Raw genomic sequence first — 230,686 nt, forward strand, 5'->3', positions numbered from 1 at the left:
TGCCGTGGACGAACATGCTCAGCGGACGCTTCGCCGTTTCGGCCGGATCCTTTTGCCGCAGGGAGCCCGCGGCCGCGTTGCGTGGGTTGGCGAGGGGAGCCTTGCCCGCGGCCACAAGGCTCTGGTTGAACTCCGTGAACCCCTTGGAGGGGATGAACACTTCGCCCCGGATTTCCACTTCCGTCGGGTAACCGGAGCCGCTGAGTTCCCGGGGGATCTCCTTGATGGTGAGGACATTGTGAGTGATGTCTTCCCCGGTGGTGCCATCGCCGCGAGTGGCCGCGCGCACCAGCTTGCCGTCCCGATACAGGAGGTTCACGGCGAGGCCATCGATTTTCAACTCCGTCAGCCAGTGGATAGGCGGCACCCTGTCACCGAGCTTCGCGACGGATGCTTCGGCCTTGCGGACCCACGCTTCGAGTTCATCCAGCGAAAAGACGTCGTCAAGGCTGTACATCCGCTGCAGGTGCTCCACTGCGGCGAACGCCGATGAGACTTCCCCACCGACCTCCTGCGTGGGGGAATCGTTGGAGACGAGCTCCGGATGAAGAGCTTCCAGCTCCTCAAGGCGACGGTAGAGTTCATCGAACTCTGCGTCCGAGACCGTGGGTGAGTCTTCCTGGTAATAGGCATACCGGTACTTGCGGACGAGGTCGGCTAATTGCTCATATTCGTCCCGCAACGACCCTGAAGGCGGGGTCCCTTCCGCTTCGACGACGGCGGCCGCCGCACCTTCACCTGTGGTTTCTACCGGATTCGCGATTTCTGGTGTGCTCACAGGTCTATCTTGCCGCAAGCGACCGACATTAAAGCGCTGCTAGTGGGAGGAGAGCCGGTTCTTGCTCCAGAGCGCGAATCCCAATCCGCCCAGGCCCACCAGCAGCACGCCACCCAAGATGCCGAACAAGCCCATCAGGTTGGGCCCGGTGAAGGAGTTCGATGCCAACACTGCGGCCTGCGTCGCATGGCCCTTGTCCACGGGCGTGTTCCAGTTGGAGGACTTAGAGGGACTCGGGCTTGCGGTGCTGGGGCTCGCTGAGGGAGTTGCCGACGGCGTTGCTGACGCCGCCGTGGTTTCAAGGGCCTGAGTTGGTTCCGGCGTGCTTTGTACCGGGTTGGCCACCTGGGGTGCCACGGTGACGAACTGCGTCACCGGCGGCTGCTGGGGAACCTGCACGGGAGGGGCGGGCGCAACCGGTGGCGGCGCGGGCTGGGTCTCGCGTACACGGGTCGGCTCCGGCTTGGGTGCGGGCTTCTGATCCAGTTCGGGAGCCAGCCCCGGTTGGGTCGGCGTCGGGCCCTCCACTCCCCCGGTGGGAGCGCAGGTCAGCTTCCCTCCACAGGGGACGGCCTGGGCAGCGCCGGCCGGTGCCAGCAGCAAGCCAGCGGCCAGGAAAACGGCAGGGACAACGGAGTGTCTCATGAAAGTAACCTCAGCTGGGGCGTTGGGGCGCCCCGAAATTGGGGGTGTTTCGAGAAATCCTCCTACATCCTCCTACGCGTCGGCAAATCCTAGCCCCGGTTCTCGGGTGGCATGGCGATCTGGAGCTTGCGTACTTTTCCGCGGCCCACGATGTACCCGCGGCCCGGAATGAAGTCCGGGCTGACACGGCCAAGCGAGGTGTTAAGCAACGAATCGCCCTCCACATCTCCTGGGTTCAGCAGCAACCCGCGACGCCCGGACTTGAACGGCTGGGCGAGGGACCAGGCCTGCGACCAGGTGGACGTTTCGGACTCACCTACCACCCACTGGTCGGCCTTGATCGCTGCCGTGACCAGCCGGCCGACGCCGGACTCGGCCAACGTGTCGGTGAACTCTGTCAGTCCCTCGATGAATATGGCCATGGTGCCCGGATTATCCGACGCCTTGTCGATGAGGTCGTCGACCACATCAGAGACCTCGTCCGGTCCCACCAGGGACCGGCTCCAAATGTTCAGGTCCGCAACCGCCGAGCGCCGCGACCCGATGTAGATGAGGTCCGTTCGGGGATTGGAGCGGCGCAGCGCATATGCCAGGGTGACCAGTGCCACCGTTCGCCCGGCACCCGGGGGTCCCGCAAGCAGGAGCGAACCCTTGGCCGCAATGGCGGCGGGGCCGAGGGTCTCGTCGTCGACGCCGATGACCGGGTTATCCGGAGCGCCGCCGGGCAGGATGTCCAGGTCTACCAGTTCGGGCAGGCGCTGGATCTGGGGCGCCTGCTCGAGGCCCTGGCGGATCATTGCCTGGCTGAGCTTGGCCACTTCCCTCGCCTGCAGGGCAAGGTTCGAGTTGCCGCCCAGGACGGCGAGCTGGACTTCCAGTCCGTCCAGCAAGCCACGCCCGGGAGGCGAAGCGGCGTTGAGGACGTCCTTGGGAACGTCAAGGGTCATGTAGTCGTCTTCGGAACTGAGGCGAAGGACCAACCGCTTCTGGATGGAAGCAAGGAGCGACGCCGGAACGGAGTTGGTGCGGTCACCGCTCACGACCAGGTGGATGCCCAGGGGACGGCCGTCCGTGGCGAGGGTCAGGAAGATGTCCCAGAGCGTGGACAGCTTGCTGTATTCGTACCCTTCACGGAAGGAAGACATACCGTCCACCAGAATGAAGATGCGCTTCTCATCCGGCTTGTTGGCCAGCTCGCGGTATTCGACGATTGTAGAGGCGCGGACCTCCGCAAACCGTGCTGCCCGATCGTCAGCCACTTCCTTGAGCCATCGGAGCAGTCGGCCAACTCTTTCCACGTCGTCGCCGTTGATGATCTCGCCCACGTGTGGAAGACCGTCGAGCATCTTCAGGCCGTTTGAACCACAGTCGATTCCGTAAACGTGCACGGGTCCGCCACGGGGTGTGACGGCCGCGGCGATGGCGATGCTGCGCAAAGCTGCCGACTTACCGGATCCGCCCGTGCCGTAGACGGCCATGTTGCCGTCCTTGTCCGGCTCGTAGAAAACGGTGGGCTGGTCCTGGTGGGCGGGGTCATCGGCGACTCCCAGCAGGAGCCGCTCATCGCTTCGCGGGTTCGGGAGCTTGGAGAAGTCGTAGGTGATAGCGAGTTCGTTGAGCCACGGCTTCCTGGGAGGCTGGATCGACAACACGTCAGCTGCCCGGATGATGTTTCCTGTCATCCTGGCAATGTCGTTGGGGCCGGCAGGTTCTTCCTCTCCGTGCTGGTCCAACGGCGGTTCCCATGCGGGCCCGGACCCGAACGCCATCTCCACAATGTCGATGCGGGGACGCTGTGGCTTCTCCGTGGTCCAACCACCGGCGTAGCCGGTCTGGAAACCCTGGATGCGTCCCGGGCCGGTCTTCGCGGCACCACGGCCGGGAATCGAAGGATCAAAGTAGGCGGCGGTGGGCACGCCCAGGATGTCCACGGCGTCCACTTCGTCGGCCATGCGCAACGCAACGCGGAGATTGGTGTTGGCGCGCAGATTGTCCTTGATGACACCGGCGGGCCGCTGGGTGGCGAGGATCAGGTGCAGGCCCAGGGAGCGGCCACGCGCGGCGACGTCCACCACGCCGTCGACGAATTCTGGAACTTCGGTGGCGAGGGCCGCGAATTCGTCCACGATGATGATGAGGTACGGCGGCGCTTCGGGATCTGCTTCGCGTTGCAGCGCCAGCAAATCCTTGGCTTTCTTCCGGTTCAGGAGGCGTTCGCGGTAGTGCAGCTCGGCGCGCAGCGAGGTCAGCGCCCGGCGGACCAGGTGTGGTGAAAGGTCGGTGACCAGGCCTACGGTGTGTGGCAGGTGCAGGCAGTCCGCAAACGCCGCGCCGCCCTTGTAGTCAACGAACAGGAAGCTGACACGGTCCGGGCTGTAGGCGGCGGCCATACCCATGACCCAGGACTGCAGGAACTCGGACTTGCCCGCGCCGGTGGTTCCACCCACCAGGGCGTGTGGTCCCTCGTTCTTGAGGTCCAGGTAGAACGGCTCCACGCCCTTGGAACCCACCAGCGCGCGAAGGCTGCCGTTGTCCTTGCGGTTCGGCACGGCGGTGGCGTGGACGGAGTTGTTCTCCTGCCAGCGCTCGGCAACGGCCTGCGGGTTGTCCATCAACTCCTTGCCGATCAGCGTCGCATAGGAGACGGCACGCGGGAGGTCGGAGTCGTCGTCGAGCGGGTTTCCGACGTCCACCAGTGGTGACATCATGCGCGCAAGTTGCGTCGCGAGCTCCGCATCGACGCTTTCGCAACTGACCGGATACGTATGGCGTCCCAGGCGGACCTGGCCCGTGGTGGTGCCGTGGTCGCCGTCAACGGAAAGGAAATCGCGGCAGGCCGCTGGCAGGGACTGGACATTCGCGGCAACCCACATGATGTGGACGCCGTAGTCGGGGCCCCGTTCCACCAGGCGGGTGAGGCGTCCGCGGTCCACGGGAGCATCGTCCTCGACCACCACCAGGACCGCCGGAACAACGGGACCAGGGAGCTCTTCGTGTTCGTCCTTAAGGCCGGGACGCAGTTGCGGACCCGGTTCCTTGGCCATGGACTCGCGTTCTTCAAGGAGGTTCTCCAGACGGGACAACAGTGCGGCGCCTGCCCCGGGGCCGGCCGCCAGATGGTCCCCTGAGAGGGGGCTGTGGCCCGAGCCTACGTGCGGGAGCCATTGCAACCAGTCCCAGCGTTCCCGTGAACGGGCCGAGGTCAGCGCCGCCACAACCACTTCCGCCGGGGAGTGCAGGCCTACCAGTTGAAGCACCACGCCGCGTGCGACGTCATCCACCACACTGCGATCGCCCGCTACGCCGAAGGACCCGGAGGTGCGCAGCTGCGAAACGATCGGGACGCCCTCAATAACGCGGACCTGCTGCAGGCACTCCTGGATTTCCCGCATGTATTGGGGTTCGGTTTCGTTCGCGCCGGGTTCCTCAAATTGGATACGGGACGGCGCCGAGCCCAGCCCGAACCGTACGCCCAGGAAGTGCTGGTGTTCGGGCCGGTTGGTCCACAGGAGCGGGCCCAGCTTATAGATCGCGTCCACGGTGTCGCTGACGGACGGCGTTTCCTGCAGCCGGACGGCCCGCTCAATGTTTTGCTGCCGGTCGATGTCCTCACGGAAGGCCAGCATGGCCGCCTTGAACTGTTTGTGGCCTTCCTTGGCCTGGCGCTTGCTTTGCATCTTGTGGTCCACGTAGTGGCCGACGATGAAGAGCGGCATCATGGCCATGAACAGCACCGAGAGCAGGTTTTGGGTGACGGCGAAAAGCACGCCGCCCATCAGCAGCGGCGCCACCAGCATGATGTACGGGAACGGCTGGTGCTCGGGACGCTTCGGCCCGGCCGGCGGCACCCGCTTGGGTGACTCGAACCTGGGCAGCACCCGTGGCGAGCGGTTGAAGTCCACCAGCGGCGAGGACGGTCCACCACTGTGGTTCCGCGATAAGGCAACCACGCCCACGGTGGTGTCACCCAGCGTCACTGTATCGGAGGAACCAAGGGTGGCCCGGGTGACGGGCAGCCCGTCCATCAGCAGGCCGTTGGCTGAGTTCGTGTCAACGATCTCGACGGTTTCACCCACTGTGACCCGCGCATGGCGCTTTGAGGTGAGCGGATCGGAGAGGCGGATGTCCACGTCCCGGTCCCGGCCGATGTAGCTGGTACCGAAAGGCAGCGAAAATTCGCGGCCGGCGTCGGGCCCTGACATAACGCGCAACGTCGCCGCCGCCGGTCCCCTGTTGTGGCCGTCGGCGTGGCCGTTCGAGGCGAACTGCTCGCTCACCTGCGCAAGGGAGACCTTGGATCCGGGCCGTAGCCCCGACTCCAGCAGGTTGTCGGTTGGCCGGAGGACATGTCCGGAAAGTCCACCGCCAACGAACGCTTCATCGACGCTGATGGACAGGTTCGACGGCGGTTCGGTCCCCTTGCGCGCGGGGTCCGCAGCCCACAGCTCGGTGGCGATGTCCGCGACGGTGGCGCGGCCATCAACTGTGACGGCGAGGTCCTTGGCTTCCGCCGGGTCACGCCGCAGGGTCAGGCGGAACTTCATGCTTCGTCGGCTCCAGTCATGGTTTCAAGGAGGTGCAGGTCAGCTGCCGTCACCAGGTGCGAGGTCACGGCGTGCTCAACGAGCCGGGCCCTGCGGTTGGTGGCGAGTTTCCCGGCTCCCCCGCGCAGGCCAACCACGCCTACGCGGTCCAGTTTGTCGCACACGTTGTCCAGCTTGCGGTTGAAACGGGTCAGTGCCCACCCCAGCCGTTTAGCGGCCTCCGCGGATGAGGGAATGGCGCTGAAACCCGTGCCGTCACGCCGAAGCATGGGCTCGGCCAGCGCAACGATGAGTGCCTTCTGCGAATCGGTGAAAACCACGGGCCCGATGGTGGTGTCGCCCGCCTGATCCTCTTCGCGTGCCTCATGGCGGAAGGACGGGGTCTTCAAATGCACTGCAAACTCGTAAGTGGTGGGACCGGCCGTGAAAATCACGTTGGTGTGGCTGAACACCAACGGAATCCGAGCCCCTGGAGCCAGCCAGGCCTGCATGCCGCCGGAACCGTCCGCGATGGTGGCGGACAGCATGCTGCCCACGTTGCTGAGCCACCAGATTCCGTCGTAACGGGCAATCTGCAGGAAGCGCCGGTGCAGGTACGGGTTGTCATCGACCTCAAGGTCGCCTTCGCGGCCGATGTCGAACACGTCCTCGTCGGATGGTTCGTACCATTCGCCACAGAAATCTATTGCTAGATCCCCCATGATCTGTGCCTCCTCAGTGGGCAGTGATTTTGTTGCATAAGCCGTCTACTTGTCCAGGCAAGCGATGGAATCGGGTCCTCCGGGTGATGCTGATCCGTCAGCCCTGACAAGGATGACCTGAATACATACCGGCGGTGGGGTTGTACCCGACACCACCGCATTGCTGGCGAGCGTCGACTCGTAGGGGCCATCGGACTTGGCCGACTTGGTCCGCCATTTGAAGGTGTCCCCGGGCTTCATCTCGACGTAATCCCACCGGAAAATAATGAGTGGGGGTCCCATGCCGCCGGACTGCTGTTCTGCGCGCAACCCGGTCACTTCAGGAACGCCGCCGTCACCCAGCGCGTCCACGGGCGGCTTGCTGCTGGTCTCAGTGGGAGCTGCCTTGGGCTGGGCATTAGCCCCCAGGACCACGCCCACCACGATGGCCACCACCAGGACAGCGGCGCCGGTTGCCGCCAACCAGAGGTTGCGCTTGCCGTGATCGGCCGACTGGGGCTCAACCGGTGAGGCACCCGATGGCGCGCCGGAGCGGCTGACCGTGGCGTCGACGTCGTCGTGTTTGCCGGAGGGCTGCCAGCCGCGGAGGACCGTCGACTCGGCGGTGTCCGGCTCGGCCGGGGCACGGTTGGCCGTGTGGTCCGGCACCCGGAATTGCGGCGGTGCCTGGAACTGGGCAGGCGTCTGCACCGTCTGAGGCGGGTTCTTGGGCTGCACAGGTTGCGGGCTGGTACCCGGAACCGTGGACGGGAACGTACGTGCCGGGAACGTTGGGGCCGATCCCGTCGTGGCGGTTCCCGAAGCGTCGGGATCGATGGAGGCGATGCTCCGGACCCGGGTCTCCTCGAAGTCATCGTCCGGGTGCTCCTCGCCGTGGCCCGGTTCTTCGAGCACTTCGAAGGGCGTGACGGAGAGATTGAGTTCGGTCTGGATCCGTTGCAGCGCGAGGGCGAAGGCATGCGCCGAGGAGTAACGCGATTCAGGCGACTTCGCCATGGCCGTAGCCAACACCAACTCGAGCGATTCGGGGACGTCGGCACGGCCCAGGCGCGGAAGGGCCGAGTTGGTGATCCGCGAAATCAGTTCACGCTGCGAGTTGTCCTGCCCCGGCAGGACGAAAGGCGAACGGCCAGCCAGCAACGTGTAGAGGGTGGCGCCCAAAGCCCAGATGTCCACCGGGACACCTTCCACGGCGCCACCGCGGAACTGTTCCGGCGGCGACCACGGAATGGACATGCCGGCGTCGTCCTCGGTGTCGGCACCGATGGTGCCGGAGATGCCGAAGTCCGTCAGCGCCGGCCGGTTGTAATCGGTGACCAGGATGTTGGCGGGCTTGATGTCGCGGTGCACGATGCCGGCGCGGTGCGCGGTCTCGACGGCGGACGCCACCTGGATGCCGACGGCAAGGACCTCGTCCACGCTGAAGCGCTGACGGCGGTAGCGGACGTCCAGGCTTGGCCTGGAGCAGTACTCCATGGCGAGGTAGGAGTGCCCGTTTTCGGTGATCTCGGCCTCAAAGATCGTCACAATGTACGGATGTGACGACAACTGCGCCATCAGGTTCGCCTCCGACTCGAAGCGGCGGCGGGCCCCTTCGGTCTTCAGGTCCGACAACAGCACCTTCACAGCAACTTTTCGGCGCGGCCTGTCCTGCTCGTAAAGGTAAACATCCGAGAAGCCACCGGAGCCAAGCAGGCTGATGTACTTGAAACCCTGAATGGGTGGAGGCGGCGCGGGGGGCCTCTTGGAACTCAAAGAATCTCCTCGAAACGCAATGAAATATCGTCACCCAGTTCGGCGATGTCGCCGTCGAGCAGGATGGCCATCTCGTTTTGGGCGAGCCTGCGTGGTGCCTGCCCTTCCCTGATGAGCACGGTGCCGTTGGTGGCCTTCAGGTCACACAGCATGACGTGCCAGCCCTCCAGCCTCACCTCGACGTGGGAGCGGGAAATGTCCCCGCCGGGACTCTCCACCTGGATGAGGCGGGGCATGGTGCCACCCTGGACACGGGAAACCGAAGGCTGCCGGCCAATGATCAGCGACTGGTCAAGGTCGATCAGCTCACCGGTGGAGATCCGCACGCGACCAAGCCTGGGGCGCGGAACGTGGACGGCGTCCCCGGAGAGCGCCACACCACACACCGAGCATTGCGGGTACGTTGGCGGGTTGGCATGTCCGGCTGAGCAGACCCTCGCCAGGACACTCGGGCCGTTGACCGTTGCCGCACCTGCACCTGGCTCCTGGGCGGCTGCGTCGTCACCGACGGGAAGGCTGCTCTTCATGATGGTTTGGCCGTCGTGATCCGGGTCCTCGGCCGCGGGCGACGCCTGAGGCTGCGGCGGCAGGGCAGGCGACCAACCCGTTGGCATTTGGGGGGCCGGCTCGGCCGCTTGCCCGGCCGCTTGCCTGGTGGGCACAACGGGCTGGGAGCCGACCGCATTTGAAGCACCGGAACTGCTTCGGAGCCACGGAACCGAATCGATAAGGCCCGTGGCCGGAACAGCCTGGACCTGCCCGACGGCGGACTCAGCCGGAGCGGGCCCGCTCGCGACCGCTGTGGTTTCCGCTGCCGGTGGAGCTGACGGTGCGGGGGCCGGTGCAACTGAAGAGGCCGGCGCAACGGAAGGGGCCGGTGCCTCGTGCGCGTTCTCAGCGTCGTCGTCGATGCGGACGGCGGCGTCCTCGATGTTCCGCATCACCGTCTTGTCCCACAGGTGGTCGTAGTTGGTGGTGTTCTCCAGCGACGGGACCAGGGGGTCGGTGGTGCTGGTGTGGACAGGAAGCTCCGCGGCCTCCGGCTCTGCCTCGGGTATGAGCTCAGGTTCGGGCTCCGGCTCTACCTCGGGTTCCGGCTCCGGCTCTACCCCGGGTTCGGGCTCCGGCTCCGGCTCTACCTCGGGTTCGGCCTCTGGCTCCGGGAAGCCGATCATGGTTTCGTCGGACACCCGCTCGGGGGCCGGGGTATAGATCGTTTCGGCCTCCGCCTCGGCTTCAGCAACGGCATCAGCTTCGGCTACCGAAGCAACCATCTGGACATCAATGGATTCCAGCAGCACCACGCCTTCAGCCAAGGGCAAGGTGTTCAGGGCAGCACCCTTCAGCGAAGGATGGTCCAGCGGCGTAGTGCTGCCGCCGATGCGCACACTGTAAGCCACGGCATCCGCGATCCGACGTTCCGTCCAGGTGGTCACGTCCCGCCCGGTGATCCGTTCCTGGCCACCGTCCAGATGGACGAGCAATTCGAGCTCCCCGCGGAGGAAAACGCGCAGGGCATCCTTGGCGTCGATGATCCCGAAAGGAGGGATCCGGCTGAGCGAGACCCCGAAGGCCTCCGTCACTTCGTGCAGCACCTCGTGGGCTTCGGGCGCAGAGGCGAGCAGCTCCCAGACGGTATCGATGAGGGCGTGCGGGGTGTCCGGGCCAAGGAGCACAACTGTGCCTTCGCGGACCACGCCGAACCACTCACCCTGCTGGTACCGGGCGGGCGAGCGGTGGTTACTGCTTGCCATCGACGCCTTCCTCCTGGTCGGTTCCATTCACCCATGCCCTGGGAAGCGTGTCTTCCTCCACCTCGGACGCGACCTCGGGCCTGGGCGCAGTGGTGGCGATACCGGCGTCGTTCAACACGTTCTTGGCGTCAACCACAATCACGGTGACGTTGTCCCGGCCGCCGCTCCGCAAAGCTGCTTGGATCAGTGCGTCCACAGCGTCCTGCGGGTGGGCCACCGTGCTGAGGATGCGGAACATGTGCTCATCGCCGAGTTCACCGTTGAGGCCGTCGGAACAGATCATGATCCGGTCGCCTTCCTGGATGGGTAGCAACCAGAAGTCGGCTTCGGTTTCGTCTCCGGTTCCCAGGGCGCGGGTGACCACATGGCGGCGAGGGTGCACTGCAGCCTGTTCGGCAGTGATGTCCCCGGAGTCCACCAGTTCCTGTACCTCGGAGTGGTCCACACTGACCTGGGCGAATTGGCCCTGGCTCAGGCGGTAGGTCCTGGAGTCTCCAATGTTCATCACCAGCCAGTACGGCAGGCCCATCTGTTCCACCACCACGACGCCGGACAGGGTGGTTCCTGCGCGGGCTCCTGTGGCATTCCGGATGGCTGCGTCGGCGTTCAACAGACAGGCCTGCAGCTCCGCCGCCGAAGCGGTGCGGACACCCGAGGCGAGCTCGGGTGAGCTCCCCAGCGTCCGGACGCACATGCCGCTGGCTATTTCGCCGGCCTCGTGGCCACCCATGCCATCAGCCACGGCAAAGACGGGGTCGGAGGCGATGAACGAATCCTCGTTCAGTTCGCGCCGGAGACCACGGTCGGTTCCGTACCCGTAACTCAGGCGGTAGGTGGAGGGGGCTGAGGTCTGACCGGCGTCGGCGTTGGCGGGCGTGGACGGCTGTGGATTCATGCTTGTCCTAGGTGGAAGGAACGGTCGCCAAAGTGGACTGTCGAACCGGGACGCACCAGTACGGCGTCGCCGGGGTGGAGCCTGGTCTGGATGCCGTCAGGGGTGGTGACGGCGCTCCCGTTGGTGGAATTGCGGTCGGTGACCCACACGCCGTCGCCATCAACCCGGAGGTGCAGGTGCGTTTTGGAGATGGACCGTCCGGGGTCCGATACCGGCAACAGCTGCTCCACGTTTTCCCCGGGCTGGGGTGCAGGGTTCCGTCCAACGAGGACCGAGCCGCCAAGCTGAACATCCTGGCCATCGTCGACCGTGATCCTCAGTACCGCCTGGGCCCGGCGGGCGCCGGGGCGCATCTGGGTCCGTTCGACGTCGTCATCCGGGTGGGCGGCAAAACCGTGCTGGTTGGCAGGTTCCGGCCGCTGGACGGGTTGGGCAGTTTGGGGAACGACGGCGGCGGCTTCCGGGTTCAGGGACGGTTGCGGTGCCGCTACGGTTGCGGGGCGTGGCGCCGTGGGCGGGCGCCACTGATTGGGGTCATGCGATGGCTGAACCGAGGGCGTCGGGTTCGACGCGGGAGCTGCCTGTGCTGTGGCAGCGTGCGCATGTTGGGCCGCCCTGCCGCTCGGGACCGGCGACACTACAGGCTGCACGGGCGGAAGGTCCATCGGCGCAAAACTGTACGGACCTTGGATGCCGCCTGTGGTCACGGGATTGCGCCCTGCACCCACATCGAACACCAGCGTCTTCGCGGCCTTGTCATGCCAGCCGCGCAGCTTGCCGTTCTTATCCCATCCACTGGAAACGACAACCAGGATGGCCCACACCGCTCCCAGCACCACCAGCGGCAACCCAATCCACAGGACCGGACCAATCAGGCCGAGGGCGGAGAGGATCACCGAGGCGAGTGCGCCGAGGAGCAGGACACACCCGGTGACGATGCCCCGGACAAAGACCGCACCTGCACCGGGTGCATAGCCGTCGGAGTCCGTGCTCCGGATACTCATCAGCTTGTTCCCAATGGTGTTCCCGGTCCTGGCTTCCAATCCCAGGAGCACAAACGCGTAAACCACTGTCACTCCCAGGCCTATGCTGCCCAGGAGGACCAGCAGCCCGGTGTCATAGACAATGAAGCCGTTCTTGCGGGTCTGGGTGATGCCGGCAATGCCAATGGCGAAGGTGGTGGCAAGGACGGCGATGGGACCAAGCCAGTCCAGAACCGCCGCACCGAGTCGCTTCCCGGTAGATGCGGGCACCAATTCCAGCTTGGTGGTCATTGTTGCCCCTCCCCCTAGTCCCGGTCCTGTGCCCGGCGTCGTTGTTGTTCCCGTCTGCGCGTGGTGCACCGGCGATACCGGCGCGGACACTACCGAGATACTACCGGGATCGGTGGGGCCTCGCCGGGTGGCGGACTCCAGGGCGGCCTTTTGGGCGTGGTTGATGTTGCCTTCCTTGCGTGCTCCACGGTTGCTCAGCGGAGATCCGCACTGCGTGCAGAATGTCGCCCCCGGACGGACCGGGTGGCGGCAGGCAGGACAAAGTTCCGGCTCACTGTTCATCGGTGGTGTCCTTCGTGCGCTTCATACTGAACCGCCGCTTGCCTGCAGTGGTCGATAACTGTTCCCGACGGCGGAGGGCAGCCCTTCCATCGGACAACAACGACCGCGGGGAGAACCTCGCCTGTTGGCGTTTCCAGAACCCCACGCTTCCAGTGATATCTGTCAGGGACGAATCCACGATCTTCCAGTATTCCTCCACCTCGTCCTCACTGGGCTGTCCGGCCCCGAAAACGGCCGCATCTGCGCGGTGGGCGAGCATGGTGGTGGTTGTTCCTGTGGACGGGAATGCGTCCGCGATGACCGTGGCGGACTCGCGGCGGGTGGACTTGGTATCGATGGAGGCACCCAGGTCAGTGGCCAGGCTCAACACTTCGTTCCATCCTCCCCCGACCCGCTGGGCCGGGTGACCATCACGGAAACGGGCCTTACGGCGTCGTGATTTCAGCAGCAGGATCAGCAGCAACGGGATGGCCAGGATCCCCAGCGGAATCAGCGCAACACCGATGGCAGAGAGCAGCGGACCCCAGAAAAGCCAGGGGTTGTTCTTCTTCTCGTCCGCGTCCAACGCGTCCGGCGTGGAGTCCGGCGGCAGATCCGCAGGTTCCTGGGGCGGGGGCGGCGGCTGCAGCACCTGCGGCTTGGGCTTGGACTTGTTTTCAGGATCGGGCGGAATGGGCACGTTGTCCTTGGGCGGCGTGGGATCGAAGGACACCCAACCCACGCGGTCGAAGGCCACCTCCACCCAGGCATGCACGTCCTTGCCGGTGATCTTGACATCGCCGGCGCCGTTTTCGGGGCTCTTGGGATCCGGGTAGAACCCCATCACGACGCGGGATGGAATCCCCAGGTGGCGGAGCATGAGCGACATGGAAACGGCGTATTGCTCGTCATCACCCAGCATCTGTTTGGCCGAAAGCATGTTCCTGACACGTGCAGCACTGTGGCCAGGAAGGCTCGGAAGCTGGCCGTCGGCAACCAACCCGTTGCTGAAGGCCCCACTCTTTTGGAAATGAGCCTCGATCTGGCGGACACGATCAATGGCGGTCGGCGCGTCGGCGGAAATCTCATTGGCCTGCGACGCCACAATCGGGGGAACCTCCTGGGCATCAGGCAACGTCATCTTCGCAAAGTCGTACTGCGTCAGCTGTCCATGCTCCAAGGTGCCGGGGTCGGAGACTTGGACCGTGTAGTTGTCGCCCTTCACCATGCCCTTGGTGGTCACTGCGGTGTCTGTTCCGGAGTTGAAGTAGAGACCTGACGCTGCACCCGAACCATCAGCGAAACTCATGCCGGTGGTGTGCCGCCCACCAGGGACGAAATATCCCTGGTAGTCCTCAATGGTGATGTCCAACGTGTAATTGGTGGCCTTGGCCGGGCTAGCGGAGTCAGCCAGCGTGTTGAGGGACTTCGCATCTCCCACCTTGCTGAAGTTTCCGGAGCTGTTCGGGTCCATGGTGTAGTTCATGCCGTTGAAGGCGTCCAAGGCCGCGAGCCGGACGCGGGCGTCCTTTGGCAGGCCCTTGACCGTGAAGAGGGTGTGGTCCTTCTCGTCCTTGACGAAATTCCGGAAGCTGGCCAACGGCGTGACGTAGGCCCGGGGATCGAAGGGCGGAACGATCGTGTTGCGGAGGACCTTCCGGTCATCGCTGGCGGTCACCAGGGGCGATGCGAGGGCGGTGACGCCTACCGCAACGGCGATCACGGCTGCAGCAGTCCCCAGGCGGCGAAGCTGTCCGCGGCGGGCCGCACCGGCGTCAGAATTTGGCCTGTTGGCCGAAACGGTCCTGGTGCTCCGCTGGCGGAGTACGTCACGGCGGAACGTCGCCCAGGCGATTGACACGATGGTCAGCGAGACGCCGCGCTCCACGTTAAGGAACCCGGCGTTGGTGCTGAACGCAATACCGGTGACGAACAGCACCAGCACCGGTAGCAGCGGCCAGTACGGGCTTTTCAGCCGCCATGTCAGAAGCCCCGCGGCCAGCGCAGTGACCAGAGAGCTCAGGAACGGCACAATGAGCATGCCGTTCGCCGTTCCCACAGGAACTCCGACGGTCAACATGTCCTTCCACGCGAAGACAACGCCCAGGAGCAACGTCCGAAGGGAGTCGAGGCTCGGCAGGAAACCCAGCACTGCGGAGTCCGGAACTGCCAGCGCGGAGCCGAACAGCAGGTAAGTGCCAAGGGTCACGGCCGTTGTGATGAGCACCCCGAGGCGCAGGTGCGCGTTCAGCAAGGCAGTGCCCAGTCCCAGGAGCACACCACCCAGGCCCGCGACGAGATAGCTCGGGTCTCCCCCGAAGCTCAGGCTGAAGCCGAGAACGCCAAGCAGCATCAATACGGCCAACGCGCCGAAGTCGACGGCGAAATGCCACAGCGGGCGGCCGTCACCGAACGGCGATCCCCCGCCGGTGTTCCTGGTCCGTCCCGCGGACCTGGCCGCGCGGGGTCGGACGCGAACACTGGGTGCGGAGCTCATGCTGCCGCCTTTCGAAGAACAATAGCGAGATCGTCGAGGTCGCCAACAGTGAGGACCGTCAGGTCCGCAATGTTGGCCCTCGACGCCGCAGCCCCGGGCTGAACCCGCACGGCCAGGCTGCGGACCCCGGGCGGAACAGACGCCGCTGAGGTACGGAGCTGGGTCGCTGTGATGTGGCTGCCGACGACGAAGAACACCACCGAGGCATTCGGTACAGCGTCTGCCAGGTTCCGGGCGAGGTCGACGGCGGTCTTTCGCATGGGTGCCCCAACAATCCGGGTGGTGTCGTCCAACAGGCTACGGCCGGTTTCACAGCGGAGCGGCCCTTTCTGGGTCAGGACGTCCAGGTCCCGCTGTTCGCGGATGGCCTGGCGGCCGATGGACGCTGCAACAGAAATGGCCATCTCGAACTCAGCTTCAGAATCGTATTCGTCGGTGTTGATCGACAACGCAATGGCGAGGTGGGCGCGGCGGGTTTCTTCGAACTGGCGGACCATGAGCTTGTTGGTGCGGGCGGTGGTCTTCCAGTGAATGTGCCGACGATCGTCCCCGGGGACGTAATCCCGCAGGGCATGGAAGGAAACATCGGCGCTGGAGAGCTCCGTAGTGGGCATCCCCTCAAGGTCACGAATGAACCCTGCAGCAGAACTACCCAGCGAAACTGTCCGCGGGTGCACGAACAAGTCCACAGGCTCAGTCCAAAGCACCCTGCGGCGCAGGAGATGGAGGGGGTCGGCCCGAACCGAACGGACCGGCCCCACCACAATCACGGCGCGACGAGCGGTGGGAATGGTGAAGAGGTCCTCATGAACCTGCCCGGGCTTCATGCGCGGCAGGTGGAAAACTGCCGTATTGGCGCCCACGGGCAACTCCAGTGCTGCGGGCAGGAGGGGCCGTGCGGAAACGTTGGACACGGCGATGCTGCCCACGGCGTCGTCTCCAACAGCTACGCGGGTGCAGGCAAGGTCCAGGACCACGCCGTACGCGGACCGGCCAACAATGAACGCAATGGCGAGGACAAACAAGAGGAATGCGACCAGCGCCGCGGACTTGGCCTCCTGCCACCCCCATGCCTGTCCGGCCCACCACAGGCCGATGGCAGCGGCCAGGACAACCCAGCCCAGGAGGCTGACCACGGCAAGAATGGGCCAGGCATACGTCAGCCAGGCTTTCCGGACTGCGCGCCAGGCCGGCTGCAGGACCTCGCCGGCTGTCCCAGCCGCTTCAGCCCACAAAGAGGCGGGATGGAGCTTAGTGGCCTTGCCGGTTTTTCCTCCCCGGCCGGTAGTTTTATCGGCAGGTCCGCGGAAACCGCGGACCGTGCCACCAAGCGACGACGCAGCGCGCTTGAGGGAATCAGCAGCCCTGCCGAGGGGTGTGCTGGAGGACATGTGGGGACCTTTGTTCGTGCCGGAGTGGTTCGTGCCGGAGTACGGCTAGGCCGTGGCGCGCTGCTGTGGGGCAGCGACGTCGGCGAGAACGCGGTTGAGCACGACTTCCGGTGTGGCACCAGAGAACTCGGCTTCCGGATCCATCACCAAACGGTGCGTCCAGACCACCGGCGCCAATTCCTTGATGTCATCCGGCAATACAAAGTTCCGCCCCTGCCCGGCTGCCCACACTTTCGCAGCCCGGACCATGGCCAATGCGCCACGGACGGAAACGCCAAGGCGGGTCTCTGAGGCGTTGCGGGTCTCCTCGCATAGGCGGGAAATGTATTCGAGCACAGCGGTGTCCACGTGGGTGGTGGCCCCCAGGTCTGCCATGTCAGCTATGGCCTGCGTGGTGATGATGGGCGTCAGGTCCTTTGACCGGTCCTTCAGGTTGGCCCCGCCCAGCAACCGAACTGTAGAGGCGTGGTCCGGGTAGCCAATGGACGTCTTGATGAGGAAGCGGTCAAGCTGGGCTTCCGGCAGCCGGTACGTGCCCGCCTGCTCGATCGGGTTCTGGGTCGCCAGCACCATGAACGGGCGGCCGGCGTCGTAAGTGGTGCCGTCCACCGTCACGCGCGACTCTTCCATGACCTCAAGCAACGCGGACTGCGTCTTCGGGGAGGCGCGGTTGATTTCGTCGGCGAGGACGATGTTGCTGAACACCGGGCCTTTGTGGAACTCGAACTTCTGGGTCTTCTGGTCGTAGATGGTCACACCGGTCACGTCCGACGGCAGGAGGTCGGGCGTGAACTGGATGCGGTTGTGCGAACCCTGGACCGTCGCGGCAAGAGCTCGGGCCAGCGACGTTTTACCGGTCCCCGGGGCGTCCTCGAACAAGACGTGCCCTTCAGCCAGCATCGCCGTGAAGGTCAGCCGGATTACGTGTTCCTTGCCCAGTACGGCCTGGCCCACGTTGGCAACGAGCTTCTCGAACGTCTCTGCAAACCACGCGGCTTGCTCGTTTGTCATGGTCATCGGTTGATCCTGTTCGTTATGAAGGGGGTGTTGGGGTGTTCGTTTGGTGCTGCGGGCGGCACGTGGGTCAGCCGCAGCCGCCGGGCTTGGGCCCACGCAGGTCCACCGTGGTGGACTTTACGTACCAGCCCGGGTGGCTGCCCTGCGTAACGCGGTACCACGGCGTGCCATTGTTGTAGATATTTTTCGTGCAATCCACGTTGAGCCATCCCTCGGAACTGGAAACCCATCCCACTCCGCAAGATGGTCCGCTCGGATTGAAGGTGTCAGGCTGGCCCGGCTTACCGGGGCAAGTGTTGTTATGCGCCTTAATCTCGGAAGCAGGAGGTTGCGGTGGTGGCGGCGCTGACCCGCTGCGCGAGGTGTCGCTGCCGACGTTGCCCGCCTGCCCTGCGCTGATGGCCCGGACCCGCAGGGTATGCGTTTCGCTGAATCCGACGGTCTTGGAGAAACTCCGCTGATCGGTGTTTTGCCAAGCGCCGTTGTCGAGGCTGTACTGGTATCCAGTGACAGGACGGCCGTTGCCGTTCGGGGCGCTCCACGTCCAGGACACCGTCTTATCGCCTACGCCACTGCTCTTGCTTCCGTTGACAGCCGGCGCTGCGGCCAAACCATAAGGATTCACAGCGTTGGACTCCCTGCTTCTATCTCCGGGAGTGGAGTTACGTGTGGACACAGCCCACACCACAACCGCCGTATCCTGGCCGTTCGGCGCTGCTACGACGCCGCCTCCCGCAGGGATCGATCCGCTGCCTGCCCCGGATGTCAGGGCATACCGATAGCTGATCTCGTTGATATTGGAGCCATTGCGTTCTCCAGCGGCGAGTGGACTGAAGGCAACCCGGATTTTGCCGCCCGCTGCGTTGGTCTCAACCAAAGCCGCAGACGGTGGCCCCACCATTCCTGGTTTACCGGCGGCGCGTATGGCTGCGGATTGTTGGCTGACGCCGCTGACGCCCGCTTTATTCGTGGCAGAAACCGTGAACGAGTAATCGGTTTCGGAGTTTTCCACGGTTACATTCAACGACGTTCCGGCCACCGACTGGGTCGCGACGACGGCGCCGCCCCGGTAGGTGGTCAGCGTGTAGGCAGACACGGCGTCACCGTTGTTGTTGGGCGCAGCCCAAGTCACTTGCAACTGGCTTTGCTTGTCAACGGGTTTGGCACCGGTAACCGTCGGCGCCGCCGGCGTGGCCGGAACTCCAGCAGGAGTCTCAGCTGCGGAGTACGTACTCCACTCCGACGGTTCCTTGGCATCGTTGCGGGCCAACACCCGGACCTTGTAAGCCACACCATTGGTCAGCCCGGACCACACGTGGCTTGAGCCGGTGAGGTTCTGGATTTGGGAATTCTGGCCGGCGGGGGCCGGTGAGATTTCCAGGTCGTAGGACTTAACAGGTGAGCCCTTGCTGGCAGGGGGAACCCAGGCGATGGAGAGCTGCTTGTCCCCGAACTTCAAGGTGGGAGCCACAGGGGTGTCCGGTTTGACGTCGGGACGGACCTCTGCGGACACCGGCGAACGCTCGGATTCACCGATTGCGTTGGTGGCCGTGACGGCAAAGTGATACTTCGCGTTGTTCGTCAAACCCGTCAACGTGCAGGTATTGGCCGGGCAATCCTGCTTGAAGCCACCCTCCCCGTAGACGGTGTACTTGGTGATGGGCGAGCCACGGTCCGCGGAGGCGTTCCAGGTCAGCAGCGCTGTCTGGTCTCCAACGCTCTGTGGCAACGGAGTGGTGGGCGCCGCAGGCTTGTCCTTGACGGTCAGGCGTATGCGGGCTGTGGCATAACGGGACAGTTCGCCGGTTTTATCCGACACCGTGTAAGCCACCACCATGGTTCCAGTGAACCCGGATGCCGGAGTCACAGTGACGTTGGAGCCGCTGGCTTCCGCTGTCCCCTGCCCCGTCTCGGTCACCGCTGAGACTATTTTCAACGGGGTGTCCGGGAATGGGTTGGAGTCGTTTGCAAGGGCATTGACCGTGACGGGCTTCCCGGACTGCGCGTCCGGTTCCACGTCATCATTGGCCACTGCCTTGGGCCTGTTGGAAGCGGTCAGGGACAGTTTGTAGGTGGCCACTGCTTCGAGTCCCCGGGGGTCCTTGGCCTTGACCTGAACGGTGCCAGTCTGACCGATCTGTACCGAGTCTTCAGCGGATGCCTTCAGGGTCTTGCCGTCCAGGTTCACCTTGAACCCACCCGTCGCGCCTCCCACGAGCTCGTACTTCATGTTCTGCACGTCGTCCGAGTCCGGATCGGACGTCAACTTGCCCAAGTCCAGGCTGGACGAATCGCCCTTGGGTACATCGAGGTCGCTGCCCAGCAGTGCCGGCGGGTTGTTCTTGTTGGGGTCCGGCAGGACCTTAGTACGGATGCTCAAGGTGGACTTCAGCCCGTTGGGATCGTCCGGGCCGGTGCCATCGGTGACTTCGAAGCTGATGGAGCCGGGGCCCACATATTCGGCGCCGGCGGTGTACTTGATGGACGTGCCGTTGTTGCCCACGGGATCGCTGCCATCGGAGCCGATCAGCTTAATGCGGTCAACCTGGGTCAAGCGCGGAGTCTTTCCCTCGCGGACCTTCACCCACTCGGCCAAGTCAACGGTGGTGGATTGTCCGGAGACGAGCTCCACAACGTCGTCCTTGGCAAGTGTTGGAACCTGCTGACCGATGCCCGGAACCCAAATGATGGCTGTGGACTTTTGTCCGTCCACATCTTCCACCGTATAGGGAATCAACTGCGGCTGTTCGGTCAGATCCACCACAACGTTGCCCTCGGAACCTGGGCGCGCGGTATCCAAGCCGGTGCTGATCTTCAGGTTTTCACCCACGCCGTCCGGATCCTCGTCGTTCTTAAGGACCGGCACGTCAACGGCTGTTTTGCCGAGGGTCTGCGCAGACGTCACACGGTCATCCCGTGCGATCGGTGCCTGCAACGGGATGTCGTTCTTGACGATCACCCGGATGGTGGCGTTGCCCACGGCATCGCGGTCGTCAGCGACGGAGTAGCGGACGTTGATGGTTCCTTCGGCTGAGGGAGCCGTCACCAAAACACGGCCACTGGTCTTGCTGACCTGGGCGTCCACCCCTTCGTCGGTTTCGATGCTGTCCGTCAGGATACGGATGATGTCGCCGTCGGGGTCGGTGTCATTGGCGGTGGCATCCACCGCGATCTGGCGCCCGGGACGGACCTTGACCTCGTCGTCCACGGGTGCAGGTTTCTGGTTGTCCTCCCCGCGCGGCGCCACGCCAACGGTAACCGTTCCGGTGTTCACCGCGCCTTGGCGGTCAATGACTTTGTACCGGAACGAATCGGTCCCCGCGCCGTCTCCTGCGGCGACGAAGTCTATAAAGCTGCTGCCCGCCGTCGCCGTTCCCATGGTGGGCGTGCTGTCGATGCCGGTGAGTTGGACCGAGTCGCCGTCGGGGTCGATGCCGTCCAACGGGACCGGAATCCGGACGCTGCCTCCAGCCACCACACGGGCAGTGAGGTTTTGGGGCTGTGGCCGCGAATTCTGAGTCCCTTCCAAGGGAAGGATGTGGATTGTCACGGCCGCGGCGCTCTTTTGGCCTTGCGGATCAACTGCGTTGTAGATCGCACGGACTGTCTTGGGAGCCGGTCCGGCGATGAACCTCAGGGTCTTTTCCGAAATAAACGCCTTGCCGTCCGCTTCCGGAATGCCCTGGGCCAACACCGGGTCCACGGACAACTCTTCACCCTGCGGGTGCGTGTCGTTGTCCAGGACAGGAATGGTCACGACGTCGTTGACGCGTACGTTGACCTCGTCGGGTTTGGGCTGCGGGGCCTCGACGACGGCGGGGGCCGGCACCGGGACGACGCCCACCGTACCTGTGGCTGAGGCGCGGCCGTTGGACATGGTGTAACTGAATACGAAGGGTTCCTTGGCGCCGAGGACGTCGGTGACACGGAGGACGCTGTGGTCAATGACGCTCACCGACGCCGACGAACCATCGGGGACCGTGACGGACTGCAATACCAGCACGCCCCCGGAAGGATCGGAGTCATTAGCCAGCGGGTCCACCAGCACACTGCCGCCGACAGGCAACAGCGCGACGTCGTGAACGGCCACCGGTGCTCCCGCATTCTTGCCGGACTCCACGTCCACACGGATCAGGCCCTGGCTGCTCTGGGGGCCATTGCTGGCAATGTACGTCAAGTAGACCGGGCCCGGGGTGTTGCTCCGGAAAGTGAAGGTACCGCCATCGGTCACCGGGCCGAGCTCCGCTTGTCCAGCGGCCTCGACATGCGCCACCCGCAGGGCACCACCGTTCGGATCAACGTCGTTCTTCAAGGGAGCGATCACCAGGTCCTGACCCACCACCGCAGTGACGTGGTCTGCGTTGACCACGGGGGCGAGGGCGCCGGGCGGCTGCACGTTGACCACCACGCGGCCGGTGGTGGTGGCACGCCCGTCCCACACGGTGATGGATACGTTCTTCTTACCCGGAGCGGCCCCGGAATCCTGGTAGGTGAGGAGGCCGTCGCGGCGTACCTTAACCTGGTCCTGGTCGTTATCCGACTTTGCGTCCAAGAGGACAAGGTCGTCCCCGTCCGGGTCCATCCAGTCAGTCAGGATGTTCTGGCTCACCGATTTGCCTTGTTCCACCAGCATGGTGGTGGGCTCCCCGCGTTTGAAGAAGGGCGGCTTGTTCTCGTCCGGCCCCACCACATGAAGTGTCACTTGGCCGCCGGCTGACAGGCCTCGGCCATCGGAGGCGTTGTAGTCGAAGACTTCCGTTCCCGGTTGCGCTTCGGCCGGGACCTTGATTTGGAAGGCCGAGCCACCGTAAATGTTTTCCAGCGCACCCGCCTTCGGGCCGTTGGCCCCCACAGCAGCGGTGAGGACATCGCCGTCGGGGTCTGAATCGTTGTCCAGGACGCTCAGGATGGATGTCCTGCCCGGGCGGACACCGAACTCATCGGGCTTGGTCTCCGGTGGGCGGTTTGGCTTGGTGCGGTCCGGGAGGACGTTGATGGTGTTGTTGTCCGCTGACTCCTGGTCCTGGTCATCGGACTGGTTCTTGGGAGGGACAACGTCGTCCCAGTTGTTGACGAGCTGCATGTTCTGGTTGACCAGCCACACGCTGCCCGAATTCACGTCGTTGAGGACCACGAGATCGCGGTTGACGCGGAACACGTAGCTCGGCGAGGCACTTGCCTTGGGAACATTGTTCTTCTTGTCATCGGCGTCGTTATCGCAATCGCGTACGTATTTGTTGGCTCCCGCCCAAGCTGCGTGAACGCACTTACTGACCTGAACCGGCGCTGCCGGAACGCCCTCGCCGTCGGCGTTGACGGTAGCAGCAGTTCCGCCGTCCAACGGCTGCTTCAAAAGGGCCTTGCGCGTGGCGATGGCTACGTAGTTGCTTTCTTGGCTGCTCTGCTGCAGCTTCGCCTCGCGGGCGTCCTGCAATTGGAGCTTGCGGCCGCCGGGGAGGAAGAGGTTCCCGGAATTAGCGTCCAGGAGCACGGGCTTGTCCCCCACAACAGCGATCTGGAGGTCGCCCGCTCCCTTGAGCCCGTCCACGCTGGTGACCTCTGAGTTTGTGCGCTCCCCGTTGGCGTCAACCGTGGTCACGGTGATCTCGCCCTTGCCGGGATCGGCGGTGTAGATGCGGTTGTCGTAGCCGACGGCGGACACCAGGCCTTGGTTTCCCGTCAGCACCGGCTCAGTACTTTCTTCATCGAAGCCGTTTACGGTGGATGGCGACAACGCCCACACCTTGCCGCGGGCAGGGTCTGTCACCGAGAGAACCGTTGAGCCGTAACTGACCTGGGAGGACGATGGGAGTTGCTTGTCACCGCCGAGCTTAAGGTTGGCAGCGGACACCTGATTGATGGTGGAACCGGATTCCTCATCCACGAAGACGTTGCCGTCGTGCTGCAGGACATCGAAAGTCGTGGTGGCCGGGGTGACTGCGCCGTCGAGGACGCGGGAAGGATAGTTCAGCCGCCCCACAGCGTTCTTGGTCTTGCTCACCACCCAGACGCCGCCGTCGTTCAAGTCCACTTCAGTGGTTTTGAACCCCGGATACAACACAGCCCCGGCCACCAGGACTGCGCCCGCAGCAGTGCCCGCAATGCCCGAAATAAGCTTCCTGTTTTGACGCTTTTTCAGCCCCAGCTTGGCGAAGAAAGATGTCACAGCCCCAAAATTCCCTTTGTGTACAGCCGCCCACATGCAGCGACTTCCAGGCCAACCGGCATGTGCCGGCAGCCGTGCATTCCGCAGTACCCCCATACGGCGGCGGAATTTTCAGTCCCTAAGACTATCCCACGCACCCCACGGCCAACGGAGGAGACCCGAGACCCGGCTATCCATTGGCTTTGACAGCCTACGGCCTTGGCATGCCGTTGCGCGATGGGGACAACTGCCCGGTTTTCCGCCGTCGTCACGGTCAGCAGAATCAACGCACAGCCTACCGGGTTAATCCATCGAATAGCCAAGCTGTGACTTGAAACGCATCTCCCGAACCGCTAGTCACCCATCCCTCTCTCACATCCCACCCCCTTAAACCGGAACGCTCTCCCACTTTCTTCAAGGAAGTGAGAGAGCGTCCGGCGGAATAAGGCGGGATGTGAGAGAGCGTCCGGCGGAATAAGGCGGGAAGTGAGAGAGCGTCCGGCGGAATAAGGCGGGAAGTGAGAGAGCGTTCGGCGGAATAAGGCGGGATGTGAGAGAGCGTCCGGGCCTGCGGGTCGGAAGGCCGCGGGGGCTTACCGGAGAGCCCTAGTCCAGCACCAGGCCCTTGCCTCGGCCGCGGGCGAGCATCACGGGATGGATTTCCCCGAAGCCACGGACATTCTCGGACTTTTGGGGAACAAGGACAAAGCGGTCGTCCTGTCCCAGGGCCGCGGCCGTCATGGCGTCCACCAAAACCGTTCCGGGCTGGGCCAGGGTGGTGAGCCGGGCGGCAAGATTAACGGTGGGCCCGTAGATGTCGCCGAGCCGGGACAGAATGCGGCCCCAGACCATGGACACACGGCATTGCGGCAGGATCTCGTCCTCGGTGAAGGCCTGGGCGAGGGCCAGCGAAATTTCGGCTCCGGCTGCAGGCGTTTCGGCAATGTAGAGGACTTCGTCACCAACCGTCTTCACCAAACGGCCACCGCCGACGGAGATGATCTCTGCGCACTTGTTTTCGAAGCGCTGTACCAGCTGAGCCAAGGTCTTCTCGTTCATGCGGCGCGAAAGGCTGGTGTAGGAGACCAGGTCAGCGAACCCCACTGCCCGGGCCAAGGGCAACGGCGAATCGTCCTCGTCACCCTCCCGGCCTTCCTCGCTGGCCTGCAGGCCGGCTTCGGCCCGAACAGCGAGGCGTTGGACGCCTGCGTTGAGCTGGCGGCGGTAGGAGTAGACGAGGATTTCTTCCAAGGAATCCACCAGCGCGGGCAACTTCGCGACGAGTTGCTTGCGGGCAACGGCGTCCGGAATGCCCTGCTCCGAGACCATGTCCTCAACCAGCGCCTCGACCTGCCAGACCACCATGCGGTCCGTCATCTGCCCGATGGAGCGGGTCACCGAAATCGCGGCTTCTTCGGTCAAAAGTCCGGCTCGAACCAAGTCCAGGATGCGGGATAAAGCGGCTTGGTCCCGCTCAGTAAAGGCAACGTCCTCATCGCCGAAGTTAGGAAATCCCAGCGCGCGCCAAATCTTGCGTGCGGACAGGATGGACACGCCGGCACCGGCGGCAACTTCACGACGTCGGAGCTTGCGTTCGCCGCCCAGCAGCTTGGACTCGAGTGCCTTAATTGCGAGGCGCTCGGCGGACATCACGCCAGTGGGCGGACCGGTGGTCACCGGGGCGGGTCGCGCCTCCGTATCCTCGTCCACGGAAGGTTCGGGTACGGCGTCGAACTCCTGGTCCAGGTCCTCGCCGGACTGCTGATCCTCAACGCTCATCTCTTCCACCTTCTCTCAGCTCCCACGGCAACTCGTCAAAATCCCTCAGCACTTCACCCTCAAAAACCTCACCCTTCGGGAGCTCATCCATCGCGTCAAGAATGAAGCCCCTGAATTTCCCAACCAGCGGGACGTCGTTCAGCACGGCCACTCCTGAGTGCCCGGTATCCAAGGATATATTCCCGGAGTGCAGTGCCCGTTGGACCAATGTCTGGTGAACCCCCACGTTGCGTACGGCCATGAGGGAAACCTGCCAGTCATTGCGTCGAAACATGCCGTACTTGGCAAGTATCCTGCGGCTCGTCAGGATGTACCTGACAGAACGCCAGTGGAGCACACGTTTGAAGCTGTAGGCAAGCAGCAACCACGCGGCAAGAACCATCGCGGCACCCATGAGCCACGGCGTCCATTCCACTGTAATGAAGGGCGCCAGGCGCTGCGCATTGCCTTTAACCACCCAGGCGCAAGCGTAAGCGGCAACAGCGGGGACGACGATGAAAGCCAGCACAGGAAGGAACAGAGAGCGGCCCTGCTGCCGTGTCACGGCAATGACCTGCTCCCCCGGAAGTAACTCTTTACGCATAACCGCTTTCTGTGGCGCGCAAATGCACCACATCCCCGGCTGTAACAACGTGCTCCCTGCCGCCGTGGTCCACCACCAGCAACGAACCGTGCTCATCGAGGCGGGACGCATGCCCCACCAGTTCATTGTCACCAGGCAAGTGGGCCCGGACTTCGCGGCCCAATGTCACCATGGCGGATTCAACGCGCTTATGCAGTGACTGTCCCCCGGCCAGTCCGGCAGCGGGGTCACCTTCGGCGTTGCAGAAGCTGCGGTACAACCGCGCAAAACGCGACAGGTAGCTCTTCAGCAGCGCGGTGCGGTCCGTCGTCGTGGCCCCTTCCAGGGCGAGTGACGTGGCCGTGGGCACCGGAAGTTCGTCTTCGGCCAAGGACACATTGAGTCCAACACCCAGGATCACCGCGGGGACTGTCCCGTCCCCCAAGGGCGTCATCTGGGCCAGAATTCCCGCGATCTTGCGTCCATTTACCAGGACATCATTGGGCCATTTGATCTCCGCGGTCACACCGGCCGTTTCCTGCAGGGCCTCCCGCAACGCGACGGCAGCCAGAAGAGAAATCCACGAATAGCTTTGCGTAGGAACGGGCATGCCGTCGGCGGTGACGGGACGCAGCACCATGGACACCGACACCGCGGAGCGTTCGGGCGATTCCCAATGCCTGTCCAGTCGTCCGCGGGCAGCAGTCTGGTGTTCTGCGGTCAGGACGGCGAGGTCGGCCCACTTCTTTGGCTCAACAGTGACGGCCCGCACCAGGTCCTGGTTGGTGGAGCCGGTTGACTCGACAATGTTCAGCTGGGAGATGCCCGCCGCCGACAAGAAGTCCGGCTGAAGCAGCGCCTGGCGGTCCAGCCCGGGCCGGTCACCGGCGACGGAGGGGACGTGCGGCTCGCTGCTGTCTGGCTGTTCGGCATCCATAGCTGAATCCTATCCAGTTGCGGCGGTCCGGGATGGTGCCTGGCGCCAAAAGCGTCTGGGAATCCGCCTAGAGAAATATGTCCGGCACCAAGCGGTCTTCGGGCGCGCCGAGGCTGTACGGCGTAAAGTCCGACACGCCGGCGGCGCGCAGCACCTGTTCGTCGGTAAAGAAATTACCCGTGGCGCCCGAACCTGTGAGCACGGCGTGCGCGGCGTCGGCCATGATCTCCGGGCCCCGTGCCGCCTGCACGATTTGCTGGCCGCCGGGCATATTTCGGATCGCGGCTGTGTCAATGAGGGTGCAGGGCCAGAGCGAGTTGACCGAAACGCCGTCGTCCTTCAACTCTTCGGCGAGGCCGAGAGTGGTGAGGCTCATCCCGTACTTGGCCATCGTGTACGCGAGGTGCATCCCTGCCCATTTGGGGTCCAGGTTGAGGGGCGGCGACAGTGTAAGGATGTGGCCGTGCCCTGACTCCCGCAGAGCCGGTAACGCCAGCTTGGAGAGCAGGAAAGTGCCACGGACGTTGATGTCCTGCATGAGGTCATAGCGCTTCATGTCAACGGCGTCGGTCCGGGACAGATCGATCGCCGAGGCGTTGTTAACAACGACGTCGATCCCGCCGAAACGCTCGACGGCGGCGGCGACCGCTGCGGCGACGTCGTCATCGTTGCGGACGTCCCCGACCAGCGGCAGCGCCTGGCCGCCTGCGGCGACCAGTTGTTCCGCGGCGGTGAAAACGGTCCCTTCAAGTTTGGGGTGCGGGTCGCCCGTCTTTGCCATGAGCACAATGTTGGCGCCATCGCGGGCTGCACGGGTGGCAATGGCCAGTCCGATGCCGCGGCTTCCACCGGACATCAGGATGGTCTTGCCCTTGAGCGATCCGGTAGCCACGTAGGGAGTTTCTGCCTGCGGGAGTGCGCGGGAAGCGTCGTTGCTTGAAGTCATGGGGACACTCTAACCCAAGTATGTTACTGGCGGGTAACATAGCGTTGCCTTTGGCTTGGACGCGGAAAATTGTAGGGTTTCTACAGCGGTTCGCGGCAAAGGCGTCACTAGACTGGCCTGCGGGGCCTGTTCTTTGTACGGAAGCTACTTAAGCTTTGCGCCAACACCGAACTGCGCCAGCGAAAATCAGCTACAGAGCCGGAGACACTTGATGAGCCACGATCTGACAACGACAGCGGGAAAGATTGCCGACTTCCGCGACCGCCAGGCACGTGCCGAGCAACCCTCCGGCCCGGAAGCGATTGAGAAGCAGCACGCACGCGGTAAGAACACTGCCCGCGAACGGATCGACCTCCTGCTTGACCCTGAATCGTTCGTCGAGTTCGACGCCCTCGCAGTCCACCGCTCCACCGCGTTCGGCATGGAAAAGAAGAAGCCCCTGGGTGACGGTGTCGTCTCCGGCTACGGCACCGTGGACGGCCGCCTCGTCGCCATCTACAGCCAGGACTTCAGCGTCTACGGCGGCTCGCTGAGCCAGGTCAATGGCGAGAAGATCGTCAAGGTGCAGGAATTCGCCCTGCGCAACGGCTGCCCGGTTGTGGGCATCAACGACGGCGGCGGCGCACGCATCCAGGAAGGCGTCGCCTCGCTGGCCATGTTCGCGGACATCTTCCGCAACAACGTCCACGCTTCCGGTGTGGTCCCGCAGATCTCGCTCATCATGGGCCCGTGCGCAGGCGGTGCCGCGTACTCCCCCGCCCTGACCGACTACGTGGTCATGGTGGACAAGACGTCCCACATGTTCATCACAGGACCCGATGTCATCAAGACCGTCACCGGTGAAGACGTGGACATGGAAACGCTGGGCGGCGCACGCCAGCACAACGCCACCACCGGCACCTCCACGTACCTGGCCTCCGACGAAGCCGACGCCATTGAGTTCGTCCGCGAACTCCTGGACTTCCTGCCCTCCAACAACCTCTCCGAGGCCCCGATTGTTGAGCACGACCAGGAACTGGAACTCAACGATGACGATCTCGCCTTGGACGGGTTGATCCCCGATTCCGCCAACCAGCCTTACGACATGCGCAAGGTCATCGAGCAGATCGTGGACGACGCGCACTTCCTGGAGATGCAGTCCCTGTACGCCCCCAACGTGATGATTGGATACGGCCGCATTGAGGGACACACCGTAGGGATTGTGACCAACCAGCCCATGCAGTTCGCGGGGACCCTGGACATTTCCGCCTCGGAAAAGGCCGCCCGCTTTGTCCGCCACTGCGATGCCTTCAACATCCCGATCATCACCCTGGTGGATGTCCCCGGCTTCCTGCCCGGTAAGGACCAGGAGTTCCAGGGGATCATCCGCCGCGGAGCCAAGCTCCTCTACGCCTACGCCGAGGCAACCGTTCCCAAGCTCACCGTCATCACGCGCAAGGCTTACGGTGGTGCCTACATCGTGATGGGCTCCAAGAAGCTCGGGGCGGATCTCAACCTCGCCTGGCCCACGGCACAGATCGGCGTCATGGGTGCCCAGGGTGCAGTGAACATCCTCTACCGCCGCGACCTCGCAGCCGTTGCAGAAGCAGGCGGCGACGTCGAAGCCAAGCGCTCCGAGATCATCCAGGGCTACGAGGAAGAACTGCTCAACCCGTACCAGGCAGCCGAACTGGGTTATGTTGATGCCGTGATCGCTCCGTCCGACACGCGCCTCCAGATCATTCGCGGCCTCCGCGCCCTCCGGGACAAGCGCGCGAGCCTGCCCACCAAGAAGCACGGAAACATCCCGCTGTGAGCACGCCCAAGCACCGGGCTGATTCCGCCCCTGCCGAATCGCCCGCTGAACCGCTGTTCTCCGTGGTCAAGGGCGAACCGACGGCCGAAGAGCTCGCGGCGCTTGCCGCCGTCGTGGTTTCCCTGGGTGCACCTTCGGAAGCTGCCGCATCGAAGCCGAATGTCCGGCATTGGGTGCGTCGCCAGCAACTGCGTTTGGACCCGACTCCGGGTCCGGGTGCGTGGAGGCGCAGTCGCGGATAGTTCTGCCGCGCGTAGAAAAGTTCAACAACTCTTTCACGTAAGCGGCGTCGCGGATAGGCTCTGTGGGTGACTACTGCAAACACCCCCGTACGCCCGAAGTCCGCCATCGATGCCGTCGCTGACGCGTACACAGAAAAGCTGATCGAACTCAACCCCAGCTTCGCCACCACGCTTGGGCTGCCGGGACACGAAACCGATTACCAGGACTACTCGCCCGCCGGTGCCGAGGCTCATGCGGAGGCCACACGGTTGGCATTGGACGCCCTGGCCGGCCTTGAGCCTTCGGATGACGTGGACGCCGTCACCCTGGACGCCATGCGCGAGCGGCTCGGCCTGGAGCTGGAGATCCACGAGTCCGGTTGGGATGCGGCAGACCTCAACAACATCGCCTCACCCGCCCAGGACATTCGTGCGATTTTCGACCTCATGCCCACAGACACGGTGGAACAGTGGGAGCATATTGCCGGCCGTGCAGCTAATGTTCCCGGGGCGATTGAGGGGTACATCGTTTCCCTCCGGACCGCTGCCGCGTCGGGCAAAGTAGCTTCTGCCCGGCAGGTTCGGATTGTCATCGAGCAGACCGGCCGATACGCAGCCGAGGACGGATTCTTCGCCAAGATGGCTTCATCGGCCGCCCTTAGTGGCCAGCCGTTGCCCGCCGATGTTCAGGACAGGCTCGACGCCGGCACTTCGGCCGCGCGTTCGGCGTACAGCGGCCTGGGTGCTTACCTCCGGGACGAGCTCCTCCCCCTCGCTCCGGAAGAAGACGCGGTCGGGCGCGAACGCTACGCGCTGGCCTCCCGTTCATTTGTTGGCGCCGAAGTGGATCTCGAGGAAACCTACGCGTGGGGCGTCCAGGAGCTTGAACGGCTCATCGGGGAACAGGAAAAGGTTGCGGGGCAGATCAAGCCAGGCGCATCCATTGACGAAGCCAAGGCCATCCTCAACAACGACCCCGCCCGCCAGATCAAGGGCACCGACGCGCTCAAAGCCTGGATGCAGGAACTCTCCGACCGTGCCGTGTCTGAGCTGGCCGACGTCCACTTCGATATCCCCGACGTCATGAAAATCCTCGAGTGCATGATTGCCCCTACCGACGAGGGCGGCATCTACTACACCGGCCCCTCTGACGACTTCTCCCGGCCCGGGCGCATGTGGTGGTCAGTTCCAGCAGGTGAGGATACGTTCACCACGTGGTCCGAAACCACCACCGTGTTCCACGAAGGCGTCCCCGGCCACCACCTCCAAGTCGCCACGGCAACCTACCGCCGGGAACTCCTGAACAACTGGCGGCGCAACGTCTGCTGGGTCTCCGGCCACGGCGAAGGCTGGGCCCTCTACGCAGAGCAACTCATGCTGGAACTCGGATACCTCAAGGACCCGGGCGACCACATGGGCATGCTGGACGGACAACGCATGCGGGCAGCCCGTGTGGTCTTCGACATCGGCGTCCACCTGGAACTGCCCGTCCCTGAACGCTGGGGCACCGGTACCTGGACCCCTGAAAAGGGCTTCGACTTCCTCAAGGCCAACCTCGACATCAGCGAAGGGCAACTCCAGTTCGAGTTCACGCGCTACCTCGGCTGGCCAGGACAAGCACCCTCCTACAAGGTGGGCCAGCGTCTATGGGAGCAGATCCGGGCCGAGCTGGAAGGCCGGGAAGGCTTCGACCTGAAGTCCTTCCACAGCAAGGCGCTGAACATTGGCTCAGTTGGTTTGGACGTGCTGCGGCGGGCGTTGCTGGGCTGATCTGCTTGAGAACCCCCGGCCAGAGGCCGGGGGTTCTCGGCGTGCGGCGACGGTGGTTCAGTCAAACGCCATGAAATCCCGTATTGCCGCAATCAGCCATTCGTCCATCGAGTGGTATTCCGCTGCCTGGTGCCGTACGGCTGCCCCAGTTGCGTCCCGCATCACGTCGTAGTCATCGACGACCACGACGTTCTTTCCGGTCCAGCAGGCCACATCATCGTTATCGGACCTGCAGGCAAAAGGAATCAGGTTCCAGCCGGGGAAAACCTCATCTGTGTGTTTCATTCGCTGCGCCTGCTGTGCTCCGCGCAGAAGTTCCCAAGGTTCCAGATCCACCATGCCACGCTCGATCATGCGGTCATAGAGAACTGGCAATGCAAGATGCTGCGTCAATGGTTTTCCTCCAAGCGGCCGTCAAGCACCTCTAAATTCTCAAACAGACTCTACAGTTCATTTCATATGGTGAAGGAGTTCCCTCAACTGAGTTTCAGTAGCATCGACGCGCGAGACAAGCTCCTCGTTATCGATTATCCGCAACACTGCCGATATGGCCGTTCGTAAGACATTACTTTCTCCGCCGTCGACAGCTATCGGAAACCACCCTTCCTCATAGCAGTCGAAAAGATCGATAAGTTCTTGTCCCTGTAGTTCCATTGAACGCCACATCAATGGTTTTTCAGAACTGAATGATCCGTGTGGGTTCTCCATCCAAAACGGACCTGCCTGCTCCTGAACGCGTCGAAGCGCATCCCTTGCGACAGCAAACCTGGCCCGATCCAGGGCAGTAGCCGATGCTTCATTCAGGCAGTTTGCGAGGGCAACGATAGTCTGAGGAGATGTTCCGATGAGGATATGTCCCGGGGGGCCCTCCTGCAGCACCTCCTCGCGACGGTCTTCGACCTCATATCCTGGCTCTTCAAAAATCCAGCGCATTACCCACCTCAGAGCCCTTTAGCAGGAAAATCCCCGCCAGAAACCGTTTATATCACCACACCGCAAACAACCCAGCGGAATGACATCAATTAATCTTGTGGAATGAATAGACCATAGGAGTTATGCGAAAAACCTCGTACAACTTCCACGTTGCTTGGGTTGTGGCTCCGATCTGGAACGAATACCGTCCACCGCCGGACAATGTTGCTGCCACGACGTCCCTATTCGACTCCGTAATGTCCCTGGTAGGCGCCAAAGTCCCACAATCAGACGTACTGATCTGCACCCTCGACCACGAAGCACCACCGCGATTGCCTCCCGACGCCACACCACCCTCCGCTCCAGTGACGGTGCATTCGATCGCCACCCGGTGGGTCTCGTCATAAGCATCAAACAACGGTGGCACCACAAATATAACGATGGGTACCAGCAATGCGCAGGACACGATTGTCCAAAAGACCCATCGATCCCTCCGGAGTTGCCTCCGCGATTTCTGCGGTGGTTTCGCAGCGACGTTCCCGTTCCCTGAAGCACTCATAGATTCCTCCATCCGAGTCGGCTCATGGTCTCCAAACACAGGGCGCACGGTGAATCCCCGCCACTGGGCCCCGTGCTCCTAGGAGGACGCTTTGCGTTACGGCGGTCAATATTCCGGTGCGTGAAGTGTCGGCGCCGGGTCGGATCCACTGATTGACTGCACCTTGAACGGCCCCGGATCCATGGTTCACAATGTCGCTTACGGCAGCAGTCCAGCGCTGAACGTTGGGTGCCAGAAGGCGAGGATTCCATCCGGCCGGATAAACCGGTTGAACCGGCAAACGTGACATGGCCAGCACTAAATCCAGTGCCAGCGACGCCGAGTAGTGATCAATTACCGAACCCTGTTAAGGCAAGGCCACATCATCATTGTCGGTCCTCCGTGCGAGGGAACCGTGCTACGACCTGTCTCGTCCGTCGTTCTTGTCCAATAACGAACTTGTATTCTTCACCGCTAAAAGCGGTGGCAATGTTCTGCCTGTTTACAAACGATACGCCCTCAGACAAGTCGATCGTTCCGCAGGTCTTTGCAGTTACCGGCTTAGGCACCCGCCGTCAGAACCATCTGTCCCATAGGCCGCTGCCCTTAGACGAAACCCAAGTTTAAGGGGACCCGCCCGGAACGATTAGCGCGGTCGGATACTCAACCCAATCTCCGTGTCTGCCCTCTCGATACAGTCGGTCCGCAGTTCGCTGACACTCCTGCAAGTCGTTCCATGGCCCGCGTGGATCCACTCCAACAGCCCCTGCCAATTCCTTTGCTGACACAACGCTTGGGCGTCCGAGGTCTTTCATCACCTCATACATATGATCCCCCCGGACGAACAGCCCCTTGCGAACTGGGACAGCTACCAAACGCAGATATGTGTTTCCCTCGTTGTACATCATCGTCCCTACCGCAGATCCCACAGTGGTTGCGGATCCTGACTATAGCCAGGGTATCCAGCTACCTGTGCCTGCTCCATGTCGTAGTAATTGTGGGCGGGCAAAGCGCCCGGACCTCTCGGGTTCAGGGCAGGGCTCGGCGCCCCAAATCACAACTTGTGCACCACCGCGTATCCGGCCCCGCCGATGATAACCACCCTGCGGCCGGGAAGGTCGCGTTCGATGGCGCCGATCAGGGCACCGTCCACCGACGTGGACGCGTCCCGCCCGGCCGGGTCGCAGGTCCAGGTAGTCGTGTGCCCGCCAGTGTCCGTCTGGGAGAGCTGCCAGCCCGCCGGGTCATACGTGGCGGTGGTGACACGCTTATAACACCGCAGAGGTGTTCAAGCCGCGACAACCCCGTCAGAAACTGCAGATCGCTAATCAGTCTCGCATGTCCACATCAGCCCAGAGTCTTCGGTGCCTATTACTCAAAATCAATCAAATCTTCGATGGCTTTGCGAAACCAACCAGTGATATCACTATATTCTTCCTTCTGTTCCCATCCCGGATCCGCAAAATCATGCACGATGGAAATCGCACCAGAACCCGCGTCAATGTCCCAGCAAGCGATATCGTCAGAGTCTACCCGCCGCGCGAACAGAACGAGTACACGAGAGGGATACCGCTTTTTTAATCCCACCGCTCGTTGTGTCAGCAAGTGATCATGAAGTATTTGCCAGGGCTCAAGGTTAGTGAGGTTTAGCGCGACAAGCCGTTTATAGAAGCTGGGGTATTCAAATTTCGGCGGCAGATACTGATTTTAAAGAAAAGCGTTCACTAGTTTCCAGTCCATCCTGTCAATGGTGATCCATTTGGATACGTATTTCTAAACCGACTATTTTGTGAACTTATTCTGTTCTCGACAGCATCACCCCACGTCACGGGAATTTCATCATTTCGCGCCGGGAATCGAATCGCATGGCTATCCTGACCAATAGCAGCCTTGGCCTGCTCAGTAGACAACACACGCGACATAGAACTTTCCTCCCAATAAGAACAATCGCAACACCCAAGCCAAAAAACCCAGGCAACCGAACGCCCCTTAAACTACCAACACCACCCAATAAATCCAACAAACAGACAAAAGTCCGTGGATAAGTTGGCGTCATCATCCGCAGCTGAGGAATGCCAGCTGAGGCCAACGTCACAGGAGCGGTAGGAATAACTGTCACGCCCGTAACATTTCTCAACGTCCGTTCGCTATGTTATTAGCCAGACACCTAACGTGTTCCGGTGAGCACCTCAACCAACACTTCCCCAGCAGCTGGCAAGCCCGGCTTCCGGCTCCCCAAGTGGGCCGGTTCCTTCGGCGTCCAGATCATCGCAGCCCTCATTGTGGGCCTTGTCCTCGGCTTGATTGCCAAGTACACAGGCAGCACCAAGACGGCCCCCAACGGCCTTGGCGCAACCCTCCAGACGATCGGCTCCAGCTACGTCTCGTTGCTGCAGACCGCCGTCGTTCCTTTGATCTTCACCGCTGTGGTGAGCTCGATCGCCAACCTGCGGCAGGTTTCCAACGCTGCCCGCTTGGCTTGGAACACCCTGCTCTGGTTTGCCATCACGTCGCTCGTTTCGGTACTGATTGGCATCGGCCTGGGCGTGCTCCTGCAGCCCGGCGCAGCCACCGGCATCACCCAGAAGGCTGAATACGCTGGCAAGACCGGCGACTGGTGGGCATTCCTGATCGGACTTTTCCCGAAGAACTTCCTGGGACTCGGCGCCAGCTCAACCGTTACTGAAAGCGCGAATGCTGCCACGACCGTCAGCACCTCGGTCAGCTTCAACGTGCTCCAGATCCTTGTGGTCGCCATCGCCGTCGGCATCGCCGCCCTCAAGGTAGGCAAGCAGGCCGAAGCTTTCCTGACTTTCAACGCTTCCGCGCTGGCAGTCATCCAGAAGGTCCTCTGGTGGATCATCCGGATCGCCCCGCTGGGCACCGTGGGCCTGATCGGCAACGCTGTTGCAATCTACGGCTGGGACACCATCGGTTCGCTGGGCAAGTTCACGGCCGCTATCTACATCGGCCTGGCACTGGTGCTCTTTGTTCTGTATCCAATCCTGGTCCGCGTCCACGGGTTGTCAGTCAAGCAGTACTTCTCCGGTGTTTGGCCCGCCGTCCAGCTGGCGTTCGTCTCCCGCTCCTCGATCGGCACGCTGCCGCTCACGCAGCGCGTCACTGAACGGAACCTGGGCGTCCCCTCCGGCTACGCTTCCTTCGCCGTGCCGCTGGGCGCCACCACCAAGATGGACGGCTGCGCAGCAATCTACCCGGCTATCGCAGCGATCTTTGTAGCCCAGTTCTTCGGCATCAACCTGGACTTCAGCCAGTACCTGTTGATCGTGCTGGTCTCCGTCCTCGGTTCCGCTGCAACGGCCGGCACCACCGGCGCAGTGGTCATGCTCACCCTGACCCTGTCCACGCTGGGACTGCCGCTTGCCGGCGTCGGCCTCCTGCTGGCGATCGATCCCATCCTGGACATGGGCCGTACCGCGGTCAACGTTGCGGGCCAGGCGTTGATCCCCGCCATCGTGGCAAAGCGTCAAGGAATCCTGGACGAGTCGCTCTACAACGCACCCCGCAACGGTGCAGCGTTTGCTGATGAATACGCGGCCGACAAAGCCGGCGCTGAAGCGGATGAACGGGAACTCGCGGGCACGAAAGCCTAATTCCTGCCCGTTTTAGAACGGCGTAGATCCCCTGGGGAGTTCTCCCCGGGGGATCTCCCTGTTAAAGGGCCCAAAGCTGGATAGGCTCTGACCATGCTGATCGTCACATCAAATGAAATTCCGGGCCACCGGATCGACGCCGTGTTCGGCGAAGTCATGGGCCTCACTGTCCGTTCACGGGACATCGGTTCGCAGATGCTTGCCGGCTTCCGCTCCCTCGGAGGCGGCGAACTGCCCGAAATGACCAAGGCACTCTACGAGAGCCGCCAGGAAGTCATGGCCCGAATGGTCAACGAAGCGCAGCAGCGCGGCGCCAACGCCATCGTGGCCATGCGTTTCGACACGTCCGAAATGGGCACCAACTGGACCGAAGTCTGCGCCTACGGCACCGCCGTCTACGTGCTCCCACTCGGCGAAGGCGAGCCCGGGGCTACGGGACAATCGATCTATCTGACGAATACCGCGGCCCAGCAGCAGTCCGCTCCCCCGGCGCAGCCGCAGCAGCCCGCCCAGCCGCAGCAGCCCGCCCAGCCGCAGCAGCCCACGCCTCCGCAGCAGTTCTGATCCGGAGACGGTCCAACACCCTTACTGAGTCCCGCTCTCGTTCGTCACACCGGCCCCACATGGGCTGGCGCGGCGAACAAGAGCGGGACTCTTCGCATTCCGCCATCGAATAATCCAAATTGCGCAGAGTGCAAACTTGCACTTAGTGTAAGTATGTGACCCAAACCAGTAGCCCGGAGACCGCGCCGGAGCCGTTCGCTGAAGAGCCAAGCACCCCCTCCCGGCGCGAGCTCAACAAAGCAGCCACCCGCAGCTCCATCGCGTCCGCCGCCCTGGACCTTTTGCGCAGCAACGGATCCGGCAATTTCACCGTCGAGGACATCGCCGCCAGCGCAGGGGTTTCCCGACGGACCTTCTTCAACTATTTCCCCAGCCTTGAAGCCGCCCTGGCATCAGTAGCCGACGGCTTCATGGACCACGCCCTGGAACAGTTCCGCCTGCGCCCCGCAGAGGAATCCATCCTCGAATCCGCGCAGGCCGCCCTCATGGCCCTCGCAGATCCGATGTCCGTGGCACCCATGGCCGAGCTGTTCAGCCTCACCCAGGACAACCGCTCGTTGGCCCGCTCCGAGCTTGAAGCCTGGGACCACTGCACCGGGCAAATCATTGACGCTGCCCGCAGCCGGCTCGGTGAAGGCATCAGCGAGCTCTACTTGCATGCGTTGGCCGGGTCGGTGATCTCCTGCGGCAAGGCGGCCATGACTGTGTGGTTCGCCGAACGTGGGCCCGACCTCTCCGCGGAATCCCTCGCCATCCTTCGCCAGCACCTCATCGATGCGATGGGCCTCCTCGGCGCCGGCTTCGCGCCGCCGTCGGACGCTTCAGCCCCGCAATCGCCGGCATCAGCCACACCCTCTGTTCCAACCACCAAAGATCGGTTCTGACATGGCTTCGTTCCTCTACCGGCTCGGCAAATTCTCGTACCGGCGCCGCTGGCTGGTGATCTCCATCTGGCTGGCCGTCATGGTGGCAGTGGGCGGTTCAGCCGCAGCTTTCCACGGCACCATGTCCAACAACTTCACCATCCCCGGCACCGAAACCCAACGGATGGCCGACAAGCTCAAGGAAGCCCTGCCAGACTCATCCGGCGGCTCCGCGAGCGTCGTCTTCGACGCCGGCGACGCCGGTTTCGACCAAGCCAAGAAGGGTGCCGTCGCGGCCGCCCTCGACAAGCTGCAGGACATGCCCGACATCCAGGCAACGGTGAACCCGTTCACCACCCAAGAACAGCTGGATTCCGCGGCCAGCCAGATCGCTGCCGGTGAAGCAAAGGCGGCGGCAGGGCAGGCCCAACTGGACGCCTCCCGCGCACAACTGACGGCCGGCGAGGCGCAACTCGCCGCGACAGAGCAGCAGATGGCGGCCTCCGGCCTCACCCCTGCGCAGATTGACGCGCAGCTCGGTGCCAAGCGCGCTGAGCTTGCCGCGGGCAAGGAAAAGCTCGACGCCGGCGCCAAGGAAGCAGCCGACGGCGCCACCACCTTGGCCCTCTCGAAGCGGCAGGCTGCCGCCTCGGACGGGCTCCGGTTCGTCTCCAGCGACAACAAGGCAGCAATCGCGCAGGTCCAGTTCAAGACCTCCATCAATGCCGTGGATCCAGCCGTTCGCAAGCAAGTACAGGACATCGTCCACGGTGTCTCCTCCGCAGGGGTTACCGCCTATGCGAGCAAGGAAATCACTGAGGACGTCTCCCAGATCTTCGGCATTGCCGAAATCGTGGGTGTCGCCGTCGCCGCGCTGGTGCTGATCCTTATGCTCGGCACCCTGGTCGCAGCCGGCCTTCCGCTGGTGATGGCTTTGATCGGTGTCGCGGTTGGCGTGGGTGGCACGTTCGCGCTCACCAGCGTGATCGACATGAGCTCCATCTCCCCGATGCTCGCCCTGATGCTGGGCCTTGCGGTGGGTATCGACTACTCCCTGTTCATCGTCAACCGCCACCGCGGCCAACTGTTGGCAGGCATGGACGGCGAAGAATCCGCGGCACTCGCCACTGGTACCTCCGGCAACGCTGTGTTGTTCGCGGGCCTCACCGTCATCATCGCGCTGGCGGCCCTGGTGGTCCCCGGACTTCCCTTCCTCGCAGTCATGGGTGTCGCCGCCGCGGCGACAGTGGCGGTCGCCGTCGTCGTCGCTTTGACCCTGACGCCCGCCATCCTGGCGCTGATCGGCCGACGGCTCATCTCAAAGCGCGCCTGGGCCAAGGCCGCGAAGCATAATGCCGAACCGGGCCACGAAGCGGCCGACCGCGCCCTCGAAGAGAAGCGCAGCAGCGGTGGCTGGGGCGGCCTTGTTACCCGGCACCCGTGGGTTGCTTTGATCCTCAGCATCGTCCTGCTCGGAGCCGTCGCGCTGCCCGCTTCCCAGTTGCGGCTTGCACTGCCCGACGGCGGTTCCGAACCTGTCGATTCACAGGCGTTCAAGGCCTATGACCTCACGCGCAGCAGCTTCGGCGAAGGTATGACGGGCCCGATCATCGTGGTCGCCGAGTTCCCTGAAGGGCTGAGCGAAAACGACGCCAAGAACAAGCAATACGATGTCGCCGACAAGCTGCGGGGCGTGGACAACGTGATCGCCGCAGTGCCCGTGGCCCTGAGCGATGACCTCCGAACGGCCGTTTACCAGGTCATCCCGAAGGAAGGCCCCGCCAGCGCCAGCACCGTCCAGGTGGTTTCCGATGTCCGCGCCAAGGGCACGGACATCCGTGAACAGAACGATGTGACCATCGGACTGACGGGCCAGACTGCAGGCAACATCGATGTGTCCGCCAAGCTTGGTGCGGCACTGCCCCCGTACCTTGCCATTGTGGTGGGACTTTCGCTGATCCTGCTCCTGCTGGTGTTCCGCTCCATCGTTGTTCCACTGTTGGCGACCGGTGGCTTCCTGCTCTCGCTGGCTGCTGCCTTCGGTGCCGTAGTGGCCGTGTACCAGTGGGGCTGGTTGGGTGGGATCTTCGACGTCGCCAACCCCGGCGCCGTCCTGAGCTTCCTCCCCATCATTTTGATCGGTGTGCTGTTCGGTTTGGCCATGGACTACCAGGTGTTCATCACGTCCGGCATGCGCGAATCGTTCATGCACGGCGAGTCCGCCAAGCACGCGGTACGCTCCGGGTTCAGCCACGCTGCGGCAGTGGTCACCGCCGCTGCCATCATTATGGTCAGCGTGTTCTCCGGCTTCATCTTCAGCCACCTCACCATGGTCCGGCCGCTGGGCTTCGCAATGGCGTTCGGCGTGCTCATCGATGCATTCGTGGTCCGCATGACCATCGTTCCGGCAGTGATGTACCTGTTGGGCGAAAAAGCCTGGTGGCTGCCCCAATGGCTCCAGCGGATCCTCCCGGACGTCGACGTCGAAGGTGCCAAACTCACCCGCAGCGACCGCCCCAAGGCCGGATCCGAGGAACTGGTCCACTAACGCTCGCTCATGTAATCGCCGCTTCAGCCCGATGCTCCATCACTTGCTTCACGCCGGTGGTGGAGCATCGGGCGTTTAAGCGTGGGACGTGAGAGAGGATCGGCGGGAAGCAGGCGGGATGTGAGAGAGGATCGGCGGGAAGCAGGCGGGACGTGAGAGAGGATCGGCGGGAAGCAGGCGGGATGTGAGAGAGCGTCGTATTAGGCTGGGTGCGTGACCCGATTGATCCTCGCTTCCCAGTCCCCCGCCCGCACCAAGCTGCTCACCGAGGCGGGCATCCAGCATGACGTCCTGGTCTCGGATGTCGATGAGGATGCGGTCCAGGCGAAGTACGGAGTGACGGACGCCCACGACACTGCCCTCCTGCTCGCCCGGGCCAAGGCAGAAGCCGTTGCAGCCCTCCCCGAAGCTGAAGGTGCGCTGGTGATCGGGTGCGACTCGGTCTTCGAATTCGACGGCGAGTCCCACGGCAAGCCGTACACCGCGGAAGTCGCCCGGGAGCGGATGCTTCGCATGAGCGGCTCGCAGGGAGTGCTTCACACAGGGCACTGGCTGGTTGACTGCCGGGATACCGCAGCGGACGAGGATGCGGCCAGCGACGAGGCTCCGGACGGCACTGGCGCCACCGTGGGCGCGGTCTCCAGCGCGGAAGTGCACTTCGCAACCATGAAGAACGAGGAAATCGACGCCTACATCGCCACCGGCGAGCCCCTGCACTGCGCCGGCTCCTTCACCATTGACGGCTTGGGTGGGGCCTTCATCCGCAAGGTCGACGGCGACCCGCACGCCGTCGTCGGGCTTTCCATCTCCACCCTCCGCGACCTGCTGGTCCACGCGAACGTCGGCATCACGGAGCTTTGGAACGCGACCAACCAGTAGAAGCAGTTTGTAGCAACCCTACAAAGGAACATCGCCTCACACACGGAATCCCCCATCAATATGGGCGGAACCCTCACAATCACGCTAGGCTCCCTGAAGGACAGAAGGAGTCAACAACTTGTCAGCTAACCCGGCGCAGCCCATTGCCAGCCCTCTTACCAAGGTCTTGATTGCCAACCGCGGCGAAATCGCGGTCCGCATCATCCGAGCCGCCCGGGACGAAGGCATTGCCTCCGTGGCGGTCTACGCCGACCCTGACCGCGACGCCCTCCACGTCCGTCTTGCCGACGAAGCCTATGCGTTGGGCGGCAACACCGCCGCTGAGTCGTACTTGGTGATGGACAAGATCATTGAGGTTGCCAAGCAGGCTGGCGCCGATGGCATCCACCCGGGTTACGGCTTCCTGGCCGAGAACGCCGAGTTTGCTGCGAAGGTTATCGACGCCGGTATCACCTGGATCGGCCCCTCCCCCGAGGCCATCTCGGCTTTGGGCGACAAGGTCCAGGCACGCCACATCGCCGAAAAGGTGGGTGCTCCGTTGGTCCCCGGCACGGCTGATCCTGTGGAGTCCGCAGAGGAAATCCTGAAGTTTGCCGAGGAATTCGGGCTTCCCGTCGCCATCAAGGCTGCCTTCGGCGGTGGCGGACGCGGCATCAAGGTGGCCCGCACCCTGGACGAGATCCCTGAACTGTATGAGTCTGCCGTCCGCGAAGCCACCGCTGCTTTCGGCCGCGGCGAATGCTTCATCGAGCGTTTTCTCGATGCACCGCGCCACGTCGAGACGCAGTGCCTGGCCGACGCATTCGGCAACGTGGTTGTGGTCTCCACCCGCGACTGCTCCCTGCAGCGCCGCAACCAGAAGCTGGTGGAGGAAGCCCCGGCACCGTACCTGAGCGAAGAGCAGGTCAAGCGCCTCTACGAATCCTCCAAGGCCATCCTCAAGGAGGCCAACTACCTTGGCGCCGGCACCTGCGAGTTCCTGGTGGGCCAGGACGGCACCATCTCCTTCCTCGAGGTGAACACCCGGCTCCAGGTGGAGCACTGCGTCTCCGAAGAAGTCACGGGCATCGACCTGGTCCGCGAGCAGTTCCGCATCGCACGCGGTGAAGCGCTCGGCTACGAGGACCCCGAGGTCCGCGGCCACTCCTTCGAGTTCCGCATCACCGGCGAAGACCCGGGCCGCAACTTCATGCCCGCCCCAGGCACCATCACCACCCTGAAGAACCCGACGGGACCCGGCGTCCGGATCGATTCCGGCGTGGATCAGGGCGACGTCATCAGTGGCAACTTCGACTCCATGCTCTCCAAGCTGATCGTCACCGGCGCTACCCGCGAGCAAGCCCTGCAGCGTTCACGCCGCGCCTTGGAAGAGATGGTGGTGGAGGGTATCCCCACTGTTATTCCGTTCGACCTGGCAGTGGTCACCGACCCCGACTTCGCCCCGGCTGAGGGTCCGTTCAAGGTTCACACCCGCTGGATCGAGACAGAGTTCGTCAACAGCATCCCGGCCTGGTCGGCCAGCACTGCCGGCGCAGAAAACCCCGACGCCGGTGAGCGCCAGCGCGTCGTCGTCGAGGTTGGAGGCAAGCGCCTTGAAGTCGTCCTGCCATCCGGCCTGGGCGGCGGAGTGGCTGCCGTTTCCAGCGGCTCCGGCTCCAAGTCCGGGAAGTCCAAGAAGCGCTCCCGTTCCGCCGGTGCGACGGCTGCTGCGGCTGGCGGCGACGCCCTGACGTCGCCCATGCAGGGCACCATCGTCAAGGTGGCAGCCGCTGAAGGCGACGTGGTGGCCGAAGGCGACTTGATCGTCGTCCTTGAAGCCATGAAGATGGAGCAGCCCCTCACGGCACACAAAGCCGGCACCGTTCGCGGCTTGTCCGCTACGGCAGGCGAGACCGTCGCCGCCGGCGCAGTCATAGCCACCATCGAGGACTAACAAGAACCACTTAACGACGTCGGCCCCGCACCGGTTGGTGCGGGGCCGACGTCGTAATGGGACTGCTTAGGCTACGTTGTTCTCGTAGTCCGTGTTCTTGGTTTCACGGGTCAACCACAGGGCGATGAACGTCACCACGGCCGCGGCAGCCATGTAGGCACCCACCAGCCACGTGCTTCCGTTAGCTGCCGACCAGAGTGCGATGGCCACGAACGATGCCGGGGCCGCGCCGATCATGGACGACAGGTTGTAGGCGACCGCAGAACCCGTGTAGCGGACGTTCGCCGGGAACAGTTCGGGCAGGATGGCGGCCATGGGACCGAAGGTCAGGCCCATGAGCGTGAACCCGACAATGAGGCCAACCATGGCGGCAGCCTGGCCGGGGCCGAACATGGTGAACCAGAGCGCGCCGAAGACAAAGATGCCGGCAGTGACGCCCAGCAGGAACTTGCGGCGGCCCCACCTCTCAGCCAGAGGCCCGGAAACCACCGTGAAGATACCGAAGAAGACCACGCCGATGATCAGCATCCACAGGAAGTCGGACCGGGTAATGCCCAGGCCGGGAACGAACGCTGCGATTTGGTCGGCCGTCATGGGCTTGCCGGCCTTTTCGGCGGCGGCCTGTGCCCCAGCCAGGGTGGGCTTGGTGCCGTAGGACAGAGTGAACGTGGTCATGATGTAGAAGAGCACGTAGGTGGCGAACATGATGAACGTACCGGCAACGACCGGGCGCCAGTGGCTCTTCAGGGTTGCAGCGAGGGGCAGCTTCTGGACCTTCTCCTGCTGGATGACCTTGGTGAAGGACACGCTTTCCACCAGTTTCAGGCGGACGTAGAGACCCACGATGACCAGCACGGCACTGAGTATGAACGGAACCCGCCAGCCCCATGCGAGGAATTCTTCGGCGCTCAGGGCCACGTTCATCCAAATGAAGATGATGTTGGCAATGATGAAGCCGATCGGGGCACCAAGTTGCGGGAACGTTCCGTAGATGGCGCGCTTGCCTTCCGGGGCGTTTTCGGTGGCGAGCAGAGCCGCACCGGACCATTCTCCACCGAGGGCGAGGCCTTGGAAGAAGCGCAGCACCACCAGGAGGACGGGTGCCAGGACGGCCCAACCCTGCATGGACGCGGTGGGCAGGAGTCCGATCAGGAAGGTGGCGATACCCATGGTCAGCAGCGAAGCGACCAGGGTGCCCTTGCGGCCGATCTTGTCACCGAAGTGTCCGAAGACCACGGCGCCGATCGGACGGGCGAAGAAGGCAACGCCGAAGATGGCAAACGCACTGAGCAACGCGTTGATGTCAGTGGCGTCCGGGAAGAAGAGCTTCGGGAAGACGAGTACCGACGCGGTGGCATAGGCGTAGAAGTCGTAGAACTCGATCGTCGTGCCGATCAGGCTGGCGAAGATCACCTTGCCCCGCGAGTTCACCGGCTGAGTGGACTCGCCTTCCTTGGATGGTGCGGTGGAAGACATGTAGTTGCAGCTTTCGTTCACGCCGGCCGATGCCCCAGGAGACGACCCCGGCGATGGATTATTCGAGAGTTCAATAATAGTTCCCGCTGTCCATTGACTGGACAACTAAGTCCAGCATGCGGACAGCCGCAGAAATCCCACCATGTGGTCTGCGCCACATTACCTCACCATCGCCTCACTCGCCGGTGACCCCGCCGATAGGGAAATGTCACAGGGCGTTTACAAACAGCGACCGTCCGTGAAATGCGCCAAACCTACCTTGGAAGAACAACGTCCCCCACCAAGGAGGCACTCCCGTGACTGTTGATAGCACCGCAGATGCACTGGTTCCCGTCCAGTCCACTGCTGCCGCCACCCCCACCCTTGAACACCGCCCCGGCCGCTGGATCGCCAACTGGGATGCCGAGGACAAGGGCCAGTGGGAAGCCGAAGGCCGGTCCATCGCCAAGCGAAACCTCTACTGGTCCATCTTCGCCGAATTCCTCGGATTCGTTGTCTGGCAGCTGTGGTCCATCGTGGTCGTCCAGCTCCCAGCTGCCGGTTTCGCGTTCGACTCCAACCAGATCTTCTGGCTCATCTCCATTCCCAGCCTCGTAGGCGCAACACTCCGAATCCCCTACACCTTCATGGTTCCGAAGTTCGGTGGCCGGAACTGGACCATCGTCTCGGCACTCCTGCTCCTGATCCCCACCACAGGATTGGCGATCTGCGTCTCCAACCCGGAAACGCCGTTCGGTGTCATGCTGCTCATCGCCGCCCTCGCAGGCTTCGGTGGCGGCAACTTCGCCAGTTCCATGGCCAACATCACCTTCTTCTACCCGGCCCGCGAAAAGGGTTGGGCGCTGGGACTGAACGCCGCCGGCGGGAACCTGGGTGCCGCCGTCGCGCAGCTTGTTGTTCCGATCGCCATCACGCTCCTGGCGGCGGGAACCGTCAACCTTCCCATGGCCGGCATCATCTGGATTCCCCTGATCCTCATTGCCGCCTTCGGCGCCTGGAAGTACATGAACAACCTCACCAGCGCCAAAGGCGATGTGGCCGGCTCGCTGGCCGCCCTCAAGGAACCGCACCTGTGGGTCATGGCGTTCCTGTATATCGGTACCTTCGGTTCCTTCATCGGCTTTGCGGGCGTCTTCCCCAAACTGATCAAGGACTACTTCCCTGATTTCTCCTCCATCCACGTCGGCGCAGTTGCCCTCTCGCTTGCCTTCCTCGGCCCGCTTGTCGGCTCCCTGGCCCGCCCCTACGGCGGACGCATGGCCGACCGGATGGGCGGGGCGCGTATGACCATCGCCTCCTTCGCTTCCATGGCCGTCATCACCCTCACCATGATCTGGACGTTGCCGCTGAAGAACTTCTGGCTCTTCCTCACACTGTTCCTGCTCCTCTTCCTGGCGAGTGGCTTTGGTAACGGCGCAACGTACCGCATGATCCCGGTCATCTTCGCCACCTCCAGCAGGGCTGCACGGAACGGGGCCAGCAGCGCGGCCACTGCCCGGCTTTCAGCATCCTCACTGGGCCTGATCTCGGCAATCGGCGCCTATGGCGGCTTCGTAATCCCGCAGGTGCTCAACGCCTCCAACACCACGGCAGGTTCCTACACCCCGGCGTTCTACGGATTCGTGGGAGCGTACGTCCTGATGCTCACCGTCTGCTGGGTCTGCTACATCCGCCCGGCCCGGAAGCGCAACACGATCGGACACATCTAGATGTCCAACGGCGCCGATACCCACTGCCCCTACTGCGCGCTCCAGTGCGCCATGACGCTGACCCCGGCTGCGACGGACTCCGCCGCGCCGGGGCCGGCGCCCGCACCCACCGCAGAACCGGCCCAGCCCGCCGCGCCCCTGGAGGTTTCCGGGCGCGACTTCCCCACCAACCGGGGCGGGCTGTGCCGCAAAGGCTGGACATCGGCGTCGTTGTTGCATCACGACGGCCGGGTCACCGAACCGCTGCTCAAGGGATCGGACGGCGTCCACCAACCGATCTCATGGGACCAAGCGCTCATGCTCATCGCAGCCGCCGTCAAGGACACCCAGAAGCAACACGGAAACGATGCGGTGGGCGTCTTCGGGGGCGGCGGCCTCACCAACGAGAAGGCGTACCAGCTGGGCAAGTTCGCGCGGCTGGCGCTGAGGACTTCCCGCATCGACTACAACGGCCGGTTCTGCATGTCTTCGGCTGCGGCGGCAGGCAACCGTGCGTTCGGCGTGGACCGCGGCCTCCCCTTCCCGGTAACGGACCTGGACACCGCGTCCGTCATCCTCATGCTCGGTTCCAACGTTGCCGAGACCATGCCACCCTTCGTCCCGCACCTGCAGGGCGCCCGCGATGCCGGCGGCCTGATCGTGGTGGATCCGCGCCGCTCAGCAACTGCTGCGTTGACGTCCGACGGCGGCGGCCTCCACCTGCAGCCGACCCCCGGTACCGATTTGGCCCTCCTTCTGGGCATCTCGCACGCGGTGGTGCACGAGGGCCTGGTGGATGCCGAGTTCGTTGCTGCCAAGACCACGGGTTACGCGGCTGTGGTGCGCAGCCTGAACGCCTTCTGGCCCGAACGCGTCCAGACCATCACCGGCGTTCCAGCGAACCTCATCCGCGAGACCGCCCGGCGGCTGGCTCACGGTGCCCGTACCGGCGGTAGCTACATTCTCAGCGGCAGGGGCGTGGAGCAACACGTCGACGGCACGGACACGGCCACCGCCGCGATCAACCTCAGCCTCCTGCTCGGCCTGCCCGGTTCGGCGCGCAGCGGCTACGGCACACTCACCGGCCAGGGCAACGGACAGGGCGGCCGCGAACACGGGCAAAAAGCCGATCAGCTCCCGGGCTACCGCAAGATCACCGATCCCGCCGCCCGCGCCCACATGGCCCAGGTGTGGGGAGTCGATGAGTCGCTGATCCCCGGACCGGGGCTGCCCGCCGTCGAACTCCTCACGTCGCTCGGAAAGCCCGACGGCGTCCGTTGCCTTTTCGTGCACGGAGCCAACGTTGTGGTGTCGGCGCCCGATACGAACGCCGTGATTCAGGGGCTTCGCAGCCTGGATTTCCTGGTGGTCTGTGATTTCTTCATGTCCGAGACCGCCCAGGAAGCTGATTTGGTACTGCCGGTGACGCAGTGGGCCGAGGAGGAAGGCACGCTGACCAACCTGGAGGGCCGGGTGATCCGGCGGCGCCAAGCGCTCACCCCTCCCTCGGGCGTCCGTAGTGAACTGTGGCTGATGGCCCGGCTGGCTGAGATCCTGGAAGCCCCTTCCACGTTCAGCGACCACCCCGAGACGGTGTTCGAGGAACTCCGTCTGGCTTCTGCTGGCGGCGTGGCCGATTATTCGGGCATCGACTACGCCATGCTGGACCGCGGCGAGGCGGCCTACTGGCCCTACCCCGTTGGCAGCACCGGTACACCGCGGCTTTTCGGCGAAGGCTTCGCCCATACTGACGGTCGCGCGGTGATGGTTCCGGTGACTCCCACCAAGCGATCAGCGCGTTCGTTTGCGGATGATTCCCTGGCCCTTGCTACCGGCCGGCTGCTGGAGCATTACCAGTCCGGCGCCCAGACCCGACGGGTTGAAGCTTTGATGGCAGCGCAACCGCAGGCACGGCTCCTGATCCACCCCGGAACCGCGGCCTCGCGTGGGATTGCGGACGGCGAGTACGCCACCGTCACGAACGAGCGCGGTGAGGTCCTTTGCCGCGCCGAGCTCAGCAACTCTGTCCGGCCTGACACCGTTTTCCTGCCATTCCACTTCCCCGGCCAGGAGAACGCCAACCGCCTCACCGAGGCGGCAACCGATCCCATTTCCGGCATGCCGGAGTTCAAGACCAGCCGGGTGTGGGTTAAGAAGGCAGCGGCAACCCCGGTGGCAGCAACCGCCGTCGGGGTTCGAATGCTGGCGAACGTCAAGGAGGCTTTATGAGCGAGCGGATTGTCGTAGTAGGTTTCGGTCCCGTTGCCGCGCGGCTCGTGGACGAAATCCTCCCCGCAGTACGCTCGGGCCTGGTCCAGCTGATGGTGGTTGGACAGGAGCCGGAAGCTGCCTACAACCGCGTGATGGTTGCCGAACTGGGCGTGGGTCGGACCACCGCCGAGGCCCTCGCCATGGCTGACGCGGCAGAATTGATTGCCGACGGCGTCGACGTCAGGTTGGGTGTGAGGGTCAAAAGGATCGACCGGGCACGCCAGCACGTAGTGCTTTCCGATGGCAGCTCCGAGCATTACGACCGGCTGGTGTTCGCCACTGGTTCCCGTCCCGTGATCCCCAACCTCACCGGCCTCAACCCCGACCCTGCCGGACCTGTGCTTCCGGCGGGCGTGACGGCCTTGCGCGATCTAAGGGACGCCGCCGTCCTTCGTGCTGCCGTGGCAGGTGGCAAGCGCGTGGTGGTGCTGGGCGGTGGCGTCCTGGGCTTGGAGACGGCGCTGGCTGCCGCCGAAGAAGGCGCCCTGGCCACCGTCGTCCACAACGGGCCGTTCCCCCTGGGCCGGAGCATCGACCGCGGCAGCGGCTCCGTGCTCACCAACAGCTTGCGTTTGGGCGGAGTCAGGATGGCGGGCAACGCCCGCTCCACCGGTGTTGAAACGGCGGGCCCCGGAGGATCCTTCTCCGCCCTGTTGCTCGATGACGGTTCCGCGATCGACGGCGACCTGCTGGTGCTGTCCTGTGGCGTGCGGCCCCGGATTGAACTGGCGGAAGGCTGTGGTCTTCCTACCGGCGTCGGGATCCTGGTGGACCACCACCTCCGGACCTATCACGAGCCCCACATGTTCGCGATCGGCGACTGCGCGGAAGTGCACTGCCCGGACGCTGCATGCCTCGATTGCCGGAGCGCCCCAGGTCCGTCCGGTCTGGTTGGTCCGGGCTGGCGGCAGGCCGAGTGGTTGGCCGAGTACCTCGTGGTCCTGGCCCGCGACGGACAGGCTGCAGCGGATGCGCTCGAAGCGCTCCCCCCGGAAAAGCCCGGTGTGGTGGTCCTGAAGGCGCGCGGCATCAACCTTGCCGTGGCGGGCGACAACCAGACGGATCCCTGGGATGAAGAGTTATTGGAAGCTGGTGCTGCTTCCGGGCGCCCGCGGCGGCAGGTCTCACAATGGGCCGATCCTGAGCACGGCCGCTACGTGAAGATGACCACCCGGGGCGGTGTGCTGGAGGGCTTGGTGTCTGTGGGCATGCCCCGGACCGCTGCCGAACTGGTGGTCTTGTTTGAACGCTCTTCCGAGCTCCCTGCAGACCGGTCCTTGCTGCTGCGCCTGGATGGCCCGGACCAGCTGGACAGCGGCGCCACCAGCACCGACCCCCAACGCACCGTTTGCCGTTGCGCCGGGGTGAGCGCCGCCAGCATCGAAGACTCGGTGCAGGAAGGTTGCTCTTCCGTTGCCGAGGTGTCCAAGGAAACCCGCGCGGGCACAGGTTGCGGCGGGTGCCACGAGGACATCAAGGGCATAATCGAGAAACACTTCCAGGCCGCCGCTGCTTGAAGCCGCATAGTTTTTGGTTTGCCGCTCTTAGACTTCTCACGTGAACATCTCAGAGCAGGGCCATGGTCCGGCGTTGCACATGCCCCTCGCTGAAGCCATCGCCGCTCTGCACACGTAGGAAGCACAAACGCCCGTTTCGATGGCTCGCTGCACGTTAGACGGTAGGAATCGTCTGGTCCGCTGCGAACCGTCGAAACGGGCGTCGGCGTCACAACTACATGTGAACGTGCAGGCGCCGCGCAGCTTCCGAGATGGATCCCGTGAGGGACGGGTACACCGTGAAAGCGCTGGCCACGTCATCGACGTGCAGTTTCTGGGTGACGGCAACCGAGATCGGGAAGATGAGCTCGGAGGCATTCGGGCCAACCACCACGCCACCAATCACGGTGCCGGATCCCTTGCGGGCGATGATCTTGACGAAGCCATCCTTGGTGTTACGCATCTTGGCGCGGGCGTTGCTGAGCAGGGACAGCATCACAACATCGCCTTGGTATTTGCCGGACGCGAGGTCGGCCTCGGAAACGCCCACGGACGCGATTTCCGGGGAGGTGAAGATGTTGGACGCAACCTGGTTGAGCTTGAGGGGCTTCACGCCGTCACCCATGAAGTGGGCGATCGCGATCCGGCCCTGCATGGCTGCCACTGATGCGAGGGCGAACACGCCGGTGCAGTCGCCGGCCGCGTAGATGTTGGGGGCAGTGGTGCGGGAAACGCCGTCCACTTTGATGTGGCCGGACTCCGTGAGCGTCACGCCTGCTTCTTCAAGGCCGACTCCAGCCGTGTTGGGAATGGACCCAACACACACCAGGCAGTGCGTACCTGTCACGATCGATCCGTCACCCAAGGTGACCTTCACGCCGTCGTCGGTCCGCTCCACCGCGTTCGCGCGGGACTTGGACAAAACACGTACGCCGCGGCGCTCAAAGACGCCTTCCAGCAGCTTTGCCGCATCCGTGTCCTCGCCGGGGAGGACCTGGTCGCGGCTGGAAATCAGGGTGACCTTGGAACCAAGGCCGTTGTAGGCGGAGGCGAACTCGGCGCCGGTCACACCGGAACCAACCACGATCAGTTCCTCGGGAAGTTCGTCCAGGTTGTAGATCTGGGCCCAGTTGAGGATGCGTTCGCCGTCGGGCTTGGCGGTGGGGAGTTCACGCGGATGGGCACCAACGGCCAGCAGGATCGCGTCGGCGTCAATGGTGCGGGTGCCTTCGAGGGTCAGGACCTCGATGGTGTTGTTGTCCAGCAGCTTGCCCGAACCGATGACGATCTCCACGCCCAGGCGCTCCAGGCCCGCACGGATGTCGTAGGACTGGCCGTGGGCCAGGTTCAGGACGCGGTCGTTAATGTGCTTGAGGTCGGCGCGGGGCTTTGATGCCGTGCCGTCGCCGTCGAACTTCACTCCCAGCTCATCGGCCTCACCGACGCGGGTCATGAGGTCGGCGGTCGCGATGAGCGTTTTGGAAGGCACGACGTCGGTCAGCACGGCTGAGCCGCCAAGGCCCGCACGCTCAACGATGGTGACGTGCGCACCGAGCGAGGCGGCCACCATGGCAGCTTCATATCCGCCGGGACCACCTCCCAGGATCGCGATACGGGGGGCACTGAAGTCAACTTGGGTGGTCACAATCCTCAATTCTCGCTCATTGCCACGCCGGCTGCCACTCAGCCCACCCTCACCCGCCCCGCGGTCCCTACCAAAGTCCGGTGGCCGCAAGGTAGCTTGTACCAGTGAGTAACACTGAGCTGATGAACACAGACCCTTTTGAAGCCGCCCAGGCCGCTGCAGACTTCATTGCCGCGGAAACCGGCATTGAGTCCCACGATGTAGCACTGGTGCTGGGATCCGGCTGGGCCGAGGCCGCCGATCTGATCGGCGAAACCACCGCCACCCTTAACGCCTCGGAGGTTCCCGGCTTCCACAAACCCGCTGTGGTGGGCCACGTCGGAACCATCCGCTCCGTCCTGACCAAAGAGGGCAAGCGGGCTTTGGTGCTCGGCGCAAGGACGCACTACTACGAAGGCAAGGGCGTCCGATCCGTGGTGCACGGCGTCCGCACTGCAGCGGCTGCCGGGTGCAAGACACTGGTCCTCACCAACGGCTGCGGCGGTCTCAACGAGGACTGGACGCCGGGCACGCCCGTGCTCATCAGCGACCACATCAACCTGACTGCCACCTCACCGCTTGAGGGCGCTACGTTCGTTGACCTCACCGATCTTTACTCCTCGCGAATCCGGGATCTCGCCCGCGAAGTGGATCCGTCCCTGCAGGAGGGTGTGTACGCGCAGTTCACGGGCCCGCACTACGAAACCCCGGCGGAAGTCCAGTACGCCAAGCGCATCGGAGCGGACCTCGTTGGCATGTCCACCGCGTTGGAAGCGATCGCCGGCCGCCATGCAGGCATGGAAGTCTTCGGCATTTCGCTGGTCACCAACCTCGCAGCGGGCATTAGCCCGGTTCCCTTGAGCCACGCGGAAGTCCTGGAAGCCGGCCAGGCTGCGGGCAAGCGTATCTCCAAGCTGCTGGCTGAGATTATCGCGAAGCTCTGAGGCTTTCGCCCCAATTAATGCGTGGTCACCGTCCGGTGGCCACGCATTGCTGCTTTAAGCAGGCACTTCATGGTGCGCGCTAACAACTCTTCCGGCATGTAAACGCACAGTAAATTCTCAGAATAAATAAGATTTATGCCGAAACATTTGACCCGCTTCCTGCGGATATGCCACGCGCGCATGTTGGACAATGTAAGCGCTTGCGCATCTACCGGCGGGTAGCTTTTTGGGCGGCCGAAACGTCCTTTGATTTGCGACCTAACACGTGTCTAGCGTGGGGAGCGTTCCGGTAAGTCGACGTGCCGGAGCGCGCCGCGGCGAGTCCCCCACGAGGCCTCGCCGCACTCCCGAAACGATGGCGTCCCTCGATGACGCCTCCCGCGGATCGACGGACGCCGGAGCAGGGAACCCCTCACCAGGGGACCAGGGCATGCGCCCCACTCCACGAAGTCCAACACTCCGCGAGAAGAGCAAGCATGAACACGCACTCAACCCCTCAACGGCCACGCCGCCGTCTGCGACGGGCAGTAGCCGTCGCAGCGGCAGCCAGCATGGCCGGCAGCATACTGCTGCTCACGCCGGCTGCGCAGGCCAACCTGCCGGCCGACCCGCCGTCCAGCACCATGCCGGCGCCAACGCCCGGCTTCCCGCTGCCGAGCTTGCACACCCAGCAGGCCTATGACCCCGCCGCGAACTTCACCTCCAAGTGGACGCGCGCGGATGCCAAACAGATCATGGCCCAGAGCAACCCCAACGTTGCGCCCGGACAGAACTCCATGAGCCCCAACGTCACCATGCCGGAAATCCCCAAGGACTTCCCCGCGATGAACGACGACGTCTGGGTCTGGGATACCTGGTCCCTGACAGACGAGAACGCCAACCAGATCAGCTACAAGGGCTGGGACGTGATCTTCTCCCTCGTGGCCGACCGCCACGCAGGCTACGGCTTCGACCAGCGTCACTGGAACGCCCGGATCGGCTACTTCTTCCGCAAGACCAACGCCGACCCCGCCAAGGACAAGTGGAATTACGGCGGCCATCTGTTCCTGGACAACACCTCCATCGGCAACACGGAATGGTCTGGGTCCACGCGCCTCATGCAAGGCAACAAGATCAATGTGTTCTATACCGCCACCACGTTCTACGACGTCGCCGAGCGCAACGCAGGAGGCGGTGGTATCGCCCCGGATGCGGCCATCGCAAAAGCCCTGGGCACCATCCACGCGGATAAGAACGGCGTGACCTTCGATGGTTTCCAGCACACCAAGCTGCTGGAACCAGACGGAAAGCTGTACCAGAACAAGGCCCAGAACCCGGGCTTCGCCTTCCGTGATCCCTACACGTTCGCGGACCCCGCACACCCCGGCAAGACCTTCATGGTGTTCGAAGGCAACACCGGTGGCACCCGCGGCTCCTACAAGTGCAAGCAGGAAGACCTCGGCTACCAGCCCGGCGATCCGCACGCCGAGACCGTCGACCAGGTCAACAGCACCACGGGCGCCTGGTACCAGACCGCCAACGTGGGCCTGGCCGTGGCGGACAACAAGGACCTCACAAAGTGGAGCTTCCTCCCGCCGGTCCTGTCCGCCAACTGCGTCAACGACCAGACCGAGCGCCCGCAGATCTACATCCAGAACGAGAACGGCAAGAACAAGTACTACCTGTTCACCATCAGCCACCAGTTCACCTACGCCGACGGCATGCGCGGCCCCGACGGCGTCTACGGCTTCGTAGGCGACGGCGTTCGTTCGGACTACCAGCCGGTCAACAACAGCGGCCTGGCTTTGGGCTCCCCCACGGACCTGAACATGCCGGCCAACGCCCCGGAAGGTCCGGATCCGCGCCAGAACGGGCGGCAGTTCCAGGCCTACTCCCACTACGTCCAACCGGGCGGCCTTGTCCAGTCGTTCATCGACAACGTCGACGGCGTCCGCGGCGGTTCGCTCTCACCCACCGTGAAGATGAACTTCAAGGGCGGCGTGACCCAGGTTGACCGCAGCTTCGGCCAGAACGGCCTCGGCCCGTTCGGTTACCTGCCCACCAACGTCCGTGTTGGTGGCGAGGGCCTCTACAAGTAACACCCCCGGTCGTCAGGCCACGGCGGGGGTGCCGGCTCCATGAATGCTGGCACCCCCGCCACCCCAACCCTTCAGGATTCCCCCATGACTCTTCCCAACCCCCACCTGTCCCGCCGCCACCTGCTGGCCGCAAGCGCCGCCGTCGTGGTTGGTTTTTCAGCCGCTGCCTGCACCCCGGATGAAAGCCCGACGCCGGCACCCACCGCCGCGGCCAACGCACCCACCGCTTCGGATCCCTGGCGGCCAGCCGCCCACCTGACGGCCGCGAGGAACTGGCTCAACGACCCCAACGGGCTGGTCTTCCACGATGGGACGTACCACGCCTTCTACCAGTACAACCCGCGCGGAAACTCATGGGGAAACATGTCATGGGGCCACTCCACCAGCACCGACCTGCTGCACTGGGAACAACAGCCGGTAGCCATGGAAGCGAGCCCGGAGGAAGAGATCTTCTCTGGCTGCATCGTGATGGACACCCACAACGCATCCGGCCTCGGATCAGCCGAAAACCCGCCCATGGTTGCCCTCTACACCAGCGCCTACGGCAAGAACGGCGCGCTCCCCCAGGGGGCCCAAGCCCAGTCGGTGGCATTCAGCCTGGACAAGGGCACCACGTGGGAGAAGTACCAGGGCAACCCCGTGCTCAACCTCTCGCCCACCAACAACAACTTCCGCGACCCCAAGATCACCTGGTACGGGCCGGGAGGTTACTGGGTGATGACCACGGTTGTGGCCGACGCCCAGGTGGTCAAAATGTTCAAATCCACCGATCTTCTGCACTGGGATTTCCTCAGTGATTTCTCCGGAGCCGGCGCCCAGGGCGGCCTTTGGGAGGTTCCCGAGCTCATCGCCATGGACGTGGAAGACTCCACGGCAAAGAAATGGGTCATGCTGTTGAGCATCAACCCCGGTGGCATCGCGGGCGGTTCGGGCATGCAGTACTTCGTGGGCGACTTCGACGGAACCCACTTCACTGCGGAAAATGCCGCTGCACCCGATGCCCCGCTCAGCGATTCCCAGTGGCTGGATTATGGCGCCGACTACTACGCGGCGAACTCCATTTCTGCTGCTCCCGGCGGCAAGCCCGTGCTGCTCGGCTGGATGGGCAATTGGGACTACGCCCAGCACGTTCCCACCACTCCCTGGCGCGGATCCATGGCGATCCCGCGCGAACTGACACTGGTGCGCGGCGAGCACCGTTTTGAGCTGCGATCGGCCATTGCCACTGTTTCACGGGAGGCTCTTGAGCGCGCTGGCAGTGCGGTGCAAAGCAAAAACCTCACCGTCGGCTCCGGGCTACAGCACCTGGGCGACGATTTCACGGCGCGGGCGCAACTGCTCGAGGTGGAGATGGAGCTGACATCGGCCCGCGAGGCAGGCGTGAACCTCCGTGCATCAGCCGACGGAAAATCAGCCCTGCGGATCACCTACGCCAAGGACACCCGCACAGTGAAGGTAGACCGTTCGAACGCCGGAACCACCAACTTTTCCGAGAAATTCAGCCCGTACCACCAGGCCACGCTGCCACCCTCCAGTAACGACGCCAAGGTCCGCCTCCGGATACTCCTGGATTCCTCGTCCGTGGAAGTCTTCGCGGGGGACGGCGCCATCGTCATCTCAGATACCTTCTTTCCTGACTGGGATGCCACGGGAACCTCGGTGTTCAGCACGGACGGGGACACGAAGGTTACGGTGCAATCGCGTCCGTTCTAGCCCGCCAAGGGGCGCAATCCCACCCTTTACGACCACTCTTTGGGGTGGGATCCCACCCCTCGTTGCGCCCTACTCCTCCATTTGAGGATAGTTTTGTCCCTATGACATCCAGCGATGCCGCCTTTGAACAGCTGCTCACCGACGCCCGCCTGTGGGCCTCCCAAGACCCGGACCCGGCAACGTCGGCCGAGCTCACCGAACTCGTCGAACTCGCCGGAGGCGGCGACGCGGGAGCAGTCCAGGAACTCGGCGACAGCTTCAACGGCACCCTGCATTTCGGCACTGCCGGCCTTCGCGCAGCCCTCGGTCCTGGTCCCAACCGGATGAACCGCGTGGTGGTGCGCCGGGCAGCAGCAGGTTTGGCCGCCTTCCTGACCGAAGCGGTGGAGGCGGCTTCGCCCGGAACGCGACCGCGCGCCGTCGTCGGCTTCGATGCGCGCTACAACTCGGACATCTTTGCCCAGGAAACCGCCGCAATTTTCACCGCGGCAGGCATCGAAACATTCCTCATGCCGTCAGCACTTCCGACCCCGTTGCTCGCCTACGCGGTCAGGAACCTGGATTGTGACGGCGGCGTGATGGTCACCGCCAGCCATAACCCGCCGCAGGACAACGGTTACAAGGTCTACCTGGGACGGCACGCCGTGGCTGAAAGCGGCCGCGGCTCACAGATCGTAGCCCCATATGACGCCGAGATCGCCGAAAAGATCCAGGCAGTGGGCGCACTGGAATCGATCGAACTGGCCGACGGCGGCTGGACGGTCCTGCCCACCTCCATCGCGTCCGACTACGAAGCCGCCATGGCTGGCCTGGTGGATCGGGAGCACTTCCCCGCCCGGGACCTCAAGATCGTCTTGACCCCCATGCACGGGGTCGGTGGCGAAACGGCCGTTTCCGTCCTGAACGCCGCAGGATTCACCGATGTGACCCTCGTGGCCGAACAGGCCCAGCCGGACCCGGACTTCCCCACTGTCGCCTTCCCCAACCCGGAAGAACCCGGCGCCTTGGACCTGGCTCTCGCGGCAGCTGCGGAATCAAGGGCGGACATCGTTTTGGCCAACGACCCCGACGCCGATCGTGCCGCGGTTGCCGCCCTGGACCCGGACACCGGAGCGTGGCGAATGCTGCGCGGAGACGAGGTAGGCGCACTCCTGGGGGCACACGTCGTCGCTCGTTTAACCGCCAGCGCCGGCGACGAGCCGCAGGCCGGAGTCTTCGCCAACTCGATCGTTTCCTCGCGGCTTCTGTCGCGTATTGCCACTGCGGCAGGATACGCCCACGAAGAAACACTCACGGGCTTCAAATGGATTTCGCGCGTTCCAGGACTCATCTACGGGTACGAGGAAGCGTTGGGTTACTGTGTGGCCCCTTGGCTGGTGCGGGACAAGGACGGCATCTCGGCGGCGGTGCTGATCGCTGAGTTCGCGGCAGCTGCGAAAGCCGAAGGCCGGACCATCTTCGACACCCTGGACGACTTGTACCTGGTGCACGGCCTGCACGCGAGTGACCAGCTGAGCATCCGGGTGGCGGACCTGGGCCTCCTGGACGCCATGATGAACCGCTTGCGGGTCAACCCGCCCGAAGCTTTCGGGGGCTCCGCCGTCGAGGTCTTCACTGATCTGGCGGAGGGAAGCGACGCGTTGCCTCCCACCGACGGGCTGCAGTACCTGACCCGCGACCTCACCCGCGTGATCATCCGGCCCAGTGGCACGGAACCGAAGCTCAAGTGCTACCTGGAAGTCATCCAGGCTGTGGAATCCGCAGCGGAACTTCCCGCTGCCCGCCAAGCAGCGCGGACATCATTGGACGAGGTCCTCAGGGACGTCAGCGAAGCGCTGGGCTTGTAAAGCTCCTAGACCTCAACCTCGATGAAGCCATCCACCAAACGGGTGCGGAAAGCGTCGAGCCTGAGGTCGGGGTTGGTGAAGCACTCGCCGGTTTCGAGGTCGTAGACCTCTTTATGCAGGGGCGAAGCGATAGTCGGCCGGCTACCCCTGGACCCGATGATCCCGCGTGCCATGACGTTCGCGAGGGTCGCCGGGTCCTGCTGGGCGACAGCGAAAACCTCGGTGTCCGCGGTGCGGAAGAGTGCAATCTGGCGTCCGCCGATCAACGCGGCTTCGCCCCAGGCCAGTTCGAGCTCGTCCACCGGGCAGACACGCTGCCACCCAGCGGTGGCGCCCAGGTCCTGCTCAAGAATGTCGGTAACGTCCAGAATTACGGTCATGTCAGCCCCTCTCACTGTGTCCGGGTGCTGGCGGTTTCCGCCGTCACTCCCCCGGACAGGGCCACGCTTGCGGCCACTCCTCCACGCTAAAACCCGGGTGTTTCATCAGGGGGCGCCGATTGTGTCCACCTCGTAAAAGAGACCTCACACCACAGGAAATGTCCTCGTGATGCAGAAGTTAAGATCACGAAACAAACGGGAAACTGAAGCGAAACTGCCCGTCCCTAGGCTGGAACCACAAATTGCGGAGATCCGTCTGCAACATCTGCGAAAGGCCCACAGTGACCGGACACACTTCGAGTACAGAGAACCCGCGCCGCATCGTCGTCGTCGTCGGCGGCGGCCCCGCTGCCCACCGCTTTGCTGATGCCATGTTCAACCGCGGACTTGAAGGTTGGCAGGTTACGGTGCTGACCGAAGAGGCCCACCTCCCCTACGACCGCGTGGCATTGAGCAAGGCGCTCACCGAAACCGGCGTGGACCTCACCCTGGGCGACGCTTCCATGTGGGAGCACGAAGCAATCACCCTCAAGACCGGCGAGCGCGCCGTCAAGATCGACGCCGCGGCCAAGAGCGTCCTCACTGCTGCCGGCAACAAGTACGAATACGACCACTTGGTGGTCGCCACGGGTTCGGATGCCGCCCGTCTCCCCATCCCCGGCGCCGAGCACACCCACGTTTACCGCACGCTCGACGACGTGTGGGCCATCAACAAAGCAATCGCCGGGCTGACCCAAAAGTTGGGCCGCAAGGTCAATGCCGTCACCATCGGCGGCGGCCTGCTGGGACTTGAGTCCGCCGCGGGAACCGAACAATTGGGCGCCACTCCGATCGTCATCAACGGCGCTCCGTGGCTCATGAACACCCAGCTTGACGAAGGTGCGGGCCAATCGCTTGGCCGCTTGATCGAAGCCAAGGGCTTCACGGTCCACGGCGGCGTGTTCCCCTCCGAGGTCATCACCGACGACGACGGCCAGGTCACCGGGGTCCTCATGGCCGACGGCCGCACCATCGACGCCGACCTGGTCATCGTTGCGGTCGGCGTCAGGCCCCGCGACAACCTCTTCCGGGCCGCTGAGGGCGAAGAGCAACTCTTCAGCATGGGCCAGCGCGGGGGCGTGGTCATCAACGACTTCTGCTCCACCGAGGTGGAGGGCATTTGGGCCATCGGTGAAGTAGCCAACTTCAACGGCATGTGCCTGGGCCTGGTTGCTCCGGCCAACACCATGGCCGAGATTGTTGCCGACCGCCTGCACGGCGGGGAAGCAACGTTCCCAGGCTTCGACACCGCCACCAAGCTCAAGCTCTCCGGTGTGGACGTCGCGAGCTTCGGCGACGCGTTCGCGAGGACTGAGCATGCCCTCGAAATCGTTTACGCCGACCCGGCGCGGGGCGTGTACCAAAAGATCGTCACCACCGACGATGCCAAGACCCTCCTGGGCGGCATCTTCGTGGGCGACGCCTCCCCGTACATGAGCCTGCGCCCCCTCCTGGGCCGGGAACTCCCTGCAGAACCCGGCGCCTACCTGAGCGCGGCCGGCGGTGGCGAAGCCCCGGAAACCGAGCTCCCGGACGACGCCATCCTTTGCTCCTGCAACAACGTGTCCGCCGGTACCATCCGCGACACCATCAACGGTTGCGGCGCCTGCGAAGGCAACGCTCCCGTCCAGGAACTTGGCGAGCTGAAGGGCTGCACCCGGGCCGGTACCCAATGCGGCTCCTGCGTTCCGATGCTGAAGAAGCTCCTCGAAGGCGAACTGACCAAGTCCGGCATCGAGGTCTCCAAGGCTCTTTGCGAGCACATCAGCCTCTCCCGCCAGGAACTCTTCGACGCTATCCGGGTGCTGGAGCTGACATCCTTCGAAGACATCATGGCCAAGTACGGCACCGGGGCAGGTTGCGATATCTGCAAGCCGACCATCGCCTCCATCCTTGCCAGCCAGCACTCCGCCTACGTCCTGGACGCCGGCCGCGGCGCCCTGCAGGACACCAACGACCGCGCCCTGGCCAACATGCAGAAGGACGGCACCTACTCGGTGGTTCCGCGCATCGCCGGCGGTGAGATCACGCCCAAGGGACTGGGCGTCATCGCCGCCGTCGCCGGGAAGTACAACCTCTACACCAAGATCACCGGTGGCCAGCGCATCGATATGTTCGGCGCCCGCCTGGAGCAGCTGCCGGATATCTGGAAGGAACTGGTTGACGCTGGCTTCGAGTCCGGGCAAGCCTACGGCAAGAGCCTCCGTACGGTGAAGTCCTGTGTGGGGTCCACCTGGTGTCGCTTCGGTGTCCAGGATTCCGTGGCCATGGCGATCGCTTTGGAGCTGCGCTACCGCGGTCTTCGCAGCCCGCACAAGCTGAAGATGGGCGTCTCCGGTTGTGCCCGCGAATGTGCAGAGGCGCGTGGCAAGGACGTCGGCGTGATCGCCACCGCCGACGGTTGGAACCTCTACGTGGGAGGTAACGGAGGCGCCACCCCGGCACACGCCAAGCTCCTCGCCAAGGACCTGGACGACGAAACCCTGCTGAAATACATTGACCGCTACCTGATGTACTACATCCGCACCGCCGACCGGCTGCAGCGCACTGCACGGTGGCAGGAAGAGCTTGATGGCGACATCAAGCACGTCGAGGACGTTGTGGTGCACGATTCCCTGGGCATCGCCGACGAGCTCGAAGCGGCCATGGCCAAGCACATCGACACCTACGAGGACGAGTGGGCCGAGACCTTGAAGGATCCGGAGCGCCTCCGCCGGTTCCGTTCCTTCGTCAACGCCCCCGACCAGAAGGACGAGTCCATCTCCTTCGTTCCGGAGCGTGGCCAGATCCGTCCGGCCACGAAGGAAGAAAAGGGCGGCGTGCTCATCGCTTCCACCATCCCGGTCCGCAGCGAGACCGTCAGCGCAGAAAACTAGGGGTCCCCCATGCAGCTCACCATTGATCTCACCGGACGCGATGTCCTGGTTGCCGGCTCCGATAAGTCTGCCCGCCAAGCAATCCGCCGATACCAGAACGCCGGAGCCCACGTGTTCCGGCTGAGCACACCCGAGGGCGTCCCAGCTGACGGCCAACTCCCGGGGCGCCCGTTCCTGGTGGCGGTGGTGGACGACGGCGAGGCCGGCTGGCTCGCGTTGGTGGAACACTGCCGCGATGCCGGAATTCCCGTAGCGTTCGAGCCCGCACCAGGCGTCGAAGGCCACGTCACCCTGGTGGGCGGTGGTCCGGGCGCCCTGGACCTGCTCACCGTCGGTGCCGTGGAAGCCCTGCGCGACGCCGACGTAGTGTTCTACGACCGGTTGGCTCCCTACCAGGAGTTGGCTTCCCTTACCTCTGCCGAGCTGGTTGACGTGGGGAAGCAGCCCGGCCTCCATAAGGTCACCCAACGCGACATCGAGAAACTCATGGTTGAAGCTGCGCTGCTGGGCAAGAACGTGGTCAGGCTCAAGGGCGGCGATCCCTATGTGTTCGGACGTGGCGGCGAAGAGGTGGCGGCCTGCGTTGCGGCCGGCGTGCCGGTGCGTGTGATCTCTGGTGTCACCAGCGCCATTTCCGTACCGGCCGCAGCCGGAATTCCTGTAACGCACCGCGAAGTAAGCCACATGTTCACGGTTGTCTCCGGCCACGCTCCCCTGACCGAGAAAGAGCACACCCACCTTGCCGGGCTGGGCGGAACGATCGTGGTCCTCATGGGCATAGGCACCCTGCCCCAGCTTGCCGCGGGCCTTCGCCGGGCGGGGATGAGCCCGGACATGCCGATGGCCGTGGTGGAACGCGGATACCGTCCCGGGCAGCGCACCACCATCGCCGAACTCGGTACGATCGAAACTGCAGCCACCGGTTGCAGCAACCCTGCCGTGCTGGTCATCGGCGAGGTGGTCAGGGTGGCTGAAGCCAACCGGAACCACGCCGAATCATCCGCCGAACTGAGCCGACTCGCGGCTTCGCTCCTTGAAGCCTGAAGGTAAAAACACATGACTGTTGCACGTGCCATCGAAGTCCAGGAAGCCACTGCAGCTCCGGAAGCAACCGAAGCCGCAGATGCTCCGCTGGACGGATTCCGCATCGGCGTTACCTCGCACCGCCGTTCCCGTGACCTCATCGAGGCACTTGAGCGTCGCGGTGCGAGCGTGTTGCACGCCCCTGCTTTGAAGATCGCCCCTGTGCAGGAAGACATGGTCCTCATCGAGGACACCCGGACCATCATCGCTGCCCGGCCGGATATCTGTATCGCCACCACCGCCTACGGTATGCGCCGTTGGTGCGAAGCCGCTGATTCCTTTGGCATTGGCGAACAGCTCCTGGAAGCGCTGTCTGCCTGCCGCATGTTTGTCCGGGGGCCCAAAGCCCGCGGTGCCGTCCGCGCGGCAGGACTCGCCGACGTCGGAATCAGCAGCGACGAAACCACCGCAACGCTGGTGGACATGCTGCTGGCCGAAGGCGTGCGGGGAAAGACTGTGGCCGTGCAATTGCACGGGTACACGGACGTCCGCCAGCTGGAACGGCTCCGCATGTCCGGTGCCACCGTCCTGACCGTGACCCCGTACCGCTGGGTCAAACCCGACGGCGAAGACAAACTGCCTCGCCTGATCGAAGCCGTGGTTGGCGGGAACCTGGACGTCCTCACGTTCACCAGCGCCCCGGCAGTGGACGCCATGTGGAGCACCGCGCATGAAATGGGTTTGTACCGGTCCCTCATCGAAGCCCTTAAGGGACCCGTCACGGTCGCCGCTGTCGGGCCCGTCACCGCGCAGCCACTGGTGGACGCCGGCCTCACCCCCCTCATTCCTGACAGGTACCGTATGGGTGCGTTGATTCGCCTTGTGACGGAGCACCTGTCCCTGAACCATGTGCGGCGGTTGGAGACAAAGAGCGCCACGATTGAGCTGCGGGGTCGCTGCTTGCGGATCAATGGTGAGGTGGTGGATTTGGCTCCTGCGCCCCTGCTGCTGCTGCGGGCTCTGCTCGGCGCTGGTGGAGCTGTCCTGTCCCGGGAAGCGCTCTCGGACCTGTTGGACCTGCGCGGATCCGTCCATGCCTTGGATATGACGGTCAGCAGGCTGCGCTCCTCCCTTCCCGACGGCAAGCTTGTGGAGACAGTGGTCAAGCGGGGCTACCGTTTGAGGGCATAGGTTTCCCGACACGTCAGGCCGCCTTCACCAAGGGAAGTTCGTCCCAGTTGGTGGTGTAGCGGGGGCTGAGCATGTCGCGCTTCATGGACCAGTCCGGCCCGCCCTTGATTCCCGCATGGCCCAGGCCAATGGAACCGCGGCCGTACTTCTTGCTGACCTCTTCCAGAAGGCTGCCGATTCCCCGCTCCTCATGTGGGTTCTCGAAGATCTTCAAGGGTTTCTGGTTTCCACTGGGACGGAGGTCCGTGACCATGATCCCGGCTTTGGCGTACCGCACGCCTTCCTGGATCCTGGGGACCAAAGCGTGCGCCGCCCTGGTCAGCAGGACCGGATCCGAGGTGGGCATGGGTAGCTTGACGCTGACAGTGGGAAAGGATTTGTCGTTCGGGTTGTAGACCGACGTCTGGGCGAAGGCGGTCAGGAGTTTGGCTTGGAGATCATGCTTGGCCAACCTGGCGCTTGCCATTTGCCCGTAGACGCTGAGCACCTGCCGCATCCCGGCTGCCGTGGTGATGGGCGTGGAAAAGGAACGGGAGAAGATCAGCTGGTCCCTGCCGATTCTTTCTTCTTCCATGGGAATGCACGGCGTGCCTTGGAGTTCCAGGACCGTTCGCATCATAACGATCGAGAACTTGTCGCGCAGGGCAATGGGATCGGCCCGGACCAGGTCCAGGATCGAGAAGATCCCCATGGCGTTCAGTCGCTTGGTGAGCCGGGTGGCGACGCCCCAGATCTCGATCACGGAAAGCCTGGCCATGAGCGTTTCCCGTTGTTCTTCGGGAATCGAGTCCCAGCGGCACACCCCGTGGAACGCCGGGTTGTGCTTCGCCCACTTGTTGGCCAGCTTGGCCAGGGTCTTGGTGCGGGCGATTCCCACGCACACCGGAACCCCCACATGCTTTTGGCAGGCTGCCTTGATGGTGCGCCCCAACTCCAGGAGCTCCGCGGGCTGTCCTTTGACGCCGAGGAATGCCTCATCGATGGAGTAGACCTCCTGCCACGCTGAGAAACGGGCCAGGAGTTCCATGACCCTTGAGCTGATGTCGCCGTAAAGCTCATAGTTGCTCGAGAGGGCAACCAGGCCCCATTCCTTGGCCCTGGGAGCGAGCTTGAACCATGGATCCCCCAACCCGATGCCGAGCTTCTTGGCTTCCGGAGACCTTGTCACTGCGCAGCCATCGTTGTTTGAGAGGACTATGAGCGGCCTGCCTTCCAACGCTGGATTGAAGGCCCGCTCGGCCGATGCGTAGAAGCAGTTGATATCCACGTGGGCAATCTCCTGCATCCGGTGCATGATTGCCGGCTTGGACATCGTTCTCCTCCTGATCGCCACTAGCACGCGCGCCTACGCTATCCACGCAGGACACGCCCAGTATTCGAACATATCTTCGAATACTTAAACTGTAGTGCTGGCGGCAGACAAGAAAGCATCCCGCCCGCCGGTATGTGGAAAAGTCCGGTGAACGGGATGCTCGTGAACGAGGAAAGTCAGGAGATTCCCGCGGCGTCCTTCTTGTGCACCAGGTAGATGGCACCCGTGGTGACGTCTTCCTCCAAGGCCTCCAAAGTGCGTCCGCGGGTTTCGGGCACTTGTGTGTAGATGAAGGCGAGCGCGAGGATTCCCACCACCCCAAAGAGGAAGAAGGTGCCGGTAATTCCCACGCCTGCAACCAGCGTGGGGAAGAAAAGGCCTAAAAGGGCGTTGGCGATCCAAAGGCAGAACACCGAGAGTCCAATGGCGAACCCGCGGACGTGGAGCGGGAAGATCTCGGACAGCATGACCCACACAGCGATGTTCAGGAACGTCTGCATGGAACCAACGAACGCGACCACCAGGAACAGGATGACGAAGGGTCGTGCAGCGTTTCCTACCGGCAGCGCGATGGACGCGATACCGATCAGGAAGTGGCAAACCGTGGTCAGCGTGAAACCGAGCAGCAAGGTGGTGCGCCGATTGATGCGCTGCATGAGCGTCAGGGCGATGATGCCACCGACTACCGCGATGACGCCGGGAGCAATGTTGGCAATAAGGGCCGCGTTGGAGTCGAACCCGGCCTCGACCAGCACGGACTGGCCGTAGTACATGATCGAATTGATGCCGGTCAGCTGCTGGGCCACGCCCAGTCCGATGCCCACTAGGATGATGCGCAGGATCCATTTGTCCTTCAGCGCCGCCCAGGACGTTGCCCGGGAGGCCCGTTCCTCGTCGGCGAGGTGCTTCACGTCGGCCATTTCAGCCTCGGCGCGCTCCACGGATCGGATGGTCTTCAAGACAGTAAGGGCTTCGTCCCACCGCCCTTTGGAGATCAGCCAACGCGGTGACTCCGGCATCCGGAGCATGCCGAAGAACAAGGCAATCGCGGGCAGCGCGGCGACAGCCAGCATGACGCGCCACACTCCGCCAAATTCACCCCAGACGTTGCCGATGATGGCGTTCACGACGAAAGCCGCGAGCTGGCCGATGACGATCATCAGTTCATTGCGCCCCGCCAGGGAGCCGCGGATTTCGTAGGGCGCCAGTTCGGCCAGGAACACGGGAACCACCGTGGATGCGCCGCCGACGGCAAGGCCGAGGATGACGCGACCCAGCACCATGACCTCGAAGCTTGGGGCCAGGACGCAGGCAATGGTGCCCGCCAGGAAAAGTACTGCGAGAAAAATGATGGACTTCCGGCGGCCCCAGGAATCGGAGAGCCGGCCGCCCCCAACTGCTCCGGCCGCCGCCCCGAAGAGCAAAGAGCTGGTGACAACACCTTCGGTGAGCGGCGTGAGGCCAAGATCGGCCGTCATTGGCCGCAGGGCACCATTGATGACACCAGTGTCGTAGCCGAACAGCAGGCCACCAAACGTTGCAACCAGGGCCACGAGCCCAAGGCGCTTTCGATGGGGGCCATTGGTCAGCGGAGGAAGCGCGACGCCATGGGCGCCTCCCCGCTGCGTTTGCGTAGCAGACATCAGGACTCCTTTGTCAGTGTGGTGCGGGTCACAAACACCCGCTCTGGATACAGACTAACGCGCGAAAGGTTTAAATGTAAGGTCAAACTAACAAATGACCAATCTTGCTCCAGATCCGCCATGGGAAGATGGGGGCATGGCACCCGAAGAACGGCACCGCCCAGCGACGCAAAGCGACGTTGCCCGTGAAGTCGGAGTGTCCAGGACATTGGTGTCGTTCGCCTTTCGAGGAGCGCCCGGAGTCAGCGGCGAAACCAAGGAGGCCATCTTCGCGGCCGCCAAGCGTCTCGGATACCGGCCCAACGCAGCCGCCGCCGACCTGGCACGCAAGCACCGTTCCGCCGTCGGGCTCTATCTGATGGACATCCGCAACGAGGTCTATGCGGACATCCTCAGCGGCGTCCGCACAGCGCTCCCCCATGACGGCAACCGGCTCATCCTGAGTGTTTCCCGCTCGGTCGACGGCGTGGATCGGGGCGCCCTGGACTCCCTGATCGAAGCGAGGGCCGGGATTATCATCGCGGCGACACTGCTGGACCCCGACGACCAGGTCCAGGAACTGGCCCAAGTCGTGCCGTTGGTCAGCGTCACCCGCCCGGTCGAAGGGGTGGACAGCGTGTACTCCGATGACATCGCCGGAGCACAGGCCGCGACAGCACACCTCCTTGGCCTCGGACACAGGCGGATCGCCCATTTGGCGGGCCCAATTTACGACGGACACACCGCGCGTCGGCAGCACTACGAGAAAACCATGCTCGACGCCGGACTCACGCCACTGACGTTGTCGGCCGACGACTTCACCCAGGAGGCCGGGCAGCGGGCGGCCACCAAACTGCTTGGCCTGCCAGACCGGCCAACCGCGATCTTCACCCACAACGACCAACTCGCCCTTGGCGCCCGCGAAGCTGCCTACGCAATGAACCTGTCCATCCCCAAGGACCTGTCGCTGGTGGGATACGACAATTCGAAGACCTCCCGGCTGCACGGAATCGACCTCACCTCAGTGGACCTGCAGGCGTTCGAGTTGGGCCGGCTTGCCGGATCCGTGGCCCTCGAACGCCTGGCCCACCCCGAGGCGCCCATCGCCGACATCCGCCTCACGCCCCGGCTGGTAGTCCGTAACTCCACCGCGCCGCCGGGCAGCGACTAAACGTGGTGCAGGCACGTGGTGGCAACACCCCAGATGGTCAGTTCAGACAGCGCAGCTACCCTGATATCGGGAAAGGCGGGGTTGTCAGCCTGGAGCACCACGCCCGTTGAAGTGATGCGGAGCCTCTTGATGGTCAACTCACCGTCCAAAACAGCCACGACGACGGAGCCATCCTTGGGTTCAAGCGCCCGGTTAACGATCAACTCATCACCGTCACTGATCCCGGCACCCTCCATGGACTGCCCGGAGACCCTCACCACGAACGTACTGGTCACGTCCTTGATCAGGTGCTCATTGAGGTCAATCCGGCCGTCAAAATAGTCCTGCGCCGGAGAAGGATAGCCCGCCGCGACAGCCACGGGAGCCAAGAGCACCGACAACAAGGAAAAGCCCGCATCTATCACGCGGGGGCCGACGATAACGCCCACAACACACCTTTATTCGAATATATGTTCGATACTCGAGTGTACAACCGATGGGGGACATTGTTATCCCGCAGCCGTGGACTTCAGCGGATCATCGCTGCGCTATTCCTTGACGCCGCCCACACTGTAGGTGACATGGGTGACCAGTCCGGTGCCGCTGACGGAGGTCGGTTCGAGTTCAAGGTTCCCCACGCCGTCGAGCAGCCGCTCCCCGCCACCCAGGATCACGGGAGCTATGTGGAGGCGCAGTTCGTCGATCAGCCCGGCCGACAGGAATTGGCGCGCAGTCGACGCGCCCCCGGCGATGGCCACGTCCTTCGTCCCCGCAGCGTTCCGCGCCGAGGACAGAGCAGCTTCGATTCCATCGTTGATGAAGTGGAACGTGGTACCACCCTGCATTTCCAGGGGCTCGCGAACATGGTGGGTCAGCACATACACCGGCGCGTGATAGGGCGGTTCCTCGTCCCACCAACCGCGCCAGTCCGCGTCCCACGGGCCAGGGCCCGGGCCTGCGAACATGTTCCGGCCCATGATGAAAGCCCCCGCAGCGAGGATTCCCTCCGCCTGCGCGGCGTTGGCTTCGCGCTCCTCGAACTGCCATCGGTGCAGGGTCTCGCCCCGCTCCCCCAACGGCATCTGAAGGCTCTGGTGGGGACCGGCAACGAAGCCGTCGAGGGACACGGTGAGGTCGCATGTGACTCGGCTCATGCGCCCATCATTGCATCCCAAACCCTGAGGTGGTGCCAACCCCTCGCCAAACCGCCACAGCAAGGCGGACACTGAGGCTAAACCTTCAGGAGGATCCCATGGCAAGTGCAGCAAACCTGGAGCAACTTGGCATCCTGGTGGGCGAGTGGGAAACCACCGTCCCAGGGCGGGAGGTGAAGGGCCGGACGACGTTCGAGTGGCTCGAAAACGGCGGCTTCCTCATCCAACACTCCACGGTGCAACAGCCGGACTACCCCAACTCGGTCAGCATCATCGGCGCCACAGGCTCCGACGGGGCGTTCCAGCAGCACTACTTCGATTCCCGCGGTGTCGCACGAATCTACGACATGATCCTCGAAGGCAATGTGTTGACGCTTTTCAGGGACGGTCCGGACTGGCCCCAGCGATTCGTGGGACGGTTCAGCGATGATGGCAACACCATCAACGCACGTCTGGAACGCGGCACGTACCCCGGCGGACCACTGGAGCACGACTTCGACATGGTCTACACGCGGCTACGTTGACACCCGGCGGGCACCAACCAGTTACTCCACCTCATTTACAGAACCCTTGCCCGGTGGGAACATAAGGCCCATAGTCCGCGGAGGCATCGCCCGGCCACACCCTGCGACCCCATCCCGCGACGCAGCGAAAGCTCTCCTTCGAGAGGAACGGCCATGGGTCGTCTGGGAACCGGAAACGGCGGAGATACGGGTTCTGAGCCCGCTACTGCTCCGGTACGCCACACGTCGAACGGTATTGAGAAAGTTGATGCCGTGGTGGTCGGTTCCGGGTTCGGCGGTTCCGTAGCCGCCCTCCGGCTGGCCGAGGCGGGCCAATCCGTGGTGCTCATGGAGCGCGGCAAGCCTTATCCGCCCGGCAGCTTCGCGCGCTCGCCGTCGGAGATGGGCCGGAACTTCTGGGATCCGGACCGCGGCTTATACGGCCTCTTCGATGCCTGGACGTTCCGCGGCACGGAGGGGCTGGTGTCCAGCGGGCTCGGCGGCGGTTCGCTGATCTACGCCAATGTACTCCTGCGCAAGGACGAGAAGTGGTTTGTCAACGAATCACCCATCCCCGGCGGCGGCTACGAGAACTGGCCCTTCACGCGGGCAGACCTGGATCCCTACTATGACGCCGCCGAAGCCATGCTCCAGCCGGTCCCCTACCCTTACCGGGACACGGCCAAGACAATGGCCATGGAAAAGTCTGCCGCCAACCTGGGCCTCTCCATCACCCGGCCACCCATTGCCGTGACGTTCGCGGCAGGACCTGGGCAGGAACCAGGCACCAACCGGGCGCTTCCGCTGCCCGAGTACGGCAGCATCCATGGCCCAAACACGGTCAGGACCACATGCACACTCAGCGGCGAATGCGACATCGGCTGCAACGCCGGCGCCAAGAATACCCTGGACCACAATTACGTCTCCGCCGCCGCCTTCCAAGGAGCCGATGTCCGCACTTTCCATGACGTCCGCGGCATCCGGCCCCTGGATCAGGGCGGCTATGAGGTCCGTTACGTGGTCCACCAGCCCGATCGCCAGGGCGAACTGCTCACGGAGCGCATCATCCACTGCCGCCGGCTCCTCCTCGGTGCAGGAACGTTTGGCACCAACTTCCTCCTGCTCCGGAACCGTGGCTCCCTTCCCGCCCTCAGCGACGCCATGGGGACACGGTTCAGCGGCAACGGCGACCTCCTGACGTTCATCATGGCCGCGAAGACCCCGGCCACCAACGGCGGGCGGCCGGGAGTCCGCACGTTGACCGGCAGCAAAGGTCCCGTGATCACCACGGCGATCAGGGTTCCGGATTCGAACGACGACGACGGCGACGGCCGCGGCTACTACGTGGAGGACGCCGGGTATCCGGCCTTCATGAACTGGCTCATCGAAACTGCGCAGTTACGAACCACCATCAAACGCACCGCAAAAGTTGCTGGGCAGCTCTTCAGGGACAGGCTGTTCGACGCCGGCCGCTCCAACGTCTCAGCCGACCTCTCCGCAGCTCTGGGCGACGGACACTTGTCCTCCAGTTCGGTGCCGCTGCTCGGCATGGGCCGCGACATTCCCGACGGCGTCATGACACTTCGCGACGGACGCCTCGCCATCGCGTGGACCATGGCAACCTCGCAGGAATACTTCGGCCGGGTCCGCAGGACCATGGAAGCGATCGCCAAGGACCTCGATGGCGACTTCGTTGACAACCCGCTCTGGTGGGCCAAACGCGTCATCACCGTCCACCCGATCGGTGGTGCTCCGGCCGGACGGCATCCGGGCGAAGCGGTCTGCGACCCGTACGGGGAGGTCTTCGGCTACCCCGGTTTGTTCGTGGTGGACGGATCCGCGATGCCTGGTCCCGTGGGCGCCAATCCGTCGCTGACCATCGCCGCCTTCGCGGAACGTACGTGTGCGCACATCATCGAGCAAGCGGACAGGGTGAGCCGTGGCGGCATCAACCCCGGCGCCGCCGCACGCGCACAGCGGGAGGCGGCTGGTGCACAGCGGGAGGCGACTAGCGCCGTCGTCGACGTCGGTTCGGTGGCGCCGCGCGCCCTGGCGCCGGACGCAACCAAAGGCAAGGCCGCGCCGCAAGAGCAGCCCGCGAGCGCCTACCCGGAAACGGCGAGCCGCAGCCTGGGTTCCCCGGAAAATGCCACATCCAGCAGCGAGGCGACCTCCGTGCGTTTCACCGAACAGATGCACGGTTGGTTCAGTCCGGGCGTGACGGATCCGGAACGGGGCCGGAGCCTGGGCCGGGATCGCAGCCGGAAGATCATGTTCGAATTGACCATCATCGCGGAGGACATCGACGCGTTCGTCGCAGATCCCGCCCATCCTGCCAGGGCCGAGGGCTACGTGCTGGCCGACTACTTTGGCGGCCGGATGCCTGTGGAACGTGGCTGGTTCAATCTGTTCGTGAAGGACAATTCCGACGACGGCGTGCCGGCCAGGCGCATGCTGTACAGGCTGTGGCTCCGTGACCCTGGCGGCACGCCATTCACCTTCACCGGTCACAAGCTGATCCATCACGAAACAGGGCTCGACGTCTGGCCGGACACCACCACCCTCTACGCGACCATCCTGCGCGGACACGTGCCTCCGGGGGCCGCGGAACCCGATCCCGAAGGCGTGGCAGGCGCGGGGATCCTCTACATCCGACCCCTGGACTTCGCAAGGCAGCTCACCACGTTCCGTGCCGAGGGCCCGTCTCCGACGGCTGGGTTGCTGGCTTTCGGAACGTTGTTCGGCGGCGAGCTATGGCAGGTCTACGGGCGGGCACTCAGGCGCGTCCCGTTCCCCCTCAAGCCGAAGCGATGAAAAGCCGGGAGCTCGCGCAACACCACGCAGTCCTGGGTTTCACGCCCCAGGAGGCGGTTCGTTGGCTCTCACCCATGTCTTTGGCGAGGACTGCGCTGAAGGTCATGGCGGCCACTGTCTTTGCCGACTTCGGGGACAAGCGTGAGCTGGAGGGAGGTTTCCCCGCCGATCCCCTGCGCCTGGACAAACTCCCCGTGCCGGGCCAACCAGCCCAACCATCCGTCAGCAGCAGGGGGCTTCCATTACCGGGCGAGCCACCGGGCGAGCTACCGGAAACCGTCCCAGCAGCGACGGACATGTGGCTCGACTACACGGCGGATCTCGGTGATGGCTTCGATTCCAGCTACACGGTGGCGTCCCTGCTGGCCCAGGACTCCCTGAGCGTGGACGGCCATGAACTCCCCCGCGGCAGGGTGCTGGTCCTGGGTGGGGACGAGGTGTATCCGGTGGCGTCCCCGGCAGCGTACGAGAACCGGATGGCCGGGCCGTATCGGATGGCCTTTCCGAAGCGAAACGTTGCGTTGCGAGGCCCGCAGAGCACGGTCAGCGGCCAAGATAGCCTGCAGAGCGGGCCTCACAACGAGACCCCGATCATGCTCGCCCTGCCCGGGAACCACGACTGGTACGACGGGCTCACCTCCTTTATCCGGACGTTCACCCGGCAAAGGAGCATCGGCAGGTGGCGGACCATCCAGACGCGAAGCTACTTCGCGGTCCGGCTCTCGGGCGAACCACCCGGCCCCGACGGCAAAGGCACGCCGGGCTGGTGGCTCCTGGGATTGGACAGCCAACTGGGGCAGTACATCGACGAGCCCCAACTGGACTACTTCTACCGGAACGTCACACTCCAACTGCAACGCGGTGATGCGATCATCCTGTGCGTCGCTTCGCCCTTCTGGGTCAAAGCCGCCGAACCCGGGCTCAACGCATTCCGGCAGGTCAACTTCTTCGAACAGGACTACCTTCGCCGCCGTTTCGACCCGGAAACGCAGACGTTTCAACCCACCGGAGCCAATGTCCGGCTGTGGCTCAGCGGCGACCTGCACCACTACGCACGGTACGAACAGCGAGGACCCGGCGAACCCCGGAACCTCCCCGCGGATCCCACCATGACCCAGATGGTCACGTGTGGCCTGGGTGGGGCCTACCTTTCCGACGCCCACTGGCTCCCCGACGACGTGATCCTCCCAGCACCGTCCACCGCGCCCGGAGAGTCCGCCGCCGTACGCGACACCACCACCGCGCCCCGACGATTCACCCGGATGCCCGCGGTCTATCCCGGCCCCGCCGATTCCCGGCAATTGGGTCGCCGGCTCGCGAACCCCCTCTCCCCGTTCTGGCTCCCGGTCCGCAACCCCGGGTTCGGGCCTTCCCTGGGCCTGGTGCACATCGCGGCGACCCTGACCCTGTGGACGGTCTTCAGCGCATTCCGCGGCGAATCATTCGTTGACAGTTTGCGCAGCCTCAGGGAGGGGAACACTGCCCTGCTGGTGGTCTGGGTGGTGCTGGCCATGCCGCTCCTGCTGGCCGCCGTAGCCCTCACCGCCCGCGCGCTGGGCCTTGCAACATCCGGACTTGTCGTCTTTGTCCGGGGCGCGCTCTACCAGCTGTCCGCGCTCGCGGTCAGTGCCGCCGTCGTGATCCTGATTCCTTGGCCGGAGTGGCCGGACGTCGTCGTCCTGCTCCTCGCGGTCACACTGGCGTACCTGGGTGGGTGGGCTGTTGGCAGCGAAGCTTTCGCCCTGTTTATCCTGGCGACTCCCACCGGGGAAGTGTCGTCGTGGAAGATGTCCGGGCAGTCCATTGAGGACCACAAAGGGTTCCTCCGCATGCATCTGACCCCCGACGGCGACCTCACCATCTACCCCCTCATGGTGGACACGGTCAGCCGGGACTGGCAGCTGGCAACCAACGACGACGGCGCGCGGCTGGTTCCGGCCAACGGCCTGCCCACCGTTCGGCTGCTTGAACAACCCATCACCATCGCACGGAAGGGAAGCACCCCATGATCATCACCCGTGCCGAGCACAGGACCGAGGTCATCCCGATCCGTGCCCGGGACAACACACCGCTCAGCCTGGTCCACGTCACGTCCCCGGCGGAGGCCACGAAAGGACCGGTGATCCTGGTCCACGGCTCCGGCGTCCGTGCGGAGCTGTTCCGGCCGCCGGTCAGGACCACCATTGTCGATGCCCTCCTTGAGGACGGGTGGGATGTGTGGATGCTGAATTGGCGGGCGTCGATCGACCTTGATCCCCTGTCCTGGACGCTTGCCGACGCCGCCGTGTACGACCATCCCGCGGCCGTCGAGCATGTCCTGGCCGCTACCGGTGCGGAGACGATGAAGGCCGTGATCCACTGCCAGGGGTCCACCTCCTTCACCATGTCCGCAGTGGCGGGCCTGCTGCCCCAAGTGGACACCATCGTCTCCAACGCTGTTTCCCTGCACCCGGTGGTCCCCGCATTTTCGCGGCTGAAGATCGACTACCTGACGCCGGTAGTCAAGGTCTTCACTCCGTACCTTTCACCCGCGTGGGGCTACAAGTCACAGGGCTACTTCACCCGGGCCATCCGCGGCCTGGTGAAAGCCACCCACCACGAATGCGACAACACCGTCTGCAAAATGGTCAGCTTCACGTACGGCAGCGGCCGCCCTGCCCTGTGGGCCCATGAAAACCTCGACGACCCCACCCACCAATGGCTGAGCGGCGAGTTCGCCGAGGTCCCCGTGACGTTCTTCGAGGAAATGGGCCGCAGCATCAAAGCCGGGCACCTGGTGGCCGCCGGCAACCATCCGGAACTTCCACCCAACCTGGTAGCCGAAGCCCCCCAAACCGACGCGAGATTCGCTTTCATCGCAGGCCTGGACAACCTGTGCTTCCTCCCCGAAAGCCAGCAACGCACCTATGCGTTCTTCCAACAGCACCGTCCAGGCAAGGACACCCTCCACCTCATCCCCGGCTACGGCCATTTGGACGTCTTCTTTGGCGACCACGCCTGGCAGGACACATTTCCGGTCATCCTCCAGGAGCTGAACGGAACACAGGAAACCAGTACAGCCCAGGAGCCAAGGTCATGAAATCCCTTACCGAGCTGGTCACGCCGTTGCTCAAGCTCATGCCATCACCGGTCCCCCGCAGGCAGGAGCGGCTCCGTGGACAGCATGCCTACGCCGATGGCATCAAATACGTGATGCCGGTCAATTCGGATGATTCCCCCGTCCTCATGGCCGCCTTTCCCATCGACAAGCGGGCCGCAGCGGCCGCACTCCCGGGTTCCGAAATGCGGCCGTTCAGCCTGGGCGGCAAAGGACTGCTCGTAGTCACTGTGGTCAACTACAAATCCACGGACATCGGGAAGTACATCGAATACTCGCTGGCCATCGCCATCACCCACGGGAGCCGGCCCGCACCGCCCATCCTTCCCCTGCTGTTCCAGAAGACCTTCAAACTGGGCCAGTTCGTGGTGGACCTGCCCGTGAGCTCCGAAGTGTCCGTCAAGGGCGGGAAGGGAATCTGGGGCATGCCGAAGCACCAAGCGAACCTGGACTTCGTGGTCACCGACTCCACGGTGTCGGCGCAGTATGACCAGGACGGCCAACTCGGCTGCTACATCGAGATCGAACGCCCCGAACCGCTGGCACTACCCCTCAAACTGGCCGCTTCCAACTACTGCGTCTTCCGGAACATGCTCTGGAAATCGGACATCTACTTCGAAGCCTCGGGCGACATCGCACTCGGAGCGCAGGCCAAGGCCCGGCTCATCCTCGGTGACGCGCCCGGCGTCGAACCCCTCAAGAACCTGCAGGTAGGGAGCAAACCCGTGTTCACCGCCTGGCTGCCCGAGGCCCACGGAGTCCTGGATGACCACTTCGAAGCGTGGTTCCTTACCGCTCCCACCGAAGCCGGAGCCTCAGCGCTCAAAGGCGGAGACATGATGGACAGCGTGGCGGACCTTGGCCAAAGCCAGAAGTGGCTTGCCCCGCCGGACCGGAGCCGGATATCCGGCGCTCCCGCAGGAAACACCCCATGAACTGGTTACTCCTCCTCAACGCCCTCTATTTCCTCTTCGGCGCCACCATGTACGTGGGCACCATGTGGGTCCTGAAATTCTTCCTCTACCCCACCTGGCACGGACTGGCGCGCGACAACGTGGACATGCACTTCGGCATCCCCACGCGGGCCGCCACCAGGTTCTTCACCGTGGTGGTGCCCATCATGTTCATCTCCGGCGGCATCCTGGTGTGGTCCGAGTGGGGCACCGTCCGGGTCATTCCAGCGATCATCTGCCTGCTGGGAATCATCGTCCTGACCTGGGTAGGGCAAGGGATCATCATTCCCATCAACATCCGGATCCGTGGCGGGGACTTCGCTGACGACGCCGAACTCCGCGCCCTGCTTAAACGCTGGATGATGCTCAACGACATCCGCTTCTACGTCTCCACCCTGACCTGGGCCGCCATGGTGTGGTTGCTGGTGGACCGGGGTCGCCTGCTGGAATCCTTCGCATGACCGCGAACCAGCACGCTTCCCGGAAAAACCACCCTCCCGGGACGGTGGCGTGGGCCGCAGCCGATCCGCTGAGGGCTGTCCTGGCCGCGATCGCCATCATCACCATCCTGACGGGCGCCATCCAGGTCCCGTTCGGCGGCCCGGTCCTCCAGATCATCGGCGCCGACTCCACGCCCGGAACCCGGCAACTCTTCGGCACAGTGGGGATGTTCATGGTGGTAGTCGGTGGGCTTCTCCTCCACACCCTGCTCAACCCGGTCCCTGCACCCGAAGTGGTGCTCTGGTCCGGGGTGCAGAAGGCCGGAGCTTTCGGGGCGGTCGGGATTGGCGTGCTGAATGGCGTCTTCTCACCGCTCGCGCTGCTGGTCGCCTTCTTCGACCTCACGACGGCGGTACTGCTGTTCATCTACTGGCGCCGTATCCCGGCGCCGCCGCTGGGTGCCGGGCCCGCCCGATGAAACGCTCACTGGTCCTCGCCGGAGGAGGGATGCGTGTGGCCTGGCAAGCCGGAGTGATGAAAGCCCTCGCGGAAGAAGGCCTGGAATTCCAGCATATCGATGGCACCTCCGGCGGGATCCTCACTGCCGGGATGTTGCTCTCCGGGGTCCCGCCCGAGGAACTGTGCACCCGGTGGTCCGGCGTGGACGTCAAGGACTTCGGCTCAGCGCTACCGCTGGGTGACTACCTGAAAGGGCCGTGGTCCCTTCCCGCCATCGGGGACGCCGACGGCATCCTCAACAAAGTCTTCCTGGCGCTGGGGATCAACGACGCCACCATCCGGGCACGCGCAGCGGAACCGGACGCCGTCGAGGGTTCCTTCAACGTGGTGGAGTTCACCGGAAAACAGTGCCACGCCATCGACGCAACAGCCATCGATGCCGAACTGATGGCTGCTGGGATGTCGTTGCCCATTTTCCTGGCTCCCCTGCGCCGGGACGGGCAGGTCTGGACCGATGCGGTCTGGGTCAGGGACGCCAACGTGGCCGAAGCCCTGAGGCGCGGCGCCGATGAGGTGTGGCTGATCTGGTGCATCGGTAACTCGCCCTATTGGGGTGATGGGCCGTTGGAGCAGTACGTGCACATGATCGAAATGAGTGCCATGGGCGCGTTGCTGGCGGACTTCGAGGCTGCCAAAGCTGCCGGACGCGAATTCGTGCTGCACGTGGTCCGGCCCGAACATCCGCTCCCCCTTGACCCCGAGTTCTACCTGGGCAGGATTGACGCGGACACCCTGGTGGGCATGGGCTACCGCGATGCCCGGAACTACCTTGCCACCATGGAAGCCGCAGGGCTGTCCAAGGACTCCACCTGCACCGCCATGACTGAGCCTGCCCCGGGGGTGCGCTTCAACGACACCCTTCGCGGCGAACTGGACGGCTCGCCGCTGACGTTCCGGGCTGCCGTGGTGCTGCCTTCGGTCCGGGGACATGAGCCGCCCCAGCTCACCGGCTACCTTGAACACGCACGGTTCGGTCGCGTGTTCCTGGCGGACGGGCAGGTGGAGACCCACGGCGACGACGTCGGCTACCGGGCACGGATCAGGCTCGACGGCGGGTGGCAGGACTTGTCGGTGACGCGGACCCTGCGGGACGACCCCGGACTGGACGCCTGGGCCGACTCCCGGCGGGCCCGGCTTGAAGTGGGCGGGTTGGCTGCCGATCTGACCATGAGCCTGCCCGATGCTGCGGGGCTCCTGGCATCGGTTGAACCAGTCGGAGCCCATAGATTCGTTGACCGGGCCGATGCCGTGGCGGGCTTCGCCGGGAACGGCTTCCGCGAACTGTTGCGACGGTACTGACCCGGACCCTGGAACCTGATGTGACGCACGTTATTACCGGCTGGTAAACAACACGCTACGGATCAGCCAAAGATGGCAACAGCGGGGAAACACCCGCGAAAAACCGGACGCCTACGCTGATGATCAACAGCACCAAGCAGGTCATCAGCGAAAGGGCCAAACATGTCCGCCACCCCGTCCGCAGCATCCCTCCACATCGTCATCGCAGGCGCAGGTCCAGCAGCACAGGCTTTGGTGCGGCGGCTGGCCGGCACGGCCGATACCCGGCAGCGTCCCTTCGGCGGCACCATCACCGTTCTGAGCAACCGCGACGACTGCCCGGACGCGCTCCTCGAACTGGCAGAACTGCCGCAGGTCTCCGTCCGGTTCGGCCAGGCCGCCAGCTTCATCGACCCGGACGCGAAAGTTGTGACCACCGTGGACGGCATGGACTTCTCCTACGACCAGCTGGTCATCGCGACCGGATCTGCCCCGGCCCTCCCACCCGTCGCCGGTGCCGAAGCCAGCCTCAGCTACTCCACCATCGATGACGCCGCCAACATCGGCGAAGCCGTCCACGATGTCACCCGGATCGTTGGGCGCCGCCCGCTTGGAATCCTCGTGGGCAACGGTCCTGCTGCCGGGCAGGCAGAGGCTGTGCTCCGGGCCCGCGGAGTCCGTCCCGTCCGCACCACCCTCCGCCCGGCCGCCGTCGTGCGTTCCATCGCCGGTTCCCCGTTGCCCGCAACCGGCATCGTGTTCGAGGACGGCAGCAGCATGAACGGAGACCTCGTGGTCCTGGCCGAGGAGCGCACGGCCCGCAACGACCTCGCCGAGAGCGCCGGACTCCTGATTGCGTCCGACGGCGGCATCGCGGTGGGCCGCGACCTCGCCACCTCCGTCCCGGGCATCTGGGCAATTGGCGATGCAGCGTCCTGCGACGGCCTCCGCTTGGGGCTTCTCCTTTCCGCCGAATCCTCCGCGATGCTGTGCGCATCCGGCATGTTGCTCGGAGTGGTGGGCAGCGACCAGTTGGCCCCGTTGGCGGCCTAGCCATCGCCCGGGTTGGCCTTCCACAAGCGGCGGACTGGCCACCCGGCCCGTATGGCAAGATGGTCCTTTGACGGGCAGTGACAACCCTGCGGCCACCGGGCCGGCCACGCCCTGCACGGAAGGATCCCATGAGCAACGAAGCCGCCACCCCGGCACACATCGCCTCCTACATCGACCACACCCTGTTGAAGCCCGAGGCGAGCGAGGCGGACATCCTCAAAGTGTGCTCCGAAGCCGTCGAATACAAGTTCAAGTCGGTGTGCGTGAACCCCATCTGGGTCAAGACCGTCGCCAAGGCCCTCAAGGGCTCAGGAGTCCTGACATGCTCCGTCGTCGGCTTCCCGATGGGTGCCACGCCGAGCGACGTCAAGGCATTCGAGGCCCGCGGCGCCGTTCTTGATGGGGCCGACGAAATCGACATGGTGATCAACATGGCTGCTGCGCGCGCCGCAGACAAGGGCGCCCTGGTGGACGATATCCGGACTGTCGCGGAAACGGTGCACGCCGGTGAAGCAATCCTCAAGGTCATCATCGAGACCTCCATGCTGGACGACGAGCAGAAGGTCATCGCCTGCGAAGCCGCCGTTGAAGCAGGCGCAGACTTCGTCAAGACCTCCACCGGGTTCAACGGTGGCGGCGCCACGGCCGAAGACATCGCCCTGATGCGCAAGACAGTCGGACCGGAACTGGGCGTCAAAGCCTCGGGTGGGGTGCGGTCGCTGGCCGATGCACAGGCTATGATTGCAGCTGGTGCAACACGTATCGGAGCGAGTTCCGGAATTGCAATCGTCAAGGGTGAACAAGGTTCATCAGCCTACTGAGGCTTCCCGACCGCCAGAGATTTTGAGCCCTGCGGGGCCGAGGAGGAACGAATGTCCAAGAACGCAACCAGCGCCCCCATCGAGCGTGAGAACAACCTGGGCCAGAGCATTGTCCTGTTCCTGGTGATGATTGTGCTCTTCCTGGGCGCTATCTACTCTCTGTCCTTCCTCAGCCTCGAAAACCCGTGGCCGATGGCCGTCTGCCTGGGCCTGTTCGCCCTCGCCTTCTGGATCCCGCAGACCATTCTGGGCCGCTCGGATTCCGCTGGCGAAAGCTAAACCCCTTACTTCCCAAGAATGGCCCGGGCATCTGCCCGGGCCATTCTTGTTTGGCGGCTCTTGGCGGGTCTGGCGGCCCTGGCGGCCCTGATGCTTTGGCGGCCCTGGCCTCGCATCGCCTCGCAGAACCTTGTCGCCTCAAGGCATCGGCAGGACGCCTCCAAACGCCGCAAGCATGCCCGGCCAGTGCTCTTGCGCCAGGGTCCAGGCCGCCACGCCCATCCCCACCATGGCATAGCCGCTCACCGGAATCAGCACAAGCCATTCCCTCCGCGAACCGGCCCGGCCCAGCAGGGGAATCGAAAACGCGCCGTTGGCCCGCCAAATTCCGCTGACCAGGGATTTCCGCAGGAATTTGGGAGGCTTGATCACTATCGGCCACAAGAGCGGTACGCCTCCCACAGTGATCATGTCGCCCACAATGTGGATCACGACGCCGGTGAGCATGGAGAGCGGCAACCATCCCCACTGGTCCGGCGCAAACCAGGTCACCAAGCCCGCCATCACCACAGCGAAGAGCCAGTTGGTTATCCAGCCGGATTTGGGAAACAGGTTCAAGGCCTTCGCCGCGAGGTTGATCATGAACATGCACAGCAACCCGGCGCCGATCGAGAGTTTTCCTACGGGTGTCACCATTTGGAACTGGGCCGCCATCGCCGCGAGGACCACGAACGCCGAAGCACCAAGCAGCGAATGGGTCCCCTGCCGGTGCCCGCCGCTGGCCTTTTCGATCCCCACCGCGATCACATTGGACAGCGGCGGCAGCGAATTCGCGATGGTGCTGTGCCGGTGGTCCCAGTCGCACACAAGCGCAGTTCCCGCCGTCGCCATGGCTCCAATGAGGATTCCTGTGGAATCGAGCGGGTACCAGCCCAGGGCGTAAGGGCCGGTCGAGGCAATAGCTATCCACGCCGCGGCTCCCGACGCGGCGTGGTGTCCTCCCATCATCCGGTTAGCCTGCCTTGACGGGCACGTCGGTGAAGATCGCTTCGATGACTGAATTGGCCCATTGCAGGATGTCGGCGTCCTGGAGGTCCCGCCCGCCGATCCTGGCCGTCTTCGGCTTCGGAATGAGCACGGCGTCCAGTGCAGGCTTGACCTGCGAACCCGGGTACATCCGGTTCAGGCGCATCGTCTTGGACTCAGGCAGTTGCGCCGGCGAGAAGCGGATGAAGTTTCCCTGGAGAGCGACGTCGGACAGCCCGGCTTCGCGGGCGCCCACGCGGAAGCGGGCCACGGCAATGAGGTTCTGGACAGGCAACGGAGGCTCGCCGTAGCGGTCAACGAGCTCAGCCAGGACCTCATCGATGGCTTCGTAAGTGATGGCCGAAGCCAGCTTGCGGTAGGCCTCCAGGCGCAGCCTTTCGCCGGGCACGTAGTCGTGCGGCAGGTGGGCGTTGACGGGCAGCTCGATTTTCATCTCGGCGGCCTTCTCTTCGGCCTCGCCGCGGTACTCAGCCACGGCTTCGCCCACCAGGCGGATGTACAGGTCGAAGCCCACGCCTTGGATGTGGCCTGATTGCTCGCCGCCGAGCAGGTTGCCCGCCCCACGGATTTCGAGGTCCTTCATGGCCAACTGCATGCCCGCACCGAGCTCGTTGTGCGCCGCCACGGCCTTGAGGCGCTCCAGGGCAACCTCGCCCAGCGGCTTCTCCGAAGGGTAGAGGAAGTAGGCGTAGGCACGTTCGCGGCCACGGCCAACACGGCCACGCAGCTGGTGGAGCTGCGAGAGGCCGTACTTGTCCGCACCATCAACAATCAGGGTGTTCGCGTTGGAGATGTCCAGGCCGGTCTCGATGATGGTGGTGCAGACCAGTACGTCGAACCGTTTCTCCCAGAAGTCCACGATGATCTTCTCAAGGCGGCTTTCGGACATTTGGCCGTGTGCCACTTCCACGCGGGCTTCCGGTACCAGCTCGCGGATCTGGGCAGCGATCCGCTCGATCGAGGACACCCGGTTGTGGACGAAGAACACCTGTCCTTCGCGCATGAGTTCACGGCGGATGGCGGCGGAGGTCTGCTTGTTGGTGTACGGGCCAACGTACGTCAGCACCGGGTGCCGCTCTTCGGGCGGGGTGGCAAGGGTGGAGGTTTCACGGATGCCAGTCAACGACATTTCCAGTGTTCGTGGAATGGGGGTGGCACTCATGGCCAGGACATCCACGTTGGTGCGCATTTTCTTAAGCGCTTCCTTGTGTTCCACGCCGAAACGCTGTTCCTCGTCCACGATCACCAGGCCCAGGTCCTTGAACTCGAAGTCCTTGGACAGCAGGCGGTGGGTGCCGATCACCACATCCACGGCACCGCTCTTTACCCCCTCTGCTGTTTCCTTGGCTTCCTTGGTGCTCTGGAAGCGGGACAGCGGCTTCACGCGCAAAGGGAACCCGGAGAAGCGTTCAGTAAAGGTTTCGTAGTGCTGCTGGGCCAGGAGCGTGGTGGGCACCAGGACCGCCACCTGCTTTCCGTCCTGCACTGCTTTGAATGCGGCACGGACGGCGATCTCGGTTTTGCCGTAGCCCACGTCGCCGGACACCAGCCGGTCCATGGGGATCTCCCGCTCCATGTCGGCCTTGACCTCGTTGATGGTGGTCAGCTGGTCCGGAGTTTCGACGTACGGGAAAGCTTCTTCGAGTTCACGTTGCCATGGGGTGTCCGGGGCAAAGGCATGCCCGCGTGATGCCATGCGGGCAGAGTACAACCGGATCAGCTCACCGGCGATTTCCTTGACGGCCTTGCGGGCCTTGGATTTGGTACTCGCCCAGTCAGCCCCGCCCATCTTGCTCAGTGCCGGCGCATCGCCGCCGACGTAACGGGTCACCTGGTCCAGCTGGTCGGTGGGCACGAAGAGCCGGTCTCCCGGGGCGCCGCGCTTGGAAGGTGCGTACTCGAGCACCAGGTACTCGCGAAGCCCGGCGTCGGAGGACGATGTCCCAACCACCTTGCGCTGGATCAGCTCCACGAACCGGCCAATGCCGTGCTGCTCGTGCACTACGAAATCGCCCGCGTGAAGCTGCAGCGGGTCCACTGCGTTCCGTCGCTTGGAGGGCATGCGACGCATGTCCTTGGTGGAACCCGCGGTGGCGCGCCCCAACAGGTCGGCCTCGGTCAGCAGGCCCAGCTTCAGGCCGTCCAGGACAAAACCACGCCCGACGGCGGCGGTGGTCACCTCGATGATGCCCGGCTGGGGTTCCTTATCCAGGGAGTCCACGCGCGAGCAGGGAATTTCGGCGTCGTGGAACAGCTCGGCGAGGCGCTGGGCGGGGCCCGGGCCGTCGGTAACTACGACAACGCGCCACTGCTCGCGGACACGTGAGCCGATGAATTCCAGCATTTCGGCCACGTCACCCTGGTACCCACGCGGTTCGCGGGCACGCATGTTCAGTACGTCGATATCCAGGACCAGGTCCTCGTCGGACGCAAGCGAGGTAATCGACCACCAGGACACGCCGTGTTCAAGCGCCGCGGAACGGGTGTCGGTCAGGGACCGGAAACTGGCAGCGTGCAGGTCGGTGGAGGCCTGGGAGGACAGGTCAAGGGGCGCCGCACCGCCGTCGGACGCCGTTGACCAGGCAGCCTCCAGGAACTCTTCGTTGGTAGCCGCGAGGTCGTGCGCGCGGGTGCGCACCTTTTCCGGTTCGATGACCACCGACAAGGAACCCGCAGGGAGCTGGTCCACGAACGGGACCATGGCATCTACCAGCACGGGAGCCAGGGATTCCATACCCTCTACCGCGATGCCACCGGCGATCTTCTCCAGCATGTCGGCCGCGGCGGGCATGTCCGCCTTGAGCTTGGCGGCCCTGGACATCACCGACGGCGTAATGAGGATCTCCCGGCACGGCGGGGCATGAAGTTCCGTTGGGTGGTGGATGCCGGGCGCGGACAGCGAGCGCTGGTCGGCCACGGCGAACCACCGCATTTGGTCTACTTCGTCGCCGAAGAACTCCACCCGGATGGGGTGGTCCTCTGTGGGCGGGAAAACGTCAATGATGCCGCCGCGGACGGCGAACTCGCCGCGGTGGGTCACCATATCGACCCGGGCATAGGCGGCATCGGAAAGTGCCCGGACCACCTCTGTGAAGGAGCGTTCCTGCCCCACCTGCAGCGTCACGGGCACCAGGTCACCGAGGCCGGCCACGATGGGCTGGACCACGGCGCGGACCGGGGCAACCACTACACGCAACGGGGCCGCCGTCGAGGTTTCAGGGTGGGTCAGGCGGCGCAGGACCGAGAGGCGGCGGCCCACGGTGTCCGATCGCGGCGAAAGCCGCTCGTGTGGGAGGGTCTCCCAGCTGGGGAAGGTGGCCACCGTGTCGACGGGAAGGTAGGAGCCGAGCGCTGCGGTGAGGTCTTCGGCTTCGCGGCCCGTCGCGGTGACGGCGAGGACCACCGGAGCGCTCGCGCCATCGGCAGCAGCCTGGGCCAAGGCATCGGCCATTTCGGCAAGCAGGACGGCCCGCATGCCCGTGGGAGCGCTGATCTGGTAGTCGCTGTTGCGGTCGGAAAAGTCCCTCTGCGCCTCCGTTCGGACGCGCGCGAAAGTCTTGTCCTCCGCCAGTGCGCGGCGCAGACCGTTGAGGCTCATGGCTGAAACTCCTAGGGTGGTTCCAAGGGCAGGCAACACAAATGCCCGGAAATTCGTCAGAATGCCGGGTCATTCCAGCCTACCCCTCCCCCAGCCACAGGAGTTCTCTTGCAACCTTCCGAAGCGACGCATTCCAATAACCCCCAACAGCCCAGGACCGTGCTGGTCACGGGCGCCACCGGCTACATCGGCGGGCGGCTGGTTCCCCGGCTCCTCGAAGCGGGCCACCGGGTCAAAGTCCTGGTCCGTACGCCGCAGAAGATCGCGGACGTGCCGTGGCATGACGACGTCGAGATCGTGGAAAGCAGCCTGTCCGACTCCGAAGGTCTGGCCGACGCCTTCAGCGGTGTGGAGGTCCTTTATTACCTGGTGCATTCCATGGCCTCGGGCAGCGGTTTCGAAGCCAAGGAAGAAGCCATGGCGCGGCTCGTCGCTGGAGCAGCGGCGGAGGCTGGTGTGGACAGGATCGTGTACTTGGGCGGCCTGCACCCGGAGAACACGGAACTGTCCACCCACATGCGTTCGCGGGAGACCGTGGGCAAGGTGTTCCTCGAATCCCCGGTCAATGCGATCGTGTTCCAGGCCGGTGTGGTGATCGGTTCGGGGTCCGCCTCCTTTGAAATGATCCGGCACCTCGCCGACACCCTGCCCGTCATGCCGGCACCAAGCTGGGTCAACAACCGCATCGAAGCCATTGCGGTCCGGGATGTCCTGCACTACCTGGTAGCGGCCGCCGCCCTCCCGGAGCAACTGAACCGTTCCTTCGACATCGGTTCGCGCGAGGTCCTGAAGTACAAGGAGATGATGAACGAGTACGCCGTGGAACGCGGGCTCCCCCGCCGCCTGGTCATCGCGCTCCCTGTTCCAGCACCCAAGCTTGCCGGGCTTTGGGTTGCGCTGGTAACCCCCATTCCGTTGTCCATGTCCCTGCCGTTGGTGCAGTCGCTGCAGCATGACGCAGTGTCGCGGGAGCACGACGTCGACCATTACATTCCGCAGCCCGACGGCGGACTGACGCCGTACCGGCGTGCCGTCGCTTTGGCGCTGGGTAAGGAGAGGGACGGGCAGGTGGAGACCACCTGGGCCAACGCAGGTATCGACGCCGACCCGTTGCCGAGCGACCCCAATTGGGCCGGTTACAAAGTGTTCCTGGACGAGCGGACCTTCCACAGCGAAGCCAAACCGGAACACGTATGGACCATCATCGAGGGCATCGGTGGCAAGAACGGCTGGTACTCACTGCCCTTGGCGTGGCGCGTCCGCGGTTGGCTGGACAAGCTGCAGGGTGGGGCCGGGCTGCTGCGTGGCCGACGACACCCGAAAACGCTGAACACTGGCGAGGTGGTGGATTGGTGGCGCGTCGAAGCCATCGACCGCGGACATTTGCTCCGCCTGCGGGCTGAAATGCGGGCTCCCGGCGGCGCGTGGCTGGAGTTGGGTGTTGAGCCCGACGGCGACGGCAGCCTCTACAGGCAGCGCGCCATCTTCTTCCCCCGCGGTTTGGCGGGCCGGTTGTACTGGCTGGGTGTGTACCCGTTCCACGGGTTCATCTTCCCGTCCATGGCCCGCAACATTTCGGCGGCCGCAACCACGCTCCAGGACGCCGGGCAGGAGCAGGGTTCAGGGGTGTCCACCCAGACCCCGTAGGATGTTTGGGAGCTAAGAAGCTTCACCAACACCATCCACGGAGGACCCATGGCCCTGAGTGCATCCACCACCCTGCCGCACAGTGTCGACCGCGTAGCGGCCGTATTCATCGACGAGGATTTCCTGCGCCACACCAGCGAACTGGTTGGCGGCTCCCTGGAATCGTTCACTATCGAAGGCGACCCCGCAGGTGCGTTCAACACCACCACGGTCCGCACCCTGCCCACCACCCGCCTGCCGGACATTGCCCGCAAGTTCGTCGGCGAAACCCTGACGGTCACCCAGAAGGAACAGTGGGAAGCTCCTGCTGCTGACGGCTCACGCTCCAGCAACATTGCGCTGAAGATCTCCGGTGCTCCCCTTGACGTGACGGCCGTCCAGCGACTGGTAGCCGACGGTACCAGCACGCGGATCGAACTCGATGGCACCGTGTCCTCGTCGGTGCCGTTCCTGGGCGGAAAGATCGCCGACGCCGCGGAGCCCATGGTGGGCAAGGCCCTGAACATCCAGTCGCAGCAGGCCCAGGCCTGGCTCGAAAGCCACTAGCGTGGAGATTCCGGCGATCCTGGCCGTTGTCCTGATCGTTGCCGGCGTCTGGTCCTTGGCTGTCTGGCCGCAGTTCCTGAAGCGCGTCATGAAGGATCCCCGCGCCCGGGACGCTGCCGGCAAGGCAACCAAGTTCCTCACGGTCCACGTCGTGCTGGTCACCATCTCCATGGTGCTTGGCCTGGCCACGGCGGCCATTGGCGTCGCAGGCCTGGTCGCCTAACGTAGTCCCCACCCCACCGGGGGACAGCACATGCTCCATTGAGTCCTCAGTGGAACACGTGCTGTCCCTTGGTTGGGTAAGATGGATATTGGTGTGCCGGGAAGTCTGGTCGGCGGAGTCATTGTGCTCCCCTTTGACCGACTGATTCCCGCGAGTTAAGGAGCCCTTCGTGGCCCAGAAACCCCCCGCAGCCCCCCGGCAGCCCAGCAAAGTCTTTGCCCGGTCCAGTTACCCCGAGTATCGGCGCATCCTTTCCATCCTCCGCACCGAAACCGTCGGTGGCGCCCTGCTCCTGGCAGCCACGGTGGTTGCGCTCATCTGGGCGAACTCCCCCGCAGCGGACGGTTACTTCGCCCTCCGCGACTTTAAGATCGGCTACGAACCGTGGCACCTTGAACTCAGCCTGGGCCACTGGGCCTCGGACGGGCTGCTGGCCGTGTTCTTCTTCCTCGCCGGCCTTGAGCTGAAGCGCGAATTCGTCGCCGGTGAACTCCGCAAACCGGCCCGGGCAGTGGTCCCGGTGGCAGCAGCCGTCGGTGGCGTGTTGGTCCCGGCCCTGATCTATGTCCTCTTCAACCTCAGCAGCCCGGAAACCCTCCAGGGCTGGGCGATTCCCACGGCCACTGACATTGCCTTCGCGTTGGCCGTCCTTGCTGTGATCAACACGCACCTCCCCGCGGCGCTACGGACATTCCTGCTGACACTGGCCGTGGTGGACGACCTCATCGCCATCGGCATCATCGCGTTCTTCTACTCAACAGGGCTGCAGCCGCTCATGCTGGTGGCAGCATTGGTTCCCCTTGGCCTGTTCGCGTTCCTCGTCCAGAAGCGGATCCGCAACTGGTACCTCCTGCTCCCCCTGGCCCTTGCCACCTGGGGATTCGTCCACGCCTCCGGTATCCATGCCACTGTGGCCGGAGTCCTGCTGGGCTTCGCCGTTCCCGTCCTTGCCAGCGGAAAGAAGGGGGAACCCGCCGAAGGCCTGGCCGAGCACATCGAACACAAGCTCAGGCCGTTCTCCGCAGGTTTCGCGGTGCCTGTTTTTGCGTTCTTCTCCGCTGGCGTAGCCCTGGGCGGACTCGACGGGATGGGTGCGGCGCTTAAGGACCCGGTTGCCCTGGGCATCGTGGCGGCCCTGGTGGTGGGCAAGGCTGTGGGCGTCTTCGGAACCACGTTCCTGGTCACCAAGACCACGCGCGCCAGCCTGGACTCGGGCATTGCGTGGATCGACCTCTTCGGGCTCGCTCTGCTGGCCGGCATCGGGTTCACCGTCTCGCTCCTGATCGGCGAGCTGAGTTTCGGTGCAGGTTCCGAGCACAACGACCACGCCAAGGTGGCCATCCTGGCAGGTTCCCTGATCTCGGCGCTGCTGGCCGCCGTCGTACTCAAGGCCCGCAACCGGCGGTACCGCCAGGTCCAGGCGGACGAAGAACGGGACGACGACGGCGACGGCGTGCCTGACGTCTTTGCCCGCACCTGAGTGCGGGGCCGCTGCGGCGGAGGCTAGGTGGTGGTGGCCTGGTCGAGGGCGTCCTCGGCCGCGACCCAGGAGATCATGGCACACTTGACGCGGGCCGCGTAGCGGGCGACGCCTTCAAACGCGGCGGCATCGCCCAGGATCTCGGGGTCTGCCTGGACTTTTCCGCGCGAACGGAGGACCTCCCGGAAGTTCTCGATCACCGAGTGCAGTTCCTCCACCGACATGCCCTCACCCATGTCGCTGAGTACCGAAGCAGAGGCCATGGAGATGGAGCAACCCGCGCCATCCCAACGGATCTGTTGAACGGTTCCGTCCGACACAGCGAGCCGCAACGTGACCTCGTCCCCGCAGACCGGGTTCAGCTGATGCGACTGTCCGGTGGTGGCGCCGGCCGGAGCTGCGGTTTCCGCGAGCCCGCTGCCGTGCCGTTGCTTGGAGTGGTCCAGGATGATCTGTTGGTACAACTGGTCAAGACTCATGATGCGCTGATGCCTAACTAAGTATCTGGGGGTGGAAACCCGGTGTTCAGGCCTGGAAGTAGGCCCGGACCCCGGAAACGGCGTCAAGGAAAGCATCGACGTCGTCCGTGGTGTTGTAGAGGTAAGTGCTTGCGCGGGTGGTGGCCGTCAACCCCAAGCGGCGGTGAAGGGGCTGCGCGCAGTGATGGCCGACGCGAACCGCGATTCCGCGGTCGTCAAGGAACTGGCCGACGTCGTGGGCGTGCACGCCGGCGACGTCGAAGGCGGCCAGTCCGATGCGCTCAGCGCCGGGGGGAGGGCCCACCACGCGGATGCCGTCGATGCTCTCGAGCCCCTTGACCAGCCGTTGGCCCAGGGTCGATTCCCATGCGTGGATACGGTCGATGCCCGTTTCGGAGAGATAATTTACGGCCGTTGCCAAGGCCACGGCCTGCGAGATGCGCTGGGTTCCGGCTTCGAACCGCTGCGGGGCGGGCAGGTACTCGGCCCGTTCCATGGTGACCGTGGTGATCATGGAACCCCCGGTCAGGAAGGGCGGGAGGACATCGAGGAGTTCCTGCTTACCGTACAGGACGCCGACGCCCGTCGGTGCCAGCATCTTGTGGCCGGAGAACACAGCGAAGTCGACGTCCAGGGCCTTGACGTTGACCGCCATGTGCGGCACTGACTGGCAGGCATCGAGCACTGCCAAAGCACCGACGCGACGAGCCAGGGCCACGAGCTCCGCCACAGGATTGATGGTGCCCAGGACGTTGGAGGCATGCGAGAACGCCAGTACTTTGGTCCGCTCCCCCACGATTTCCGCCGCAACATCCAGCCGAAGCGCGCCGTCGTCGGTGATGGGGATGTATTTGAGCGTGGCGCCCGTCCGGAAGGCGAGCTCCTGCCACGGGATCAGGTTGGCGTGGTGCTCCATCTCGGTGACCACGATCTCGTCCCCAGGGCCAAGGGCGAGTTCCTTCAAGGCAGAACCACCACGCCCCTGGGCTGCCCACAACGCGGCGTTGGAGAGGGCGTAGCTGACCAGGTTGAGGCCTTCGGTGGCGTTGGACGTCCACACTGTTTCTTCATAGTTGGCGCCGATGAAGTCCGCGACAGTCTGCCGGGCATCCTCGAACACTTCCGTGGCTTCGACAGCCAGGTGGTGCGCCCCACGATGAACGGCGGCATTGCGTTGCTCGTAGTACTCCTGCTCGGCCTCGATCACGCTGAGCGGGTTCTGCGACGTGGCCCCGGAATCGAGGTAGATCAAGGGCTTGCCGTTGACCAACTGATCCAGCACCGGGAAGTCGTTCCGGATCCGCAACACCTCCGCATTGTCCATGGCAGGCACGGACCGTAGAAGTGAGGCGGGAGTTGATACGGCAGTCAAGGGACGCTCCTTGGAAATCCTTCAGGGACTCCTTATTATCCCACGGAGACCTCCGGCGTGCGGGGCAGCAGGTGTGCCTTACAGCACGTCAGCTCCCCGCCCTCCCCGGTGCCCACCCCAGCGGCGGAACGACACCGCTGTCAAAAGCTATGAGCAACCTGTTGACCAGCATCGTGGCGCGGCGGCTGGCCGCACTTCGGGTCTTTGCCTCGTAGCCGCGCGCGGCCCGCAAGTAGCTCATGGCGGCGTGGGCAAAGAGCCGGTCGGCCGATAGGCTCCGGCCCGCTGCCTCAAGCGACTTGGGCTCGTCACCCATCAACGCTGTAGCGAACGTCCCCAACGAGGCGCCCGCCGCCCCATGGAGGGCCGCGGCTGCCTCGGCCAGCTGCCGCTGGATGTCCAGATCGTCGACGGCGGTACTGTTTGGGTCCAGCGTCATGAGGGAGAACGCCTCAGCTTCGATCAAGAAGGCCCCCTCGGGGTGGCTCTCTCCTGCGAGCTGAAGCAAGTGCGCTGACTGGCCGGAGTCGTGATCCCGCCCTGAGACGCAATCCCGGGCCGCAGCGACGTAGAGCGCGCTGAGCCGGGGCAGCAACGCCTCGGGGTCATGCCCGGTAAGCGCGACCCCGCTTTGCGCGGCCCGTTCCAAAGCCGCCTCCGGATTGCCGCACAGGGCCTCCGAGTAGGCCAGCAACGCGGCGGCCAGCGAGAGTACCGGCGGCAGGCCGGCGTCGGACAATTCTGCCAGCACTGGCCGCAAGGTGCTGCGCGCTGCACGGGCAAGGCCTTGGCCCAACAGGGCATAGCCGCGGGCAACGTCCATGCACAAAGCCAGGTTTGCCGGCAGGGCGTAGGGGGTGGGACATTCCAGGAGTGCGTCGATGTTGTCCCACGCCAGGTTGTAGCGCAGGCACATCACGTGGCGGAGGAGAACTGCGGGCCGGAACATCGCCAAGGCCGGGTCCGCGTCGAGTGCCGCCATCGCAGCTACGGACCTTTCCAGTGCCTCCGGCGCAGCACCGGCGAGCAGGAGCCGTTCGGCGTCCCGGACGTTGCCGGTGACCAAGGACCACGGTTCCGTGGCGTCCGAGGCAGCCGGCCCGTGGAGGGGAACGGCTCCGAGGAGTTCCAGCGCCATGAGGTGGTGCGTGGCGTTGGACTGCACGGCCGGCGACTCCCCGCCTTCAGCCAGTTCACGGAGTTCGGGTGCGGCCTCGCGAAGCTGGCCCTCGGCGAGCAGCGCCCTGGCCCTGAGGAGCCTCGCTTCGTCGCGGTGGCCGGGACCCGTCACAGCCGCCGCAGCCCGCATGGCAAGTTCCGCCGTCGACGGCTTGTCAGCAGCAGGCGCCGCAGCCAGGAGCAGTTCATCCGAAAGGGTCAGTCCACAGTCCAGGGTCCACGTCATCCACCGCAGCAGGGTGGGTGCTGATTCCCTGGTGAGCGCCGGCTCCTCGATTCCCAGGCGCAACGCCAGGCTCCGGGACCGGGGAACCGACAGGCGGGTCGCCTCACCACGCAACCACGAACTTGTGCGGAGCAGCGGGGGGCTGCCGGCCAGCATCCTGATGTACTGCATCGCGAGGAGGTGCTCCACGGCCCGTTGGCCAAAGTGCCGCTCCACGACGTCCAGGCCCACCGGTTCGGCGAGCGCAACGAGTTCCAGGGCCTGCCGTTCTTCGGAAGTCCTCGCGGCATTTTCCGTGCGGACATGGTCAACAACCCGAGGCCACCCGCAGTGTGCGCGGACGTTGATGGTCCAGAAGCCCTCCCGCTGCACCAGTAATCGGGCGCTTCGGGCGTCTTCGATCGCCAGGCAGAGCAGCCCCGCGTTGAAGCCACTCATGGCTGAGAGCAGGCTGCTGGCCCGTCGCTGGACCTGCCCGCCGAGTACCGCCTCGCAGAGGGCGTGCGCTTCGCTGAATGTGAAAGGGGGAAGGAAGTACTGCTCCAGGAAGCCGTCCTCCCAGAGCTGGTAGAGATCCTGGGGAAGCGGACGGCGGCTGTCGGCGGTTGCAACCAAGGTGGCCCCGAAGCCCGGAATGAGCTGCAACAGGACCGCCAACGACGCCGGGTCGATGTGGTGGATGTCGTCCACCAGCAGGACCAGCGGTGGCCTTGCCTGCTTCCTGTTCCGGCGTCGTCCGGGAGGAGGGGTGTACAGGTGCTCGGCCGGCCCCAGCGAACTGGTGAGGGCCCGGAGGACGTGCAGGCCCGGCGGAACGGAATCGCCGCCGTCGGCTTCGAAGGCCCCCAATGCGCCATACCGGATGGTCTTCAATTCCGGCTTGCCCGCAAAAGTACGGACATCCATGGTCTCGGGCAGTCCTGCCTTGACGGAGAGCAGCAGGTGGGTCTTTCCCGATCCCCTGTCGCCTGCAACCACGATTCCGTTGGTTGATGGTGACGGTACTGAGGAAAGGATGATGTCCAGCAATTGTGTCCGGTCCGGGATGGGCGATGGCCGCAGTCCGGCTGTGACGGTCTCTTCGTCCAGCCAAGGATCCGGCAGCATGCACACTCCACTAGAAGCAGTCCCATGGTCCGGGAAGTTTGGGGTTTCCGCGATTCGCGGGTCCCTGGCCTAGAAGCCGGCGACGGCTGGGGGGAGAGTCTCGGTCTCAGAAGACTCTGTCGCCGCCGGCTTCGTCCAGGGCCGAACCACCTTGCGGTGGCCGGAGCATCGGCTCTAGAGACCACCGATGCGGATGATGCGACTTTCGGAATCCCGGTGATGCTTGGGGCTGAACCGTTCTTCCAAGATCAATACTGCCGGGACCGGAAATCCCGTACATCAGTAGTTGGTACTCGAATAGTTGGGGGGCTTTTGGGACCCCGATACTGTGTTGTACTCAGTCCCTTGGGCGGGCACTACTTGGTTTGGGCGCCGGACATCCGCGTATTACTCCAGTGAATGGTTAAATGCGGCAGGATCCCGGCGCAAGTAGCGCGGGATCCTGCATGCAGGTACTCGGTCGGGTCCAGTCAGGGACGGACGGCAGCACCCAGGTCTTCGCGCCGGCGGATACCCAATTTGGCGTAGCTCCGGTAGAGGTGCCCTTCAACGGTACGCACCGAAACCATCAGCTTCTCGGCGATCTGCCGGTCAGTCAGTCCGGCGACGGCCAACGCAACGATGTCCTGCTCGCGTCGGGTCAGCGGGACCGACCGGTCGGCGTCGGCGTGTGGATCGTGGACCAGTGCGTCACCCAGGTTTGCCTCGCTGACGTCCCGCAGGACCGCCGCCTGCCTGGCCTCGGGGCGTTTGCCCTCGGCGTCGAACGTTGCCGCGGCCCTGTCGAAAGTCACAGCCGCGGGGCCCGGCATTCCGGCAGCGGCCAACAAGTTCCCTGCATTGACGAATCCTTGGCCCGTACCGGCCAGGTGGGCCGAGGCCAGCGAATGCCAGCCGGCCGCCCAAGCCCCCGCCATCGATGACGCCGTTTCCTTGATGGACTCCATGGCCTGCACGTCCCCGAGTTCCGCCCTGAGGACAAGGTTCTGGAGTAAGACCCCTGGCAGGCCGTGTACGGGCTTGGACCCGGGGATCTCCCTCAGTGTCGGCAAGCCGGAGCCCTCCTCAACGAGTTCCTTGCCGGCCAGCCTGAAGATCTCGGCCAGGGCCTCCACATATGCGCCTCCCGACCCGTTGGTGTCCTGCTCCCCTGCCAGGCGCTGGGCGAGGGCGGTATCACCGGACCTCGCCGCGGCATACAGCGCCAGGGCGGCGCCCAATCCACCCAGGCGTTGAGGATCAGAAACCCGGAGGGCCTCCACGGCCGGGGTCAGCAGCTCAGTGGCCTGCTCCAACCGGCCCTGCCGAAGCAACGACAACCCCTTGAGGGCCTGGATACCTCCACCGAAAACAATGAGGCCCATGGCCGAGCTTGCGGCGTAACGGTCAAGCGCGGAGTTGGCTGCATCCCAATCTCCGGACTCCAAAGCCGCGAACACATAGCGGACCACCACGAAGTCACGGAAGTAGAGGAGGTCCTCCGTCCGCCCGTCCAGGAGCGACAACGCCTCCCGGCCGGCCTCCATTGCCTGCACAGCCTGGCCTTCGGCGGTGAGTACTTCGCACTGCATGGCCAGCAGGAAGAGCCGGTTCATGACGAAATCCGGTTGGTCCGCTTCGAGGTCCACCGCAAAGCGTTCCAAACCTTCGCGGAGTTCGGCATACTGCCCGTCATAGGCGAGCGCGGCTAACTCCAACGCCCGGGCCTGCCTGCCGACATGCGCAGTCATGGTCTCCGGAAGACCCTTCACCAGGGCAGCCGCAGCGGACCGGGCCTCAGCCACGATCGACTCAGAAGAATCCCCGGCTGCCGTCCTGGCTGCGGCCCACAACAGGCCGGCTCCCAGGGGTCCCGACGGGTCGGCGTCCAGGAACCCGGAGTCCACCTCCAACAAGCGCGCGGCGCTGCGGAAGTCGCCGTCGTTATAGTGGACCATCGCCATCACCGCACGGGCACGCGGCTGAAGCGCGTCCGAACGGACTTTGCGGGCTGCTGCCATGGCCAACGGATTTTGGAGCAGCTTGGCGGCGAGGAAGGCAGCCTGGAGCAACTGTTCATCCTCGACGTCGGCACCGCAGTCCAGCGCCCAGCTCACCATGCGGAGCAAGCCCTCAGCCGTAGGCGGCTCCGAGAGCAGGTGCTGCACCATCCGCTGGCGGATCTGCAGGCTGCGGGCCGGCGAGACGATCTGGCGAAGAGCCTCGCTGTACATGGGATGCCACATTTTGAGCGGGCTGCCGGGCCCATTGGTTGATACCACCAGCCGGTTGTCCACCAACGCCCTCACAGTGTCCCTGCCAACCTGTGCGTCCAACACCGAGGCAGGGACGGGTTCGGACAGCGCAATGACGTACATGGCCTCCCGTTCAGCCTCGCTGGTCCGCAGGACCCTGTTCCACACAACCTCGGCCAAGCCTTCGCCGCTCCCGGTGAGGGCACGCGTCAGGAACCAGATACCGTTCCGGCGCACCAGGTTCCCATCGGCCCGGGAATCGTCCAGCAAGCAACGCAGCAGCAAGGGGTTTCCCTCAGAAAGGGTGTGCAGCACCTCAGCGACGCTTGCCATGACTGTTCCGCCGAGTGTCTTCTCGGCGAGTTCAGTGACCTTCTCCTTCTCCAAGGGGTGCAGTTCCAACCGCTCGGCCAGTCCGTCATACCAAAGCTGGAGCAAAGCCGGCGGCAAGCCAGGACGCGGCCTGCTGGTAGCAACCAGCCGGGCCCAGCCTGCCGTCACCAGCTCGGCCAGGATCTGGGTGCTGCCTTCATCAAGGTCATGGGCGTCATCGACGATCAGCAGCAGGCGGGCACCTTCCCCACCACGACGCCTCTCGAACTGCGACCAGAACTCGCGGAGGATCGCCACCGGGGACGTGGCCTGCCCTACCGGAAGGTCCAGCAGGTAGGGAGCCAGGACGCCGTAGGGAACAGAGGACAGTGCGGGACTGCCGTGAATCCGCATCACCACCATTTCCCCGGCGAGGCGGGCAGCGATCTCGGCCGCCAAGGCAGTCTTGCCAATACCGGGATCCGCGACCAGGAGCACAGCCCCCGCACCCTCCTGGCGCAATATCTCCGTGGCCAAGGCAAGCTCTGGGTCCCGGCCAACAAGGTGCTCAGCCTGCATGGGCAATCCGTGCCGGCCTTACGGGGTTTCCTGGTCCAACCTCACAGCAGCCCATTGAGCTCGCCTCGAGACGAAACACCAAGCTTGGTGAACACCTGGTACAGGTGGCCTTCCACAGTTCGCACAGACACCCCAATATCCATCGCGATTTCGCGATTGCTGACACCCTTTCCCGCGAGTTTAGCAATTTGGCGTTCCCGCTCCGTCAACACCGGCGCGTCGCTACGCGGTTGGATGGGCAGCGCCGAAACCGAGTGCTCCAACCGTTCGAGCCTCAACTGGGCTGTCCGGGCAGCAGTCGACTCACCGGCATCGCGTGCAAAGTCCAGGGCCATGGCCACGCAGCGCGCTTCGACAACCAGCAGGTCCAGCGCCGAGGCTGCGTCTGCGGCGGCCAGCATCGACTTGGAGCTCTTGTTCAGCGCTCCGCGTGCCAGGTCCGCTGAGATCCTGGCCAACGGCCCTTGGCGGCGGGTGGCAATGTCCTCCAGGAGCCGGTATTCCTCATCCGTGCCTTCCACTGTTGCACCGAAGAGGCAGATGCCGGCCGTGGTGTACCGCTGGTTTTCCATGTCGTTGCGGACCCGGGCCAGGAGCCGCTGCTTGACGTCCCGGTCCCCCATCCACCGCCCAGCCATCTCAGCGCAGAACTCGGCCACGGACTCCGAAAAGTAGGTTCCAACACCACGGCAGGTGCGGTAAAGGTCCAAGTACCGGCCCGCCTCCACCGCATTGCCCAGCTGGGCGTAGGCGAACGCGGTGGCCGCATAACCCACCTTGTTCATGTTCATGGCCGGGCGCAGCTCCAATTGCGCAACGGCGGACCGCAGGGGTTCGATTGCGCTGGCTGGCTTGCCGGCGTAAGCGTAGGCCAATCCGATCCCCAATTCGGTGAGCGCACCCCTGTACTGCAGGCGGGAAGATCGCGAGGGGGTGCGGCGCATGAGCTCTATGCATTGCCGCCACTGTCCGGAGAGCAACAGGACCAGGAACGCGTGCCTGGCGAAGGCTTCCTCGAGCTGGGCAGGCCGGTCCGTGTCGCCAAGCTGCCGGGAAACGGTCCGGGCAAGCTCCTGGGCATCAAGCTCCCTGCCAAGCATGCAGCGGGCCTCCACCAGGAACAGGGACGACCGCAGCCAGTGCTCGTGGTCCTCTGCGGGGTCCTTGGCCAGCTCCTCTTCCAGGGAATCGATCATGGCCGCATATTCACCCATGTAGGTGTTGTACTCGTAGCTGCAAAGCTGGAGCCGGTTGCGTGCCCGGGCCATGGTCCCTGGCGGGTGTGAGCCGTCCATGGCTTCCAGCGTTTCCTGCCCGTCCGAGATGACGCCGGGAACCAGGGCCGACCGGCCGTCGATCCACGTCATGGCCTGGCACTTCGACGCCGTGAATTCAGCGAACTCCAGCGGGTCCAGGGCAGCAACATGCGGCTCGGAGACTTCATCCAGTGCCTGCGCTGCGTGCAGGGGAAGGTCCAGCATGAGATAGGCAGCAGCTTTCAGGCGCTGTCCGGGAACCCACTCACTGTCCTTCGGGTCAAGGGACTGCGTGCACTGGATCGCGAAGTTGGGGTCGTAGTCGTCCAAAGCCGCCCTGCCCGCGGCCAGGGCCAGGGAAGGAGAGGGCATGGGCTCGTCCTCGGAGGCGTGCATCCAGGCCGCGTAGCTCAGCAGGTCCTGCGGGGCCAGCCCCTGAAGCTCAGGCTCTTTGGGGCCGTGGAGCATCAGCCGCAGCTCCCTCATCCGGCGGGTATTGAGCCACCCCCGGACAACCTCTCCCACATACGGGTCCCGCAGCGAGACCCAATGCGCCTCGCCGCGTTCGACTGTGAGCAGCCCACGCTCTTCCATGTCCACCAGGACTTCGGTGTCAAAGAGTGCTGCCAGGTCCACGAGTGTTGCGCGCTTTGCGCAAGCCAGGATTTCGACGACGGTCCTGCTGGCTTGCGGTTCGCGCGCCAGCCTGGAACGGACGAAGTCCTCCACCACCGTTGCGCCTTCGAGCTTGATCCGGTCGCGGAGCGTCCACACGGAATCGTTGAGGACCAGGTTGCCGGTATGCCGTTGCTCCTCCAGGAGGGCGTGCAGCAGCATCGGGTTACCGCCCACGGCAGAGTGCAGCGAACCTACCAAGGTGGAAGAGACGTAGTGGCCAAGGACGGAACCGAGCACCTGCTTGGTCTGTTCTTCGCTGAGCGTGTTCAAATGAACTTCGGCCAACTCGCCCTCAAGAACCAGCCGGTGGAAGTCGGCCGGGAGTTCGCTTGCGCGCTGCACGGTGGCGATCACTTTGGCGGTTCCCGTGGCCATGAGGTTCAACAGGACCCCTGTGCTCATGGGATCCATGCCGCCTGCGTTGTCAACGATGAAGACTGTGTCCCGGCCTGCAGCTTCAGTGCGGATCAGGTTGGTCACGGCGTGCAGGATGCCCGTTGGCGAACTGACGGCTTCGGAAGGCAAACGCGCCAGGAGGAAGCCCAGGCAGCCGTAGGGGGTTTGGCCGCCGGCAACGGTATTGCGCAGTTGCAGGCTGTGGACCTTGGGCCCCAGCGATGAGACGACAGCCCGTGCGACGCCGGATTTGCCGATCCCCCGCTCACCGGTCAGGACCACGCCGAAGGAGTCCGGGGACTCCAGGAACTTTGCGGCTCTGGACACATCATGGCTTCGCGCCAGGAGCGACCACGTTTGCCGATCCGTTGCGCCGCCCGCAAGGTCAGGAGCCGCAGCCCTCGCTGCGCCTCCACCGCTCCTGTTTAGCAACTCCGCCGACATCCGCATCCTTAGCTACACATCCGCGACAGTCCCCCACCGCTTTTCTGCGTACCATGCACACTACCTTCGGGCGCCGACAGTGTGTAGGCCTTAGGGTCTTGGGGACCGTCAGGCTTTGATCAGGCTTTCCTCAAGATTTGCTCAAGCTTTGGCGGGGTGGTGTTTCTGTTGCGCCGCCAACAGTCCCTGGTCCATGAGCAGCTCCACGGCGTCGGCTGCTTCGTCCAGGAGGAACGGGAGATCCTTCTTTTCCGCAGTGCCGAAATCGCGCAGGACGTAGTCGGCGGTTTCCATTCGTCCCGGCGGCCTTCCAACGCCCACGCGGACGCGGTAATAGTCCTTGGTGCCGAGGGCTTTGGAGATGTCCCGAAGGCCGTTGTGTCCGCCTTCACCGCCACCCGTTTTTAGCTTGACTGTGTTAAAAGGGATGTCGATCTCGTCGTGGACAGCGATGACGTGGTCCGGGGCGATGTCGAAAAAGTTGCACAATCCGGCAACCGGGCCGCCGGAAACATTCATGTACGTCATGGGCTTGGCCAACACCACCCGCGGTCCGCCAATACCCAGCCGGCCCTCCACCACCTGGGCCCGCGCTTTGTGGGTCTTGAACTTCCCTCCCATGCGTGAGGCCAGCTCATCCAACACCATCTGGCCCACATTGTGCCGGTTGTTGCTGTACTCGCTGCCGGGGTTGCCGAGGCCGACAATCAGCCAGGTGTCAGTCATGATCCCATCCTAGGAAAGCGTCACGGTCCGTGTTCAAGGGCAAAGGCAAATGGCCGGGACCCCATGGGGGACCCGGCCATTTCAAGGCAGGAGCCTCAAGCAGTCAAAAGACTACTCTGCGGCTGCTTCCGTGGTCTCTTCTTCCTCGGAGCCAGCGGCCTCAGCGATGCGGACCACCAGGGTGTCGCCTTCGGTGAGGAGGGTTGAACCCTTGGGCAGTTCGAGGTCCGAAGCGTGGATGCTCTCGCCGGCCTTGCGGCCTTCGATGTTGACCTCGACGGCGGTGGGCACGTGGGTTGCCTCAGCTTCGAGGGAAACCGTGGTGGCTTCGAGGCTGGCAACAGCACCCGGAGCAACTTCACCGGAAACGTGGACCGCGATGTCGACGGTAACCTTCTCGCCGGCCTTCACGGTCTGCAGGTCAACGTGCTCGATGATCTGCTTTACGGGATCGCGCTGGATGTCCTTGACCAGGGTCAGGTGCTGCTCGCCGTCAACGTCGATCGCCAGGAGGGCGTTGGAAACGCGGACTGCCAGCGTGGTGGCGCGGCCCGGCAGGTTGATGTGGATCGGCTCTGCGCCGTGGCCGTAGATGACAGCCGGGATCTGGCCGGCCATGCGTGCACGGCGGGCGAAACCCTTGCCGAATTCGGTGCGCAGTTCTGCGGTGAGCTTCTGCTCAGACATGTGTACTCCTTGATTACTGTGGCGCCCGGCAAAGGCCGGACAGGTCTATCAGCAAGGGCGGAGGTCTGAAGACCTTCTACGCCCGGCCGGGAGCAGCCGCCATGCAGCCGTTCCGCCTGTGTTGAAGGAGATGCAGACCCAGTCGATAACGGAGACCCGCAACCCTGGTTCACACTGATGCGAACCGGATGTGCTCTCCCTCGCCAAGGTATCCCCAAGAGTTTACCAGTGGAATGTCCGGATACTGAAAACGGGCCACCTGCGCGCCCGGGGGCGGCAGGTGGCCCGTTTCATGGGGCTTTGGTATCAGGCCTTGCCGTCGAACAGGCTGGTGACCGAACCGTCGTCGAACACTTCACGGATGGCGCGAGCGATCAACGGCGCGATCGACAACACGGTCAGCGACGGGAAGCGCTTCTCGGCCGGGATGGGCAGCGTGTTGGTGACAACCACCTCGCGTGCGCCGGAGTCAGCGAGTCGCTGGGCTGCGGGATCGGAGAAGACTGCGTGCGTGCAGGCGATGATGACGTCCTTGGCGCCGGCGTTCTTCAGCACCTGGACGGCGCCGGAGATGGTTCCGCCGGTGTCGATCATGTCGTCGATGAGCACGCAGGTGCGTCCCTCAACCTGGCCAACAACGGTCTTGGAAACAGCCTGGTTGGGAACCGTGAGGTCGCGGCTCTTGTGCACGAACGCCAAGGGGGCGCCGCCCAGTCGCTCAGCCCACTGCTCTGCCACCCGGACACGGCCGGTGTCGGGCGAAACAACGGTGATGTTGTCGGCCTCAACCTTGGTGCGGATGTAGTCAGCCAGCAGCGGGATGGCCATCAGGTGGTCGACGGGGCCGTCGAAGAAGCCCTGGATCTGCGAGGTGTGCAGGTCCACGGACATGATGCGGTCCGCACCGGCCGTCTTGTAGAGGTCGGCAACCAGGCGAGCGGAGATGGGCTCGCGGCCGCGGCCCTTCTTGTCCTGGCGGGAGTACGGGTAGAACGGCGAAACAACCGTGATCCTCTTGGCCGAGGCGCGCTTGAGGGAATCGATCATGATCAACTGCTCCATGAGCCAGTTGTTCAACGGTGCCGGGTGGGCCTGGATGACGAAGGCGTCAGTGCCTCGCACGCTCTCAGCCGAACGGACGTAGATTTCCCCATTGGCGAAGTCGTAGGCATCGATGGGCAGGAGCTCGGTTTCCAGCTCCTTCGCGATTTCCTGCGCCAGCTCCGGATGCGCCCTTCCGGCGGCGAGAATCAGTTTCTTCTCGCCGTGTGCGGTAATTTCGCTCATGCCTAATTGCCCTCTTCTGTGGTTGCCGGGGATTGTGAGGATGTGGAGGCCTGTGCGGCCTGGGCCAGCTGTGCCGAGGCCGTTCCTGGGCGGTTGGAGATGACCCAGTCTTCGGCGTTCCGCTGCGCGGCCAGGCTAAGGGCGAGGGCACCGGCGGGGACGTCCTTGCGGATGACTGCCCCGGCGCCGCTGTACGCGCCGTCGCCTACTGTCACGGGGGCTACGAACACCGTGTTGGAACCCGTGCGGACACCGGAGCCGATCACCGTACGGTGCTTCTTCTCGCCGTCGTAATTTGCGGTGATATTGCCGCAACCGATGTTGGTGTCCTCGCCGATTTCGGCGTCGCCGGCGTAGCCCAGGTGCGAGAGCTTGGAACCACGGCCGATGGTCACGTTCTTGGTCTCGTAGAACGCACCGATCTTGCCGGTCTCCCCCAGCACCGTGCCCGGACGGAGGTACGTGAACGGGCCCACGCTCGCCTTGGCACCAATCGTGGAACCGGAGCCGTGCGTGCGGGTCACCTTCGCGCCTTCGCCAATGGTGACATCGGTCAGGGTGGTGTCCGGGCCCACGACGGCGTCGCGCGCCACTGTGGTGGAACCGTGCAGTTGCGTATTGGGCAGGAGGCGGACGTCTTCGTCCAGGGTGACGGTGGAGTCGATCCAGGTGGTGTTCGGATCCACGACGGTCACGCCCGCACGCATCCAGGCCTCGACGATGCGGCGGTTGTGCTCAGCGCCCAGCGCCGACAACTGGATGCGGTCGTTGGCACCCTCAACCTGCCAGCGGTCTTCAGTAACGACGGCGGCAACCCGGCCACCGGCGTCGCGCGCCAAGCCGAGGACATCGGTCAGGTACATCTCGCCCTGGGCGTTGTCCGTAGTGACCTTCGAGAGGGCGGTCCTCAGCACGGCAGCGTCGAATGCGTAGATACCGGAGTTGACCTCGCGGATGCTGCGCTCGGAATCGCTTGCGTCTTTGTGTTCGCGGATGCCGGTGACGGTGCCATCCTCGGCGCGGAGGATCCGGCCATAACCGGTGGCGTCGTCCAGTACTGCGGTGAGTACCGTAACGGCGTTGCCTTCGGCTTCGTGGGTGGTGACGAGCTCGCCGAGCAATTCACCCGTCAACAGGGGAACATCGCCGTAGGTCACAACAACGGTGCCGGAAAGTTCGGCGGCGGCGTCGAGTGCGTTGAGCGCTACCTCCACTGCGCGGCCTGTGCCGGGTACGTCGTCCTGGTCAACGATCAGGGCTTCAGGGTCCAGGGCGGTAACGTGCTCGGCCACCCGGTCGCGCTCGTGCCGGACAACCAGGGCCAGCTGCAGCGGGTTGATGGCCCGGGCAGCCAACAGGGCGTGGCCCACCATGGAGCGGCCACCGATTTCGTGGAGAATCTTAGGAGTCCGCGACTTCATGCGCGTTCCGGCACCGGCGGCCAGAACAATGACCGCTGCGGGACCGGTGGTTTCGGGGCTCACGTACTGGCTCTCCTTGCTCGGTATGTCCCGGGTAACCCGGCTTCGGAATGCTGCCATCCAACAATGGACCCAGGCACCGTTCGAGCCGTTCCAGGTACAGAGAGGAGCGCATTTTCCGACCGTTCCGCCCATAGGATTCGAACCTATACTCCACGGCTCCAAAGGCCGGGGTGCTGCCATTACACCAGAGCGGACCGTGCATGATTCACACCTCCAGGCAGCAGGGCCCGGGGGCTTCCCGACTCACCGGGATGCACACACAAGAATCTAGTTTGCCATGACCTTTGCGTGGTTCGCGACTTGGCTGCCCGCCACCACTTCGCCGACGCACCAACGGACACCGCCTTGGCCCTCACCTGCTGGCACCTGAGGCATGATGGTCACGTGAGCAAGCGCACTGAAATCCCCCGGCCCGCAGCCGCCGTCGAGCCTGTGGAGGCTGCCCACATCGGTCCGGCAGTGCGCGTTCGGATGACTGGGCAGCAGCGGAAATCGCAGCTCATTGGCATCGGCCGCGCACTCTTCGCGGCCCGCGGACTGGATGGCACCACCATCGAGGAAATCGCAGCCACGGCCGGTGTGTCCAAGCCGGTCATATACGAACATTTCGGGTCGAAGGAGGGGCTGTACCGGCAGGTCGTGGAGACCGAATTCCGGATTCTCCTGGACTCCATTACCGAGGCACTGAGCACCGACGCGAAGCCCCGCGTCCTGGTGGAGCGTGCCGCGCTTGCCCTTCTTGGCTACATCGAAGACCGCACGGACGGCTTCCGGATCCTCATGCGGGACGCCCCACCCTCCCAGCCCGAGGGCGCCTTCTCAACCCTGCTCTCGCATGTCACAGCACGCGTTGAGCACCTGCTTTCGGACGAATTCGCCCGCCGGGGTTTCAGCGCAGCCGATGGTGCCATGTACGCGCAAATGCTCGTAGGCATGGTGGCCATGACGGGGCAATGGTGGCTCGACAGCCGCCAACCTGACAAACGTGCCGTTGCAGCCCACTTGGTGAACCTTGCCTGGAACGGACTCACTGGATTGCAGAAAGAGCCGGAGCTGCGTTCCGAGGGCTAACAACCCTCACTCACACCCCACCCCCTTGAGCCCAACCCTCACTCACACCCCACCCCCTTGAGCCCAACCCTCACTCACACCCCACGTGGGTCGGGTTCGCCGCCCCGGACACCGTTGCTGCACCGCTTGGACGTTGTTGGGCTGCAACGGGAAAGCGTGTTGGCGACGTGTCAGAGTCGGGGCCCTGCTGGCCGGTTTGTAGGATGTGCTCATGACTGCACCCCAGCTCTATGTCACTTTTCCCGGGACAGCCCGCGAAGCGCTTGGCTTTTACGCGAGCATCTTCGGCGGCGAGCTTTCGTTGCACACCTTCGAAGAGTTCAATCGCACGGACGGCCCTCCCGATGCCATCGCCCATGGAGTCCTCAGTGGTGCGGTGTCGTTGTTCGGTTCCGACGCTGCGAACGCCGAAAACACAGTCAGCATCCAAGGCGCCATGCTCTCGCTGCTGGGAACTGCCGAACCCGACGTTCTTCACGAATGGTTCGACAAGCTTGCCGACGGCGGCCGGATCGTCGACCCGCTGGCGCAGAAACCGTGGGGCGCGTCAGACGGCCAGGTTGTGGACCGTCACGGCCTCCACTGGCTCATAGGCTACGAGGCCGCCGAATAGCACTCGGGACGTGAGAGAGCGTCCCGCCCAAACCGGCGGGACGTGAGCGAGCGTCAGCGGGAAAGCGACGGGATGTGAGTGAGCGTCGCAGCAGCGGCGGGCATCCGGCAGCGTGCGTCAAAGCGACGAAGGAGCAGCACGCCGAGGATGCGCGCCGCTGCGCCCCCACCAGCAACACGCCCAGGAGCACGCTGCGCCGCGGCGCCGCCGCGCCGCCACCAGCCTGAACTACTCGCCCAGGATTTCGGCGGCCTCTAACCACTCGAGCTCCAGGCCCTCTTTCTCGTCGAGCAATTCGCGGAGCTTGCCGTTGAGTTCGCCGAGTGCGTCGAAGTCGCCGGATTCGGACTTCGCAGCCATCTGGGTGTGGAGCTTTTCTTCCTGCTGGGCGATCTTGCCGAGTTGGCGGTCGATCCTGTTGAGGTCCTTGCGGGCTTCGCGTTTTTCGGCTTCGCTGGCACCTGATGCAGCAGTGGAAGCAGAGGACCCACTGGCGGAAGTCGGCGCGCCGGATCCCCCGCCGACGGCGCCGGAAGCAAGTGCCGCTTCGCGCAGTTCCAGGTATTGGTCCACGCCGCCGGGAAGGCCACGGAGTTTGCCGTCTCCCAGCAACGCCATTTGGTTGTCGGTGACGCGTTCCAGGAGGTAGCGGTCGTGGCTGACCACCACGAGCGTGCCGGGCCAACCGTCAAGGACGTCTTCGACGGCGGCGAGGGTGTCGGTGTCGAGGTCGTTGGTGGGTTCGTCGAGCATGAGGACGTTGGGCTCACCGACCAGCAGGCGCAGGAGCTGGAGTCGTCGCCGCTCGCCACCGGAAAGGTCGGAGACGGGGGTCCACTGCTTTTCCTTGGTGAACCCGAGCTGTTCCACGAGCTGTCCTGCGGTGAACTCCTTGCCGCCCACGCTGAAGGACCGCTTTTCGCGTTCAATGACTTCAATGACCCGCAGGTCCGAGACGTCGTCGAGTTCTTTGACGTCCTGGGTGAGCACGGCGGTGACCACGGTCTTCCCGCGCTTCACTTTCCCCGATGTGGGTTGGATTTCGCCGTTGAGCAGTTTCAGCAGGGTGGACTTGCCGGCACCGTTGACACCCACCAGTCCCAGGCGTTCGCCCGGCGCGAGCCGAAGGGTGATGTTGTCGAACAGCTTCTGGCCGTCTTCGCCGTCGAGGAAGTCGAGGGTCACGTTCTCGAGGTCCAGCACGTCCTTGCCCAAGCGGGCGGTGGCCATTTTGCTCAGGGCCACGGAGTCGCGGGGATCGGGCACGTCGGCGATGAGGTCGTTGGCGGCTTCGATACGGAACTTCGGCTTTGCTGTTCGGGCCGGGGCGCCGCGGCGAAGCCAGGCAAGCTCCTTTTTGACCAGTTGCTGGCGCTTGCCTTCGACGACGGCGGCCATCCGGTCACGCTCGGCTCGTGCCAAAACGTAGGCGGCATATCCGCCGTCGAACATGTCCACCATGGCGTCGTGGACTTCCCAGGTGTAGTTGCAGACTTCGTCCAGGAACCAACGGTCGTGGGTGACCACCAGGAACGCGCCCTGGTTGGCGCGCCAGCGGGTCTTCAGGTGCCGGGCCAGCCAGGCGACGCCTTCGACGTCGAGGTGGTTGGTGGGTTCGTCCAACATGATGACGTCGTGGTCTTCGATGAGCAGCTTGGCCAACGCGACACGGCGTTTCTGTCCACCGGAGAGTGCGTGGACGTTGGCGTGCCAGTCGACGTCGCCCACCAAACCGCCCATGACTTCGCGGATTTTGGCGTTGGCAGCCCATTCGTGGTCCGCGCGGTCGCCGACGATCGCAGCGCCGACTGTGAGGTCGCCGTCGAGCACGTCGCCTTGGTCGAGGTAGCCGACGGTCACGTCGCCGCGTTTGGTGACGCGACCGGAATCGGGCGTTGAGCGCAAGGCGAGCAGGCGCATGAGGGTTGATTTGCCGTCGCCGTTGCGGCCCACCATGCCGATGCGGTCACCGTCCTCCAAACCGAGGGTGACGCCGTCGAGGACAGTGCGGGTCGCGAACGAAACGGTGAGGTTTTCGCCGCCGAGCAGGTGGGCCAATGGGTACTACTTTCTACTGCTGGAATGCGGGAGTACTGAAGCTGGAGGGGTACTACAGGAGGGTATCGGAGATGATCCGGGCACCGGGAACGGGACCGTGCACCGCCACGGCGGTGTGGCCCCGGTGGGTCAGTTCTTCGGCGAGGACGCTGGCCGAGACGGAGTCCCGGGCCAGCAACGCAACGGTGGGGCCGGAACCGGACACCATGCCGGCCAACGCGCCGCGTGCTTCGCCCAGTCCGATGGTGTCGCGCAGTTGTGGGGCGAGGGTGATGGAGGCCCGCTGGAGGTCGTTGATGAGGACCCGGCTGAGCGTCTCGGGGTCGCCGTGGCGGAGGGCTTGGAGAATGGTGGGATCCACGTCCACGGGCTCCGGAATGTCCACGCCTTCGGAATCCCGGAGGCCATCGAGGGTGCGGAAGACGTCCGGCGTTGACAGCCCGTAGTCGGCGAAGACCAGCACCCAGTCCGTTTGCGCCTTGGCCAGTGCGGGCGAGAGTTTATCTCCCACGCCAAGCCCGACGGCGGTGCCTCCCAGGAGGGAAAAGGGCACGTCTGCACCAAGTTCTGCTGCCAAGTGCGCGAGTTCCTCGCGGGAAAGGCCGCTGTTCCACAGGGCATCGCACGCGAGCAGCGTGGCCGCGGCATCCGCGGAACCGCCGCCCATGCCACCCGCAACCGGCACGCGCTTGGTGATTTCCAGGTGCACGCCAGTGGGCTTCTCGGACATTTCTGCCATGATGGCGGCGGCCTTGTAGGCGAGGTTGCGTTCGTCCAGCGGTATCTCGACGCCGTCGAGGTCCAAGGTGCTGTCCGGGCTGATGCTGACGGTGATTCCGTCAGTCTCGGTACTGGTTGCCGCTACTTCCTCGTAGAGGGAAACGGCGAGGTAGACGCTGGCCACCGAATGGTAGCCGTCGGCGCGCAGGGGGCCCACGCTCAGGGAGACGTTGACCTTTCCCGGCGCTTTGACCCGCACTGTCCGGGCATGGAAGCGGTCCCCCACGAACGGCAGGCTGCTCGGCTTACGGGTGCCCGGCGTCATGCGTCCACGGGGTGGCGGGCTTCGGCGATTTTGACGTACGCGGAAATATCCAGGACTTCGCCGCGGGCAGTCGGGTCCACTCCGGCAGCAACGAGGCAACGTTCCGCTTCTGCAGCGCTCCCCGCCCAACCGGCCAGGGCGGCGCGAAGGGTCTTGCGCCGCTGGGCGAATGCTGCGTCGATGACGGCGAAAACCTGTTCCCTCGTGGCGTGCGTCTGCGGCGGGTCATGGCGGGTGAACGCCACGAGTCCTGAGTGGATTTTGGGCGCGGGCCAAAACACGTTCATGCCAATGACACCTGCCTTGCGCATGTGGCCATACCAGGCGGCCTTAACGGACGGCACCCCATAGATCTTGGATCCGGGAGTTGCTGCCAGGCGGTCGGCTACCTCGTCCTGCACCATGACCAGGCCATGCTGCAGGCTCGGGAAATGCTGAAGCAGGTGCAGCACCACGGGCACGGCAACGTTGTAGGGCAGGTTGGCCACCAGCGCAGTGGGAGGCACGGGCAGTTCGGTAACCTTCATGGCGTCCGAGAGCACCAAGTGGAAGTTCTCCTCGGCGTGCGGCCGCCAAGCCCGAACGGTTTCCGGCAACTTCCTGGCCAGGACGGGGTCGATCTCCACAGCCACCACCGATTTGGCCGCGTCCAGCAGGCCCAAGGTGAGGGAACCCAGCCCGGGCCCGACCTCCAACACGGTCTCGCCGGCGTCGATATTGGCGGCGGACACGATCCTGCGGATCGTGTTGCCGTCAATCACAAAGTTCTGGCCCAGGGTTTTTGTAGGGCGTACACCGATTTCCTCGGCAAGCCGTCGGATGTCTGTGGCGCCCAGCAAGGGCGCGACGGCGGCGGGATCGGAATTCGGTTCAGTCACCTAGGTATCGTATCGCCTGTGCGGGCCTAGGCTGCGTGCGCGCAGCCCCAGTCGCTGAGGCCGTTCTTTGCGTAGAGGCGGTTGGCGATCTCGATTTGCTGCGCCTTGGTGGCGAGGCTGGCGTTGGCAGCGTAAGCGCCACCACCGTTGGCCAACCAGGTGGGGCCGGAGAACTGCAGGCCGCCGTAGTAGCCGTTACCGCTGTTGATGGACCAGTTTCCGCCGGATTCACACTGGGCGATCCTGTCCCACATTGCCTCGTTCGGGGCGCCGGTGGGGCCACTGGACGTTGGTGCTGCAGCTGTGGCCTTGGCCGGTGTGGCGACGGGGCGTGCCTTGGTTCCTACGCTGACCTGCTCGGTAACGGGCTTGGTCGTGACGTCGCTGGAAACCAGCGTGCGCGACGCCTCGCGGCCATCAACCATGACCAATTTGAAGTTCTTCGTCAGTGCGCCGGGTACGCCCTTCTGGGTGACCTTCTCTTCGCCCTTGAACAGGTCTGCGGAGTCGGTCTTCACGCTTTCGAAAGGAACTTCTTCGGTGGCCTGATCGGTCTTGCTGGTGTCCACCCGGGAAACCTTGATCACCATGTCCTGGATAACGGGGGCGTTGCCGGGCTGGGAGACACGGTCGTTGGCGCCCACGGCGATGCCGGCGTCCTTGAGGACGGTGGCGACGTCGGGCGCCGTCGTGGTGGTGCTGGTGTCCTTGCCGTCAGCGACGAGGCTGATGGTCTTGGGCGTGGAGATTGAAACGAAGGAGCCGGTCACCTGCAGGGAGGCTTCCTTGGGCTGGGATACCTCGGAGGAACTGGCCACTCCGAGTTCGCTTACCAGGCCTGCCACGTCCGTAGCGGTGGTGTTGACGGTCTTCCGGGCACCGTCCAGCTCAATGGAGACAGCCTTGGCCAGATTGACGTTGACCACCGAGCCGTTCTCGACCTTGCTGTCCAGTGCGGGGGAAACGCGGTCTGCGTCCTTCAGCTCGACCTTGGCTGCCTTGACCACCTGGTCTACGGTGCCACCGAAGGTCTGGATGGAGCTCACTTTGCCGTCGACGTTAAGGGTGACCGTCTTGTTGTTGCCCACGAAGGCGACGACACCTACTACCAGCGCTGCAACAACCAGCAACTGGGTCCCGACTTTGAGGAAGCTGAACTTGCCATCCGTTGTGAAGAACTTGATCACGATTGCCCATTACTCTCAGACCATCCGGGCACGGGGAAAAGCACAGAAGAAATGCCAGCCGCAAAACGGAGGGGCCAGACTACAAGCCTGGTCCCACTCATGCTGCCGGCATCTGCGCCGCCAAAATCATTCAACTTGTGGGCGCGGAATCAACCCGCCCAGTTGTCCGAAGGCCTTCCCCGACCCCGGCTACTTGTTTAACACAGTAACCGATCTGTTATAAAGCGGCCAAGACATCTGCATACCCGGTATCCATCAGAAAGGCCTCCAAGGGGACCTCAAACCGGCATCAGGCCCATGATCCGTAGGCACGCAGCGTGTTTTCGGCCAATCGCGAACACAGCTCGGAAAGGTCATTTCCTGTCACTTCCGCCATGGAACGGACCGTGTACGGAACCATATAGCTGGCGTTCGGCCGTCCTCGATGCGGGTGCGGAGTCAGGAAAGGCGAATCCGTTTCCACCAGGATCCTGCTGGGCTCGGCGATGGCCAACGCCTCTCGGAGGTTGCCCGCGTTCTTGAAGGTCATGGTGCCGGCGAAAGACATGTACCAGCCGTTGTCGTTGCAGATCCGGGCCAGCTCCGCGTCGCCGGAGAAACAGTGGAAAACCACCCGCTCCGGTGCCCCCTCCTCCCCCAGCACCTGCACCACGTCATCATGGGCGTCACGGTCGTGGATCTGCAGGGTCAGGCCCAGCCGCTTTGCTATGTCGATGTGGCGCCGGAAGGAGTACCGCTGATGGGCCAACCCTTCCCCGTGGGTCCGGAAAAAATCCAACCCGGTCTCTCCAATGGCGCGAACGCGCGGGTGGGATGCCAATTCCTCGATCTCTGCGAGCGCCGACTCCAGCTCCCCGCGCCCTGCATAGATGGGCGCATCGTTGGGGTGGATGGCCACGGCTCCCAGCAAGCGCGCATCGGCTTCCACGGCCTGCACGGTGAACCGGGAGGATTCAAGGTCGCAGCCCACCTGCACGGCGCCCTGTACGCCCACGGCCTCGGCTGAGTCCATGGCGTCCCGGACCGACACCTCGATCAGGCCGTGCCGGAAGTCCAGATGGGTGTGGTTGTCCATGACCGGCACGGGCAGGGGCTCGGGCGCCGGCGGATATTCCTTCCGGGCTTCTGTGGGTTCAGTTGCATCGGCTGGCGCGCGGTACGGAGCAGGGGCGAGGGAGTTGCACATCTTTCCACCTTAATCGGACCGCGGTCCTTGGAACGGAGCCGATAAATTCCAGATGGCACATAAATTCCCGAAGCACTATGTCAGGGACGGCCAAAGTCTGGGTAGTCTGGAACGGAAAGGCGGCCAGCACCAGCAGGTTTGCTGTTGTGTGGCCACGGCTGAAGGGCAATCCATGGAGTCCAAGCGACAAGTCACTGTTGAACCCTCGCCCCTCCATGGCGAGGCCTACAGTGAGCGCCCCCATGATGGTGCTGCCCTCAACGGTCACAGGCCGCAGGTCATGGACGCGGACGGGTTCCACGACGCCAGTGAACGCATCCTGGCCTCCATCAACCAGGTCATCGACGGGAAAGCGGACGCCGCCAAGCTGGCACTGACTGTCCTGCTCGCCCAGGGCCACCTTCTGTTGGAGGACGTGCCCGGCGTGGGGAAGACCCTCTTGGCCAAGACGTTGGCCCGGACCGTGGACTGCACGGTCTCACGCATCCAGTTCACCCCGGACCTCCTGCCCTCGGACGTCACGGGTGTGTCCATCTATAACCAGTCCTCGCGGCAATTCGAGTTCCGCCCGGGTGCCGTGTTCGCGAACATCGTGATCGGCGATGAAATCAACCGCGCTTCTGCAAAGACCCAGTCGGCCCTCCTGGAGTGCATGGAGGAGCACCAGGTCACCGTGGACGGCCATTCCTACCAGCTGGGTCTCCCGTTCATGGTGGTGGCTACGCAGAACCCCATCGAAATGGAGGGCACGTACCCGCTGCCCGAAGCGCAACGCGACCGGTTCATGGCCAGGATTTCCATGGGCTACCCGGACAAGGAAGCCGAGATCGAGATGCTTGAAACGCACCAGGCATCTTCACCGTTGGTCAAGGTGACGCCGGTGGTGACGGCCAATGATGTTGCTGCCATGATCGCCACTGTCCAGCAGGTTTATGTGTCCACGGCCATCAAGGAATACACGGTGGCGATCGGTCGGGCTACCCGCGACAGCGCCCGCCTGCGCCTCGGTGCGAGCCCGCGGTCCTTGCTGCAGCTGTTGCGGGCCGCGAAGGCCACAGCGGCCCTCGACGGCCGGGACTTCGTCCTCCCGGATGACGTGGTGGATGTGGCTGAGTCGGTGCTGGCGCACCGGATCATCCTGGACCGCAAAGCTGCGAGTTCGGGCGACACACCGCAAAGCATCCTCCGGGGCATCCTCGCCTCCCTGCCGGTGGCGCAGGAAACGCCCGGCGCGGGTCGCAGGGACCGGCACACCGCTTAGGAGGCGGGCACATGGCACTCGTGGATCGGCTTCCCAAGCACTTGTTCACTAATCGCGGCTGGGGACTGCTGGCCGCCGGGGCGCTGGCCCTCGGGTGTGCGTATGTCATGGGCAGGCGCGACCTCCTGACGTTGGCGGTCCTCTTGCTTGTCCTGCCGTTGGTCTCGCTGGCCGGCGTACGGGTGCTCAAACCGAAGTTCCAGGTGTATCGGGAGTTCAATCCCTCCACAGTGGAAACAGCCAATACCACCACGGTCCGCCTGGCCGTTGCCCGGTCCTCCTACTCCAGCGGCCACGTCATCATGGAAGAGCAGCTGCCTCCCCGGTTCGGCGAACCTCCGGCTTTCCGGTTCCCGGCCCGGTCGGCTTCCGGCGGCACCAGCCGGTATGAATACCATTTGCGTTCGGGCAAGCGGGGCCAGTTCCGGATTGGTCCGGTCACCGCTGAGTTCAGTGACCCTTTCGGTTTGTCGCTGCGGCGCCATTCAATAGACGACGGCGACATCCTCACCGTGACGCCCGCCGCCGTCGAACTTCCCGTCACCGGCCTGGCAGGGGCGCGTGGCAATGACGGCGTGACGGCGACCCGGATCCGGGCCAACCCCAGCGACGACGACATCATGACCCGCGAGTACAGGCACGGCGACCCGATGCGCCGCGTCCACTGGGCTGCCACCGCACGCCATGGCCAGCTCATGGTGCGGCAAGAGGAGTCAGTCACCACCCCCGAAGCCACCCTCGTCCTGGACCAGCGCTTCACCGCGTTTTCGGGTGGACCGGGCTCTGTGTTCGGGGGCCACGACGACGACTCGGACCTGGTCACCAGCCCTAACTTTGAGTGGATGGTCACCGCTGCCATGTCCATCGCCGCGCACTTGGCGGAGCGTAACTATTCGCTGAGGGTGCTGGATTCCTTTGGCGGCCCGGCGTTCCTCCGTTCGCGTTCGGCACCGGAGCCGGACACGGAGGAGTTTGCAGGTGCTGGTGGCTTGCATGCCGTCGCGGAAGGGCTGGCCGCGATAGAGCTCAGCGGCCCCCGGCATGCCCGGGGTGACCACCATCGGGGCGAGCATCCCCGCGCGGACCACGGCACCCAGGGAAACCACGGCCCTGACCACCGCGAGTCCGGTGCCGGCGCAGAGGATTCCGTGTTCGATGACCGGCTCATGGACAAGCTGGCGGCCCACCGCCTGCGGGGCCCGTTGCTGGCCTTGGTCGGGCAGATGACTGCTGCCGAGGCGCGGGCCCTCGCCCCGGCCGCTGCCTATGGCGCGAACGCTTTTGCCCTGGTCATGACGGACGCTTCCCGGAGCAACGACGAGGTGTTGGAGATCCTGCGGCAGGCCGGTTGGCGGGTTGCCGCCGTCACGTCCAAGACGTCCCTGGCTGCCGCGTGGTCCTCATTCGATGAAGGTGGCATCGTCGCGGCCGCAGGAGCAGCCATGGATGTGCGGCGCGGGGCGGCGGTGCCCCGATGACTGCCACTTCGCACCGCTCCCCCGGTGCCACCACCCAAAACGGCGGAACGCCCGGCCAGGACCAGCCCAGGAGGGCCCAGCCCCAGCGGCCCGGGCCTGGGCCGTACCCGTGGGTCATGGCGGGGTCCATCGCGGTGGCCGTCCTTGGGGCTGCACTTTCCCTGAATGGGGTGCTCAGGGGCTGGGCATGGTTCATGCCGCTTATCACCACGGTCGCGGTGGTTTCGCTGACCCTGGCCGGGCTGCGTGCCCTGCGCGCCCAGCCCATGCTGGCCACCTTGGGTTCGTTGGCAAGCCTGACGGGGGTGTTGAGCTCCGTTTTCTGCCGCCAGGACAGCCTCGCCGGTTTCATCCCCACTCCCGGGACCTTGACCGCCGTCGGACGCCTCATCAAGCGCGCCGGGGAGACGGTAGTCTCCGAGAGCGCGCCGGTAGCGCCCAACGCGGGCATCGTCTTCGTGATGTGCGCCTGCCTGGGCCTTCTGGTGATCCTGGTCGACGCCCTGGCTGTTCCGCTGGCGATGCCGGCTGCCAGTGGGATCGGGCTCATTGCCATCATGGTGGTCCCAGCTACCATCAAGCCCCAGAGCGTGGGCATGCCCGGGTTCCTCGGCGCGGCCGTGGGGTATCTCCTCATCCTCGGGTGCAGCCACTGGTTCGCCCCCGATGCCCGGCTCCAGTCCGGGACCGGGCGCGGTTCCGGCCAGTTCCGTCGATCCGTGGTCACAGGCGGGCTGGCGCTTGCTTTGGCCATGGTGGTCCCGCTGGCCATCCCGGGCTTTGAGACGGGCACGTTCCCGCAGGGATCGAGGTTAAGCCCGTGGGGTACCTCCAACGGGCTGAACCCCATGATCACGTTGGGCAACAGCCTCCGCAGCCCCATCGGTTCAGGTCGGATAACGTACGCCACGAGTTCCAGCACGCCGCTGTATCTGCGCTCGGTCACCATTGACCATTTCGACGGCGAGACCTGGGCCCCGGACGACCGCACCGCCCAGAGGCGCACCGGCGCCGACAGGATCGAGACCGGCTACTCGGTCCAGGGTGAGGTCGTCAACGCCGTGACCTCAGTCAACGCGGGCCTGTTCACCAGCCCCTACCTGCCGGTGCCCTTCGCGCCGGCGTCAGTGAACGGGCTCAACGGAAACTGGACCTGGGATCCGGCGACCCTCAGCATCATGAGCTCGGAGACAACCACCCGCGCCCAGCGCTACGTCGTTTTCTCTGCCGCACCCAAGGTCACGGCGAAAGCCTTGGCCCAGGCTGCGCCCACACCCAAGGGGATCTCCGATGACTTCCTGCGGATTCCCAACGGCCTGCCGGAAATCGTCCGCCAGACAGCAGACGCGGTGACACGCCCTGCCGGGAACAACTACGCCAAGGCGTTGGCCATCCAGAAATACTTGCGCTCCGGTGAGTTCACGTACTCGCTGCAGGCCCCCGTCCAGAACGGCTACGACGGAAACGGCCTCTCGGTATTGGCTGATTTCCTTGCCGTGAAGAGCGGGTACTGTGTGCATTTCGCATCAGCCATGGCCGTGATGGCGCGGGCTGAGGGCATCCCGAGCCGGATCGCCGTGGGGTACGCACCGGGCCGTCTCACCGGCGAGTCTGTTGCCTTGGTGGGCCAGGGCTCCTTCCCGGAGTACGAAGTTGACGCCCGGGACGCACACGCCTGGCCGGAACTGTACTTTGAAGGCCTCGGATGGGTTCCTTTTGAACCAACACCGTCGCGGGGTGTCGTCCCCGAGTACGCCACGGAAAACTCCTCCGCGGGGAACCTCAGCACCAACGCGGACGAGAAAGATGTCCCCACCACGGCGGCACCCCCGGCCGCCGCCCCCGTTCCCCTGCCCGGAGTTGACACGCCGGCAACGACCACGGCCAGCGTCAACCCCTACCCCGCCATGGCTGCCATCGCGGCCGGGGTCCTGCTGTTGATCGGCTTCCTGTGGTCGCCCCGGCTGAGCAGGACAATGCTCCGCAGGCGCCGCCTCAACCGGAAAGCCCCGGACGATGCCCACGATGTCCCACCCGGTTCTGTTGATGAGGCACCGCAGCTGGCCTGGGATGAACTGCAGGACCTGGCTACGGACTACGGGGTGACGTCAACACCCAGCGAGACGCCCAGGCACTTCTCCGCCAAGCTCCGCTCGAGTCCCGCTTTGGGTGAAGTGGGCGGGATGGACGACGCCGCACACGCCGCAGTCGCATCGCTCACCTCGGACTTCGAACGGCAGCGCTATGGTCGCCCCGCGGAGGCAGCCGCGCCGGCGGCGACGCGCATCGCCGTCGTCCGTGAGTCGTTACGGAACAACTCACGGTGGTTGGTCCGCTTCCGCGCGGACTGGCTGCCGCCGTCGATGATGCGCCGCTGGGTACGCGCCCTGGGTGCGCCGTTCCGGGCTGTTGGTGCACTGGGAAAGTGGCTCGGATGGACGGCCGCCCGGTGGTGGCGGGCGCTCCGGGGGCTGCTGCCCGAGCGCCGCTGACGTTGCCGGATCCAGCGCCACCCCACCATTCGTCGCAGGACAGCAAAAGGCCCGACGCCGGAACTTGTGGTTCCGGGGCCGGGCCCCTGCTTGTGTCAGCCGTTCTTGTTGCGAGAGCGGCGGACCGGGCTCCTTGGTGGAAAGAGCAGCATTAGTCGGCGTACGGGTCCGCGATACCTACGTACTGGGTGTAGAGGTACTCTTCGATGCCTTCGGAGCCGCCTTCGCGGCCCAGGCCGGACTGCTTGACGCCACCGAACGGAGCGGCGGCGTTGGAGATGACACCGGCGTTCAGGCCAAGCATGCCGGTTTCAAGGCGTTCGCTGATCCGCAGGCCACGGTTGAGGTCCTTGGTGAAGACGTAGGCAACCAGTCCGTATTCGGTGTTGTTGGCCAGGCGAACGGCGTCGTCCTCGGTGGAGAACGTGATGATCGGGGCAACCGGCCCGAAGATCTCTTCACGCAGGATGCGGGCGTCCTCGGCGACGTTCTTCAGCACGGTGGGCTGGTAGAAGTAACCGGGACCGTCCACTGCGGCACCACCGGTGACTGCCTCTGCGCCGCCTTCCACAGCCTCCGTGACCAGGGCGTGCACGCCGTCGCGGGCCTTGCCGTCGATCAACGGGCCAACCTTGGACTCCGCTTCGGTGCCGCGGGCCGTGGTCAGTGCACCGATCCTGGCGGCGAACTTCTCCGCGAAGGCGTCGGCGATGGACTCGTGCACAATGAAGCGGTTGGCTGCGGTGCAGGCCTCGCCCATGTTGCGCATCTTCGCAGCGATGGCACCTTCAACAGCCTTGTCCAGGTCGGCGTCCTCGAAGACCACGAACGGTGCGTTGCCGCCGAGTTCCATGGACGTGCGCAGGACCTTGTCCGCGGCTTCGCGGATGAGGGCCTGGCCCACCGGCGTGGAACCGGTGAAGGAGATCTTGCGGAGCCGGTCATCCTTGATCAGCGGACCGGTAACGGCACCCGCCGTGGAAGTCTGGATGACGTTCAGGACACCAGCGGGGAGGCCGGCCTCCTGCATGACCTGCGCGAACAGCAGGCTGGTCAGCGGGGTGAGGTTGGCCGGCTTGAGGACCATGGTGCAGCCAGCGGCGACGGCGGGGGCTACCTTGCGGGTGGCCATGGCCAGCGGGAAGTTCCACGGGGTGATCAGCAAGCAGGGGCCCACCGGCTTCTTCTGCACGAGCAGGCGGTTCTTACCGTCCGGTGCTGCGGAGTAGCGGCCGGAGACACGGACGGCTTCCTCGGAGAACCAGCGCAGGAATTCTGCGCCGTAGGTGACTTCGCCGCGGGCTTCGGCCAGGGGCTTACCCATTTCCAGGGTCATCAGGAGTGCGAAGTCTTCGGCGCGCTCGGTCACGAGCTCGAAGGCACGGCGCAGGATCTCGCCGCGTTCGCGCGGGGCGGTGCGGGCCCAATCAGCCTGGGCGGCAGCAGCGGCGTCGAGGGCCGCGGCGCCATCCTCAGCACCGGCGTCAGAGATGCTGAGCAGGACCTTGCCCGTGGCGGGGTCCTCAACATCAAAGGTCTTACCGGATCCTGCCGGGCGCCACTGACCGTTGATCAGCAGGCCGGTGGGAACGGAAGCCAGCAGTTCGCTTTCGCGTTCAACCGTGACAGTCATGGCGACTCCTTCGTCTTGGGTGCTTTGGAGTGTTGCACCACTAGGGTTCCTTGCCAGAAGTGGCTTGAATTACTGCCACGGTACTGCCCAGCCGGAAGGAGTGTCTACGCCTTCGCGCACTGCCAAGCGGACGCCTATTTGTGCAGCTGCACAGCAACGATCAGCGGGCTGCCAGGACCGCCGAGTACAGTTCCCGTTTGCTGACGCGGGCATCCTCGGCCACCGCTGCCACGGCTTCCTTCAGGCGGATACCTTGGGAAATGAGCTGGTTGACGGCTGCAACGTGGTCCTCCGGCTTGCCGGGTTCCTGTTCAGGCGCACCACCGACAACCACGGCGATTTCGCCGCGGACCTCGTTGTTTTCGGCCCATTCCAGGAGTTCACGGAGGCTGCCGCGGATGACTTCTTCGTACGTCTTGGTCAGTTCCCGGCAGACTGCTGCACGACGGTCGGCGCCGAAGCGCTCATGCAACGCCCGGAGCATTACTTCGAGCCGGTGCGGGGCCTCGAAAAAGACCATGGTGCGGCGCTCGTCGGCCAGGTCCACCAGGCGGGAGTTCCGCTCCCCCGACTTGCGCGGCAGGAATCCTTCGAAGCAGAACCGGTCAGTGGGCAAGCCGGAGAGGGCCAGCGCGGTGAGCACTGCGGAGGGGCCGGGAACCGCGGTGACGGTCAGTCCGGCCGCGACTGCTCCTTCAACCAGGCGGAAGCCGGGATCCGAGACCGCCGGCATGCCGGCGTCGCTGACCATGAGGATGGTCTTGCCTGCACGTACGTGGTCCAGGAGTTCGCCGGTCTTGGCCACCTCGTTGTGCTCGTGGTAACTGATGACCCGGCCGGTAACTTCCACGCCCAGTGCTGTCACCAGCCGGTGCAGGCGGCGGGTGTCCTCCGCTGCGACGATGTCCGAGGTCCCCAGGAGTTCAATCAGGCGGGCCGATGCGTCGCCCACATTGCCGATGGGGGTCGCCGCCAACACGATCCTGCCAACGCCCGGGGTTCCGTTGGACTGTGGACCATCGGCGAGGGGTACCTCGTCCACTTCTTCTTCGCTGAAAGGAGCCGGGTCCGGGGTGTTGCGTTGTTCGTCCACCTGCCAAGCCTAATGCCGCACGGCCCTCCACGCCGCACCTCAACGCCAGCATAAGGATGGAAAGGTAGCATGGGCGGGTGAACCAGTCGCCCGTTCCTGCCACAGCTTCCGGCACTCCCGAGGCGTCTTCCGCGACCGCCGAAACAAACGGCACAGCGGCCCACGGGATGCCTGCGCAGCCAGGCACTGCGGGCCACGCCGGAGCACCGGCCCATGACGGGCCAAAAGCTTCCGCCCCGCGAGGCCCAAGCGCTCCTTTGCCTGGCCGCGGTTTGGAACGCCACAAGTGGATAGCCCGGCCGGCTGAGGCCTTCACCGCCACCGCCCTGCGGGCCCGGCTCATCGGCGAGGTGCAGAGCTGGCGCGACTACCCGGCGTCGTTGCGTTTGTGGTTCTGGCTGATCCCAACCATCACGGCGGTACTGGGCGGAATCCTGCGCTTCTTCCGCCTCGGCGAGCAGCACAGCCTGGTTTTCGACGAAACGTACTACGTCAAGGACGCCTACTCCTACTTGGTGAGCGGCTACGAGCGCAGCTGGCCGGCCCAGGCCAACGACTCCTTCAATGCCGGCAACCCGAATGTCCTGCTCAACACTCCCGAATACGTGGTCCACCCACCTGTGGGCAAATGGATGATCGCGTTTGGGATGTGGCTCTTCGGCGGCGACAATCCGTTCGGCTGGCGTTTCAGCGCAGCGCTGACGGGCACACTGACGGTGTTCCTTGTCTCGCTCATAGCGCTGAAGCTCTTCCGCTCCCACACCCTGGGCGCCGTTGCCGGACTTCTTCTTGCGATCGACGGCCACCACCTGGTTCTCTCGCGGACCTCACTCCTGGACATCTTCCTGGCGTTCTGGATCCTCGCCGCTTTCGGCGCCCTGCTGTTGGACCGCGACGACGGCCGCCGCCGGCTGGCTGCACGGCTCGCCGCCCAGGCGGCTGCTTTGCCGGGCCGTATGCCAACACCCACCCAACTGGTCGCTGGCCCTTGGCTGGGAATGCGCTGGTGGCGGCTCGTCGCCGGCTTGTGCCTTGGCTTGGCGGTGGGCACCAAATGGTCGGCCCTTTTCTTCGTTGCCGCCTTCGGCCTGATGACGGTCCTTTGGGACATGAGCGCCCGCCGTATCGCCGGTATCCGCAATTGGTTCAGCGCCGGGATCATCAAGGACGGCCTGCCTGCTTTTGCGATCATCATCCCGGTCGCTGCTATCACCTATGTGGCCACATGGACGGGATGGTTCCTGTCCAAGGACGCCTACTACCGCCAGTGGGCAGCCACCAATCCCGCCCCTGGCTGGGATTGGTTGCCGAACTCCGTCCGGTCCCTGGCGCACTACCACCTGGAGGCGTACAAGTTCCACCAGGGCCTCAGCGCCGACCACCCGTACGAGTCGAGCCCGTGGACGTGGCTGGTCATGGGGCGGCCCACGTCGTTCTACTACCAGTCACCCAAGCAGGGCACCGCCGGCTGCGTCGTGGAAACCTGTTCCTCGGCCATCCTCCCCGTGGGGAACCCGGTGGTCTGGTGGGGTGGGACCATTGCCCTGGTCATCCTGCTGTTCTGGTGGGCCGGACGCCGGGACTGGCGCGCGGGAGCCATCCTTGCCGGGGTGGCAGCCGGTTACCTGCCCTGGTTCATGTACCCGGAACGCACCATGTTCATCTTCTATGCGGTGTCATTCGAGCCGTTCCTGGTCCTGGCCTTGGCCTATGTGCTTGGTTTGGTTCTGGGGCGCAGCAGCGACCCTCCATGGCGGAGGCGATCGGGGCTCTACGTTGTGGGTTTGGTGTTGGTGTTGGCAGTCCTTGCAACCGCGTTCTTCTACCCGGTGCTGACTGCCGAGGTGATCAGCTACCAGGAGTGGCGGATGAGAATGTGGATGCCGTCGTGGATTTAGGAGGCAAGAAGTGAGGGAAGCAAGCACGGAGCTTCTGGTGGAGGCCGACCCCAACACCAACGTGACGGACCTCCTCCTGGAACGCTGTGCCAAGGATCCATTCGGCATCCTCTACGCCCACAACACTCCCAACGGCTGGCTGAACGTCTCAGCGGCCAGGTTCCTCGCCGACGTCACGGCACTGGCCAAGGGGCTGATCGCCGGCGGCCTGAACCCCGGTGACCCTGTGGCTGTACTCTCGCGGTCAAGCTTCGAGTGGACACTGGTGGACTTTGCCATTTGGATGGCCGGCGGGGTCACCGTGCCCATATACGAGACGTCCTCTGCCAGCCAGATCGAATGGATACTGGCCGATTCCGGTGCACGGCGGATCTTTGTGGAGGACGCAGGCAAAGCCGGCCTGGTCCACGCCCTGGTGGACAAATCGCCGTCGCTGGGAGACGACCCCGTCACGATTGTGCGGATGGAGCACGACGGCGACGCCCCCAACCTGACCAGCGTGTCCGCCGTCGGCGTCGGGATCATGGACGCCGAGCTGGAGCGGCAGCGCAGCGCCGCAACGCTCGCCGACGTCGCCTCGATCGTCTATACCTCCGGAACCACGGGCAAGCCGAAGGGCTGCGAGATCACCCACGGCAACTTCGTCCTGGTGGCACGCAACGTGATCCCCTTCCTTCCCGAACTGTTGATGCAGCAAGGCGCCAGGACGTTGATGTTCCTGCCGTTGGCCCATGTGCTCGCACGGGCTGTCCAGGTGGTCTGCCTCACGGCGGGCATTACCTTGGGGCACAGCGCCGGCGCCAGCGGGCTCATGGCCGACCTCGGCACCTTCAAGCCCACGTTCTTGCTGGCGGTCCCCCGCATCTTCGAGAAGGTCTACGCCGGTGCAGGACACAAAGCTGCCATGAGCGGCAAGTCCGCACTCTTCTCCGCGGCTTCGGCAACCGCTGTTGAATATTCGACGGCGGTGGACCTCGCCTCGCGCGGCAAGGGGCCCGGTCCGGGTTGGCTCCTGAACCTTAAGCACAGCACCTTCGACAAGCTCCTCTACCCAAAGGTCCGTGAGGTATTCGGTGGCCAGGTGGGTTACACGGTGTCCGGCGCCAGTCCCCTGAGCCTGCGCGAGAACCACTTCTTCCACGGCGCAGGCGTCCCCGTGCTGGAAGGTTACGGCCTGACCGAGACCACCGCACCCTGCACGGTCAATACGCCCAGCATGACCAGGATCGGCACGGTGGGGATTCCCTTGCCCGGGACCACCGTGAGGGTGGCCGCGGACGGCGAAATCCTGGTCAAGGGAATCGGTGTGTTCAAGGGCTACCACGGCAATCCCGCTGCCACTGCCGAAGCCTTCGTGGACGGGTTCTTCCGGACGGGCGATCTCGGCGAACTGGACGGGGACGGCTTCTTGACCATCACGGGTCGGAAAAAGGACCTCCTGGTCACAGCCGGCGGGAAGAACGTGGCTCCGGCTCCCTTGGAGGAGAAGCTCCGCGAACATCCATTGGTGGGCCAGGCAGTGGTGGTGGGCGACGGCAGGCCGTTTGTCGCAGCACTGGTCAGCCTGGATCCTGAAGGGCTCGCCGACTGGTGCGCCGTGAACAAGGTGTCCCTCTCCGTCGAGGATGCGGCTGGGGACAGCCGGGTGCAGGCCGCTGTTCAGTCCGCCGTGGACGAGGCGAACAAGCTCGTCTCCGAAGCTGAGTCCATCCGGAAGTTTGCCTTCATCAAAGCCGAGCTCAGCGTTGAGTCCGGACACCTGACTCCATCGTTGAAGCTCAAGCGGGCCGCCGTCGTAAGCGACTTCGCGCCCATCGTGGAGACGCTCTACAGAAAGTAGGGGGCGCGGGCCAGGCCGCCAGAGGACAACGAAAAACGGACCCCAATCGGGGTCCGTTTTCGTGTGTGGCTTAGCGGGCCGCGCCGTTCGCGTTCTCGCGAACGTCAACAGCTTCGGAATCGTCGTCCACTGCCTCCGTGGTGGTTTCCGGGTTGTCATCAGCGGGTGTGGGCGCAGTGCCTGCGCGACGCCGCTTGGTGGGCCACGTCAGGATGAACGTCAGCGTCGCCACCAGGAACACCAGGGCACCGATGACGATCCCGGCATCGACCCAGAACTGTCCTGGGAAGAGTCGGATGAGGGTGTCATCCAGGGAGAATGTCCACGTCCCGTTGGCGAAGAAGATCCTGTGGAACTCGGTGAAGAACTGCTGCCAGCTCAACGCGGCCAGGACGGCGAGGCCGATGATGATGACCAACGTGACGATGGATCCGGCGAACAGGCCCCGGCGGATCCCGCCGTTGCTTCGCTTGCGCAGGTAAAGGATGCCGATGATGCTGAGGATGATCAGCAACAGACCAGCCGCGAAGGAGGTCAGGATGACCACTTTCACATCGGCCATGTGTGCCACTTCGCTGTCCTTGAACAGCTTGGTCCCGTCCTGGTTCACCAGGCCGCCCAGGTACCGCGGACCGGCCCAGTTGCTGAGGTAGTCCACGGCATATGAACCATAGGTCATGCGGTCATCGGTGTTGAAACCGTAGCCATCGCCAGGGAAGCCGGGGCGGTTGTACTCCACCCACAGGAACAGCGGGCTGGTCACGGCCCTGACGGCGAGCACCAGGAGGATCACAGGGTAGAAGACCGCCAACAACACCTGGAAGATCCGGGGACCCACAGGCTTGACCTTCGCCGCCTGCTCGCGTTCGGCATTGCGGCGGGCTACTTCGTCTTCGGGCGGACGGACCTGGAGGGCCGACGTCGGCAAAGGTTCCGAATAGTGCGACGGCTCCTTATCCGCTGAAGTACTCGCAAGCGTGTCGGCGAAAAGCGGCGGTTCAGGCTCGGCGTCGGCCGCTTCGGCAGCCTTCCGGTCGGCGCGGCTCCCGGGCTGGCCCGTGCTTGCTGAGGCGGTGGGAGTGGGGCCCGTGGTGGTTGCATGCGCCGGCTGGGCATCGTTGGGAGTGGGGGCTGTCGTGGTTTTGGAGGTCGCTGCGGAAGCACCGGCGGACGTCTTTGGCTTCATCCAGTCGAATGCCGGTTCGTTCGGGTCCTCAGGGACGTCCGTGTCAGGCTCTTGTGGTTTTGGGCTCTTGTCGCTCACAGCGGGTTCACTTCCGTAGGCATGCACCGGCGGTTGGGGACTGCCGGCTCTCTTGTCTGCATTCGAGCCTACCGCCCGGCATGACGCAGACACGCGGAGCCACCCCGCCTGCGACCAGATCGCAACGCAACCGTAAGGTCTAGGCTGCGATACTGCGGTAACCGGCGTCGCGCGCGTCCAAATCGCCTGTGACGCCGGACCGGACCGCCTTCCGGCCCAAAATCAGCGTGTACGCCCAATAGGCAGCCAAAACGAACGCGCCGATGCCTATCTTGGCCCAGACCGGAAGTTGGCTGGGCGTCACGAAACCTTCCACGATCCCGGATACCAGCAGGACCAGCACCAGGCCCAAGGCAATCGTGATCAGGGAACGGCCCTCATCGGCGACCGCCTGCAGCCGTGTCCGCGGACCGGGCCGTACCATCGCCCAAAAGATCTTCAGCCCTGCCGCACAGGCGATGAAAACGGCGGTAAGTTCCATGAGCCCATGCGGAAGGATGTAGCTGAAGAAAACGTCCATTTTCCCGGTCGCCAGGAAGAGTCCGGCGGCTATGCCCACTCCCTGCGCATTCATGAACAGGATGAAGGGAACCCAGAAACCCGTTACGCCGAACGCGACTGCCTGGGCTGAAATCCAGGCGTTGTTGGTCCACACCGCGCCGGCGAACGATGCTGCGGGATTCTCCGAGTAGTAGTCAATGAAGTCCTCCTCCACGTACTGCTTCACCTTCGCGTCGCTTGCCACAGCCCTCAATGCTTCCGGGGATGTGCCAATCCAGAGTGCATAAGCCCCTGCCACCAGCACGAAGGCGAGCCCGCACCACACCGTCAGCCAACGTATCCGGTAAAAGGCGGCCGGAAGGGCGATGACGAAAAAGCGTGCCAGGTCTTCCATGAAATTCGAGCGGGCACCGGTAAACCTGGTCCGGGCCTGCGCCAACGCTGCAGAAAGGGACGCTGAGAGCCCGGACTCGGGCGCCACCGACCTGATCAGCGACAAGTGTGAGGACACAGTTTGGTACAGGCGAAGCAGTTCGTCCGCCTCAACCCCTGTGAGCCGGCGCTTATGCGCCAGGAAATGAAGCCGGGCCCATTTGTCCCCATGCACGGCCGAGAAGGCATCGATGTCCACGGCACCACCCTAGCGCCCTTATCCGCCCACCGGACCTGAACCGCCGCTAGACTCATTGGTGCGGGCACGCCGCCCGCAGCATGGGGGGCAGTCTTGAGTTCCATCATCACTGGCGAGGCAGTTGTCCTTGAGTTGCGCCCAGCGTCCTTCGCCTCCCGGGCGCTGGGGCTCATCCTGGACGTCATCTCACAGGTGGTTCTCGCGATCCTCCTCATCATCCTGGTCTCCGCCGCCTCCCGGGACCTCGACGAAGCCGCCATCCGGGCCCTGATCCTCAGCAGCGTAATCTTCTCCGTCATCGTTGTACCCGTCACGGTCGAAACGCTCACCCGTGGGCGGTCCCTGGGAAAGCTCGCAGCAGGACTTCGCATAGTGCGCGACGACGGCGGCGCCATCCGGTTCCGGCACGCCCTCATCCGTGGGCTCCTCGGCTTCCTGGAGATCTACCTGACGTTCGGCGGCCTCGCCATCTTCGTGGCACTGTTCAACGAGAAATCCAAACGCCTCGGAGACATCGTCGCCGGCACCTACTCCCTCCGGCAACGCGTCAGCTCAAAGCCGCGCATCATGCCCGTGGCACCGCCCTACCTGCAGGCGTGGATAACCATGGCAGACATCGGCAGGGTGCCCGACGCCACGGCACGCCGTGCCGGAACCTTCGTACAGCAGGCCTACCTGATGGCACCTGCGTCACGCATCAACATGGCCGCATCGCTGGCCTCGGAACTCAGCCGCTACGTGGCACCGCCACCGCCCGCCGGGACCATCCCCGAGGACTACATCGGCGCGGTCCTCGGCGAGCGGCGCAACCGCGAACTGGCACGCCTCCGCCAGGCCGAAATACGGAACCGCGCCACCGGCGAAAGGCTTCGCAAACTGCCGTTCACCAGCAACTGACCTGCCCCGGCCCGGCCCCGGGGCCGACATCCTCTGCGTGCTCGCTCGTGCCTCGCTTGGACGCACGCTTCCGGATGTCGCCCCCGTGCTCGTGGGGTTGGCCGCTTAGACCCAGTGGTCCGGTCTTGCGAGCCGCGTTGGTAAGCGCGTGTCGGAGTTGCCTTCGGCGGCGTTCATTTGCGGCTGGGTCACGTAAAGGGCGCTTGAGAGGTCCGCGCCGTGGAGTTGTGCTCCGCGCAGGTCGGCGCCCAGCAGGTCCGCCGCTGCCAGGTCACTCCCCCGCAGGTCGGCCCCAATCAGGTAAGTACCACGGAGGTCCACCCCGCAGAGGCGTCGGTTCGCCAGGACGGCACCCATGAGGTCGGCACCCGGGCGGAGGCCGCCGTCGGGCGTTGCTGTTCCTTCGGCGCCGTACGAACCGCGGACTTCCTCGCTGACCTCCATCAGGAGGTTCCGCACCTCGCCATGGAGGAGTTCGACGTCGGCGCCCAGCACCGTCGACGCGTCGCCCTGGGCGATGGTTGCGATGCGGCCGGACAGGAGGGCTGCCTCGCCGGCGAGCTCAGGATCGAAAGTGCGCCGCTCCGCTTCGTCCAGGTGCCAGAGCATCTCGTGCAGTTGCTTGACTGTTTTGAAGACGGCGAACATCGAGTGCCTGGACGACGGATCTTCGGCCCAGCTGATGCCTCCGAAGGTGTGCTGGGATACGGCTTGGCCTGCACCGAAACAGTCAAAGACCGTGCATCCGCGGAAGCCCCGGGGGCGCAGGCGTTGGTGGATGGTGCAGGAAAAGTCGCCGTCGAGGTTGGGGCATGGCGCAGCCGCAGATTTGTCGATGGCGAAGTCCGCCGAGCGGGCGAAACCGAGGGCGGTACAGCAAAGCGCAAAACAGCTGCCGCAATCAGGGCGAAGGGTTGGTGAAATAGTCACATGTGCTCCAAGTGGGGAAAAGGGGTCCGGTGGAAAGGGCCGGGGAACCCGTGGACGGGTTCCCCACAGGGACTCCCGGAATCACCACAAAGGGCAGCACAAAAGAGAGGGCCAACGATGAGTGGGCGCCTGAGGAATGGGTCAAAGCATGCAGGAAATAATCACTGCCTTGATCCTACAACCGGAACTATCGCTGGGCGTAGCTGGCCCAGGGGATGTTCCAGTCCCCGAAGCCTTCCAGGGGCTCCACGGCAGGTGCCCCGGTATTCAGGATCTGGACAACATCCCCGGTTTTCATGTTGTTGAAGAACCAGGCGGCATCATCCGGCAACAAACCGACGCAGCCGTGGGAGACGTTCACGCGGCCTATGGCGCCCCAAGCAGCTTCAAGCGCTTGGTGTACGTAAACTCCGGACCAGGTGAGGCGGTTGGCGTAGTCCACCACCATGGGCGCGTAGTAGCCCTTGTCCCCTGGCTTCAGGCCGATGCTGCCGGCGTTGAAGTTGGATTTGCGTTCCTGTTCCAGGATGACGGCGTACCCCGTGGGCGACAACCAGTCTTCGCCGCCCAGGGAGACCGGTGCTGTGTGCACCAACTGTCCATCCGAATAGACATTCATGGTTTTGGTGGTATCGTCCACCACGGCAACACGCTGGGGTCCGGTGTTGAACGTGGACACGACGTTCCCGTTGCCGATCATCTTGTTGCCGAAATCCACCCCCAGCAGCTTCATGTCCACGGTGACAGTGCTGCCCGAGGCCCAAAAAGCCTCAGGACGGATCCGGACCTTCTTGTCCGAGTACCAGTGCCACGCGACGGGCTGGCCCGAGGACACTGTGATGGCAACCCGTTTCTCCATGGCTGCCTTGTCCAAGACCGGCTCGCTGAAGTTGATTTCGATCGGCTGGCCGGACCCGGCCGTGGTGCCGTTGCGGGGGTAGATGGACGCGTCGGCCTCGTAGGCCGCGGAAACCGTGGTGAAGGTTTGGGTCTTCTTGGTTTCCTTGCCGGCTGTATCCACCACGGTGAAGGAATACGTGTACTGGGTCTTGAACTTCAGGACCTCAAGCGTGGTCCACGTGCTGCCGTCCGGGCTGGTTTTCCCTTGCACCGGCGTGCCACCGCCAACCGGGGTGAGCACCACGTCCTTGACCTTGCCGTTGACTGCCTTGATCTGCGGCCCAACCACAGGGTTCCATTCAACGGCGCCGTCCAGGGGCGTGATTCCCAGCTCCACGGGCTTGGCTTCAACTGTGGGAGTGGGTGACGGCGCGGAGCCGGCATCCTGGCTGGATCCCGCCAGCAACCCTGGAACGGTGGCCACGCCAATCCCGCCCACGGCGATAGCGGCGCAGATCCCTGCAATGGCAAGGATCTTGCCCGTTTTCCGTTTGGCGACTTCGGTCATGGTCCCCGTCTTCCTGTCCCCCGGCAAGCAATACTGAACACCCAATTCTAGCCGAAAGGCCGGCCACGCTGGACGCGTGCCGGCCTTTCAACAGCGAAGTAGTGACCCAACCACCGCTTAGTAGCGGTAGTGCTCCGGCTTGTAGGGGCCGGCAACGTCCAGGTCGAGGTAGTCAGCCTGGTCCTTGCTCAGTTCGGTCAACTCAACGCCCAGGGCGTCCAGGTGGAGGCGGGCAACCTTCTCGTCCAGGATCTTCGGGAGGACGTAGACCTGCTTCTGGTATTCGCGTTCCCCCGCAGGCTGGTCCTTCTTGGTCCAGAGCTCAATCTGGGCGATGGTCTGGTTCGCGAAGGAGTTGCTCATCACGAAGGACGGGTGGCCCGTCGCGTTGCCCAGGTTGAGGAGGCGGCCCTCGGAAAGGACAATGATGGAGCGCTCCGTGTCGGTGCCGGCCTCGAAGACCCATTCGTGGACCTGCGGCTTGATCTCGACCTTCTTGACGCCCGGAATCTTCGCAAGCCCCGCAATGTCGATCTCGTTGTCGAAGTGGCCGATGTTGCCCACAATGGCCTTGTTCTTCATGCCCAGCATGTGCTCGGCCAGGATCACGTCTTTGTTGCCCGTGGTGGTGATGAAGATGTCACCCTGCGCGAGCACCGATTCCAGCTTGGCCACCTGGTAACCGTCCATGGCTGCCTGCAGGGCACAAATGGGGTCGATCTCCGTGACGATGACCCGCGAACCCTGCCCGCGCAGTGCCTCCGCGGCGCCCTTACCGACGTCGCCGTAACCGCAAACCACGGCAACCTTGCCGCCCATGAGGACATCGGTGGCACGGTTGATTCCGTCCGGGAGGGAGTGGCGGATCCCGTACTTGTTATCGAACTTGCTCTTGGTGACGGAGTCGTTGACGTTGATGGCCGGGAACAGCAGCTTGCCCTGCTCGGCCAACTGGTACAGGCGGTGCACGCCGGTGGTGGTTTCCTCGGTGACACCCTCGATCCTGGCTGCCAGGCGGGTCCACTTCTGCGGATCGGCTTCGAGGGTCCGGCGGAGGAGGTCAAGGATGAGGACGTATTCCTCGGGGTCATCCTCCGTGGCGGTGGGGACAGCGCCCGCAGCTTCGAATTCGACGCCCTTGTGCAGCAGCAACGTGGCGTCGCCGCCGTCGTCGAGGATCATGTTGGGACCCAACTCCGGGTTGGTTTCCGCGCCGGGCCAGGTAAGGATCTGCTCGGCAGTCCACCAGTACTCCTCGAGCGTTTCGCCCTTCCACGCGAAGACCGGGACACCCTGCGGGTCTTCCGGCGTGCCTTTACCGACGACGACGGCGGCGGCTGCTTCGTCCTGGGTGGAGAAGATGTTGCAGGAAGCCCAGCGAACTTCGGCGCCCAGGGCCGTGAGGGTCTCAATGAGCACTGCCGTCTGCACGGTCATGTGCAACGACCCAGCGATGCGTGCGCCCTTCAGCGGCTGGGAAGCCCCGAATTCCTCCCGAAGAGACATAAGCCCGGGCATTTCGTGCTCGGCGAGGCGGATCTGGTGGCGACCTGCCTCCGCGAGGGTGATGTCGGCCACTTTGAAATCAAAAGTCATGGAAATCCTTTGGGTACCGTGCGGGTTTGGTGAAAAGAGGGTGTTACGCCTTGGAATCGTGCTGGCCGGAAGTCGCTGCGTTGGCGGCAGCCAACAATTCCGGCGGCAGGAGAAGCGGAATGCCGTCCTCGATCGAGTAGCGGAGCTTTTCGCCGTCCGCCGCGGCGACGGTGGCAACCAACTCGTCGCCCTCCTGGACCAGCGGTGAACCCGTCACGGGACAGCGCAGGATGGACAACAGTTCAGGACTGACCTTTGGCATGAATGATGCTCCCTGGGTGGCGCCGCCCGGCGCCGCTGGCTGGTTAATCTGCAGCTTCCAGACTACCGCGCACGTTCATGCCGTTTTGAGCACCGCGACGATTTGCGACCCCTGCCTTGCGGGGCCCGATCAGGACGGTTCGCGAAGAATCCGCAGGTGACCGCGTCGTGTGCCTTCGGTACCGGCAGGTGGCTCCATGTGCGCATGGTTGTGCCGCACGGGAGCTTCCGGAGCTGCGGAGGCTGCTTCGCGAACAGCGTTGGCGAGTGCGAGCAAGTCGTCGGGCCCGGGCTCGGGGGGTGAGCTGGGCATGGCCAGCCGAAGCACTTCCCATCCCCGCGGGACGGTCAGGCTTTCCGCGTGCTGCGAGCACAGGTCGTAGGCGTGGGGCTCGGCATAGGTGGCCAGCGGACCCAGGACGGCTGTCGAATCCGCGTATACGTACGTCAAAGTAGCCACCGCGGACTGGCGGCAGGCCGACCTGGAACATTGACGAATAGCACCCACAACATCCCAGATTAGCGCCTAGTGCCGCCCAAAGTGCGCATTGGCCGTCCGTGGCCCACCAACTCCGTTTACCGGGAACAGCTGCGGCGCGCTGGGGGCGGTGATGTCGCGCTGGCGGTCGCCCGGTACTAAAGTCGATATATGCAGTCACAGCCACATATCCCCGGTTTCACCATCCGGTGGACTGACGCGGATGGCGACCAGGCCGGGGAACACGCAGGCACGGGTGGGCGGAGCTTTCGGCGCCGCAGGCGCAACCGCCACGGACGGGGGCTGCGCGGAGAACTGATGCTTGCCAACCTGCCCGGTTTCCGTACCCGTTCAGAGCGCTTTGACGACATGGTGCTGGACTCCGCGGAACGGCTCCAGGACATGTGGGGCAAGCAGTTGGACGGCGTGCTCTTTGCAGTCGATGAAATCCCACCGGATCTGGAGCAACTGGTCGCTACGGGAGGCACCGCACCCATGGGCTCGTATACGCCCGGCGGCCGTGGCGAAGCACCCATGATCACCATTTACCGCAGGGTTGTGGTGCAGGGCGCCAATACGCGCGAGGAACTCCAGGACCTGGTTCACGACGTTGTAGTGGAGTACACCGCTGAGATGCTCGGTGTGCCACCGGAAACGCTGGACCCGGTCTACCGCCGTCGCTATCAATAACGACGACGGCGGCCGACCCGGGAACGCTGGCTAGTAGCCCACCGAAACGGGAACTTTTTCAAGTCCCGCCGCTGCGTCCTGGATCGCCACGACCGATACGTCCGGGCGTCCCTGCTTTCCCAGGACAAGGGCACCGTAGACGGGATCCCCGGAAGCCGAAACAACATATCCGGCCACGATGGCGTCGCCGGATTTCGCCGGGAGCTCGATCACGGACGTGGTTCCGCCGCTCATGTCCACATCCACGGCCTTGCCGATTTTTCCGTCGGCCGTCACGGGGGCGTAGCTCACTGTGGCACGGCCGACGGGCACGCCGAAGCTCAGCAACCGTTGGCCATCACGGGGAATGGCAACCAGGTGCTGACTTCCCAGGCGGGCTGAGGCCGGCGACCAGGCGAAGTCTGTCGCGTCCTCCGGCTTGGCGCCGCGAGTGATCCTGGTCGATGCCACAAACGACACGTCGGAGCTGGCCTTGACGGTGTAACTGCCGGCAGGAACGCCGTCAAGGTTCAGCGAAGCCACGGAACCGCCCTTGACCGTCACTACTCCCCCATTGGGTACCTTGCGTTCACCGTTGGCTCCGTAGAGACTGACCTGCACCACGGCATCGGTGGAACCCGGAACAGCTATTTGGAGGGCCGGTACGGCATCGGCAAACCCCGACTTCCCGGCCAGCGCTTTGGTAGCCGCCGGGTCCTGGATGTCGACGCCGGACATGACCTGCAGGTTCGACGGCCCGGTTCCCGGAGAGAGGTATTCAACCCCGCCCGGAGCGAGCCCGCGCAGCACACTTTGCTGGATGGTCCCGGCCACAGGACCGCCGGTACTGCGCACGTGGACAGCCAGCTGCGATTCACCCGGAGCAAGGCCGGCCAGGTTGACAGAGCGGGTTGTTCCCGGAGCAACCAGGAGTCCACGCGCTCCCGGCGCCTGGATTTGACCCTTGTAGCCGAAGAGCTCCAGGTTCACCGTCGCGGGGGTTTCGGAGGCATTGCTCAGGTTCAGGACGGCGGTGCGTCCCACAGCGGTGTTGGCCCCCAGCAGCCAGGCATCATTTCCAGGCGGCTGGCATTGGGCTGAGGCCAGTCCACGGAGGTCACCGTCTGTGGCCGAATAGCTGAGATTTGCGGCCAGGGAGGCCTGTTCGTTCCCCAACGCATCCGCGGCCACCACTGACGGTCCGGTGACCGGGCTGATGGAGGCCACGCCCGCAGACAACACCGGCGGACCGGAGGTGGGCGTGGGAGTGCTGGTGGGCGCCTTGGCGATCTCAGCCACCGTGCCGCCGCCAAGGGATGTCACCGTGCTTCCCGGAACGGTTCCCGCCGGATTGCTCAGCACTACGGCGCTGAGCGCGCTGGTGGCGGTGGTGGACACCGGGCTGAAGTCCGCATCCGTGCCGACTACGGTTCCGTTGACCAGCCGGGCCGGTTCAGGGCAGATACCAAGGGCGCGCCCCGCGGGGACGTCAGCCTGCCGGATAGGCATCGTGGTGCCACCGGAGGGCTCGGGCACCATCGACGCCGCAGCAACTGCGCCACCGCCGGCGGCCAGGATGACCACGGCGGAAAGCGCACCGGTGACGACGCCCTTCCTGGAGCTTCGGGTGCCCTTGGCGGCGCTGCGGGAACTGCCGGCGTCGCCGCCCTTGGTGGCGCGGGACTTCCGGGGCACCGGGACTTCAGTGGCTTCGTCAGGCACTTTCTTCCGGTCGTCAGACACTGCTGTACTCCTTACGGAGGGAAACTTCGTCCCTCGACATGCCGGTTCGGGTGCGGCGGGCGGGCATCGGCACGGCAAGCAGGAGCGTCAAGCCGATCACCACTGCCTGCAGGATCCCGAACCATACAGCCCACGGATTCGTGTAACGAACTTCGAGGTTTCCACCAGTAGCCGGAAGGTCGAAAGCCTGCGACCAGCCGGAGGTCGTGGAGGTCAGCTCGCGGCCATCCAGCCAAGCGGACCAGCCGGGATCGGCACGTTCAGCCAGCACCACTTTGCGCCCCTCGTCACCTGGTGCCACATCGGCGTCAACGGAGACCTCTTCGGAGGGCAGGGAACCGATTACTGCCCCCTGCGCGTCGAGGATCCTGACCCGGTGTGTCGTATCCGCAGCTGTTGCCGCAGGCTGGTTCCGCGGCGTGACGCGCCACAACCACCCGGCGTCGGTCTGCCCGACAGCAACGAGGCCGGGAACGGCGTCGATCCTGCTGGCAGTCAGCTGGGCTGCATTGTCGGCAGCCTTCAGGACGACGAAACCGGCACCAAGCTGTTCAAGGTCTGCCCGCGGATCCACTCCGGTGCTTGCCACGATGGTGGCAACCGCCCTGCGGAGGGAGGTGGTGGCGGGGTCGTCGGCGGTGATCTCCTCGCGTCCCGGAGCACCAATGATGGTTCGGGCCGAAGCGATGGTGGACAGGCTGTCCAAGGTGGTTCCCGCACCGCGCATCAGTGATGACGTGAAGGCCCCCTGCTCACCGCTGGTGATAACCAGGGTGCGCGTCCGTTCTGGACCCATCCCGCGGTCGACGGCGGTGGCCGGCAGCGTGCCGGTGTCCACCGGCCGGACCTGGCGGCTGGAGCCGAGGGCCGACGTCGGCTGTTCAGTCGCGGACGGGGCCGCCTCGCCTGCTACGGGCGAGGGCTGGAGGACGTTCTGGGAAACCCAGGCACCCAGGCCAGCCAACGGGCCGGCAACCAGGAGCGTCATCACCACAGCGGACGCAACCCCGCGCATCGGAAGCTTCGCCCGCTGGGTATCCGGAGTCCGGCGGCGCGCTGTGAAGAGTTTGTCGGCACCGATGATCCCGGCACCGAGCAACATCATCCCCGCAGCGGAGACGGCCGGCCCGGTGAACGGGCCCACCATCACGTTGCCGTTGACTCCGGTGGCGACATGCCCAACCAGCCAACTGCCCGCCAGGGTAGCCAGGGCCGCCAGCCAGAAGACCCTGGCCATGGCGGTGCGTTTGCCGGGAAGGAAGAGGGCTGTCACAGCCAGGACAAGGATGGGCGCACTGACGAGCAGTGCCAGGATCAGTGCCCATGGCACAGCGCCTGGACCGAAGAAAGCCAAACCGTTCAGGCCGCCGTCGATGCTGAACGCCAGCGGTTGGCCCAGAAGCTGCTGCCACAGCGGCGCCGCTTCAAAGGTGAGGGGCAGGCCGGGGTCGGCGAGCAAGGCACGGGGCCTGTCCAGAACGGAAATGCCGTAGGGCAGGAACAAAGCAATGGTTGGAAGGAGCGACCACCACAGCGTCTTGCCCCGCTGCCCCAGAACCACGGCTGCGAGGATCACGGCGACGGCGATGGGACCCAGGAGCGAGGGTGCGGATGAGGTGACCACTGCCATTGCCAGGCCTGCGGCTGCGGCAGCCGTCCACGACGGCGTTCCGTTGATTCCGGGCTTACCCAGGATCGGAGCGGGCCGTCGACTGAGTGCGGAGCTGCCAGTGGCTGGCCCCTGGCCGATGGCGGATCCGGAGGCACGCAAGAGCGCCAGGAGCAGCAGGGGCATCATCACGTGCGCCACCAGGGCACCAATTCGGCCCTCGTTGATGGCGATCAGGAGGGCAGGTGCGGCGGACCAGGCCAGTGCGGCCACGGTGCGGAAACGACGCTTGGTCGTCAGGGCGCCAGCGGCGAACCAAGCCCCCACCGCGGAGAGCGGCATGGCCAGGATGAGCAGCCAAACCATGGCGGCGTTTCCATCCCCGCCACCGAACAGCGACAACAGCCACAACACGTATCCGAACGGATCGCCATGCCCGGGCAAGCCTGCCCCCAGGGAGATCCACCAGGTGGACGCGTTGGCCCAGATGTCTCCTGGGGCGGCGGACAGGGGAAGAAGTCCCCCACCGGTCACTGAGCCGGAGCGCAGCAAGCCGAGGAGTCCTACCAGGGCTGCGGCAAGGGCCAGGACCGCGGCCGCGACGGCGCCCGTGCCCACCCAGCCGCGTTCATTGGTTGCCAGTGCCGCGAAGTCATCTGCGGCATCGCCACTTGGTTCTGGCGCCAGGAGGTCGGAGGTGGCTGAGGATTCATCGCTGGGACGGATGGCCTCCAGCAGTGAGCGCCGGTTCGCCCGCACTTCACGCGTGGATGTTTGCAGGCCACGGATGACGGAGCGGTGCACGCGGCGCGTCCTGGCCGCTACCCGGCGGCCCCTGGCAATTGCGCCGGGGCGGAACAAGGCAGCCACCGTGGAGGTGAACTGGGAGAAACCGTAACCGGGCTCCTTGACCAGGATGCTGAGCAGCAACCGGACCACCGCGCCAAACAAGGCGCCGATTGCCTGGAACGGCACGTTCCACCACGGGGTGTGCTTGAGCCGTAAGTGAATCTGCGCTTTCCGGGCCGCGGAGGAGGTACCCAAACCATGCGGCCTGTGCTCCACATGGAACATGCGGGCGCTGGGGACCACTACAACACGGTTGCCTGCGAGCCAGTTGCGCCAGCAGAAGTCGACGTCGTCCCCGCTGCCCGGGAGGGCGGGGTCGAAGCCCTGCAACTGTTCCCAGACGTCACGGCGGATCAGCATGCCGGCAGAATTGACGGCGAACGTGTCAGTGCGCGCGTCGTATTGCCCTTGGTCCACTTCATCGGCGTCGATCAATGTGAGGCGCTCGGCCCAGCGGCTGGTCGACAGACCCACATCCACCAGGTGCCGTTCGTTATCCCAACCGAGCTGCTTGCAGCCGGCCACCGTTACGGACGGGGCGCGTTCCACGGCATGGAGTAGTTCCGCCAACGCATCCGGCGCCGGCGCGGCGTCGTCGTGAAGGAGCCAGATCCACTGGACGGACGTCGGGGTGCTGCCTTCGGCTGCGTCCTGGGCGGGGGCAAGCTCGTGCAAGCCCGCCTGGACGGCCGCGCCGAAGCCGGACTTCGGGTGCGTGAAGGTGGTGACGTTGCCTGTTCCGAACGATTCGCGGAGCAACGCCTGCGAGTTATCGGTGGAACCTGTATCAATGCCAATGGCGGCATCTGCCGAACGCGTCTGGTTCGACAATGCCGCCAAGGTCCTGGGGAGATAGTTTCCGCCGTCGTGGGCAACCACGACGGCGGTAACATGCACTTCCTTGAGAATTAGACCGCTCGCTTCCTTAGCCGACGACGTTCCCGCTCAGAGAGGCCGCCCCAAATACCGAACCGTTCGTCGTTTGCAAGGGCGTACTCCAGGCACTGCGAGCGGACATTGCACGCTCCGCAGACCTTTTTGGCATCCCTCGTCGATCCACCCTTCTCGGGGAAGAACGCTTCAGGATCGGTTTGCGCACACAGCGCATCTGTCTGCCAGCCGAGCTCGCCTTCGTCATCGAAGTCACCCTGGCTGGGAAGGCCGATCCACACGGGCTGGCCCGGTGTTTCCAGCGGACGACGCAGCTCCATGGGAGGGTCGTCAACGTCATCGTCCGGCCCCGCGGGCAGGTCACCAATCAGTGCCTCATGTGCTGCCAGGAGGGCAGTTGCCTGATCCTCCAGAGACTGCTGCACATTCTGGTTGTAGCGGTCTGCCGCTTCCGGATCCGCGGGATCGACGTACCAGTCTCCCGGTACTTCCCGCGAACGGTATTTCACCGACGCATGTTCTGCGACGACTGCATCTTCCTGGATACGCAACGCTTGCCCCATGGCGTCCCTCCTGAGTTTGCAGCTGCTGCTTGGATGTATTTCCGATTCCCGGTGGCGTTCCGGTCCTCTGTGCAGCGGCGTTGATTACTAATTACACGCGTGTAACTACCGACAGTCAAGCCGCGCCGGAATAATAATCAAGAATCTGTAGAAACGTGGGATGCGCCACGCCCAACATTTTCGCCGCGTCGCCGCGTGTTGCGGCGGAAAACGGGAGCCTTGGATCGATTTACGTGAACTTTCATTGAATTTATGCGGAATTTCGCCCGCCCCCGGAGCGCCCACCACCACCCCGGCCAGGACTGGTGTGTTTCATTTCACAATGGCTGGCGACCGCCCAATCGCAGCGTGGCAAGATGGGCCTATGACTATCCCGGCAGCGAACCTGATGACGGCCCTGAGGTCCGGACACGCAACTTCACCACGGCTCACCTGGTACGGACCGGACTCAGAGCGCGTTGAACTTTCGGGCCGCGTTCTGGACAACTGGGTGGCCAAGACCAGCAACCTGCTGCAGGACGAGCTGGACGCCGAACCGGGGATGGCAGTCCGGCTGGACCTCCCCGCGCATTGGAAGTCGTTCGTGTGGGCCCTGGCGGCCTGGCAGCTTGGACTGGAGGTGGTCTTCGACGATTCGTCAGCAGACCTTCTTGTCACGGACAAGCCCGACGACGGCGGCGGGGCCGGCTTCGACGCCGTCGTGGCTGTGCCGTTGGCCGCACTCGCCATGCGTTGGCCCGGCGAGTTGCCTGCCGGCGTCGTGGACTATGCCGCGGAAGTCCGCTCCCACGGTGACGTTTTCATGGCACATAACGAACCCGAAGGTGATTTGCCCGCTGTCCGCAGCAGCACCGCACATGCACACGACGCCCTGATGGACGGGTTTGCTGCCGCCCAGGAGCCGGGGGTGCGCCTCCTGGTACGCGCCGCCAATGGTTTGGAAGAGGGCCTGTCGGCGTCGCTGGGTGCCTGGAAGCAGGATGGATCGGTGGTCCTGGTGCACCCTGCACTGGACGTCACCGAACACTTGCTGGAGAACGAGCGCGTCACCCGCCGCTGATGTCAGCGGAGGTACTGGTCAGACGTTCTTGATGGGGAGTTCGCCGGTCGCAGGGCTGGCGGTCTCGCCATTCTTGGGCTTGTGGTGTCCCTCGAGGATCTCGTGGTCGTGCGAGAACTCCGGCTCGGCGTCCAGTTCCTCATTGAAGACCCAGAAGCGGTAGGCGAAGAAGCGGAAGATGGTGCCCAGGATGAGGCCCACAACGCTGCCGGCAATGAACAATGACGGCTTGTCGTTCAGGTCCAGGATGTACTTGGCGAACCACACACATCCGGAAGCGATCAAGAGCCCGACGATGTTCATGACGGCGAACAACACGGCTTCGCGGACCACGTTGGCCTGCTTGCGGTGGCGGAAAGTCCAGAAGCGGTTGGCTACCCAGGAGAACACACTTGCAACAATGGTGGCGAGTGCCTTGGCCCACACTTCGCTGCCGTGCATCGGGCCCGAAAAGAGCCAGATGAAGACAGCCGAGTCAATGACGAAGGCAACACCGCCGACGGCGCCGAACTTGGCTACCTCGCGCCAGAAAAGCGAGGCAAGTCCGCGGATGCGATCTGCAAGTGTGTTGATCATGACCCTCCATGGCCGTTGAAGATGGGCCGATGGGCCAAACTTATTTTAGCGCCGATTTCGCGGCGGTGCCCGGGAACAGCCTGTGAGAACACCCATAGAAGGCAGGGCACACCGCAAAAAGGCAGGGAAAGAGCGCCAGAATCAGTGATCCCGCCGCCGGTTCGGTAGGCTGAACATTGTGACTTTTCCAGTAATTGGCGTTGTTGGCGGCGGCCAACTCGCCCGAATGATGGCTCCGCCCGCTACCGCACTGGGCTTCGAACTCCGCGTTTTGGCTGAAGGCGAGGACGTTTCTGCCGTTGCCGCGGTGGCCTCGGCCCCGGTCGGCGACTACAAGGACCTGGACACTCTCCTCGAGTTCTCCAAGGGCGTGGACGTGCTGACCTTTGACCACGAGCACGTTCCTACCGGGCACCTCCAGGCCTTGCTGGATGCCGGTGTCAATGTCCAGCCGGGACCGGATGCCCTGGTGAACGCCCAGGACAAGCTCGTGATGCGGGCCGCTATTGATCGGCTCGGACTGCCCAACCCCGAATGGTCCGCCGTGCACACGCCCGACGAGTTGGTGGCTTTCGGTGACCGGATCGGCTGGCCCGTGGTCCTGAAAACACCCCGGGGCGGATACGACGGCAAGGGCGTCAGGATCATCGGCTCCGCGGACGAAGCCCACGGGACCGGCGACTGGTTCCAGGCCATGAGCCCACTGCTGGCCGAAGCCAAGGTGGAATTCAGCCGCGAACTCTCCGCACTTGTCGCCCGCACCCCCAGCGGCGAGTCCCGGGCATGGCCCGTAGTCCACACCATCCAGGTGGATGGCGTCTGCGACGAAGTGATCGCACCCGCCCAGAACATTTCCGTTGAGGTGGCTGCCGCCGCCGAGGAAGCTGCACTTCGCATTGCCAACGAACTCGGCGTCACAGGCGTCATGGCGGCCGAGCTGTTCGAAACACCCGGCGTGGGGGCAGGCTTCCTCATCAACGAACTGGCCATGCGCCCCCACAACACGGGGCACTGGACGCAGGATGGCTCCATCACCAGCCAATTTGAACAGCACTTGCGTGCGGTCCTGGACCTTCCCCTTGGCGCTACGGATGCATTGGCCCCGGTTACGGTCATGAAGAACTTCCTGGGCGGCGACAACCAGGATCTCTTCAACGCATTCCCCATGGCCCTCGCCTACGAGCCTGCAGCCAAGGTCCATTCCTACGGCAAGTCCGTCCGGCCCGGCCGGAAGATCGGGCATGTCAACCTCGTCGGCACGTCGATTTCCGACGTCGACTCCGTCCGCCAGCGTGCCACGGCCGTGGCCAACATCATCCGCGACGGCCGCAAACCCGAGCCGACATCCTTGGAGAAAACCGTATGACGACTGGAACAACTGCCCCACTGGTCGGACTCGTCATGGGCTCCGACTCGGACTGGCCCGTCATGGAGGCTGCCGCTGACGCCCTTGCCGAATTCGGCATCCCGTTCGAGGCAGACGTCGTCTCGGCACACCGCATGCCAACCGAAATGATCCGGTACGGCCAAACGGCCCACGAACGCGGCCTTCGGGTCATCATTGCCGGTGCCGGTGGCGCGGCGCACCTGCCCGGCATGCTGGCATCGGTAACTCCCCTGCCTGTGATCGGCGTACCGGTCCCCCTGAAAACGCTCGACGGCATGGACTCCCTGCTGTCCATCGTGCAAATGCCCGCGGGTGTTCCGGTAGCCACGGTGTCCATCGCAGGAGCCCGCAACGCCGGACTCCTTGCGGTGCGCATCCTGGCATCGGGTACGGACGAGCTCGCATCCAAGCTCCGTGCAGACCTGTTGGCCTTCGCCCAGGAGCTGAACGACGTCGCCACCAAGAAGGGTGAAAACCTGCGCCACAAAGTGGAAGAGGTCTTCTCCCCCGCCAATGCTTCAGCCCGGAGCATCCGCTAGGAAGGCAGCGGATGACTACCATGCACAAGACTCCGAATCAGCCCGGTGCTGCACTGACTGATCCTGTCCGCTACCCCTCCGGAGCCAGTGCTCCGGTGCGGACCAAACGCGCCTTCGTGCTGGTACTCCTGACTCTCTTCATCCCCGGCAGCGCGCAGATTGTCGCTGGTGACCGCAAACTGGGCCGCAGGGCGTTGCGCGTTACCCTGACGGTTTGGGCCCTGGCGCTGCTGACCCTCGTCATTGCCCTGGTGAACCGGACCATGCTGCTGAGCATCGTCACGCACCCTGTTGGTTCCCTGGTGGTCATCGTGCTGCTGGTGGCCCTGGCGCTGGGCTGGGCGTATTTGTTCCTCAACACGCTGAGGATCATCAGGCCCAACCTCCTGGCACCAGGGATGCGGCCCATCATCGCCGTTGTCCTTGCCGTGTCCACGGTCCTGGCCAGTGGATCCCTGGGTTACATCGCGTACGTCCTGAACGTGAGCCGCAACGCGATCGGCAGCATCTTCGACGCCGGTCCCGCCATCGATCCCGTGGACGGACGCTACAACTTCCTGATGATGGGCGGGGACGCCGGAGATGACCGGACGGGCCGCCGCCCGGACAGCCTCTCGGTCATCAGCGTCGACGCGAAGACGGGCGAAAGCGCCATCATCTCGGTCCCCCGCAACCTCCAGAATGCGCAGTTCAGCGAGGGCTCGCCGATGCGCAAGATCTACCCCGATGGCTACAACTGCGGCGATGAGTGCCTCATCAACGCCGTCAACACCGAAGTCACCAACAACTACCAGGACCTGTATCCGGGCGTAGCCGACCCCGGCGCACAAGCCACCCTGGAAGCAGTATCCGGAACGCTGGGCATTACCGTCCAGGCCTACGTTCTGGTGGACATGGATGGCTTCGCCAAACTTATCGACGCCATGGGCGGCATCCGCATCAAAGCCGGAGGCTGGGTGCCCATCAGTGGCCCCGTCACCGATGAGGCCCACGGCATCCACGGCATGCCCGATGGCTGGATCGCTGCCGGCGACCAGCACCTCGATGGCTTCCATGCCCTGTGGTACGGACGGTCCCGCGAATTCGTGGACGACTACGCCCGGATCGCACGCCAACAGTGCGTGCAACAGGCCATGCTCAAGCAACTGGATCCGGCCACCCTGCTGACCAAATTCGAGGACATCGCCAACGCCGGCACCAAGGTGGTGGACTCGAACATTTCCTCGAACCAGCTGGGCAGCTTCGTTGACCTTGCCCTGAAGTCCAAGAACCAGCCCGTCAAACGGCTCACCATCGGCCCTCCGGACTTCGATGCGTCGTTCTCCACCGTTCCCGATTTTGACCTGATCCACGCAAAGGTCCAGGAACTCCTGAAGTCCACCAACAGCCCCAAAGCGGATGACGCCGTCGTCTCCCCCGTCGGCACCCCTGCAGGTGCGGCCGCAGCAGCGGGCCCGGTATCCGGGCGCCTGCCGGCGAGCCAGCTGCCATCGCCGTCGGCGGATTTCACACCGGTGACCACCACCCCGGACGGCACGCCCATCACCATTGAATTGTTGAACGGCCTCAAGGCCCAGGGCGATGAGCAGGGTATCCGTGACCTCGTGGCCACCAACGGGCAATGCGCACCGCTCTAAGCCCGGCTGTCGTCCAACCACCACGTCCAGCGCAACGATAAGGACCTTCTTTCGTGTACCAGATTGAGAATGTTTTGCGGCCCTACGTCTGGGGGTCGACGACGGCGATCGCCGACTTGCTGGGTCGGCCGGCCTCGGGTGGACCGGAAGCGGAACTGTGGATCGGGGCGCACCCGGATTCACCCTCGACGGCCATCCACCCCAATGGCGTCACTCAGCCCCTGGATGCTTTGATCGCCTCCGATCCCCGGCATTTCCTGGGAGCAGAAAGCCTCGAAGCGTTCGGGCCGCGGCTGCCGTTCCTGACCAAGCTCCTGGCCGCGGAGCAGCCGCTGTCCCTGCAGGTCCACCCCAGCCTTGAGCAAGCCCGCGAGGGCTTCGCGCGCGAAAACGCGGCCGGGCTGCCAGCCGATTCCGCCGAACGGAACTACCGGGACGACAACCACAAACCGGAACTGATCTTTGCCTTGACTCCGTTCCGGGCACTGTGCGGGTTCAGGTCCGCTGCGGCCGCCAAGCAGGTTTTCGAGCACCTTGCAGCGTCGATGGACTCCGCCGCAATGGATGTCCCGGACATCATCACGGGGGTCATTGCGGACCTCAGCCAGGCCGATGAACCTGCAGCGCTGAAGGCCGCCTTTACCCGCCTGATTGAGGGTGGCCGGAAGGTTTCGGAGGCAGTTGTCGAAGCCGAAGCAGTGCTCCGCTCGGGGGCGCCCAGGGAGCCCCATGAGGACGTGCTGGGTGCGCTCCTGGACATTAACGAGGCCTTCCCAGGGGATCCTGGAGTGCTCATTTCGCTCCTCCTGAACCTCGTTTCGCTGGAGCCCGGCGAAGTGGTCTACCTGCCCGCCGGGAACGTCCACGCGTACCTCCACGGCCTGGGTGTGGAAGTGATGGCGTCCTCGGACAATGTGCTGCGCGGAGGCCTGACCCCCAAGCATGTCGACGTCCCGGAGCTACTGAAGACCGTCCGTTTCGAGGCACTCGGTGTACCCCGTGTCGAGGCCAGCGGCACGGAATTCGGGCAGGAACTCTACCGGCCGCCGTTCACGGAATTCCAGTTGCAGCGCATTGAACTCGCTCCGGGAGCCGAGCCGGTGCCGCTGGCGCAGGCCGGGCCCGCCGTCGTTGTGGTTGTTGCCGGCGACGTGCTGCTGGATTCCCCCAAGAGCGACCTGCAGCTCCAGCGGGGTGCCGCCGCCTTCATTCCCGACATCGAGGCGCCCGTCAACGTGCACCCGATTCAGGGGGCGACGGAAACCAGCGTTGCCTTCGCTGTCACCACAGGGCTGGGGAACTGATCCATGGAGTTTTTCCTGCAAACCCCCGCGTGGGCCGATGTCCAGCGCGCCTTGGGTCGCCGTGTCCATGAGCAGTCCGGCCCGGGCTGGAGCTTCCTCGCCATTGAGGAGAAGAACCCCGCGGGCAAGGTCATTTACTCCCCGTACGGCCCGGTCGCCGAGTCAGTGGAAGCTTTCGACGCCGCGACGGAAGCCTTGGTGGCCCTGGCCAAGAGGGAGCATGCGGTCTTCGTCCGGATGGAGCCCGCTGCCGCCGGTTTTACAGCGTCCGACGCCGGCGCCCTCCTTCGCGCACGCGGCTTGCGGCCCGCTCCGGTCAACCAGCAACCGGAACTCAGCTGGGTGGTGGACCTCGAGGGTGACTTCAAGGATGTCCTGGCCGGAATGAAGCCGACCAACCGGAACCTGTACCGGAACATCCACAAAAAGGGTGTGACCTTCCGGGCTTCCCAGGATCCCGCCGACATTTCGGTGCTCCTCCACTTCCTCCACCTGACGGCGGCCCGCAACGGCTTCAAACCGCAAAGCGACGAGTACCTCACCCAGGTGGCAGCGTCATTGCTCCCCGCCGGCGCCGGAACGTTGTTCATCGCGGAGTTGGAGGGCGAGCCGATCGCTGCTGCTTTCGCCTACGATTCATCCGACACCCGCGTGTACGCCCACGCCGCCTTGGACGATACCCACCGCAAGCTCAGCGCCGGGATCCCGCTCCTGGTTACCCTGATCGCAGATGCCAAGGAGAAGGGCCTCAAGCACGTAGACCTGTGGGGCGTGGCGCCCGAGGATCAGCCGGACCATAAATGGGCGGGCTTCACGTCCTTCAAGAAGTCCTTCGGTGGCCGCGAGGTTTCCTACCCGGGCACCTGGGACCTCCCGGTAAACAAACTCCGCTACGGCGCCTACCAACTAGCGAGAAGCCTCCGGGACAAGCTCCGCTGACCCCCCGCCCCTAAAAAGGCGCGCAGGCTAAGCCTTCACGCACAAAGAAGGACGGCGAGTATTGCGGCAGCGGCATCAAATCGACGAGGTACGAGGAGATAGCCGCCGAGCAATGCTCGCCGTCCTTCTGTTAAGTGAGGGGATTACGCCTTGCGCGCGTATGTCTCCCACTTGGATGCGTGGTGCTCGGCATCAACGAAGCGCACAGTCCCGGACTTGGAGCGCATGACGATGGACTGCGTGAGGACACGGTCCTTCTGGTAGCGCACGCCGTGGAGGAGGTCGCCGTCGGTAATTCCGGTGGCTGCGAAGTAGCAGTTGTCCGAGGTGACGAGGTCGTTGGTGGACAGGACGCGGTCGAGGTCGTGTCCGGCGTCGATGGCCTTCTGCTTCTCGTCGTCCGACGTCGGCCACAGCCGGCCCTGGATCACGCCGCCGAGTGACTTGATGGCGCAGGCAGCGACGATGCCTTCCGGGGTTCCGCCGATGCCCATGAGCGCGTCAACGCCGGTACCTGTCCGGGCTGCTGCGATGGCACCTGCGACGTCGCCGTCCATGATGAACTTGGTGCGCGCTCCGGCCTCGCGGATTTCTTCCACGAGGGGACGGTGGCGGTCGCGGTCCAGGATCATGACGTTGAGCTGGTTGACCTTGACGCCCTTGGCCTTGGCGATCAGGTGCAGGTTCTGCTTGACGGGCAGGCGCAGGTCCACCATGTCAGCGGCTTCGGGACCGGTGACGAGCTTCTCCATGTAGAAGACAGCCGAGGGGTCGAACATGGAGCCACGCTCGGCTACTGCCAGTACTGCAAGGGCGTTGTTGATACCCAGGGCGGTGAGGCGGGTTCCATCGATGGGGTCGACGGCGACGTCGCACTCCGGCCCGGTGCCGTCGCCAACCTGTTCGCCGTTGAACAGCATGGGGGCTTCATCTTTTTCGCCTTCACCAATCACCACGACGCCATTGAAGTGGACGGTGTGAAGGAACGAACGCATGGCGTCGACGGCCGCGCCGTCTGCCTTGTTCTTGTCGCCGAAACCTACCCAGTGGCCGCCGGCAATTGCCGCGGCTTCGGTGACGCGGACGAGTTCAAGCGCAAGGTTGCGGTCGGGTTCGTCGATGCCGACGGCGAGCGACGGCGAAATCGTGGAATACTGCTGGGTCATTGGTGCAGGAGACACTTGAACCTCTTCTTCGAGTGACGATTCACGGGACCGGACATGGTTGCGCGGGGCAACCCGGGGTTCCTCTACCAACGATCATAGTCGCCGCATCCACTTGGGGTCGTTGAATGACCACCGGCCGCAATAACGGTGGTGAGGTGCCCGGATGTGTGTTCCATGCCCCGATAAGGGATCATGGAGTGGTGAGTGAAACGCAGGACAAGCCCGCAGCGGACAACCCTTCCGATGTTGCAGAGGCCAACCAAACCCATGACCAGGCCGCCCCTGATGCACCGTACAAACCCGTCATCGCGGCGAAAGCGGCCAAGCGGGCCAATGCTTCGGTCATCGGCATGGTCATCGCGTTGCTTGTCTGCATCCTGGCGTTCCTTCCGATCGTCCTCATGAACCCGGCACCGAAAGGCGAGGGCTTCAGGCCGCCCGTGGACGTGGCATCCATCGCCAAGAACGCAACGGATGTGGCGGGATTCACACCCGTTACGCCGGATACCGGCGACACATTCACCCCTAACTACGCCAGGTGGGAGTCGGGCAGCGGCAGCGGCGTACCCACGTGGGAAGTCGGGTACCTGACTCCCAAGGAGGCTTTCATCGGCCTCACCCAGACCAATAAGGCCAACCCCACCTGGATTTTGCAGCAGACAGGCAACCTCCCCGTCACCGGCACGCGCAATGCTGGCGGCCAGGACTGGGAACTGCGGGACTCCGGCAAGGAGAAGCGCAGCATGGTGCTGGAGTACCGCGGCACCACGTTGATCCTTACCGGCACCGCCAGCCTGGAGGAGTTCGCAACGCTCGCTGCCGCGGTCGTTAAATCCGCCGACCAGGCCCCGGCGCCCACCGTGTCCGCCCAGCCGTAGGATTAGCGCCAAACAGCGCAACAGTTTCGCAGGCCGCTACACCGGCACCGTAAGGTAATAAGGTGCCTACTAAACTGACTCCAGCCCTGGCTTGGCAACGCCTCCGCGAGGGCAATGAACGCTTTGTATCGGGCGAATCACGCCATCCCAACCAGGATGCCTCCCGCCGCTCGTCGCTCCTCGAGGGCCAGAATCCTTTCGCGGTCATTTTTGGTTGCGCGGATTCCCGCCTTGCGGCTGAAATCATTTTCGATCTCGGCCTTGGCGATGCCTTTGTGGTCCGCACGGCCGGGCAGGTGATTGATGACGCGGTCCTGGGTTCGCTCGAGTACAGCATCAGCGAACTCAAGGTTCCCCTGATCGCCATCCTTGGCCACGACAGCTGCGGAGCTGTCACGGCTACCAAGGCCGCAGTGGAAACGGGCGAGATGCCGCCAGGTTTCATCCGGGACCTCGTCGAACGCATCACCCCCTCGGTACTCACGGCCAAGCGCAACGGCCAGGAGGATGTCAACGACATGGTGGTGGAACACGTCAAGCAGACTGCCGACCGCCTGGCTGACAGCTCGCGTGTGATTTCGGACGCCATTGAGGAAGGCCGCGTGGCTGTCATCGGCCTTTCCTACAAGCTCGGCGACGGCCAGGCGGCCCTTGTTTCCGCCATCGGCGAGCTGTAGCACAGCGTGCCCCGGCCAGGTGGCCGGGGCACGTAGCACTCCCCACCGGGTTTTCAGTGAGGCGTCCAATCGCCATAAGCTAGCCCCATGACTTCCACCACTGAGTTCCGTATTGAACATGACACGATGGGCGAAGTTCGCGTCCCCGTGAACGCCCTGTACCGCGCCCAGACGCAGCGTGCTGTGGAGAACTTCCCGATCTCCGGCAAGACGCTTGAGCGCACCCACATCGAGGCCCTTGCCCGCGTCAAGAAGGCAGCCGCACTGGCGAACGCTGAACTGGGGGTGCTCGATGGTGAGCTCGCCGAGGCCATCGCCGCAGCTGCCGATGAGGTTGCCTCCGGTAAGTACGACGGCGACTTCCCGATTGACGTCTTCCAGACCGGCTCGGGTACGTCCTCCAACATGAACACGAACGAGGTCATCGCCGAACTCGCTTCACGCGCCCTCGCAGCAGCCGGGAGTGACAAAGTCGTCCACCCGAACGACCATGTGAACGCATCGCAGTCCTCCAACGACGTCTTCCCGACGTCCGTGCACGTTGCCGCAACCTCGGCCCTGATCAACGACCTGATCCCGGCCCTCGAGCACCTGGCAGCATCCCTGGACCGTAAGGCTGTTGAGTTCAAGGACGTCGTCAAGTCCGGCCGCACCCACCTCATGGACGCTACGCCCGTCATGCTGGGCCAGGAGTTCGGTGGTTACGCCGCCCAGGTCCGCTACGGCATCGAGCGCATCAACGCCGCCCTCCCCCGCGTTGCTGAGGTTCCCCTTGGCGGCACCGCCGTTGGTACCGGCATCAACACCCCGGCCGGCTTCCCGGAGCGCGTCATCGAACTCCTCGCAGCCGACACCGGCCTGCCGCTGACCGAAGCACGCGACCACTTCGAGGCCCAGGCGAACCGCGACGGCCTGATCGAAGGCTCCAGCCAGCTGCGCAACATCGCGATCTCCTTCATGAAGATCAACAACGACCTCCGTTGGATGGGCTCCGGCCCCAACACGGGCCTGGGCGAAATTGCCATCCCGGACCTCCAGCCGGGCTCGTCCATCATGCCGGGCAAGGTCAACCCGGTCATCTGCGAGGCGTCCATCATGGTTTGCGCACAGGTCATCGGCAACGACACCGCCATCGCCTGGTCCGGCACCAACGGCGCCTTCGAACTGAACGTCGGCATCCCCGTCATGGCCGCGAACCTGCTGGAGTCCATCCGCCTGCTGGCCAACACCAGCCGCGTCATGGCAGACAAGATGATCGACGGCATCACCGCCAACGTTGAGCGTGCACGCTTCCTCGCTGAGGCTTCCCCGTCCATCGTGACGCCGCTGAACAAGTACATCGGCTACGAGAACGCAGCCAAGATCGCCAAGATCGCCGTCAAGGAAGGCCTGACCATCCGCCAGGCAACCGAGAAGCTCGGCTTCGTTGGCGAGGGTGAAGGCAAGGTCTCTGAGGCTGACCTCGACAAGGCCCTGGACGTCACCACCATGACCTCCCCCGCACACAAGAACTAAAACATAAAGCACGACGACGGCCGGTACCTTTCGCACGAAAGGTGCCGGCCGTCGTCGTACCCGGATTAAGTGAGAGATGACACAGGGCAATCTTTTTGCACTTTCTTATGAAGAGTGCAAAACTTTACTTTGTGAGTAATAGTGCAAATATCGACGGCGGCCTCCGCGAGCGCAAACGGGCGGCCACACGGCTGGCCATCACCGCAGTGGCGCGTACCCTGACTGCCGAGCACGGCCTCAATGGCTACACCGTGGAGGAAGTGTGCGAGGAGGCGGGCATCTCCCGCCGGACCTTCTTCAACTACTTCCATTCCAAGGAAGACGCAGTGATCGGAGCTTTCTCCGACGATCTGCCCCAAGATGCGCTGGACGAGTTCAACCGCGATCCCGAAAGGCTGCCGGATGGCATTTCCGCCACCCTGCTCGCCGCCCTCTACCACCTCACTGTGGACATCGTGGAGCGTTCCACCATCAGCCGCGCCGAGATCCACCAACTGATCGCCGCCATCAAAGCCGAGCCCCAGCTCCTGGGCCGCATGACATTGGAAGGCGAGGCCAGGGAACGGCAGTTCATGGAACTGGTCGCCGCCCGTGAAGGCCTCGCCCCCGACCACCCGGAAGTCATCATGGCCTCAGTGGTTTTTGGTGCTGTTTCCAAGAAAACTTCCCATCAGTTCTTCTCCGAGGACAACGCCCGGCCCTACCGCGAGCTCCTTGAGGAGAACCTCGCCGCAGCCCGGAAACTCTTTTCGCAACCGCTGGACACCACTCCTGCACAGACACCGAAGGAACCCGCATGAGTACACTCTCGAAAGCAGCAGAACCCTTGCTGCTGACCCAGAAGAGAATCTGGATCATCTTCTCGGCGCTGATCGCAGGCATGCTCCTGTCCAGCCTCGACCAAACCATCGTCTCCACCGCCATGCCCACCATCGTGGGCAAGCTCGGCGGCGTCGAGCACCAGGCGTGGATCACCACCGCCTACCTTTTGGCGACCACCATCGTGATGCCGATCTACGGCAAGTTCGGTGACATCCTGGGGCGTCGAAACCTGTTCCTGGTTGCGATCGCTTTGTTCACCCTGGCCTCCGTGGGCTGCGCGTTTGCCACCGACTTCTGGGGCTTCGTGATCTTCCGCGCCATCCAGGGCCTGGGTGGTGGTGGCCTCATGATCCTCTCGCAGGCCATCATCGCCGACATCGTTCCCGCCAAGGAACGCGGTAAGTACATGGGCCCGCTGGGTGCCATCTTCGGCCTTTCTGCCGTGGCCGGACCGCTCCTGGGCGGCTTCTTCGTGGACCACCTCACCTGGGAATGGGCCTTCTACATCAACATCCCCATCGGCATCGCCGCCTTCATCACGGCCTGGTTCACCCTGACGCTGCCGAACAAGAAGGCCGACAAGAAGATCGACATCCTTGGTGTCGTGTTCCTTTCCGCGGCCACCACCTGCCTGATCTTCTTCACCGACTTTGGCGGCAAGAAGGACGAAGGCTGGGATTCCCCGCTCACGTGGGCTTTCGGTGCCGGCATGGTCCTGGCGGCGGTTGCGTTCGTGATGACCGAACGTCGCGCCGAGGACCCCATCATTCCGCTCAGCCTCTTCAAGAACCCCATCTTCATCAACGCCACCGCCATCGGCTTCACCCTGGGCCTGGGCATGTTCGCGGCGATCGCCTTCGTCCCCACGTTCCTGCAGATGTCCTCCGGGACCTCCGCCGCCGAATCCGGCCTGCTGATGCTGCCCATGATGGTGGGCCTGATGGGCACCTCCATCTACTCCGGTATCCGCATTTCCAAGACCGGCAAGTACAAGATGTTCCCCATCCTGGGCGCATCCCTGACCATTGCGGCGATGCTGTGGTTGACCACCCTCACGGCTGAAACACCCATCTGGGTCATCTGCGTTCAGCTCTTCATCTTCGGTGCCGGGCTCGGCCTGATCATGCAGGTCATTGTCCTGGTGGTGCAGAACTCCGTTCCGGCTGACCAGATCGGCACGGCAACAAGCACCAACAACTACTTCCGTGAGGTGGGCGCTTCATTGGGTGTGGCCGTCTTCGGCTCCATCTTCACCAACCGCCTGGCGGAGTCCCTCACCAAGGCCTTTACAGGTGCCGGTGCGTCAACTGAGCAGGCGTCGCAGTCCACCAGCACCCTGGATCCGCAGGCACTGGCACAGCTGCCCGAGCAGCTGCGCGACGCAATCGTCAACGCTTATGCGAACTCGCTGGCTCCGGTGTTCTGGTACCTCGTGCCGTTCATCGCCATCGCCCTGCTCCTGGCCATCACGTTGAAGCAGATTCCCCTTTCGGACACCGCCGGCATGGTGGCCCGTGGAGAGGCCGTGGGTGGCGCTGAGGCTGAAAGGCTCGAGGCGGAGCGCTTGGAGACTGCCCAGTTGGAAGCCAGCCTGACGGCTTCCGCAGAGCTCGACGACGATCGTCCCACCGCCGACGCGGGGCGTCAGTAGTCCTCATCCTCCGGTTGGTATGCCACGGGGCCTTCGGGCTCCGTGGCAAGCCTGATGGCTTCAAGGTTTCCGGCGCTCATGTCCGGGAGGTCATCCAAGGGAAACCACCCGACGGCGAGCGATTCGTCGTCGTTCACCCGCGCTTCTCCTGACACGTATCTGCAGCGGAACGTGATGTCCAAAAAGTCGCAGACATCGCCGTTCGGGAACGTTATTGGCCCCACGACGCCCACGCCGATGATTCGCTCGGTCCGTGCCACGACCGCTGTTTCCTCGAAGATCTCGCGCACAAGGCCGGGCGCTGGATGTTCGCCGGGTTCCAGCATGCCGGTGATGAGCGCCCAGTGCCCATTATCGGCACGTTGGCCGAGCAACACCTGACCGTCGTCGTCGAAAACCACTCCGCGGACGGCAGGTAACCAGAGGGCGTCGTTGCCGATTTTTTCCCTCAGCTTGAGCACGAACTCGGGTGCACCCATGGTCCCAGCTTCCTCATGAACGGGTTTCAGTCTTCACACGTTGTTGCCTTTGCAGACAGGCTAACCTCAGGCGGGCAACAGCACCATGGCGGCCACGGCACCAGCGAGCATGAACGGCCCAAAAGGGATGGCCGAACGCAGGGTTCCCTTCCGCGTCAAGAGGACGACCAGGCTCCAGAGCCCTCCCAGCAGGAATGCCGCGAACGTTCCCGCGAAGAGGTGCGTCCATCCCAGGTAGCCCAAGTACAGGCCAAGTACCCCCGCGAGTTTGACGTCCCCGAACCCCATCCCGGGCGGGTGGATCAGCCGGAGCACGAAATAGAACAGCCAGAGCCCCACTCCGCCGGCCAGTACCCCGAGCCCTGGCACTCCCAGTAGGGCACCTGCGGGTTCCGGGGCCACGCCGGCCATGGATGCTGCGAGGGCTGCCCCCAGCAGTAGCACCCCGGCCATGGCGTAGGAAGGGAACACGATGCGGTTGGGCAGCAGGTGGCTCCGGACGTCTATCACTGTGAGCCGCACGGCCATCACCAGGAAATACAGGCATGCCACGGCGACCAGCCAGAAGGCCAGCGGGCTGTCGTCCCAGAGGTCGGAGAGTCGTCGGATCACCTTCGTGATGCTATCCCCCTTTGGCTTCCCGGACCGCTTGGACCCCTAGGTAAACTGTGGATATGGGGCGATTCAGTGCAGGCGGACAGGCTTCCGACTTGTCCTCCACATTCCGGAACCTTTGCCGTTCTTCGCCGTGGAAGTGGACCACCCTCCGCTTCGAATACCTTGAGCGGCCCGGGACCGGGGCCACCATGGTCCGGGCCTGGCTTCGGCGTCCGGGGGCCCTCCGCCTTGAAACTCCTGACGGCCAGTTGCTGCACAGCACCACGGGCATCAACGATTCCCGGGACGACTTCTACGTCAGCGCCACCCGCCGCTCGTGGCTGCTGCCACCCCACCTTGTCACGCCGGTCTATGACGACGTCGGTTTGGTCCGGCGACGCCCTGAGGCGGCGTATGGTGAGCCTGCGTTTGGCAATGGCCGGCTCGCCGCTGCGCTCGACCCCGTGGAACTTGCCGGCAACTCGCCGGTTCCGATCGAATTCCCCGATACCAACAGGGTCTTCCTGGAAGAGCCGCGGGAGGTGGATCATGAGGGCCGGCCGGCACTGGAAACGATCGTCACGCCCAGCCGGGCCTACGTACCCTCAGACCCCAAGGAGCCACTGGTTCACCCGGGACGGACACTGCTAAGGATCGACGCCGGTACGGGAGTTTGTGTTGCAAGCCAGAGTTTGGATGGGGACACGTCCGGCAAGGGACACTGGCTCAAGATCCTGGGCGTCGATGAGTACATGTTGGACGACCTGTTCCTGGCCGAGTCCATGAACCTCACCGACGTGAGGCGCCACATTCCCTGGGACATCGGCCCTGCCGCCTGAACCAGGAGCTTGACTCGCCCATGCCCACCCGGCGGGCTAAGCTACGGCGATGACATCGCTGGCAAACATCTGGCCCCCGTTCGGACTCATCCTCACCACCCCGAGGCTCACCCTGCGCGCCGTTCTCGACGCGGATATCCCGTCCGCTGTGGCTGCCGCCCGCTCCGGCGTCCACGAGGCCGGCAAGAGCCCTTTCAGCACCCCATGGGCTGAACTGCCGGAGGACGAACTGGCGCCCAACATGGCCCAGTGGTACTGGCGGTGCCGTGCCAACTTCACGCCGGCTTCGTGGACGCTGCTGCTCGCCGTTTGGCATGAGGACGAATTCCTCGGAGTCCAGGACATCGGTGCCAAGGACTTCGCCACCCTGAAGACAGTCAGCACGGGCTCGTGGCTCAAGCAGTCCGCGCAGGGCCGCGGCTTCGGCAAGGAGATGCGTGCCGCCGTCGTGGGTTACGCCTTCGACTACTTGGACGCGGAAGTGGCCGAGTCCGAAGCCGCCGGCTGGAACAAGCAATCACTGGGCGTATCGACAAGCCTGGGCTACGAACCCAATGGCATCTTCCGCGACGCCTGGGGCGAAAAGGCGGAGGAAGTCCAGAAAGTCAGGCTCACCCCCACCACGTTCAAGCGCCCAGACTGGACCCTCAAAGTCCAAGGCCACGAGAACCTAAAAACCTACCTCAAGGTGTGAATAGCGTAACGGCGGTTGGGTGAAAGGCGAAGGCCAGGCATCCGACAGCGTGCGTCAAAAGCGAGGAACGAGCTAGCACGCAGAGGATGTCTGGCCTTCGCCGCGGTTGGTCTACCGGCCGTTGGGTTAGATTTCAGCCCCTTCGAGCAATTCCGTTACAAGGGCGGCAATAGGCGAGCGCTCGGACCGCGTCAAGGTGATGTGCCCGAACAACGGATGGCCCTTGAGCGTCTCCACGACGGCCGCGACGCCGTCGTGCCTGCCGACGCGGAGGTTGTCGCGTTGGGCCACATCATGGGTCAGGACGATCTTGGAGTTCTGCCCGATCCGGCTCATGACGGTGAGCAGGACGTTCTTCTCCAAGGACTGGGCTTCGTCGACGATCACGAAGGCGTCGTGCAGCGAGCGTCCGCGGATGTGGGTCAGGGGAAGAACCTCGAGCATGCCCCGGTCCATGACTTCTTCCACCACTTCCTGGCTGACCAGAGCGCCCAGGGTGTCGAACACAGCCTGCGCCCAGGGGTTCATTTTCTCGGACTCGGACCCGGGGAGGTAGCCAAGTTCCTGGCCACCTACTGCGTACAAGGGCCGGAACACCACTACCTTTCGGTGTTCGCGGCGCTCAAGCACGGCTTCCAGGCCCGCACAGAGCGCCAACGCGGACTTGCCGGTTCCTGCCCGGCCGCCGATGGAGACGATGCCCACCGATGGGTCCATGAGCATGTCGATGGCCAGCCGCTGCTCGGCTGAGCGTCCGTGGAGTCCGAAGACGTCGCGGTCGCCTTTGACCAGCCGGACCTGCTTGTCGGCGCCTACACGGCCAAGCGCGGAGCCGCGGTTGGAGAGCAGTACCAATCCGGTGTTGACGGGGAGTTCCGCCGCTGCAGGGATGAAGACGGGCTCGTGTCCGTAGAGCGTGGTGATTTCGTCGTCGTTGGCTTCCACCTCGGCCATGCCTGTCCAGCCGGAGTCTTTGACCAGTTCGTTGCGGTACTCGTCGGCATGGAGACCCATGGCGGAGGCCTTGACGCGCATCGGCAGGTCCTTGGAGACGACCGTGACGTTGTGGCCTTCATTGGCAAGGTTCTTCGCGACCGCCAGGATACGGCTGTCGTTGTCTCCCCCACGGAACCCTGCAGGGAGGACGTCCGGGGAGATGTGGTTCATTTCCACCCGGAGGATTCCACCGTCAGGCCCAATGGGAATGGGGTGGTCCAGGCCTCCGTGTTCGATCCGGAGGTCATCCAGGAGCCTGAGCGCTTTCCGGGCGAAGTAGCCCAATTCGGGGTCGTGGCGTTTTCCTTCGAGTTCGCTGATGACAACGATCGGGACGATGACTTCGTGTTCGGCGAAGCGCAACAACGCGTGTGGGTCGGATAGCAGGACCGAGGTATCGATCACGTAGCTGCGGCCTGTGGCGGACGTGACGGTCCGCGCTTTTTGTGGGACCCGCTTGGCGCGAGAGGTAGCTGCACTTTCCCCGTCGGAAACCATTGCGGGCAGTTGCTCAGAAATAGCCACATCGACTCCAGCCCCGGGCGGTCGCCCGGCCTAATGGTGAAGCGGCTCGGCCGGAAGGCCGGGCGTGGCCTCCCATGTAACTGGTGCGATGTTCCGCTCCATGTACTGGCCTCCCCGATCAGCGGGCGGTTTTGCCTGCTGATGGGATTAACGTAATCCCGGACACATTCATTTCCGCAATCCGTCGTCGGCAAGTCGCATGTCCGGCTCGTTAATTTTCGGTGAACCGGACCGGGGCTAGGTTCCGTAGCGGCGCTGCCGCCCGGCATAATCCCTGAGCGCACGCAGGAAATCGACCTTGCGGAACGCCGGCCACAGGGCTTCGCAAAAATAGAACTCACTGTAGGCGCTTTGCCACATGAGGAAGCCGGAGAGCCGCTGCTCTCCGGAAGTGCGGATCACCAGGTCCGGATCGGGCTGGCCCCGGGTGTACAGGAAGCGCGAGATGTCGTCCACCGAAAGTTCATCTGCGACCTCCGTCATGGAGCGTCCCTTGGCGGCAGCATCGTGCAGCAGTTCCCGCACGGCGTCGACGATTTCGCGGCGGCCCCCATAACCCACTGCTACGTTGACGTGGATCTTTTCATGGACGGGCGTGCGGGAGGTCAGCTTGTTGAGTCGTTCAGCGAGGTAGTCCGGCAGGAGCTCCGGTGCGCCCATGGCGTGGACCGAGACGTCTTCGTCCTCATCGAGGCGGTCCATGGTGTTGGCAATGATGCCCATGAGGAGGTCCAGTTCTTCACCGGAGCGGTTCATGTTGTCCGTGGAGAGCATGTAGAGCGTCACTACTTTGACGCCGAGTTCCTGGCACCAGCCCAGGAACTCGTGGATCTTGTCCGCACCGGCTTGATGGCCCTGGCTGGTGGGAGCGTTGAACTGGCGGGCCCATCTGCGGTTACCATCCACCATCACGCCAATATGCCGGGGGATCTGGTCCTGCTTGAGTGAGCGCAGCAGCTTGCGCTCGTAGAAGCCATAGAGGAAACCGGGCAGCTCCACCGGACTCTCACCTGACTTCCTTGCTTGTACGACGACGGCGCACATCCAAGGCTACCTGCCCGAGCCGTCAAGGCGGTGCAGTCCCCAGTCAAATTCCAGCCAGCAGGGGTTACCCTGCGGTAACTTACCGGAACGTAAGTTATTCTTGAACCATGGCTGAGCTCCTCGAAACCAAGCCCCTCTGGCGTGGGTGGATCCACGCCGTCGCTGCTCCTTTCGCGCTGGCTGCCGGGATTCTTTTGGTGGCGGTCGCACCCACTCCGGACCGCAAGGTCACCTCGGCCATCTATGCGCTGACGGGATTCCTGCTCTTTGGCGTCAGTGCCGTCTACCACCGCGGCAACTGGTCGCCCCGGGTCAGGATGATCCTCAAGCGGCTGGACCACACCAACATCATGCTGGTGATCGCAGGCAGCTACACCCCACTGGCCTGGTCCCTCCTGGAACGCTCCGAAGCCATAACCTTGCTATGGCTCGTGTGGTCCGGGGCAATCGTGGGGGTACTTTTCCGGATCCTCTGGACAGGCGCGCCCCGGTGGCTCTACGTCCCCGTCTACATCGCTTTGGGCTGCGGTGCGTTGTTCTACCTGCCGCAGTTTTTTGCGGCCAACGCCGCCGCGGCGATCCTGATTTGCGTCGGTGGTGCGCTCTATATCGCCGGAGCCGTGTTCTACGGCATCAAGAAGCCGAACTTCAGCGCCACCCACTTCGGCTTCCATGAGCTCTTCCACGCCTTCACGGTGTTGGCCTTCGCGGCACACTTCATCGCCATCATGATGGCGGTCCTGAGCTAACTGGCGGACTGACCGCCCGAAGCCATCGCCGCCAGCCGCGCCAGTATCGCCGGCACGTCGCCCAGGGGCCGTTCACACACCATTCCGTGGCACAAGTAGACCAACGGTTCCCCTTCCGGGCCTCCGGCCCTCTGGAGCAGCAACGGAACGTCGACTGCGGCGTCGGCCGGGGACACGTCGTCGGGGTCCGGCTGCAAAGCGATCACCAGCCCGGGGCTGGGCGACTTCAACAGCGCCAGGTGCAGTTCGCGCCGGAGGGGTGATTCAGGACCTGCGACGGCGGCCTCCACCGGTCCGGCCAGGGCAGCTTGGGCCGTGGCCAGGAGCCATCCGGCAACCCGGGGCGCCTGGGTGGCCAGCGGCGGGAGCAAGCCCAGGATGTTACCGGCCATGACCCGGTGATCGTGCGAGCCCGAATAGGCGGCGTAGGACAGAAGCGCCCCGCCGAAGGCGGAGGCGCCACTGGGCGTGGCGTTATCAGAAGGGTCAAGCGCCGGGTGCTGGCCCTGCGCGTTGAATACCTGCGCGGACTCCCCCGTCGAGTCAGACAGGTAACCGTTTTCGGTGAACCGCGTGCAGGCAGCCTGAATGACGTCCTCCGCAGCGGCGTACCAGCGGCTGTGCCCCGTCACGGCGTACAGCGCAAGGAGACCATCAGCGCAGAACGCATAGTCCTCCAGGAGGCCGCCTATGCCGCGCGCCTGCGAGTCGTGCGAAACGCGCACCAGCTGCCGTGCCCCGCTGTCCCAGTGGACGTCGACCAGGTACCGGGCCGCAGCTTCAGCGGCCTGCACCAGGTCCGGGCGATCCAGGACTGCGCCCGCCTCGGCAAGTGCCGCTACAGCTATCCCATTCCAGCCCGCCACCACTTTGTCGTCCCGGGCCGGCTGGCTCCTGAGGTCGCGGGCGGCGAGCAGCCGGGGGCGGACACGCTCCCAGAGCTGTGCCTCGGCGTGGGTCAATGATCGCCCTGGGTGCAGCGGGGATCCGAGGGCGGACACGGTCCCCTGCGCACCGATATTCATGATGGCAGCGACGGCCTGGGCGTCGCCGGGCCCGAGGGCGTCCATCAGCGCTTCCCTGGTCCAAAGGTAGGTAGCGCCCTCGTGATGCACGCCTTCCACCACTGTGTCGGCGTCCAGGGACGATGCCAGGCCGCCACCCGCGAGCAACAGCGAGTCCAGCATCCAGTCCGCGCACCGTGACGCGACAGCGGCGCCCTCCTCGGCCGTAAAGACCTCATTACCGCCCAGGCGCACCCAGTGCGCGTATACCCGCAGCAGCTGGGCGTTGTCGTAGAGCATCTTCTCGAAGTGCGGCACAGACCAGTCCGCCGTCACCGAATACCTGGCGAATCCGCCGTCGAGCTGGTCGCGCAGAGCCGAACGGGCCATGCCGGCGAGGGCGCGTCCCGCCATGTCGCGCGCGGCGTCCGCCGTATCCGACGGTGCGGCCGCGTGCCGGATCAGGAACTCAAGCACCGCCGACGGCGGGAACTTGGGTGCGTTGCCGAACCCGCCGACGGCGGGGTCCTCAGAGCGGGCAAGAAGCCTGACGGCCTCGGCGAGAACCGCGGGATCCAGCAGTTCAGGAGGCCCGTCGAGCCGGACAGCCGCCGCCATTTGGGTGTTGGCCATGTTGACTGCCAACCCCCTGGCGTTTTGCTCCACCCCATCGCGGCGTTCCACCCAGGCGTCATGGACAGCTTCCAGGACATTGCGGAACGACGGCCTGCCCGGCAATGGGGTGGGCGGAAAGTAGGTGCCCGCATGGAAGGCAAGGCCCTCCGGGGTGAGGAACACTGACATCGGCCAGCCACCCTCGCCGCTGATGGCCTGGGTGGCTGCCATGTACACGGAGTCGACGTCGGGCCGCTCTTCGCGGTCCACCTTGACCGGCACGAAGTGCGCGTTCAGATAGTCGGCAGTTTCCTGGTCCTCGAAGGACTCGTGGGCCATGACGTGGCACCAGTGGCAGGCGGCGTAGCCGATGGAAAGAAAGACCGGCAGGTCGCGCTCGGCAGCGAAGGCGAAAGCCTCATCACCGAAAGGCCGCCAGTACACGGGGTTGTCCGCATGCTGCCGCAGGTAGGCAGAGGGCTCCGAGCCAAGGGCGTTTCCCGCCCCTGGCCAGTTGTGCCCGCCTGGGTCAGCGGATCCCGGGTCCGGCATCGCCGTTCTCATCCGAGCGGTCGCCGGCTTGCGCGGGCTCGACGGTTCCCGTGGGCTCGCCGGTTCCCGTGGGCTCACCGGCTTGCGCGGGCTCGCCGGCCTCGGCCGCCAGGCGGGCTTCCTCTACCTGTGCCCGGTAGCGGACACGACGGATACGCCGCACCATGTCCACAATGAGGAACGTCGTGAGGATCACGATGAAGGCCGTCAGGACGAAGCCCCAGGTACCTGGCGTCACCTGATCCTCGGACAGGCCGGGCCGCAGCGTGCCCGTGGGATCGGGCGACGGGGTAACGGTCAGGGCGAGTAGCAAGTGGTGCACGTTCAAACCTTCTATGGGAGCTGATGCAATTTCTACGAGCGATAGAAACTGCCGGCGTTCCTATCTTATCCCTGCGAAGAGGTCCTTCTCCGGCAGTTCGGACGGGACCCGCGAGGTGACCAAGGTGTAGTCCTCCCATGGCCACACCTTTCGCTGCAGCTCCGGTGACACAGCGAAGAAGAACCCCAGCGGGTCGATCTGGGTCCGGTGTGCCCGCAAGGCGTCGTCCCTGGCCTCGAAGAAGTCCCCGCAATCCACCTGGGTGGTTGTCTGGTGCGCAGGGACCGGCGGGGTGTGGCCCTCGGCGTCGGCTTCCAGCCACGCCGCGAGCCGTTCGGCGTAGGGCGATTGCAGGCCGGCTTCTTCCAGGGCGAAGTGCAGGGCACGGAACCGTTCGGGGCTGAACGCGCGGTCATAGTAGAGCTTGCTCGGCGCCCAGGGCTCCCCTAGTCCGGGATACCGATCAGCATCGCCTGCGGCTTGGAAGGCTTCCACAGCCACCTTGTGGGCCATGATGTGGTCCGGGTGCGGGTACCCTCCATTTTCGTCATAGCTCAGGATGACGTGGGGCTTGAAGTTCCGGACCAAGCGGACCAGCGGCGCCGTTGCCCGTTCCAAAGGCTGCAAGGCGAAGCAACCCGCGGGCAGCGAAGGGAGCGGATCGCCCTCGGGCAGTCCCGAGTCCACGAAACCCAGCCACCGCTGCTTGATACCGAGGACGGCCGCTGCGTTGGCCATCTCCAGGCGCCGTGCACCGGCCATGTCGCGCTTGGGGTGCGGGGCATCCTCCATGGCGGGATTCTGAATGTCGCCGCGCGACCCGTCCGTGCACGTGGCAACCATGACGTCCACTCCAGCCGCGGCATACATTGCCATGGTCGCCGCACCCTTGCTGGACTCATCATCCGGGTGGGCGTGGACGGCGAGCAGCCTCAGCTGCTGGTCGGAACTGCTGGACGCTGTCACGTGACGGCTCCTCTTTCGTGTAACGGGTTTGTGTAACGGGCATGCGGGGCGGTGAGCGGGCGCCGGGATCGGCACTAAACTGGATGGGTGACTTCAGAGGACCTATCGGCCACCCACGTACCGGCAAGCACCAGCCTAGCCAATCGCTACGGCGGCCAAAAGCACGCCATGACCCGCAAAACCAAGCGGATCATCGTCCTTGTGGCACTGATCGTGGGTATTGCGTTCGCGGCGTGGGTTGCTACGTCCTCGGCCCAAGCCCCCGTCACCTTCAAAGATATCGGGTACAGCACCGTGGATGGCACCCAGGCGGAAGTGGACTACCAGGTCACCAAATATCCCGGCGCAACAGCAAAATGTGCCATCAAGGCCATGGATTCCAAGTTCGCCGTGGTGGGCTGGAAAGTGGTGGAAATCGGCCCCAACCAGCCTGAACAAAGCGCCGACGGCGGCCGGACCACTGCACAGCGCACCGTCCTGCGCACCGAGTCCCCGGCAGTTTCCGGCGTGGTGGACAGTTGCTGGATCGTGGACAGCGGAAAATAACAATCATGTGACCCACGACTCAACCGGTTTGGGTTCGTCCAGAGGATTTACTACAATGGATGAAACCTTCACCCCGTTAAGTTGGTTACTGAGTTCCATGAGTGGCCACCTAGGCGGGGTCTTTTGCATTGTCAGATCAAGAGGAGAAATCCGTGTCTACCACCAACAGCGCCACTGCAGCTTGGCTTACCCAGGAAGCATTCGATCGCTTGACGGCTGAGCTGGACCACCTTTCCGGCGCTGGCCGGGCGGATATCGTCCAGAAGATCGAAGCTGCCCGCCAGGAGGGCGACCTCAAGGAGAACGGCGGCTACCACGCAGCCAAGGAGGAGCAGGGCAAGATTGAGGCCCGCATCCGTCAGCTCACTGCACTTCTGCGCGATGCCCAGGTGGGCGAAGCACCTGCCGACGACGGCATCGTTGAACCCGGCATGCTGGTTGTTGCCCGCATCGCCGGCGACGAAGAGAAGTTCCTGCTCGGATCCCGCGAAATCGCCGGGGATTCCGATATTGATGTCTTCAGCGAGAAGTCCCCATTGGGCGCCGCAATCATCGGCCACAAAGAGGGCGACAAGCTGAGCTACGTTGCCCCCAACGGCAAGGAAATCCCGGTGGAGATCGTTTCCGCGAAGCCCTACGCCGGCTAAGCTGCAACGCCTTTAACCAACGACGCCGGTCCGCCCCCTCACGGGGCGGGCCGGCGTTTTCCGTGGTGCGTTAGAAGGTAGCGGCGGGTTGGGGTTTAGGGCGCAGCAGGACGGCGGCGATGACGCCACCGACAGCTCCGCCGAGGTGTGCCTGCCAGGAGATGTAGCCCATGACCGTGGGCAGCACTCCAAAGAGGATGCTGCCATAGGCCATGAAGAGCACCACGGACAGCAGGATCTGCCACCAGTTGCGGTTGAAGAATCCCCGCACCAGGAGGAACGCGAAAAGTCCGAAGACCAGCCCGGAGGCGCCCACCGTCACGCCTCCCCCACCGATAAGCCATACGGCCAGTCCGGAGCCCAACCAACTGAAGGCCAAGGCAGTGATGAACACACGGAACCCGGACATGAACGCCAGGAATCCGAAAATGATCAGCGGCAGCGTGTTGGACAGCAGATGGTTGAAGTTGGCGTGCAGGAGCGGGAACGTCAGGATGTCGAGAACGCCATCCAAGGTCCGGGAACGGAGGCCGAATGTGCGGTTGAGGCCATGGAGCATCAGCGTGTTGACGAACTCGATGACGTAGAGCAGGATCACGAAGCCGCCCATGAACAGCAGGCCGCCCTTCGCCCGCCCGGCCAACGATTCCTTAGCCTCTACCGGCGTCCCTTCGGGCATTCCGAGCACCAGTGGTCCCCTCTGTCAGTGCACCACGATTGGCTGGAAGCCCTCGGCCCGCAACGCGCCGAGAACCTGTTCGCCATGTTCGTGGCCCTTGGTTTCCAGGTTGATGGTGATGGAGACGTCGCCCATGCTGATGGATCCGCCCAGGCGGGTGTGGTCGAGTCCGGTGACGTTGGCATCGTTTTCGGCGATGATCCGCGCGATGGTCGCCAGCGAACCGGGACGGTCGTCGAGCATCATGCGGACCGTCATGAACCGGCCGGCCGCCGACAGACCGCGCTGGATGACTTTGAGCATCAGCATGGGATCGATGTTGCCACCGGAAAGCACGACGGCGGTGTTCCCCGGGTTTTCGATCTTGCCGTCCATGAGTGCGGCTACTCCGACGGCGCCGGCAGGCTCAACCACCATTTTTGCCCGTTCGAGCAGGAAGATCAGGGCACGCGCCAACGAGTCTTCGCTAACGGTGACGACGTCGTCGACGAGTTCCCTGATGATGCTGAACGGAAGCTGTCCGGGGCGGCCCACGGCGATACCGTCAGCCATGGTGGTGACCTTCTTGAGCGGCACCAGGGCATCTGCGGCAAGGGACGGAGGGTAGGCGGCAGCGTTTTCTGCCTGGACTCCGATGACGCGGATTTCGCGGCCAAGCTCCTTGGCCCGTGCCTTGATGGCCACTGCCACACCGGCCAGGAGCCCACCACCGCCGACACCCATGAGGATGGTGTCCACGTTGGGGATCTGGTCCAGGATTTCGAGCCCGATGGTGCCTTGGCCGGCTACGACGTCCACGTTGTCGAAGGGGTGCACGAACACTGCGCCGGTTTCGTTGGCATAGCGTTGGGCCTCAGCCAAGGCCTCATCAACGTTGTGCCCATGCAGGACCACTTCAGCGCCATGGCTGCGGGTTGCTGCCAGCTTGGGCAGTGCGACGCCGAGCGGCATGTAGATCCGGGCGTTGATGCCAAGGCTCTTTGCGGCTACGGCCACGCCTTGCGCGTGGTTTCCGGCGGAGGCTGCTACCACGCCGCGCTTCTTTTCGTCGTCCGTCAAGCGGGCCATCCGGACGTAGGCGCCACGGACCTTGAAGGAGCCTGCGCGCTGGAGGTTCTCGCACTTGAAAAAGACGTTTCCGCCCACAAGGCTGCCCAGCGCACGGGACGACTCCACCGGAGTCTTGGTAATAATGCCCTCGAGCAGCTCCTGCGCCTTAAGGACATCGTCCAGCGTGACGGGCAGGGTTTCGAGGGTATTCACTGACTATTCTCCTTTGTTGATGTTGGCCGCAGGGTCCTCCACAGAGGTGCTCCCTGAAACCTTGGTCTTGCTGCCGACGCCTTTGCCGGCACGGGATTGGGGCTTTTGGATGCTGACGTCCTTGAAGTTGGCGTCTGGGCCCGGACCCGTCGAAGCGGTGCCCGGCTGGAGCCCCACGCCGCCCAATCCTTCATCATGTTCCCACGTCCGGCCCGCAATGTAGCGAACTGCCGTGTTTACTACGGCGAGCAACGGCACGGCGAACAGAGCTCCGGGGATTCCTGCCAGGTAGGACCCTGCGGCCACCGAGAGGATCACTGCGACCGGGTGGAGGGCTACGGCCTTGCCCATCACCAGCGGTTGGAGGATGTGGCTTTCGAGCTGCTGGACAAGCAACACGATTGCCAGCATGATCAACGCGTTGATGGGGCCGTTGGCTACCAGTGCGAGCAGTACGGCGATGGCACCGGTGACCAGGGCACCCACCACAGGGATAAAGGAGCCGATGAACACCAAGACGGCAAGGGGCAGGGCCAGGGGAACCTGGATGATGGCTGCACCAACACCAATGCCCACGGCGTCAACGAAGGCGACGAACATCTGGATGCGGACGTAGCTGACCATGGAGGTCCAACCCCGGCGGCCGGCACCGTCTGTGGCCCGGCGCGCTGTCTTGGGCAAAAGACGGACCAGGAATCCCCAGATCCGGCTGCCTTCAAGCAGGAAGAAGATGAGGATGAACAGTGCCAGGACAAGGCCTGCCGCAAAGTGGCCGGCGGTGCTGCCGAAGGACAGGGCACCGCTAAGGATGCTGCTGCTGTTGTTCTGCAGGGCGTTGGCGCCGTCGGCAATGTATTGGTCGATCTGGTCTGCCGTCAGGTGGAGCGGCCCATCTGCCAGCCACGTCTGGATCTGCTGGATTCCGGCCAGCGCCTCTTGCCAGAGCTCGCCGAAGCCGGATACGAGCTGCCTCCCCACCAGGGCCAAGGCACCGGCGATGACTCCAATGAAGCCCAGGACTGTGACAGCGACGGCGGCGCCGTTGGGCATGCTCCGTTGGCGCAGCCAGGCGACCACCGGATAGAGCAGGCCGGCCAGGAGGGCTGCCACCATCACGGGAATAATGAGGAAGCTGACCTTGCCCAGCAACCACACGAGGGCGCCGATCATGAGCAGGATCAACCCTGCCCGCCACGACCACGCGGCGGCAATACGCACCCCGTAGGGGATGTCCTCGGCGATTTGGCGGTCAGAACGTGATCTGGCGTCCGGTGTTGGCGTCATGAACCTATACTTCCGCAGCCCGCGCCGTATGGGAAACCGACCCGCGCCGCGGTGCTGCATGGCTAGAGGGAGGCCGTGATGCCCCAGTTCATGGTGAAAGCTTCGCCGGGGGCCAGCCAGCGCAGTCCGTCGCCGCTGTTGAACGCGTTGGCCGGACCAGTCATGGGCTCGATGGCCACCGCCCTGGTGCGGCCCGGGAACGTGTCGGTGACGAAGACGTGCACATACTGGCAAGCTTCATCCTGTTCGAGGCTCACGCTTCGGCCGTCGGCTGCCGTCAGCGTGTGGCGGGCCAAACCGCCGTCGAACGCCAAGTCTGTCAGGGCGACGTCCACCAGCAGTCCGCCTACTGTGGGCCCTGCGGAAAAATCGTACTCGCCGTCCGCCGGAGCGGCGCTCCTTGGGATGAGCCGGTCATCGGCCACCAGGCGGGTGCCTGCGTGCACAGTCAGTGTCAGGTCCTCCGGTGCTACGTCACCGATGCGCAAGTAGGGGTGGGCGCCCAGGACGAACGGCGCTGCGGATGGGGAGTCGTTGAGCAGTGTCTGCGCGACGCGGAGGTCCAGGGCTTCGTCCAGCTCATAGCGCACCTGGTGCCGCGCCAGGAACGGGTACCCGTGCTGCGGGAAAACAGCGGCTTCCAGGGTCACGGAAAATTCGGACTCGTCCACCAGCGCGTATCCGGTGTTCCGGAGGAGGCCGTGACTGGCGTTGTTGCGGGAGGCTTCGGTGATATCGAGCTGCTGCTTCTTCCCGTCGAGATACCAGACGCCGTCTTCGATGCGGTTCGCCCAGGGTGCCAGGGTGATGCCTGTCGCGCCAGGCGGGATCTGGTCGTCGCCGTAGCTTTCGGTCAGCTGGGTACCGTTGCGGGAGTACAGGCGGAGGCCGGCGGCGAGCTCTGTGACCACGGCGAGCGCGTCGCCCCTGCGAAGCTCGAATTGGCGGCCCGTGGCGAAGCGGCGGGAGGCTGGCTGGTCGGGTTGGTCAGCAGGCGTAGGTGAGGCAGGCATGGCATTACCGTACTGCATCGCGGACGCTCCCCCCTCCCAACAATGTTTGCTTTTGTTAGAAACTATGCGTTTTTGGTCACTTGTGGAATGATGGATCCATGAGTCGCATCACCAGCACACGCCTCGCGGACAGCCGGGAGCTGATCTACTTCGACGACCCCGGGACCCCGGAGCGAACGCCCGGATCCCTGGTGGACCACCGCGAGCTTCCCGCCCGAGGCGAACCGGGCGAAGTCAGGTACGACGCGTTGTCCGGTGACTGGGTGGCCGTGGCCGCCCACCGGCAGGCCCGGACGCATCTCCCGCCCGCAGACCAGTGCCCTATTTGCCCCACGACGCCGGCGAACCCATCCGAGATTCCGGCGCCGGATTACGACGTGGTGGTCTTCGAAAACCGCTTCCCCTCGCTGGGACCTGCGGTGGGCGACATTCCCCCGCTTCCAGCACCAGGCCTCAGCGGCCACGGGGTCAAGGGAGCGGCGTATGGCCGCTGCGAAGTGGTGGCTTTCACCCCGCAGCACACGGGTTCATTCGCCGAACTGGGTGAAACACGCGCCCGCACCGTGATCGAGGCGTGGGCCCAGCGCACCGATGCCCTGAGCGCGCTGCCGGGCATCAAACAGGTGTTCCCGTTCGAAAACCGTGGCGCAGACATCGGCGTCACCCTGCACCACCCTCACGGCCAGATCTACGCCTACCCGTACGTGACGCCCCGCGCGGCCCAGCTCGGCGCGGTCGCCCGTAAGTACTACGACGACGTCGACGCGAAGGAAACGCTGGGCGCCTCCCTGCTCAAGGCCGAGCGTGACGATGGAAGCCGGATGGTGCTGGAGGCCAAGCACTTCAGCGCCTACGTACCTTTCGCCGCGCGCTGGCCGCTGGAAATCCACCTGGTGCCGCACCGCAGCGTCCCGGACCTGGCAGCGCTGACCGGGGAGGAGCGGGACGAACTATCGCACGTCTACCTTGACCTCTTGAAGCGGCTGGACTCGCTCTACCCGACACCCATGCCATATATCTCGGCATGGCACCAGGCCCCGTTGGATCCGGTCCTGCGCCCGGCCGGCCAACTCCATCTGCAGTTGACCTCGCCCCGCCGCGCGGCCGATAAGCTCAAGTACCTGGCCGGCTCCGAAGCGGCCATGGGAGCGTTCATCAACGACACCACGCCGGAGGCCGTCGCCGAGCGGCTGCGCAGCGTTGCCGCGCCGGCCTCCGCCGAAACCCTGGAAGGCACCCGAGCATGAGCACCACCATCGACACCAGCGCCCTCGCCTCCCGCTTCCAGGAAGTCTTCGGAGCCGCTCCCGACGGCGTATGGCAGGCTCCGGGACGGGTGAACCTGATCGGCGAGCACACCGACTACAACGAAGGGTTCGTCCTGCCCTTCGCCATCGACAAAACGGCAAGGGTGGCACTCCGCGTCCGCGACGACTCCACGGTGCGCCTGCTCTCCACGTTCGGTGGCCACGGCCTCGTGGAGGCTGATATCGACTCCTTGGAACCCGGCTCGGGCGAGGGCTGGTCGCGGTATCCGTTGGGGGTGGCCTGGGCTTTGCAGGAACGCGACGTCACCGTCCCCGGATTCGACCTGCTCCTCGACTCCGATGTTCCTTTGGGCGCTGGCCTGTCCTCTTCCCACGCCATCGAATGCGCGGTCATCTCTGCCCTCAACGACCTGACCGGCGCCCGTTTCGCGGCCGAGGAACTGGTGCTCGCCACCCAGCGCGCCGAGAATGCCTTTGTTGGAGCACCAACGGGAATCATGGACCAGTCGGCCTCCTTGCGGGGAGCCAAGGGGCACGCGGTCTTCCTGGACTGCCGCGACCAGCACGTGGAGCTGGTCCCCTTCGATGCCGAGGCGTCAGGCTTGGTCCTGCTGGTCATCGACACCAAAGTGTCGCACTCCCACGCCGACGGCGGTTACGCCTCCAGGCGGGCGTCCTGCGAGTTGGGTGCCGAGATCCTTGGGGTCAAAGCACTGCGCGACGTCGGTGTGGAGCGTTTGGAGGAAGCTTCCGGCCTGCTGGACGAGACCACGCTTCGACGGGTCCGGCACGTCGTCACCGAAAACGACCGGGTCCTCCAAACAGTGGAAATCCTTGGTACGCAGGGTCCAGCCTCCATTGGGGCGCTTCTGGATGCCAGCCACGCCTCCATGCGGGACGACTTCGAGATCTCCTGCCCGGAACTCGACCTCGCCGTGGACACGTCCCGGTCCGCCGGCGCCATCGGTGCCCGCATGACCGGCGGCGGTTTCGGTGGCTCGGCCATTGCCCTGACCCCGGTGGGCCAGGAGCAGCAGGTGCGCGACGCCGTCGTGCGTTCCTTCGCGGACGCGGGCTTCACGGCGCCGGACATTTTCACCGTTACCCCTGCAGCCGGCGCCTTGCGCCTGGCCTGATGTCCGCATCGCCTAAGCCCGGATACCCTCCCGGATGCCGGGCGTAAGCTGGGGCCATGGTTGAGGCTGTCATTGTTTCCACTGCAAGGAGTCCCATAGGCCGGGCCTTCAAAGGCTCGCTCAAGGACGAACGTCCGGACGACCTCGCAACCGCCATGGTCCAGGCGGCCCTGGCCAAGTTGCCCGACTTCGATCCCGGTGCCGACGACGGCCGGGGGCTGGACGACATCCTGCTCGGGTGCGCTGAGCCCAGCGGCGAGGCTGGCTCCAACATGGCACGGGTAGTTGCTGTCCTCGCCGGACTGGACCGTGTTCCGGCAGCCACCATCAACCGCTTCTGTGCGTCGAGCCTGCAAACGCTGCGAATGGCTTTTCACGCCATCAAATCGGGGGAAGCCCATGCGATCGTCTCGGCCGGGGTGGAGAGCGTGTCCAGGTACCAGAACTGGGCCGGGGCAGGCGAAACCGATACCGCCAACCACAACCCCCTCTTCGAGTCTGCCGCCCAACGCACTGCAGCCCGTGCGGCCTCAAACATCCCATGGACGGACCCCCGGCTGGGCGGCCGTTTGCCGGACATCTACATCTCCATGGGCCAGACCGCGGAGAACGTCGCCACCAGCTATGGCATCAGCAGGGCCGAACAGGACCAGTGGGGTGTGCTGAGCCAGAACCGCGCCGAAGCCGCCATCGCCTCGGGGTTCTATTCGCGCGACATCACGCCGTACACACGCCAGGACGGGGTTGTGGTGGACCGCGACGATTCGCCCCGGGCCGGTGTGACCCTTGAAGCGGTATCGGCGTTGCAACCCGTTTTCCGCGCATCCGGGACGGTGACTGCGGGCAATGCCTGCCCCCTCAACGATGGCGCCGCCGCCGTAGTGGTCATGAGCGACAGCCGTGCCCGCGAGCTTGGACTCCAGCCCCTGGCACGGGTGGTTTCCACCGGCGTGAGCGCCCTCTCCCCCGAACTTATGGGCATGGGACCTGTGGAGTCCTCACAACGGGCACTCGCGTTGGCCGGCCTGACCATGGACGACATCGATTTGGTGGAGCTCAACGAAGCCTTCGCAGTCCAGGTTGTCGCCAGCGCCCGCGAACTGGGGATCGACCCCGCCAAGCTCAATGTCCACGGTGGTGCCATCGCCTTGGGGCACCCCTTCGGGATGACGGGCGCCCGCCTGACCAGCACGCTGCTGAATGGCTTGAAGGAGCGCGACGGGACCTTGGGCCTTGCGACCTTGTGCGTGGGCGGCGGCCAAGGCATGGCGGTGGTGTTCGAGCGCCTGAACTAGCCTCGAGGGGTTCGCTTTCGGCACTTTGGCGCGATCTTTCACTCGAGACCTCGCCCCAGTGAATACAAAAATGCCCCCAAACATTGTTCGGGGGCATTTTGCGTTGACTTATTTCGCGGTGTTAGTCGTCGCCGCGCAAAATTGCCAGCAGGCGGATGATTTCGACGTAGAGCCACACCAGGGTGACGGTCAGGCCGAATGCCGCAACCCAGGAATAACGTTCCGGGGCACCGGCGCGAACGCCTTGCTCGATGCTGGTGAAGTCCATGATCAGGGAGAACGCTGCCAGGCCGATGGCCAGGATGCCGATGAAGACACCCAGCGGGATGCCAAAGATGGTCATGCTGGTGCGGAGGCCGAACGGCTCCTGCACGGCACCGGTCCACACCATGACCAGGTTGATGAGCGCGAAGACCGCATAACCGATGGTGGCGATCATGAAGAAGCGGACCATCTTGGGGGTCGCACGGACCTTGCCACTCTTGAACAGGACCAGCGTGACACCGAAAACAGCCAGTGTGCCGATGACTGCCTGCAGGCCGACACCCGGGTACAGGCCATCAAGGATGCGGGTGAGGCCGCCGAGGAACAGGCCCTCGAGGCCGGCATAGGCCAGGATCAGGGCCGGGGATGGCTGCTTCTTGAAGGTGTTGACGAGAGCCAGGACGAAACCGCCCAGCGCGCCGACGATCATGAGCATGGTGGAGAGGGCCGGAGCCACGAACAGGGTTACACCTGCACCGATGACCAAAACCACGAGGCAAGCGACGGTCTTCATGATGACGTCGTCGTAGGTCATGCGTCCGGTATCGGCCGGCCCTGCGGAGGGCTGGCTGTACATCTGCTGCAGCTGCTCATTGGTCATGTTCTGCTGCTGTGCCGACCATGCGGCCTGGCCGTCCATGACCTGTGCGGGTGCGCGGCCGGCCTGGTTAAACTGCTGGCCGTACGGATTTTGCGGTACAGGCGGGGCCTGCTTTGCTCCACGGAAATTCTTTCCGTTGAAGACTGGGTTTCCGCCAAGTGCCATTACGGGTGTCCTCCTGAAAAAGGGCTAAGTGATAGTTCACGGTACCAATTACCACGCCCGGGCGGCAGCGATAGTTCCCTTGTTCACGCAGCCGAAACGTAACCGTGACACGAAATTGGAACAGTGGCTGGCGTAGGCGTTCAGCCGAACGTTTAGTAACACCGTCAAACAACAAAGGTTTACTTAAGAACTGCTACATCGCTAGTTGCCTCCAGCTTCACAGTTGTTACCTGATCGCGATCTTTGCACCGCCTAACTGGGCATTTATTACCCGTTCAGAGCGGTAACATAGGCCACACATGGGTGACTTAGATCACATCGAGGCAGCTAGGCAAGAACTGTTCACAAGCCCCATGACCGTTCGCACCGGCTGCAATGGCGCAGCCGGGACCACCCCCACTGTGGAGGTTTCCATTTTGAGAAGCACACTGCGCGACCCGTCCATCAGACGGTCCAAGGGACTGCAGAGAGTAGTGGGGGCGCTTTTCGCTTCCCTCATCGCTGTTCTGTTGATCGCCGCCCCCGCGGCGGAGGCAACCACCCCCTCGCCTTCGCCATCAGCAACAAATTTCCAGAACAACATCAGCGGATTCCTCCGCGATGACGCCCGGGCGCCCATACCCGGCGTCAAAATCAAGGCCTCAGGCAATGGCTTCCAGGGTGAAGCCACCTCAGGAGCCAACGGAGCCTGGAGCATCGGCGTTCCCGTCCAGGGCACCTACACCGTCGAGCTGGATACCTCCACCTTGCCGGACGGCATCAAGCTCGCTGAAGGCCAGGACAATCCCCGCGATGTCACCTTCAGCCAGACCTCCAACCTGTCGGTGATCTTCGCCTTTGGAAAAGGCATCGTGATCCAGCAACAGGACTTCGGACAGAACCTGCTCAACCGCCTCGTCGCGGGCCTGAGCTTTGGCCTGCTCCTGGCCCTTGCCGCTGTTGGCCTGTCCCTGATCTTCGGAACCACCGGCCTCACCAACTTCGCCCACGGCGAGATGGTCACACTGGGCGCGGTCCTGGTGTTCATGTTCAACGGCATGGGGCTCCCCTTCTGGCTGGCCATCCTGCTGGCACTGGTTGGCGGCGGACTCTTCGGCTACGTCCAGGACGCGGGACTGTGGCGCCCGCTGCGTAAACGCGGCTCAGGCCTGGTCCCCATGATGATCGTCAGTATCGGCCTTGCCTTGGCGATCCGGTACGTCATCCAGTTCTTCTTCGGCGGCGCCACGCAGCAGCTGCCCGGAGCCCAAAGCGCCGAGATCCAGATCGGGCCCGTGTCCATCACGCCGAACAACCTTTGGTCACTGATCATCAGTGCCGTGGTCATCGCGCTGGTGGGCATCGTCCTGCTGAAAACGCGCCTCGGCAAGGCAACCCGCGCCGTGGCGGACAACCCCGCACTGGCAGCGGCGTCAGGCATCGACGTCGACTCCGTGATCAGGCTGGTGTGGATCGTTGGCGGTGTCCTTGCTTCCCTCGGCGGCATCCTGTGGGCGTATTACCGGCCAGGCGTCACCTTCGACATGGGTTCGCAGATCCTGCTGCTCATCTTCGCCGGTGTGACCCTCGGTGGCCTGGGAACCGTATTCGGCGCACTGATCGGCTCGATCGTCGTCGGCGTTTTCGTGGAACTGACAACCGTGTTCGGCCTCCCCGCCGACCTCAAATACGTCGGTGCCCTCTTCATCATGATTGTTGTCCTTCTGTTCCGACCGCAGGGTATCCTCGGCCGGCGTGAGCGTGTGGGTTAGGAGCGGGCCATGGATTTCGGATTTATTCTCTCCAGCGCCCTTGGCGAACTATTCAGTCCGACGACGGCGGCCTACGCACTTGCCGCTTTGGGCCTTGCGGTCCACTTCGGCTACTCAGGCCTGCTGAACTTCGGCCAGGCAGGTTTCATGGCAGTGGGTGCTTACGGCTTTGCCATCTCCACCCTGACGTTCAAGGCTCCGTTCTTCATTGGCCTGCTGATCGCCATCTTGTGTTCGGTGATCTTCGCCTTCATCCTCGGCATTCCCACACTGAGGCTACGGGCCGACTATCTAGCCATCGTGACCATTGCAGCCGCCGAAATTGTGCGCTACGTCGTCACCACCAACCAGCTGACCAGCGTCACCGGTTCGGCAAACGGCCTGGCCGCCTTTGAGGGCGATTTCTACGCCATGAACCCTTTCCCTGAGGGCTCCTATATGGGCATGAACAACAGGGACTTCTTCATCCGCGTGGTGGGGTGGGCCTTGGTCATTGTTTGCTGCCTGCTGGTCTGGCTCCTCATGCGCAGCCCCTGGGGCCGGGTACTGAAGGGCATCCGTGAAGACGAGAACGCCGTTCGGTCACTCGGTAAGAACGTCTACTCCTACAAGATGCAGGCACTGGTCATCGGCGGTGTGCTCGGCGCACTTGCCGGCATGATCTTCACGTTGCCCCGCGGCGCTGTCCAGCCATCCAACTACGGCACGGAACTGACGTTCTTCCTGTGGACCTGCCTCCTCCTCGGTGGCATGGCCACTGTCCTGGGACCCGTCATTGGAGCCATGATCTTCTGGGTAGTGCTCTCACTGACCCAGAGCCTCCTGTACGGCCTTATCGAATCGGGAGTCATCACGTGGCTAACCACCGTCCAGGCAGGCCAGCTCCGCTACATCCTGGTGGGCGTGGCCCTGATGCTCCTGATGATCTTCCGCCCGCAAGGCGTCTTCGGCAATAAGAAGGAGCTTGCATTCGCATGAGTGAAATGAACGAACAAGACATCGACTATATGACCGATTCGCGGCCGATCGCCGTCGGGGAGAACCTGCCCGGCTGCAAGAAGCGCGACCCGATCGTGGTGGCAGAGGAAGTTACCCGTTCCTTTGGCGGCATCAATGCCGTGGACGTGGAGTACCTCGAGATTCCCCGCCACAAGATCACGGCCCTGATCGGGCCCAACGGTGCAGGCAAGACCACGCTGTTCAACCTGCTCACGGGCTTCGACACCCCCAACACGGGAAAGTGGCAGTTCGAGGGCAACAGCATCGCCGGTGTTTCCTCCTACAAAGTGGCCCGTATGGGCATGGTCCGCACCTTCCAGCTGACCAAGGTGATGGGCAAGCTGACGGTCATGGAAAACATGCGCCTCGGCGCCGCCGACCAGCCCGGTGAGCGGCTTTCCAAGGCCCTGTTCAAAGGCATGTGGGGTGGCCGGGAAAAGGAAATCACCGCCCAGGCTGACATCCTGCTGCAGAAGTTCAAGCTTGATGCCAAGAAGGACGACTACGCTGCGTCACTCTCCGGCGGCCAGCGCAAGCTCCTGGAAATGGCACGCTCGCTGATGGTCCGGCCCAAGCTCGTCATGCTCGATGAGCCAATGGCAGGCGTGAATCCGGCCCTGACGCAGTCGCTGTTGGATCACATCAAGAACCTCAAAGCCGAAGGCATGACCGTGCTCTTCGTTGAGCACGACATGAACATGGTCCGCCACATCGCTGACTGGGTGGTGGTCATGGCCGAAGGCAAGGTGGTGGCTGAGGGACCTCCGGGAGAAGTGATGAAGAATCCCGCCGTCATCGACGCCTACCTTGGCGCCCACCACGACGTCGATCTTGGCGACGCTGAAGGCATCAAGGAACTCGAAGCGGAACTCGTAGCCGATGACGAGTCGGTTGTCGGAACGGAAGATGCCGGCATTCTGTCCGATATCGAAGAACCCAAGAAGGAGGACGGGAAATGAGCAGTCCCGCTGCAATGCCCGCCTCGGCAGCCGCCCCGGCAAGCGATTCCGTCGTCAAAGTCACCAACCTGGTGGCGGGCTATATCCCGGGCGTCAATATCCTCAACGGCTGCAGCATCGAGGCACGCAAGGGCGAGCTGATTGGCATTATCGGCCCTAATGGCGCCGGCAAGTCCACCCTGCTCAAGGCCATGTTCGGCCTGGTGAAGGTGCACTCCGGCACTGTTGTGGTTCGCGGGCAGGACCTCACCGGGTTGAAGGCCAACAAGCTGGTGACCCAGGGCGTGGGCTTCGTTCCGCAGACCAACAACGTCTTCGCTACCTTGACCATTGAAGAGAACCTCCAGATGGGCATGTTCCAGCGGCCCAAGGTCTTCGCCGAGCGCTTCGACTTTGTCACCAGCCTCTTCCCGGAACTGGGCAAGCGGCGCGCCCAACGCGCCGGGTCCCTCTCGGGTGGCGAACGCCAGATGGTGGCCATGGGAAGGGCCCTCATGATGGACCCGGCTGTCTTGCTGCTGGATGAACCGTCGGCCGGCCTCTCCCCCGTCAAGCAGGACGAGACGTTCCTCCGCGTCCACGAGATCAACCGCGCAGGCGTCTCCGTGATCATGGTGGAACAGAACGCCCGCCGCTGCCTTCAGATCTGCGATCGCGGCTACGTCCTGGACCAGGGCAAGGACGCGTACACGGGTACAGGCCGTGAGCTCATGAAGGACCCGAAGGTGATCCAGTTGTACTTGGGCACCCTGGCGGACGAGGTCTAACCTCAAGCAACGCGGGGTCACATCCGGCCCATGTTGGGTCTCCCAACGGGCCGGATGCGACCCCGCGTTTTGCTGTTTGCTGGCATGCTGGACTGATGCCAGAGGGGATCACCGAAAGACAGCAGAGTATTTTGACGTCCTGGCTCGGCCGCTATGAGGTGGTGGCGGACCATTCCTGGCCGCTTCAGGACACTACCGTGCTGCAGGTGAAGGATGGACAAGGACACCAGCTGATCATCAAGGCGAGCGAGACAAGCCATCACATCCGCCGGGAAATCGCAGCCTATTCCCGTGGAATGCCAGGTCTGGACGGCAGGGTCCCGGTGATGCTGCAGTCCGCCGCCGATGCCCGGCTGCTGGTCACCCGTTTCCTGCCGGGGACCCTGGTTGCCGGGACTCCCGCCGAACAGGAGCCGGAAACCTACCGGCAGGCCGGAGTCATCCTGGCCGCGCTCCACCAGCCGGCAGGTACGTCCCGCAGCTACGTGCGGGCGCTGAAGACCAAGACGGGCTCCATCATTAAGCGAGCAGGCTCCCTACTACCCCGGCAGACCCTGGAGCAGCTCACGGCGGCCCTCGATGGCATCGTGGCGGGCCCTGCTGAGCTGGTCACCACCCACGGCGACTACCAGCCCCGCAACTGGTTGACGGACGACGGCGAGACAAAAGTCATCGACTTCGGTCGGGCAGAGCTGCGCCCTTGGGTCCACGACCTGGTCCGGCTCAGCCATCAGCAGTTCTTGGGGCATCCGAGGCTTTCGGAGGCCTTCTACAAGGGCCTGGGAAGGACAGTGGAGTCCGCGGAGGACCGGCAGCTTTTGAGGCTGGAAAGCCTGAACCAGGCCGTCGGCACGGTCGTCTGGGCACACGACGTCGGCGATCCGGCCTTTGAGCGGCAGGGCGTGGAAATGGTGGAACGCGTGCTCAACCCAACGCGGGGTCACTTACGGCCCATGTTGAGCCCCCACATGGGCCGTAAGTGACCTCGCGTTGGAGTTAAAACGAACAGGTCCCCTTCCTCCGTGAGGAAGGGGACCTGTTGCGTTGCTACGGTCTCTGGAGTTTAGAGCTTGCCGAACTCCTCGCGGACCGGCTTGTAGGTGTTGTCATCCTGGTACTGGTAGATACCGATGTACGCCTCGGTGGGGTCACCGGCGTCGGAGAACGTGACAGGACCGGACTGGCCGTCGTAGTCGATGTCCTTGCCCTGGCGGAGCAGGGTGACACAGGCTGCGAAGCTGTTGCACTTCTCGCCGCCTTCAGAGACTTCCTTCAGCTTGGCTGCGATGTCCGTACCCTTGGTGCTCTTGGCTGCCTCGGAGGCCAGGGAGATCAGGTTCACGGCGTCGTAGGATTCACCTGCGTAGCTGTAATCCTTCAGGGCCGGGTCGATTGCCAGGAGCTTCTTCTTGAAGTCATCCTTGGCGAACGTACCGGGAATGGTTCCCTGCGCGCCCTTCAAGGTGCCCGGCTGGAAGTCCTTGCTGTAATCCGAGGTGTTGCCGTCAACCATGAACAGCTGCGTGGGCTTGATGCCCTTGCCGGTGATCAGGGGGACGATGCTCTTGGCCTGGTCGAAGGTAATCAGTGCGATGGCGTCCGGCTTGGCGGCCAGTACCTTGTCCACCTGGCTGCTGAACTGGGAGTCACCTTCGTTGAAGAGTTCCTCGGCCACAACCTTGCCGCCGGCTGCCTCGAAGGCTTCCTTGACGTTCTTCTGCAGGCCGGTTCCGTAAGCGTCGTTGAGGACGATCATGCCAACGGTCTGGGCTCCACAAGTAGCCATGTAGTTACCGAGCACCTTGCCCTGCAGGACGTCGGACGGTGCAGTTCGCCAGTAGAGGCCCTTGTCGTCCCAGGTGGTGAAGTCAGGCGACGTGTTCGCAGGCGAGAACTGGATGACACCGGCACCGGTGATCTGGTTGATAACCGTCTTGGAAACGCCCGACGAAGCCGCACCGATGACAGCGCTGACGCCTTGGCCGAGGAGGGCCGTGGTGGACTGGGTGGCGATGTCTGTCTTGGTATCACCGGAGTCGCGGTGAACAACCGAAACAGGGGCACCCAACACGCCACCGGCGTCGTTGACTTCCTTGATACCGAGGTTGACACCGGCGATTTCGGGCGGGCCAAGGAACGCCAGCGACCCCGTTGTCGGCAGGAGCGATCCAAGCTTGAGCGGCGTGGAAGTAGTGGTGGTCGAGGGAGGTACAGGTCCAGAGTTGGTGGCAGCCTGGCTGTTGCCGGCTCCCGCCCCCGCACTTGGCGCCGGGCAGGAGATTCCTGCTGCGGCCGCGGCGGATGAAGACCCAGTTTGGGTTGGCGTCGAAGACCCACCACAAGCTGTGGCCAAGAGGGCGACCCCAATGCCAAGCGCGGTTAGCTTGGCGGCTCGGGGCGCCGCCGGGGAAAGATCAAACATTCGTTGTCTCCTCGATCGAAAGGTGCGAACTGCCTTTGATGCGATTACTCAGGTGTTCCTGATTAAGACTCAAACTAATGCAATTGATCGGCGAACATAAGTGATTCAGGTCACATCCCTATAACACTCGTTGCCTGTGGGAAATCTACAAGGTTGCTGGGAAACGGCACCGAACACAACACCCGCGTCGCGGAAGGAAGAAACTGCTCTCACCTTCCGCCGTGCCCCAGGTGGGACTCGAACCCACAACACGCGGATTTTAAGTCCGCTGCCTCTGCCAATTGGGCTACTGGGGCGCCCGGACCATGGTATCCCAGCTACAGCCTGTTGAAGGGTTCGGCATAGCGGAAGGTGCCCCGAACGCCGTCGGGCCATTCCGGCAAGGGGAGCAACTGGAAGTGGTCGCCCCACGCCGCCTCCGGCGGTTCAACGCCCAGGGACGAGGCCGGCACGTAACCGAAACGAAGGTAATAGGCGGGGCTGCCGAGCAACGCTATGCCGCGCTCCCCCATGGCTGTTGCCCGCGCTGTGGTTTCACGCATCAACGCCGATCCGACACCGCGCCGCTGGAACGTCGGCAGCACACCGATGGGGCCCAAACCCAAAGCGGGCAGTTCGCCGATCCAGCCCCGGGTGGTGATGGCGTGGCCTACGATCTCCCCGCCGATCTCCGCAACAATGCTGAGTTCGGGAATGTACTCCGCGCATTCGAACAGCTCCCGCAGCAGGCCAACCTCAATGGGCGTTCCCTCCACAGGTTCACCCGTGACGGGCGAGACGGAGAATGCGCGGGCCGTGAGGTCCAGGATCCCGTCCCGGTCCTCGGGCCGTTCGGAACGCAGCACGACGCCACGAGCCAGCAGCCGGAGCACATCCATGGCACGGCCCGCGTCGGGAGTGGGCACCAACAGGTGGTCGTGGTGGAACCCGGCCAGGACGTTGCAACTGATCCCCGCGTGAGTCAGGGCCGCGCTCACCGCTGCCGTGAGACCCACGGCTTCGAGGGCGGAGTGGACCTGGAGGGTGATCCACGAGGCCACAAAATCATAAGCAAGGCCCAGCCGATCTGCCTCGTCCCGGTGCAGGACAACGGTCAGCCCCTCGGCCTCGCGCACAGCCGCCTCCACCTCGCCCTCCAGCGGGCGCCCATGCGGCCATAGGGAGTACACGTACTCGCCGTCGCGGACCACGGGATGCAAGGACTGCAGGAGCGTCTTCAGGTCGGTTTCACCGGACATGCCAACAGTCTAGGGGCCCGCGGAAACGCGACTGGTTAAACGCCGACGGCGGCCACCCCCGCAAAGGGGATGGCCGCCGTCGTGCGTGTACTACTTGGCGTCAGCAGTTACCGGAGTCTTGGCTTCCTCGGCAGCAGGCTTGGCTTCAACGGGCGCCGGGGCAGCTGCGGGCTTGGGGGCCGGCGTTGCCGCGGCCACGAAGGCACCGCGCGGGTTGTCGAGATCGATCAGCTGAGTGGTGTCGCGGCCTGCGAAGAAGGCCAGGATCCAGCCGAAGATCACGCGGAACTTGCGCTCAACGGTGGGCATCGCCATGCCGTGGTAACCACGGTGTGCCAGCCAGGCGAGGCCGCCCTTGAGGCCGATGCGGCCGAGCAGGTTGATGTTTGCAACACCCTTCCACTCGCCGAAACCGGCAACAGCACCAAGGTTCTTGTGCTTGTAGTCGTGCAGCGGCTTGTCCCAGCGGGAAGCCCAAAGGTTCTTGGCGAGCTTCTTGGCCTGGCGAAGTGCGTGCTGGGCGTTGGGGACGCAGGTGCCATCCGGCAGGCCCTTGCCGGTGAGGTCCGGAACAGCGGCGATGTCGCCAGCGGCCCAGGCGTTCTCGACGATGCCTTCGTCGCCTGCGATGCGCAGGTCCGGGAGGACGCGAACGCGGCCACGGGGTTCCAGCGGGAAGTCCGTGGAGCGGATCATCGGGTTGGCCTGCACACCGGCAGCCCACACCAGGGTGTCAGCTTCAACTTCCTGCGCCGGGGTCTTGTCCGGGAGGTTGATGAGCTTGAGGGTGCCCTCGGCGCTGTCCAGGGAGGTGTTGAGGAGAACTTCGATGCCGCGGCTGCGGAGGTGCTCAACAACCCATTCTGCCTGCGAGGCGGTGACCTCGGGCATGATGCGTCCCATGGCTTCGACCAGGATGAAACGGATTTCTTCCTGGCGGATGCGCGGGTTGTTGCGAACTGCGGCGCGGGCGAGGTCTTCCATTTCGGTGAGGCACTCGATGCCGGCAAAACCGCCACCGACAACCACGAACGTGAGGGCCTTGGCGCGCTCTGCGGGGTCGGTCATGGTGGAAGCGGCTTCGATGCGCTCCAGGAGCTTGTTGCGCAGTGCAACGGCTTCCTCGATGGTCTTCAGGCCGATGCCCTTGTCCGCGAGGCCCTTAATGGGGAAGGTACGGGTGATGGCGCCAGCAGCAATCACGACGTCGAAGTAAGGAATCTCGAACGGCTCGCCACCATCGGAGGGGGCAACAACCGCGGTGCGGTTGGCGTGGTCGATGCCAGTGACGCGGCCCTGGATGAGCTCAGTCTGCTTGAGGTGCTGGCGGTGGGAGACGACGGCGTGGCGTGCCTCGATGTTGCCGCCTGCAACTTCCGGAAGGAAGGGCTGGTAGGTCATGTACGGCAGTGGATCTACGACGGTGACGATGCCGCCGGCGTTCGCGATCTTCTTCTGCAGTTTGAGTGCTACGTACAAGCCGACGTAACCGCCGCCGACGACGAGAACCCGGGGACGGTCAATGAGCTCTGGGGTGGTTGCCATGACACCAGAGTACAGTACTTTGTGAAAATCTTCACTAACTACTTCTTGCTTGGTGGATCCACCGTCTCCATCACTCCGGTTTCGGCTTCCTCGACCACCGGACCGGGACGTTTGGAAACCCTTCGCAGCTGAATCGCGGCACCTACGATGAGGGCGAGGAACAGGCCACCAAAACCGAGGACGACGGCGGCAGGAAGGGCGTCGTCCATGGTCGCCGGCGTCTTGGCTACGGGGACGGTGGGATCGGCTAAGGTGGGCGCGGCGCTGGTGGGACTCGCGACCGGTGCCTGCGAAGGCTCGCTGAAGTCACCGCGCCGATGCACGCGGATCCAGTCCGCGATGGAGCCCAAGGGATTGCTGGCCGCCGCGGGTACGTCGTCCTTGAGTGCAGCTTCGGCGTTGAGGATGCCGTACCCGTACAGCGGGTCCTTGCCCGGGGCGCCTGCATCCTTGGCGGTGCTGACGATCCTGTTGATGACCTGGTTGGCGCTCATCTCAGGCCACTTGGAACGGATGAGGGCAGCCACACCGGACACGATGGGTGCCGCTCCGGACGTCCCGGCCCACTCGGCGTAGCCGGCGCCTGGCATGGCACCCACCAACTTCTCCGCGGGGGCTGCGACCCCGATGCTGATGCCTTGGGACGAGGAGTCCACGCTGGCGCGTCCCTCGCCGTCCAGCCCGGCGACCGTCAGGACACCGGGAATGGTGGCGGGAGCACCGACCTGGATGTTGCCACCAACCCGGTTACCGGCGGCGGCCACAATGACGACGTCCTTTTGCTCGGCGTAAAGAAACGCCGCGTCCCAGCTCTGGGGCCAGTCCGGCGAGGTGCTGCCCAAGGAAATGTTGATGACCTTGGCACCGTTGTCCACGGCCCAGCGAACGGCGTCGGGGATTTGTTCCTGGTCCGTCTTGCCGCCAGGGTTCGGGGAGCCGAGCCAGGTGGAAACCGACAGGATCTGCGCCTCGGGCGCGACTCCTACGATTCCGTCAGGCCCTCCGGCGGGAGGAGTAGTGGGCGGCACGGGCGGTGGGGCCGAAGCGGACGCTGAAGGAGAGGCCGTGGGCGTGGTGTGTCCCCGGCCGGCAAGCATGCTTGCAACCAGGGTGCCGTGCTCTGTCTTGGCGCCAATGCTCTTTTGTCCGTTGGGTGCGCCGGCACCGGATACGTCGGTCCCTCCGACCACGACGCCGTTAAGGTCCGGGTGGGTGCCGTCAATGCCGCTGTCGATGACGGCGACTTTGACGCCTGCTCCCTTGGACACCTGCCAGGCGTTGGTGACCCCGGAATCCTTAAGCCAGAACTCCTTGTCCCGCCAGGCATCGGCGTTGGCAGCCGGAGCCGCCAGCAGCGCGCCCGCGAGGGTCCCGCCAGCCAGGGTGGTGGCCAGCGCGACCGAAAGGGAACGACGGCCTCGCGACGTCATTCCGCTCCCCGGATACTCAGCGCAATACCGTCCAGGATGTCGTGTTCGCTGGAGACGGCAGCGCTGATGGCACCTTCGCTGACCGCCGCCAGGCGCGCCAGGATACGGCGCCACACCAAGGCGCCGGCACCGATGACGTCCACGCGGCCGGGATGCATGTAGGGAAGCACTGCCCGTTCCCCGCGGGTCATTTCGAGCAGGTTGGTGGCGGCGTCGCTGATCGTTTCCAGGTCGAGGGAGGCACCGTGGATCCGGCTTGGCTGGTACTCGCTCAGGCCAAGCGCGTGCGCGGTGATGGTGGTGATCGACCCGGCGACGCCAACAACGGCTGTGGCGCGGTTCAGCGGCACTGCCTGGGCGGCAAGCGCAAGGGCGGCATCGACGTCGGCCTCTGCTGCGGCGATCTGGGCGGCAGTGGGCGGATCGCTGCGCAGGTGGCGTTCGGTCAGCCGCACGCATCCGATGTCCACGGAACGGGCAGCGATGACGCCGGAGGTGTCCCCCAGGACGAATTCCGTGCTGCCTCCGCCGAGGTCCACGACGAGGACGGCGTCCTCCCCTGTTACTGGAAGGACACTGCTGGCCCCGGCGAACGAGAGCGCGGCTTCCTCATCCCCGGAAATCACCTCGGGCTCAACGCCAAGGAGGTCCCGGATCCCGTCCACGAAAACCTGGCGGTTGCGGGCATCGCGGGTGGCTGATGTCGCCACGAAACGGACGCGCCCGGCACCATGTTCCCTGATGAGGGCTGCGTAGTCCCCAGCGGCGGCAAACGTGCGCTCCAAGGCTTCAGGAGCGAGCTCGCCGGTGGCGTCAACGCCTTGGCCGAGCCGCACCACGCGCATTTCACGCACGACGTCCGTCGATGGCCCCGCAGCCCCCTCGACCGAGGTGTCCGCGATGAGCAGGCGGATGGAATTGGTTCCACAGTCGATCGCGGCGACGCGGCTCATGCGGTGCCGTCCTGGTCGCTGCCGGACTGTTCGCCAACAGCTTCAGTCTTCGGCTTCCGCACGGGCGCTGGGCGGCCCACGATGTCGGGCAGGCCCTGCGGACCATGGCGACTGAGATCACGGGAAGGGGCCTCCCCCGCAGTGTCCCACGCGCCGTCGCAGTAGCAGCGGTCCTTGGTCCACCACTCGGCGATTGCTTCCAGTGCTTCGTCGCCCAAGGGGTTAACGCCCGGCCCCGCAGCCAACGAATGGCCTACCAGCACGTGCAGGCACTTGACCCGTGTGGGCATGCCGCCGGCGGAAATGCCGTCGATTTCGGGCACAGCACCGGTTCCGGAACGGTCAGCGATCTCATTGCGTGCCTGGAGGTAGGCTTCGTGCGCACCGCGGTAGGAGTCAGCGAGTTCCCCGTCTGCGGTCAGTCGGTCGTTCATGCGGTTCATGAGCCCGCCCGCTTCCAGCCGCGACACCGCTGAGGTGATGACCGGGTGGGTCAGGTAGAACGTCGTGGGAAACGGTGTTCCGTTGCTCAGCCGGGGCGCTGTGGCCGCGACCAGCGGGTTGCCGCAGACGCACCGTGCGGGGATCTCTACGACGTCGCGGACCGGCCTGCCCAGCTGGCGGCTGAGGACCTCGAGATCGTGTGCTGACGGCTGGCGGGATTCCTGCGGCAGGGCTGCCGTGTACTCTTCCACGTGCGTTGCCAACCTTCCTGCCCGTTAGTCGTGTCCCAGGCGGGCACGACGGCGGCGGGCACCGCGTCTAGTCAGTTGCCGACCGTCTGATTGACTCCCAAAGAGCATCCACCCAAGGCAGATTCTCCGGGTTTGCAGACGGTCCGGAGCCGGTGCGGCCACCCGGCGTGCCAGCGGCTTCTTCCCCGCCAAACACCCAGTAGCCCGTTTCACCCGGCATAACCATGTTAATGCGGTCCCGGGCCTGCTGTTTCACATAGTTGGGATCCTGCCAGCGGGAGATCTGCTTGTTCAGCTCGGTTTGCTCAGCTTTGCGGCTGGCAATTTCGCCCTCCAACGCCGAGATCTCGGCACGTTTCTCCAGGAAGATCTTCACCGTGGGGGCCAACATGATGGTGATCGCAATCATGACGACCGCCAGCGCCAGCATTCGTCCGGAGAACGCCTTGGCTGGGACGGGATCGGTGTCACGTCCCTCCTTGGCCGACGGAACAGTCCGTCCGGACCCGCTGGATGCCGGTTTCGCGGAGGCGGCAGGCTTCTTTCCGGTGGCCGGGCTCTTTCCGGAGGCCGGGCTTTTTCCGGTGGCCGGGCTCTTTCCGGCGGCCTGGCTTTTTCCGGACTCCGCGGGCTTGTTTGCGCCCTTGCTGCCGCTGCCGGCCGCTTTGGTGGGCGCTGCCGCCGTCGACGGTTTCGAAGCGGTGCGTGTTGCACCGAACTCTGCCTTGATGACGTCGGCCCCGCTGTTGCCCGCGCTGCCTGGCCCGGCCGCGCCAGGACGGGAGGCCGGGGTGGACGGCCGGGCTGCGCTGGAGCCGGAGCCCAAGGCGTCGGCCCTGGGTACCTTCGGACGACGGGTGGCCATGACACTCCTGTAATGCCCGGTGCTTGCCTGGCGGGTTGCTGCGCTTGCTTGTTCGAGGTGGCCAGCGTTAAACAGAACCGGTGGCCATGGTCTTTCCACCATAGCCACCGGTCAGCTGTTTTTGCGGAATGCTAGCCCTTGAAACGCGGGAATGCGCTGCGGCCGGCGTAGCGTGCGGCGTCGTCGAGTTCTTCTTCGATGCGCAGCAGCTGGTTGTACTTGGCGACGCGCTCGGAGCGGGCCGGGGCACCGGTCTTGATCTGGCCCGCGTTGGTGGCAACGGCGATGTCAGCAATGGTGGTGTCCTCGGTTTCGCCGGAGCGGTGCGAGGTGATGGTGGTGTAACCGGAGCGCTGTGCCAGCGAAACAGCATCGAGCGTTTCGGTCAGGGAGCCGATCTGGTTGACCTTGACCAGCAGGGAGTTGGCCGTGGCGGCGTCGATGCCCTGCTGCAGGCGGACCGGGTTGGTGACGAAGAGGTCATCGCCCACCAGCTGGACCTTGTCACCGATGGTGTCGGTGAGGGTCTTCCAGCCTTCCCAGTCGTTCTCGTCCAGCGGGTCCTCGATGGAAACCAGCGGGTAGTCGGCAACGAGCTCGGCGTAGTAAGCGCTCATCTCGGTGGCCGAGAGTGCCTTGCCTTCGAACTGGTAGGCGCCGTCCTTGTAGAACTCGGAGGATGCGACGTCCAGGGCCAAGGCGATGTCCGTGCCCGGGGTGTAGCCGGCGTTCTTGATGGCCTCGGTGATCAGGTCAAGTGCCGCGCGGTTGGACGGCAGGTTGGGGGCGAAGCCACCTTCGTCGCCGAGGCCTGTGGAGAGGCCCTTTTCCTGGAGGACGGACTTGAGGTTGTGGTAGACCTCAACGCCCCAGCGCAGGCCTTCGGAGAAGGTCTCGGCACCGATCGGGGCGATCATGAATTCCTGGATGTCCACATCGGAGTCGGCGTGCGAGCCGCCGTTGAGGATGTTCATCAGCGGAACCGGGAGCACGTGGGCGTTCGGGCCACCCAGGTACTTGTACAGCGGCAGGTCGGAGGAAGCTGCTGCAGCGTTGGCCACGGCCAGGGAAACACCCAGGATGGCGTTGGCGCCGAGCTTGCCCTTGTTGGGGGTGCCGTCCAGGTCGATCATGGCCTGGTCGATGCTGCGCTGGTCTGTGGCGTCGAAGCCGATCAGGGCCGGCGAGATTTCGTCGATGACCGCGTCAACGGCCTTCTGGACGCCCTTGCCGAGGTAACGGCCCTTGTCGCCGTCACGGAGTTCGACAGCTTCGTGCTCGCCGGTGGAAGCACCGGACGGAACTGCTGCGCGGCCGATCTGGCCGTCGGAGAGCAGGACCTCAACTTCAACGGTCGGGTTTCCGCGGGAATCAAGGATCTCGCGTGCGTGGATGGCATCGATAAGCGCCATGGATGTGCTCCTTATGGGCAAATTACAGGAATGAGGAGGGAAATTCTCAACGTCCTCGTCGCTACTAGCGTAGTCCAGAGTGGCTCAGGTTACGGAACGACTTCCAACCTTTCACGTCATGAAGCTTGGGCCTGGCCGTTCTGAAACGATCGAACGGTTGCGCGGAGGGCTCGTTCGGCGTCGAGTCCTTGCTCCCGGGCCGCGGCGACGACGGCGAGCAGCAGCTCACCAAGCGCCTCTTCCGAGGCCGGGACAGCAGGAAGTCCGACGGCGGCCAGCGCGCCTTCCGCGTCGACCTCCAGCCCGGCGCGGGCTGCCCTGTCCAAGGACTTCTGCGCCGCTGCCAGCGCCGGAAGGTGCGGCGGAATGCCCTCGAAGGGGTCCTTCCGCTCAGGCTTCTCGGCGCGTTTTGCGGCGTCCCATTTCACGATGATTTCCTCGACACTGGCCGGGAAACTCTCCTGCAGGGAACCGTCCGCTTTGAAAACGTGGCCGTTCCGCCGGACCATCTTGGCGTTGATGGACCGGGCTACGTCGTCGAAAGTGAAACTGCCGCGCTCCTCGGCGAGCCGGGCGTGAAGTACTACCTGAAGCAGTACATCGCCCAGCTCGCCGCGAAGTTCGTCGTCCCTCGCGGGTGAGTCGCCCGCTTCGATCGAGTCCACCACTTCGTAGGCTTCCTCGATCAAATACTCCACCAGCGACTCGTGGGTCAGCGCCCCCATCCAGGGACAGTGCTCACGCAGGGCAGCGATGGTCCCCAGCAGCTCCCCCACATCGCCGGCCCGGCCCGGGAGTGCGGAGTTGTCAGCCGAGGTTGGCGTAGGCATCGTTGATGTACTCGACCAGGGCTTCACGCTCGTCCAGCGGCAGGAAAGCTGCCTCCGCGGCGTTGAGGGTCAGTTCGAGCAAATCGTCGAGGTCGTAGTCGAAGGTTTCCACCAGGAGTTCGAACTCGTCCGTCAAGGTGACTCCGCTCATGAGGCGGTTGTCCGTGTTGATGGTCACGTTGAAACCGAGCTGGAACAGCATGTCCACGGGGTGGCTTTCGATGCCCTCTCCGAAGCTGGAGATCGCACCCGTCTGCAGGTTCGATGAGGGGCAGATCTCCAAGGCGATGCCACGGTCGCGGACCCAGGCGGCCACGCTGCCGATGGTCACCATCCCAATGGTGTCTTCGCCGTCGTCGTCGGAGTTGTCCTCAAACTCAACCGAGATGTCCTCGGCGATCCGCACGCCGTGGCCGAGGCGTAGGGCCCGGCCGTCAACCAGTGCCGATTGGATGCTGTCCAGGCCTGCAGCCTCACCGGCATGGACGGTCGCAGGGAAATTGTTCTCGGCGAGGTAGGTGAAGGCGTCCTTGAACCGGGACGGCAGGAAGCCGTCTTCGGCGCCGGCAATGTCGAAGCCCACGGCGCCGTTGGCCCGGTGACGGACGGCGAGTTCGGCGATCTCCTGGCCGCGGTCGGCGTGGCGCATGGCGGTGATCAGCTGACCCACCTGGATCTGCTGCCCGCGCTCTTCGGCCGCGTCCACGCCGGCTTCGAGGCCAGTCTGGACGGCCTCTACCACTTCGTCCAGGGTGAGGCCCTTCTGGAGGTGCTGTTCGGGAGCCCAGCGGACTTCGCCGTACACCACGCCGTCCTCGGCGAGGTCCTCCACGAATTCCTTGGCGACCCGGAACAGGCCTTCCTTGGTCTGCATGACGGCGATGGTGTGGTCGAACGTTTCAAGGTAACGGACCAGGGAGCCTGAATCGGCGGACTCGCGGAACCATTCGCCCAGGGCCACGGGGTCGGTGGAGGGCAGGGTGTGGCCGACGGCTTCCGCCAGTTCAATGATGGTGCCTGGGCGGAGACCTCCGTCCAAATGATCGTGGAGGGAAACCTTGGGAAGGCTCTTCAGGTCGAAGTCGAGGGCAGGGGCGGCGTCAAGTATGGGCTCAGTCACGTACTAAGACTAGTCCCCACCGGCGGGTGCGGGCCCCTTAGCCGGCCGGCTTGGAGAGGTCGACGCCGGCAACTGCGTTTTGCTGCGGGTCCGGCTTGGTTGCCTGCGCAGATGCCGCAGCCTCGCGGGCGTGGTCTTTCCTCTCCAGGTACTTGTGCCACCAGCGCAATGCGTGGTCCACCACGATGCCGAGGACCACCGCGAATGCCACAGCGATGCCGACGCCGAGCAGCGGATTGTTGTGTACCCACTGGCCGGCGAGGAGGCCGATGCCGATGGAGTATCCCACCCAGGTGACGCACGCGAAGGCGTCCAGGAGGAAGAAGGTCCGGTGACGGAAGCCGGTCTGGCCTGCCACGTAGTTCACCGCGACGCGTCCCCAGGGAATGTAGCGGGCCGTGAAGATGAGGACCGCTCCGCGCTTATCCAGCTCGTATTGGGCCCAGGCGAACATCTTCTGGACTTTGGGTCGTCGCATCCACTTCCAGCGGGTAAGGCCGATTTTGCGGCCCAGCATGTATGCCATGTTGTCGCCGGCCATGGCACCGACCAGTGCTGTGGCCCCAAGGATCCACAGGTTGGGCTCTCCGCTGTGAAGGGACAGCGCCGAGAGGCCAACGATGGCCGTTTCACTGGGCAGGATGGTGGCAAATCCGTCAATAAAGAAGAAGACCAGGAGTACCGGGTAAATCCAGGGCTGCCCTGCTGCATGCTCGAGCATTTGGTTCAAAGACTCCACGCGGTGGTAGCTCCTAGATGAATATGACTTGACACTGTGACCAAAGTCGCTCTTAGTGTCCCACGGCCGGGACGTCGTTCGCTACGTCCCAGCCTTGGGATCACGCGTTTAACGCTACCGGTGGGGTCCCCGTTCCGTCGTCAGCCGCGGGACTGATCTTGCGGAGCCATCAACGTCATACCGTGGGTGGAGGTGGGGCGCCTTCCCCAGGGATGTTTTTCCGGTCCAGTGGCACGGATCCGCGGACCCTGCTGATGATGCGATCAATGATGACGCCCAGGATCACGGCCACAACGATCGCTATGACTGCGCCCAGCAAATGGTTGTGCTCGAACCAGACTCCGAAGAAATATCCAAGCACCACCGAGTACGAGGCCCACAGCATTGCCGACATGGCGGTAAGCCCCACGAAGCGCCGGTGGTTGAAGTGCGTGGCGCCCGCTGTCAGGTTGACCGCCACCCTCCCGATCGGGATGAACCGCGCCACCATGATCAGGGAGGCCGCCCGGCGTCGGAGTTCCTTGCCCGCCCAGCGGAAGGCGCCCTGCATCCGCTGCGTGCGCATCCATCGCCAGCGCTGGATGCCAATCCGTTGGCCAATGATGTAGGCGATGTTATCCCCCGCGAAAGCGCCCAGGGCCGCCATCAGACCCAGCAGCCAGACATTGGGTAGACCGCTGCTGCCGGATACGGCGCTGAGGCCCACCACTACCGATTCGCTGGGGATCGGTGGAAAGAAGCCATCGATCACGCAGCACGCCAACACAAGGAACAACACCCAGGGCTGCCCTGCCGCGGCGAGGATGAAATCGTTGATGCCCTGCACGGTTTCCTTACGGTAGCCGGCTCCACCTGGGGCGCCGGAAGGCTGGTGATCCGGGCTGTCCCTGACGAACAGCCCGGAACACTTAAGCCTAGGCGATGCGGTCGATGATGAGCTGATGCGCCGGGCGTGATCCCTCCGGCGCAATCACCACTGCGTCCTGGAGTGCTTCCTTGGCGCGGTCGAACTTTTCCGGTGTGTCCGTGAGCAACGTCATCAGGGGTTCACCGGCACGCACCAGCGCACCCGGCTTGGCATGCAAGCGGACGCCTGCCCCGGCCTGGACCTGGTCCTCCTTGCGGGCCCGTCCGGCACCAAGGCGCCAGGCGGCGACACCCACCGAGAGCGCGTCCAGCTCCACCAGGACGCCGTCGGCGGGTGCGTAGACAACCTCCGACTCCCTGGCCACGGGCAGGGCTGCCCGCGGGTCGCCACCTTGGGCTTCGATCATCCTGTTCCACACGTCCATGGCCCGGCCGTCCTTGAGGGCCGCGGCCGGATCGGCGTCGTGGATACCGGCACCGGCGAGCATCTCTTCGGCCAGCCGGACAGTCAGTTCGACGACGTCTTCCGGACCACCGCCGGAAAGGACCTCCACCGACTCCTCAACCTCGATCGCGTTCCCCGCGGTGAGGCCCAGCGGTGTGGACATGTCCGTGATCAGCGCAACGGTGTGGACGCCGGCATCCTTCCCCAGGGCCACCATGGTCTCGGCCAGCTCACGTGCCCGCGCCTCATCCTTCATGAAGGCTCCCGAGCCCACCTTGACGTCCAGCACCAGCGAACCAGTGCCCTCGGCGATCTTCTTGCTCATGATCGAGGAAGCAATCAGCGGGATGGCTTCCACGGTGCCCGTGACATCGCGCAGCGCGTACAGCTTCTTGTCCGCCGGCGCGAGCCCGGAACCTGCCGCGCAAATGACCGCACCCACGTCCTGGAGCTGCGCCATGATCTCGTCATTGCTCAAGTTGGCCCGCCACCCGGGAATGGCCTCAAGTTTGTCCAAGGTGCCGCCCGTGTGACCAAGGCCGCGGCCCGAAAGCTGCGGAACCGCGACGCCGAAGACCGCCACAAGCGGCGCCAGCGGCAGGGTGATCTTGTCCCCCACCCCACCGGTGGAGTGCTTGTCGCTGGTAGCCTTCCGGCCGCCGTCGGGCGTTGTCAACGACGAAAAGTCCATCCGCTCGCCGGAGGCGATCATGGCGGAAGTCCACCGTGAAATCTCGGCCCGGTCCATGCCGTTGAGCAGGATGGCCATGTTCAGCGCCGCCATCTGCTCTTCGGCAATGACGCCGCGCGTGTAGGCGTCGATGGTCCAGTCGATCTGCTCGGGAGTGAGCGTGCCCTTGTCCCGTTTGATGGAAATGATCTGGACGGCGTCGAACGCTTCAGTGCTTGTCACGGGGTTTCCTCCAGGTTTTCGGGACCGAAGGCGTCAGGAAGCACCTGGTCCATGGATTTGATGCCCTGCGTTGTCATGAGCTGCATGCCCGGTGCCCGGAACTCGTACAGCAGCTGGCGGCAGCGCCCGCACGGCATGAGGACGTTGCCCTGGCCATCTACGCAATAGAACGCAGCGATCCGGCCGCCACCGGTCATGTGGAGTTGGCCCACCAGGGCGCATTCGGCACAGAGGGTCAGGCCATAGCTGGCATTCTCCACGTTGCAGCCGCTGACAATCCGGCCGTCCTCGGTAAGGGCCGCAGCCCCTACCGGGAACTTCGAATAGGGCGCGTAGGCCCGTTCCATGGCCTGTTTTGCCGCGTCTTCAAGGGCTGGCCAGTCGACGTCGTTTGCCGGCATGGTCAACCCTTCACGTACGGTATGCCGCTGGCGGCCGGTGGCCGCGACTTACCCACCAAACCGGCGACGGCGAAGATGGTCACCAGATACGGCAGCATGGCCATGAACTGGCTCGGAACCGGCGTACCGATGATCCCCAGGATGGACTGCAGGTTGTAGGCGAAGCCGAACAGCAGCGAAGCCAGGAAGGCACCGATCGGATTCCAACGGCCGAAGATCAGCGCGGCCAAGGCGATGAAGCCACGGCCACCGGAGATGTCCTTGGTGAAGGAGTCGATGGTGACCAGGGTGAACACCGCACCGCCGATACCGGCGATGGCACCGCCCAGGGTGACGTTCCAGAAACGGGTGGCGTTGACGTTGATGCCCAACGTGTCAGCCGCCTGCGGGTGTTCGCCGACGGCGCGGACGCGGAGTCCCCACCGGGTCTTGAACAGGCCGAACCAGACCACGGCGACCGCAACGTACATCAGGTAGCCGGCGATGGACTGCTCAAACAGGATCGGTCCGATGATGGGGATGTCCGAGAGGAGCGGAATCGGCAGGATGTCCAGGCGGCCCGGGGTGTTGAACTGTTCCTTGTTCGGCACCATCAGCGTCCCGTAGAGGAAGCCGGTGAGGCCGGAGACCAGCACGTTCAGGACCACGCCAACAATGATCTGGTTGACCAGGTACTTGATGCTGAACACGGCCAGGACCATGGACACTGCAGCGCCTGCGGCAGCGGCAGCGATCAGGCCGATGTAGGGGCTGCCGGTCATGGTGGCCACCAGTGCGGCGGTAAATGCGCCGCCCAGGAGTTGGCCTTCGATCGCGATGTTGACCACGCCAACCCGCTCACACAGGACGCCCGACAACGAACCGAAAACCAGGGGCACGGCCAGCGTTACCGAACCGGCAACAAGGCCAGCCAAAGAGATGGACGGCTGGCGTGCACCGGCCACAATCCACACCAGCAAGGCAAACACGAACACCACGGCAAACGCGATGGGCAGCCACTTCGGTGAGCGCTCACCCCGCGTCCACAGGTAGATCGAATACGCCGCCATGGCCAGCAGGAGGATGCCCAGGACAACCCCACCCACCTGGCCCGGGATCATCAAGGCCGGCACGGCAACAGCATCCCCGGAATCGCTGATCTTCATCTCGGCGGTCTGGTCCGGGCCCAGGAAACCGAAGAAGACCAGCGCTATCAGCGCCAGGACTCCAAGTGAAATGGGGACCTTCATGGAAGGCCGGAACGCAGGCAGGGCCGTTGCTCCCGACCTGGGAGCGGTGGTTGTAGCGCTCACTTGGCACCTCCGGTGGCGTTGGCAAGGGCAGCCTTGGGGGCCGCTTTAGGTGTCTTGTTCTTCTTCTTGGGTTCAAGCCTGAAGATGGACCGGATCAGGGGCGGCGCCGCAATGAACAGGACGATCAGCGATTGCACCACCAGCACGATGTCGATAGGCGTACCCGTTTGGATCTGCATTTGCACGGCTCCGGCGCGGAACGCACCGAACAGCAGGCCAGCGAAGAACGTTCCCCACGGCGTGCTGCGGCCCAACAGGGCGACAGTGATGGAGTCGAAGCCGATCTGGGCTGCGACGCCACCGGTCAATACCTTTTCGGTACCGGCCACCTGGGCGACACCGCCGAAGGCAGCCAGCGCACCGGCCATGGCCATCACCAGGATGGTGGCGCGGGATACCTTGACGCCGGCGGTCCGTGCTGCGATCGGATTCGCGCCCACGGCACGGAATTCGAAGCCGATGGTGGACCGGTTGAGCAGCCACCACACGCCGAAGGTCAGTGCCACTGCCACGAGGAAGCCAAGGTGGAGCCTGGAACCCGGGATGAGCACGGGGTATGCGGCCGTCTCGTCAAGGCGCGGCGAGATGGGGCTGTTATCCCCCGGACGACGGAATGCCGCGGTGTTCAGGAGGAAGTCCAGCAGGAACAACGCCACATAGTTCAGCATGATGGTCACGATCACCTCGTGGGCGCCGGTCCGGGCCTTGAGGATGCCAACGATCGCGCCCCACACTCCACCACCCAGGACACCCATGATGATGACCACCAGCAGGTGCAGGCCGAACGGCAGGTGCCACGCGAAGCCGACGTAGGCCGCCAGCGTTGCGCTGATAATGATCTGTCCCTGGGCACCGATGTTGAACAGGCCCGCACGGAACGCCAGCGCGACGCCGAGGCCCGCACAGATCAGCGGGGTGGCAACGGTCATGGTTTCCAGGATGGGCCTGAAGCCTTCACGAGGGCTAAAAACGGAGCCTTGGAAGAGGGCGCCGTAACTCTCGGTCATTGCCGCCCACAAGGCACTCAGGAAGTCCGTGGGCCGTGCGAAGAGGTAGCCTGCGGTCTTGGCGACCTGGCTGTCCGTGCTGGCAATCAGCAAGCCGCCAAGGAAGAGCGCGACGATGACCGCCAGGACGGACACGAAGCCGTTTCCCATAACGATGCGGCGCATCACGCTGCCCTGCTGGTGGCCCGAGTCTCCGCTTTGGGAGGACACCGGGACAATGGACGGTTCCAGCATTCCGCCGGCAGTATCGAGGGCGACGTCCGCCGCGCGTACCTCCGCCGTGGACTCAGCGGGGGTCTGATCGCTCTTAGCCTGATCCTTCTCAGTCATCGGAGCCTCCTTCCGGGCCGACGCCGGCCATCATCAAGCCGAGGGTGTCCCGGGGAGTTCCCGCAGGCACAATGCCCACGAGCTTGCCCTTGTACAGCACCGCGATCCGGTCTGCGAGCTCAATGACTTCATCGAGCTCAGTGGAAACGATCATCACCGGTGTTCCCACATCGCGCTCTGCAACGATGCGCTTATGCAGGAACTCGATGGAGCCCACGTCCACGCCGCGCGTGGGCTGGCTTGCGATGAACAGCCGCAACGGGCGGGACAGTTCCCGCGCCATGACAACTTTCTGCTGGTTGCCGCCGGACAGTGTTCCTGCAGCAGAACCGGCCGAGGGGGTCCGGATATCGAACTCCTCGATCTTGGCCTTGGCATGCTCGGCCACTTTGGCGGGCTTCATGCTGATGCCGCTCGCGAACGGGGCCTGGTCGTAAAGGTCCAGCACCAGGTTCTCGGCGACCGAGAAGGGACCAACAAGTCCGTCCACTGTGCGATCTTCCGGGACGAACCCGACGCCGGAACGCAGCACATCCTTGACGGGCAGGCCAAGCAACTGCTTTCCATCCAGGGTGACGGATCCGGTGACGTGCTCCTGCACGCCAAGGATGGCTTCCGTCAGTTCCGTTTGGCCGTTGCCCTGGACACCGGCGACGGCGAGGATCTCACCCTGGGCGATGTCGAAGCTGATGCCATCCACCACGTTGGTGCCGTTGGCTGCGCGCACGGTCAGGTTCTCCACGACAAACGTGGTTTCCTTCGGCTGGGCTGGGGCTTTGTCCAGGCTCAGGCTGACGGGGCGGCCCACCATCATGGAGGCCAGCTCGGTGGCGGACGCTGTGGGAGGCGCGTCGCCCACCACTTTGCCGCGCCGGATGACGGTGATGACATCCGAAACAGCCTTCACTTCGCGGAGCTTGTGCGAAATGAAAACAATGGACGTGCCGCTCGCCTTGAGCTGCCGCATGATGTCCAGGAGTTCATCGGTTTCCTGGGGTGTCAGCACGGCCGTGGGCTCGTCGAGGATGAGCACCTTGGCTTCGCGCACCAGTGCCTTGATGATTTCGACGCGCTGCTGGACGCCCACGGGGAGGTCCTCCACCAGGGCGTCGGGGTCAACATCGAAACCGTACCTGTCAGAGATCTCCCGGATCTTCTTGCGGGTTTCGTCCATGCTCAGGACGCCGCCGAACATGGTTGGTTCAGCGCCGAGGGCCACGTTTTCCGCAACCGTGAAGACGGGAACCAGCATGAAGTGCTGGTGCACCATGCCAATGCCTGCTGCCATGGCATCGCCGGGGCCGCGGAAGCTGACGGGCTTATCATCCACCAGGATGTGGCCAGCGGTGGGCTCATAGAGCCCGTAGAGCACGTTCATGAGGGTCGATTTGCCAGCCCCGTTTTCGCCCAGGAGGCAATGGATCTGACCGGATTCGACCACGAGGTCAATATCTTGGTTGGCGTAGAAGGTCCCGAAGGCTTTCGAGATCCCCTTCAATTCGAGTTTCACAACTCCACCGTTCTGTGAGTCCGAGGGACTTTACTGCCCGCAAGCCGTTGGCTTGGGTTCAGCCTAGTCAGGGCAAAAACGCGCCGCCAGTACCGGGGCACGGTACTGGCGGCGCGTTCAGGAATTGTTTACTTCTTGGGGCTCGCTGCCGATTGGACAACCAGCTTGCCGGAGACGATGTCCGCCTTCAGGGCATCGAGTTCGGTCTTGGTGTCAGCAGAAACAGCGGAGTCGAGGTCGTGGAACGGGGCGATAGCAACGCCGTCGTTCTCCAGCGTGCCGACGTAAGCGGTGTTGCTGAACTTGCCGTCCTTGTCGTCCTTCACCACGGTCTCAACGGCCTCGCCCATCTGCTTGACCACGGAGGTCAGCATGAGGTCCTTGTACTCGGGAGCCGTGAGGTAGCCATCGGAGTCAACCCAGATGAGCTTGACGTCCTTACCGGCAGCCTTGGCTTCCTTCAGCGCAGCACCGGCGCCCTTGCCTACTGGGCCGGCTACGGGCATCACGATGTCCGCACCCTGGTCCAGCAGGTTGATGGTGACCTGCTTGCCGGTGTCCTGCTTTTCGAAGTCGCCCGTGAAAGAGCCGTCCTGGGTGTTCTTGTCCCAGCCGACAACCTGGACGGACTTGCCCTTGGCCTTGTTGTAGGCCTGGACGCCGTCGTAGAAGCCGTCCATGAAGATGGTGACCGTGGGGATCTTGATGCCGCCGAAGGTACCGACCTTGCCGGTCTTGGTGGTGGCCGCAGCCGCGTAGCCAGCCAGGTAGGCGGCCTGAGCGGTGTCGTAGACAACCGGCTTCACGTTGGCGATGGGCTTGTCGTACGTGTAGTCGATGATCGCGAAGTGCTTGTCCGTGTTCTTCTCTGCAGCGGCCTTGGTGGCATCGCCCAGGAGGAAGCCGACGGTTACCGTGAGGTTGCAGCCAGCGGAGATCATGCCGTTGAGGTTGGTCTCGAAGTCGCTGTTGGCCTTGGATTCGGCGGACTTCATGGTGATGCCGAGGTCCTTCTCAGACTTCTTGAGGCCTTCGAACGAGGACTGGTTGAAGGACTGGTCATCGAATCCACCGGAGTCGGACACGATGCATCCAACATAGTCGCTCTTGGTGGCGGCGCCGGATCCGGCGTCGGGAGCCTGGCCACAGCCGGTCAGCAGGAGCGCTGCTGCGCCGACGGTTGCGACACCGGCCATTGAACCGCGCTTCAGGGTGGCACGCAGTGGTTTCTTCAATTTTCCTCCAGGAAGAAAGTGATTGGCGCTACGACGGATGGTCAATGAGTGTCCGTTTCCTATACCTGAGGCAGAAATTCTGTTTTCACTGATGCTCGCAGCTGCGCCTAAGCGCATTGATGGAACCAACACTAGTGTCCTAAAACACACCCGGATAGCACATCGCGGTCCCGGAGGGCAGATTGTTGACCTTTTGTTACCAAGCAGTAGCCGGGTGCGCAAGTCACACCCGGCTACTTGGACCTTAGAGGCGGACGAGCATCTTTCCGGTGTTCGCTCCGTCGAGCAAGTCGATGAAGGCCTGGGGTGCGTTTTCCAGGCCATCGACGATCGTCTCGTCGTAGCTGACACTGCCGTCGGCAAGCCAGCCAGCCATCTTCTGCGCGAACTCGGCAGCGTGCTGGCGCTGTCCGCCCACCAGGAAACCGCGCAACGTCAGTTGCTTGCCGATGGCGACAGCCAGGTTGCGGGGAGCGACCGGTGGCTCGGTGGAGTTGTACTGGGCGATGGCGCCGCACATGGCCACGCGTCCGCCGACAGTCAGCGTCGCCAGGGCAGCCTCAAGGTGCTCGCCACCGACGTTGTCGAAGTAAACGTCGATGCCACGCTCCCCCGCTGCTTCACGCAGCTGGTCCAGGACGGGAGCGTCGTTGTAGTTGAAGGCCGAGTCGAAGCCAAGCTCCAGGAGTCGGGCCACCTTCTCCGGCGAGCCCGCACTGCCGATCACCTTGGAAGCGCCCATGGCCTTGGCGATCTGGCCCACCATGGAGCCAACGGCCCCGGCCGCGCCGGAGACGAACACGACGTCGCCTTCCTTGAACTCGGCCACCTTCAGCAGGCCCGCGTAGGCGGTCAATCCCGTCATGCCCAACGCACCAAGGAACGCCGAGGTCGGCGCCAGGCCGCCCGGGACAGGCGTGGTTGCCGCAGCATCCACTACCGCGTGTTCGCGCCACCCCAGTTGATGCACGACGACGTCACCCACCTTGTGCGCGTCCGAACGGGACGCGATCACCTCACCTACGGCACCGCCGTCGAGCGCTGCATCGAGGCGGAAGGGCGCCGAGTACGACTTCACGTCGTTCATGCGGCCGCGCATGTAGGGGTCCACGGACATGAACTGGTTCTTCACCAGGAGCTGTCCTTCGCCGAGCTCAGGCAGCTCGGCCTTGGCCAGGCGGAAGTTCTCTTGCGCCGGGCGGCCTACCGGACGGGAGGCGAGCTGGATTTCGCGGGTTTCGGCGGGCAGGGCCGTTGTTGCGGCGCTCATGCTGCGAACTCAACGAGCTTGAGGTCAACTGCCATGTTTCCGCGCGTGGCGTTGGAGTAAGGGCAGATCTGGTGCGCCTTGGTCATGAGCTGTTCTGCGGTCTCACGGTCCAGTGCCGGCAGGGCAATTTCGAGTTCCGCGGCCAGTCCGTAGCCTTCGCTGTCAGTCAACGCACCAAAGTGGATCTTGGCGGCAACGGCCGAATCGCTGAGGTCGACCCGCTCCTTGCGGCCCACCAGGCGGAGGGCGGAGTGGAAGCATGCGGCGTAACCGGCAGCGAAAAGCTGCTCCGGGTTGGTGCCCTCGCCGTTGCCACCGAGTTCCACGGGGCTGGCGAGGGCGACGTCCAGCTTGCCATCGTTGGTACGGGCGTTGCCGTCACGGCCTTCGCCGGAGGCCAGGGCCTCAGCAGTGTAAAGAGTCTTCATGGTGCTTCCGTTTCTCTTCGGTAATGGGTGGCTTGGAAAATTCTTAGAGTGAGCTGTTCAGGGCCGTAGTGAGTTTGGCCAGCGTGGCGTGGAGTTGTTCAATTTCCCCGCTCGACAGTCCGGCGGCATCGGCCAGCCGTTGCGGCACGGCCTTGGATTTGGCGCTGAGGGCATGTCCGGCCTCGGTGAGGACCACGTCAACGCGGCGCTCATCCTCCGCCGAACGCCGGCGCTCCACCAGGCCGAGCCCTTCAAGGCGCTTGAGCAGCGGCGAAAGCGTACCGGAATCGAGCCCCAGTTCGGCGCCGAGTTCGCGGACGCTTCGCGGCTCCTGCTCCCACAGCACCAGCATCACCAGGTACTGCGGGTACGTCAGGCCCAGGTCCTCCAGCACGGGGCGGTAGACCGCCGTCGCTGCTTTGGAAGCCGAATACAGCGCAAAGCAGACCTGGTGGCGGAGGCGGGGTGCATCACTCATGAATAAAACGATAGTGCACAATTCAATTGTGCACAACTCAATCGATCAGTGGCTAGCCAACGGGGTCGCAGTTGAGCGCACCGTGAAGGTTCAGAGCGCGCTCAACTGCTTGGTGGGGATTAGGACTCGAGGTCGCGTATGGTCCGCAGGGCAGCGCCGGTAAGGACCCGTACCGCGTATCCAAGCGCACGCTCATCGACAATGAAATCGCCGCGGTGAAGGTCATACTCCTCGCCGCCAGGCGTGTGCGTACCAAGCCGCATCATGGCACCGGGAAGGTCGGCCAGGAACCACGCAAAGTCCTCGCCGCCCATGGACTGCGGAGTCAGGACCACAGCGTGCTCCCCCAGTTCGGCACGGGCCGACGCTTCGATGAGCGCGGTCTCGTGCTCTGAGTTCACTACCGGTGGAACGCCACGGGTGTGCTCCATGTGGACGTCCACGCCGTAGGGCGCGGCAACCTGCTTCACGACGTCGTCCAGCAACTCGCCTGCACTGTGCCAGGCATCGCGGTCGAGGCAACGCATGGTGCCGGCCATGTAGCCGGACCCGGGGATGGCATTCGGCGCCGATCCGGCAGAGATCTGGCCCCACACCACGGACACGCCACTTCGGACGTCCACCCGGCGGGAAAGGACGGCCGGGACGTTGATGGCGATCTGCGACAAAGCGAAAACCAGGTCTTCGGTCAGGTGCGGCCGGGAGGTGTGTCCGCCACGCCCGGACAGTTCAATCTTGATGGTGTCCGACGCCGACGTGATCGCACCAATGCGGGTACCGATCTGGCCTACGTTGATCCGCGGATCACAGTGCAGCGCGAGAATACGGGGAACGCCTTCCAGCACCCCCTGCTCGATGCAGGACAAGGCGCCACCGGGCATGGTTTCCTCGGCAGGCTGGAAAATGATGCGGACGGTGCCGCCAAGAGGATTGTTCTTGTGCATCCGGTGCAGCACCAGGGCAATGCCGAGCATGGTGGTGGTGTGGATGTCGTGCCCGCAAGCATGGGTTACACCGTGGTTCTTCGAAGCGAACGGAAGACCGGTCTCCTCGATGATGGGCAGGGCGTCGATGTCGCCGCGGAGGGCTGTGGCAATGGGACCTTCGCCGACATCCACCGTGAGCCCGGTGCCCTCGAGCCGGCGCGGCTTCAGGCCCGCTGCTTCGAGGCGCTCTACGAGCTTGTCCGTCGTCCTGAATTCCTTGAAGGACAGCTCGGGGTGCGCATGGAGGTCGCGCCGGAATTCAATGAGTCCGGGCAGGAATTCGTCAACCCAGGGACCGACAACAGGGGTGGGCTCGGTTTCAGTCGTGTAATTGCGCACGTCACAACTGTAGCCATCCACGGCCCCCGAAGAACGAAAGCCACCTCTTGGTTACGCCGCGTTCAGGCGCAGGATAACCAAAGAGGTGGCTCACGGTATAAGCAGCTGCGTTACAGCACGTCCGTATCGCCGCTGGCCTTGAGGGCGTCGACGGTGCCCTTGACCAGTTGCGCGTGTTCCTTCGTGGTCACCAGCAGGGCGTCCGGGGTGTCCACAATGACCACGTCCTTGATGCCGATGAGGGCAATAACGCGCTTGGTATCGGAAACCACCACGCCACTGGCATTCTCCGCGAAGACGCGTGCGCCCTCGCCCAAGACGGTGACTTCGTCGACGTCGCCGGCGTTGTTCAGTCGACCGATCGCGGCGAAGTCGCCGACGTCGTCCCAACGGAAAGTGCCAGGCACGACGGCGACGTCCCCGGCTTCCGCTGCGGGCTCAGCCACGGCGTAGTCGATCGCGATCTTGGGCAGGGTCGGCCAGACACGCGCCTTGACCTCGTCGCGCTGCGGCGTGTCCCAGGCTTCGGCGATCTCCTGCAGGCCTGCGAAGAGCACCGGCTGGTTCGCTTCGAGGTGCTTTAGCATCAGGGCAACGGGCGCCACGAACATGCCCGCGTTCCAGACGTAGTCCCCGGCTTCGACGTACTTGTTGGCCACTTCCTGGCTGGGCTTCTCAACAAACTCGGCCACGGCCATGGCGTTGGGAGCACCCTCGACGTTCAGGGCCGCGCCGGAGCGGATGTAGCCAAAGCCCGTGGACGGGTGCGTGGGCTTGATGCCAATAGTGACGATCTTGCCCTTGGCGGCCGTATAGATAGCCTCACGCACGGCCTCCTGGAAGAGGTCGTCGGGGCTGATGACCTGGTCCGCGGCGAAGGAACCCATGATGGTCTCCGGATCGCGGCGGTGCAGGATCGCGGCGGCCAGTCCGATGGCAGCGCCGGAGTCTTTGGGCTCGCTTTCGAGGACGAGCTCGTCATCCCCCACCTCGGGCAGTTGGCGGCACACGGCGGCACGGTGTGCCTCACCGGTCACCACCAGCACCCGATCCCCGGCCAGCGGTTGGAGCCTGTCATAGGTGGCCCTCAACAACGTGCTGCCGGAACCGGTCAGGTCGTGGAGGAACTTGGGCGCAGCGGCACGCGAGAGTGGCCACAGCCGGGTCCCCACACCGCCCGCCGGAATGACCGCGTGAAAGCGGTCCAATGGCGATTCCGGGTATTTCGCGTCTTCTGTACTCACCGCAACACTTTATCCTGTGCAAGCAGGAAGCCCCGCAGAACGCCACGCATGTGGCGTTCGTCTCAGGCAGCACCCAAAATCGCCTGAATCCGGGCAGGAAACATGGAATTAACAAGCAGAGAAGCGCGTCCTAAATTGAATATGCTGTGAGCGAAGCCTAGATTTAGGCGTGAGCTACGAGTGCTCTCGCAGCAGGCGTTCCCCCCGCATGGATCCCATGCCAGCGCCGCTGTGTTGCAGGAAGGTTTAATCAGTGCCGACAAAACCAGCTGGCACCTTGTACCGCGGCCGTGAAGGCATGTGGTCCTGGGTTGGACACCGTATTACCGGTGTAGTGATCTTTTTCTTCTTGTTGGTCCATGTGCTGGACACCTCATTGGTGCGCGTGTCCCCTGAGGCCTACACCGCCGTCATTGGCGCATACAAGAACCCCCTGATGGCCCTGGGTGAAACGGGCCTGGTCGCAGCGATCATCTTCCACGCCTTCAACGGCCTGCGTGTGATCGCCATCGATTTCTGGAAGAAGGGCGCGAAGTACCAGCGCCAGCTGCTGTGGATCGTGCTTGCGCTGTGGCTGGTCACGTTCGCCGGCTTCGCGATCCGCCACCTTTCCCTTGCGCTGGGAGGCCACTAAGCCATGACAACCATCGAAACACCACGCAGTGGAAAAATCGGGTCCGGGAAGATCGCACCGAAGTACAACCGCTCCGGCTCCAGCCGCGGCAACTTCGAGATGATCGCCTGGCTCTTCATGCGCCTCTCCGGCATCGTCCTGGTGGTGCTGATCTTCGGCCACCTCTTCGTGAACCTGCTGGTGGGCGAAGGCATCCACGCCATCGACTTCGGCTTCGTTGCCGGCAAGTGGGCCGATCCCTTCTGGCAGTTCTGGGACCTGGCCATGCTGTGGCTTGCCATGCTTCACGGCACCAACGGTGTCCGCACCATCATCAACGACTACGCCGAGAAGGATTCCACTCGCTTCTGGCTCAAGATGGTTCTTTACGCGGCCACCCTGGTCATCATCATCCTGGGCACTCTGGTGATCTTCACCTTCAACCCGTGCCCCGTCGTCGACGGCGTTCAGCTGCCTGGCGGATTCTGCCCGGCCCCGTAGCGGGCTGTGCCACAGCGGCAGTCCGGCTTCGGCCGGCTGCCCCACGTAGCGGAGCAGCCTCCGCCGACCATCTGAATTTTTGAAAGAGAGAGCATCTGGTATGCAGGTCCATAAGTACGACGTCGTCATTGTCGGTGCAGGTGGCGCCGGCATGCGCGCCGCGATCGAATCCGGTCAGCGCGCACGCACAGCGGTACTGACCAAGCTCTACCCCACCCGTTCGCACACTGGTGCGGCGCAGGGTGGTATGTGTGCAGCACTGGCCAACGTCGAAGAAGACAACTGGGAATGGCACACCTTTGACACCATCAAGGGTGGCGACTACCTGGTTGACCAGGACGCAGCCGAGGTCATGGCGAAGGAAGCCATCGACGCCGTGCTGGACCTGGAAAAGATGGGCCTGCCGTTCAACCGCACGCCCGAGGGCCGGATCGACCAGCGTCGCTTCGGCGGCCACACCCGCGACCACGGCAAGGCGCCCGTTCGCCGCGCCTGCTACGCAGCGGACCGCACAGGCCACATGATCCTGCAGACGCTGTACCAAAACTGCGTCAAGCACAACGTTGAGTTCTACAACGAGTACTACGTCCTGGACCTGCTGATCGTCGAAGAAGACGCAGTGCGCGAAGACGGTACCCCGTACAAGCAGAAGCGCGTTGCCGGTGTGGTCTCCTACGACCTTGCCTCCGGTGAGCTTCACGTGTTCCAGGCCAAGTCCGTGGTCTTCGCTTCCGGTGGTGCAGGCAAGGTCTTCAAGACCACCTCCAACGCACACACCCTCACCGGCGACGGCATGGGCATCGCGTTCCGCCGCGGCATCCCCCTGGAAGACATGGAGTTCTTCCAGTTCCACCCGACCGGCCTCGCTGGCCTGGGCATCCTCCTCACCGAGGGTGCACGTGGTGAAGGTGCCATCTTGCGTAACTCGGAAGGTGAGCGCTTCATGGAGCGCTACGCCCCCACCATCAAGGACCTCGCACCCCGTGACATCGTGGCCCGCGCCATGGCGAACGAAGTACGCGAAGGCCGTGGTTGTGGTCCGAACAAGGATTACGTCCTCCTGGACCTGACCCACCTTGAGCCGGCGCACATCGAGGCCAAGCTTCCGGACATCACCGAGTTCGCACGCACCTACCTGGGTGTGGAACCGTTCACGGACCCCGTTCCGGTGTTTCCCACTGCGCACTACGCCATGGGTGGCATCCCCACCAACATCACCACAGAGGTGCTGCAGGACAACGACACAATCGTTCCTGGCCTCTACGCAGCCGGTGAAGTCGCCTGTGTTTCCGTGCACGGCTCCAACCGCCTGGGCACCAACTCGCTCCTGGACATCAACGTGTTCGGTAAGCGCGCCGGTATCGCCGCTGCGGAGTACTCCAAGACGGCTGACTATGTTGAGCTTCCGGCTGACCCCGAAGCCATGACCCGTGGCATCCTTGACCGCCTGCTCACCGGCAACGGCACCGAGCGTGTGGCGCAGATCCGCAAGGAACTGCAGGACACCATGGACGCCAACATGCAGGTGTTCCGTACCAAGGAATCGCTGGAGCAGGTCCTCCGTGACATCGCTTCCTTCGAAGAGCGGTACAAGAACGTCACGGTCCAGGACAAGGGCAAGCGCTTCAACCTGGACCTCCTGGAAGCCGTTGAGCTGGGCTTCCTCCTGGACATGGCCAAGGTCATGACCGTCGGTGCATTGCACCGTGAAGAGTCGCGCGGTGGCCACTACCGCGAGGACTTCCCGGACCGCAATGACGAAAAGTTCATGAAGCACTCCATGGCTTACCTGGACAACACCGTCACCGCCGCATCCTCGGCGGAATCTGTTGCGGGAATCCGTCTCGAGACGAAGCCCGTGATCTTCACCCGTTACGAGCCGATGGAGCGTAAGTACTAATGACGACCGAAATGGCAGAGCCCGCTTCCAAGATCGAGCTCCCGGCAAGCGTTGCCGGCGACGGTGAAATCCCCACGTTCCACATCACCCTCCGCGTACGCCGCTACGATCCGGAAATCTCGGACGAAGCACGCTGGGATGACTACAAGCTGACCATGTACGGCACGGACCGTGTGCTGGATGCCCTTCACAAGGTCAAGTGGGAGATCGACGGAACTGTTTCCTTCCGCCGCTCCTGCGCCCACGGTGTCTGTGGCTCCGATGCCATGCGCATCAACGGCCGCAACCGCCTCGCCTGCAAGACGCTGCTGAAGGACCTGGACACGTCCAAGCCCATCACCGTCGAGCCGATCAAGGGCCTCCCCGTGGAGAAGGACCTGATCGTGGACATGGAACCCTTCTTCCAGTCCTTCCGCGAAGTCATGCCGTTCCTGATCAACAAGGGCCACGAGCCCACCAAGGAACGCCTGCAGTCCGTCGAGGACCGTGAGCGCTTTGACGACACCACCAAGTGCATCCTGTGCGCCGCCTGCACCTCGTCCTGCCCGGTCTTCTGGACCGACGGCCAGTACTTCGGTCCCGCTGCGATCGTCAACGCACACCGCTTCATCTTCGATTCCCGTGATGACGCCGGCGACATGCGCCTTGAAATCCTCAACGACAAAGAGGGTGTGTGGCGTTGCCGCACCACCTTCAATTGCTCCGAAGCATGCCCCCGTGGCATCCAGGTGACCAAGGCAATCGCCGAGGTCAAGCAGGCCATCCTGGCACGCAAGATCTAGTTAGCCGTTCCCACAAAGAACAGCACGACGACGGCGCCGCTCACCCGATATGGTGACCGGCGCCGTCGTCGTTAATCACCGTCAGCAACCGGTTATCGCAACACAAGGAGACCAGCGTGTCACGCTCTGAGAAGATCAGCTTCACGGGAAGCACCGGCGACACGCTGGCCGGCATCGTGGACGTCCCTGAGGGACCCGTTCGCGGCTGGGGCGTGTATTCGCACGGCCTGACACTGGGCAAGGACAGCCCGGCAGCCTCGCGCATTTGCAAGGGGCTTGCGGAGCAGGGCGTGGGGATGTTGCGGTTCGACAACCTTGGCCTGGGCGGCTCCGAGGGAGAGTGGTCTGCGGGTTCGTTCAGCGTCAAGGTGGCTGACACCGTCCTCGCCGCTGGGTTCATGCGCGGGCAGGGCCGCTCGATTTCGTTGCTGGTTGGCCACTCGTTCGGCGGAGCGGCTGTCCTGGCAGCGGCCCGCGACATTCCCGGGCTCAACGCGGTGGTGACCGTCGGTGCACCCTACGAGCCGAAGCACGTGGAGCACATGTTCGATGCGGAAATTGACGTCATCCTTCGTGACGGCAGTGCCGTGGTTGATCTGGGAGGACGGCCCATGGAGGTCCGCCGGCACTTCGTGGAGGACGTGGAGCGGGCCGACCTGCGCGACTGCATCCGCACCCTCCACAAGCCGCTCATGGTGATGCACTCCCCCACGGACAACACCGTGGGGATCGACAACGCGAGCGAGATTTTCCGTACCGCCCGGCACCCCCGGAGCTTCATCTCCCTGGAGGGCAGCGAGCACCTCCTCACCGGGAAGGGCCAGGCAGCACGGGTCGCGCGGATCATCGGTGCATGGGCTGACCCCTACTTGGAAATCTCTTAAAGCAACGCGGGGTCACTTGCCGCCCATCCCGAGGGGATTTATGGGCCGCAAGTGACCCCGCGTTGCTTTTAATTCCGGCGGGGACCCACGGCAGCCCCGACAAGGGCGCCGAGGCCCACACCAATGAGGATGCCCAGGAACGGCGAATTGAAGATCAGTTGGCCAACAATGAGGCCCGCCGCAGCACCGACGAGACAGGCGATCCACAGCTGGTTGTTCATTCGCGCCTCCCGGGGCCAGGAAAGAGTCAGGTACGGGGCGCTACGCGGCGCGAACCGAGGACCTTCTTGCGGGGCGCCTCCCCCGATTCAGCATCAGCTTCCCGAATCGCCGCCCACGAAGCCGAGACGAGGTAAACCTGGCTCACCAGGTTGAACCAGATCAGCAGGCCGATGATGATGGCGAAGGACGCCAGGACGGGATTGTTCCCGGAGCGGGCCAGGAGCTCGGTGCTGAAGAACTGGAGGACGGTGGTTCCGACCCCGGCCAGCACCACCCCTTCGAGGAAGGAACGGCGCCCCAACTTCAGGCCACCGGCGACACGGAACAGGACTGCCGCCGTCGCGCAGTTCAAAAGGAGCGGAACCACGATCTTGACGGTGGCCGCGATGGGCGCTGCCACCTCCTCGTTCAGCTTCAGCAAGCCGATAAACCAATCCGCGGCTGTACCGAAGATCAACGAGGCTCCGGCGCTGATCACCAGGATGACGCCGAGGAGCAGGAGCGTGCCGGCGTCGATGGCTTTCTGCAGGAGCGCATTTCGCACCAAGGGGCCCGCGTTCATGACCCCGCGAAGACCTTCCCTGACGCTGGCAATCCAACCCAGGGATGTGAAAATGGTGACCGCCGCTGCGATGAGCGCCGTCCACCCCAGCCCGGACGGGTTGAGCAGCGTCTGCGGATCCACCAGCCCTTCGCCACCGTTGACCTGCAGGAGCCCCGGAGCGGCGGAGGCAACGCTACTGATGACGGCGTCTTCGAGGACCGGATTGCCGCCCAGGACGATTCCGGCGATCGCGAAACCGGTGGTGAGGAGACCCGTCACCGAGAAGAACATGTTGAAGCCAATGCCCGCGCTGAGCAAAGGGCCGTGCTGCCGCGAGTAATGCTGGAACGAGCGCATGGCGCGGTTGGTGTTCAGCCTGGCCATGAAGACAGCGAAAAATGCACCTGCCCTGGCGGGCAACCCCGCTCCGGAACGCTTGGCGTGGCCTAATTCCTGCCGTTTACGGAGAAGCTCCAGTTTGAGCTTCGCCAGCTCAGTTGGAAGCGGAGGAGTGTCCGCCTCCGTGGCTTGTATCCGCTTGCTGTTCCTCGTCAGTATCGCCGCCAAAGTCGAGCTCTTCCCGTAGCTGCCAAATTCCATTGGTGTCGTGCTCGTAAAGTCCCATGCTAACCACAGGGAACGTGGCCCGGTAATCCCTGAGCACCGTTTCGGCTTCATCTAGGTTTTTCTGGGCGACGTCGTGGGCTACCGTGACGTGCGGGTGGTAGGGGAAGGGAAGCCTCCGCTCGAGCGGGCCGCTTTGCAGTTTCTCGTGCAGTTGCACGCATTCCTCAAAGCCTTCTTCGACGTTGACGAACACAACGGGCGAGACAGGCCGGAAGGAACCGGTTCCCGAGATGGTGATGTTGAAGGGTTCCTGGGTTTTAGCGACCGCGCGCACGTGTTCGCGGGTAGCCGCCCAGTCCTGGGTGGGGGTGGTGGTGATCAGCGTGATGTGGGCCGGAATGACCTCGGCCATGGGATCACCGAAGGATGCCCGCCATTCCTGGAGCTCACGGGCTATCTCCGGTGGGAAGCCGAGAATCACGCCCACGCACATGGTGTCACCGGCACCGCAATCGGCGCCGGTGACAGCGGGCTGGCGAGAATCGTCCGGACCGACACCCTTCCGGGCGTCGGTCTTGACGTTGAGCTGGCCAGCAGAGCACATGGGCTTAGCGGACTCCCTGCTCGCCGCGTACGGCGTCCCCGCGATACGGCAGGAAGCCGACCTTGGAATAGACATCGGCGAGGGTGGCTGAGGCGATCTCGCGGGCTTTGTCAGCGCCGAGGGCCAGCAGACGGTCCAGTTCCGCCGGGTCCGCCAGTAGTTCGTTGGCCCGTTCCCGGATGGGTGCAAGGTGGGTGGAGACGAGCTCGGCAAGGTCCACCTTGAGGTGGCCGTACATCTTGCCCTGGTAGTCGGCCACGATCTTCTCTACGGGTGTGCCGCTGATGGCCGAGTAGATGGTCAGCAGGTTGGAGACACCAGGCTTGTTTTCGCGGTCGTAGCGGATCTCGGTTTCGGTGTCCGTGACAGCGGACTTGATGCGCTTGGCCACCGTCTTGGGGTCGTCGAGGAGGTTGATCAAACCAGCCGGTGATTCCGCTGACTTGGACATCTTTGCCGTCGGGTTCTGGAGATCGTAGATCTTGGCCGATTCCTTCTGGATGAAGGCTTCGGGGACCTGGAACGTCTCGCCAAACCGGCTGTTGAAGCGGTTGGCGAGGTCGCGGCTCAGTTCCACGTGCTGGCGCTGGTCTTCGCCAACGGGCACGCCGTGCGGCTGGTAAAGCAGGATATCGGCGGCCTGCAGGATGGGGTACGTGAACAGGCCCACGCTGGCGTGGTCCGAGCCCTGCTTCTGTGCCTTGTCCTTGAACTGGGTCATGCGGGCGGCTTCACCCATGCCCGTGATGCAGTTCAGGACCCAGGCCAACTGGGCGTGCTCGGGAACCTGGGACTGGACGAACAGGGTGCACTTGTCCACGTCCACACCGCCTGCAATGTACTGCGCGGCGGTAACACGGGTGCGACGGGCAAGTTCGGCCGGATCCTGCGGCACGGTGATGGCGTGAAGGTCCGGGATGAAGAAGACGGCGTCGTACTCGTCCTGCATCCGGACCCAGTTGACCAAGGCACCCAGGTAGTTGCCAAGGTGCAGGGAATCGGCGGAGGGCTGCATCCCCGAGAGGACGCGGTGCTTGGCGCCAACGGCCAATTTGGTGGACGTGGCGGCGGCGGTGCCGGTTTCAGTCGTGAGTGAACTGGTCATGGAGAAAATACCTTCGGAAGCTCAGAGCCGGTAGTCGACTACCAGCGGTGCGTGGTCAGAGAAGCGGGTGTCCCACGAAGGCGCCCGGTCAACCACAGCCGAGAAAGCGGCTGCTGCGAGGCCCGGGGTGGCCAGGTGGTAGTCGATGCGCCAGCCAGTGTCAGTATCAAAGGCCTTACCGCGCTGGGACCACCAGGTGTAGGGGCCGGCGACGTTTCCTGCCAGGCCCCTGTGGACATCCCTCCATCCGATCTCTTCGCCGAGGAAGCGGTCGAAGTACGCCCGCTCCTCCGGGAGGAAGCCGGCACGCTTGACGTTGCCCTTCCAGTTCTTGATGTCGAGTTCTGTGTGTCCAACGTTGAGATCGCCAACCACCAAGGCGTGGTCGCTGTGCTTGGCGAGCTCAGGCAGCCTGACGCTCATGGCGTCCAGGAAACGGAATTTGTCGTCCTGCTTGGGCGTGCCCACTTCTCCGGAGTGCACGTAGGCACTGACGACGGAAAGGGTGGTGAATTCACCGGCAGCGTTCTCCACGGTGTAGTCCGCCTCAATCCAGCGGCCTGAGGTATCGAAGTAGGAGTCGCCGATCCCAATGCGCGTGGCGGTGGGCTCCTCGCGGGAGGCGATGGCTACTCCGGCGCGGCCCTTGGCTTCAGCCTCGGTGTGGAGGATGTGCCAGCCGTCGCCAATCAGCTTCCTGACAATGTCATCAGGGGCTCGCACTTCCTGCAGGCAAAGGATGTCAACCTCGCGGGGCTCCAGCCATTCCGCCATGCCGTTCTTGTAGGCAGCCCGCAGGCCATTGACGTTGACTGATGCGATGCGAAGGAAATCCTTCTTCAATGCCGTACTCACCCGGTCCACTCTAGTCGATGATGGTTCCGGCTACGGGCTCCTCCGAGCCACCGGAGGACTTGATCATGTCCCGTGCGTTGGTTGCCGTGATGGCGATGGTTTCCAGTGCACGGTTGATGGTGTCCTGGTCTGCCGCGCCGCCCTTGGCGCGTTCCTCGTCCACCACGCGTACCTGCACCTGCACGATCTTGAAGGAGTGGTCCAACTTGAGGTCGCGGACTTCGTCTGCCTGGCTGCGCTCAGCAACCACGCGGGTGCCCCCGTTGTCAGTAACGGTCAACGACGGCGCGCGGCCGGTTGCCGAGTTGAACGCAGCTTGCGCTTCGCTCAGTTTTGCCCCGGCCCGCTGCGCGGCCTTGCGAATGCTCAGGACAACGAAGGTGGCCAGAGCCAGCCATCCGAAGGCCACTACCGCGACGACCCAGCCCACGACGTCGTTCTGGTTGGCCGCGAAGATGACAGCCACCAGGAAGGCGATGATGACGACAGTCATCCCCAGGCCACCGATGCGGAAGCCCTTGAACATGCCTTTGCCGGCGGGGGACGTGGACGGGTGCGGGTCACCGAGAGATTGCATGGCTCCATTCTCTCAAACGAGCCGTGGTGCCTGTGCCGGCTTCCACGGACGGCGAACACGGGAGTTTTTGCGTTGGCTGTGCAAAATCTCCATCATTTGAGGAACAGTTGGCGCAGCCGCCCGGTGGTCAACATGATCCCGAGTCCGATCATCACCACGTAATACGCCACATGGATGGCCGTTGCAGGGCTGAACGAACCCACGCTGATCTGCCGGAGCAACTCCACCCCGTGCCACAGGGGCATGGCCTGGATGAACCATTGGATGACCTGCGGGTAGACACTCAGCGGGTAGAACGTGGCGCTGAACAAGAACATGGGCAGCAGGAAGAAGTTGATCCAATCCATCTGCTGGAAGGTCTTCATAAAGCTGGTAATGCCCATGCCAAAGCTTGCAAACCCAAAGGCGATCAACACGGACGCCGGGATGACAAGGATGGCCAACCAACTGGTAAGCAGCCCCATCACCCCCATGACGGCGGTGAACCCGGTGGCGTACAGCAAGCCGCGCAGCAGGGCCAGGAAGATCTCACCGATGGCAACGTCCAGCGGCCCCAGCGACGTGTAGAGCATCCCTTGGTACAGCTTGGCGAAGTTCATCTTGAAGAACACGTTCCAGGTGGAATCGTAGATGGCCCCGTTCATGGCCGAGACCGCCAACAGGGCAGGCGCAATGTAGGCCGCGTAGCTGATCTCACCGCCTCCCGGACCCTGAACCGTACCCACGATCGAGCCCATGCCCACCCCCATGGCAAGCAGGAACAGCACGGGCTCGAAGAAACCGGACACCAACACCAGCCAGGTGCTGCTCTTGGCCGCCATGAGCCCGCGACCCACAACGGCCCGGGCGTTGCGTGAGTACAACGACCCGAAGTTCCGCTCCCGGGCGAGATCCGTGGCGCTGTGGCCACCAGTGAGGACACTCATGAGCCCATCCTTCGTACGAACTGGCGTCGGACAAGGACCCATCCAACGGCGGCTGTGGCCAGCAGGAACACCACGTGCGTGATGGTCAGCAGCGGGTTCTGATCCATGCCGTAGGTGAAGACGCGTCCCAACTCCGTTCCATGCCAAACAGGCGAGATCCACCCGATCCAGCGGACGGCCAGCGGCAGGTTATCAAGCGGGAAGAATGTGCCCGAGAAAAGGAACAACGGCATCACGATGAACCGCTGGACCAAGGCGAACTGCCCCTTGTCCTGGGTGATGCTCGCGGCGTAGGCCATCAAGGGCAGGCCGAAAGACAATGCTGACACGGTGGCCACAAGGGCCGAAACCCACCCCCACGGGCTCGGCGAGGCACCGAATAGGGCCACCACTAAGAAGTAGACCACCGATTGCAACAGGAACCGGACCGTGCTGGCCATGATGTGGCCACTGGCGATCTGCTGTGGAATCAACGGCGAAGCGTGGGGGCCGTAGAACACCCGTCGCCATTTGAAGCCGTCCATGATGGGGTACGAAAACTCCCCCGACGCCGTCATCACCGCTGCGGATACCAGCAGCGCGGGCGCCACGAATTCGAGGTAGCTGACGCCGCCGAATGCCGCTTCGCTGTTGGCGTCCACCAAGCTGGCGAGCCCGACCCCCATGGCGAACAGGTACGCCACCGGCTGGCCCACACTGTAAAGGACCACGGACCAGCCGTAGTTGCGCATGACGCGGAGCACCTGCTCCGCGTAGAAAAAGGCACCCCAGCGCCGCGCCCGGGCAGCCGAAACTTCAGGTGAGTGGGCCCGCAGCGGTGGCGCCGCCGTCGTGATTGGTTTGTTGGCCGCGTCAGTCAACAAGGCTCCTACCGGTAAGCCGCAGGAACACGTCCTCCAGCGATGATCGGCGCACCAGCGACGTCATGGGCCGCAGCCCGCGCGAAGTGACCTGCTCCAACGCGGCCTCGCCGTCGTGCGCGTAGATGAGCACACGGTCGGGCAGCGTCTCCAGCCGCTCACCGATGCCTTGGAGTTCGACGCCGATGGTCGCGTTCCGCTCGGATCCGAACCTGAGTTCAAGTACTTCGCGCGAGGAGTGCTCGCGGATCAGGTTGGCGGGCGACCCTTCGGCCATGATGCGGCCCTTGTCCACCACGATCAACCGGTCGCACAGCTGCTCGGCCTCGTCCATGTAGTGCGTGGTGAGGATGAGCGTCACACCGCTCTCCTTGAGCCGGAAGAGCCTGTCCCAGAGGATGTGGCGGGCTTGCGGGTCCAGGCCTGTGGTGGGCTCGTCAAGGAGGAGGATTCGTGGCTCATTGATGAGTGACCGCGCAATGGTGAGCCGCCTCTTCATGCCACCGGACAGCGCATCCACCTTCGAGTTGGCTTTGTCCGTCAGCTGCGCGAATTCCAGGAGCTCATCGGCTTTGGGCCGCAGGTAGCTCAGCGGAAGGCCGAAATAGCGTCCGTACACGATCAGGTTCTCGCGGACCCGCAGTTCCTCGTCCAGGTTGTCCTGCTGCGGGACCACGCCCAGGTGCGCCCTCACTTCGGGGCCACGGGATTCGGGATCCAGGCCCATGATGCTGAGCGAGCCGGAAGTGCGCTGGGAGACGCCGCCGATCATTCTCATGGTGGTGGACTTCCCGGCACCGTTGGGTCCAAGGAGGCCGAAGGACTCCCCCGCAGGCACGTCGAAGGAGATGTTGTCCACGGCGGTGAGCTCACCATAGGCCTTGGTGAGGTTCCGCGCACTGATGACGGTTGGCTGGTTCATGTCGAAGCTGGTTTGCGACGATTCTGACTGGGTCGGTGACGGTGTCTGCGAGCGGGTTGCTTCATTGTGCACCCTCAGCAGACTAGTAGCGCCGGGGAATATGTGAAAGGGCTCTTGCAGATATTCCTGCAAGAACCCTCTCGCTTAGCCGGCCGCGCTGCTCAGCTGCCTGGCCACGCTGCTCAGCTGCCCGGTTGCGAGCGCAGCACCTCCAACCGCTGGCGGAACTCGGTCTCGTCAATCTCGCCGCGCGCATACCGCTCCCGCAATACACCCTCGGCGCCTTGGGTTGCGGCCCAGTGATGGTTGCGGCGCCACGTACGCCGGCCCACGAAAATGAACAAGCCGATCACGATGATCCAGAACAACGGGAAGATGATGAAAAACGGCCAGTGTGGTCCGTCGCCCCAAGGACCGTGCGCGGCGACGGTGGCTGGCAACTGGGCCAGCGCTCCCCCAAGCGTGGTGGTCTCTCCGACGATCGAGGTCAATGCGGTGAACATGTCAGTGATCCAAACTCTGCGTCGCCGATGCCCGGCGTGAACCGTCTTTCGGCTCTGGTTCGAGTCTGCTCGGGCACGGCCGGTGAGGCGTCCGCCGTCGGGAGTCACTTTCGGGCGGCGGACTACTCCCGGCGGAGTCGCTCCAGGTGGGTCAGCTGCTCCACCCGGGCCTCACCAGTCCGGATTCGTAAGCAAGGACCACCAGTTGGGACCGGTCCCGGACCATCAACTTGGTCATGATGCGCGAAACATGGGTCTTGGCTGTGAGCGGCGTGATGAAGAGCCGTTCGGCGATCTCGGCGTTGTTCAGGCCCTCGCCCACCAGGGCAAGGACTTCGCGTTCACGCTCGGTCACCTGCTCCAGCGGGACCACCTTGCCGGCAGCACGGCTCTGCGATGCGAGCTGGGCCATGATCCGCCGGGTGACCGATGGGGAGAGCAGCGCGTCCCCATCGTGGACCACCCGGACGGCCCGGATGAGCTCAGCCGGCTCAGTGTCCTTGACCAGGAAGCCCGCGGCTCCGGCCCGCACGGCTTCGGCGATGTACTCGTCCAGTTCGAACGTGGTGAGGATGATGACGCGCGTGCCTGCCAGGGCCGGGTCGCCCAGGATTTTGCGGGTGGCGGTGAGGCCGTCGTCGTCCGGCATGCGGATGTCCATGAGGATGACGTCGGGCCTGTCCCGGGTCGCGAGGCGGACAGCGTCGCGGCCGGTGCCGGCCTCCCCCACCACTTCCATGTCCGGTTCGGCGTCCAGGAGCGCGCGGAAGCCGGCCCGGATGAGGGTTTGGTCGTCGGCCAGGAGGATGCGGATCATGGGCGGGTTCCTTCTTGGTGGATCGGCAAGGTTGCTTCGACGCGCAAGCCCGGTTCCAGGCCGTGCAGCGTGAGCGACCCGCCCAAGGCGACAGCCCTCTCACGCATCCCCGTGAGGCCGTTGCCGGGGAGCGCGCCGCCCATGCCCGCGCCGTCGTCGTCAATGGTCACCGTCAGCGACGCGCCGGTTTGGGTAATGCGTACGACGGCGGATCGGGCGCCTGAGTGCCTGCCGACGTTGGTCAGGGCTTCCTGGATGATCCGGTAGGTGGCTTCCTGCTGGGCGGGCCCGACACGTTGATGGTCTGCGTTGTCCTCCAGCGTCACCCGAAGACCACCGACCTCCGCGTTCCGCAGCAGCTCGGGGATACGGGCCAGCGTGGGCCGCGCGGCAGGGGCCAGCGGAACGTCCTCGCGCAGCACGCCCAGGAGCTGGCGGACCTCGGTCAATGACTCCTTGCTGGCGGCCTTGATGGCTTCGAGGGCGGGCCTGAGCTTCTCCGGATCGTGGGCACCAACATGCAGGGCCACTGAGGCCTGGACGTTGATCATGGAAAGGGAATGGGCCACGACATCGTGGATGTCGCGGGCCAAGGTGAGCCTGTACTCGTCGCGTTCCGCCTTCTGTGCTTCCTCGCGGCGCCGTCGGTATTCGGCGAACCGTTCGCTCCGCCGTCGGAAGCCTTGTCCTACAAGGACCAGGATCGCGGCCCAGGCGACGCCCGCAGACGCTCGCACGGGCCAGTTCTCGTCGCCGGTCATTGCTGACCCTACGACGACCGCCGCAGCCGCGATGCCGGCGCCCGCCCATGCTTGCCACCGCAGCCCTGCAGCTGCCGTGAGCACGATTGCGAGCGCCAAGGACAGGACGATGGGCCCCCAGGCGTAGCCGAACGCCAAGTAGGCTCCGGTAGCGACGAGCGCGACCGGGAGCATCACTTGCGGCTCCCGCTTCCGGTACGCCAACCCGGCCGGACCGGCGAGGAGCAGGAGGATCGCAAGCGCATCCAAGGGCCGTGGCGCATCCTGGTGGCCTGCAGAGAACAGCGTCCCCACAAGCTGGATCACAGCCACCGTGATGACGATGAAACTTGTGGGCGGGCCCGCGAAGCGGCGGGGGCCTGCGATGTGCTGTGGCCCCGGACTCCACGCGGGCTCAGGGGAACGGGGCTGCATACACAGAGCCTAGCCGTGGTTGTTGTGTGGCGTCGTCGGGTTAACGGAGCAGGGCGCCTACTCCGTGGGGAGTAGGCGCCCTGCTGTGTTCGCGGGAACCTAGGCGATGCCGGCCTGGCGTTCGGCGCTCTCCACCACGTTGGCGAGGAGCATTGCGCGGGTCATCGGGCCCACGCCGCCCGGGTTCGGGGACAGCCAGGCGGCGACGTCGGCAGCTGCCGGGTCCACGTCTCCGGTGACAACAGCCTTACCGTTGCCGTCGTCCACGCGGCTGACGCCGACGTCGAGCACTATGGCGCCCGGCTTGAGGTCTTCAGCCTTGATCATGTGCGGCACGCCGGCAGCGGCGATCACGACGTCGGCCTGCTTGAGTTCCGCGGGCAGGTCCACCGTTCCGGTGTGGGCCAGGATGACGGTTGCGTTGACTTCCTTGCGGGTCAGCAACAGGCCGATCGGGCGGCCGATGGTGACGCCGCGGCCGACCACCAGGACGCGCTTGCCCTTGAGTTCGATGTTGTGGCGGCGCAGCAACTCCACACAGCCCTTGGGCGTGCAGGGCAGCGGGGACTTCATTTCGCCGTTGACGTTGGCCACCAGGCGGCCGAGGTTCATGGGGTGCAGGCCATCGGCGTCCTTGTCGGGATCCATGGCTTCGAGGATGACGTCCTGGTCGATGTGCTTGGGCAGCGGAAGCTGGACGATGTAGCCGGTGCACTCCGGGTTGTCGTTCAGCTCCTGGACTACCTTCAGGAGGTCTTCCTGGCTGATGTCTTCCGGGAGGTCGCGGCGGATGGACTGGATACCAACCTCGGCGCAGTCCTTGTGCTTGCCGCCGACGTACCAGGTGCTGCCGGGGTCCGAACCCACCAGGATGGTGCCCAGGCCAGGGACGATGCCCTTGGCAGCGAGGACGGAAACGCGAGTGGTCAGTTCTGCCTTGATGGCTGCGGCGGTGGCCTTGCCGTCAAGGATCTGTGCGGTGGACTGTGTCATTCCATCTGCTCTTTCTGGTGGGTGACCTGTTTTGGAGGCTCATGCCAACGGGACCCACCGCCGAAGATGTGGCGGCGGATCCCGTCGGCTCCGGTTCAATGCCCGGGTAATGCGTGTTCAGCCGTAAAAGGGCTGGTTACCACTGCTCGTGCTGCGGGTACAGCGGGAAGTCAGCGGCGAGCTTGTCGACGCGGGCCTGGAGGCTTTCGACGTCGGCGGCGGAGCCGGCCTTCAGTGCGGTGGCGATGATCTCGGCGACCTCGGTGAACTCGGTGGCACCGAAACCGCGGGTAGCCAGGGCAGGCGTACCGATGCGGAGGCCGGAGGTGACCATCGGCGGGCGGGGGTCGAACGGAACGGCGTTGCGGTTCACGGTGATGCCCACGGAGTGCAGGAGGTCTTCGGCCTGCTGCCCGTCCAGCTGCGAGTTGCGCAGGTCGACCAGGACCAAGTGAACGTCGGTTCCGCCGGTGAGGACCGAGACGCCGGCTTCGGCAACGTCGGACTGGTTCAGGCGGTCAGCGATGATCTTGGCACCCTCGAGGACACGCTCCTGGCGCTCCTTGAACTCTTCGCTGCCGGCGATCTTGAAGGCAACGGCCTTGGCGGCGATGACGTGCATGAGCGGCCCACCCTGCTGGCCCGGGAAGACGCTGGAGTTGAGCTTCTTGGCCCACTCCTGCTTGCCAAGGATCACACCGGAACGCGGACCCGCGAGGGTCTTGTGGACCGTGGAGGTGACGACGTCGGAGTACGGGACCGGGCTCGGGTGCAGGCCTGCTGCAACGAGGCCGGCGAAGTGTGCCATGTCCGTCCAAAGGAGTGCGCCGACCTCGTCGGCGATGGAGCGGAACGCAGCGAAGTCGAGATGGCGCGGGTAGGCGGACCAACCGGCAATGATGACCTGAGGCTTCTCGGCGATGGCCTGCTCGCGGAGCTTGTCCATGTCGATGCGGAAGTTGTCTTCTTCAACCTGGTAAGCAGCTACGTTGTAGAGCTTGCCGGAGAAGTTCAGCTTCATGCCGTGGGTCAGGTGTCCACCGTGAGCCAGGGACAGGCCCAGGATCTTGTCGCCCGGGGTGATCATGGCGGAGAGCGCTGCAGCGTTGGCCTGGGCACCGGAGTGCGGCTGGACGTTGGCGTACTCGGCACCGAAGAGTTCCTTGACGCGGTCGATGGCGAGCTGCTCAGCGACGTCGACGTATTCACAGCCACCGTAGTAGCGGCGGCCCGGGTAACCCTCGGCGTACTTGTTGGTCAGGACGGAGCCCTGGGCTTCCATGACGGCGCGGGGGGCGAAGTTTTCGGACGCAATCATTTCCAGGGTGCCACGCTGGCGGCCAAGTTCCTGGTTGAGGACTGCTGCGATCTCGGGATCGAGATCGGCAAGCGACTGGTTGCTGACAGACGCGGAAGTGGTTGAGGTAGTCACGGAGATCTCCTGGCTAGGCAACGGGTGGTGCTACAGGTCAGGCTACCGGCAGCAGCATTCCCGCGTCCCCTTGATGACAGGAGGGATCGGTCACGTGCGTGCAGCGGTAAGACATGACCCTCGGCCCAGGCGTACGATCCGTGGTCTTCATGATTGCCGCTCCCTGGTGGTAGTCCACCCAACGCCAGTTGCGACCCATTAACAGTACAACAAGGCAGCACGGGTAGGCTTATCCGCGTGACTGACTCCGCCGCTTTCGTTGTAACCCTGTCCTGCCCCGACCGTCCCGGCATCGTCCATGCGGTAGCCGGAGCCTTGCTCGAGGCCGGCTGCAACATTGCCGACTCCCAGCAGTACGGAAGCCCCAGCACCGGCAACTTCTTCATGCGGGTGGAGGCAACGACGTCGAGCACCCAGGCGGACCTGACCGCTGCACTGCGGCCGGTGGCCGAATCGTTCGGCATGACCTGGCAGATCAACCCCGTCGCTGAGAAGGTCCGCACCATCATCCTGTGCTCCAAGGACGCGCACTGCCTCAACGACCTCTTGTTCCAGCAGCGCACCGGCACCCTGCCCATCGAGGTTCCGGCCATCGTGTCGAACCACCGCGACCTGGAGCCGCTGGCCGAGTTCTACGGCATCCCGTTCCACCACATCCCCGTAACACCGGACACCAAGCCACAGGCCGAGGCCGCACTGCTGAAGCTGATCGCCGAGCACGACGTCGAACTGACCGTCCTGGCCCGGTACATGCAGGTCCTCTCCAATGATCTGTGCACGGAGTTGAACGGCAAGGCCATCAACATCCACCACTCGTTCCTCCCCTCTTTCAAAGGCGCCAAGCCGTACCACCAGGCCCACGCACGCGGCGTAAAGATCATTGGCGCCACGGCACACTATGTGACCGCCGACCTCGACGAGGGTCCGATCATCGAGCAGGAAGTCATCCGCGTGGACCACGCCCGTACGGCTGCCCAGTTCGTACAAATGGGCCGCGACGTTGAAGGCCGTACCTTGGCCCAGGCCGTGCAGTGGCACGCCGAACACCGGGTGCTCCTGGACGGCACCCGGACCGTGGTGTTCAACTAAGGCCCCGCCGCGCCCAACTAAGCTGGGCGCATGGCTCCCTCTTACACTTTCGCCGGGGACACCCCGGACATCCATGAATCTGCTTTCGTGGCGCCCACCGCGTCCATCATTGGCAAGGCCACGCTGGCCCAGGACTCCAGTGCCTTCTACGGCGTTTCTGTCCGCGCCGATACGGCCGCCATCAAGGTCGGCGCGGGTTCGAACCTGCAGGACAACGTAGTCCTGCACGCGGACCCGGGTTTCCCTTGCACCGTGGGCGAGCGCGTCTCCGTTGGGCACAGCGCTGTGGTCCATGGCTGCACTGTGGAGGACGACTGCCTGATCGGTATGAGCGCCACCATTCTCAACGGCGCCGTGATTGGCACGGGCTCCCTCATTGCTGCCGGTGCCGTGGTGTTGGAAGGCACTGTCATTCCCCCACGCTCACTTGTTGCAGGTGTCCCGGCGAAGGTCCGGAGGGAACTCACGGACGACGAGTTTGAGGGCGTCAAGCACAACGCAGCCCACTACAGGGAACTCGCTGCCGCTCATCGGGAAATGCACGCTTAAAGACCAATGCGAGGCCCGCTCTGCACCCTAACCTGAGGTTTTAGGGTGCAGAGCGGGCCTCGCAACGGAACCTAATCCAGGGAGATCGGGCCGAGCTCGTCCAGCAGGTCGCCCGGACCCGGGTTGCCGGCAACGGATGAGCCACCGAGGTGGTTCACCACGCCCCAGACGGCGTTCAGCCCCGTGGTCACGGCGCCCTCGGCCCAGCCAGCGGTGAAGGACACGTCGTCGCCGGCCAGGAAGATGCCGCGCTGGTGCTCAGGCAGCTGGTCCTGCTTGAAGTGCGTGAACAGGCGCTGTTGGTAGCGGTAGTGCCCAGGCAGGTTGGCCTTGAAGGCGCCCATGAAGTTGGGATCCGCTTCCCAGGACACCGTGATGGGCTGCCCAACGATGTGGCTTGCGATGTCCACACCGGGGTAGATCTGCTCCAGCGAGTGAAGCATCAGCTTGACGCGCTCCTCTGCGGTCAGGGCCAGCCACTTCAATGCGTCGTCGTTCCATGTGTAGGACAGGAGGATGACAGCGGGCTTGTCCGGGCCGTCGTCGAGCAGATACGTTGCCCGGTTGAGGCGGTCGGTGAGCGTCATGGACAAAACCTCGCGCCCGGTCTCCGGGTCGATGTCTTTCCAGAACGGCCTGTCCACCATGACGAACGTCTTGGACGACTGCATGTAGTGCGAGCGCTCGATCGCCGTCCACAGCTCGGCCGGGAACAGCGCTTCCTCGGTGTGGATGCGCGTCGACAACAGCCACGACTGGCAGGTGGTCACCACGGCCTGATAGGTCGCTTCGCGTCCCCAGTTCTCGCGGACCAGGAGGTCGCCGTTTTCTGCGCGGCGGATATTGTCCACGGCTCCGCGCGGGGATCCGGAGTGCAAGGACGAAAGCGAGGTACCTTCCGGCCAGTGCTTAATGCCCGACGGCGCGTGGTTCCAAAGTGCCTCGGGGAGCCTTTGCGCTCCTCCCGCAATGGAGCGGTGCTGATCGTCGGCGTCGGTGTAAACGACCCGAAGGATTTCGAGGATGGAGTTGGGGAAGTCGGTGTCCCAACCGCCCGTACCGAAGCCCACCTGGCCGAACGCTTCACGATGCGCGAAGCCGGCTTCCTTGAAGGACTTGCTGGCAGCGATGAAGCCGTAGAAGGTTTGCTCGTCCAGTTCCGGCAGGAGCGCGTTCCACAGCTCCTTGATCCGCTGGGTGTCGCGGGCCTTGATGGCTTCCTGCATTTCGGCGAAGGCTGCGCCGTCGTTCACTGCGGCTTTCCAAGCGTCGGCCACTTCGCGGAAGAACTCCGGCAGCTCATCAGCGGTGGTGGCGTAGTGCTTCTTGCCAGCGAGCTCAATGACGGTGCTGGACGTGGCCGGAGCCATGGGGTTGGGGAATTCGTTGGTGTCCAGGCCGAGCAGGTCCACGTAGTGGTAGAACGCCTTACCCGAGACAGGGAAGCGCATGCCGCCAAGGTCGGCCACGACGCCGGGGGCGGACGGGAAGCTGGCTGTGCGGAGGCGCCCACCGATTTGGTCGGCCTCGTAGATGACCGGTTTGAGGCCGAGCTTCATCAGCTCGTAGGCGGTGACCAGCCCGGACAGGCCGGCACCGATGATGGCCACTTCGGTGCCGTACAGCTCTTCGGGAACCGAACCCAGCCCGTCAGGGTGAGCCAGATAGTGGTCGTAGCTGAAGGGGAAGTCCGGGTTCAGCATCGTGATGGGTGCTTTGTTGTCGGCTTCGGCAGCAGAAGCGTTAGCGACGGGGAGTTCGGTGGCGATGGTCATGGATTGTCTGCTTTCACAGGTTCCGGGCTCATGGCCCTGGTGGTCATTTCACGGTAGTCCTGCTCGCTGAGCGCGGCTACCTTGGAGTTCCGGCGTCCATAGCCGAAGTAGATGGCGATGCCCACAAGCATCCATACGCCGAACGTAATCCAGGTGTCGGCACCGAGGTTGAGCATCAGGTACGCGCACATGAGGGTTCCCAGTATGGGTGTGATCGGGTACAGCGGGACCCGGAAGCTTCGCTCAAGGTCGGGGCGGTTGCGCCGCAGGTAGATGACGGCGACGTTGACCAGTGCGAAGGCGAAGAGCGTACCGATGCTGGTGGCGTCCGCCAACGCACCGAGCGGGACCAGGCCAGCGGTGAGGGCGACGGCGGTCCCGATGATCAGGGTTCCGGCCACCGGGGTGCCGGTTCGGCGGGAGACGCGGCCAAAGACCTTGGGGACCATGCCATCGCGGGACATGGACAGCATGATGCGTGTCTGCCCGTAGAGGACGGTCAGTACGATGCTGGCAATCGCGAGCACGGCACCGATGGAGAAGACCAGGGCGGTCCACGGCTGGCCGGTGATTTCGTGGAGGATCTGAACCAGGGCGGCTTCGGTGCCATCGAACCAGCCCCACGGGCGGGCACCGATGGCGGCCACGGCAACCAGGACGTAGATGCTGGTGACGATCACCATGGAGAGCATGATGGCGCGGGGCAGGTCACGCTTGGGGTTCTTGGCTTCCTCGCCGGCGGTGGAGGCGGCATCGAAGCCGATGTAGGAGAAGAAGACACTGGACGCTGCGGCTGATACGCCTGCTGCGCCCATGGGCAGGAGAGGTTCAAAGTTGCCTGCGTTGAACGCGGTGAACGCCACGGCGCAGAAGAAGATCAGGATGCCCACCTTGATCATGACGATTGTGGTGTTGATCCATGCACTTTCCCGCGCACCTCGTACCAGCAGGATCATGGCAAGAACCACGATGATCAGCGCGGGGAGGTTGACGACGCCCCCGTCGCCCGGCGGCTGGCTGACGGCGTCAGGCAGGAACTGTCCAAACGCTGCCAACGTCTCATTGACGTACTGCCCCGCACCCACGGCCACGGCTGCGACGGAGACAGCATACTCCAGCACCAGGCACCAGCCACAGATCCAGGCCATGCCCTCGCCCATGGTGGCGTAGGAATAGGAGTAGCTGGATCCGGCCACCGGGACGAGTCCGGCCATTTCGGCGTAGGAAACGGCAGAGAGGAGCGCGGCCAGGCCGGCTATGACGAAGGAGATCCAGATGGCCGGGCCCGCCAGGGGCACGGACTCGCCGAGGATCACCAGGATGCCGGTGCCAAGCGTGGCGCCAACACTGATCATGGTCAGCTGGAGTACGCCGAAGCTGCGGACCAACGGCGTACCGCCCTCGCTGCTTCCGGCTTCATCGACCATCTGGCCGATGGGCTTGCGGCGCAGAAGCTGGGCTCCGAGGCTGGGCCTCGTCACGCTCACCGCCGCTTCGTTTTTGGTGTTCACAGGCACGGTCACCCTTGACGTCCCTTCAAAGTAGTTTCGATTTCCCCTCCACAAGACTGGCATGTGAGCCACCTCTCACTGCGGTGCAAAATGACCTATAGTGTTCAACCATGAGACGTAATGCACAGTATCAAGCGGCAGCCCCGGCTGCCCTTTCCGGACAGGTCACCGTCGACCTGTCCGCAATTTCAGACAATGTCAGGTCCCTGAAAAAGCGCAGCGAAGCGCCCTGCTTCATGGCCGTGGTGAAGGGCAACGCCTATGGTCACGGACTGGTTGAAGTGGCCCGCGAAGCTGTTGCGGCGGGAGCCGATTGGTTGGGAACCGCCCAGCTCACCGAGGCCATTGCACTGCGGCAAGCAGGAATCACGGTCCCCATCCTTTCGTGGCTCTATCTGGCATCCCAGACGAGTGCCACCATCCTTGAAGCCCTCGAAAACGATGTGGATGTTTCCCTGGGAAGCGTCGGTCAACTGGAGGTGCTGGTAGGTATCGCTGGACGCCTTGGCCGCCCCGCCGTCGTACACCTGGAACTGGACAGCGGCCTGAGCCGTGGCGGTGCGCGCAAGGAGGATTGGGCCGAGCTGGTGGCCCGGGCGCGGCAGGCCGAACTCGACGGGACCCTGCGCGTTCGTGGTCTCTGGACCCACCTGGCCTGGGCCGATGTACCCGCGCACCCAGGCAACGCGACCGCCGTCGCCGAGTTCGAAGACGCGGTCCGCGAGGCTCGGGAAGCCGGGCTCACCCCCGAACTCCGGCACGTATCCAGCTCCGCCAATATCCTGGAACGGCCCGAATTCCACTTCGACATGGTCAGGGCAGGGCTGGCCATCTACGGCCTCGCCCCCGCCGATCACCTGGACCCGGCAGACTTCGGGCTGCGCCCCGCGCTCAGCGTCACTGCCCCGCTGGTGATGGTCAAGAAGGTCCCCGCCGGCACCGGAGTGAGCTACGAACACCAGGCAATCACCTACGAACCCCGGTACCTCGGACTGATCCCGCTCGGCTACGCGGACGGCATACCCAAAGGCATCAGCGGACGGTCCGTGGTGAACATCGCAGGCCGCAGCGTACCGGTGATCGGCAAGGTCTGCATGGACCAGTTCATGGTTGACCTGGGCCCGGACGCCACGGGAATCGACGTCGGCGACACAGCTGTGTTGTTCGGCGACCCCGCATGCGGGGCGGCGAGCGCCGACGATTGGGGCGCCGCAATCGGCAGCCACGGGGACGAAATCATCAACAGGATCGCCCCTCGCCTGCCGCGGGCCTACGCCACTACCGCTTACCAGTGCCCCGACTACCAGGAGCCGGCAGCCGCCGGGCCGGGCAATGTCGCCTGAGCCCGCCACCGCCCGCCTGAGTTTCGTCACGCTCGAACAGTTCGTGGAGCAGCTGCCGCCGGAGTTGAAAATGCTTCACGACGGCGGCAGCGGCGCCTCGCTGCTGCGGTGGGTGGAACCGAGCGAGCTTGAGGACCCCACGCCCTACCTGCCCGAGGGCGAGTTCCTCCTGACCGCCGGGCTGCCTTTCCTTGCGGAGGGTGGCTCGGCGGCGAAGGTGGATGCCTACGTCCAACGGCTGGTCGAGGCGAAGGTGGCGGCACTCGGATTCGGGATCAGGCCCTATTTCGACGCCGTCCCTGACGTGCTGCTGGACGCTTGCCGCAGGCAGAACCTCACCCTGTTCGAGGTGCCCGAATCCGTGCCCTTCGCGGCCATCGGGTTGGAGTTCTCGCAGCTTCTGGAAACCGACAACGCGCGGGTGTTCCGCCAACTGGCCGACACCAACCGCCAGCTCATGCGGGCAGTCCTCTCCCCCAGGCCGGAACACGAACTGCTTGCCGCGCTGGTCCAGCGCGTGCCGGTGTGGGCTGTCCTGGTGGGTGCGGACGGGCGGGTACGTGCCCGCGGGCACAACGCCGGCGGCAGCACCGGCGTCGAACATTCCCTCCTGGAACCGATGCTGGGAAGGCTGCTGTCAGGCAGCGGGCCCCGGGTTGAAATGGACGGTTTCGACCAACCGGGATCGGCCCTGGTATTCGGGCATCCGCTGCGCAGCACCAAGGACGCCAACCTCGGTGCCCTGATCCTCGGCTCGGACACGCCCCTGACGCCTGCGCAGAACAACGTGGTGCAGGCTGCGGTGGGGTTGCTGGAGTTGCTGGTGAGGCAGCGGACCAGCGGCTCGCTGGCCCCCAGCCAACTGGCGACGGCGGTCCTCCTGCATCCGGAATCCCTCGCCACGGGGAGCACCAAGCATGTCAACGGCTTGAAGGACCTGCTCGCCCAGAGCCTGTCCTCCACCCGATCCGCCCCGATGCGCGTGATACAGGGGGTCCGGACGGAGGACGCAGCTGACGACGGCCCGGTCCGTGAAGTGCTGCAGTGGCGTCGCTTGTTCGATACCAAGCTGGTGGAGGTCACCGAGTACGGCTTCGCGGCCATCACACGGCTGCGCGTTGACGATTCCCTGCTCGCGGATGTCGAGAAGCTAGGTTGGCGCTTGGTCATCGGCGAACCAACGGAAATGACCGGGCTCGCAGCGGCCTATCAGCGGGCCAGTTCGTTGCGTTCACGCGTGCTTTCTACCGGCCTGAGCGCACGCGTGGATGAGGTGACGTGGTCAGTGACTGGCCTTCTGGGCCGCGATGCCGGAACCATGCTGGCCGCACGGCTGCTCGGGCCCGTGCTGGCACTGGAACCCGACCGCAGGGACCCGCTACTGGGCGTGCTGCGGGGGTGGCTCAGCGAAAACGGCAGCTGGGACGGCTCGGCCAAACTCCTGGGACTGCACCGTAACAGCGTGCGTCGCCAGATCGGTGTGCTGGGCGAACTGCTGGAGATGGACCTCAACCAGGCGCAGGTTCGTGCCGAACTGTGGTTCGCGTTGCAGTACGTGGAGGAACTGGTGGCGTCCTCGCCCGAGATCGTCACTTAGGAAAAAAGCTTGACTGTGGCGGATCGCACACTTAGAGTTCTGATATATGAGTCGTATGTCACATCCACCCCATCGACTCTGGGTTTTGACGACGCCGTAATTCACCTCGCGGCCCCGCCACCGGCTGGCATCGTGCCAGTCGGGCTTTGTCCGTAGGTCGCTAAGGACCGCGTCTGTCCGAACGTCAGGAAGCGGCGCCCTGGTGCCGTCAGCGGTTTGCGCTGAAGCCAGAAGGGAACACATCTCAATGAATCAACCGAGCAGGGCGACGGCAGCCGTCGACCCCTCCATCTCAAAAGAGACCAGCTCCACGTTCAAACGCCGTTTCATGGTGCGGCTTGTGGCTGTCTTCATCGGCGGGATGTTCCTCGATGGCTACATCCTCGGAATCATCGGGCCCGTCGCCGGACTCATGCGCACAGATCTCCAGCTCGACGAACTATCGCTGGGCATGATTGCCGCAGGCCCGCTGGTGGGTATCTTCGTCGGCTCCCCGCTGGCCGGGTGGGCTACCGACAAGTTCGGACGCAAGCCCATGTTCCTCGTGGACATGGGCCTTTTCCTGGTCGCCTCAGGGGCCCAATTCTTCGTAACCTCCGGAGACGGGGCCGTGATCCAGCTGGCCATCATCCGGTTCTTCATGGGCGTCGCCATCGGCGGCGAGTACTCCATCGGCGGGCCCTTGCTCTCGGAGTTCTCCCCTCCAAAGCTCCGGGGGCGACTCCTAGGACTGACTCTGATCGCTTGGTACATCGGTTTCATGGTGGCGTTCATCGTCGGCACGCTCCTCCACGACGCCGGCACCCCATGGCGCCTCGTCATCGGCACCAGCACCATACTGGCGCTCGTCCTGTTCCTCGCCCGCCTGGGCCTGCCCGAATCACCGAGCTGGCTCATCACGAAGGGACGGCATGACGAAGCACTCGCGATTGCACGCAAGTACGTCGAATCGCCGCAAATGCGCGACAGCATTACCGAAGAGATGGATCTGAGGATGATCCAGGAAGCCCAAGCCGCGAAGAGCAAAACCAAAATCAAGAACGCCTCCTTCGGAATGCTGTTCTCGAAGCAGTACTGGCGCACCACCCTCTTCACCTCAGGCTTTTGGTTCTGCGCGGTCACTCCGTACTTCGCCATCGCGACCTTCGCCGACGACGTGCTCAAGCAAATCGGCCTCGGCGGAGGCTGGGCTGGTGGAGTCGGATTGTCCGCACTTGCGGCCGCGGGTGTTGTCACCACCGTACTTCTGATCGACAAACTCGGCCGCCGAATCCTCACCGTGCCCGGCCAATGGATCTGCGCAGGCATTCTGCTCATCATCGGAGTCTGGGCGGACGCACCAGCGATCCTCATCCTCGTCCTGTTTCTCGCGTTCTCCTTCTTCAACGCCGGCTACACCACCATGACGCAGGTCTATCCGGCTGAAGTGTTCCCGGGCCACCTGCGCGGCATCGGCATGGGCTTCGCCGCGGCCTTCAGCCGCATCGGAGCCGCACTTGGCACGTTCGCCCTGCCATGGGCGATCAGCACCTTCGGTATGGGCCCAACCATGGTCGTTGCCGCCATCGTGGCCTTACTCGGCGCAATCCTCTCGCAATGGCTCGCTCCTGAAACGAAGGGGCGCACCCTCGCCGAGATCTCAGCTGACTTCTCCCACTGACACTTCTCCCACTGACACCGGGACTGCACGGAGACCGTGCCCCGGGCTAGGTCCTTGCGAGGGCAGGAACACCAAGCTCGTTACAGACGTCGGCTGTACCTGGAATGACGCTCACTTTTCCTTCGACGACGCATTCGGTGAGGAAGGGGATGAAGTTGCCGAAGGTCCTGATGCTTGGATCGTCGTAAAGGGGTTTGCCGTTCTGGTCTTTGCCTGATCCCGGGGTTGAGGTATGTTCGGCGGGCACGCCCGGGGGCGGGGCGATGAAGTCTTCAGGCACCAGATCGTCGTTGATTCCGTCCAGGATCATGCCTCCCAGGTCCCACACCCGGCTGCACTGGTTGATGGGGTCGCTGACCTGCAGCAGCCCGGAACTGGCGTCTTCGGGTGTTGGGTTGGTCTTCGCATCGAATCCGACTTCTTCGATACCGGTTCCCACGAAGGGAGGCCTGGGCGCCTCTGGGGATCCTGGACTCCGGTATTCGGATGTCAGGTCGGCCCGGTAGTAGCAGCGGATGTCGCGCCTGTCGTCCACAGCTACAGGATCCAAGCCGACGACGGGCATGGCATCCGAGGAAGCGCCAGGTATCGCTACGAACACTGGGGCGGTTGCAGGCCCGGTCGAGGAAGCAGCGCCAGGGGCGCGCTGATCAGTTCCAGCGGCGGCGAAAGCACTGGCGGCGGTAGTGGCGGTGTAATAGATCCCGCCGGCAGCGATAAGAGCTGCCAGGGTCAAGGCGGTGGTGGACTTCTTCATGTTCTGCCTGTTCAGTAGGTTTCGGCTATTTTTCGAGGGCCGGGATGCCGAGTTTGGCGCACACTTCGGCATTGCCCGGGATGACAGCAACGGAATTGTCAACGACGCACTCGGTGAGTTCGGGAACGTAATGGCCGGAAGTTACGCGTGTTCCCGAGGGGATCATCGGGTTTCCTTCGGCGTCCAGATCCCCCGTCCATGTTTCCGATACCGGCACTTCGGCCGGACTGGGGAAATCCTCAGGTATCAGGTCATCGGTGATGCCGTCGGGGTTCATGGCGTTGGTGTCCCAAAGGGCTGCGCAGCTCGCTATAGGGTCTTGGACCTGCATCATTCCCGCGTTGGGGTCATCCGGCGAGGGATTGTTACTGGCGTCAAAGCCGGTGATAAATATTCCGGTGGTGATGTACGGAGGCATGAAGTCGCCGGGAGACCCTGCAACTGGATAGGTGGTGGTGAGGTCGGCGTGGAAATAGCAACGGATGTCTCGCTTGTCCTCAACCGGTGCCAGTGCCACGTAGACACCCGCCGCCGTGCTGCCTGCGAGGGCCAGGCCGGCGAAGGTCAGCGCCGCGGGTTTCCGCCACCACGGGACGCGTTTTGGCTGTTTGCGGGCTTCTTGAATGAGCAAATTGCGGACAGCCTGTTTGGTGTCTGCGGGATAGAGAACGTCTGAAAGGTTCATGACAACCTCGATTCCAGGGTAGTGAGGCTTTCCGGGGTGTCGGCGAGGAGATGCGGGGCGGCTGAGCGAAGTTTTTTCTTGGCCCGGTTAGCTCTGGAGCGGACAGTGCCGACGCGGATGCCCAGTGCGGTGGCGGTTTCTTCGTAGCTGTAGCCGTTCATCACACACAGCAGCAAGACATCCCGTTCACCATCGGTGAGGGCTGTGGTTCCGTAGAGCAGCTCCTGGACTTGCCGCTCGGTGTCTATCCGCTCGTCAGCTGCTGTGGAGTGGTCCGGAACGGAGGGCGTGTGTGGGAGCCGGCCCAGGAACTGTTCGTATCTGCGAGTGGAACGGGCGCTGTTTCGTGCAGCGTTCGTAGCCACGCCGAGCAACCACGGCAGTAGCGAGTCCCGCTGCAAGGTCAAAGTCCTGCGTTGCCGCCAGGCTTCCAGGAACGTGACCGAGACGAGCTCTTCAGCCTCGTGCCAAGATCCCGTGCGACTCAGGCAATATCGAAAGACAGCATCCGAATGCCGGTCGAACAGCAGTCCAAGCGCATCGGCGTCCCCATCAACGCATCTCGTCCAAAGCTCAGCATCCTGTTCCCCCAAGTCGTTCATACCTAGTAGTGTCCGATGCCCGCAGAAAAGTTCCCGAATCCGAACAAACATCGCTGAAGGAT

189 protein-coding genes, 2 tRNA genes and 1 riboswitch (1 of these 192 running past the window's edge) are annotated in these 230,686 nt (G+C 64.2%); of the genes, 79 read left to right on the forward strand and 112 right to left on the reverse strand.

What is annotated here, in order from left to right; genetic code table 11:
- From ligA to AC5RU9_RS13180, 16 genes are all read right to left on the reverse strand, one after another.
- Positions 1-778, reverse strand: partial view of an NAD-dependent DNA ligase LigA gene (gene ligA, locus AC5RU9_RS13105; RefSeq protein ID WP_494016774.1) — the start only. The gene continues 1,520 nt to the left of window position 1, outside the view; only the first 778 of its 2,298 coding nucleotides appear in the window; its start codon is at positions 776-778; its stop codon lies off the left edge, out of view.
- 39 nt (positions 779-817) lie between these two features.
- Positions 818-1,423, reverse strand: coding sequence for a hypothetical protein (locus tag AC5RU9_RS13110; protein WP_494016775.1), 606 nt, complete (start codon positions 1,421-1,423; stop codon positions 818-820).
- A gap of 89 nt (positions 1,424-1,512) precedes the next feature.
- Positions 1,513-5,967, reverse strand: a complete 4,455-nt coding sequence (locus AC5RU9_RS13115; protein WP_494016776.1) for a type VII secretion EssC family protein — start codon at positions 5,965-5,967, stop codon at positions 1,513-1,515.
- A complete protein-coding gene (locus tag AC5RU9_RS13120) occupies positions 5,964-6,668 on the reverse strand; it encodes a hypothetical protein (RefSeq protein ID WP_211711143.1) in 705 nt (234 codons plus the stop codon). Before AC5RU9_RS13120 ends, AC5RU9_RS13115 begins: the two co-directional genes overlap by 4 nt.
- A gap of 45 nt (positions 6,669-6,713) precedes the next feature.
- Entirely contained in the window at positions 6,714-8,423 is a 1,710-nt protein-coding gene (locus AC5RU9_RS13125) for a serine/threonine-protein kinase (protein ID WP_494016777.1), read from the reverse strand.
- A complete protein-coding gene (locus AC5RU9_RS13130) occupies positions 8,420-10,177 on the reverse strand; it encodes an FHA domain-containing protein (protein ID WP_494016778.1) in 1,758 nt (585 codons plus the stop codon). Before AC5RU9_RS13130 ends, AC5RU9_RS13125 begins: the two co-directional genes overlap by 4 nt.
- Positions 10,164-11,072: a PP2C family protein-serine/threonine phosphatase gene (locus AC5RU9_RS13135; RefSeq protein WP_494016779.1), complete on the reverse strand. Its 909-nt coding sequence runs from the start codon at positions 11,070-11,072 to the stop codon at positions 10,164-10,166. Before AC5RU9_RS13135 ends, AC5RU9_RS13130 begins: the two co-directional genes overlap by 14 nt.
- Positions 11,069-12,628, reverse strand: a complete 1,560-nt coding sequence (locus AC5RU9_RS13140) for an RDD family protein (protein WP_494016780.1) — start codon at positions 12,626-12,628, stop codon at positions 11,069-11,071. The genes AC5RU9_RS13135 and AC5RU9_RS13140 overlap by 4 nt, the downstream gene beginning before the upstream one ends.
- Positions 12,618-15,104 carry a transglutaminase domain-containing protein gene (locus tag AC5RU9_RS13145; RefSeq protein WP_494016781.1) on the reverse strand — a complete coding sequence of 829 codons (2,487 nt, stop codon included), beginning with the start codon at positions 15,102-15,104 and terminating at the stop codon, positions 12,618-12,620. The genes AC5RU9_RS13140 and AC5RU9_RS13145 overlap by 11 nt, the downstream gene beginning before the upstream one ends.
- Positions 15,101-16,495 carry a DUF58 domain-containing protein gene (locus tag AC5RU9_RS13150; protein WP_494016782.1) on the reverse strand — a complete coding sequence of 465 codons (1,395 nt, stop codon included), beginning with the start codon at positions 16,493-16,495 and terminating at the stop codon, positions 15,101-15,103. The genes AC5RU9_RS13145 and AC5RU9_RS13150 overlap by 4 nt, the downstream gene beginning before the upstream one ends.
- Positions 16,496-16,540: 45 nt before the next feature.
- Positions 16,541-17,512, reverse strand: a complete 972-nt coding sequence (locus AC5RU9_RS13155; protein ID WP_494016783.1) for an AAA family ATPase — start codon at positions 17,510-17,512, stop codon at positions 16,541-16,543.
- A 67-nt stretch (positions 17,513-17,579) separates the two neighbouring features.
- On the reverse strand, positions 17,580-23,774 hold the full coding sequence (locus tag AC5RU9_RS13160) for a fibronectin type III domain-containing protein (RefSeq protein WP_494016784.1): 6,195 nt from the start codon (positions 23,772-23,774) through the stop codon (positions 17,580-17,582).
- Positions 23,775-24,263: 489 nt separating this feature from the next.
- The gene (locus AC5RU9_RS13165; protein ID WP_494016785.1) at positions 24,264-25,436 is read right to left on the reverse strand and encodes an adenylate/guanylate cyclase domain-containing protein; all 1,173 of its coding nucleotides are present in this window, start codon (positions 25,434-25,436) and stop codon (positions 24,264-24,266) included.
- Positions 25,426-26,019, reverse strand: a complete 594-nt coding sequence (locus tag AC5RU9_RS13170) for a PH domain-containing protein (protein ID WP_309991115.1) — start codon at positions 26,017-26,019, stop codon at positions 25,426-25,428. Before AC5RU9_RS13170 ends, AC5RU9_RS13165 begins: the two co-directional genes overlap by 11 nt.
- Entirely contained in the window at positions 26,012-26,935 is a 924-nt protein-coding gene (locus AC5RU9_RS13175; RefSeq protein WP_494016786.1) for a biotin--[acetyl-CoA-carboxylase] ligase, read from the reverse strand. Before AC5RU9_RS13175 ends, AC5RU9_RS13170 begins: the two co-directional genes overlap by 8 nt.
- A 67-nt stretch (positions 26,936-27,002) precedes the next feature.
- A complete protein-coding gene (locus AC5RU9_RS13180) occupies positions 27,003-27,881 on the reverse strand; it encodes an SDR family oxidoreductase (protein ID WP_494016787.1) in 879 nt (292 codons plus the stop codon).
- A 211-nt stretch (positions 27,882-28,092) separates the two neighbouring features.
- On the opposite strand from AC5RU9_RS13180, the gene AC5RU9_RS13185 reads away from it, so the two are divergent.
- The 3 genes from AC5RU9_RS13185 to AC5RU9_RS13195 all read left to right on the forward strand — a co-directional run bounded on the left by AC5RU9_RS13185 (position 28,093) and on the right by AC5RU9_RS13195 (position 31,667).
- Complete coding sequence (locus AC5RU9_RS13185; protein ID WP_494016788.1) at positions 28,093-29,676, forward strand: acyl-CoA carboxylase subunit beta; 1,584 nt, start codon at positions 28,093-28,095, stop codon at positions 29,674-29,676.
- Positions 29,673-29,918: an acyl-CoA carboxylase epsilon subunit gene (locus AC5RU9_RS13190; protein ID WP_494016789.1), complete on the forward strand. Its 246-nt coding sequence runs from the start codon at positions 29,673-29,675 to the stop codon at positions 29,916-29,918. Before AC5RU9_RS13185 ends, AC5RU9_RS13190 begins: the two co-directional genes overlap by 4 nt.
- A 66-nt stretch (positions 29,919-29,984) precedes the next feature.
- Positions 29,985-31,667, forward strand: coding sequence for a DUF885 domain-containing protein (locus tag AC5RU9_RS13195; protein ID WP_494016790.1), 1,683 nt, complete (start codon positions 29,985-29,987; stop codon positions 31,665-31,667).
- A 57-nt stretch (positions 31,668-31,724) separates the two neighbouring features.
- Here the strand turns inward: AC5RU9_RS13195 and AC5RU9_RS13200 are convergent, their stop codons facing one another.
- On the reverse strand, positions 31,725-32,060 hold the full coding sequence (locus AC5RU9_RS13200) for a hypothetical protein (RefSeq protein ID WP_494016791.1): 336 nt from the start codon (positions 32,058-32,060) through the stop codon (positions 31,725-31,727).
- 57 nt (positions 32,061-32,117) lie between these two features.
- Positions 32,118-32,600, reverse strand: coding sequence for a hypothetical protein (locus AC5RU9_RS13205; RefSeq protein WP_494016792.1), 483 nt, complete (start codon positions 32,598-32,600; stop codon positions 32,118-32,120).
- Between the two features lie 122 nt (positions 32,601-32,722).
- On the opposite strand from AC5RU9_RS13205, the gene AC5RU9_RS13210 reads away from it, so the two are divergent.
- A complete protein-coding gene (locus tag AC5RU9_RS13210) occupies positions 32,723-32,986 on the forward strand; it encodes a hypothetical protein (protein WP_494016793.1) in 264 nt (87 codons plus the stop codon).
- A 1,502-nt stretch (positions 32,987-34,488) separates the two neighbouring features.
- On the opposite strand, the gene AC5RU9_RS13215 is transcribed toward AC5RU9_RS13210, so the two are convergent.
- On the reverse strand, positions 34,489-34,722 hold the full coding sequence (locus AC5RU9_RS13215; protein WP_494016794.1) for a hypothetical protein: 234 nt from the start codon (positions 34,720-34,722) through the stop codon (positions 34,489-34,491).
- Positions 34,723-35,297: 575 nt separating this feature from the next.
- Here AC5RU9_RS13215 and AC5RU9_RS13220 point away from each other — a divergent pair.
- The 6 genes from AC5RU9_RS13220 (at position 35,298) to AC5RU9_RS13245 (ending at position 43,518) form a co-directional block, all read left to right on the forward strand.
- The gene (locus AC5RU9_RS13220; RefSeq protein ID WP_494016795.1) at positions 35,298-36,731 is read left to right on the forward strand and encodes a dicarboxylate/amino acid:cation symporter; all 1,434 of its coding nucleotides are present in this window, start codon (positions 35,298-35,300) and stop codon (positions 36,729-36,731) included.
- Positions 36,732-36,824: 93 nt separating this feature from the next.
- Positions 36,825-37,295 (forward strand): YbjQ family protein, encoded by a 471-nt coding sequence (locus AC5RU9_RS13225; RefSeq protein WP_494016796.1) that lies wholly within the window; start codon positions 36,825-36,827, stop codon positions 37,293-37,295.
- 155 nt (positions 37,296-37,450) lie between these two features.
- Positions 37,451-38,179 carry a TetR family transcriptional regulator gene (locus AC5RU9_RS13230; RefSeq protein ID WP_494016797.1) on the forward strand — a complete coding sequence of 243 codons (729 nt, stop codon included), beginning with the start codon at positions 37,451-37,453 and terminating at the stop codon, positions 38,177-38,179.
- A gap of 1 nt (position 38,180) precedes the next feature.
- Entirely contained in the window at positions 38,181-40,706 is a 2,526-nt protein-coding gene (locus tag AC5RU9_RS13235) for an MMPL family transporter (protein WP_494016798.1), read from the forward strand.
- A gap of 213 nt (positions 40,707-40,919) precedes the next feature.
- On the forward strand, positions 40,920-41,585 hold the full coding sequence (locus AC5RU9_RS13240; RefSeq protein ID WP_494016799.1) for a Maf family protein: 666 nt from the start codon (positions 40,920-40,922) through the stop codon (positions 41,583-41,585).
- 118 nt (positions 41,586-41,703) lie between these two features.
- Positions 41,704-43,518 carry an acetyl/propionyl/methylcrotonyl-CoA carboxylase subunit alpha gene (locus tag AC5RU9_RS13245; protein WP_494016800.1) on the forward strand — a complete coding sequence of 605 codons (1,815 nt, stop codon included), beginning with the start codon at positions 41,704-41,706 and terminating at the stop codon, positions 43,516-43,518.
- A gap of 66 nt (positions 43,519-43,584) precedes the next feature.
- On the opposite strand, the gene AC5RU9_RS13250 is transcribed toward AC5RU9_RS13245, so the two are convergent.
- Complete coding sequence (locus tag AC5RU9_RS13250; protein WP_494016801.1) at positions 43,585-44,994, reverse strand: MFS transporter; 1,410 nt, start codon at positions 44,992-44,994, stop codon at positions 43,585-43,587.
- A 296-nt stretch (positions 44,995-45,290) separates the two neighbouring features.
- Between AC5RU9_RS13250 and AC5RU9_RS13255 the strand changes: the two genes are divergently transcribed.
- The 3 genes from AC5RU9_RS13255 to AC5RU9_RS13265 are packed head-to-tail and all read left to right on the forward strand — an operon-like array spanning position 45,291 to position 50,470.
- Positions 45,291-46,703 carry an MFS transporter gene (locus AC5RU9_RS13255; protein ID WP_494016802.1) on the forward strand — a complete coding sequence of 471 codons (1,413 nt, stop codon included), beginning with the start codon at positions 45,291-45,293 and terminating at the stop codon, positions 46,701-46,703.
- Positions 46,704-48,911, forward strand: a complete 2,208-nt coding sequence (locus AC5RU9_RS13260; RefSeq protein ID WP_494016803.1) for a molybdopterin oxidoreductase family protein — start codon at positions 46,704-46,706, stop codon at positions 48,909-48,911.
- The gene (locus AC5RU9_RS13265) at positions 48,908-50,470 is read left to right on the forward strand and encodes an FAD-dependent oxidoreductase (RefSeq protein ID WP_494016804.1); all 1,563 of its coding nucleotides are present in this window, start codon (positions 48,908-48,910) and stop codon (positions 50,468-50,470) included. The genes AC5RU9_RS13260 and AC5RU9_RS13265 overlap by 4 nt, the downstream gene beginning before the upstream one ends.
- Before the next feature lie 214 nt (positions 50,471-50,684).
- Here AC5RU9_RS13265 and AC5RU9_RS13270 read toward each other — a convergent pair whose 3' ends face one another.
- Positions 50,685-52,094 carry an NAD(P)H-quinone dehydrogenase gene (locus tag AC5RU9_RS13270; RefSeq protein ID WP_494016805.1) on the reverse strand — a complete coding sequence of 470 codons (1,410 nt, stop codon included), beginning with the start codon at positions 52,092-52,094 and terminating at the stop codon, positions 50,685-50,687.
- Between the two features lie 122 nt (positions 52,095-52,216).
- On the opposite strand from AC5RU9_RS13270, the gene AC5RU9_RS13275 reads away from it, so the two are divergent.
- The 4 genes from AC5RU9_RS13275 to AC5RU9_RS13290 all read left to right on the forward strand — a co-directional run bounded on the left by AC5RU9_RS13275 (position 52,217) and on the right by AC5RU9_RS13290 (position 58,655).
- The gene (locus AC5RU9_RS13275; RefSeq protein ID WP_494016806.1) at positions 52,217-53,017 is read left to right on the forward strand and encodes a purine-nucleoside phosphorylase; all 801 of its coding nucleotides are present in this window, start codon (positions 52,217-52,219) and stop codon (positions 53,015-53,017) included.
- 476 nt (positions 53,018-53,493) lie between these two features.
- Positions 53,494-55,095, forward strand: coding sequence for a glycoside hydrolase family 68 protein (locus tag AC5RU9_RS13280; RefSeq protein WP_494016807.1), 1,602 nt, complete (start codon positions 53,494-53,496; stop codon positions 55,093-55,095).
- 84 nt (positions 55,096-55,179) lie between these two features.
- Complete coding sequence (locus AC5RU9_RS13285; protein ID WP_494016808.1) at positions 55,180-56,808, forward strand: glycoside hydrolase family 32 protein; 1,629 nt, start codon at positions 55,180-55,182, stop codon at positions 56,806-56,808.
- A gap of 101 nt (positions 56,809-56,909) precedes the next feature.
- Positions 56,910-58,655 (forward strand): phospho-sugar mutase, encoded by a 1,746-nt coding sequence (locus AC5RU9_RS13290; RefSeq protein ID WP_494016809.1) that lies wholly within the window; start codon positions 56,910-56,912, stop codon positions 58,653-58,655.
- Between the two features lie 5 nt (positions 58,656-58,660).
- Here AC5RU9_RS13290 and nirD read toward each other — a convergent pair whose 3' ends face one another.
- On the reverse strand, positions 58,661-59,035 hold the full coding sequence (nirD, locus tag AC5RU9_RS13295; RefSeq protein WP_211713226.1) for a nitrite reductase small subunit NirD: 375 nt from the start codon (positions 59,033-59,035) through the stop codon (positions 58,661-58,663).
- A gap of 281 nt (positions 59,036-59,316) precedes the next feature.
- Here nirD and nirB point away from each other — a divergent pair, with 281 nt between their 5' ends.
- From nirB to AC5RU9_RS13310, 3 genes are read left to right on the forward strand one after another with little or no spacing between them, the layout of a single operon-like run.
- Positions 59,317-61,950 carry a nitrite reductase large subunit NirB gene (gene nirB, locus AC5RU9_RS13300; RefSeq protein ID WP_494016810.1) on the forward strand — a complete coding sequence of 878 codons (2,634 nt, stop codon included), beginning with the start codon at positions 59,317-59,319 and terminating at the stop codon, positions 61,948-61,950.
- A gap of 9 nt (positions 61,951-61,959) precedes the next feature.
- Entirely contained in the window at positions 61,960-62,994 is a 1,035-nt protein-coding gene (gene cobA / locus AC5RU9_RS13305) for a uroporphyrinogen-III C-methyltransferase (protein WP_494016811.1), read from the forward strand.
- Between the two features lie 12 nt (positions 62,995-63,006).
- Positions 63,007-64,164: a uroporphyrinogen-III synthase gene (locus tag AC5RU9_RS13310; protein WP_211713223.1), complete on the forward strand. Its 1,158-nt coding sequence runs from the start codon at positions 63,007-63,009 to the stop codon at positions 64,162-64,164.
- A gap of 13 nt (positions 64,165-64,177) precedes the next feature.
- Here the strand turns inward: AC5RU9_RS13310 and AC5RU9_RS13315 are convergent, their stop codons facing one another.
- Positions 64,178-65,476 (reverse strand): Y-family DNA polymerase, encoded by a 1,299-nt coding sequence (locus tag AC5RU9_RS13315; protein ID WP_494016812.1) that lies wholly within the window; start codon positions 65,474-65,476, stop codon positions 64,178-64,180.
- A gap of 176 nt (positions 65,477-65,652) precedes the next feature.
- Positions 65,653-67,119 carry a sugar porter family MFS transporter gene (locus tag AC5RU9_RS13320; RefSeq protein ID WP_494016813.1) on the reverse strand — a complete coding sequence of 489 codons (1,467 nt, stop codon included), beginning with the start codon at positions 67,117-67,119 and terminating at the stop codon, positions 65,653-65,655.
- A 136-nt stretch (positions 67,120-67,255) separates the two neighbouring features.
- Between AC5RU9_RS13320 and AC5RU9_RS13325 the strand changes: the two genes are divergently transcribed.
- On the forward strand, positions 67,256-68,269 hold the full coding sequence (locus AC5RU9_RS13325) for a LacI family DNA-binding transcriptional regulator (protein ID WP_494016814.1): 1,014 nt from the start codon (positions 67,256-67,258) through the stop codon (positions 68,267-68,269).
- Here the strand turns inward: AC5RU9_RS13325 and AC5RU9_RS13330 are convergent.
- Positions 68,266-68,697, reverse strand: coding sequence for a LexA family protein (locus tag AC5RU9_RS13330; RefSeq protein WP_494016815.1), 432 nt, complete (start codon positions 68,695-68,697; stop codon positions 68,266-68,268). The genes AC5RU9_RS13325 and AC5RU9_RS13330 overlap by 4 nt on opposite strands.
- A gap of 99 nt (positions 68,698-68,796) precedes the next feature.
- Positions 68,797-69,402, reverse strand: a complete 606-nt coding sequence (locus AC5RU9_RS13335) for a dihydrofolate reductase family protein (RefSeq protein WP_494016816.1) — start codon at positions 69,400-69,402, stop codon at positions 68,797-68,799.
- A gap of 98 nt (positions 69,403-69,500) precedes the next feature.
- Here AC5RU9_RS13335 and AC5RU9_RS13340 point away from each other — a divergent pair, with 98 nt between their 5' ends.
- From AC5RU9_RS13340 to AC5RU9_RS13390, 11 genes are all read left to right on the forward strand, one after another.
- Positions 69,501-69,926 carry a hypothetical protein gene (locus AC5RU9_RS13340; RefSeq protein WP_494016817.1) on the forward strand — a complete coding sequence of 142 codons (426 nt, stop codon included), beginning with the start codon at positions 69,501-69,503 and terminating at the stop codon, positions 69,924-69,926.
- A gap of 153 nt (positions 69,927-70,079) precedes the next feature.
- Entirely contained in the window at positions 70,080-72,719 is a 2,640-nt protein-coding gene (locus AC5RU9_RS13345; protein WP_494016818.1) for a GMC oxidoreductase, read from the forward strand.
- Positions 72,720-72,793: 74 nt separating this feature from the next.
- A complete protein-coding gene (locus tag AC5RU9_RS13350) occupies positions 72,794-74,728 on the forward strand; it encodes a hypothetical protein (RefSeq protein ID WP_494016819.1) in 1,935 nt (644 codons plus the stop codon).
- Complete coding sequence (locus AC5RU9_RS13355; protein ID WP_494016820.1) at positions 74,725-75,798, forward strand: alpha/beta hydrolase; 1,074 nt, start codon at positions 74,725-74,727, stop codon at positions 75,796-75,798. Before AC5RU9_RS13350 ends, AC5RU9_RS13355 begins: the two co-directional genes overlap by 4 nt.
- Positions 75,795-76,751: an acetoacetate decarboxylase family protein gene (locus AC5RU9_RS13360; RefSeq protein WP_494016821.1), complete on the forward strand. Its 957-nt coding sequence runs from the start codon at positions 75,795-75,797 to the stop codon at positions 76,749-76,751. Before AC5RU9_RS13355 ends, AC5RU9_RS13360 begins: the two co-directional genes overlap by 4 nt.
- Complete coding sequence (locus AC5RU9_RS13365; protein ID WP_494016822.1) at positions 76,748-77,230, forward strand: hypothetical protein; 483 nt, start codon at positions 76,748-76,750, stop codon at positions 77,228-77,230. Before AC5RU9_RS13360 ends, AC5RU9_RS13365 begins: the two co-directional genes overlap by 4 nt.
- The gene (locus AC5RU9_RS13370) at positions 77,227-77,688 is read left to right on the forward strand and encodes a hypothetical protein (protein ID WP_494016823.1); all 462 of its coding nucleotides are present in this window, start codon (positions 77,227-77,229) and stop codon (positions 77,686-77,688) included. Before AC5RU9_RS13365 ends, AC5RU9_RS13370 begins: the two co-directional genes overlap by 4 nt.
- Positions 77,685-79,028, forward strand: a complete 1,344-nt coding sequence (locus AC5RU9_RS13375) for a patatin-like phospholipase family protein (RefSeq protein ID WP_494016824.1) — start codon at positions 77,685-77,687, stop codon at positions 79,026-79,028. The genes AC5RU9_RS13370 and AC5RU9_RS13375 overlap by 4 nt, the downstream gene beginning before the upstream one ends.
- A gap of 162 nt (positions 79,029-79,190) precedes the next feature.
- Complete coding sequence (locus AC5RU9_RS13380; RefSeq protein ID WP_494016825.1) at positions 79,191-80,060, forward strand: FAD-dependent oxidoreductase; 870 nt, start codon at positions 79,191-79,193, stop codon at positions 80,058-80,060.
- Between the two features lie 128 nt (positions 80,061-80,188).
- A complete protein-coding gene (deoC, locus tag AC5RU9_RS13385) occupies positions 80,189-80,881 on the forward strand; it encodes a deoxyribose-phosphate aldolase (RefSeq protein WP_494016826.1) in 693 nt (230 codons plus the stop codon).
- 51 nt (positions 80,882-80,932) lie between these two features.
- Complete coding sequence (locus AC5RU9_RS13390; protein ID WP_211713208.1) at positions 80,933-81,160, forward strand: hypothetical protein; 228 nt, start codon at positions 80,933-80,935, stop codon at positions 81,158-81,160.
- A gap of 138 nt (positions 81,161-81,298) precedes the next feature.
- On the opposite strand, the gene AC5RU9_RS13395 is transcribed toward AC5RU9_RS13390, so the two are convergent.
- Both AC5RU9_RS13395 and mfd read right to left on the reverse strand, forming a co-directional pair.
- Positions 81,299-82,108 carry a metal-dependent hydrolase gene (locus AC5RU9_RS13395; protein ID WP_494016827.1) on the reverse strand — a complete coding sequence of 270 codons (810 nt, stop codon included), beginning with the start codon at positions 82,106-82,108 and terminating at the stop codon, positions 81,299-81,301.
- A 4-nt stretch (positions 82,109-82,112) separates the two neighbouring features.
- Positions 82,113-85,745, reverse strand: coding sequence for a transcription-repair coupling factor (mfd, locus tag AC5RU9_RS13400; protein WP_494016828.1), 3,633 nt, complete (start codon positions 85,743-85,745; stop codon positions 82,113-82,115).
- 108 nt (positions 85,746-85,853) lie between these two features.
- Between mfd and AC5RU9_RS13405 the strand changes: the two genes are divergently transcribed.
- The 4 genes from AC5RU9_RS13405 (at position 85,854) to nhaA (ending at position 89,641) form a co-directional block, all read left to right on the forward strand.
- On the forward strand, positions 85,854-87,392 hold the full coding sequence (locus tag AC5RU9_RS13405) for an SDR family oxidoreductase (RefSeq protein ID WP_494016829.1): 1,539 nt from the start codon (positions 85,854-85,856) through the stop codon (positions 87,390-87,392).
- A gap of 48 nt (positions 87,393-87,440) precedes the next feature.
- Positions 87,441-87,938, forward strand: a complete 498-nt coding sequence (locus AC5RU9_RS13410) for a DUF2505 domain-containing protein (RefSeq protein ID WP_211713204.1) — start codon at positions 87,441-87,443, stop codon at positions 87,936-87,938.
- Between the two features lies 1 nt (position 87,939).
- Positions 87,940-88,161, forward strand: a complete 222-nt coding sequence (locus AC5RU9_RS13415; protein WP_211713203.1) for an SCO4848 family membrane protein — start codon at positions 87,940-87,942, stop codon at positions 88,159-88,161.
- Positions 88,162-88,330: 169 nt separating this feature from the next.
- Positions 88,331-89,641: a Na+/H+ antiporter NhaA gene (gene nhaA, locus AC5RU9_RS13420; protein WP_494016830.1), complete on the forward strand. Its 1,311-nt coding sequence runs from the start codon at positions 88,331-88,333 to the stop codon at positions 89,639-89,641.
- Between the two features lie 23 nt (positions 89,642-89,664).
- On the opposite strand, the gene sufU is transcribed toward nhaA, so the two are convergent.
- From sufU to AC5RU9_RS13470, 10 genes are all read right to left on the reverse strand, one after another.
- On the reverse strand, positions 89,665-90,120 hold the full coding sequence (sufU, locus tag AC5RU9_RS13425; protein WP_494016831.1) for a Fe-S cluster assembly sulfur transfer protein SufU: 456 nt from the start codon (positions 90,118-90,120) through the stop codon (positions 89,665-89,667).
- A gap of 46 nt (positions 90,121-90,166) precedes the next feature.
- The gene (locus AC5RU9_RS13430) at positions 90,167-91,492 is read right to left on the reverse strand and encodes a cysteine desulfurase (RefSeq protein ID WP_494016832.1); all 1,326 of its coding nucleotides are present in this window, start codon (positions 91,490-91,492) and stop codon (positions 90,167-90,169) included.
- An 88-nt stretch (positions 91,493-91,580) separates the two neighbouring features.
- On the reverse strand, positions 91,581-94,004 hold the full coding sequence (locus AC5RU9_RS13435; RefSeq protein WP_494016833.1) for an ATP-binding protein: 2,424 nt from the start codon (positions 94,002-94,004) through the stop codon (positions 91,581-91,583).
- 470 nt (positions 94,005-94,474) lie between these two features.
- Positions 94,475-97,129 carry an AAA family ATPase gene (locus AC5RU9_RS13440; RefSeq protein ID WP_494016834.1) on the reverse strand — a complete coding sequence of 885 codons (2,655 nt, stop codon included), beginning with the start codon at positions 97,127-97,129 and terminating at the stop codon, positions 94,475-94,477.
- A gap of 41 nt (positions 97,130-97,170) precedes the next feature.
- The gene (locus AC5RU9_RS13445) at positions 97,171-99,909 is read right to left on the reverse strand and encodes a helix-turn-helix transcriptional regulator (RefSeq protein ID WP_494016835.1); all 2,739 of its coding nucleotides are present in this window, start codon (positions 99,907-99,909) and stop codon (positions 97,171-97,173) included.
- Positions 99,910-100,044: 135 nt separating this feature from the next.
- Positions 100,045-100,629: an aminoacyl-tRNA hydrolase gene (pth, locus tag AC5RU9_RS13450; protein ID WP_211713196.1), complete on the reverse strand. Its 585-nt coding sequence runs from the start codon at positions 100,627-100,629 to the stop codon at positions 100,045-100,047.
- Positions 100,630-100,740: 111 nt separating this feature from the next.
- Positions 100,741-101,316: a 50S ribosomal protein L25/general stress protein Ctc gene (locus AC5RU9_RS13455; RefSeq protein ID WP_211713195.1), complete on the reverse strand. Its 576-nt coding sequence runs from the start codon at positions 101,314-101,316 to the stop codon at positions 100,741-100,743.
- 306 nt (positions 101,317-101,622) lie between these two features.
- Positions 101,623-102,603 (reverse strand): ribose-phosphate diphosphokinase, encoded by a 981-nt coding sequence (locus AC5RU9_RS13460; protein WP_011774071.1) that lies wholly within the window; start codon positions 102,601-102,603, stop codon positions 101,623-101,625.
- A gap of 2 nt (positions 102,604-102,605) precedes the next feature.
- Complete coding sequence (gene glmU / locus AC5RU9_RS13465; protein ID WP_494016836.1) at positions 102,606-104,087, reverse strand: bifunctional UDP-N-acetylglucosamine diphosphorylase/glucosamine-1-phosphate N-acetyltransferase GlmU; 1,482 nt, start codon at positions 104,085-104,087, stop codon at positions 102,606-102,608.
- A gap of 122 nt (positions 104,088-104,209) precedes the next feature.
- A tRNA-Gln gene (locus AC5RU9_RS13470) sits at positions 104,210-104,281 on the reverse strand.
- A 277-nt stretch (positions 104,282-104,558) separates the two neighbouring features.
- Here AC5RU9_RS13470 and AC5RU9_RS13475 point away from each other — a divergent pair.
- Complete coding sequence (locus AC5RU9_RS13475) at positions 104,559-105,158, forward strand: TetR/AcrR family transcriptional regulator (protein WP_494017130.1); 600 nt, start codon at positions 104,559-104,561, stop codon at positions 105,156-105,158.
- 211 nt (positions 105,159-105,369) lie between these two features.
- Positions 105,370-105,771, forward strand: a complete 402-nt coding sequence (locus AC5RU9_RS13480) for a VOC family protein (protein WP_211713193.1) — start codon at positions 105,370-105,372, stop codon at positions 105,769-105,771.
- Positions 105,772-105,999: 228 nt separating this feature from the next.
- Here AC5RU9_RS13480 and AC5RU9_RS13485 read toward each other — a convergent pair whose 3' ends face one another.
- The 5 genes from AC5RU9_RS13485 to AC5RU9_RS13505 all read right to left on the reverse strand — a co-directional run bounded on the left by AC5RU9_RS13485 (position 106,000) and on the right by AC5RU9_RS13505 (position 112,125).
- Entirely contained in the window at positions 106,000-107,829 is a 1,830-nt protein-coding gene (locus AC5RU9_RS13485; RefSeq protein ID WP_211713192.1) for an ABC-F family ATP-binding cassette domain-containing protein, read from the reverse strand.
- Positions 107,830-107,881: 52 nt separating this feature from the next.
- The gene (locus AC5RU9_RS13490; RefSeq protein ID WP_494016837.1) at positions 107,882-108,874 is read right to left on the reverse strand and encodes a 4-(cytidine 5'-diphospho)-2-C-methyl-D-erythritol kinase; all 993 of its coding nucleotides are present in this window, start codon (positions 108,872-108,874) and stop codon (positions 107,882-107,884) included.
- Entirely contained in the window at positions 108,871-109,752 is an 882-nt protein-coding gene (rsmA, locus tag AC5RU9_RS13495; RefSeq protein WP_284986141.1) for a 16S rRNA (adenine(1518)-N(6)/adenine(1519)-N(6))-dimethyltransferase RsmA, read from the reverse strand. The genes AC5RU9_RS13490 and rsmA overlap by 4 nt, the downstream gene beginning before the upstream one ends.
- A 26-nt stretch (positions 109,753-109,778) precedes the next feature.
- On the reverse strand, positions 109,779-110,939 hold the full coding sequence (locus tag AC5RU9_RS13500) for a resuscitation-promoting factor (RefSeq protein WP_494016838.1): 1,161 nt from the start codon (positions 110,937-110,939) through the stop codon (positions 109,779-109,781).
- Positions 110,940-111,228: 289 nt separating this feature from the next.
- Positions 111,229-112,125, reverse strand: coding sequence for a TatD family hydrolase (locus AC5RU9_RS13505; RefSeq protein WP_211713188.1), 897 nt, complete (start codon positions 112,123-112,125; stop codon positions 111,229-111,231).
- A gap of 172 nt (positions 112,126-112,297) precedes the next feature.
- Between AC5RU9_RS13505 and AC5RU9_RS13510 the strand changes: the two genes are divergently transcribed.
- From AC5RU9_RS13510 to AC5RU9_RS13520, 3 genes are read left to right on the forward strand one after another with little or no spacing between them, the layout of a single operon-like run.
- On the forward strand, positions 112,298-113,386 hold the full coding sequence (locus AC5RU9_RS13510) for an AAA family ATPase (protein ID WP_494016839.1): 1,089 nt from the start codon (positions 112,298-112,300) through the stop codon (positions 113,384-113,386).
- An 11-nt stretch (positions 113,387-113,397) separates the two neighbouring features.
- Positions 113,398-114,864 (forward strand): DUF58 domain-containing protein, encoded by a 1,467-nt coding sequence (locus AC5RU9_RS13515; RefSeq protein WP_494016840.1) that lies wholly within the window; start codon positions 113,398-113,400, stop codon positions 114,862-114,864.
- Positions 114,861-117,356 (forward strand): transglutaminase TgpA family protein, encoded by a 2,496-nt coding sequence (locus tag AC5RU9_RS13520; RefSeq protein ID WP_494016841.1) that lies wholly within the window; start codon positions 114,861-114,863, stop codon positions 117,354-117,356. Before AC5RU9_RS13515 ends, AC5RU9_RS13520 begins: the two co-directional genes overlap by 4 nt.
- Before the next feature lie 151 nt (positions 117,357-117,507).
- On the opposite strand, the gene AC5RU9_RS13525 is transcribed toward AC5RU9_RS13520, so the two are convergent.
- Both AC5RU9_RS13525 and rsmI read right to left on the reverse strand, forming a co-directional pair.
- Entirely contained in the window at positions 117,508-118,989 is a 1,482-nt protein-coding gene (locus tag AC5RU9_RS13525; protein ID WP_494016842.1) for an NAD-dependent succinate-semialdehyde dehydrogenase, read from the reverse strand.
- A 160-nt stretch (positions 118,990-119,149) separates the two neighbouring features.
- Positions 119,150-120,031 carry a 16S rRNA (cytidine(1402)-2'-O)-methyltransferase gene (rsmI, locus tag AC5RU9_RS13530; RefSeq protein ID WP_494017131.1) on the reverse strand — a complete coding sequence of 294 codons (882 nt, stop codon included), beginning with the start codon at positions 120,029-120,031 and terminating at the stop codon, positions 119,150-119,152.
- Positions 120,032-120,159: 128 nt separating this feature from the next.
- Here rsmI and AC5RU9_RS13535 point away from each other — a divergent pair, with 128 nt between their 5' ends.
- Together AC5RU9_RS13535 and AC5RU9_RS13540 are read left to right on the forward strand one after the other, a co-directional pair.
- Positions 120,160-121,980 (forward strand): dolichyl-phosphate-mannose--protein mannosyltransferase, encoded by a 1,821-nt coding sequence (locus AC5RU9_RS13535; protein ID WP_494016843.1) that lies wholly within the window; start codon positions 120,160-120,162, stop codon positions 121,978-121,980.
- 10 nt (positions 121,981-121,990) lie between these two features.
- On the forward strand, positions 121,991-123,820 hold the full coding sequence (locus AC5RU9_RS13540) for an AMP-dependent synthetase/ligase (protein ID WP_494016844.1): 1,830 nt from the start codon (positions 121,991-121,993) through the stop codon (positions 123,818-123,820).
- A gap of 70 nt (positions 123,821-123,890) precedes the next feature.
- Here AC5RU9_RS13540 and AC5RU9_RS13545 read toward each other — a convergent pair whose 3' ends face one another.
- Positions 123,891-125,084 (reverse strand): TIGR01906 family membrane protein, encoded by a 1,194-nt coding sequence (locus AC5RU9_RS13545; RefSeq protein WP_494016845.1) that lies wholly within the window; start codon positions 125,082-125,084, stop codon positions 123,891-123,893.
- Between the two features lie 139 nt (positions 125,085-125,223).
- Positions 125,224-126,216, reverse strand: coding sequence for a stage II sporulation protein M (locus AC5RU9_RS13550; RefSeq protein WP_211713180.1), 993 nt, complete (start codon positions 126,214-126,216; stop codon positions 125,224-125,226).
- A 93-nt stretch (positions 126,217-126,309) separates the two neighbouring features.
- Here AC5RU9_RS13550 and AC5RU9_RS13555 point away from each other — a divergent pair, with 93 nt between their 5' ends.
- Entirely contained in the window at positions 126,310-127,113 is an 804-nt protein-coding gene (locus AC5RU9_RS13555) for an RDD family protein (RefSeq protein ID WP_494016846.1), read from the forward strand.
- A gap of 105 nt (positions 127,114-127,218) precedes the next feature.
- Here the strand turns inward: AC5RU9_RS13555 and AC5RU9_RS13560 are convergent, their stop codons facing one another.
- From AC5RU9_RS13560 to AC5RU9_RS13580, 5 genes are all read right to left on the reverse strand, one after another.
- Positions 127,219-128,043 (reverse strand): pentapeptide repeat-containing protein, encoded by an 825-nt coding sequence (locus AC5RU9_RS13560; RefSeq protein ID WP_494016847.1) that lies wholly within the window; start codon positions 128,041-128,043, stop codon positions 127,219-127,221.
- Positions 128,044-128,230: 187 nt separating this feature from the next.
- A complete protein-coding gene (locus AC5RU9_RS13565) occupies positions 128,231-129,451 on the reverse strand; it encodes a L,D-transpeptidase (protein WP_494016848.1) in 1,221 nt (406 codons plus the stop codon).
- Positions 129,452-129,568: 117 nt separating this feature from the next.
- Entirely contained in the window at positions 129,569-131,047 is a 1,479-nt protein-coding gene (gene ahcY, locus AC5RU9_RS13570; RefSeq protein WP_494016849.1) for an adenosylhomocysteinase, read from the reverse strand.
- 43 nt (positions 131,048-131,090) lie between these two features.
- The gene (locus tag AC5RU9_RS13575; RefSeq protein WP_494016850.1) at positions 131,091-131,309 is read right to left on the reverse strand and encodes a Trm112 family protein; all 219 of its coding nucleotides are present in this window, start codon (positions 131,307-131,309) and stop codon (positions 131,091-131,093) included.
- 129 nt (positions 131,310-131,438) lie between these two features.
- The gene (locus AC5RU9_RS13580) at positions 131,439-131,816 is read right to left on the reverse strand and encodes a DUF3499 domain-containing protein (protein ID WP_211713169.1); all 378 of its coding nucleotides are present in this window, start codon (positions 131,814-131,816) and stop codon (positions 131,439-131,441) included.
- A gap of 141 nt (positions 131,817-131,957) precedes the next feature.
- Between AC5RU9_RS13580 and AC5RU9_RS13585 the strand changes: the two genes are divergently transcribed.
- The gene (locus tag AC5RU9_RS13585) at positions 131,958-132,476 is read left to right on the forward strand and encodes a metallopeptidase family protein (RefSeq protein WP_211713167.1); all 519 of its coding nucleotides are present in this window, start codon (positions 131,958-131,960) and stop codon (positions 132,474-132,476) included.
- A 30-nt stretch (positions 132,477-132,506) separates the two neighbouring features.
- Here AC5RU9_RS13585 and AC5RU9_RS13590 read toward each other — a convergent pair whose 3' ends face one another.
- The 3 genes from AC5RU9_RS13590 to AC5RU9_RS13600 are packed head-to-tail and all read right to left on the reverse strand — an operon-like array spanning position 132,507 to position 138,110.
- Positions 132,507-134,198, reverse strand: a complete 1,692-nt coding sequence (locus tag AC5RU9_RS13590) for a DUF5719 family protein (protein ID WP_494016851.1) — start codon at positions 134,196-134,198, stop codon at positions 132,507-132,509.
- Positions 134,191-137,553 (reverse strand): glycosyltransferase family 2 protein, encoded by a 3,363-nt coding sequence (locus AC5RU9_RS13595; RefSeq protein ID WP_494016852.1) that lies wholly within the window; start codon positions 137,551-137,553, stop codon positions 134,191-134,193. Before AC5RU9_RS13595 ends, AC5RU9_RS13590 begins: the two co-directional genes overlap by 8 nt.
- An 11-nt stretch (positions 137,554-137,564) precedes the next feature.
- Entirely contained in the window at positions 137,565-138,110 is a 546-nt protein-coding gene (locus AC5RU9_RS13600; protein WP_211713163.1) for a WhiB family transcriptional regulator, read from the reverse strand.
- 364 nt (positions 138,111-138,474) lie between these two features.
- Between AC5RU9_RS13600 and AC5RU9_RS13605 the strand changes: the two genes are divergently transcribed.
- The gene (locus AC5RU9_RS13605; RefSeq protein ID WP_494016853.1) at positions 138,475-139,170 is read left to right on the forward strand and encodes a TIGR03089 family protein; all 696 of its coding nucleotides are present in this window, start codon (positions 138,475-138,477) and stop codon (positions 139,168-139,170) included.
- Between the two features lie 18 nt (positions 139,171-139,188).
- Here AC5RU9_RS13605 and AC5RU9_RS13610 read toward each other — a convergent pair whose 3' ends face one another.
- The gene (locus AC5RU9_RS13610) at positions 139,189-139,746 is read right to left on the reverse strand and encodes a GtrA family protein (RefSeq protein ID WP_494016854.1); all 558 of its coding nucleotides are present in this window, start codon (positions 139,744-139,746) and stop codon (positions 139,189-139,191) included.
- Positions 139,747-139,924: 178 nt separating this feature from the next.
- On the opposite strand from AC5RU9_RS13610, the gene AC5RU9_RS13615 reads away from it, so the two are divergent.
- The 5 genes from AC5RU9_RS13615 to AC5RU9_RS13635 are packed head-to-tail and all read left to right on the forward strand — an operon-like array spanning position 139,925 to position 145,552.
- On the forward strand, positions 139,925-141,112 hold the full coding sequence (locus AC5RU9_RS13615; RefSeq protein WP_494016855.1) for a 5-(carboxyamino)imidazole ribonucleotide synthase: 1,188 nt from the start codon (positions 139,925-139,927) through the stop codon (positions 141,110-141,112).
- Positions 141,109-141,672 (forward strand): 5-(carboxyamino)imidazole ribonucleotide mutase, encoded by a 564-nt coding sequence (purE, locus tag AC5RU9_RS13620; RefSeq protein ID WP_494016856.1) that lies wholly within the window; start codon positions 141,109-141,111, stop codon positions 141,670-141,672. The genes AC5RU9_RS13615 and purE overlap by 4 nt, the downstream gene beginning before the upstream one ends.
- Positions 141,673-141,683: 11 nt before the next feature.
- Entirely contained in the window at positions 141,684-143,309 is a 1,626-nt protein-coding gene (locus AC5RU9_RS13625) for an LCP family protein (RefSeq protein ID WP_494016857.1), read from the forward strand.
- Between the two features lie 53 nt (positions 143,310-143,362).
- On the forward strand, positions 143,363-144,613 hold the full coding sequence (manA, locus tag AC5RU9_RS13630) for a mannose-6-phosphate isomerase, class I (protein ID WP_494016858.1): 1,251 nt from the start codon (positions 143,363-143,365) through the stop codon (positions 144,611-144,613).
- 3 nt (positions 144,614-144,616) lie between these two features.
- Positions 144,617-145,552, forward strand: a complete 936-nt coding sequence (locus tag AC5RU9_RS13635; RefSeq protein ID WP_494016859.1) for a lipid II:glycine glycyltransferase FemX — start codon at positions 144,617-144,619, stop codon at positions 145,550-145,552.
- A 143-nt stretch (positions 145,553-145,695) separates the two neighbouring features.
- Here the strand turns inward: AC5RU9_RS13635 and glpX are convergent, their stop codons facing one another.
- Complete coding sequence (gene glpX, locus AC5RU9_RS13640; protein ID WP_018777307.1) at positions 145,696-146,718, reverse strand: class II fructose-bisphosphatase; 1,023 nt, start codon at positions 146,716-146,718, stop codon at positions 145,696-145,698.
- 200 nt (positions 146,719-146,918) lie between these two features.
- Between glpX and AC5RU9_RS13645 the strand changes: the two genes are divergently transcribed.
- The 5 genes from AC5RU9_RS13645 to AC5RU9_RS13665 all read left to right on the forward strand — a co-directional run bounded on the left by AC5RU9_RS13645 (position 146,919) and on the right by AC5RU9_RS13665 (position 152,261).
- A complete protein-coding gene (locus AC5RU9_RS13645) occupies positions 146,919-147,596 on the forward strand; it encodes a DUF4245 domain-containing protein (protein WP_494016860.1) in 678 nt (225 codons plus the stop codon).
- A 62-nt stretch (positions 147,597-147,658) separates the two neighbouring features.
- Positions 147,659-148,273, forward strand: coding sequence for a carbonic anhydrase (locus AC5RU9_RS13650; RefSeq protein WP_211713146.1), 615 nt, complete (start codon positions 147,659-147,661; stop codon positions 148,271-148,273).
- Between the two features lie 87 nt (positions 148,274-148,360).
- Entirely contained in the window at positions 148,361-149,788 is a 1,428-nt protein-coding gene (locus AC5RU9_RS13655; protein WP_494016861.1) for a class II fumarate hydratase, read from the forward strand.
- Positions 149,789-149,919: 131 nt separating this feature from the next.
- A complete protein-coding gene (locus AC5RU9_RS13660; protein ID WP_494016862.1) occupies positions 149,920-150,588 on the forward strand; it encodes a TetR/AcrR family transcriptional regulator in 669 nt (222 codons plus the stop codon).
- Positions 150,585-152,261, forward strand: a complete 1,677-nt coding sequence (locus AC5RU9_RS13665) for an MDR family MFS transporter (protein ID WP_494016863.1) — start codon at positions 150,585-150,587, stop codon at positions 152,259-152,261. The genes AC5RU9_RS13660 and AC5RU9_RS13665 overlap by 4 nt, the downstream gene beginning before the upstream one ends.
- Here the strand turns inward: AC5RU9_RS13665 and AC5RU9_RS13670 are convergent.
- Both AC5RU9_RS13670 and AC5RU9_RS13675 read right to left on the reverse strand, forming a co-directional pair.
- Entirely contained in the window at positions 152,255-152,740 is a 486-nt protein-coding gene (locus AC5RU9_RS13670; RefSeq protein WP_494016864.1) for an NUDIX hydrolase, read from the reverse strand. The genes AC5RU9_RS13665 and AC5RU9_RS13670 overlap by 7 nt on opposite strands.
- Before the next feature lie 66 nt (positions 152,741-152,806).
- Entirely contained in the window at positions 152,807-153,352 is a 546-nt protein-coding gene (locus AC5RU9_RS13675) for a prepilin peptidase (protein WP_494016865.1), read from the reverse strand.
- Between the two features lie 62 nt (positions 153,353-153,414).
- Between AC5RU9_RS13675 and AC5RU9_RS13680 the strand changes: the two genes are divergently transcribed.
- Positions 153,415-154,176: a hypothetical protein gene (locus AC5RU9_RS13680; RefSeq protein WP_494016866.1), complete on the forward strand. Its 762-nt coding sequence runs from the start codon at positions 153,415-153,417 to the stop codon at positions 154,174-154,176.
- A gap of 49 nt (positions 154,177-154,225) precedes the next feature.
- Positions 154,226-154,870 carry a GNAT family N-acetyltransferase gene (locus AC5RU9_RS13685; protein ID WP_494016867.1) on the forward strand — a complete coding sequence of 215 codons (645 nt, stop codon included), beginning with the start codon at positions 154,226-154,228 and terminating at the stop codon, positions 154,868-154,870.
- Positions 154,871-154,996: 126 nt separating this feature from the next.
- Here AC5RU9_RS13685 and phoH2 read toward each other — a convergent pair whose 3' ends face one another.
- A complete protein-coding gene (gene phoH2, locus AC5RU9_RS13690) occupies positions 154,997-156,391 on the reverse strand; it encodes an RNA 5'-3' helicase PhoH2 (protein WP_494016868.1) in 1,395 nt (464 codons plus the stop codon).
- Between the two features lie 237 nt (positions 156,392-156,628).
- Positions 156,629-157,435: an isoprenyl transferase gene (locus AC5RU9_RS13695; protein ID WP_211713133.1), complete on the reverse strand. Its 807-nt coding sequence runs from the start codon at positions 157,433-157,435 to the stop codon at positions 156,629-156,631.
- A 107-nt stretch (positions 157,436-157,542) separates the two neighbouring features.
- On the opposite strand from AC5RU9_RS13695, the gene trhA reads away from it, so the two are divergent.
- The gene (gene trhA, locus AC5RU9_RS13700) at positions 157,543-158,184 is read left to right on the forward strand and encodes a PAQR family membrane homeostasis protein TrhA (RefSeq protein ID WP_211713132.1); all 642 of its coding nucleotides are present in this window, start codon (positions 157,543-157,545) and stop codon (positions 158,182-158,184) included.
- Here trhA and AC5RU9_RS13705 read toward each other — a convergent pair.
- The 3 genes from AC5RU9_RS13705 to mca are packed head-to-tail and all read right to left on the reverse strand — an operon-like array spanning position 158,181 to position 161,643.
- Positions 158,181-160,355, reverse strand: coding sequence for a thioredoxin domain-containing protein (locus AC5RU9_RS13705; protein ID WP_494016869.1), 2,175 nt, complete (start codon positions 160,353-160,355; stop codon positions 158,181-158,183). The two genes, trhA and AC5RU9_RS13705, sit on opposite strands and share 4 nt — an antisense overlap.
- The gene (locus tag AC5RU9_RS13710; RefSeq protein ID WP_494016870.1) at positions 160,333-160,677 is read right to left on the reverse strand and encodes a hypothetical protein; all 345 of its coding nucleotides are present in this window, start codon (positions 160,675-160,677) and stop codon (positions 160,333-160,335) included. Before AC5RU9_RS13710 ends, AC5RU9_RS13705 begins: the two co-directional genes overlap by 23 nt.
- A 60-nt stretch (positions 160,678-160,737) precedes the next feature.
- The gene (gene mca / locus AC5RU9_RS13715; protein WP_494016871.1) at positions 160,738-161,643 is read right to left on the reverse strand and encodes a mycothiol conjugate amidase Mca; all 906 of its coding nucleotides are present in this window, start codon (positions 161,641-161,643) and stop codon (positions 160,738-160,740) included.
- 87 nt (positions 161,644-161,730) lie between these two features.
- Between mca and AC5RU9_RS13720 the strand changes: the two genes are divergently transcribed.
- On the forward strand, positions 161,731-162,189 hold the full coding sequence (locus AC5RU9_RS13720) for a DUF4307 domain-containing protein (RefSeq protein WP_309990875.1): 459 nt from the start codon (positions 161,731-161,733) through the stop codon (positions 162,187-162,189).
- Between the two features lie 152 nt (positions 162,190-162,341).
- On the forward strand, positions 162,342-162,836 hold the full coding sequence (gene greA / locus AC5RU9_RS13725) for a transcription elongation factor GreA (protein WP_211713125.1): 495 nt from the start codon (positions 162,342-162,344) through the stop codon (positions 162,834-162,836).
- A gap of 70 nt (positions 162,837-162,906) precedes the next feature.
- Here greA and AC5RU9_RS13730 read toward each other — a convergent pair whose 3' ends face one another.
- From AC5RU9_RS13730 to AC5RU9_RS13745, 4 genes are all read right to left on the reverse strand, one after another.
- Positions 162,907-163,527 (reverse strand): rhomboid family intramembrane serine protease, encoded by a 621-nt coding sequence (locus AC5RU9_RS13730; protein WP_494017132.1) that lies wholly within the window; start codon positions 163,525-163,527, stop codon positions 162,907-162,909.
- Between the two features lie 12 nt (positions 163,528-163,539).
- Complete coding sequence (ilvA, locus tag AC5RU9_RS13735; RefSeq protein WP_211713122.1) at positions 163,540-164,778, reverse strand: threonine ammonia-lyase; 1,239 nt, start codon at positions 164,776-164,778, stop codon at positions 163,540-163,542.
- Between the two features lie 3 nt (positions 164,779-164,781).
- The gene (locus tag AC5RU9_RS13740) at positions 164,782-166,062 is read right to left on the reverse strand and encodes an AI-2E family transporter (RefSeq protein WP_494016872.1); all 1,281 of its coding nucleotides are present in this window, start codon (positions 166,060-166,062) and stop codon (positions 164,782-164,784) included.
- A gap of 62 nt (positions 166,063-166,124) precedes the next feature.
- Complete coding sequence (locus AC5RU9_RS13745) at positions 166,125-167,075, reverse strand: aldose 1-epimerase family protein (protein WP_494016873.1); 951 nt, start codon at positions 167,073-167,075, stop codon at positions 166,125-166,127.
- 98 nt (positions 167,076-167,173) lie between these two features.
- Here AC5RU9_RS13745 and galT point away from each other — a divergent pair, with 98 nt between their 5' ends.
- From galT to AC5RU9_RS13760, 3 genes are read left to right on the forward strand one after another with little or no spacing between them, the layout of a single operon-like run.
- The gene (gene galT, locus AC5RU9_RS13750; protein WP_494016874.1) at positions 167,174-168,322 is read left to right on the forward strand and encodes a galactose-1-phosphate uridylyltransferase; all 1,149 of its coding nucleotides are present in this window, start codon (positions 167,174-167,176) and stop codon (positions 168,320-168,322) included.
- Positions 168,319-169,479 (forward strand): galactokinase, encoded by a 1,161-nt coding sequence (galK, locus tag AC5RU9_RS13755; protein ID WP_494016875.1) that lies wholly within the window; start codon positions 168,319-168,321, stop codon positions 169,477-169,479. The genes galT and galK overlap by 4 nt, the downstream gene beginning before the upstream one ends.
- Positions 169,480-169,535: 56 nt before the next feature.
- Positions 169,536-170,774 (forward strand): acetyl-CoA C-acetyltransferase, encoded by a 1,239-nt coding sequence (locus AC5RU9_RS13760; RefSeq protein ID WP_494016876.1) that lies wholly within the window; start codon positions 169,536-169,538, stop codon positions 170,772-170,774.
- Positions 170,775-170,895: 121 nt separating this feature from the next.
- Here AC5RU9_RS13760 and AC5RU9_RS13765 read toward each other — a convergent pair whose 3' ends face one another.
- Positions 170,896-171,804 (reverse strand): Bax inhibitor-1/YccA family protein, encoded by a 909-nt coding sequence (locus tag AC5RU9_RS13765; RefSeq protein ID WP_494016877.1) that lies wholly within the window; start codon positions 171,802-171,804, stop codon positions 170,896-170,898.
- A gap of 353 nt (positions 171,805-172,157) precedes the next feature.
- Here AC5RU9_RS13765 and AC5RU9_RS13770 point away from each other — a divergent pair, with 353 nt between their 5' ends.
- The 5 genes from AC5RU9_RS13770 (at position 172,158) to AC5RU9_RS13790 (ending at position 177,263) form a co-directional block, all read left to right on the forward strand.
- Positions 172,158-173,555 (forward strand): branched-chain amino acid ABC transporter permease, encoded by a 1,398-nt coding sequence (locus tag AC5RU9_RS13770; protein WP_494016878.1) that lies wholly within the window; start codon positions 172,158-172,160, stop codon positions 173,553-173,555.
- 9 nt (positions 173,556-173,564) lie between these two features.
- Entirely contained in the window at positions 173,565-174,533 is a 969-nt protein-coding gene (locus AC5RU9_RS13775) for a branched-chain amino acid ABC transporter permease (protein WP_211713111.1), read from the forward strand.
- On the forward strand, positions 174,530-175,513 hold the full coding sequence (locus AC5RU9_RS13780) for an ABC transporter ATP-binding protein (RefSeq protein ID WP_494016879.1): 984 nt from the start codon (positions 174,530-174,532) through the stop codon (positions 175,511-175,513). Before AC5RU9_RS13775 ends, AC5RU9_RS13780 begins: the two co-directional genes overlap by 4 nt.
- On the forward strand, positions 175,510-176,280 hold the full coding sequence (locus tag AC5RU9_RS13785) for an ABC transporter ATP-binding protein (RefSeq protein WP_211713109.1): 771 nt from the start codon (positions 175,510-175,512) through the stop codon (positions 176,278-176,280). The genes AC5RU9_RS13780 and AC5RU9_RS13785 overlap by 4 nt, the downstream gene beginning before the upstream one ends.
- A 95-nt stretch (positions 176,281-176,375) precedes the next feature.
- Positions 176,376-177,263, forward strand: coding sequence for a phosphotransferase (locus tag AC5RU9_RS13790; RefSeq protein ID WP_494016880.1), 888 nt, complete (start codon positions 176,376-176,378; stop codon positions 177,261-177,263).
- A gap of 80 nt (positions 177,264-177,343) precedes the next feature.
- On the opposite strand, the gene AC5RU9_RS13795 is transcribed toward AC5RU9_RS13790, so the two are convergent.
- The 24 genes from AC5RU9_RS13795 to AC5RU9_RS13910 form a co-directional block, all read right to left on the reverse strand.
- Positions 177,344-178,702, reverse strand: a complete 1,359-nt coding sequence (locus AC5RU9_RS13795) for an ABC transporter substrate-binding protein (RefSeq protein ID WP_211713107.1) — start codon at positions 178,700-178,702, stop codon at positions 177,344-177,346.
- A gap of 222 nt (positions 178,703-178,924) precedes the next feature.
- Positions 178,925-178,998: transfer RNA gene (locus AC5RU9_RS13800), tRNA-Leu, on the reverse strand.
- Positions 178,999-179,019: 21 nt separating this feature from the next.
- Positions 179,020-179,940 (reverse strand): N-acetyltransferase, encoded by a 921-nt coding sequence (locus AC5RU9_RS13805; protein ID WP_494016881.1) that lies wholly within the window; start codon positions 179,938-179,940, stop codon positions 179,020-179,022.
- Positions 179,941-180,030: 90 nt separating this feature from the next.
- On the reverse strand, positions 180,031-181,485 hold the full coding sequence (locus AC5RU9_RS13810; protein ID WP_211713104.1) for an NAD(P)/FAD-dependent oxidoreductase: 1,455 nt from the start codon (positions 181,483-181,485) through the stop codon (positions 180,031-180,033).
- Between the two features lie 38 nt (positions 181,486-181,523).
- A complete protein-coding gene (locus tag AC5RU9_RS13815; protein ID WP_494016882.1) occupies positions 181,524-182,915 on the reverse strand; it encodes a S8 family serine peptidase in 1,392 nt (463 codons plus the stop codon).
- On the reverse strand, positions 182,912-183,868 hold the full coding sequence (locus tag AC5RU9_RS13820; protein WP_494016883.1) for a Ppx/GppA phosphatase family protein: 957 nt from the start codon (positions 183,866-183,868) through the stop codon (positions 182,912-182,914). The genes AC5RU9_RS13815 and AC5RU9_RS13820 overlap by 4 nt, the downstream gene beginning before the upstream one ends.
- Positions 183,865-184,563 (reverse strand): DUF501 domain-containing protein, encoded by a 699-nt coding sequence (locus AC5RU9_RS13825; RefSeq protein ID WP_494016884.1) that lies wholly within the window; start codon positions 184,561-184,563, stop codon positions 183,865-183,867. Before AC5RU9_RS13825 ends, AC5RU9_RS13820 begins: the two co-directional genes overlap by 4 nt.
- A gap of 67 nt (positions 184,564-184,630) precedes the next feature.
- Positions 184,631-185,428: an FtsB family cell division protein gene (locus AC5RU9_RS13830; RefSeq protein WP_494016885.1), complete on the reverse strand. Its 798-nt coding sequence runs from the start codon at positions 185,426-185,428 to the stop codon at positions 184,631-184,633.
- A 131-nt stretch (positions 185,429-185,559) separates the two neighbouring features.
- A complete protein-coding gene (eno, locus tag AC5RU9_RS13835; protein WP_211713098.1) occupies positions 185,560-186,840 on the reverse strand; it encodes a phosphopyruvate hydratase in 1,281 nt (426 codons plus the stop codon).
- Positions 186,841-186,956: 116 nt separating this feature from the next.
- On the reverse strand, positions 186,957-187,670 hold the full coding sequence (locus tag AC5RU9_RS13840) for a MazG nucleotide pyrophosphohydrolase domain-containing protein (protein ID WP_494016886.1): 714 nt from the start codon (positions 187,668-187,670) through the stop codon (positions 186,957-186,959).
- On the reverse strand, positions 187,648-188,790 hold the full coding sequence (locus AC5RU9_RS13845; RefSeq protein WP_211713096.1) for an adenosine deaminase: 1,143 nt from the start codon (positions 188,788-188,790) through the stop codon (positions 187,648-187,650). Before AC5RU9_RS13845 ends, AC5RU9_RS13840 begins: the two co-directional genes overlap by 23 nt.
- Positions 188,791-188,827: 37 nt before the next feature.
- Complete coding sequence (locus tag AC5RU9_RS13850; RefSeq protein WP_211713260.1) at positions 188,828-189,511, reverse strand: DedA family protein; 684 nt, start codon at positions 189,509-189,511, stop codon at positions 188,828-188,830.
- Positions 189,512-189,704: 193 nt separating this feature from the next.
- Complete coding sequence (locus AC5RU9_RS13855; RefSeq protein ID WP_494016887.1) at positions 189,705-190,355, reverse strand: DedA family protein; 651 nt, start codon at positions 190,353-190,355, stop codon at positions 189,705-189,707.
- A gap of 88 nt (positions 190,356-190,443) precedes the next feature.
- Positions 190,444-191,754, reverse strand: a complete 1,311-nt coding sequence (locus AC5RU9_RS13860) for a thymidine phosphorylase (RefSeq protein WP_494016888.1) — start codon at positions 191,752-191,754, stop codon at positions 190,444-190,446.
- On the reverse strand, positions 191,751-192,155 hold the full coding sequence (locus AC5RU9_RS13865; RefSeq protein ID WP_494016889.1) for a cytidine deaminase: 405 nt from the start codon (positions 192,153-192,155) through the stop codon (positions 191,751-191,753). Before AC5RU9_RS13865 ends, AC5RU9_RS13860 begins: the two co-directional genes overlap by 4 nt.
- A gap of 2 nt (positions 192,156-192,157) precedes the next feature.
- A complete protein-coding gene (locus AC5RU9_RS13870) occupies positions 192,158-193,447 on the reverse strand; it encodes an ABC transporter permease (RefSeq protein WP_211713092.1) in 1,290 nt (429 codons plus the stop codon).
- Complete coding sequence (locus AC5RU9_RS13875) at positions 193,444-194,784, reverse strand: ABC transporter permease (RefSeq protein WP_494016890.1); 1,341 nt, start codon at positions 194,782-194,784, stop codon at positions 193,444-193,446. Before AC5RU9_RS13875 ends, AC5RU9_RS13870 begins: the two co-directional genes overlap by 4 nt.
- Positions 194,777-196,294 (reverse strand): ABC transporter ATP-binding protein, encoded by a 1,518-nt coding sequence (locus AC5RU9_RS13880; RefSeq protein WP_494016891.1) that lies wholly within the window; start codon positions 196,292-196,294, stop codon positions 194,777-194,779. The genes AC5RU9_RS13875 and AC5RU9_RS13880 overlap by 8 nt, the downstream gene beginning before the upstream one ends.
- A gap of 128 nt (positions 196,295-196,422) precedes the next feature.
- Positions 196,423-197,529 carry a BMP family lipoprotein gene (locus tag AC5RU9_RS13885; protein ID WP_494016892.1) on the reverse strand — a complete coding sequence of 369 codons (1,107 nt, stop codon included), beginning with the start codon at positions 197,527-197,529 and terminating at the stop codon, positions 196,423-196,425.
- 244 nt (positions 197,530-197,773) lie between these two features.
- Positions 197,774-198,799, reverse strand: coding sequence for an NADP-dependent oxidoreductase (locus AC5RU9_RS13890; protein ID WP_211713088.1), 1,026 nt, complete (start codon positions 198,797-198,799; stop codon positions 197,774-197,776).
- Complete coding sequence (locus tag AC5RU9_RS13895) at positions 198,796-199,227, reverse strand: organic hydroperoxide resistance protein (protein WP_211713087.1); 432 nt, start codon at positions 199,225-199,227, stop codon at positions 198,796-198,798. The genes AC5RU9_RS13890 and AC5RU9_RS13895 overlap by 4 nt, the downstream gene beginning before the upstream one ends.
- 43 nt (positions 199,228-199,270) lie before the next feature.
- Entirely contained in the window at positions 199,271-199,705 is a 435-nt protein-coding gene (locus AC5RU9_RS13900) for a MarR family winged helix-turn-helix transcriptional regulator (protein ID WP_309990780.1), read from the reverse strand.
- A 119-nt stretch (positions 199,706-199,824) separates the two neighbouring features.
- Positions 199,825-201,030: an amidohydrolase gene (locus AC5RU9_RS13905; protein WP_211713085.1), complete on the reverse strand. Its 1,206-nt coding sequence runs from the start codon at positions 201,028-201,030 to the stop codon at positions 199,825-199,827.
- A 110-nt stretch (positions 201,031-201,140) separates the two neighbouring features.
- Entirely contained in the window at positions 201,141-202,274 is a 1,134-nt protein-coding gene (locus AC5RU9_RS13910) for a mannose-1-phosphate guanylyltransferase (RefSeq protein WP_309990775.1), read from the reverse strand.
- A 253-nt stretch (positions 202,275-202,527) separates the two neighbouring features.
- On the opposite strand from AC5RU9_RS13910, the gene sdhC reads away from it, so the two are divergent.
- The 5 genes from sdhC to AC5RU9_RS13935 all read left to right on the forward strand — a co-directional run bounded on the left by sdhC (position 202,528) and on the right by AC5RU9_RS13935 (position 206,954).
- The gene (gene sdhC / locus AC5RU9_RS13915; protein ID WP_211713083.1) at positions 202,528-202,908 is read left to right on the forward strand and encodes a succinate dehydrogenase, cytochrome b556 subunit; all 381 of its coding nucleotides are present in this window, start codon (positions 202,528-202,530) and stop codon (positions 202,906-202,908) included.
- Between the two features lie 3 nt (positions 202,909-202,911).
- Positions 202,912-203,388: a succinate dehydrogenase hydrophobic membrane anchor subunit gene (locus tag AC5RU9_RS13920; RefSeq protein WP_494016893.1), complete on the forward strand. Its 477-nt coding sequence runs from the start codon at positions 202,912-202,914 to the stop codon at positions 203,386-203,388.
- Positions 203,389-203,488: 100 nt separating this feature from the next.
- Positions 203,489-205,288 (forward strand): succinate dehydrogenase flavoprotein subunit, encoded by a 1,800-nt coding sequence (sdhA, locus tag AC5RU9_RS13925; RefSeq protein WP_211713081.1) that lies wholly within the window; start codon positions 203,489-203,491, stop codon positions 205,286-205,288.
- Positions 205,288-206,070 (forward strand): succinate dehydrogenase iron-sulfur subunit, encoded by a 783-nt coding sequence (locus AC5RU9_RS13930; protein ID WP_211713080.1) that lies wholly within the window; start codon positions 205,288-205,290, stop codon positions 206,068-206,070. The genes sdhA and AC5RU9_RS13930 overlap by 1 nt, the downstream gene beginning before the upstream one ends.
- A gap of 116 nt (positions 206,071-206,186) precedes the next feature.
- Positions 206,187-206,954: an alpha/beta hydrolase gene (locus tag AC5RU9_RS13935; protein WP_494016894.1), complete on the forward strand. Its 768-nt coding sequence runs from the start codon at positions 206,187-206,189 to the stop codon at positions 206,952-206,954.
- 68 nt (positions 206,955-207,022) lie between these two features.
- Here the strand turns inward: AC5RU9_RS13935 and AC5RU9_RS13940 are convergent, their stop codons facing one another.
- The 14 genes from AC5RU9_RS13940 to glyA all read right to left on the reverse strand — a co-directional run bounded on the left by AC5RU9_RS13940 (position 207,023) and on the right by glyA (position 219,056).
- On the reverse strand, positions 207,023-207,175 hold the full coding sequence (locus AC5RU9_RS13940; protein ID WP_211713075.1) for a hypothetical protein: 153 nt from the start codon (positions 207,173-207,175) through the stop codon (positions 207,023-207,025).
- A 26-nt stretch (positions 207,176-207,201) separates the two neighbouring features.
- Entirely contained in the window at positions 207,202-208,287 is a 1,086-nt protein-coding gene (locus AC5RU9_RS13945; RefSeq protein ID WP_494016895.1) for a YihY/virulence factor BrkB family protein, read from the reverse strand.
- On the reverse strand, positions 208,214-208,891 hold the full coding sequence (locus tag AC5RU9_RS13950; RefSeq protein WP_309990752.1) for a 2'-5' RNA ligase family protein: 678 nt from the start codon (positions 208,889-208,891) through the stop codon (positions 208,214-208,216). The genes AC5RU9_RS13945 and AC5RU9_RS13950 overlap by 74 nt, the downstream gene beginning before the upstream one ends.
- Positions 208,892-208,895: 4 nt before the next feature.
- Entirely contained in the window at positions 208,896-209,996 is a 1,101-nt protein-coding gene (gene trpS, locus AC5RU9_RS13955) for a tryptophan--tRNA ligase (RefSeq protein WP_494016896.1), read from the reverse strand.
- Between the two features lie 21 nt (positions 209,997-210,017).
- Positions 210,018-210,851, reverse strand: coding sequence for an exodeoxyribonuclease III (locus AC5RU9_RS13960; RefSeq protein ID WP_494016897.1), 834 nt, complete (start codon positions 210,849-210,851; stop codon positions 210,018-210,020).
- A gap of 10 nt (positions 210,852-210,861) precedes the next feature.
- On the reverse strand, positions 210,862-211,428 hold the full coding sequence (locus tag AC5RU9_RS13965) for a hypothetical protein (RefSeq protein ID WP_494016898.1): 567 nt from the start codon (positions 211,426-211,428) through the stop codon (positions 210,862-210,864).
- 92 nt (positions 211,429-211,520) lie between these two features.
- Positions 211,521-212,354, reverse strand: a complete 834-nt coding sequence (locus tag AC5RU9_RS13970) for an ABC transporter permease (protein WP_494016899.1) — start codon at positions 212,352-212,354, stop codon at positions 211,521-211,523.
- Positions 212,351-213,214: an ABC transporter permease gene (locus AC5RU9_RS13975; protein ID WP_494016900.1), complete on the reverse strand. Its 864-nt coding sequence runs from the start codon at positions 213,212-213,214 to the stop codon at positions 212,351-212,353. The genes AC5RU9_RS13970 and AC5RU9_RS13975 overlap by 4 nt, the downstream gene beginning before the upstream one ends.
- A complete protein-coding gene (locus AC5RU9_RS13980; protein WP_494017133.1) occupies positions 213,207-214,136 on the reverse strand; it encodes an ABC transporter ATP-binding protein in 930 nt (309 codons plus the stop codon). Before AC5RU9_RS13980 ends, AC5RU9_RS13975 begins: the two co-directional genes overlap by 8 nt.
- Before the next feature lie 182 nt (positions 214,137-214,318).
- A complete protein-coding gene (locus AC5RU9_RS13985) occupies positions 214,319-214,639 on the reverse strand; it encodes an SHOCT domain-containing protein (RefSeq protein WP_494016901.1) in 321 nt (106 codons plus the stop codon).
- A gap of 151 nt (positions 214,640-214,790) precedes the next feature.
- The gene (locus tag AC5RU9_RS13990) at positions 214,791-215,456 is read right to left on the reverse strand and encodes a response regulator transcription factor (protein WP_494016902.1); all 666 of its coding nucleotides are present in this window, start codon (positions 215,454-215,456) and stop codon (positions 214,791-214,793) included.
- Positions 215,453-216,631: a sensor histidine kinase gene (locus tag AC5RU9_RS13995; protein ID WP_494016903.1), complete on the reverse strand. Its 1,179-nt coding sequence runs from the start codon at positions 216,629-216,631 to the stop codon at positions 215,453-215,455. Before AC5RU9_RS13995 ends, AC5RU9_RS13990 begins: the two co-directional genes overlap by 4 nt.
- 99 nt (positions 216,632-216,730) lie before the next feature.
- Positions 216,731-217,624, reverse strand: coding sequence for a bifunctional methylenetetrahydrofolate dehydrogenase/methenyltetrahydrofolate cyclohydrolase (locus AC5RU9_RS14000; protein ID WP_211713064.1), 894 nt, complete (start codon positions 217,622-217,624; stop codon positions 216,731-216,733).
- A gap of 136 nt (positions 217,625-217,760) precedes the next feature.
- A complete protein-coding gene (glyA, locus tag AC5RU9_RS14005) occupies positions 217,761-219,056 on the reverse strand; it encodes a serine hydroxymethyltransferase (protein WP_211713063.1) in 1,296 nt (431 codons plus the stop codon).
- A gap of 116 nt (positions 219,057-219,172) precedes the next feature.
- Positions 219,173-219,258: riboswitch (ZMP/ZTP riboswitch) on the reverse strand.
- 35 nt (positions 219,259-219,293) lie between these two features.
- Between glyA and purU the strand changes: the two genes are divergently transcribed.
- Together purU and AC5RU9_RS14015 are read left to right on the forward strand one after the other, a co-directional pair.
- On the forward strand, positions 219,294-220,145 hold the full coding sequence (purU, locus tag AC5RU9_RS14010) for a formyltetrahydrofolate deformylase (protein ID WP_494016904.1): 852 nt from the start codon (positions 219,294-219,296) through the stop codon (positions 220,143-220,145).
- 30 nt (positions 220,146-220,175) lie between these two features.
- Positions 220,176-220,694: a gamma carbonic anhydrase family protein gene (locus tag AC5RU9_RS14015; RefSeq protein WP_494016905.1), complete on the forward strand. Its 519-nt coding sequence runs from the start codon at positions 220,176-220,178 to the stop codon at positions 220,692-220,694.
- A 71-nt stretch (positions 220,695-220,765) separates the two neighbouring features.
- On the opposite strand, the gene AC5RU9_RS14020 is transcribed toward AC5RU9_RS14015, so the two are convergent.
- Positions 220,766-222,469 carry a flavin monoamine oxidase family protein gene (locus tag AC5RU9_RS14020; protein WP_494016906.1) on the reverse strand — a complete coding sequence of 568 codons (1,704 nt, stop codon included), beginning with the start codon at positions 222,467-222,469 and terminating at the stop codon, positions 220,766-220,768.
- Entirely contained in the window at positions 222,466-223,896 is a 1,431-nt protein-coding gene (locus AC5RU9_RS14025) for an amino acid permease (RefSeq protein ID WP_494017134.1), read from the reverse strand. The genes AC5RU9_RS14020 and AC5RU9_RS14025 overlap by 4 nt, the downstream gene beginning before the upstream one ends.
- Positions 223,897-224,090: 194 nt before the next feature.
- On the opposite strand from AC5RU9_RS14025, the gene alr reads away from it, so the two are divergent.
- From alr to AC5RU9_RS14040, 3 genes are all read left to right on the forward strand, one after another.
- Entirely contained in the window at positions 224,091-225,323 is a 1,233-nt protein-coding gene (gene alr, locus AC5RU9_RS14030) for an alanine racemase (protein WP_494016907.1), read from the forward strand.
- On the forward strand, positions 225,313-226,920 hold the full coding sequence (locus AC5RU9_RS14035) for a PucR family transcriptional regulator (protein WP_494016908.1): 1,608 nt from the start codon (positions 225,313-225,315) through the stop codon (positions 226,918-226,920). The genes alr and AC5RU9_RS14035 overlap by 11 nt, the downstream gene beginning before the upstream one ends.
- 247 nt (positions 226,921-227,167) lie before the next feature.
- Positions 227,168-228,580, forward strand: coding sequence for an MFS transporter (locus AC5RU9_RS14040; RefSeq protein ID WP_494016909.1), 1,413 nt, complete (start codon positions 227,168-227,170; stop codon positions 228,578-228,580).
- Between the two features lie 46 nt (positions 228,581-228,626).
- Here the strand turns inward: AC5RU9_RS14040 and AC5RU9_RS14045 are convergent, their stop codons facing one another.
- The 3 genes from AC5RU9_RS14045 to AC5RU9_RS14055 are packed head-to-tail and all read right to left on the reverse strand — an operon-like array spanning position 228,627 to position 230,624.
- Positions 228,627-229,337: a hypothetical protein gene (locus tag AC5RU9_RS14045; RefSeq protein WP_494016910.1), complete on the reverse strand. Its 711-nt coding sequence runs from the start codon at positions 229,335-229,337 to the stop codon at positions 228,627-228,629.
- 25 nt (positions 229,338-229,362) lie between these two features.
- The gene (locus tag AC5RU9_RS14050) at positions 229,363-230,022 is read right to left on the reverse strand and encodes a hypothetical protein (protein ID WP_494016911.1); all 660 of its coding nucleotides are present in this window, start codon (positions 230,020-230,022) and stop codon (positions 229,363-229,365) included.
- Complete coding sequence (locus AC5RU9_RS14055; protein WP_211713053.1) at positions 230,019-230,624, reverse strand: RNA polymerase sigma factor; 606 nt, start codon at positions 230,622-230,624, stop codon at positions 230,019-230,021. The genes AC5RU9_RS14050 and AC5RU9_RS14055 overlap by 4 nt, the downstream gene beginning before the upstream one ends.
- Between the last annotated feature and the right edge of the window lie 62 nt (positions 230,625-230,686).

The sequence above is a fragment of the Arthrobacter sp. B0316-5-4 genome, assembly GCF_059090325.1.

Excerpts from the sequence above, each read along its gene's own strand:
- AC5RU9_RS13110 (WP_494016775.1), bottom strand. The coding sequence starts at position 1,423 with ATGAGACACTCCGTTGTCCCTGCCGTTTTCCTGGCCGCTGGCTTGCTG.
- AC5RU9_RS13115 (WP_494016776.1), bottom strand. The coding sequence starts at position 5,967 with ATGAAGTTCCGCCTGACCCTGCGGCGTGACCCGGCGGAAGCCAAGGAC.
- AC5RU9_RS13120 (WP_211711143.1), bottom strand. The coding sequence starts at position 6,668 with ATGGGGGATCTAGCAATAGATTTCTGTGGCGAATGGTACGAACCATCC.
- AC5RU9_RS13130 (WP_494016778.1), bottom strand. The coding sequence starts at position 10,177 with ATGGCAAGCAGTAACCACCGCTCGCCCGCCCGGTACCAGCAGGGTGAG.
- AC5RU9_RS13135 (WP_494016779.1), bottom strand. The coding sequence starts at position 11,072 with ATGAATCCACAGCCGTCCACGCCCGCCAACGCCGACGCCGGTCAGACC.
- AC5RU9_RS13140 (WP_494016780.1), bottom strand. The coding sequence starts at position 12,628 with ATGAACAGTGAGCCGGAACTTTGTCCTGCCTGCCGCCACCCGGTCCGT.
- AC5RU9_RS13145 (WP_494016781.1), bottom strand. The coding sequence starts at position 15,104 with ATGAGCTCCGCACCCAGTGTTCGCGTCCGACCCCGCGCGGCCAGGTCC.
- AC5RU9_RS13150 (WP_494016782.1), bottom strand. The coding sequence starts at position 16,495 with ATGTCCTCCAGCACACCCCTCGGCAGGGCTGCTGATTCCCTCAAGCGC.
- AC5RU9_RS13155 (WP_494016783.1), bottom strand. The coding sequence starts at position 17,512 with ATGACCATGACAAACGAGCAAGCCGCGTGGTTTGCAGAGACGTTCGAG.
- AC5RU9_RS13160 (WP_494016784.1), bottom strand. The coding sequence starts at position 23,774 with ATGGGGGTACTGCGGAATGCACGGCTGCCGGCACATGCCGGTTGGCCT.
- AC5RU9_RS13165 (WP_494016785.1), bottom strand. The coding sequence starts at position 25,436 with ATGAGCGTTGAGGATCAGCAGTCCGGCGAGGACCTGGACCAGGAGTTC.
- AC5RU9_RS13170 (WP_309991115.1), bottom strand. The coding sequence starts at position 26,019 with ATGCGTAAAGAGTTACTTCCGGGGGAGCAGGTCATTGCCGTGACACGG.
- AC5RU9_RS13175 (WP_494016786.1), bottom strand. The coding sequence starts at position 26,935 with ATGGATGCCGAACAGCCAGACAGCAGCGAGCCGCACGTCCCCTCCGTC.
- AC5RU9_RS13180 (WP_494016787.1), bottom strand. The coding sequence starts at position 27,881 with ATGACTTCAAGCAACGACGCTTCCCGCGCACTCCCGCAGGCAGAAACT.
- AC5RU9_RS13185 (WP_494016788.1), top strand. The coding sequence starts at position 28,093 with ATGAGCCACGATCTGACAACGACAGCGGGAAAGATTGCCGACTTCCGC.
- AC5RU9_RS13205 (WP_494016792.1), bottom strand. The coding sequence starts at position 32,600 with ATGCGCTGGATTTTTGAAGAGCCAGGATATGAGGTCGAAGACCGTCGC.
- AC5RU9_RS13210 (WP_494016793.1), top strand. The coding sequence starts at position 32,723 with ATGCGAAAAACCTCGTACAACTTCCACGTTGCTTGGGTTGTGGCTCCG.
- AC5RU9_RS13225 (WP_494016796.1), top strand. The coding sequence starts at position 36,825 with ATGCTGATCGTCACATCAAATGAAATTCCGGGCCACCGGATCGACGCC.
- AC5RU9_RS13235 (WP_494016798.1), top strand. The coding sequence starts at position 38,181 with ATGGCTTCGTTCCTCTACCGGCTCGGCAAATTCTCGTACCGGCGCCGC.
- AC5RU9_RS13250 (WP_494016801.1), bottom strand. The coding sequence starts at position 44,994 with ATGTCTTCCACCGCACCATCCAAGGAAGGCGAGTCCACTCAGCCGGTG.
- AC5RU9_RS13260 (WP_494016803.1), top strand. The coding sequence starts at position 46,704 with ATGTCCAACGGCGCCGATACCCACTGCCCCTACTGCGCGCTCCAGTGC.
- AC5RU9_RS13265 (WP_494016804.1), top strand. The coding sequence starts at position 48,908 with ATGAGCGAGCGGATTGTCGTAGTAGGTTTCGGTCCCGTTGCCGCGCGG.
- AC5RU9_RS13275 (WP_494016806.1), top strand. The coding sequence starts at position 52,217 with ATGAACACAGACCCTTTTGAAGCCGCCCAGGCCGCTGCAGACTTCATT.
- AC5RU9_RS13280 (WP_494016807.1), top strand. The coding sequence starts at position 53,494 with ATGAACACGCACTCAACCCCTCAACGGCCACGCCGCCGTCTGCGACGG.
- AC5RU9_RS13285 (WP_494016808.1), top strand. The coding sequence starts at position 55,180 with ATGACTCTTCCCAACCCCCACCTGTCCCGCCGCCACCTGCTGGCCGCA.
- AC5RU9_RS13290 (WP_494016809.1), top strand. The coding sequence starts at position 56,910 with ATGACATCCAGCGATGCCGCCTTTGAACAGCTGCTCACCGACGCCCGC.
- nirD (WP_211713226.1), bottom strand. The coding sequence starts at position 59,035 with ATGACCGTAATTCTGGACGTTACCGACATTCTTGAGCAGGACCTGGGC.
- cobA (WP_494016811.1), top strand. The coding sequence starts at position 61,960 with ATGCAGCTCACCATTGATCTCACCGGACGCGATGTCCTGGTTGCCGGC.
- AC5RU9_RS13310 (WP_211713223.1), top strand. The coding sequence starts at position 63,007 with ATGACTGTTGCACGTGCCATCGAAGTCCAGGAAGCCACTGCAGCTCCG.
- AC5RU9_RS13315 (WP_494016812.1), bottom strand. The coding sequence starts at position 65,476 with ATGTCCAAGCCGGCAATCATGCACCGGATGCAGGAGATTGCCCACGTG.
- AC5RU9_RS13320 (WP_494016813.1), bottom strand. The coding sequence starts at position 67,119 with ATGTCTGCTACGCAAACGCAGCGGGGAGGCGCCCATGGCGTCGCGCTT.
- AC5RU9_RS13325 (WP_494016814.1), top strand. The coding sequence starts at position 67,256 with ATGGCACCCGAAGAACGGCACCGCCCAGCGACGCAAAGCGACGTTGCC.
- AC5RU9_RS13335 (WP_494016816.1), bottom strand. The coding sequence starts at position 69,402 with ATGAGCCGAGTCACATGCGACCTCACCGTGTCCCTCGACGGCTTCGTT.
- AC5RU9_RS13340 (WP_494016817.1), top strand. The coding sequence starts at position 69,501 with ATGGCAAGTGCAGCAAACCTGGAGCAACTTGGCATCCTGGTGGGCGAG.
- AC5RU9_RS13345 (WP_494016818.1), top strand. The coding sequence starts at position 70,080 with ATGGGTCGTCTGGGAACCGGAAACGGCGGAGATACGGGTTCTGAGCCC.
- AC5RU9_RS13350 (WP_494016819.1), top strand. The coding sequence starts at position 72,794 with ATGTCTTTGGCGAGGACTGCGCTGAAGGTCATGGCGGCCACTGTCTTT.
- AC5RU9_RS13355 (WP_494016820.1), top strand. The coding sequence starts at position 74,725 with ATGATCATCACCCGTGCCGAGCACAGGACCGAGGTCATCCCGATCCGT.
- AC5RU9_RS13360 (WP_494016821.1), top strand. The coding sequence starts at position 75,795 with ATGAAATCCCTTACCGAGCTGGTCACGCCGTTGCTCAAGCTCATGCCA.
- AC5RU9_RS13365 (WP_494016822.1), top strand. The coding sequence starts at position 76,748 with ATGAACTGGTTACTCCTCCTCAACGCCCTCTATTTCCTCTTCGGCGCC.
- AC5RU9_RS13370 (WP_494016823.1), top strand. The coding sequence starts at position 77,227 with ATGACCGCGAACCAGCACGCTTCCCGGAAAAACCACCCTCCCGGGACG.
- AC5RU9_RS13375 (WP_494016824.1), top strand. The coding sequence starts at position 77,685 with ATGAAACGCTCACTGGTCCTCGCCGGAGGAGGGATGCGTGTGGCCTGG.
- AC5RU9_RS13380 (WP_494016825.1), top strand. The coding sequence starts at position 79,191 with ATGTCCGCCACCCCGTCCGCAGCATCCCTCCACATCGTCATCGCAGGC.
- deoC (WP_494016826.1), top strand. The coding sequence starts at position 80,189 with ATGAGCAACGAAGCCGCCACCCCGGCACACATCGCCTCCTACATCGAC.
- AC5RU9_RS13390 (WP_211713208.1), top strand. The coding sequence starts at position 80,933 with ATGTCCAAGAACGCAACCAGCGCCCCCATCGAGCGTGAGAACAACCTG.
- AC5RU9_RS13395 (WP_494016827.1), bottom strand. The coding sequence starts at position 82,108 with ATGATGGGAGGACACCACGCCGCGTCGGGAGCCGCGGCGTGGATAGCT.
- mfd (WP_494016828.1), bottom strand. The coding sequence starts at position 85,745 with ATGAGCCTCAACGGTCTGCGCCGCGCACTGGCGGAGGACAAGACTTTC.
- AC5RU9_RS13410 (WP_211713204.1), top strand. The coding sequence starts at position 87,441 with ATGGCCCTGAGTGCATCCACCACCCTGCCGCACAGTGTCGACCGCGTA.
- sufU (WP_494016831.1), bottom strand. The coding sequence starts at position 90,120 with ATGAGTCTTGACCAGTTGTACCAACAGATCATCCTGGACCACTCCAAG.
- AC5RU9_RS13435 (WP_494016833.1), bottom strand. The coding sequence starts at position 94,004 with ATGCTGCCGGATCCTTGGCTGGACGAAGAGACCGTCACAGCCGGACTG.
- AC5RU9_RS13440 (WP_494016834.1), bottom strand. The coding sequence starts at position 97,129 with ATGCAGGCTGAGCACCTTGTTGGCCGGGACCCAGAGCTTGCCTTGGCC.
- AC5RU9_RS13445 (WP_494016835.1), bottom strand. The coding sequence starts at position 99,909 with ATGCGGATGTCGGCGGAGTTGCTAAACAGGAGCGGTGGAGGCGCAGCG.
- pth (WP_211713196.1), bottom strand. The coding sequence starts at position 100,629 with ATGACTGACACCTGGCTGATTGTCGGCCTCGGCAACCCCGGCAGCGAG.
- AC5RU9_RS13455 (WP_211713195.1), bottom strand. The coding sequence starts at position 101,316 with ATGTCTGAGCAGAAGCTCACCGCAGAACTGCGCACCGAATTCGGCAAG.
- AC5RU9_RS13460 (WP_011774071.1), bottom strand. The coding sequence starts at position 102,603 with ATGAGCGAAATTACCGCACACGGCGAGAAGAAACTGATTCTCGCCGCC.
- AC5RU9_RS13475 (WP_494017130.1), top strand. The coding sequence starts at position 104,559 with ATGACTGGGCAGCAGCGGAAATCGCAGCTCATTGGCATCGGCCGCGCA.
- AC5RU9_RS13480 (WP_211713193.1), top strand. The coding sequence starts at position 105,370 with ATGACTGCACCCCAGCTCTATGTCACTTTTCCCGGGACAGCCCGCGAA.
- AC5RU9_RS13490 (WP_494016837.1), bottom strand. The coding sequence starts at position 108,874 with ATGACGCCGGGCACCCGTAAGCCGAGCAGCCTGCCGTTCGTGGGGGAC.
- AC5RU9_RS13505 (WP_211713188.1), bottom strand. The coding sequence starts at position 112,125 with ATGTGCAACTCCCTCGCCCCTGCTCCGTACCGCGCGCCAGCCGATGCA.
- AC5RU9_RS13510 (WP_494016839.1), top strand. The coding sequence starts at position 112,298 with ATGGAGTCCAAGCGACAAGTCACTGTTGAACCCTCGCCCCTCCATGGC.
- AC5RU9_RS13515 (WP_494016840.1), top strand. The coding sequence starts at position 113,398 with ATGGCACTCGTGGATCGGCTTCCCAAGCACTTGTTCACTAATCGCGGC.
- AC5RU9_RS13520 (WP_494016841.1), top strand. The coding sequence starts at position 114,861 with ATGACTGCCACTTCGCACCGCTCCCCCGGTGCCACCACCCAAAACGGC.
- AC5RU9_RS13525 (WP_494016842.1), bottom strand. The coding sequence starts at position 118,989 with ATGACTGTCACGGTTGAACGCGAAAGCGAACTGCTGGCTTCCGTTCCC.
- AC5RU9_RS13565 (WP_494016848.1), bottom strand. The coding sequence starts at position 129,451 with ATGACCGAAGTCGCCAAACGGAAAACGGGCAAGATCCTTGCCATTGCA.
- ahcY (WP_494016849.1), bottom strand. The coding sequence starts at position 131,047 with ATGACTTTTGATTTCAAAGTGGCCGACATCACCCTCGCGGAGGCAGGT.
- AC5RU9_RS13575 (WP_494016850.1), bottom strand. The coding sequence starts at position 131,309 with ATGCCAAAGGTCAGTCCTGAACTGTTGTCCATCCTGCGCTGTCCCGTG.
- AC5RU9_RS13585 (WP_211713167.1), top strand. The coding sequence starts at position 131,958 with ATGCAGTCACAGCCACATATCCCCGGTTTCACCATCCGGTGGACTGAC.
- AC5RU9_RS13600 (WP_211713163.1), bottom strand. The coding sequence starts at position 138,110 with ATGGGGCAAGCGTTGCGTATCCAGGAAGATGCAGTCGTCGCAGAACAT.
- AC5RU9_RS13605 (WP_494016853.1), top strand. The coding sequence starts at position 138,475 with ATGACTATCCCGGCAGCGAACCTGATGACGGCCCTGAGGTCCGGACAC.
- AC5RU9_RS13610 (WP_494016854.1), bottom strand. The coding sequence starts at position 139,746 with ATGATCAACACACTTGCAGATCGCATCCGCGGACTTGCCTCGCTTTTC.
- purE (WP_494016856.1), top strand. The coding sequence starts at position 141,109 with ATGACGACTGGAACAACTGCCCCACTGGTCGGACTCGTCATGGGCTCC.
- AC5RU9_RS13625 (WP_494016857.1), top strand. The coding sequence starts at position 141,684 with ATGACTACCATGCACAAGACTCCGAATCAGCCCGGTGCTGCACTGACT.
- AC5RU9_RS13635 (WP_494016859.1), top strand. The coding sequence starts at position 144,617 with ATGGAGTTTTTCCTGCAAACCCCCGCGTGGGCCGATGTCCAGCGCGCC.
- glpX (WP_018777307.1), bottom strand. The coding sequence starts at position 146,718 with ATGACCCAGCAGTATTCCACGATTTCGCCGTCGCTCGCCGTCGGCATC.
- AC5RU9_RS13655 (WP_494016861.1), top strand. The coding sequence starts at position 148,361 with ATGACTTCCACCACTGAGTTCCGTATTGAACATGACACGATGGGCGAA.
- AC5RU9_RS13665 (WP_494016863.1), top strand. The coding sequence starts at position 150,585 with ATGAGTACACTCTCGAAAGCAGCAGAACCCTTGCTGCTGACCCAGAAG.
- AC5RU9_RS13670 (WP_494016864.1), bottom strand. The coding sequence starts at position 152,740 with ATGGGTGCACCCGAGTTCGTGCTCAAGCTGAGGGAAAAAATCGGCAAC.
- AC5RU9_RS13680 (WP_494016866.1), top strand. The coding sequence starts at position 153,415 with ATGGGGCGATTCAGTGCAGGCGGACAGGCTTCCGACTTGTCCTCCACA.
- AC5RU9_RS13685 (WP_494016867.1), top strand. The coding sequence starts at position 154,226 with ATGACATCGCTGGCAAACATCTGGCCCCCGTTCGGACTCATCCTCACC.
- AC5RU9_RS13695 (WP_211713133.1), bottom strand. The coding sequence starts at position 157,435 with ATGTGCGCCGTCGTCGTACAAGCAAGGAAGTCAGGTGAGAGTCCGGTG.
- trhA (WP_211713132.1), top strand. The coding sequence starts at position 157,543 with ATGGCTGAGCTCCTCGAAACCAAGCCCCTCTGGCGTGGGTGGATCCAC.
- AC5RU9_RS13705 (WP_494016869.1), bottom strand. The coding sequence starts at position 160,355 with ATGCCGGACCCGGGATCCGCTGACCCAGGCGGGCACAACTGGCCAGGG.
- AC5RU9_RS13740 (WP_494016872.1), bottom strand. The coding sequence starts at position 166,062 with ATGACGCCAACACCGGACGCCAGATCACGTTCTGACCGCCAAATCGCC.
- AC5RU9_RS13745 (WP_494016873.1), bottom strand. The coding sequence starts at position 167,075 with ATGCCTGCCTCACCTACGCCTGCTGACCAACCCGACCAGCCAGCCTCC.
- galT (WP_494016874.1), top strand. The coding sequence starts at position 167,174 with ATGAGTCGCATCACCAGCACACGCCTCGCGGACAGCCGGGAGCTGATC.
- galK (WP_494016875.1), top strand. The coding sequence starts at position 168,319 with ATGAGCACCACCATCGACACCAGCGCCCTCGCCTCCCGCTTCCAGGAA.
- AC5RU9_RS13760 (WP_494016876.1), top strand. The coding sequence starts at position 169,536 with ATGGTTGAGGCTGTCATTGTTTCCACTGCAAGGAGTCCCATAGGCCGG.
- AC5RU9_RS13765 (WP_494016877.1), bottom strand. The coding sequence starts at position 171,804 with ATGGCACTTGGCGGAAACCCAGTCTTCAACGGAAAGAATTTCCGTGGA.
- AC5RU9_RS13770 (WP_494016878.1), top strand. The coding sequence starts at position 172,158 with ATGACCGTTCGCACCGGCTGCAATGGCGCAGCCGGGACCACCCCCACT.
- AC5RU9_RS13775 (WP_211713111.1), top strand. The coding sequence starts at position 173,565 with ATGGATTTCGGATTTATTCTCTCCAGCGCCCTTGGCGAACTATTCAGT.
- AC5RU9_RS13780 (WP_494016879.1), top strand. The coding sequence starts at position 174,530 with ATGAGTGAAATGAACGAACAAGACATCGACTATATGACCGATTCGCGG.
- AC5RU9_RS13785 (WP_211713109.1), top strand. The coding sequence starts at position 175,510 with ATGAGCAGTCCCGCTGCAATGCCCGCCTCGGCAGCCGCCCCGGCAAGC.
- AC5RU9_RS13790 (WP_494016880.1), top strand. The coding sequence starts at position 176,376 with ATGCCAGAGGGGATCACCGAAAGACAGCAGAGTATTTTGACGTCCTGG.
- AC5RU9_RS13795 (WP_211713107.1), bottom strand. The coding sequence starts at position 178,702 with ATGTTTGATCTTTCCCCGGCGGCGCCCCGAGCCGCCAAGCTAACCGCG.
- AC5RU9_RS13805 (WP_494016881.1), bottom strand. The coding sequence starts at position 179,940 with ATGTCCGGTGAAACCGACCTGAAGACGCTCCTGCAGTCCTTGCATCCC.
- AC5RU9_RS13810 (WP_211713104.1), bottom strand. The coding sequence starts at position 181,485 with ATGGCAACCACCCCAGAGCTCATTGACCGTCCCCGGGTTCTCGTCGTC.
- AC5RU9_RS13815 (WP_494016882.1), bottom strand. The coding sequence starts at position 182,915 with ATGACGTCGCGAGGCCGTCGTTCCCTTTCGGTCGCGCTGGCCACCACC.
- AC5RU9_RS13820 (WP_494016883.1), bottom strand. The coding sequence starts at position 183,868 with ATGAGCCGCGTCGCCGCGATCGACTGTGGAACCAATTCCATCCGCCTG.
- AC5RU9_RS13830 (WP_494016885.1), bottom strand. The coding sequence starts at position 185,428 with ATGGCCACCCGTCGTCCGAAGGTACCCAGGGCCGACGCCTTGGGCTCC.
- eno (WP_211713098.1), bottom strand. The coding sequence starts at position 186,840 with ATGGCGCTTATCGATGCCATCCACGCACGCGAGATCCTTGATTCCCGC.
- AC5RU9_RS13840 (WP_494016886.1), bottom strand. The coding sequence starts at position 187,670 with ATGCCTACGCCAACCTCGGCTGACAACTCCGCACTCCCGGGCCGGGCC.
- AC5RU9_RS13850 (WP_211713260.1), bottom strand. The coding sequence starts at position 189,511 with ATGCTCGAGCATGCAGCAGGGCAGCCCTGGATTTACCCGGTACTCCTG.
- AC5RU9_RS13865 (WP_494016889.1), bottom strand. The coding sequence starts at position 192,155 with ATGCCGGCAAACGACGTCGACTGGCCAGCCCTTGAAGACGCGGCAAAA.
- AC5RU9_RS13875 (WP_494016890.1), bottom strand. The coding sequence starts at position 194,784 with ATGACTGAGAAGGATCAGGCTAAGAGCGATCAGACCCCCGCTGAGTCC.
- AC5RU9_RS13890 (WP_211713088.1), bottom strand. The coding sequence starts at position 198,799 with ATGAGCGCCGCAACAACGGCCCTGCCCGCCGAAACCCGCGAAATCCAG.
- AC5RU9_RS13895 (WP_211713087.1), bottom strand. The coding sequence starts at position 199,227 with ATGAAGACTCTTTACACTGCTGAGGCCCTGGCCTCCGGCGAAGGCCGT.
- AC5RU9_RS13900 (WP_309990780.1), bottom strand. The coding sequence starts at position 199,705 with ATGAGTGATGCACCCCGCCTCCGCCACCAGGTCTGCTTTGCGCTGTAT.
- AC5RU9_RS13920 (WP_494016893.1), top strand. The coding sequence starts at position 202,912 with ATGACAACCATCGAAACACCACGCAGTGGAAAAATCGGGTCCGGGAAG.
- sdhA (WP_211713081.1), top strand. The coding sequence starts at position 203,489 with ATGCAGGTCCATAAGTACGACGTCGTCATTGTCGGTGCAGGTGGCGCC.
- AC5RU9_RS13930 (WP_211713080.1), top strand. The coding sequence starts at position 205,288 with ATGACGACCGAAATGGCAGAGCCCGCTTCCAAGATCGAGCTCCCGGCA.
- AC5RU9_RS13940 (WP_211713075.1), bottom strand. The coding sequence starts at position 207,175 with ATGAACAACCAGCTGTGGATCGCCTGTCTCGTCGGTGCTGCGGCGGGC.
- AC5RU9_RS13950 (WP_309990752.1), bottom strand. The coding sequence starts at position 208,891 with ATGTGCTCTGCTGGCCAGCTCAACGTCAAGACCGACGCCCGGAAGGGT.
- trpS (WP_494016896.1), bottom strand. The coding sequence starts at position 209,996 with ATGACCAGTTCACTCACGACTGAAACCGGCACCGCCGCCGCCACGTCC.
- AC5RU9_RS13965 (WP_494016898.1), bottom strand. The coding sequence starts at position 211,428 with ATGCAATCTCTCGGTGACCCGCACCCGTCCACGTCCCCCGCCGGCAAA.
- AC5RU9_RS13970 (WP_494016899.1), bottom strand. The coding sequence starts at position 212,354 with ATGAGTGTCCTCACTGGTGGCCACAGCGCCACGGATCTCGCCCGGGAG.
- AC5RU9_RS13980 (WP_494017133.1), bottom strand. The coding sequence starts at position 214,136 with ATGAACCAGCCAACCGTCATCAGTGCGCGGAACCTCACCAAGGCCTAT.
- AC5RU9_RS13985 (WP_494016901.1), bottom strand. The coding sequence starts at position 214,639 with ATGTTCACCGCATTGACCTCGATCGTCGGAGAGACCACCACGCTTGGG.
- AC5RU9_RS13990 (WP_494016902.1), bottom strand. The coding sequence starts at position 215,456 with ATGATCCGCATCCTCCTGGCCGACGACCAAACCCTCATCCGGGCCGGC.
- AC5RU9_RS13995 (WP_494016903.1), bottom strand. The coding sequence starts at position 216,631 with ATGCAGCCCCGTTCCCCTGAGCCCGCGTGGAGTCCGGGGCCACAGCAC.
- AC5RU9_RS14000 (WP_211713064.1), bottom strand. The coding sequence starts at position 217,624 with ATGACACAGTCCACCGCACAGATCCTTGACGGCAAGGCCACCGCCGCA.
- AC5RU9_RS14015 (WP_494016905.1), top strand. The coding sequence starts at position 220,176 with ATGGCTCCCTCTTACACTTTCGCCGGGGACACCCCGGACATCCATGAA.
- AC5RU9_RS14020 (WP_494016906.1), bottom strand. The coding sequence starts at position 222,469 with ATGACCATCGCCACCGAACTCCCCGTCGCTAACGCTTCTGCTGCCGAA.
- AC5RU9_RS14025 (WP_494017134.1), bottom strand. The coding sequence starts at position 223,896 with ATGGTCGATGAAGCCGGAAGCAGCGAGGGCGGTACGCCGTTGGTCCGC.
- alr (WP_494016907.1), top strand. The coding sequence starts at position 224,091 with ATGAGACGTAATGCACAGTATCAAGCGGCAGCCCCGGCTGCCCTTTCC.
- AC5RU9_RS14035 (WP_494016908.1), top strand. The coding sequence starts at position 225,313 with ATGTCGCCTGAGCCCGCCACCGCCCGCCTGAGTTTCGTCACGCTCGAA.
- AC5RU9_RS14040 (WP_494016909.1), top strand. The coding sequence starts at position 227,168 with ATGAATCAACCGAGCAGGGCGACGGCAGCCGTCGACCCCTCCATCTCA.
- AC5RU9_RS14045 (WP_494016910.1), bottom strand. The coding sequence starts at position 229,337 with ATGAAGAAGTCCACCACCGCCTTGACCCTGGCAGCTCTTATCGCTGCC.
- AC5RU9_RS14050 (WP_494016911.1), bottom strand. The coding sequence starts at position 230,022 with ATGAACCTTTCAGACGTTCTCTATCCCGCAGACACCAAACAGGCTGTC.
- AC5RU9_RS14055 (WP_211713053.1), bottom strand. The coding sequence starts at position 230,624 with ATGAACGACTTGGGGGAACAGGATGCTGAGCTTTGGACGAGATGCGTT.